The following is a 230,686-nucleotide window of genomic DNA, read 5'->3' as shown; positions in this document are numbered from 1 at the left end:
CATTCTTTGCATCACCGGCCTTGCCTGTTCGAGCCTATCGGCGGGCAGCCGGATCGTGCCGATGATCAGGAGCATCTGCCTTCCCTTCGCAAGACCGTGGCAAGGTCCCCTAACCGCTCTCCCACCTTCGCGCAAGCTTGGAGGGCTACGGTCAAGGGCCTGCCCTGTGCGTGGCGGGCGGCCTGGATTTGAGGACGACATGGCGATCAGCGAAACACTTCCGTCCGGCCTGGCGGTCAAGAACGGCCGCGATATCTTCTTCGCGCTGGGCATCGTCTTCATCCTGGCGGTGCTGTTCCTGCCGATCCCGGCCTTCCTTATCGATATCGGCCTCGCTTTCTCGATCGCGCTTTCGGTGCTGATCCTGATGGTGGCGCTGTGGATCCAGCGGCCGCTCGACTTCTCGTCCTTCCCTACCGTGCTGCTGATCGCCACCATGCTACGCCTATCGCTCAACATCGCCACCACCCGCATGATCCTGTCGCACGGCAACGAGGGCACGCATGCCGCCGGCTACGTCATCTCGGGCTTCTCCAAGCTGGTGATGTCGAGCGACTTCGTCATCGGCCTCATCGTCTTCATGATCCTGATCGTGGTGAACTTCATCGTCATCACCAAGGGCGCGACCCGTATCGCCGAAGTCGGCGCGCGTTTCACCCTCGACGCCATCCCCGGCAAGCAGATGTCGATCGACGCCGACCTTTCCGCCGGCATGATCGACGATAAGACGGCGCAGCTGCGCCGCCGCGAGTTGGAGGAGGAATCCTCATTCTTCGGCTCGATGGACGGTGCCTCGAAATTCGTGCGCGGCGACGCCATCGCCGGCCTGATCATCACTGCCATCAACATCGTCGGCGGCATCGCCATCGGCTATCTGCGCCACGGCATGGGTCTTGGCCAGGCGGCCGACGTCTTCATCAAGCTGTCGGTCGGCGACGGCCTCGTCACCCAGATCCCGGCGCTCATCGTCTCGCTCGCCGCCGGCATGCTCGTCTCCAAGGGTGGCACGCGCGGCTCGACCAACCAGGCGGTGTTCGGTCAGCTCGGCGCGCATCCGCGCGCGCTCTACGTCGCGGCCTCGTTGCTGGTCATCCTCGGCCTGATGCCCGGCCTGCCGCTGTTCCCCTTCTTCGCGCTTGCCGGCGGCATGGCCGGCCTCGGCTACATCATCCCGCTGCGCCAGAGCCGCGAGCGCGCCGCCGCCGAAGCCTTGAAGACGCAAGAGAAGGCTAACAAGGTCGAGGAGGAGAAGAACTCGGTCAAGGCCTCGCTGGTCACCGCCGAGATCGAGCTTCTGATCGGCAAGCAGCTTTCGACCAGGCTGATGGTGGCGCATCAGGAACTGGTGTTCCGCATGTCGAAGATGCGCAAGAAATTCGCCCAGCAATATGGCTTCGTGGTGCCGGAGGTGCGTGTTGCCGACGACTTCGCCATCCCGCCGAAGAGCTATCAGATCAAGGTGCACGGCACTGTGGTCGCCGAATACCAGATGCGCGTCGGCGAGATCATGGTGCTGCTCGGCACGCGCGGCGTGCCGGAGATCCCCGGCGAGGAAATCCGCGAGCCGGCCTTCGGCATGCGCGCCTATTCCGTGCTCGAAACCTTCGCCGAGGATCTGAGACGCGAGAACTTCACCTTTGCCGACAACATGTCGGTGCTGCTCACGCATCTCTCCGAGGTGATCCGCAACAATCTGCCGCAGCTTCTGTCCTACAAGGACATGAAGGCGCTCTTGGAACGGCTCGACCCCGAATACCGCAAGCTCGCCGACGAGATATGCACCTCGCACATCTCCTATCCCGGCCTGCAGGCGGTGCTGAAGCTGCTGCTCGCCGAGCGCGTCTCGATCCGCAACCTGCATCTGATCATCGAGGCGATCGCCGAGATCGCGCCGCATGTGCGCCGTACCGAGCAGATCGTCGAGCATGTGCGCATCCGCATGGCGCAGCAGATCTGCGGCGACCTCTCCGAAGGCGGCACGCTCAAGGTGCTGCGCCTCGGCAACCGCTGGGACCTCGCCTTCCATCAGAGCCTCAAGCGCGACGCCAAGGGCGAGGTGCGTGAATTCGACATCGATCCGCGTCAGCTCGAAGAATTCGGCCAGGACGCCACCAAGGCGATCCGCAAGCATCTCGAGGCCGGCGAGCGCTTCGTGCTCGTCACCGCGCCCGACGCCCGTCCCTATGTGCGCATGATCATCGAGCGGCTGTTCACGACGCTGCCGGTGCTGAGCCATGTCGAGATCGCCAAGGGCGTCGAGATCAAGGTGCTCGGGACCATCTCGTGAACGCGCTCTCGCAAGGCGTCGTCATCGCCGCCTTCCTCGCCTTCTGCCGCATCGGCGCCTGCTTCATGCTGATGCCTGGCCTGTCGAGCGCCCGCGTGCCGCTGCAGATCAGGCTGTTCGTTTCGCTCGCCGCCACCGGTGGCCTGCTCGCTTTCCTGTGGGACCGCATCTACCCATTCGTCGATCCGCGCCCGCAGGTCCTGGCGCCCATGATCGTCTCCGAGCTGCTGGTCGGCGGCCTGATCGGCGCCATGACCAGGCTCTACATGGAGGCGCTGCGCTTCATGGGCTCGGCCATCGCCATGATGATCGGCTATGGCGGTTCGGGCGGACCGGCGATCGAAGAGCCGGAACCGCAGGCGGCGCTCGCCGCCATCATCTCGTTCTCGGCGCTGCTTTTGCTCTTCGTCTTCGACTTCGACCACGAGATCGTCAAGGCGCTCGTCGCCTCCTACACGGTCGCTCCGGTCAACGTGTTCTTCAATCCGCAGGCGGCGCTGGTCGACGTCACCGACACCGTGTCGGACGCCTTCTTCCTGGTCATTCGGCTGGGCAGCCCTTTCGTCGCCTATGCCATCCTGGTCAACCTGACGATCGGCTTCGTCAACAAGCTGACGCCGCAGATCCCGGTCTATTTCATCTCGCTGCCCTTCGTCATCGCCGGCGGCATGATCATCTTCTATTTCGCCGTCGGCACCTTGCTGTCGCTATTCGTCGACGGCTTCGTCGACCTCACGCTGGCGAGATAGCCATGACCATGCGAAAGGACCGCCTGAAGAAACTGGTCAAGGTGCAGGAGCAGTTGAAAGTCCTGCACGAGACCCGCCATGCCGGCTTCCTCGCCGCCGCCGTCAAGGCCGAAGCGGAGGCCAGGGACCTGATCGAGCATTTCGACACCGACGCTTCGCTGGCCGCTCTCTTTCCGGAAATCTATCATCGCCGCATCACCGTCGCGCTCGAGCGCCAGAAAAAGAACCTGGAAGACGCCCGCCAGGAAGCCGCGCTGATCGCCACCGCGACGGCGCGCACCAACATGGTCGAGCGCGCCTACAAGGACGTGCGCCGCCGCGACGAGCGCGAGCGCTCCGACCGCGAACGCCTCGATCTGATCATGCAGAAGCGAATGGACGAAGGCTGACCTCCCGCAAGCCTGCCACAAGCTTCTTGAGTCATTGTGCAACTGACAAAACCGGCAAAGGGCGGACTTTCTTGGCCATTTCCCCACCCAGCGACATCGTCATGGACGTTGCCCGCGCAGCGGAGCCGGCCGATGTCGAGGCCGCGCGCGCGGCGCTCGCGAGAAGGGCGAATGGCGCCTCGGCGCCGTTCGCGCTCGATCCCTCCGCGACGGTCGATGCCGGCTCCATCCTCTCGCGCGCCGCGGCCGACAAGGCGGAAGCCGCCAATCCGGCGAAGAAGTTCCAGCGCTTCGAGGCGATGGTGCTGACGACCTTCATCCAGAACATGATGCCCAAGGACACTGAGGGCGTTTACGGCAAGGGCCTGGCCGGCGACATGTGGAAGTCGCAGCTCGCCGAAAAGGTGGCCGATGTCATGGCCGCGCATGGCGGCATCGGCATCGCCAAATCGATGCTCGCCGACCACTATCTCGACGGCAAGCACAAGGTGCCGGTCGGCCCCGTCGCCGGCGGAGCGCAGAAAACCGAGATCGACCAGCAGACCCGGCTTTCGACCTCGATGATCGAGGAGCTTGAGCGCAAAGCCGCACGGTCGATGACCGGCGACGACACAACCACAAAAACGGACATCAAGATCTAGGGACCTACATGGCCGACCAAACGGACCTTTCCAACCTTCCCGCACGCACCAACGCAATGGAGGCGCCCGCCGCCGCGCGACCCGGCAACCTCGCCGCCATCATCGGCCGCATCGAGGAAGTCGTGGACGAGGAGACCGCCGGCATCCGCAGCGGAACAGCCTATGACCTCAAAGCCTCGAACGCGCGCAAGAGCCGGTATCTCTACGAGCTGAACCGCGCCATGAAGGGCGCCAACGAGATCGAATTCCTCGAGCAGCATCGCGAAGGCCTGCTGCGGCTGCGCCAGAAGCTGGCCAGGAACGAGGCGGCGATCCTCGCCCATCTCAACGCGGTCAACGAGGTCGCCACGCTTCTGAGGAACGCCATCCAGCGCGCCGATGCCGACGGCACCTATTCGGTCGGCGAGTTCGGAATGGCCCGAGCATGATCCCGAAAAGTGGAGACCGGTTTTCGGACAAGATCATGCTCGAAGCAAATCGAACATGATAAAGTTCATCGCCGCCGCGCTGTGGATCTGCGCCGTGACGCTCGGCGCGGTCTTCTATTCCTTCCAGGCGGCGGGCCAGCGCGGCGCGGCCGGGCCGCCGAAGCCGATGCTGGGCGGCCTCGACTATGTCAAGACCGACATGATCTCGGTGCCGCTGCTGCGCGACGGCACGATCGACGGCTATTTCCTCACCAAGCTCGTCTACACGGTGGAGCCGGACCAGATAAAGAAGCTGTCGATCCCGGCGCAGGCGCTGATGACCGACCAGGTCTATTCCTATCTCTATTCCAACCCGCAGATCGATTTCACCAAGAAGGAATCGATCGATCTCGACGCTTTCCGCAAGTCGATCCGCGACACCATCAACACCCGCGTCGGCGTCGAGCTGGTGCACGAGGTGCTGATCGATCAGGTCAACTTCCTGTCCAAGGACGATATCCGCGACAACGCGCTTCGCCGCCGCAAGAATGCCGGCGAAACCGCGGCGGCGATGACCAAGCCTTTCCAGGCGGCGCCGGAGCATTGATTGCACCGCCGCGTCCGGCGGCTATAGACATGGCCCAGCTCCCCTAAGCGATATGACGCACGGTGACCGCGTTGACGTTAACGTCAACTCGAAGCTATATGCGCCGGTGACAGGCGACCGCGCGCAGGCGTGGCGCGTCTACCTCGCCCAGCGGCCAAGCGCCGGTGCGCGTCAACGCAACCAACGAGGAGAACCGCCATGGGCGTTCAGGAGATTGCCGACAAGATCAAGTCGCGCGTGGCAAGCGCCGGCTTCGAGCATTCGGTCAAGTTCGACACCGGCAGCGACGGCGTCATCGTCATCGACGGCGCGACCGTCTCGACCGCCGACGCGCCGACCGACTGCACGATCAAGCTGTCGCTCGACGATCTGGATTCGCTGATTGCCGGCGACCTCAATCCGACCATGGCCTTCATGTCCGGCAAGCTGAAGGTCGAGGGCGACATGACCGTCGCCATGGCGCTCAGCCAGTTGCTCGGCTGACCCTTCGCAAAAACGGCAACGCCGCCCGATGGGCGGCGTTGCCGTTTTTTGTCGAGCCGAAAGGCTTCAGGCGACGAAGTCCAGCGCCTGTCCCTTGATCTTGCGGCCGGCGGCCTTGATCGTGCCTGTGGCGCCGTCCAGCGCGCCGTCTTTCAGCTCCAGCGCCAGAAGCCGGTGCCGCTCATAGGGGCCGGGCATGGCGAGCGCTCCGGTGCGGTCGGCCGAGAAGCCGAACCGCTCGTAATAGGGCGCGTCGCCGACGAGCAGGATCGCGCCATGGCCAAGCCGCGCGGCTTCGGCGGTCGCATACCGCATCAGCGCCGAGCCGATGCCGCCGCTCTTCAATCCCGGTTCGACCGCGAGCGGGCCGAGCAGCAGCGCTGCCGGACCGCCCTCGCCCAGCCTCACATCCCACAGCCGCACCGTGCCGACGACCCCGCCCGACGCATCGCGGGCGACAAAGGCCAGGCCTTCCGAGGGCCGGCGGCCGCGCCGCAGCTTCTCGGATGACTTCTTCTTGCGCTTCGGCCCCATGGCGCGGTCGAGCAGCGCTTCGCGCGCCGCCACGTCGCCCGCGCCTTCGCCGACGATGACGAAGGCAGGCGCCTGGGTGGCCCCCTCGTCCGGCGCGCCGCGCGAGCCAGCCTGTGCCCGGAGGGCCAGGGAGGGCGCAAACGCATTTTCAGGCGAAGTGGAAACCGGTTCGCCGTAAGAAAATGCGCCAAGAAGCACTGCCGTCGAGCCATTCTCCCCCGCGGAGAAAAGCTCAGCCAACGGTCCGGACGAGGGGGCAATTTCAGTGGGCGCGAAGGCCGATTTGGTCAGGTATTCCATGTCCGCGATCCTTCACGAGCGGAGATCTGTCCCACAAGCGAGCCCGGGCGGGCGACAGGCGTCCGCGCCGGTTGATCTGAGCGGTTTCTTGCGAACTGCTCAGATCACGTAGGATCGGAGAGGCTCGAAGCCGTTGAAGGCGACCGCCGAATAGGTGGTCGTGTAGGCTCCGGTGCCTTCGATCAGCACCTCGTCGCCGATGGTCAGCGACAAGGGCAGCGGATAAGGCGTCTTCTCGTACATAACGTCGGCCGAATCGCAGGTCGGGCCGGCGAGCACGCAAGGCGCGGTCTCCGAACCGTCATGGCGCGTGACCAGCGGATAGCGGATCGCCTCGTCCATCGTCTCGGCGAGACCGCCGAACTTGCCGATGTCGAGGAACACCCAGCGCACATTGTCGTTGTCGGCCTTCTTCGAGATCAGCACGACCTCCGACTTGATGACGCCGGCATTGCCGACCATGCCCCGGCCCGGCTCGATGATCGTTTCGGGCAGCGCGTTGCCGAAATGCTTGCGCAGCGCCGAGAAGATCGCCTGGCCATAGGCCTGGGCCACCGGCACGTCCTTCAGGTAACGGGTCGGGAAACCGCCGCCCATGTTGACCATCTTGAGCACGATGCCTTCCTCGGCGAGCGTCGCGAACACCTTCTTGGCGTCGCCCAGCGCGCGATCCCAGGCCGTCAGGTCGGTCTGCTGCGAGCCGACATGGAACGACACGCCATAGGCGTCGAGGCCGAGGCCCTTGGCATGGCGCAGCACGTCGACGGCCATCGCCGGCACGCAGCCGAACTTGCGCGACAGCGGCCACTCGGCGCCTTCACCGTCGGTCAGCACGCGGCAGAACACGCGCGAGCCGGGGGCGACGCGGGCGATCTTCTCGACCTCCTCGACGCAGTCCACGGCGTAGAGGCGGATGCCGAGCTGGTAGGCGCGTGCGATGTCACGCTCCTTCTTGATGGTGTTGCCGAAGGAAATGCGGTCCGCCGGCGCGCCGGCATCCATCGCCATCTCGACCTCGGCAACCGATGCGGTGTCGAAGGACGAGCCCATCGCAGCAAGCAGGCGCAGGATTTCCGGCGCCGGGTTTGCTTTCACCGCATAGTAGATCCTGGAATCGGGCAACGCCTTCTCGAAGGCGCGGAAATTGTCGCGCACGACATCGAGGTCGACGACGAGGCAGGGGCCGTTCGGACGTCGGGTGGCGAGGAAATCAAGGATGCGCTGGGTGGCCATCGGGGTCTCTCCATAACGCCTTTCGGCGCGCAATAAGGCTGCGGGACGCGGGCTGTCGGCCTCGCGAACACGCGGTGGACAAAGGCGGGACGTCAAATCCATGGGACCAGCCGGTGGAGACCCCGGAACCATGAAACGCCGTCTCGCGGCGGTGAACCTTGGCCTTGCCCGGCCTCGGTTCGCTTTGTCTGCCTTGGCTTGGATGGGAGACCCGTCCGCACTGCCGGCAATGAAGGTGTGCCTCTTTAGTAACCCCGGTCTTTGGACGACCGGAAGAGAACCAGAAAGGCCCGCACCGTCGTTGCTTCAAGGTGTCCTCGGTCTTGTGGTTGGCCACTGACCGACTGGAGGGGTTGGCTCCAGTTACCTTACCGATTGCCCTCACCATTCGAGGATCGGCGGACACCCACAGGCACGTGCGACTTTGGGCAAGCGCGATATAGGAGCGAAGGGTTTCACAATCAATAAAAATCGTAAGCGCAGGTTGTAAAATTTCTGGCATCGAACAATGTTGTCGCACTGTATCCGGAAATCGAACGATGCCAGGAACTCAAGGACCGCTTAACGCCTTCCTCGATCTACGCCAAATGCCTGTGGCGAATGCGGAATTGGGTCCGCTCGCCGGCCTGCGCCTGGCCGTCAAGGACATCTATGACGTCGCCGGCTACCGCACCGGCTGCGGCAACCCGCAGAGGTTCGCGGAGGCGCATGCGGCCTCGCGCACGGCGGAAGCGGTGCAGACGATCCTCGATGCCGGCGCGCGATTCGTCGGTAAGACCCAGACCGACGAGCTGGCCTTCTCGCTGTTCGGCCAGAACGCGCATTTCCCTTACCCGATCAATCCCGCCGCGCCCGATCGCGTCACCGGTGGCTCTTCCTCCGGCTCGGCGGCCGCGGTTGCCGGCGGCCTGGCGAACATCGCCACCGGCTCCGACACCGGCGGCTCTATCCGCGCGCCGGCGAGCTTCTGCGGCCTGATCGGGCTGCGCACCACCCATGGCCGCATCCCGCTCGACGGCGCGATGAAGCTGGCGTCGAGCTTCGACACCTTCGGCTGGTTCGCCGACGACATCGAAACCTATGAGACGGTCGGCAAGCTTTTGCTCGGCCGCGATCCGCACCAGCATCAGCTCAACCGCCCGCTGTCGATCCGCTGGCTGGATGCCTTCGTCATGGGTCCGGCGGAAGCCGCCGAATATGCGCGCATGAAGGCGCTGGCCGCCGGCGTCATCGGCCAGCCCGTGGAGACAGAATACGCCTTTGCCTCGTTCCCCGACGAGCTTTACTGGTGCTTTCGCCGCTTGCAGGCGTTCGAGGCCTGGCGCGAGCATGGTCCCTGGATCGCGGCCGGCGGCCGCCTCAGCCCCGGCGTCGAGGAGCGTTTCGGCTTCGGCCGCACCATCGACGCCAGGGCCGCCGCGGCCGAAGCCGCGCGCCGGCTGGCGTTCCGGGCCGAGCTCGGGGCGCTGCTCGGCAACAACGGCTTCCTCGTCCTGCCCACCGTTCCCGGCGCGGCGCCATTCGCCGCGGGCACGCCGGAACAGTTCCAGGCCTATCGCGAAAGGGCGCTGCATCTTTTGTGCCTTTCCGGTCTTTCGGGCTTTCCGCAGATCACCTTGCCGATCGGCGCGATAGACGGCGCACCCTTCGGCCTGTCGCTGCTCGGGCCTTCCGGCAGCGACGTTGCCCTGATACGGCTCGGCCGCAAGATTCTCGACGCGGCACGAAAGGTCTGACCATGGATACATTGACGCGCATGCGCGCCTTCATCGACGTGGTCGAGGCGGAAGGTTTTTCGGCCGCGGCGCGCAAGATCGGCCGCTCCAAGGCGCTCTTGTCTAAATATGTGCGCGAGCTGGAGGACGAGCTGGGCGCGCTGCTGCTCAACCGCACCACGCGCCAGTTCTCGCTGACCGAATCCGGCCACACCTATTATCAGCGCGCTTCCGAGATCGTGCGCGAGGTCGACAACCTGGCCGAGGCGGTGCGCCAATCTTCCGGCGACGTTCGCGGCAGGATCAAGCTGTCGGCCGCCCGCACCTTCGCCGACGCGCCGATCGGTCAGTCGCTGGTCGACTTCGCCAGGCAGCACCCCGACATCGTGCTCGACATCCATCTCGACGACCGCTTCGTCGACCTTGTCGAGGAAGGTTTCGACCTTGCCGTGCGCATCTCGCGGCTGGAGAATTCCTCGCTCATCGCCAGGCGGCTGGCGCCGTTTTCGGTCAGGCTTTGCGCGTCGCCGGAACTGATCGCCAAGCATGGCGCGCCGGCGCGTCCGCAGGATCTCGCCAACATGCCCTGCATCGTCGACACCAACGGCCGCTCGCTGGCCAACTGGCGCTTCAAGGGCGAGGGCGAAGACTCCATGAGCGTCGCCGTTTCAGGCCCGATCGAGGTCAACAGCCCGATCGTGGCAAGAGCCGCCGCGCTCTCGGGTCTGGGCTTCGCCATGCTGCCGGATTTCATCGCTGCCCCCGACGTCGCGTCCGGCAAGCTGGTCACCGCGCTCGACGACCGCATCCTGGCGGGCACCGGCATCTTCGCCGTCTACCCGCATCGCCGCTATCTGCCGGCCAAGGTGCGGGTCTTCGTCGACTTCCTGGTGCACTGGTTCAGAACGCGCGACACCGCCTGATGCTGCCGCGCGGACGTTTGCAGCGGCGCGCATCAAATCAAAAGCTGAGGCACGCGTCCCAATTTCGCCCGCTTTCTGTTAACTCTCGGGCTCGCTCCCGAAATTGATGGAATCGCGGCCCGGAATGCATCTGAAACGGCAAGCAACCATGCTGGCTTCGGCCCTCGCGGCCACATTGGCCTCGGTCGAGCAGGCCGAAGTGCACCCGCATGTCTTCGCCGAAGCCCGGCTCGACGTGATCCTCAGCCAGGATCACCAAAGTGTGACGGCGCTGCGCCACCTTTGGCGCTTCGACGACCTGTTTTCGAGTACAGTGATGATGGAGTTCGACAAGAACTCCGATCTGAAGCTTGACGACAAAGAACTTAAGGAAGTGGCCGACACCGTCCATTCCTCGCTGGCCGAGTTCAACTACTTCCAGCTCGTCACCCAGGACGGCAAGGATGTGCCGATGGTCCCGCCGCCGCATCTGATGGCGAACTTCGACAATGACCAGCTGATCATCCTGTTCGAGTCGCAGCCCAAGACACCGATCAAGCTCGCCGGCAAGATCGACATCGGCGTCTACGATCCGACCTTCTACACGGCGATCGACTTCACCGACGACGCCAACCTCACCGTCGAAGGCCTGCCCTCGACCTGTACCAAGAAAGTCGTCCGTCCCGATCCGGACGAGGCGATCAAGGAAAACCAGAAGACCCTGACGGACGCGTTCTTCAACGATCCGACGGGCACCGACATGAGCAAGATCTTCGCCACCAAGCTCGAACTGAACTGCTCGCCGGAAGGATGATTTGGTGATGAAACCGTCGCTGCGCGCAAGCAGGTTCCGCAAAAGTGTCCCACGGTTTTGCGATCGGAACCTGCGACCAACAAGGGAATCCAGGCGGATATTCGTGGGGCATCCCACGAATATCCGCTTAGCGCTCGGCCTTTTGGCCGCCACCCTGGTGATCGCCCATATGCCTGCCGTAGCGCATGCGCAAAGCTCGCTCGGCATCGGCACCAATGACGGCATGGCACCGACCGCCACGGGGCCGTTCGCCCATATCCTGATGTGGATCAATCTCCGGCAACAGGAATTCTACCATTCGCTCGCCGCCGCCATGAAGGCGATGCGCCAGGACGGCAGCAAGCTCTGGCTGCTGATCGGCCTGTCCTTCGCCTATGGCATCTTCCACGCCGCCGGTCCCGGCCACGGCAAGGCGGTGATCTCCTCCTACATGGTCGCCAACGAAGTGGCGTTGAGACGCGGCATCATGCTTTCCTTCGTCTCGGCGCTGCTGCAGGGCCTGACGGCGGTGGTCGTCATGATGCTTGCCTATTTCGTGCTGCGCGGCACCGCGATCTCGATGACCGACGCCGCCTGGTTCCTGGAAATCTCGAGCTATGTGCTGGTGACGCTGTTCGGCGCCTGGCTGCTGTGGCGCAAGCTCGGTCCGTCGGTGCTGCGCCTGTTCGGCAGAGCGCCTGCCTACAGCCTGGCGGCCGCCCATGCCGGCCATTCGCATGGCGGGCATTCCCATGCGGGGCACGCCCATTCCCATGCAGGCCATTCCCACGCACATGCGCACGCCGCGCATTCCCATGCCCTGCACGTGCATGACGATCATGATCATCATGACCATTCGCATGCGCACGCCCATGATCGCGGCGCGCATGAACACCACCAGGCGGCGCACGACCATGGCCCGGGCGAGGCCTGCGAGACCTGCGGCCATTCGCATGCCCCGGATCCGGCGATGCTGTCTGGCGACCGCTTCGACTGGAAGACCGCCTGGTCGGCTGTGGCCGCCGTCGGCATCCGTCCCTGCTCCGGCGCGCTGATCGTGCTGAGCTTCGCGCTGCTCAACGGGCTTTGGGTCGGCGGACTGCTGTCGGTGCTGGCGATGTCGATCGGCACCGCGATCACCGTCTCGGCGCTGGCGACGATCGCCGTGACGGCCAAGAACTGGGCGGTCTATTTCGCCGGCGACGGCCGCATCGGCAACCGCATCCACTCGATCGTCGAAATCGGCGGCGCCGCCTTCATTTTCATCGTCGGCCTGCTGCTTCTGTCGGCCAGCCTGTCGGGCGGCGTCTGATTTAAGGCCGGCTCGCCAAGGTGCGTTGAGATTCAGGTCGGGCCGAGCCGAAAATGGTGGCTTCCGAGAACCGGAGCGGAGCGTACTTGAAGTACGTGTGCACCGGAAGCGCAGGAGGCCGCCATTTGCAGGCCGGCCTCACCTGAATATCAATGCACCTTTCCGCCCAGTTCGTCCTCGATATGGGCGCGGATGATTTCGTCGAAACTGCTTTCGGCGGCAAAGCCGAGTTCCCTCGCCCGCCTGGCCTCGAACCGTGTCGGCCAGCCTTTGACGATCGCCCAGACGGTCTCGTCGGGCTGCTCGCGGATCCGCTTCGCGACCTCGGCGCCGGCGATGCGCTCAAGCGCCTCGATCTGCTCGCCGACGGTGACGGCGACGCCCGGCATTGTAAGATTGCGGCGCGGTCCGACCTTGTTGCCGTCGATTTCGGCAGCATGGATGAGGAAATTGACCGCCGAGCGCGGGCTGGCATGGGTGTGCAGCACCGAGCGCGGCACCGGCAGGATCGCCTCCTGGCCGGCGAGCGGCTCACGGATGATGCCGGAGAAGAAACTCGACGCCGCCTTGTTCGGCTTGCCGGGGCGGACGCAGATCGTCGGCAGCCGGATGCCGATGCCGTCGAAGAAGCCGCGCCGCGTATAGTCGGCAAGCAGCGCTTCGCTCATCTGCTTCTGCGTGCCGTATGAAGTGAGCGGCGTCGGATGGAATTCATCCGGGATGACATCCGGGAACGGCGCGCCGAACACGGCGATCGACGAGGTGAAGACGAGGCGCGGCATGAACGCCGCCAGCCGCACGGCGTCGAACAGCGCGCGCGTGCCGTCGAGATTGACGCGGTAGCCGAGGTCGAAATTGGCCTCCGCCTCGCCCGACACGATGCCGGCCAAATGGAAGATCACATCCGGGCGGGTAGCCACGAGAGCGGCCATAGCGCCGGGCGCGGACAGATCGCCGGTGTGGACCGAGACGTCCACGCCCGCGAGCACCGGCGCCTGCGGCGCCGCGATGTCGTGCAGGTCGAGCGCCGTGATCTTGCGCCCGCGCAAGGCGCCGTCCCTGGCCAGCCGCGCGATAAGCTTGCTGCCCACCATGCCCGCGGCACCCGTGATCAATATTCTCATCATCAGAGACCTTTCTTGCGCTGGCTGCGGCCGCGTAGCCACAGGACGACGAACAGTCCAACCATGAAGACCACGGCGACAACGGCCGCCAGCACCGTCGATACCTTGCCCACGGCCAGCATGATGGCCGGCAGGAAATAGGCGGCGAGGCCGAACACAACCAGTATCACCGCCGCGGCGGCCGCGGCGTTGCGGGTGTCACGATCCATCAGCGGGCGTTCTTCATGTCGAGGCTGCTCGGTTTTGTCATCAGGCCGCGGTCAGTGATAGTGCCGGCGATCGCGCGGCGCATCATGCGCATGGTCATGATCATGATGGTGGTCGTGCTCGTCATGGCTGTCCGCGCATTTGCCGAATTCGGGTTCGACAGTGGCATGCTCGATACCATGCTCGGCCGCAAGCCGTTTCTTGATGGCGCTCACCGCCACATGCGCATCGACGCCGTCGTTCAGGCAAGCATGCAGCGTCGCCATGTTGGAGGTGCCGTCGAGCGACCAGACATGCATATGATGCACCTCGCGCACGCCCTTGACGGCGCCTTCGATATCCCTGGCGATCAGGTCGCGGTCGAGGCTGGCCGGCACGCCCTCGAGCAGGACATTGGCGGCCTCACGCATCAGCGACCATGCCGTCGACAGGATGAGCAGCGACACCAGCACCGACAGGATCGGATCGATCGGCATCCAGCCCGTCGCCAGGATGATGATGGCGGCGGCGATGGCCGCGGCCGAGCCCAGCAGATCGCCCAGCACATGCAGGATGGCGCCACGCATGTTGAGGCTCTCGCGATCACCGCCATGCAGTACGAAGAAGGAGGCGATGTTGACCAGGAGACCTGCCACCGCCACCACCAGCATCGGCCCGCCCAGCACTGGCGTCGGGTGCATCAGCCGGCCCCAGGCCTCGTAGACGATCCAAAGCGCGATGACGAAGATGGCGATGCCGTTGGTGTAGGCGACCAGCGTCTTCACCCGGGCGAAGCCATAGGTGAGACGGCCGGTGGCAGGACGCCCGGCGAGATGAAAGGCGTACCAGGCAAGGCCGAGCGCGATGGCGTCAGCCAGCATGTGCCCGGCATCGGCGACCAGCGCCAGCGACCCGGTAAGCCAGCCGCCCAGCGCCTCGGCGACCATGAAGCCAGCGGTCAAACAGGTAGCGATCAGCACCCGCTTCTTGTCGGTCGAGCCATGCACATGCCCGGCGCCATGGCTGTGGCTATGACCGGCCGGGCCGTGGTCGTGCGAAGCATGGTCATGCGCCATCGCCAAACTCCTGTCTGCCGACCATGGTCCTGAAAACCGGTTTTCCGGCTCTCAGGATCATGATCTACGCGCCGAACTCGGCGCGGAAATCTTCAAGCCGCCGTTTCTGGCTTCCCTGGGCATCGAAATTTGCCGGATCGAGCCAGGCCTCATAGGCTTTTCGGAGTGCCGGCCACTCCTTGTCGATGACCGAATACCACGCCGTATCGCGGTTTTCACCCTTGACCACGAAATGCTGGCGGAAGATGCCCTCGAACTTGAAGCCGAACCGCTCGGCCGCGCGCTTCGACGGCTCGTTGCGGTTGTTGCACTTCCACTCGTAACGGCGATAGCCGAGCTCGTCGAAGACGTATTTCATGAACAGGAACTGCGCTTCGGTCGCCGCCGGCTTGCGCGAGATCAACGGTCCCCAATAGATGTTGCCGATCTCGATGACGCCGTTGTTGGCATCGATGCGCATCAGCGTCTGTCGTCCGGCGACCTTGCCGCTTGCCTTGTCGATGACGGTGAAGAACAGCGGATCCTCAAGCGCCTCGGCCTTGTCCAGCCATGGCTGGAAGGCGGCGCGGCTTTTCGGCGGATGGTCCGGCAGCCACGCGAAGCGCCCATCGATATCGGCGACGGACGAGGTTTCATAGAGGCCATCGCCATGCTTTGCCGCGCTGAACGGCTCAAGGCGCGCATAGTGGCCTTCGAACACCTTGCGTTCCGGCCGCGGACGCGGCTGCCATTTCTTCAGATCTTCCGACACCGGCCACTCCAATCCGTTGACTTTTACCTGCGGACGGTCACAAAAACGCTCGCTCACAGAAAGAACCACAGGGACGGGAAAAATGCTCCACACGATCGCGGCCTTCGACCGTCTCGGCGAGGAAAATGCCTTCGCGGTGCTGGCGAGGGCCACCGCGCTTGCCCATCAGGGGCGCGACATCGTCAACCTCGGCATCGGCCAGCCCGACTTCAAGACGCCGCAGCACATCGTCGAGGCGGCGATCAAGGCGCTGCGCGACGGCCACCATGGCTACACGCCGGCCAACGGCCTTCTAGCCACCCGCGAGGCGGTCGTGCGCCGCACGCTGACCACCACCGGCGTCGAGGTGTCGCCCGAGAATGTGATGATCCTGCCGGGCGGCAAGCCGACGATGTTCGCCGCGATCCTGATGTTCGGCGAGGCGGGCGCCGAGATCCTCTACCCCGATCCCGGCTTTCCGATCTACCGCTCGATGATCGAGTTCACGGGCGCTACGCCGGTGCCGGTGCCGATCCGCGAGGAAAACGGCTTTGCCTTCTCGGCGGAAGAGACGCTGGCGCTGATCACGCCGAAGACCAGGCTGCTGATCCTCAACTCGCCCGCCAATCCGACCGGTGGCGTCACTCCGCGGGCCGAGATCGAGAAGCTGGTCAAGGGCCTGGAGAAGCACCCTCAGGTCGCCATCATGTCCGACGAGATCTACGATGTGATGACCTACGATGGTGAGACCCACTGCTCGCTGCTCAATTTCCCCGAGATCCGCGACCGGCTGATCGTGCTCAACGGCTGGTCGAAGACCTGGGCGATGACCGGCTGGCGCATGGGCTGGTCGATCTGGCCGAACGGCGACAAGGGCGCGCATCTCTACGACAAGGTGCGCAAGCTGGCGGTCAACTGCTGGTCCTGCGTCAACGCGCCGAGCCAGTTCGCCGGCATCGCGGCGATCGACGGCCCGCAGGACGATGTCGAGAAGATGATGCGCGCTTTCGACAACCGAAGGAAGATCGTGGTCGAGGGGCTGAACGCGCTCCCCGGCATTTCCTGCATCACGCCGAAGGGCGCCTTCTATGCCTTCCCCAACGTCTCGGAAACCGGCTGGAAGGCCAAGAAGCTCGCTTCGGCGCTGTTGGAGGATGCCGGCGTGGCGTTGATCGGCGGCCCCGATTTCGGCGTTCTCGGCGAAGGCTATATCCGGCTTTCCTATGCCAATTCCGAGGAGAACATCCTGCGCGCGCTGGAACGGATCGAGGCGTTTCTGAAAAAGTGACGCCTTAGAGCATGATGCCGAAAAGTGTGAAGCGGTTTTCGGGCGACATCATGCTCCGTCTCCAGCCGTTCACCCGCGCCCGACAAACGGCATCTTCGTCGCCATCACCGTCATGAACAGCACGTTGGCGTCGAGCGGCAGGCTCGCCATGTGCAGCACCGCATCGGCCACGCGCTCGACATCCATCACCGCTTCGGCGGCGATCGAGCCGTTGGCCTGCGGCACGCCCACCGTCATCGGCTGCGCCATCTCGGTCAGCGCATTGCCGATGTCGATCTGGCCGCAGGCGATGTCGAAAGGCCGGCCGTCGAGCGCCAGCGTCTTGGTGAGCCCAGTGATCGCATGCTTGGTCGCCGTATAGGGCGCGGAGCCGGGGCGCGGCGCATAGGCCGACACCGAGCCGTTGTTGATGATACGGCCCCCCATCGGCTTCTGCCTCCGCATGGCGCCGAAGGCTGCGCGGGCGCATAGGAACGAGCCTGTGAGGTTGACGCCGACGACGTCGTTCCAGACCTCGACAGGGATTTCGTCGATCAGTGTCGACTTGTAGCCCATGCCGGCATTGTTGAAGAGCAGGTCGACGCGGCCGAAGCCCTCGAGCACGGTCTCGAACATGTCGTCGACTTCGTCGGCCTTGCTGATGTCGCAGGCGACGGCCAATGCCTTGGCTTGCGTCTTGCCCGCCCCGGCGATCGCCTCTTCCAGCAGCTTCTTGCGGCGGCCGCAGAACACCGTGTTCCAGCCTGCCTTGAGCAGCGCCGTCGCGACGCTCTTGCCGATGCCGGTGCCGGCGCCGGTAACGATGGCGGTCTTGTCTGCTATGGCTGTCATCGCCGTCCTCCCGGTCATGGATGGAAAGATTTGCATCGCAAATGGCAGGGATGATGGCAAGCAGCTATTGGCGATAAAAAGGGCCAACAAAAAGGGCGGCCATTGGCGACCGCCCCGATCTGAACCGCGCTTGGGAGGAGGAAAAGCCGGTCCGACTGGTTAGAATGATGCGCTTGCTGGGTTAACGAGAAGTTAACGGCAACCACACCCGCTAACGCTGGTGCTCACCAGGGCGAGCTGGGCGCGCTTCCGGCGGGCACCTTTGCCGCCGAAACCGTCGCCTCGACATGATCGACCAGCGCGTCCGGCAGGCCGAGCCGGCCGGCGAGCAGGTCGAGGTAACCGCGCTCGGTGCGCGTGTCGGGATCGATGGTCAGCCGCGAGGCGGTATAGAGCTCGAGCTTCTGCGCATCGGTCTTGGCGGCGGCGACCAGCGTATCGAGATCGAGCGGGCTTTCGAGCTCGGCGAGCAGGAATTTTTCCGCTTCGGCGCCGATGCCGGCGAGCTTGAGCTTGTCGGCGATCTTCTTGCGCTCGTCATCGTCGACATGGCCGTCGGCCTTCGCCGCCGAGATCATCGCCCTGACCAGCGTCAGCGTGAACTCGGCTTCGCCTTGTGGCGCCTGCGAGGGATCGAAGGCGGTATCGGCGGGCGGCGGCAGCAGTTCTGGCTCGCTGCCAGCCGGCGCCTGCGCCGGCTCCTTGCCGGCCTTGTAGTTCTGATAAGCCTTATAGGCGAGGCCTCCGATCGCAGCCAGGCCGCCGAGCTTGACGGCCGCGCCCGTCACCTGCCGGCCGGTGCCGGTGCCGAGCAGCACGGCCGCCAGCGCGCCGGCGGCCAGAGGATTGTCCTTCGCCATCTGCACTGCCTGCCCCGCCTTGTCGCGGACAGTCGAGCCGGTCCCAGGGATTTGCGAGCCGAGAAGGTCGTCGAGCAGCTTCTTGGGGTCGAGCATCAATGCCTCCAGAATGGGCCCGGCCGAACGCGCCCGGGCAGGGTTTCGGACCGGCAAGAGGTAGGCCCCGCGCTTTGACATTACAATGACGGCGGCAGTTTTTCGCTCGCGGAGCTGGCCGCTCTAATTGCCGATATGGCGCTTGCCGCCGCGCGCTTGCGCCAGCTCGACCTGGCGGTGGCGTTCGGCATAGCGCTCGCGATCCTCGTCGGAGCGCGCTTCAAAGCAATTCGGACATGAGACGCCGATTGCGTATTTCGGCGACAGCCGGTCCTCGACCGTCAGCGGATGCCGGCAGGCGCGGCAGAGCTCAGCCTCTCCCTCGACCAGACCATGCGAGACGGACACCCGCTCGTCGAACACGAAACACTCGCCTTGCCACAGGCTCTCTTCGGCCGGCACCTCTTCGAGGTATTTCAGGATGCCGCCCTTGAGATGGAAGACGTTTTTGAGGCCGAGCGACTTCACATAGGCCGTCGCCTTCTCGCAGCGAATGCCGCCGGTGCAGAACATCGCCATCTTGCGGCCTTCGAGCTCCTCACGGTGCTCTTCCACCCAGGCCGGGAACTCGCGGAAGCTGGTGGTCCTGGGGTCGACCGCGCCCTTGAAGGTGCCAAGCGAAACTTCATAGGCGTTGCGCGTGTCGATCACCAAGGTATCCGCATCGGAAATCAGCGCGTTCCAGTCGGCCGGCGCGACATAGGCGCCTGCGCCCGCCGCCGGATCGATGTCCTCGACGCCCATGGTGACGATCTCGCGCTTCAACCGCACCTTCATGCGGTGGAACGGCATTTCGGCGGCGGCGCTGTATTTGACTTCCAAGCCGGCAAGGCCTTCGATGGCTTGCAGATGGTCAATCAGCGCAGCAATCGCGTCTTCGCTGCCGGCAACGGTACCGTTGATGCCTTCATGCGCCAGGAGCAGCGTGCCCTTGATGCCGCGTCCGCAACAGAAGGCCGCGAACGGCGCGCGTAGGGTCTCGTATCCGTCGAGCCGCGCGAATTTGTAGAGCGCCGCGACGCGGACTGGCTGAATTTCCATGGCTGTTGTCATGGTCATGCCATAGAGCAATTCCAGGAAAAGTGCGAAGCGGTTTTCCGTCCGGAATTGCGTGAAACAAAAAGATAGAGCGGTTTGCCGTTTCATGAAACGGCGATGCGCTCTAGACCGTGGTGAAAGCGGTTTCAAGGCGGAGGAGACTCAAAGGCCGGCGGCGATCCGCTGCGCGGCATCGCGACACGCCGGCCTTCGTGGACTTGAGCGGACCCTTCTGCTAATCGGTTTAAAATGATAGAAATGGAGACCAGCACATGACCAGCAAGGCCGAAAAGCTCCTGTCGCTTCTCAACGGTCAACCGGTCATCCCGGTGCTCAAGATCGCCAATGTCGCGGACGCGGTGCCGCTCGCCCGCGCGCTTTCGCGCGGTGGCATGCCGGCGATCGAGATCACGCTGCGCACCGCCGACGCGCTGGAAGCGATCCGCCGCGTCGCTGCCGAGGTCGAAGAGGCGATCGTCGGCGCCGGCACCATCCTCGATGCCAAGCAGTTCGATGAAGCAGCCCGCGCCGGCTCGAAATTCATCGTCAGTCCCGGCATCACCAGCCAGCTTCTCGACGCGGCCAAGGACAGCCCCGTGCCGCTGCTGCCCGGCGCCATCACGCCCGGCGAGATCATGGCCGCGCGCGAAGCCGGCCTGCGCTTCCTGAAATTCTTCCCGGCCGAGCAGTCCGGCGGCATCGCTTCGCTGAAGGCTTTCGCTTCGCCGCTGGCGGACGTGAAATTCTGCCCGACCGGCGGCATAACGGCCAGGAACGCCGCCGACTATCTGAGCCTGCCCAACGTCATCTGCGTCGGCGGCTCCTGGGTGGCGCCCGACGATCTCATCAAGGCCGGCAAGTGGGACGAGATCGAAGCGCTGGCGCGTGAGGCGAGCAAGCTCATGAAGTAATCAGCGCCTCACCAGGGCAGCGCGCCGTTCTCGTCGAAATAGCCGCCCGTCGGTCCGCCCGGCTCCAGCGTCGCCAGCCGCACGATGATCTCTGCCGCCTGCTGGACCGTGCGGTGCCCTCTACCCCCGTTCAGGTCGGTCGCGGTGTAGCCGGGAGCAGCGGCGTTGACGGTCATGCCGCGCGGCGAAAGTTCCCTGGCAAAGGCCACCGTGACGGCATTGAGCGCCGTCTTCGAGCTGCCATAGCTCATGAGATTGGGCGACCGGGTATCGCCCGCCGCGCGCGCGATCGAACCGATATAGCTGCTTACCATGACGATGCGGGCAGCGGGCGACGCCGTGAGCAGCGGCAGGAACGCCTGGGTGACCCGCACCGGACCGAACACGTTGACGTCATAGGTGGCCTTCATGTCCGCGACACTCTCGCGGCTCGGCGGCCGTTCATAGCGGCCGTCCGGGCCAAGCGCGTCGACATAGCCAGGCGCAATGCCGGCATTGTTGACCAGCACGTCCAGGCCGGGCGCCTGCGCCGCGACTGTCTTGACCGCGGCCGCCACGCTGTCGTCGCTGATGACGTCGAGCGCAAGCCACTCGACGTCGAACCCTTCGCCGCGCAGCGCTTGCGCCGCAGTCTCGCCGCGCTCGGCGTCGCGAGCGCCTAGCCACACCTTGAATCCCATGGCGGCCAGCCGCTTGGCGGTCTCGAGGCCGATGCCTTTGTTGGCGCCGGTAATCAGCGCGTTCTTCGTCGTCATATCCACGTCTCCTTTTTGGCGACCTAGACATGGCGTCAACCGACCTGCTTCGCGCGCCGGATACTCGCGTCCTCTTGCCTAATCCTCTTAGGTGCGCGTCATTTGGTTGCGCGGCTTGCATGGATCGCACATGCTGAAGCGATGAACGAAGCGCTTCAGGAATTGATCGTTCTCGCCAGCCGGCATGCGCATGGGCGGCGGACCAAAACAGCCATCCCGCGCGTTACGATCGGCCGCAGCGAGGTTCCGACGTCACCGCTGCCCGAACTCTGCCAGCCGACCGCGCTGCTGGTCCTGCAGGGGACCAAGACTGTGCTTGTCGGCGACCGCACGCTTGCCTACAGCGCCGGCAGCTATTTCGTCTATGCGGTGGAGGCGCCCGCCACCAGCCAGCTGATCGAGGCCAGCAGCGCCCATCCCTACATGGCTCTCGCCTTCGCCATCGATATCGAGCTGATCGCCGGCCTGCTCATCGACCATAGGCCGGTGGTCAACAGCGACAACTTCGTTACCAATACGGCCGATGATGAATTGCTCGACGCATGGCGCCGAATGCTGCGGCTGCTCGACAGGCCGGCCGAGATTCCTGTTCTCGCGCCCATGCTCGAACGGGAGATCGCGTTCAGGCTCTTGCAAGGCCCGCAGGGCGAGAAGCTGCGCCAGCTCGCCCGCGCAGATGGCCGCCTTTCGCAAATCCGCCGCGCCACGGCGTGGATACGGGCGCATTACAACGAGCCGATCGATGTGACGCAACTGGCCGAGCTGTCGCATATGAGCAACGCCGCCTTTCATCGCCACTTCAAGGCGGCGACGGCGATGAGCCCGATCCAGTATCAAAAGCAGCTCCGCCTTCTGGAGGCGCGCCATCTGCTGATCGCGCGACCGGGCAGCGCCGCGCATGTCGCCTTCACCGTCGGCTACGAAAGCGCCTCGCAGTTCAGCCGCGAATATGCGCGCCAGTTCGGATTGCCGCCCGCGCGCGACGCCGCGCGGCTCCTGGCCAGGGGTGAAGCGGCTGCGCTGGAAGTCGACTGAACATGAACAATCCGGCCGGCATGCGCCGACCGGGATAGGGCCTGGAATGCAATCGATGGCCGCGTGGGTCTGGCGGGGTCGCTATTTCGTTTGGAAGCGCGCGACCGAGAGGAACTTCACCGCGTTGCCGGTGAACCGGCTTGCGTCCGGCACCTGGCCATCCGCCTCGAAGCCAGCCGTATACACTTCGCTCGGCGGCGTGTGCACGATGTTGTAGGCATAGCGCGGCGCCGTCGTCGGGTCGGCAACCGAGGCGATGTTGACGCCGCTGCCCAACGCCCAGCGCGCGGCTTGCGGCGGCGTCGCCACCACCATGGCCTTGGGTCCGGGCTTCAGATCGTGGGCGGACGCCCTGCCTTCCTTGGCCGTCGTCTTCACGCCGGCGCCGATCGCCTTCGCGGGATCGGTCCCGGCCGGAAGCGCGGCGATGGCCTGGCGCGGCGAGGCCGCATCGACGCCCGACGGATCGTTGAACGCGGAGCGCGGTTCCGGTTCGGTCAGCGACGCAAGCTGGTATTCGGCGCCGCCGACGCCATCGGCCTCGACGGTGGCATTGGCCTGTTCGAGAACGGCTTTCACCTCATCCTGCTTGCCGGGCTGCGGCCGGGCGGTCGGCAGCACCGAGAACGCGTCGGTCGCGCTCTTGTCCTGCGAAGCGGTTTCGGCCAGCGCCAGAAGCACGTTCTTGTCCTTCGGCGCGAGTTCCGCCGGCGTCGAGCGGTCAGGACGCCAGGTCGGCAGTGGGACGTTGTTGACCGCCACCTGCGCCGGATCGGTGCTCGTGGCCTCCGCGGCGCTGGCCGTGCCGAACGGAACCTTGTCCGGCACGGGCGCCTGGGCCGTCGCAACCGCCTGCTCCGTCGTCGCCGAGGCATCCGCCGTGGCGAACGGCACGTTCTGCGGCGTCTGCTGGCCAACATCGGCCTTCGGACGCGGCGCGAAGTCGGGCAGCGGGATTTCCTTGGGCGGCAGGGCGGCGATGATCGTCTCCGGCGTATCCTGCTGCGGCTGCTGCTGCTCGTCGGCGCTGTCATCCGCGATCTGCGGGATGTTGGCGCGCTTGGCATCCTTCGGCGCGACAATCGCGATGCCCGGAAGATTGCTGCCGCGTGCCGTGGCGGCGTTGGCGACCTGAACCTGCTTCGCGGCTGTCCGCTGAGGCGCCGGGGCACTTTCGTCGGCGTCGTCATCGGCCTCGTCGGCGCCGCCGCCGAACCAGGCAAAAAGGCCGCCGGAGCGCTTGGTCGAGCCGCCGGCGCTGGCCAGTTCGATATTCGGGGTGCCGGCGCCCCTGCGCGCCTGATACGCTGCCACTGCTTGCTCATAGCCGGGCAGCGGGCGTCCGTCGCTCGGCACATGCAGCGTCTTGCCGTTGGGGAACAGGCTGACCAGTTCCTGGCGGCTGATGCCCGGCCAATGGCGCACGTTGCCGACATCCATATGCACGAAGGGCGAGCCGGAAGTCGGGTAATAGCCGACGCCGCCGCCCTGCATCTTGAGACCGATGTTGCGCAGTTTCTTCAGCGGCACGCCGGGAATGTAGAAGTCCATCGCCTTGCCCAGCATGTGCTGGCTCTTCTCGGCGACGCCGCGGCTGCGCGAGCGCAGCAGCGCGTTGGTTGACGGCGAACGATAGCCGCAGACGACCTGGATATAGTCGGTGGCGCCGCTTTCGCGATAGGCTTCCCAGACGAGATCGAGCAGCCGCGGATCCATCTTGGTCGGCTCGTTGCGGCGCCAGTCGCGCAGAATGATGTTGATCTTGCGCAGGCCTTCCGGATCGTAGCGGCCATTGCGCTTGTAGACGATCTCGGCCTTCTCATGCGTGTGCAGGTGATAGAGCTTGAGCGTACGCACTTCGGCCCTGGCGCCCGACGTCACCACAGACAGGAACCCGACGGCCAAAATCACGAACGTCAGCCACCTCGGCCAGACGCTCATGTGAAAATGCCGCCCGTTTTTGCGTCGTTCGATTTTGTTCAAATCAAATGGCTTTCAGGCTGCCGTTTGTCCCCGGATTTGACCAAACGGATGCGTGGTTTTCACATCCGAATATCGATCCTAATGGTTAATCATCGTTTATTGAAGCCGAAATGCGGTAACACCGTGGCGATATCCCGTCAAAAATTATGCACAGCATTTCGTGGTAAACCGCTGGTTTAGATCAAGAATCCGGCCTCGGCCAGAACACGATCTGTTACCGTTAGCGTTAATGCGTGATCCTCGGCAACGCCGACCGCTGAAAACCCTGTGTTTTCACGTCAAAAGCGACAATTTGACTCGGATTCTAGGCAAGCAAGCTGGTTCGAGGCTTGCCTGTCATGAGGCAAGCCGGTCGACGCGGCCGGCTTCGGGGTCAATGCCATATTCCTTCAACTTGCGGTAGAGCGTTGAGCGACCGATGCCCAACCGGCGGGCGACTTCGCTCATCTGACCGTTGTAGTGGTCGATCGCGAGCTTGATCATCTCGAGCTCGACATCGGCCAGCGCCCGCACATTGCCGCGCTCGTCAAGCGCGCGAAGCGTCCCGAAACGCGGCTGCAGCCTGGCTGGCGCCTCGCCATCGGGCAAGCCAGTCCCCATTGCATCGGCAACGGTCTCCTCCGCTTGCCGGGACGTGTCCGCAATCGTTTCGGCGACTGCGGATGCCGTTTGCGCTCCGAGATTGACCGTGCCTTCCACCTGCGCCCGGATCTGCGGGAACTCCTCCTCGGTCAGCACATCGCCCTCGGCCAGCACCGACGCGCGGAAGACCGCATTTTCCAGCTGGCGGATGTTGCCCGGCCAGTCATAGGCCTGCAGCATGGCTAGCGCCGTGGCCGATATGCCGGCAAGGCGGCGGCGCGGATCGGCCGGAGCGACCTTTTCCATGAAATGCCGGACAAGGTAGGGAATGTCGTCGCGGCGGTCGCGCAGCGGCGGCACGAAGATCGGGTAGACGTTCAGCCGGTAGAACAGGTCCTCGCGGAACTTGCCGTCCTTGACCTGCTGCAGGAGGTTCCGGTGCGTGGCCGAGATCAGCCTTATATCGACTTTGACGGTCGAGCGGCCGCCGACCGGGTCGACCTCGCCCTCCTGCACGGCACGCAGCAGCTTGACCTGGACGTCGAGCGGCAGATCGCCGATCTCGTCGAGGAACAGCGTGCCGGAGTTCGCCTCGACGAATTTGCCGGTGTGCTTGTCGGTGGCGCCGGTGAAGGAACCCTTCTCGTGGCCGAACAGGATCGATTCGACGAGATTGTCAGGGATGGCGCCGCAATTGACGGTGACGAACGGTTTCGAGCGGCGGTCGCCGCTGCCCTGGATGGCGCGCGCCACCAGTTCCTTGCCGACGCCGGATTCGCCCTCGATCAGGATCGGGATGTTGGAGGCCGCCGCTTTCTGCCCAAGGCGTATCACCCGGTCCATTGCCGGGCTGCGCGTGATCATGTCCTTGAAGGTGAGATGACCGCCGCCGCGTCGCCGCGACGCGCGCTTCATCTCGTCCTCGACGGCTTCCACCTTGAGCGCGTTGGAGATCGCGGTCTGCAGCCTGTCGGGCGACGCCGGCTTGACGACGAAATCAAAGGCGCCGTGCCGCATCGCCGAGACGACGGTCTCGATGCCGCCTTGGGCCGTCTGCACGATGACGGGAATGTTGATGGCGCGCTCGCGCATCGCCTTCAGCACGCCGATGCCGTCGAGGCCGGGCATGACGAGATCGAGAATGACGACGGAGACCTCGCGAGCGTTCGGCCCGTCGAGCGCGTCGAGGCCGGCCTCGCCGCTATCCGTGACGATCGCGCTGTGGCCGAACTTGGTCAACGCGGCCTCGACCAGCCTGCGCTGCACCGGATCGTCATCGACTATGAGTATGGAACCTGTCATGACTGTTTGAGTCGTCCGCCCGAGAAAATCCCCGTGGATCATCTTGGCACAGGGTTCTAAATAAGGTTTCAAAAAACCCGGTGAACGAATTCCTTAGGATTTGACCGGCTTCTCCCTTTCCCTTTGATTCTGGCCGTTGGTTCAAAAAAGGTATTGTTGATGCGCATGATGTTTGGTCGGCGGCTTGCGGCGCCAGCGTCCGGCCAGGGCGCGGCGGGGCTTGGCGACCTGCCGGAGTGGAACCTCGCCGATCTCTATTCCGGCATGGAAGCGCCGGAGTTGAAGCGCGACATCGCCAAGGCGGCCAGCGACGCCATCGCCTTCGAGACCCGCTGGAAAGGTACGCTGGCCGCGGAAGCCGGGCGCGGCGCCGCCGGCCGGCTGGGCGAAGCGCTCAAGGCCTATGAGGCGCTCGAGGAGCTGATCGGCCGCATCGTTTCGTATGCCGGCCTCGTCTATGCCGGCAACACGTCCGATCCGCAGCGCGCCAAGCTCTATGGCGACGTCCAGGAAAAGATGACGGACGCCAGCGCGCATCTCCTGTTCTTCGCGCTCGAGCTCAACCTGATCGACGATGCGGCGATCGAAAGCGCTTTGGCCGCCGACAAGGTCTTCGACCACTACCGGCCCTGGGTGCTCGACCTCAGGAAGGACAAACCCTACCAGCTCGAGGACCGCGTCGAGCAGTTGTTCCACGAAAAGTCGGTCACAGGGCGCGGCGCCTGGAACCGCCTGTTCGACGAGACGATGACCGACCTGCGCTTCGACGTCGACGGCGAGGAACTGACGCTCGAGCCGGCGCTGAACCGGCTGCAGGATTCGAACGGCGAAGTGCGCCGCCGCGCCTCCGAGGCGCTCGCGGCGACCTTCCGCAAGAACCTGCGCACCTTCACCCTCATCACCAACACATTGGCCAAGGACAAGGAAATCTCCGACCGCTGGCGCGGCTTCCAGGATATCGCCGACTCGCGCCACCTCGCCAACCGTGTCGAGCGCGATGTGGTCGATGCGCTGGCCGCGGCTGTGCGCGAGGCCTATCCGCGGCTGTCGCACCGCTATTATGCGATGAAGGCGCGCTGGCTCGGCATGGAGGTGATGAACCATTGGGACCGCAACGCGCCCCTGCCGGAAACGCCGCGGGCGGTGATCAGCTGGGACGTCGCCAGGGACACGGTGCTCTCGGCGTACCAGCGCTTCTCGCCGGACATGGCCGAAATCGCCCGAGGCTTTTTCGATCGCAGATGGATCGACGCGCCGGTGCGGCCCGGCAAGTCCCCCGGCGCCTTCGCCCACCCGACGGTGCCGTCGGCGCATCCCTACGTGCTGCTCAACTACATGGGCAAGCCGCGCGATGTGATGACGCTGGCGCATGAGCTCGGCCATGGCGTGCACCAGGTGCTGGCCGCCGGCCAGGGCGCGCTGATGGCCTCGACGCCGCTGACGCTGGCCGAAACCGCCTCCGTCTTCGGCGAGATGCTGACCTTCCGCTCGCTGCTCGAGCAGACCGCTGACCGCCGCGAGCGCAAGGCCATGCTCGCCCAGAAGGTCGAGGACATGATCAACACGGTCGTGCGCCAAATCGCCTTCTACGAGTTCGAGCGCAAGGTGCATGCCGAACGCAAGAACGGCGAGCTGACCTCGGACAGGCTCGGCGAATTCTGGCTGGAAGTGCAGGCCGAGAGCCTGGGGCCGGCGATCAAGCTGCGCGAGGGATACGAGGTCTTCTGGACCTATATCCCGCATTTCATCCACTCGCCCTTCTACGTCTATGCCTATGCTTTCGGCGATTGCCTGGTGAATTCGCTCTATGCCGTCTACCAGAATGCCGAGCGCGGATTTCAGGAGAAGTATTTCGAGATGCTGCGCGCCGGCGGCACGAAGCATCACTCCGAGCTTCTTGCGCCCTTCGGCCTCGACGCCACCGATCCCGCTTTCTGGCAGATCGGCCTCGGCGTGATCGGTTCGCTGATCGACGAATTGGAAGCGCTCGATAATTGACGACAGCAACAGCGCAGGCATCGGTCGCAATAGTTTAGCCGGGATGCATATTAGCAAGGGTCTATTCTTGCCCTAAATAGCTGTTCTTGAATAACTCTCCGGCGCATTTTTCAACTAGCTTTCGACAAGCCATATGATAGCGTCCGGCCTCAAGCTCAGCCGGACGCATCGCGCGGGTCAGAGATGGCCGGCCGCTACGCCACGGCGAATGCGATGATGGCCGTCGGCCCGGACAAGGCCGAACGCCGATGGCTCGATTGAAGCCGGCGATTCCGCCGACCATGGAACCTTTGACGATTCTTGGCGTGAGCTCGCCTTTCCGGGCCTCGGCCGACAGATCGGACTGGAGAGAGAAATGAGCACTTTCTTCTACATGCTCCTGGCGTTCGTTGTGGGTATCCTGGTTGGCTGGTTCATCTGGGGCCGCTTGCGCGGCGAGCTCGACAGTCTGCGTGGCGATCTCGACCGCACGCGAAGCGAGCGCGATAGGCTGCGCGCCGACAGCGATCGGTTGAAGGGCGAGCTCGACGCCTGCGGCCGCGCCCGCGCCGATCTCGAAAGCCGGCTGCGCGACGCGCCTTCCGCCAAGGCCGGCGCCGATAAGGCCGCCACACCGGCGCCGGCGGCGCTGATGTCGACGCCCGCGACATCGGCGGCGGCAAAGACCGCGCCCGCAAAGCCCGCCACCGCAAAGAAGCCGGCCGCAACGAAGCCGGCCGCAACGAAGACTGCAGCGGCACCGAAGCCGGCGGCCAAGTCCACCGCGCCCAAGAAGGCGGCAGCGCCCGTGGCCAAGAAAGCCGCCGCGCCGCAGGCCGCGACCGGCAAGGCCGACAATCTGCGCCGCCTCATCGGCATCGGCCCGGTCAACGAAAGGCTGCTCAAAGGCCTGGGCGTCACCACCTATGCCCAGATCGCCGCCTGGACCGCCGCCGACGTCAAGCGCATTGAGGAGGTGCTCAATTTCGACGGCCGTATCGCGCGCGAAAAATGGATCGAGCAGGCGAAATTGCTCGCCGCCGGCAACGAGGCCGAATTCGCCCGCCAGTTCCCGACGGCCGGAACCGTAAGCAACACCTGACGAGCCAGCCTGGTTGGCAGCAAGGCGGCGTCCTTACGGGCGCCGTCTTTGTTTTGGGCCAGCCACCTTTGCGCCTCCGGACGCCGCTCCCTCGATTGCGCCCCGCCGGGCCCCCATATAGAGCGGTCGACTGAATTGTCCGCATCCGAGGCTCATGTCCCTGCCCGCAGCCATTTTCCGCAACGACGCGACCGCTCGCCAGCTCGTTTTCGACCGGCCGCGCGAGATCATCATTGCGCAGGACGCCGAAGAGTTCATGTCCGCGCTCGAAAGGGCGCAGGCCGCATCGGACTCCGGCAAATGGCTGGCCGGCTACTTCGCCTACGAAGCCGGTTACCTGCTCGAGCCGAAACTGATGCCGCTGCTGCCCGAAGGCCGCCGCGCGCCGCTGGTCTGCCTTGGCGTCTTCGATGCGCCTGTCGAGCAGGCGGTGCCGCAAAACGCGGGACCCGCCAGCAATGGCCCGATCTTCGATGCAAGGGCAACATGGTCCGTCGAGGACTATGCCGGCCGCTTCGCGCGCCTCCACGACCACATCCGCAAGGGTGATTGCTACCAGGGCAACCTCACCTTCCCGGTCCGTGCGCAATGGTCCGGCGATCCGCTTGCGGCCTTCGACGCGCTGACCGAACGCCAGCCGGTCAAATATGGCGCGCTGGTCTCGCTCGGCGATCCGATCGTCCTGTCGCGCTCACCCGAATTGTTCTTCGAGATCGATGCCGACGGCATGATCGAGACACACCCGATGAAGGGCACCGCGCCACGCGGCGCGACCAAGGCCGAGGACGCGCGGCTGAAGGCTTTCCTGCGCAACGACGAGAAGAACCAGGCCGAGAACCGGATGATCGTCGACCTCTTGCGCAACGACATCTCGCTGATCAGCGAAGTCGGCACGCTGGACGTGCCGGAACTGTTCCGCATCGAGACCTATCCGACGGTGCACCAGATGGTGAGCCGTGTGCGGGCGCGGCTTTTGCCCGGTATCGGCATCCGCCAGGTCTTCGCCGCGCTCTTTCCCTGCGGCTCGATCACCGGCGCGCCGAAAATCCGCGCCATGGAAATCCTGCATGAGCTGGAAGACGCACCGCGAGACGTCTATTGCGGCGCCATCGGCTGGATCGCGCCCGGCGGCAGGATGCGGTTTTCGGTGGCGATCCGCACCATCTCGCTCTTTGCCGACGGCGAGGCCGTCTACAATGTCGGCGGCGGCGTCGTCTTCGATTCGACCGCCGAGGAGGAGTATCGGGAGTGTCTGTTGAAAGCGCGCTTCGCGACGGGAACGGCGCCGGCTTCGAACTGATCGAGACCATGCGCTGGGAGCCTGGTTCCGGCTTCCTGCGCTTCGAGCGCCATCTTGCCAGGCTTTATGCGTCCGCCGCCGAACTCGGCTTCGCCTGCGATCCCGGGCGAATCGGCGAGGTGCTTGCGAACACCGTCAGCGGACACGGAACTGCCTTACGCGTGCGCCTTGCCTTGCAGCGGAATGGCGACGCGACGGCCGCGGCTCAAGCCTACGAACCGCTGCCGGCGGACAAGGTCTGGCGGCTGCAGCTGGCGCGTATCCGCCTCGATTCCGGCGACACGCTGCTGCGCCACAAGACAAGCCGGCGCCAGATCTACACGCAGGCGCGCGCCGAATATCTCGCCACCCGCGCCGACGAAGTGCTTTTAGCCAACGAACGCGGCGAGCTCTGCGAGGGCACGATCACCAACCTCTTCGCCGATTTCGGCAGCGGCCCGCTCGCCACGCCTCGGCTCGACTGCGGCCTTTTGCCTGGAATATTGCGCGGCCAGCTTCTGGACGAAGGCCGCGCGGTGGAAGCGATATACAGCTTCGACGACCTGAAGGCGGCGAAGGCGATCCTCGTCGGCAATTCGCTGCGCGGGCTGATCCCGGCGCAACTGGGCTGATCGAGCCAGGAGACAGGAACTGGATAGAACCCAAGCGGACATGACAATTCGCCAGCCGACCCATACGCCCTATGATGGGTCCTCGAAACTCTTCACCGTCGGGCTGAAGCCGCTCGAAATCGAGCGCTGGATCGAGGTCGATGAATTCCTGCTGCCGCATCTGGCCGAAAAGCAGCGGCTCTATGCCGATATCCCCGAAAAGGTCTTTGTCGAGGAGGTCGACACCCGCGACGCGCAAAGCGAAGTGCTGGTCCTGCTCAGCCCGCATCTCATCGCGAAACACCCGCGCACCCATCGCTGCACCGGCTCGGATGTCGAGGTCATCGGCCTCGCAAGCGCGACCGACCGGCTGCCGCCTACCCTACGCAACGCGCCGCTTGCGAGAGCATCCCTGCTCGTACAGGAAGACCTGATCCTGATGCGCCGCGACGAGCGCGGCTGGCGGCTCGCCGCCGGTTCGCTCTGCTTCCCTTCGTCCTGGTCGCTGCAGGAGAAATTCGGCAAGCCGCTGCAGGATATCCACGAACCGGTGCCTGGATTCGGACCCGGCACGCGGCCGGCCGAGCTCATCAACCGCATGTTCGACGGCCTGCAGGGCCAGGCGGTCGAACGCTTCAACTGGTCGATCCAGGCCGGCGACGCGCTCTATCATCCGCTCTCCAATGTCGAGCGCATCGACCGCGCCACCAACCGCCCGAGCCGCTTCCCCGACGGCGATGTCGACGCCCACGCCTTCATACGCGTCGAACGCCAGACGCTGCGCAAGCTTCCCGCGTCGCGCGACATCCTCTTCACCATCCGCATCCATCTCGATCCGCTCAAGGTGCTCGATGCCCACCCGGACCGGGCAGCGCTGGCTGCATCCTTCGTGGAGCAGCTCAACGCGCTCGACCAAGCCCAGCTCGACTACAAGGGCCTGACCGCCGACCGCGACCGGCTGGTCGAATTCCTCAGCGGCATGGCCTGCACGCCTTAACCAAGGTGCCAGCCTGGCCTGGCCGGCGGTTGGTGCTTTTCGCTGGTTTATGACAATGATCTGTGGTGTAGCGCTTGGCCGTCGGGCGAAAATGCCCGGTTTTGCGCGTGTTTGAAGGAGTGTGCGAAAAAATGGCGAATGAAAACTGGCCCGTTTACGGTGAAATCACCGGCCCTGTCGTGATGATCGGCTTCGGCTCGATCGGACGGGGAACGCTGCCGCTGATCGAGCGCCATTTCAAGTTCGACAAGTCGCGCATGACGGTCATCGACCCGCGCGACACCGACCGCAAGCTGCTCGACGAGCGCGGCATCGCCTTCATGCAGGACGCGGTGACCGAGAAGAATTACAAGAAGCTGCTGACGCCGCTCCTGACCAATGGCGGCGGCCAGGGCTTTTGCGTCAACCTGTCGGTCGACACCGGCTCGGTGGACCTGATGAAATTGTGCCGCAAGCTCGGCGTGCTTTACATCGACACCGTCGTCGAGCCGTGGCTCGGCTTCTATTTCGACGCCGAGGCCGACAATGCCAGCCGCACCAACTATGCGCTGCGCGAGGCGATGATCCAGGAAAAGCAGGACAAGCCCGGCGGCCCGACGGCGGTCTCCACCTGCGGCGCCAATCCCGGCATGGTCTCGTGGTTCGTCAAGAAGGCGCTGGTCAACCTCGCCACCGATCTCGGTCTTGAGTTTTCGGAGCCCGCCCAGGAAGACCGCGAGGCCTGGGCCAGGCTGATGAAGAAGGCTGGCGTCAAGGGCATCCATATCGCCGAGCGCGACACCCAGCGCACCAAGAAGCCGAAGCCGATGAACGTGTTCTGGAACACCTGGTCGGTCGAAGGCTTCATCTCGGAGGGCCTGCAGCCGGCCGAGCTCGGCTGGGGCACGCATGAAAACTGGATGCCGAAGAACGGCAAGAAGCACAAGCACGGCTCCAAGTCGGCGATCTATCTGGAGCAGCCCGGCGCCAACACGCGAGTGCGCAGCTGGTGCCCGACGCCGGGCGCGCAATACGGCCTCTTGGTGACGCATAACGAGGCGATCTCGATCGCCGACTTCTTCACCGTGCGCTCGAAGAAGGGCAAGCTCCAATACCGCCCGACTTGCCACTACGCCTACCATCCTTGCAACGACGCCTTGCTGTCGCTGGACGAGATGTTCGGCGCCGCCGGCAAGCCGCAGCCGGTTCACCACGTGCTCGACGAAAACGAGCTGGTCGACGGCGTCGACGAGCTCGGCGTGCTGCTCTACGGCCACGACAAGAACGCCTACTGGTACGGCTCGCAGCTGTCGCTGGCCGAGGCGCGCAAGCTCGCTCCCTACCAGAACGCCACTGGCCTGCAGGTCACCTCGGCGGTGCTCGCCGGCATGGTCTGGGCGCTGGAGAATCCGACCGCTGGCATCGTCGAGGCCGACGAGATGGACTACCGGCGTTGCCTCGAAGTGCAGTCGCCTTATCTCGGGCCGGTCAGGGGCTACTACACTGACTGGACGCCGCTGGACAATCGGCCGGGTCTCTTCCCGGAGGACCTGGACAAGGACGATCCATGGCAGTTCCGCAACATTCTGGTCCGATAGCGCCGGGACTGACCAGAGCCACCGCCTTGCAATCGCCCGGAAATCGGGCGATTGAAGGATGCGGACTGAGGAGAGGATTTTCAAAAATGACCATTGCGCGCAAACTGCTTTCGGCAGGCGCCGCGGCAAGCCTTCTGGCTGCGGCCGCCTGCACCACCACCGGCCCCGCGGACCAACCTTCGATGGCGGCGCCGAAGGGCGTCGAGGGCAACTGGATCGACGCTAAGGGCACCGGCCTGTCGACCTTCGCGGCCGGCAGCTTCACCACCGTCGCCACCGACACCGGCCAGAAGCTGTCGGAGGGCAGCTACACCATGACCGGAGCGACCTCGGTCGAGATCCACGGCACCTCGCTGATCCGCCAGACCCCGGTCAGCTTCAACTGCCTGATGATCTCCACCAGCCAGCTCAACTGCACCAGCGCCAGCGGCCAGAATTTCGTGCTGACGCGCCGGGCTTGAGAGTTCGCAAATCTTCGGCTGACAGGGACGGCGGCGCAAGCCGTCGTCCTTTTTTGTGCCGGCAAACATCTCCCTGATTTGTGCTTGCATCGACCGGAACCCGATGTGAACATGACCTGGAGCTGACTGTTATTTTCCAGTCAAGCGAGGGCGTTAAGCATATTCGAAGTCAGCTTATCCGGGAGACGAAGATGAAGAAGATTGCCGCGATCCTAGCTCTGTCGGCCTCGGCGCTCGGCCTGTCGGCAGGCGTGTCTTTTGCCGACTACACGCTGAACATCCTGCATTTCAACGATTGGCACAGCCGCATCGAAGGCAACAACAAATACGAGTCGACCTGTTCCGCCGACGAGGAGACCAAGGGCGAATGCATCGGCGGCGCCGGCCGGCTGATCACGGCGATTGCCGAGCAGCGCAAGAAGCTCGAAGGCCAGAACGTGCTGCTGCTCAACGCCGGCGACAGCTTCCAGGGATCGCTGTTCTACACCACCTACAAGGGTGCGGTGGAAGAGGAGTTCCTCAATCAGATCAAGCCCGACGCGGTAACGCTCGGCAACCATGAATTCGACGACGGCGAGACCGCCCTGGTGCCCTACCTTGACAAGGCGAAGTTCCCGATCGTCAGCGCCAATGTCGTGCCCAACGACAAGTCGGGTGCGGCGGGCAAGATCAAGCCGTCCATCGTCGTCGAGGTCGGCGGCCAGAAGATCGGCATCGTCGGCGCCGTCACCAACGACACGCCCGAACTCGCCTCGCCCGGCCCGAACATCGCCATCGCCGACGATGTCAAGTCGATCACGGCCGAGGTCGAGAAGCTCAAGGCGCAAGGCATCGACAAGATCATCGCCGTGACGCATATCGGCTATAGGCGCGAGCGCGACGTCATAGCGAAAATCCCGGGTATCGACGTGGTGGTCGGCGGCCACAGCCATACGCTTCTGTCGAACACCGACCCGAAGGCCGAGGGTCCCTATCCAACGATGGTCGACAACCCCGACGGCTACAAGGTGCCGGTGGTGCAGGCGGCGTCCTATTCGAAATATCTCGGCGAATTCAAGGTCGTGTTCGACGACAACGGCGCCGTCAAGGAGGCCAGCGGCGACCCGATCTATCTCGACAAGTCGATCACGCCCGATCCGGCCGTGCTGGCCCGCATCAAGGAACTCGGGGCGCCGATCGAGGCGCTGAAGAACAAGCAAGTGGCTGCGACCGCCAAGGCGATCGACGGCAGCCGCGAGAATTGCCGCGCGCGCGAGTGCGAGATGGGCAATCTCGTCTCCGACGCCATCCTCGACCGCACCAAGGGCCAGGGCGTCGAAATCGTCGTCTCGAACGGCGGCGGCTTGCGCGCCTCGATCGACCAGGGCACGGTGACCATGGGCGAGGTGCTGACCGTGCTGCCCTTCCAGAACACGCTGGCCACCTTCAAGATCTCGGGCAAGGACCTGGTCGCGGGCCTCGAAAGCGGCCTCAGCCAGATCGAGGACGGCGCCGGCCGTTTCCCGCAGGTTGCCGGCCTCAAATATTCATTCGACAAGTCGGTCGCGCCCAATGCCGGCCGCGTCAAATCGGTCGAGGTGATGGAGAACGGCGCCTGGACGCCGATCAATCCCGACAAGCAGTATCTCGTCGCCACCAACAATTACGTCCGCCAGGGCGGCGACGGCTACAAGGTTTTCGCCGACAAGGCCACGGACGCCTATGACTACGGCCCCGGCCTGGAGCAGGTGGTGGCCGACTATCTCGGCGCCCATCAGCCCTACACGCCGAAGCTTGACGGCCGCATCACCGAAATTGCGGCGGCGGCAAAGCCGGCTGAGGCCGCTCCTGCAGCCGCGGCCCAGGCGCCGGCAGCCGAGACGGCAAAACCGGCCGAGACCGCACCGGCCGCGAGCGAACCGGCAATGCCGGCTTTGCCTTCCGGTTCTAGCGACATCGCCGGCACGCCGCCGAGTGTCCCGACCGAGGCCGCTCCGGCATCGGAGGGGACGAAGCCTGCTGAAACCGCTCCGGCGACGCCTGCTCCGGCCCCATCCGCCGAGCCGGCCAAGCCTGCGGTCGCGGCGCCCGCTGAAACCAAGTCGGCCGAGACCAGCCACACCATCGCAGCCGGCGATACCTATTGGGACCTTGCCAAGAAAGCTTATGGCGACGCCACCAAGTGGAAGCTCATCTCCGAGGCCAACAAGGACTACAAGCCGCGCCGCCTTCCGCTCGGCGCGACGCTGACCATTCCGCCGGCCGCGAAGTAAGCGGCCACCCGGAATTCATGGCACCCGCCCGGAAACGGGCGGGTGTTCCTTTTCCGGTGCCAAACACGATAAGGTGCGGCCAGACGCAGCATTGAAAACCGGCAGGGCATCGCTAGTTTCGCGGCGCTACCGGAGACTTTTCATGACGCTTGCCAACCCCACCGATGCCAAAGCCGCAAGGGCCGCCGGCCCACCGCCGGCGGGCGTTGCGCCAGCCAGGACGGGCAAGATCGGCATCATGCTGGTCAATCTCGGCACGCCGGACGGCACCGATTTCAAGCCGATGTGGCGGTATCTCCGGGAATTCCTCTCCGATCCGCGCGTCATCGAGCTCAACAAGGCGATCTGGTATCCGATCCTCTACGGCCTCGTGCTGACCACAAGGCCGAAAAAATCCGGCGCCAACTACGCGCGTATCTGGAACCGGGAGAAGAACGAGTCGCCGCTGCGCACATTTACCCGCGCTCAAGGTGAGAAGCTGGCGGCAGCGCTCGGCGACCTGCCCTATGTGGTGGTCGATTGGGCGATGCGCTACGGCAATCCCTCGACGGAAAGCGTCGCCCGCAGGCTGGTCGAGCAGGGTTGCGAGCGCATCCTTTCGTTCCCGCTCTACCCGCAATATTCGGCGACGACGACGGCGACCGCGAACGACCAGCTGTTCCGCGCGCTGATGAAGATCCGGCACGCGCCGGCAATCCGCAGCGTGCCGCCCTATTACGCCGAGCCCGTCTATATCGAGGCGCTCGCCCGCTCGATTGAGAAGCACATCGCAACGCTTGATTTCGAGCCTGAGGTGGTGATCGCCTCCTATCACGGCATCCCGAAACCCTATTCCGACAAGGGCGATCCATACCGGGCGCATTGCCTGGAAACGACAAAGCTGCTGCGCGCGCGCCTCGGCTGGGACGAGAACAAGCTCATCAACACCTTCCAGTCGCGTTTCGGCGCGCAGGAATGGCTGCAGCCCTATACCGACGTCACCGTCGAGAAACTGGCCAAGGACGGCGTGAAGTCGATTGCCGTCGTCAACCCGGGCTTCTCCGTCGACTGCATCGAGACGCTGGACGAGATCGGCCGCGAGGCGGCCGAAACCTTCCATCACGCCGGCGGCAAGAACTTCGCCCATATCCCCTGTCTCAACGACAGCGCCGAGGGCATGGCGGTCATCGAAGCGCTGGCGCGGCGCGAGCTTTCCGGCTGGGTGTGACCGGCTTCACCGACAGGCTTGAAACCGGTGCGCAAAAGCCTCCGCTAACCAATATTAGCGATCACCTGATTGTAACGTTGCGGAAACACACTTAAGTGATTCCGTGAAGTCGGTGCCTATTGAGGGAGAAACGAAATGGGCTTCAGCGGTTTCGATATTGCCATCATTGTTCTTGTCTTCCTGGTCATCATCCTTCTTTTCAAAGGCATCAAGACGGTGCCGCAAGGTTACAATTACACGGTGGAACGCTTCGGCCGGTACACCAAGACGCTGACGCCTGGCCTGAACATCATCAACCCCATCTTCGAGCGCGTCGGCGCCAAAATGAACATGATGGAGCAGGTGCTCGACGTGCCGACGCAGGAGATCATCACCCGCGACAACGCCATCGTCGGTGTCGACGGCATCGCCTTCTACCAGATACTCAATGCCGCGCAGGCCGCTTATCAGGTGGCAGGGCTGCAGAACGCCATTCTCAACCTGACCATGACCAACATCCGTACCGTCATGGGCTCGATGGACCTCGATGAATTGCTGTCCAACCGCGACGCCATCAACGAGCGCCTGTTGCGCGTCGTCGACGAGGCGGCGCATCCGTGGGGCATCAAGATCACCCGCGTCGAGATCAAGGACATCAATCCGCCGGCCAATCTCATCGAATCGATGGGCCGCCAGATGACGGCCGAGCGCAACAAGCGCGCCCAGATCCTGGCCGCCGAAGGCCTCAAGCAGTCGCAGATCCTCGAGGCCGAGGGCCGCAGGGAAGCAGCCTTCCGCGACGCCGAGGCGCGCGAGCGCTCGGCCGAAGCGGAGGCCAAGGCGACGCAAGTCGTGTCGGAAGCCATCGCCAAGGGCGACGTCCAGGCGCTCAACTACTTCATCGCCCAGAAATACACCGAGGCGCTGACCAGGATCGGTTCGGCCACGAACAGCAAGGTGGTGCTGATGCCGCTGGAAGCCTCGTCGCTGATTGGAACGCTCGGCGGCATCGGCGAGATCGCCAAGGAAGTTTTCAGGAGTGAAGGCACGGCTGGGGCGCAGCGGCAGGCAGCACGGCCGCCGCTGGTTCGGCCGAACGAAAACTGAGATCATAGGAGGCTGCTCCCATGTTCGACCGTGTCGTTTCCGAGCTCGGCCCGTGGAACTGGATGGTTCTGGGCTTCGTGCTCCTGGTGATGGAGATCGTTGCGCCGGGCGTCTTCATGCTGTGGATCGGCATCGCCGCGCTTATCGTCGGCGCCGTGTCGCTGGCGATCTGGGATGCGGCTTTCTGGACCTGGCAGGTGCAGGTGCTGGCGTTCCTGATCCTGTCGCTGATTTCGGCCTTCATAGGCAAGAAACTTGTAGGCGGCCGCCACGGCGACGCCGACCAGCCGCTGCTCAACCGCCGCGGCGCGCAGATGGTCGGCAAGCTGGCGACGCTGGCCGAGCCGATCAAGGACGGCCGCGGCCGCATCAAGCTCGGCGACACGCTGTGGCGGGTCGCTGGTCCCGATCTCCCGGCCGGCACGCGGGTGCGCGTGACGGGCGCCGCCGACTCCGACCTGGAGCTGACTGTCGAGGCCGTTTGATCTTTCTCAGGCTGCGCCAATGCGCAGCAGGTCATGCAGATGGACGAGCCCGACCGGGCGTCCGCTCTCGATCACCATCAGGCTGGTGATGGCGGATGTGTTGATCGTCTGCAGCGCCGTCGCGACCAGCGTGTCCGGGCTTGCCGTCTTCGGCTTCTTGGTCATCACCTGATCGACGCTCATCGTCAGAATGTCGTTGCCGATATGGCGGCGAATATCGCCGTCGGTGATGATGCCGACCAGCGCGCCGTCGGCGGCGGTGATTGCCACGCAGCCGAAGCCCTTGCGCGACAGCTCCAGGATCGCCTCGCGCATGCCTGTGCCCGACGGCACCAGCGGCAGCCGTTCGCCGACATGCATGATTTCGCGCAGCTGGGTCAGATTGGCGCCAAGCTGCCCGCCCGGGTGGAAGGTGCGGAAATGGTCCGGCGTGAAGCCCCGCGCCTCGAGCAGCGCGATCGCCAGCGCATCGCCCATGACGAGTTGCAGCAAGGCCGACGTTGTCGGCGCCAGCCCGTGCGGACAGGCCTCCGGCACCGCCGGCAGGAGCAGCACGACATCGGCCGCCCGCGCCAGCGCCGAGTTCTCGCCCGAAGTGATGGCGATCAAGGGGATGGAGAAGCGCCTCGAATAGGCGACGATGCCCATCAATTCCTTGCTCTCGCCCGACCACGACATGGCGATGATGGCGTCATCCCGGGCGATCATGCCGAGATCGCCGTGATTGGCCTCGGCCGGATGGACGAAAAAGGCTGGCGTGCCGGTCGAGGCAAGCGTCGCGGCGATCTTGGAGCCGATATGGCCGCTCTTGCCGACGCCGGTGACGATGACGCGGCCCTCGATCCGCGAGATCAGGTCGATCGCGGCGGCAAAAGGCTCGGCCAGCCCGTTTGCGAGCGCGGCGGCCAGGGCCGCCACGCCGGCCTGCTCCGTCGCCACCGTTCTCAGCGCCGATTCGATCGCAGCCTGCCTGTCCGGCTGCTCTCTTTCTGGGGACCCCGCGTGCATGGCGCAAGCGATTAGCGCTTTGCCGCGCCCCTGTCCAACAGAATTGCCGCGACCTGCCGATCCGGGCGGTTCCGGAGCTCCCGTCTCAACCCTCCGTTAACCATCCGCATTTACGGTTCGGTAAGTATGGCGCAACCGCGCCGCGCAAGCAGTGGTGACGATGTCCGGGGGCCAGTCTGAAACGAAAATCGGTCGAAGCGGCATTGCCGTTGCGGCACTGCTGCTGACGGTAAGCGCGCTTGCCTTGCTGCGTCCCGCGCCGGCATTTTCGCAGGAAACCGAGCTGCGCGGCGAGGTCTCCGAATCGGCCATACTCGCCGACCAGCAGCGCAAGGCCAGGCAACTGAGGGCGCAAGGGTCGCTGGATCAGAACGCGCCCGCGCCCGCGGCCGTTCAGGACACGGCATCGACAACCTACCAGCCGTCAAGCCCCGGCGCCGTTCCCGATGACGATCAGGCGGGCGCGACGGACAGCATCTTCGACCAGCCGCAGGCTACGGACGATCCATTGGCCGACACGAAGGCCCCGGTAAAACCCCGCCGACCTTCGACGGCAAAGCAGCGTGCCCAAGACGCCAAGGCTGACGCCAAGTCGAACACCAAGACCGCCGACAAGAAGAAGACCAAGAAGAAGACGGGCGAGGCTACCGACGGCACGACCACCGCCGCGACCGCCGGCACAGGCAACCGGACCGACGCCACCGCCACCGACGACAATGACGGCAGCAACCGCCGTGCCGTCACCATCGACAGCGTCGACAAGCAGAAGCTCGACCCGGGCCAGGAGCGCACCGCATCCATCGAAGGCCAGAAGGTCAAGCCGGAGGACGATCCCTTCGCCGCGCCGGGCGTCAAGGTCGGCACTTTTCTCTTCCGGCCGACGCTTGAGCAAGGCTTCACGGCCACATCCAATGCCGATTCCAGCAGCACCGGCAAATCGGCGGTTCTGTCCGAGACGGCGCTGCGTTTCACCGCGACCTCCGACTGGCGCGAGAATTCAGCCTTGATCACCGGCTACGGCCAGTTCCGCAACACCGTCTCTGGCCAGAAGATCAACGACGCGCAGGGCCGTATCGAGGGCCAGCTCAATGTCGACCTCGACAACGAGCTGCGCGCCATCGCCAAGCTGGGCTATGAAGCCGCGCCCGAATCGGCCTCCTCGCCGGATGCGATCGCCGGTGTCACCCAGCAGCCGCTGCGCCAGACCGTCGACGGCAGCCTCGGTCTCGAAAAAACTGTCGGCAAGATGCGCTACGCGCTGACCGGCGCGGTCTCGCATGATTTCTACGGCGATGCCGAGCTCTCCGACGGCACCACCGTTTCGCAGAAGGATCGCGACTCCACGCTCTACACCGCGACCTTGCGCACCGGTTACCAGATCTCGCCGGCGCTGACGCCGTTCACGGAAGTCGAGGCCGGGCGGCGCCTCTATGACCTGCGCGTCGACACCGACGGCTTCGAGCGATCCTCGACCAGGCTTGGCGCGCGCGCCGGCCTCGAGCTCGACATGGGCGAGAAGCTGTCCGGCGAATTTTCCGTCGGCTGGCTGCGCGAAGCGATCGACGACAACCGCCTTCCGGCGGTGGCGGGTCCGAGCATCAACGCCGACCTCAAATGGTCGCCCGAGCGCGGCACCACTATCGGCCTGACCGGCAAGACCAGCGTCGAGACAACCACGACGGCCAACGAGAGCGGCGATATCCTCTATTCCGGCCGTCTGACCGGCGAGCGCCAGATCCGCGCCAATCTGACGGCGAACTCGGCACTGGGCCTCGACTGGCGCGATTACACCGGCTCCGACGGCCACGATTTGATCCTGAGCGCCGAGGCCGGACTGACCTGGTGGTTGAACCGTTATGCCGGGGTCACCACCAGGGTGAGGACGGAGAAGCTGACCAGCAACCTGCCTGGACGCGACTATACGACCAACAGCGTCTATCTCGGCCTGAAGGTCCAGCGCTGACGCTTTGTCATCCACGGGCGGAGCAGACGCGCAGACCAGCAGACCATAGGATTGACGAAGCGCGTTCGGCCTTGGCTAACGACTTAGGATGCCGCCCCGCGCCGTTCCGACGGCTGCACTTCATCGAGCAGCGTGCGGATGACGCCGGCCATGCTTCCGTTCATGTCGCTGCGCCAGAGCGCGAAGGCCACATTGGCCTCGACGAAACCTTCCGGCGAGCCGCAGTCGAAAGTGCGCCCCTTGTAGTGATAGCCGTAGAAGGGCTGCTTTCTCTCCAGCTTCAGCATCGCGTCGGTCAGCTGGATCTCGTTGCCGGCGCCGCGTTCCTGGCTTTCCAGGATGCCGAAGATCTCCGGCTGCAGGATGTAGCGGCCGTTGATGAAGAGGTTGGAGGGCGCTGTGCCCTGCTTCGGCTTCTCCACCATGCCGGTGATGCGGAAGCCGTGATGCGTGTCCTCGCCGCGGCCGACAATGCCGTATTTATGCGCCTCCGCCGGGTCGCATTCCTGCACGGCGATGATGTTGTTGCCGGTCTCGGCATAAAGCTCGACCATGTCCTTCATGCAGCTTTTTTCCGACTGCATGATCATGTCCGGCAAAAGCAGCGCGAACGGTTCGTCGCCCACCAGCTCGCGGGCGCACCAGACGGCGTGGCCGAGGCCCATCGGCACCTGCTGGCGCGTGAAGCTTGTCTGTCCCGGCGCCGGCTGCAGCCGTTGCAGGCGGGCGAGCTGGTCGTCCTTGCCGCGCTGGGCCAGCGTGTCATACAGCTCGAACTGGACGTCGAAATGGTCCTCGATGACCGCCTTGTTGCGACCGGTCACGAAGATGAAATGCTCGATGCCGGCCTCGCGCGCCTCATCGACCACATATTGGATGACCGGCCGGTCGACGACGGTGAGCATTTCCTTCGGAATGGCCTTGGTGGCCGGAAGAAACCGCGTGCCGAGGCCGGCGACCGGGAAAACTGCCTTGCGAACGCGCTTCATGCTGACACCCCCTGCGTTTCGGCCAATTATCCGCTCGGCGGCACGCTCCGCAATCCCCCCCAACATTTTCACGCCGAAATCATTTTCACGCCGGGATGTTGGACTACCGAACGGCCAAAGTTGAATGTGAAAGCTAAAAGCCGCGACACCTCTTTTCGTTCCCGGCGGCACCTATGGTAAACTAAATACTAACCCGGTTTGGCGTTGAATGATCCTTCCTGATTTGACGAAGGAGGAAATGATGTCCGTTCGCAACACCGCGAGGCGCCTGACGGCACTGGCGACTGCCGCCGGCCTGACGCTGGCCTTGCTGATGCCTGCCGGACCCGCTTTCGCCGATGCCGGATTCCGCCAGTGGGTCTCGGGTTTCCGCGCCACCGCGGTGGCGGGCGGCGTTTCGGGCGCTGTTTACGATCAGTCCATGAGAGGCATCGAGCCCGACCCGGTCGTGCTGGAAAAGGCCCGCAGCCAGCCGGAATTCACCGCGCCCGCCTGGGACTATTTCGACAACCGCGTGCATGACCAGTCGGTGGCCAACGGCCAGGCGATGGCGAGGAAATGGAAACCGTGGCTCGACCGCATCGAGGCGCGGTTCGGCGTCGACCGCAATGTTCTTCTCGCCATCTGGTCGATGGAATCGAACTATGGCGAGATCCTCAAGCGCGACGACATCATGCGCAACGTCATCCGCTCGCTGGCGACGCTCGCCTATGGCGACCCGAAGCGCTCGAAATATGCCCGTACCCAGCTGATCGCCGCCTTGAAGATCCTGCAGACCGGCGACATCGACGAAAGCCATCTGATGGGCTCCTGGGCAGGTGCGATGGGCCAGACCCAGTTCATCCCGACCAGCTATCAGCGCTATGCGGTCGACATGGACGGCAATGGCAAGCGTGACATCTGGAATTCGATCCCCGACGCGCTGGCGACGTCCGCCAATCTGCTCAAGAAGAACGGCTGGCAGGCCGGCAAGACCTGGGGGTATGAGGTCTCCATACCAGCCGGCAAGCTGCCCGGCGGCGCAAAGACGATCGCCCAATGGCAGGCGCTCGGCGTCGTCAGGGCCAGCGGCAAGCCATTCAAGAACCTGACCGACAAGGCGACGCTGAAAGTGCCGGACGGCCGGGGCGGCCCCGCCTTCCTGATGATCAGGAATTTCTCGGTCATCAAGGCTTACAACAATGCCGACAAATACGCTTTGGCCGTCGGCCTTCTGGCCGACGAGATCGCCGGCGGCACCGGCCTGGTGCAGGACTGGCAGCGGCCTTTCACCAAGCTCAGCTTCGAGGAACGGCAGGAACTGCAGAAGCGGCTTTCAGATCACGGCTATTATGACGGCAAGTTCGACGGCAAGATAGGCGATGGCTCGAAAGCCGCCATCATGGCCTATCAGGCCAAGGTCGGCTTGAACCAGGATGGCTATCCGAGCATGGAAGTGCTCAAATGGCTCCGCAAGCAGTAGGGCCCGCGGGAGCGCCGGGCACCCTTCTAATGCATGTCGCGCAAAAGTGTGCAGCGGTTTTGCGATAACGACATGCATGAAAACAAAGGCCTAAAGCGCGTCGCCTGAATCCGCTTCAGCGCGACGCGCTCTAGAGACGGCACGGATGCGGTAGCGCTTCATATCTGTGCGTGGCCTTTTGGGCACGCGCCAAGGGATGGAGAGGTGTTTGGTGTCGGTCGCGCGTATCAGGCAGGGCATTCGCCGGGCGCCGATCTTGATTCTGGCCCTTGCCGTGCTTGTCGTCACCGCCGCCGGCGCTTTCCACGCACCCGCGTTCGCGCAGGAGGAAAGCCGCGGCTGGTCGCTGCGCGACCTTCTGTTCCCGCGCCGCAGCGAACGCGTCGAGCCACCGGTCGAAATCCAGAAATCAAGGCCGAAACCGAAGAAGAAACCCAAGCCGCGCCCGCCGGCCGAGCCGGAAACGCCGATCGTCGAGAAGACGAACGACGCCCGTGTCGTGCTGGTGGTCGGCGATTTTCTGGCAGGCGGTCTGGCCGAAGGCCTGGACACCGCCTTTGCCGACAATCCCGCCGTCAGGATCGTTGCCCGCAGCAACGGGTCGTCGGGCTTCGTTCGCGACGACGTCTACAACTGGCCGGGCGAGATCAAGTCGCTGATCGAGACCGAGAAGCCGTCGGCCGTGATCGTCATGCTGGGCTCCAACGACCGCCAGCAGATGCGGGTCGGCGAGGTGCGCGAGCAGCCGCGTTCTGAGAACTGGACCAAGGAATATGAGCGCCGCACCGATGTGCTCGGCAAGGCCATCCAGGACACCAAAGTGCCGTTCCTATGGGTCGGCATGCCGGCTTTCGGCGTGTCGAAGATGAACTCGGACATGCTTGCCTTCAACGACATCTATCACTCAGCCGCCGAAAAGCATGGCGGCGAATTCGTCGATGTCTGGGACGGCTTCGTCGACGAGAACGGCGCTTTCGTCACCTCCGGCCCGGACATCAACGGCCAGCCGGTTCGGTTGCGTTCCGACGACGGCATCAACGTCACCAAGGCCGGCAAGCGCAAGCTCGCTTTCTACACGGAAAAGCCGTTGGCCAAGATCCTGGGGCTGGCGACGCCGGGAAGCGTCACGACCGTGTCGGCGCCGGCCGGCGCTCCGGTCGAGGCGCCGAAGCCGGCCGCGGCGCCCGTCATCGTCGACCGTACCGCGCCGATGCTGCTCGGCGACCCGTCGCTCGACGGCGGCACCGAGCTGCTCGGCGCCGCGCAGCCGGCCAGGGCCGATCCGAACCTGCCCGGTGAAAAGCTGATCCTGCAAGGCAAGGCGCCGGCCGCCTCTCCCGGCCGCGCCGACGATTTTTCCTGGCCGCCGAAGCCGCAGCCGGCGACGGCGGCAGCTCAACCGGATACGACAACCGGGATCAATCGGTAGGCTGGTAGCAACGAAAGCGCCTGCGGCAAGCCGCAGGCGTAAAATTTCAAAACGGTCTCAGCGCGGCAGCACCGTCGATCCCATCAGCGCCTCGTCGATCGAGCGCGCCGCCTGGCGGCCCTCGCGGATCGCCCACACCACCAGCGACTGGCCGCGGCGCACGTCGCCCGCCGCATAGAGCTTGTCGACGCTGGTTCTGTAGTCGCGGTCGTTGGCCTCGACATTGTTCGAGCGACGGCTGTCGGTGACGACTTTGATCTTGCCGTCGAGCTCCTTCATCAGGCTGTCGCCCGCCGGCCCGGCGAAGCCGATGGCGATGAAGGCGAGATCGGCGCGGATGACGAACTCGCTGCCGGCGATCGGTTTGCGCTTGTCGTCGGCCTCGCAGCAGCGCACACCGGTCAACTGGCCTTCCTCGCCGATGAACTCGAGCGTCGCCACCTGGAATTCGCGCTCGGCGCCCTCGGCCTGCGAGGACGAGGTGCGCATCTTGGTCGCCCAGTAGGGCCAAACCGCAAGCTTGTCTTCCTTTTCCGGCGGCTGCGGACGGATGTCGAGCTGGGTCACGCGCACCGCGCCCTGGCGGAAGGCGGTGCCGATGCAATCGGAAGCGGTGTCGCCGCCGCCGACGACGACGACATGCTGGCCGCCGGCGATGATCGGGTGCGAAGGCCACGCCACCGACTGGATCGGCTCGCCGCCGACACGACGGTTCTGCTGCACCAGATAGGGCATGGCATCGTAGACGCCGCTGAGATCGGCGCCCGGAATACCGGCCGGGCGCGGCGTTTCGGAGCCGCCGCAATAAAGCACGGCGTCGAATTCCCCGAGCAGATCAGCCACTTTCATGTCGACGCCGACATTGACGCCGCAATGGAAGGTCACCCCCTCGCCCTGCATCTGCTCGATGCGACGGTCGATATAGTGCTTCTCGATCTTGAAGTCCGGAATGCCGTAGCGCATCAGCCCGCCGGGACGGCTTTCGCGCTCATAGACATGCACGTCGTGGCCGGCACGGCCCAGCTGCTGCGCCGCCGCCATGCCGGCCGGGCCGGAACCGATGACGGCAACCCGCTTGCCGGTCTTCCTTTCCGGCGGATAAGGCCGGATGTGGCCGGTCTCATAAGCCTTGTCGGCGATTGCCTGCTCGACCGTCTTGATAGCGACCGGGATGTCCTCGAGGTTCAGCGTGCAGGCTTCCTCGCAAGGCGCCGGGCAGATGCGGCCGGTGAACTCCGGGAAATTGTTGGTCGAATGCAGGTTGCGGATCGCGTTGTCCCAGTCGCCATTGTAGACGAGGTCGTTCCAGTCGGGGATCTGGTTGTGGATCGGACAGCCCGTCGGCCCATGGCAGAACGGAATGCCGCAATCCATGCAGCGCGCGGCCTGTTTCTCGACCTCCTTGTCCGACATCGGCAGCGTGAATTCGCGGAAATGCCGGACGCGGTCCGAGGCAGGCTGGTACTTGTGCACCTGCCGGTCGATCTCGAGGAAGCCTGTTACCTTGCCCATAGTCCAGTCCCTGCTGTCCGAAGGCACGCTTTTGTCGCGCACCCGTTAACCCCATAAGGCTGCCGTGGCAACCGCACCTTGCTGGAGCATGACCTTGGCCGAAAACCGGTTCCCACTTTTCGGGGTCATGCTCTCGGGGTCAGGATTGTTGGTGAGGATGCCGGCCGGAAAGTCATCTTCCCGGCCGTGCCCGAAACCTATTCCGCCGCCACGCTCATGCGCATGCGTTCCATCTCGATCAGCGCGCGGCGATATTCCACCGGCATGATTTTCCGGAATTTCGGCCTAAAATTCTGCCAGTCGTCGAGGATCTCGCGGCCGCGCACCGAACCGGTGAAATGCACGTGGTTCGAGATCAGCTGGTAGAGCCGCTCCTCGTCATGGCTGGTCATATCGCCGGAGACGTCGACGCGGCCCTTGTGGTCGAGGTCGCCGCCATGATGGAGCAGCTTCTCCATCAGGTCGTCCTCTTCCGGGACCGGCTCCAGCTCGACCATCGCCATGTTGCAGCGTTCGGCGAAATCGCCCTTCTCGTCCAGCACATAGGCGACGCCGCCCGACATGCCCGCGGCGAAGTTTCGTCCCGTCTTGCCGAGCACGACGACGATGCCGCCGGTCATGTATTCGCAGCCATGGTCGCCGACGCCTTCGACGACGGCCGCCACGCCCGAATTGCGCACCGCGAAGCGCTCGCCGGCGACACCGGCGAAATAGGCCTCGCCTTCGGTGGCGCCGTAAAGCACCGTGTTGCCGACGATGATCGAGTCCGCCGCGACGATTCTAGCCTCTTCCGGCGGGCGGATGACGAGGCGGCCGCCCGACAGGCCCTTGCCGACATAGTCGTTGCCGGCACCGACCAGCTCGAACGAGACGCCGCGCGCCAGGAACGCTCCGAAGGACTGGCCGGCGGTGCCGGTCAGCTTCACCTTGATCGTGTCCTCGCGCAGGCCCTTGTGCTTGAAGCGCTTGGCGACCTCGCCCGACAGCATGGCGCCGACAGAGCGGTCGACATTGCGGATCGGCAGCTCGATGGTGACCGGCTGCTTGGTTTCCAGCGCCGGCTTGGCCAGCTCGATCAGCTTGCGGTCGAGCACGTCATCGATCGGATGCTTCTGCCGCTCGGTCCAGTGCAGCGCCTCATGCGGCGCGTCCGGCTTGAAGAACATCTTCGAGAAGTCGAGCCCGCGCGCCTTCCAGTGCTGGATGACGTCGCGCTTTTCCAGAAGGTCGGTGTCGCCGATGATCTGGTCGAGATGGGTGTAGCCCATTTCGGCAAGCAGCGCCCGCACCTCTTCCGCCACGTAGAAGAAGAAGTTGATGACGTGCTCGGGCGCGCCCTTGAAGCGCTTGCGCAGCACCGGGTCCTGCGTCGCCACGCCGACAGGGCAGGTGTTGAGGTGGCACTTGCGCATCATGATGCAGCCGGCGGCGATCAGCGGCGCGGTCGAGAAGCCGAACTCGTCAGCGCCGAGCAGCGCGCCGATGATGACATCGCGACCGGTGCGCAACCCACCGTCGACCTGCAGCGCGACGCGCGAGCGCAGGCCGTTGAGCACCAGCGTCTGATGCGTCTCGGCAAGGCCCATTTCCCATGGGCTGCCGGCATGCTTGAGCGAGGTCAGCGGCGAAGCGCCGGTGCCGCCATCATAGCCGGAGATGGTGATGTGATCGGCGCGCGCCTTGGCGACGCCCGCCGCGACCGTGCCGACGCCGACCTCCGACACCAGCTTGACCGACACATCGGCCGCCGGATTGACGTTCTTCAGGTCGTAGATCAGCTGCGCCAGATCCTCGATCGAATAGATGTCGTGATGCGGCGGCGGCGAGATCAGGCCGACGCCGGGCGTCGAGTGCCTGACCTTGGCGATGGTGGCGTCGACCTTATGGCCGGGCAACTGGCCGCCCTCGCCAGGCTTGGCGCCCTGCGCCACCTTGATCTGCATGACGTCGGAATTGACCAGATATTCCGCCGTGACGCCGAACCGTCCGGACGCGACCTGCTTGATCGCCGAACGTTCCGGGTTCTTGCCACCGCCGGGCAGCGGCAAATAGCGGTCGGCCTCCTCGCCACCCTCGCCGGTGTTCGACTTGCCGCCGATGGCGTTCATGGCGCGCGCCAGCGTGGTGTGCGCCTCGCGCGAGATCGAGCCGAACGACATCGCTCCGGTCGAGAAGCGCTTGACGATCTCGGCCGCCGGCATGACGTCCTCGATCGCGACCTTCTTGCGGCCGGTCTCTTCCGCTGTCCTGAGCTTGAACAGGCCGCGAATGGTCTGGGCGCGCGCGGTTGCGCTGTCGATGTGCGCCGAATAGTCCTTGAACGTGTCCCAGGAGCCTTGCCGCACGGCGTGCTGCAAGGTGGCGACCGCATCGGGCGACCACATATGCGCTTCGCCGCGCATGCGGAACATGTATTCGCCGCCGACCTCTAGGTTGTTGCGCAGCACCGGATCGCTGCCGAAGGCATCGCTGTGGCGGCTGAGCGTCTCGGTGGCGATCTCGTCCAGGCCGACGCCTTCGATCAGCGTCGCGGTGCCGGTGAAATACTTCTCGACGAAATCCGACTTCAGCCCGATGGCGTCGAAGATCTGCGCACCGCAATAGGACTGGTAGGTCGAGATGCCCATCTTGGACATCACCTTGAGGATGCCCTTGCCGATCGACTTGATGTAGCGCGAGACCACCTCGTACTCGTCGACCTCTTCCGGCAGCTCGCCGCGCTTGTGCATGTCGAGCAGCGTGTCGAAGGCAAGATAGGGATTGATCGCCTCGGCGCCGTAACCGGCCAGGCAGCAGAAATGATGCACCTCGCGCGGCTCGCCGGATTCCACAACCAGCCCGACCGAAGTGCGCAGGCCCTTGCGGATCAGGTGATGGTGCACGGCCGCCGTCGCCAGCAGCGACGGAATGGCGATGCGGTCCGGCCCGACCTGGCGGTCGGACAGGATGATGATGTTGTAGCCGCCGGCGACCGCCGCCTCGGCCCGTTCGCAGAGCCGGTCGATGGCGCCCTGCAGGCCGGCAGCGCCCTCGTTCGAGCCGTAGGTGATGTCGATCGTCTTGGTATCGAAACGGTCTTCGGTGTGGCCGATGGAACGGATCTTCTCCAGATCGCCATTGGTCAGGATCGGCTGGCGCACCTCGAGCCGCTTGCGGCGCGATGTGCCGACCAGGTCGAAGATGTTTGGCCGTGGCCCGATGAACGACACCAGGCTCATCACCAGCTCCTCGCGGATCGGGTCGATCGGCGGGTTGGTGACCTGCGCGAAGTTCTGCTTGAAATAGGTGTAGAGCAGTTTCGACTTGTCCGACATAGCCGAGATCGGCGTGTCGGTGCCCATCGAGCCGACGGCTTCCTGGCCGGTGGTGGCCATCGGCGCCATCAGAAGCTTGGTGTCTTCCTGCGTGTAGCCGAAGGACTGCTGGCGATCGAGCAGGCTAACATCCTTGCGCAGCGCGCGCGGTTCGACCGGCTTCAGGTCTTCGAGAATGAGCTGCGTGTTGGCGAGCCAGGTCTTGTAGGGGTGCCTGGTCGCGATCTCCGACTTGATCTCCTCATCGGAGACGATGCGGCCCTTGGCGAGATCGATGAGCAGCATGCGGCCCGGCTGCAGCCGCCACTTCTGCACGATCTTGTCCTCAGGCACCGGCAGCACGCCGGCCTCGGACGCCATGATGACGCGGTCGTCGTCGGTGACGATGTAGCGCGCCGGGCGCAGGCCGTTGCGGTCGAGCGTGGCGCCGATCTGGCGGCCGTCGGTGAAGACCACCGCCGCCGGTCCGTCCCAGGGCTCCATGAGCGCCGCGTGGTACTCGTAGAAAGCCTTGCGGTCTGCGTCCATGAGCTTGTTGCCGGCCCAGGCTTCCGGAATCAGCATCATCATGGCGTGGCTGAGCGAATAGCCGCCCTGGAACAGGAACTCGAGCGCGTTGTCGAAGCACGCCGTGTCGGACTGGCCGTCATAGGAGATCGGCCACAACTTCGAGATGTTGTTGCCGAACAGCTCGGAATCGACCGAGGCCTGGCGCGCCGCCATCCAGTTGTTGTTGCCGCGCACCGTGTTGATCTCGCCATTATGCGCGACCATGCGGTAGGGATGCGCGAGCTTCCACGACGGGAAGGTGTTGGTCGAGAAACGCTGATGGACGAGGATCAGCGCGGTCTCGAAGCGCGGATCGGTGAGATCCTTGTAATAGGCGCCGACCTGATAGGCCAGGAACATCCCCTTGTAGACGATGGTACGCGCCGACAGCGACACGCAATAGGCGCCGATGTCCTTGTTGTCATTCTCGGCATAGATGCGGCCCGAGATCACCTTGCGCAGCAGATAGAGCCTGGCCTCATATTCCTCGTCGTCGGTAATGTCGGACGTGCGGCCGATGAACACCTGCCGATGGAACGGCTCGGACGCCACGATATCCGGCGCCTTCGACAGCGACGAATTGTCGACCGGGACGTCACGGAAGCCGATGAGCGGCAGCCCTTCCGACTGCGCCGATTCGGCGATGATTTCTTCGATATGAGTGCGCAGTGCCGCGTCCTGGGGCATGAACCAATGGCCGACACCGTATTGGCCGGCCGGCGGCAGTTCGACGCCCTTGGCGGCCATCTCATCGCGGAAGAAGCTGTCCGGAATCTGCACCAGCACGCCGGCGCCGTCGCCGACCAGCGGATCGGCACCGACGGCGCCGCGATGGGTGAGGTTTTCCAGCATCGCCAGACCGTCCTCGACGATCTGGTGCGACCTCACACCCTTCATATTGGCGATGAAGCCGACGCCGCAGGCGTCATGCTCGTTGCGCGGATCATAGAGGCCCTGCGCGGTCATGCCGTTGGCAGTTCGCAGCTCTTTGGTCAGGACGGTATTTTTAACGGCTGTCGCTTTCGTCTGCGCGGCCCGGCCGTTGATCGCAGATGGCGTCAGTTCCGTCATCGTCCTATCCTCCGTTCTCCACCTTGGCCCCGACTGTTTCAGGGCGCTGGTTTGCCTTGGGAAGCATGATGCTTCCCCTTCATCCTGCGGCACGTCTCGCGAAATCAATCGAACCATACGGCTATACGGCCGGTTCGCATCCGGTATCGTACAGGCCAGAGCCGGGCCGTCTACCCGCCGCTCGCGACAATGGCCGGAATGGCAACGATCATACGCCAGTCCAGCCTGTTTTGTGCGACAAAATAAGACAGCACTACTGTCCTAAATTTTTTATGGCAGAAATCAGGCAGCCACACAAGACCGATTCACAAAAAACTTGGGCGTGCCGCGACACAAAATTTCGTGACAAGCACAAGAAACGCAAGCTTTGGTCCGGGTCCTTTGGCCTCGATTGCTGGCTTCACCGCTTTGCATTTGATTGGCCCTTGCGCTTCGGCTGCCGAAGCGGTCAAGTCCCGCCGCTTTTGCCAATCACGATATGGACCTCTCGATGTTCTTTGCATCCGACAACTGGGCGGGCGTCCACCCCGACATTTCGGCCAACCTGTCGCGCCATGCCGCCGGCACGGCCACCGCCTACGGCGACGGCGACCTGGACCGCGCTGTCTATCGCCGCTTCAACGATATCTTCGAGCGCGAAGTGCAGGTCTTCTTCGTCGCGACCGGCACGGCGGCCAACGCGCTTTCGATGGCTGCGTTGAACCGCATCGGCGGCATCGCGCTCTGCCATTCCGAAGCGCATATGAATGTCGACGAGTTCGGCGCCATGGGTTTCTACACCGGCGGCGCGCGCATGGCGCCGGTGCCGGGACCGCTAGGGCGCATGAACCCGGAGGCTCTCGACCGCGCGATAAGGCGCTATTCGCAGGATCTGGCCCCCGCCGGTCAGCCGATGGCGGTCAGCGTGACCCAGGCGACCGAGGTCGGCACGGTCTACAGCGTCGTCGACGTCAAGGCGATCGCCGAGGTCAGCCGCCGCCACAAGCTGCCGCTGCACATGGACGGCGCGCGCTTCGCCAATGCGATTGCCGCGACCGGCGTCAGCCCGGCCGAAATGACCTGGAAGAGCGGGGTCGACCTCGTCTCCTTCGGCGGCACCAAGAATGGTTGCTGGATGGCCGACGCGGTCGTGGTCCTCAATCCGGACGTCGGCAAGGATCTGCGCCTGCTGCGCCAGCGCGCCGGACAGACCTTCTCCAAGGCCCGCTTCATCTCGGCCCAGTTCGAGGCCTATTTAACCGACGATCTGTGGTTGAGGATGGCAGGCCACGCCAATCAGATGGCCGCACATCTGGCCGAGACGATCGAGGATGCGCCGGCCGGCAAGCTTGCCTGGCTGCCGCAGGCCAACGAAGTGTTCGCCATCCTCGGTCGGGCCACGGCGGAAAAGCTGCAGGCGGCCGGCGCCAAATTCTATGAATGGGGCGTGCCGCAGGGTTTCGATGGCCACCTCGGCGACGACGAAGCGATCTACCGCTTCGTCGCCAGCTTCGCGACCACGACGCAAGAGATCGACCGTCTCGGCCGGTTGCTTGGCTGAGCTTGCAGCACTCGGGAGCAGCCAGATGACCAGACCGTCTCTCGGCTCGACGATGCGGCTGGTCCGTCCGGCGCCGAACGTGCTCGGCTTCTATGACGGCCGCGTCGATGGCGTTCGCATCTGGTCGGACGAGCCGAATTGGCTCGACGACGGCGCTTATACGCTAGGCATCTGCACCTATGCGATCGTCGATGGATCGCAGGCGCTCGTCTACGACACGCACATCTCCCTGCCCCATGCCCGCTTCATCCGGAAAACCCTCGAAGAGTTGGGCGTGACGTCGATACGCGTCGTGCTCAGCCATTGGCATGACGACCATATCGCCGGCAACGAGGTGTTCAAGGATTGCGAGATCATCGCCAACACCCTCACCGCCTCGGCGCTCGAACGCGGCCGCGCCGAGATCGAAAGCGGCAATCCGCCGATCAAGCCGCTCGTCATGCCGAACAGGACGTTCGACAACAGCCTCAGCCTGACGGTGGGAGCGATCCCGATCGAACTGCGCCGGGTCGAAATCCACAGCCATGACGGCACGGTGCTGCTGATGCCCCAAGCTGGCGTGCTGCTTGCGGGCGATACGCTGGAAGATTCCGTCACCTATGTCTCGGAACCGGAGCGTCTGGCCGAACACTTGATCGACCTCGAGCGCATGGCTGGCTGGCGGTTCGATCGAATCCTGCCCAACCACGGTTCCTTCGAGGCAATCGAAGCCGGCGGCTATGACAGAAGCTTCATCGCGGCGACCGAGGCCTATGTCCGAAAGCTGCTTGCCTGCCGGCAGGACCCCGACCTGGCGAAGCAGGATTTGAGGACCTTCGGCGTCGACATTTTTGCGACAAAGGCGGTTGAGTATTTTGCGCCTTATGAACCCGTTCACCGGCAGAACGTGGAGGCCGTTATCGCGGCGAAGCGCCGGTAATGTGCGCTAGGCGAGGAAGGGCCGCAGCAACAGCTCGACGCCGAGCAGGACCAGAAAAATCAGGAACCATCGACGGAAAGTCGCCGGGCTGATTTTCTGGCGCAGCGCCTGCCCCAGCCACATGCCGAGCAGGGCCGGCAGCACGGCAAGCGAAGACAATGCCAGATATCCGGCCTCGAAGGCGCCGTGCGAGGCAAGACCCAGCGCCAGGGCGATCGTCGATACCGTGAAGGAAAGACCGAGCGCCTGGATCAGATCGTCCCGGCTCAAGCCCAGCGCCTGGATGTAGGGGACGGCAGGCACGACGAAGACGCCGGTGCCGCCCGTGACCAGGCCGGTGAGGAAACCCACAAACGGCGACGACCAGCGCTCCGCTTTCGCGGGAACGACCGGCTGCCGCGCGAGCAGGCTGTAGGCGGCATAGACGATCAATGCCGCGCCGAGGCCGGCGGTCGTCCATTTGACGTTGTCGCTGGCGAGCAGCCGCGAGCCGGCGATCGTGCCGATCAGGATGCCCGCCATCATCAGCCAAAGCCGGCGCAGGATCGCCGAAAAACTCGGGCCGGCGAAAAGCTGCCAGACATTGGTGACGAAGGACGGCACGATCAGCAGCGATGCCGCGGTCACCGGCGGCATGATGGTGCCAAGCAATCCCATGGCCAGCGTCGGCAGGCCCATCCCGGTGACGCCCTTGACGATCCCGGCCAAAAGGAAAGTGATTGCGACGGTGAGAGTCAGCAGCAGGGAAAAATCGGACATAGTCCTTCATGATCCGCCGCTGCATGCTTCAAAAGAGCCAGAAAGGCCCGTTGCCGGTGGCACAATAAAAAGCGGCGCCTCGCGGCGCCGCTTTCGTCTCGGGAGGGAGACGTTGTCCAGGATGGAGCCCGCGGGTTACGCGGCGGCCTTGGCCTCGATCTGCTTGGCCTTGTCCGAAGACTGGGTAATCGCGATCTTGCGCGGCTTGAGCTCCTCGGGAATGTTGCGCGTGAGATCGACGAAAAGCAGGCCGTTCTTCAGCGTGGCACCTTCCACTTCGACGTGGTCGGCGAGCTGGAAGCGGCGCTCGAAGGACCTCGAGGCGATGCCGCGGTAAAGCAGCTCCGAACCCTCGCTGTTGTTCTCTTCCTTGCGCTCGCCCTTGACGGTCAGAACGTTGCGGTGGGCTTCGATCGAAATCTCGTCTTCCGAGAAGCCGGCAACGGCCATCGAGATGCGGTAGGCGTTCTCGCCCGTGCGCTCGATATTATAGGGCGGGTAGGTCTGCGCGCCGTCGGGTTGGCCGAGCGAGTCGAGCATGGTGAACAGCCGGTCGAAGCCGACGGTCGAACGATAAAGCGGGGAAAAATCAACGTGACGCATGAGTGTTCTCCTGTTGAGCAACATGGTTTGCGTATGACCCGGTGCGAAACCCTCGAAAGGCGTTCCGGGTAGGCCAGCGGCCCCGACATCGGCGGCCGCAACCCTCATTTGGGAAGCTCAAAAAGCCATTTCAAGGTTTTCCTTGGTCGCAATGCGGCCACGTTCATGAACGGTGGATGAACCACCGCTTCGGCATGCGTTCAGTCGTGCAGCGCTAGGCTTGGTCAAGTTCGAGCAATTCCAGGAAAAGTGTGAAGCGGTTTTCCGCCCGGAATTGCGTCGAGACAGAGAGACAAGCGGCGCCTCTTCCCTGCGCCGCGACGAGGCCGAACCGGGTGCAACGTCCCTTCCTCCCGGATCGACAGAGGCCGGAAGTGCGCCGCAGGCACTTCCGGCCTTCCCCCGCGCACTACAGCGCCGCGCGTCCTCCGGACGCGCTAAGGACGCTGTAGCACTTTTGATTTCGCGCATGATCCTTTCCGAAAATCGATTCCGATTTTCGGGGTCATGCGCGGGCAGCCGCGTAAATCCTCGCAACGCCTTTGCTTTTGCCGCCTGGCCGTCTATCACCATGCCGACGCCTCCGCCCGTCCGGGCAAAAGAGCAACCATCGACGCGCCGAATGACGGATCTTTTCCATCGCACAGAAGACAATCCCGCGCCGCAGAATGCCGCGGGCGGCTTCTTCACCACACGCGACGGCAAGAAGATCCGCTACGGCGTCTTTGCCGCTGTCAGCCGCCCGCTGCAGGGCACGGTGGTTCTGCTGACCGGGCGCAACGAATGCATCGAGAAATATTTCGAGACCATTCGCGATCTCGCCGATCGCGGCTTCAGCGTCGCTGTCCTCGACTGGCGCGGCCAGGGCGATTCCAGCCGCCTGCTGCGCGACCGCCAGCGCGGCTATGTCCGTAGCTTTCGCGACTATACGCGCGACCTCGAGCAATTCTTCGAGGAGATCGTGCTCCCCGACTGCCGCGGCCCCTATTACATCCTCGCCCATTCCACGGGAGCGGTGATTGCGCTGCTTGCCTCGCCATCGATGGTCAACCGCGTGCGCCGCATGGTGCTGCTGACGCCCTTCCTCGCGGTGCCCGACCTGCCGGTTTCGATAAGCACGGTGCGGCGCGTCTGCGCGGTCTTCTGCGCGCTGGGTCTCGGCTGGCTGTATGCCGCGCTCGGTCCGCGGCCGAAAGTGCCGCCGCCTTTCGAAATGAACAAGGTGACCTCGGATCCCGAGCGCTACCGGCGCAATGTCGGGATCTACGAGGCCTGGCCGCAGCTCGCGCTCGGCGGCCCGACGATCCGCTGGCTGAAGGCCGCCGCCGCCGCCGCGGAAGCCGTCAGCGACCCGGATTTCATGGCAAGGGTGAAGGTGCCGATGCTGATCGTCGCCGCCGGCGCCGACCGGGTTGTCTCGACCAGGGCGGTGGAAGCCTATGCCAGGAAACTGCGCGTCGGCTCGCTGTTGATGATCGACGGCGCCGAGCACGAAATCTTGCAGGAGAAGGACATCTACCGCGAGCAGCTCCTGGCCGCCTTCGACGCCTTCATTCCAGGCACCGGCGACGCTCCCTGAGCGCGATCGAGATCCTGCGGCGACCAGCCCTTGCCGCCAATGCATGTCGCGCAAAAGTGTGCAGCGGTTTTGCGATGACGACATGCATGAAAACAAAGCCCTAAAGCGCGTCGCCCGAATCCGCTTCAGGGCGATGCGCTTTGGGCGCATCAGCCGCGCAGCGCCGCCATCGCCGCCGCGTGCAGTTCCGGTGTCGCGGCCGCCAGTATGTCGCCGCCCTTTTCCGCCGGCCCGCCTTCGAAAGTGGTGATGACGCCGCCGGCTTTCTCGATGATCGGGATCAGCGCCACGATGTCGTAGGGCTTCAGGCCCGGATCGGCGACGATGTCGACGCTGCCCGCGGCCAGCATCGCGAAGGCGTAGCAGTCGGTGCCGTAGCGGGCGAGTTGCACCTTTGTCTCGAACTGGTCGTAGCGCTTGCGCGCATCGTCCTTGAACAGGGCCGGCGTGGTCGTGAACAGCGTTGCTTGCGCGAGATCGGTCGTCTTGCGGGTCGCGAGCCGGCGCGGCCCGCCCGGTCCTTCGTAGTGCGAACCGGATGCGTTGGCGTAGAAGAACTCGCCGGTGAACGGTTGCGACATCATGCCGGCGACCGCGTCGCCGTCGACTGTCAGCCCGACCAGCGTCCCCCAGACAGGGATGCCGGAAATGAAGGCGCGGGTGCCGTCGATCGGGTCGATCACCCAGACATGCCGGCTGGTGAGGTTCTGGCTGCCATGCTCCTCGCCGAGAATGCCGTGCTCGGGATATTCGGCGGAAATCAGCGCCCGGATGGCGCGCTCCGCCTCGCGATCGGCCTCCGTCACCGGATCGAAGCTTCCCGCAAGCTTGTTGGTGACCGCCCCCTGGCTGCGGAAGCGCGGCAAGGTTTCGGCGGCGGCGGCATGCGCGATGCGCCGCATGAAATCGGTGCTGATATCCAAGTCGCTCTCCCCATCGCGGCCTTTGCCAGCCGCTCTTTCTCACGGAACAGGCGCGTTGAAGACCGGCCAGACGCCCGTTTTCTGTTGCCCGAATGTCACATCTGAGCCGCCGAAGCGGAATTTCCACATCATATTGAATTAAAAAAGCCTGCTGTCGATTGACATTTGTGCGGCGCACAATAATTTTGTCATCGGACAGGTTTTCCTGTCCATGCCCTCCTTGGGCGTTTCCTCCCTAGACTTCGACCGTGTCGTGAAAACGATGCGGTCTTTTTTTCGAGCAATTCCAGGAAAAGTGTGAAGCGGTTTTTCCGTCCGGAATTGCGTTTATAAGAACTCGGCGCGCCGACCGCGCCGTCATTCCGCCGCGAGCGGCAAATCGACGAAATGATGATCAGGCATCGACATCAGGTCGGCCGAGAAGCGGGTCAGGTCGCAGGCCAAAGCGTCGAAGCCGGCCGATTTCTGGAACGTCCGCTCGTCCATGTAAAGCCCGCGATTGACCTCGATCTGCAACGCATGCAGATGCCGCGCCGGCCTGCCATAATGCTCGGTGATGAAGCCTCCGGCATAGGGCTTGTTGTGCGCGACCGTGTAGCCCATGTCGACAAGCAGGCTGATCGCCATCTCGGTGAGCGCCGGCGATGCCGAAATGCCGAACCGGTCGCCGATGATGAAGTCGGGCCGCACACCGTTGTCGCCGACGCGGATCGAGGCCGGCATCGAATGGCAGTCGATCAGCACGGCATAGCCGAACCTGGCATGCGTCCTGGTCAGGAGCCGCTTAAGCGTCTCGTGATAGGGCTTGTACACCGCTTCGACGCGTCCCACCGCCTCGGCCAGCGGCAGCCGGCCGGGATAGATATCGAGCCCCTCGCCGACCAGTTTCGGCACCGTGCCGAGCCCGCCGGCGACACGCGCCGAGCGGATGTTGCAGAAGGACGGCACCGGCTCCGCGAACATGCGCGGATCGAGTTCCCAGGGCTCGCGGTTGACGTCGAGATAGGCACGCGGAAAATTGGCGGCCAGCAACGGCGCGCCGAGCGCCACGGCGCCGCCGAAAAGCTCCTCGACATAGCAGTCCTCCGACCGGCGAATGGCGTTGCGGTCGAGCCGCGCCATGGCCAGAAAGCGCTCCGGATAGTGGCGGCCGCTATGCGGTGAGTTGAACAGGAAAGGCACGCGCTGTTCGGCGCCCGATCGGATTTCGAAGGGTGGAACGACCGAAAAATCCTCGGCTGCCGTCTTCAATTTGTACGAACCAGGAAACAGCACTGCATCATGGCATGAAATTGCCACCTTGCGCCCGGCATGTCCAGCATTTCAGGCGGTGAAACCGCGCCTCGAGCCGGATGTCGAATGCCCTTCATTCACTTGATGTTTACCGGCTCGACCGCATATACAGGATGGTTAACGGCCTTGCCCGGCGACAGGCTTGGGGCGGGTGATTCGGACGGGATATGATGGCACGCATTCTGCTGGCGGAAGACGATGACGATATGCGCCGCTTCCTCGTCAAGGCGCTGGAGCGCGCCGGCTACCAGGTAAGCGATTTCGACAATGGCGCCAGTGCCTATGAGCGGCTGCGCGAGGAACCTTTTTCGCTGCTCCTGACCGACATCGTCATGCCGGAGATGGATGGCATCGAGCTCGCCCGCCGCGCCACCGAGATCGATCCGGACCTCAAGGTGATGTTCATCACCGGCTTTGCCGCGGTCGCGCTCAATCCCGATTCCAAGGCACCCAAAGACGCCAAGGTGCTGTCGAAGCCCTTCCATCTGCGCGATCTCGTCAACGAGGTCGAGAAGATGCTGCAGGCGGCCTGAGCCGTCCTTAGGGAAGCATTGGCGCGTGCCGCGCCGATGCGACAAACGGAAGCCGTCTTTCCACATTCCCGCTATTGACGCGCCGGATCAAAAGTGGTGTATGCGCGGCTTCGGATGGGCGTGTAGCTCAGCGGGAGAGCACTGCATTGACATTGCAGGGGTCACAAGTTCAATCCTTGTCACGCCCACCATCCTTCCAATAACTTAAGTATCTGGCGAGCACAGAACCTTGCCCTGACTGGCTGGCCGCACTGCAGTTAGCGGTTACCCGAGATCCCCTTCGAGTATCACGAGCACCACGATTCAACGCCTTGAGCGCGAAGCGCTTGGCTTCCTCATAGGCCGGGTCAGTATAGCAAGGCTTTGGCAATCTCCAGCGCCCATGTCCGATACGAGATAAAGGCATTGGCGACGTCCTCGGCCGTTCCCAGCGTCGGGCACCGTGGCTTTCAGTCGGCTCATTCGCGACGCATCGGTTGAATGGAACCGTGACACGACCCGAATAACAGGTTACGCAAATCCGATTTCGGGAGGATCATCATAATTCCAATAGAGACTCTGCTCTTCGGCCAGCCAGCAGCCGCCAGTCTCGGCGCATGAGTGCCGGCCCGACAAAGCGGCCGGTCTGGTTGCGCGTCTATCTCGAGCTCAAGCGGGCGGGCAAACATGGCGGCGCGCCGATTGCCACTCTCGCCCGGATACGCGAACGGGCGGAAAAGCAGGCCGCCCGCGATCGTCTGGCACGACAGCGCGTCGATGCCGCCCGTCGAGCTCACGAAGCGTCGCAATCCGCTCCCGAGAAGGACAGCTTCATGCTTGTCCGCATCATCGGCAATGACCTGGAGCCGCGGCATCGGAAAGGCCAGTCATACGACAATGTCCGGTTCATCCTGGACAATGAACCTGAGTTCGCGGACTGCGAGAAATTCTGGATCGTCAACCGGATAACGGCCCCCGACGAAGAGGCGCGCATCGTCGAACTCCTGCAAAGCCGTGGCCAGGGCTTTCACACAATTCCGTTCGAGCCCGACGCCTATCGGCAAATTCCTTGGAACACCGACGGGCTGGCGGCGAACGAATCCAGGTTTACCAGCGCCGACAACCGGCCAGGTGGGCACAATGCGTCGCGTTACGAAACGCATGTCCGGCACCGCAAGAACCTCTATGCGATGAACAACAACGGCGCGCGCAACGCGGCGCTCGAGATTGCCCGCGGGCGTGCCAAATGGCTGCTGCCCTGGGACGGCAATTGCTATCTGACGCGGCCGGCCTTCCGGCAGATCCGCGCGGCGATCGAGCAAGATCCTTATTTTCACTATGTCGTCGTGCCAATGGCGCGCATCGTCGACAACGCGCTCCTCCTCGACGAGACATTCATTCCGCCGGCGAACGAAGAGCCGCAGATCATTTTTCGCAACGATACGGTCGAGCTGTTCGATGAACAATACGGCTACGGGCGCCGTCCGAAGATCGAAATGCTCTGGCGTCTCGGCGTCCCCGGACCATGGGACCGCTTTCGCGACGACGCATGGGACTTTTCGCGCCCACGCCTTTCGCAGGATGCCGGGCTTTTCCAGAAAGCCGGCTGGGTCGCGCGGTTGGATTCCGGGCATGCGCATCTGGAAATCGGCCGGGCCGGCTTCCGCGCCCGGCTGGGCAAGCGCGATGAGGCGATCGTCGCCATGCTCGACCGCTGCGACGCCGCCGCGATCGGCCAAAAGCTCGATCCGGCCCGCCTGGCCTTTTACGACGAGGACAGGCTCGTCGCCGCGCGCGAAGGACAGGACGCGCATGCTCGACAGGAGCTGCGTGCCTGCGCGGAGCAAGCGCTTCTGCGCGGTCCGTTCAGCGTCATGGACAAGAGCGGCTGTGCGCCCAGCGGCGATCCACACGACTATTTCCAGCCGGCGCCATATTGGTGGCCGGATCCACGCAAGCCGGATGGCCTTCCCTATATCCGGCGCGACGGCGAGCATGCTCCCGGTACGGCACTATATGCGGTGGGAAGCGAAGCTTACGATCGAACACGTCTGCAACAAGTTCTCGACGACACCGCCGTGCTTGCCTTGGCCGCGACCGTGCTTGGCGAGCCACGCTACGCCGGTCATGCGGCACGGCTCGTGCGCACATGGTTCCTGGACCCCGCGACCGCAATGAACCCGAACATGCGTTATGCGCAGGTGCGTTGGGGCCGCGACAACAATGAAGGCCCGGGATACGGCATCCTCGAACTCGTGGACCTCTACTTCTTTCTCGATGCCGTCCGGTTGATCGAGCGAAGCGGCGCGCTGGACGAGCGGGACAGCCAGGCCTTCAGGGCATGGCTTCGATCATATTGCGAATGGCTGGATACCGCGCCGGCCGCACAATTCGAATTCTACCGGTTGAACAATCACGGCGTTTTCTTCGATCTGCAGCGGGCGGCCATCGCGGCATTCCTGGGCGACGGCGCGGCGCTTGCGAAAGCGGGCCTCCATGCCCGCGAAAGGATCGCGGACCAGATCGCGGCCGACGGTTCCCAGCCGGAGGAGCTGTCGCGCACCCGCCCGAGGCACTATGCCATGTTTGCCTTGCAGGGCTGGACATCGCTGGCGCGAATCCTGTCCTCGGTCGACGACGATCTCTGGGCATATCGGGCTAAGGACGGACCGGGGCTGGTCGGGGCACTGCGCTGGGCGGCGGCACATGCTGATACGCTGGCCACGATACCGGGCGAAACGTTCGATAAGGAGCGCATCCGGCCCTTGCTGGACGATCTGGCGCGGCATGACGAAACCGCGCCCGCGGTCGTGCAGCCGGAAGCAACGACGCTGATCTTCCATCCGGACTGCGCGATCCCGCCATTCTGGATATGGCGAAGGCCCTGACTACCACGCTCCAAGACCGCGCAGCCAGGCGATCCGCCATCTTGCCTTGGCAAGCAGACCGGTCTTCGGTCTCTTGCCTTGCAGGATGCGTTGCCTGACCTTCCCCACGATCGGATCCGCCAGGGCAGCCTTGACCGCGCGCTCGGCCATCGCCAGCGCCCTCTCCCGGTCCGCCGTCGTTTCCTGGAGTATCCAGGCCGAACATGCCGCGGCATACGGACAACCTGCTTCCCCGGCGGCAAAGAAGAATTCGAAATCCCGCGCGAACGGATATCTGCGGAACAGCAAGTCGCCAAGCAGTCGCATGATCACCAGCGGGATTTTGGGACGTTCTCGAAACTGCCGGGTCATCACGGATTTCAACACGGCCTCGCCCGCGGCATAATCGCGCTCGCGAAACCACGCCGAAGCAATTTTCAGGGCATAGGCATCGTTTTCCGGATCGAGCGCATAGGCCTCTTCCAGCAGCTCACGCGTCTGCTCGGGCGAGATCTTATCCTCCATCGCCAGGAACGCCGCCTGATAGCCGAAGGCCGCCTCGCGCGGATGATAATCCGCCTGGCGCTCCTTCAGCTCGTCGATGATGATCGACGCCGCGCGCGGCGCATCGAACAAGGCAGTCGCATGCGTGAGAGGCGCACCGCCCATCAGCGACGCGATCTCGGCGAAGATACTGCTTCCCGAATGGATTTGCCGGCAGCGCGCCATCAGCGCCATCTCGAAAAACGAGTTTAGCGTTTCGTCCGTGAATGCGTCGGCGCCGAAATCGCTGGTCAGCATCGCTCCGGTTTCGGCTCTGAGATAATCCAGCGTCGGACGGTGCTGCCCGATCAGCAGCGACGTCATGCCTCGCGACGAAAGCTCCGAAACGATTGCACGCGCAAGCGTCGAAGGAATGACCTTGTCGGCAAACACCAGGCTGGCGCGGTGCTTGCCATGCACGATGTCGCCGCTGCGCAGATGGAGTGCCGCCATCGGGCCAGGAAATCGGCTTCGATCGGCGGCGGCGATTGCCTCCTTCACAGGCGCCGAATAGTCGAAACTGCGCAACGCCTGCGCCCGCCTGGCAAGCTGCGGCGCATCGCTTTGCAGGACATCGATATCGTCGCAAATCCAGCCGCGCAGTTTCTTTTCTTTCGCAACTTCGCCAAGGTCGCGCCCAGCGAGGGCAGCTGGGTCGAGAATGCCTAAGTCGGACGCCTTGATGCTCTCGCCCAGCCAGTGCTTCTCGATGAAATCGGGCGAAAAGATCCTGTCGGCGATCTCAACGGTATGGAACGTCTTGTCGGCCGCGGCCCTTCGGTTCCAGGTGAATCCAAAGCGGTAGCCGAAGGTGTCGGCCAGCGCCTTCGCATTCGCCATTGCCAGAAGGCGGCCGCCCAAACCGTCGGTCCTGGTGGCGGCGATCACGGTCGAGGCTGGGTCATACCGCGCCAAGACGGATGTCGCCCTTCTCGACATGTTCGAGGAACCACGCATAGGTCTGTTTCAATCCATCGCGCAGCGCGTATTTCGGACGCCAGCCGGTCGCGAACAGGCGCGAGACATCCATCAGCTTGCGCGGCGTGCCGTCCGGCTTCGTCGGATCGAACACGATGGCGGCGCCGGCGCCGACGACCGATACGACGGTGCCGGCAAGCTCGGCGATGGTGACGTCCTCGCCGCTCCCGACATTGACTTGGCCGTCGCCGGAGTAATTCCTCAAAAGCCAGACAAAGGCGTCGGCCGCGTCGTCGACATGCAAGAATTCCCGCATCGGCCGGCCCGACCCCCACACCTGCAGGGTCTTTTGACCGGTGAGCTTCGCCTCATGCGCCTTGCGCATCAGCGCCGGCACGACATGGCTGCTGTCGAGGTCGAAATTGTCGCCCGGGCCGTAGAGGTTGGTCGGCATGGCCGAGATGTAGTTGACGCCATATTGCCGTCGGTAGGCCTGGCAAAGTTTCAATCCGGCGATCTTGGCGACGGCATACCATTCGTTGGTGGGTTCGAGGGGGCCGGTGAGCAGCGCATCTTCCGGGATCGGTTGCGGCGCAAGCTTCGGATAGATGCAGGACGAGCCCAGGAACAGGAGCTTCCGCACCCCGCTGCGGAAGGCGGCCTCGATGACGTTGGTCTGCACGACGAGGTTTTCGTAGAGAAAATCCACCGGGAAGCTGTCATTGGCCAGGATGCCGCCGACCTTGGCGGCCGCCATGATCACCGCGTCCGGCCGCCGGTCCTCCATCCAGCGGCGCACGCCGGCCTGGTCTAGAAGGTCGAGCTCGCTGCGCGCCACCGTCACGATCTCGCAATCCTCGCCCGCCAGGCGGCGCACCAGCGCCGAGCCGACCATGCCGCGATGGCCGGCTACGAAAATTCGCTTTCCTTTTAGATCGAAGCTCTTGTCCATAACGCAATCTCTAGGTGGAACGACCGTTACGTCTTGCGCTGCCGACGCGCGCCAGGTCGGCGCGGACCATTTCCGCCACTAGGTCCTTGAAGCCGACGGTGTGCGACCAGCCCAAGAGGCTCCTTGCCTTGGCGGCGTCGCCAACCAGCGTGTCCACTTCGGTCGGCCGGAAGTAGCGCGGATCGATCCGCACCAGCGCGGCGCCGGTGGCAGCATCGATGCCGACTTCATCGGCGCCGTTGCCCTGCCAGCGAATGGTGCGTCCGGCCTCGGCGAAGGCGAGTTCCACGAATTCGCGCACCGAATGCGCCTCGCCGGTCGCAAGCACGAAATCGTCCGGCTCGTCATGCTGCAGGATGCGCCACATGCCCTCGACATAGTCGCGCGCATGGCCCCAGTCGCGACGCGCATCGATATTGCCGAGGTAGAGCGTGTCCTGCAGCCCGTGATGGATCGCGGCGACGGCACGCGTGATCTTGCGGGTGACGAAGGTTTCGCCGCGCGTCGGGCTCTCGTGGTTGAAAAGGATGCCGTTGGCGGCGAACATGCCATAGGCCTGGCGGTAATTGACCGTGATCCAGTAGGCATAGAGCTTGGCCGCCGCGTAAGGCGAGCGCGGCCGGAACGGCGTGCTCTCGCTTTGCGGAACCTCGGCCGCCTCGCCATAAAGCTCCGAGGTCGAAGCCTGATAGAAGCGCACCGATTTCTCCAGGCCGAGAATGCGGATCGCTTCCAGAAGCCTCAATGTCCCCAGCGCATCGGCATTGGCCGTGTATTCCGGCGTCTCGAAGCTCACCTGGACGTGGCTTTGCGCGCCGAGATTGTAGATTTCGCTGGGCTTCGTCTCCTGCACGAGGCGGATCAGATTGGTCGCGTCGGTCAGATCGCCATGATGCAGGAAAAAGCGCGCCCCGCTCTCATGCGGATCGACATAGATGTCGTCGACGCGCTCGGTGTTGAAAGAGGACGACCGGCGTTTGACGCCGTGGACGACATAGCCCTTGCCGAGCAGCAACTCAGCCAGATAAGCCCCGTCCTGCCCGGTAACGCCGGTGACAAGGGCGACCTTGTCTGCCAGGGCGACTTTGCCTGCCAGGGCGACTTTGTCCGGCATTGCCATATTCGTCCGCACCTATTTTCGGCAAGCGAATACGATTTACCGGCGGAACGCAAATCCCCCGCGCGGGGGATAGGCTCAGATGCCCGACATCGCCAGCAGGGTCTTCATCCTGGCGGCAGCAAGATCGGGGTCTGCCAGCAGGCCGGCCTGGTCGGAGAGGCGAAAGACGTCCGCGTAATGGCATATGCCGCGCGCCGACTGCATGCCGCCGATCATGGTGAAATGGTCCTGGTGGCCGTTCAGCCAGGCCATGAAGACGATGCCGGCCTTGTAGTATTCGGTCGGCGCCTCGAAGATCCTGCGCGACAGCGGCACGGTCGGCGCCATCAGTGCGTCGTAACCGGCCTTGTCGCCTTCTGCCAGCTTCGCCAGCGCGGCATTTGCCACGGGTGCGATGGCGTCGAAGATGCCGAGCAGCGCGTGCGAATGCCGCCTGCCATCGCCGGCGATCAGTTCCGGATAACTGAAATCGTCGCCGGTGAACATCACCACCCGGTCGGGCAGCCTGTCGCGCAGCCGCACTTCCTTTTCCGCGTCGAGCAGCGATATCTTGATGCCCTCGACCTTGTCGGCGTGCCGCTCGATGATGGCGACGACCGTGTCGAGCGCGGCGTCGAAATCGTTGCTGCCCCAGTAGCCCCTGAGCGCCGGATCGAACATGTCGCCCAGCCAGTGAAGGATGACCTTGCCCGACGCCTGGGAGAGCATGCGGCCGTAGACGCGGGCATAATCGTCCGGCCCTTTTGCCACCTTCGCCAGCGCGCGGCTCGCCATCATGATCGCCTTGCCGCCCTCGCCTTCGATGAAGGCGAATTGATCTTCATAGGCGTGGATGACGTCGTCGAGCGTCTTGGCCGCCGCCGGCGCCAGGTGATCGGTCCCCGCTCCCGATGCGAGGTCGGCGCTTGGCACCGTTTTGGCCTCCGCGATCGAGCGGCGGATCAGCTCCTTCGCGCTCGCCCAGTCGAAACCCATGCCGCGCTGCGAGGTATCCATGGCCTCGGCGATGTGGAAGCCGAGCCGCCACAGATGATGGCGAAACGCCATCGTCCTGTCCCAGTCGACTGCTGGCCGCGACCATGGATCGGTCATGGCGATGGGGTCGGCAACGACGTGGGCGGCGGCATAGGCGATGCGTGAAAACCGCGCGCCCATGCTCGGCTCGACTGGTTTGCCGACGAGCCGGTAGCTGACCAGGTCGCCGTTTGCCACAGGCAAGATGATGTCCATGGAACTCTCCCGTTGCGGCCGCTATAAATGGAACGTTCCAATAAATCAAGAACCTTTATGATTCAAGGCACCCGCGTCGGTACAGCATCGTGCCTCTAGAGAATAATCCTTGCATTCGTTGAGATTTTGAACCGCTCCAATCAATTTTTTGAATCTCATCGGAATCGCAATTGACTCTGATTTCGAACGATGATTAGAACGTTCCAATAAACTAGTTCAAAAAACTCGGAGGACGGGACGAGGATGGCCAGCCGGGCCAAGGCGACGATCCTGGACATCGCCCGCGAGGCCGGCGTGTCCAAATCGACGGTGTCGCTCGTGCTGCAGGGCAGCGGGCTGATCCGGCCTGAAACCGCGACCAAGGTGCGCAAGGCGATTGAGGATGTCGGCTATGTCTACAACCGCGGCGCCGCCAATCTGCGCAAGGCCCATTCCAACGTCATCGGCATGGTGATCAACGATCTCACCAACCCGTTCTTCGCCGAGCTTGCCGTCGGCATGGAGCGCGTCTTCCAGGCGGCGGGCGTCGTCCCCTTCATCGCCAACACGGCGGAAAACCCGGTGCGCCAGGAAGAGGTGCTGAAGTCGCTGATGGAGCAGGGCGTCGCCGGCCTGATCGTCTCGCCGGCGCGCGGCACCACGCCGGGCGCCTTCCGCCGCATCGAGACGGTCGGCGTGCCGATCGTCTTTGCCATGCGCCGCCTGCCCGACAGCCGCATCCCGGTGATCACGCCGGACAATCATCGCGGCGCGGTGCTTGCCACCGAGCATCTGATCCGCAAGGGCCATCGCCGCCTGGCGTTCTTCGGCGGCTCGTCCGATCTCGTTGTTTATCACGAGCGCCTGGGCGGCTTCCTCGAAGCCTGCGAAACGCTCGGTATCCCTGCTTCCGACCGGCTGATCGTCGAGGGCGAGACCGGCCGCAAGGGCGGCATGGCCTGCCTGGAGACGGCGCTCGCCGCGGCCGAACCGCCGACCGCGGCGCTATGCTTCAACGATGCGGTAGCCTTCGGCGTCATGTTGGCATTGCGCAAACGCGGTCTCGAGGCGGGAGCGGACTTTGCCGTCGTCGGCTTCGACGACGTCGCCGAGGCCGAGCACTACAGTCCGGCGCTGACCAGCGTTGCCGTCGACACCGCGGGTCTCGGCGAACGCGCGGCCCACGTTATGCTGAAGATGATCCAGTCGCGCACCACGCGCGCCGAGGACCATATCGGCGCCGTCAGCCTGGTCGTGCGGGAAAGCAGCGGCCCGGACCGCAACAGCCAGGTGGGGGACGCGGCATGAGCGTGCGATGGGGATTGATCGGCGCCAGCACGATCGCCAGACAGTTCATGATCGACGCCATTCGCGCGCAGGCCGATGGCGATGTCGCCGCCGTGATGAGCTCGAATCCCGAGCGCGCCAAGACCTATGCCGGAGAGAACGGCATTCCGGCCGCCGTCTCGACCCTCGACGCGCTGCTCAACTCGGACATCGACGCCGTCTACATCTCGACCACCAACGAACTGCATCTCGAGCAGGGTCTTGCCGCAATCAAGGCCGGCAAGCATGTGCTGTGCGAAAAGCCGCTGGCGCTGACCAGCGCCGATGCCCGCAAGATGGTTGCGGCAGCCAAGATCGCCGGCATCGTCTTCGGCACCAACCACCATTTGCGCAATGCCGGCGCCCATCGCGCCATGCGCGAGGCGATTGCCGCCGGCCGTATCGGCAAGCCGGTCGCGGCGCGCGTCTTCCATTCCGTCTACCTGCCGGAAAACCTGCAGGGCTGGCGCATCGCCAAACCTGAGGCCGGCGGCGGCGTGGTGCTCGACATCACCGTGCATGACGCCGACACGCTGCGCTTCGTGCTCGGCGACGATCCCGTCGAGATTTCGGCCTTCACGCAGTCGGCCGGCATGGCCGGCGGCGGCCTGGAGGACGGCGCCATGTGCATCTGGCGCTTCAGGTCGGGCGTCATCGCGCAGTCGCATGAAGGCTTCACGACGAAATTCGCCGGCACTGGCTTCGAGGTGCACGGATCGGAAGGCTCGCTGATCGCCAGCAATGTGATGACGCAGAAGCCGGTCGGCTCGGTGCTCCTGCGCACGGCCAAAGGCGAAGAAGAATTGAGCTTCGACCGCGAGGACCTCTACGCCCGTTCGCTCAGCCAGTTCCATGCCGCGATCCGCGGCGAAGGCCAGCCTTCGGCCACCGGCGAGGACGGCATCTGGTCGCTGGCCTCCGCCGAAGCGGCTTTGCAGTCGGCGAAGACCGGCAAGACCGTTTCCATCGATCCGAAACTCGGGAGCGGAAATTGAGCAAGGTTGTTTCCGCGACTTACGCCGCCAGCCTGATCAAGGACGGCATGGTCGTCTCGGTGTCGTCGTCGAGCGGGCTCGGCTGCCCGGATGCCGTGCTTGCCGCGATCGGCGAGCGTTTCGACGCGGAAGGCCATCCGCAGGCGATCACCACGCTGCATCCGATCGCCGCCGGCGACATGTATGGCATCAAGGGCATCGACCATCTCGCCAAGCCGGGTCTGTTGAAGCGCACGCTTTGCGGCTCCTATCCGTCCGGCCCCTCCTCCGCCGAGCCGCCGCAGATCTGGAAGATGATCGGCGACAATTCGGTCGCGGCCTACAACGTGCCCTCCGGCATCCTGTTTGACATGCATCGCGAGGCCGCCGCCAAACGTCCCGGCGTGCTGACCAAGGTCGGCCTCGACACCTTTGCCGATCCACGTCACCAGGGCTGCGCCATGAATGCGGCGGCCAGCGAGCCGATCGTCTCGGTTGAGCAGTTCGACGGCGAGGAATGGCTCTATTTCCGCGCCATCGTCCCTAACATCTCGATCATCCGCGCCACCACGGCCGACGAACGCGGCAACCTCACCTACGAGCATGAGGGCGCCTATCTCGGCGGGCTGGAGCAGGCGCTTGCCGCCCGCAACAATGGCGGCATCGTCATCGCGCAGGTCAAGCGCGTCGTCGAGAACGGCACGCTGAAGCCGCATGACGTGCGCGTGCCGGGCGTTCTGGTCGACCACATCGTGGTGGCGCCCGACCAGTTGCAGACGACACAAACCCCTTACGATCCGGCGATCTCGGGCGAGATCTTCCGGCCGCTGTCGACCTTCCGCACGCCGGAGATGAACGTCCAGAAGGTGATTGCGCGCCGCGTCGCCATGGAGTTGCGCGACGGCATGGCCGTCAACATCGGCTTCGGCATCTCGGCCAACGTGCCGCGCATCCTCTTGGAGGAAGGCCAGCACGGCAAGGTCACCTGGGTGATCGAGCAGGGTGCGGTCGGCGGCGTGCCGCTGCTCGACTTCAAGTTCGGCTGCGCCTCCAACGCCGAGGCGATCATGCCCTCGCCGCACCAGTTCATCTATTTCCAGGCCGGCGGCTTCGACGCCTCGCTGCTCTCCTTCCTGCAGATCGACCGCCACGGCTCGGTCAACGTCTCGAAGCTTTCGGCGCGGCCGCATGTGACCGCCGGCGCCGGCGGCTTCGTCGACATCACCGCGCGGGCGAAGAAGATCGTCTTCTCCGGCTTCTTCAATGCCGGCGCCAAGCTCTCGCTGGCTGACGGTGCCATCCGCATCGACCAGGAAGGCAAGGTCAAGAAGGTTGTCGAGGAGGTCGAGCACATCTCCTTCTCGGGAAAACGCGCCGTCGCGCAAGGCCAGGACATCACCTATGTCACCGAACGCTGCGTAATGAAGCTGACGCCCGATGGTCTTATGGTGACGGAACTCGCGCCCGGCATCGACCTCGAACGCGATGTGCTCGCGCAGGCCGAGATTCCGCTTGGCGTCGCCAACGACCTCAAGGTGACGCCGGATGCACTCTATCGGGACAGGCCGATCGGCCTGTCGCTCAACGGCGGCGCCTCGCTCGGAGGCGCGCATGGCTGAGCGTCTCGTCACCTTCAAACAGGATGGCGCCATCGGCATCGTCACGCTGCGGCGGCCGGATAAATTCAACGCGCTCGACATCCCGATGCTGCGCGCGCTCGAAGCAGCGCTCGACGTAGCGGAACTGGCCGAAGGCGTCCGCGCCGTGCTCCTCAGCGGCGAAGGCAAGGGCTTTTGCGCCGGCGGCGACGTCGAGGCCTGGGGTGCCATGAGCGCCGCCGACTTCCAGGTGCAATGGGTGCGCTATGGCCACCGCGTCTTCGATCGCCTGGCGCGCCTGCGGCAGCCGACCATCGCGGTGCTGTCCGGCCATGCGCTGGGCGGCGGGCTGGAGCTGGCGGCGGCCTGCGATTTCCGCGTCGCCGAACCCCACGTGAAGCTCGGCTTCCCCGAAACCTCGATCGGCGTCGTGCCGGGCTGGTCGGGCACCCAGCGCGCCGTGCGCCGTTTCGGTGCACAGATCGTGCGCCGGATGGCGATTAGCGGCGAGATTTTCATGGCAGCCGATGCACTCGCGCACGGCATCGTCGACCGGCTGGTCGAGACGGGCAAGGCGTTCGACGAGGCGAAAGCCTGGGGAGAAAAAATCGCCGAGCGCGGGCCGCTGGCAACCGAGGCCGCCAAGCTGATGATCGGCATTGCCGAGGGCGAGGAAAACGCCGCCGCGACCGAGGCGCTGGCCAGCGGTTTCATAGCGCTCACCGCCGACCTGAAAGCCGGCGTTAGCGCCTTCAAGGCCAAGCAGAAACCTGCCTTTTCGAGATCCTAGAGAAGAGACGATGAACGCACCGCTCAACATTGCCATGCCGGCCGAGGCGTCCCAGGCGCCCAAGACCTACAAGCTCCTGATCGACGGCAAGCATATCGAAGCGCGCGATGGCCGCGCGATCGAGCGCGCCAGCCCCGGCCATGGCTTCGTCGTGTCCCGCTATGCGCAAGCGGGCGCGGCGGACGTCGAGGCTGCGGTCCAGGCCGCGCACAAGGCCTTCGAGACCGGCCCATGGCCGCGCATGAAGGCCTCGGAACGCGCGGCGGTTCTGATGAAGACGGCCGACCTGATCGAGACTCGGCTGGAAGACATCGCCCGCCTCGATGCGCTGGAATCCGGCAAGCCGATCGCCCAGGCGCGCGGCGAGATCGGCGGCGCGATCGACATCTGGCGCTATGCCGCCTCGCTCGCCCGCACGCTGCATGGCGAAAGCTACGCCAATCTCGGCGACGATATGCTGGGCGTCGTGCTGCGCGAGCCGATCGGCGTCGTCTCGATCATCACGCCGTGGAATTTCCCCTTCCTGATCGTCAGCCAGAAGCTGCCCTTCGCGCTCGCCGCCGGCTGCACGGCGGTGGTGAAGCCGAGCGAGATGACCTCAGCCTCGACCTTCGTGCTCGGCGACATCCTGCTCGAGGCAGGGCTTCCTGCAGGCGTCGTCAACATCCTTGCCGGCTTCGGCGCCGATGTCGGCGCGCCGATGGTCAGCCATCCGCTGGTCGAGATGATCTCCTTCACCGGCTCGACCCGTGTCGGCAAGACAACCATGGCGGCCGCCTCCAATTCGCTGAAGAAGGTCTCGATGGAGCTCGGCGGCAAGAACGGCCAGATCGTCTTCCCCGACGCCGACCTCGAGGCGGCGGCGGACGCGGCGGTGTTCGGCGGCTTCTTCAACGCCGGCGAATGCTGCAATGCCGGCAGCCGTCTGATCGTGCATGAGGCGATAGCCGACGACTTCCTCAACGCGGTCAAGGCGCTGTCCGCGAAGGTCCGCGTCGGCGATCCGCTCGACGACCGCACCAAGGTCGGCGCGATGATCTCGGCCGATCATGTGGAAAAGGTAGCCGGCTATGTAATGGCGGCGAAAACCGACGGCGGCAACGTTTTCACCGGTGGCGCCCGGCTTGCATCCAATGCCGGCCAATATCTCGATCCGACCATCATCCGTAACGTTACAGAGGATATGGCGATCGCGCGCGAGGAAGTGTTCGGACCGGTGCTGTCCGTGCTCACTTTTGAAACGATTGAAAAGGCATTGCACATTGCCAACAACACGCCCTATGGTTTGTCTGCAGGGGTGTGGAGCGCCGACGTCGACACATGCATGTCGGTGGCGCGCGGTGTGCGTTCGGGGACGGTTTGGGTGAATACGTTCATGGAAGGTTATCCCGAACTGCCCTTCGGCGGCTACAAGCAGTCCGGTCTGGGACGCGAACTCGGCAAGCGCGCCGTCGAGGATTATACCGAGGAAAAGACTATCCAGTTTCATCGCGGCCAGCGCACCGGTTGGTGGGTCGGCTGAGTTGGGAGACCCCGGCGGACACCCGCCGGTCATGTGCATGCAACAAGGGAGGTAGTACATGTTGCGCAAACTGCTTATCGGAACGGCTCTTGCGACGAGCTTTGCGTTCTCGGCGCATGCCGCGGACGTCAAGGAAGTGCAGATGCTGCATTGGTGGACGTCGGGCGGCGAAGCGGCTGCTCTGAACGTGCTGAAGCAGGATCTGGCCAAGGAAGGCTATGCCTGGAAGGACGTGCCGGTGGCCGGCGGCGGCGGCGACGCCGCCATGACCGCGCTGAAGGCGATGGTCGCGGCCGGCAACTATCCGACCGCATCGCAGATGCTCGGCTACACCGTGCTCGACTACGCCGCCGCCGGCGTCATGGGCGACCTGACCGAGACGGCCAAGAAGGAAGGCTGGGACAAGTCGGTTCCGGCCGCCCTGCAGAAGTTCTCCGTCTATGACGGCAAGTGGGTCGCGGCTCCGGTCAACGTCCACTCGGTCAACTGGCTGTGGATCAACAAGGCGGTGATGGACAAGATCGGCGGCACCGAGCCGAAGACCTTCGACGACTTCGTGGCCCTGCTCGACAAGGCCAAGGCGGCCGGCGTCACCCCGCTGGCACTCGGCGGCCAGAACTGGCAGGAAGCCACCATGTTCGACTCCGTCGTGCTGTCGACCGGCGGTCCGGAGTTCTACAAGAAGGCGATGAACGACCTCGATGAAGAGTCGCTCAAGTCCGACACGATGAAGAAGTCGTTCGACAACCTCGCCAAGCTGGTCACCTATGTCGACCCGAACTTCTCGGGCCGCGACTGGAACCTCGCCACCGCCATGGTCATCAAGGGCGACGCGCTGGTTCAGGTCATGGGCGACTGGGCCAAGGGCGAGTTCCACGCCGCCAACAAGACCCCGGGCACCGACTTCCTGTGCTATCGCTTCCCGGGCACCGACGGCTCGGTGATCTACAACTCCGACATGTTCGGCATGTTCAACGTTCCGGACGACCGCAAGGCCGCCCAGGTCGCGCTGGCCACCGCCACTTTGTCGAAGAGCTTCCAGTCGGCCTTCAACGTGGTGAAGGGTTCTGTCCCGGCCCGCACCGACGTGCCGGACACCGACTTCGACGCTTGCGGCAAGAAGGGCATCGCCGACCTGAAGAAGGCCAATGAAGGCGGCACGCTGTTCGGTTCGCTGGCGCAGGGCTACGGCGCCCCGCCGGCCGTCGCCAACGCCTACAAGGATGTCGTGTCGAAGTTCGTCCATGGTCAGATCAAGACCTCCGACGAAGCCGTGACCGAGCTGGTCAAGGCGATCGACGACGCCAAGTAAGCGTGCCTTGAACTGAGCCTCCCCTGCCCTGGCGGAGGAGGTCTCTTACCGAAGCAAGGTCCGGGATTGCTCGGGCTGGCGCGGGTTCGCGCCGGTCGGTCTCGTGACAAACCGGTACTGGACAAGCCGATGAGCACAGTTGCCGAAACCCAGATCAAGCTGACACCGGAGCACGACGCCCGGCCTGGCGCGTCGGTCCGTTCGCGGCTGCAGGACCTGTTGCCGAAGATCGTGTTGGCGCCAAGCTTCGCGGCGACGATCGTCTTCGTCTACGGCTTCATCCTGTGGACGATCTATCTGTCCTTCACCAATTCCAAGACCTTCCCGTCCTATGCCATCACCGGCCCCCGCGCCTATCAGCGGCTGTGGCGCTGGACCTTCGAGAGCGACCCGCCGTCGAGCTGGTACACCTCGATCACCAATATGGGCATCTTCGGCTTCCTTTATATCGGAATCTGCCTGGCGCTCGGCCTGTTCCTGGCGATCCTGCTCGACCAGAAGATCCGCGGCGAAGGTGTCTTGAGGCCGATCTACCTCTACCCCATGGCGCTCTCCTTCATCGTCACCGGCGTCGCCTGGAAATGGTTCCTCGACCCTGGCCTCGGGCTGGAGCAGACGCTACATCAATGGGGCTGGACGAGCTTCCATTTCGACTGGATCAAGAACAAGGATTTCGTCATCTACACGGTGGTGATCGCCGGCGTCTGGCAGGCTTCCGGCTTCGTCATGGCGATGTTCCTGGCCGGGCTTCGCGGCATCGACGGCGAGATCATGAAGGCGGCGCAGATCGACGGCGCATCCGCCTTCCAGCTCTACCGCCGCATCGTCATCCCGCTGCTGCGGCCCGTCTTCCTGTCGGCCTTCATCGTGCTCGCGCATCTCGCCATCAAGTCCTATGACTTGGTGGTGGCGCTGACCAGCGGCGGCCCCGGCGGCTCGGCCTGGCTGCCCTCCAACTTCATGTATGAGTTCACCTTCAAGCGCAACGAAATGGCGGTCGGCTCGGCGAGCGCGGTGATCATGCTGATGACCATCACGGCCATCATCGTTCCGTATCTCTATTCCGAGCTCAGGGAGAAGTCGCGATGAGCGCCGTCGCATCACCCGCCCGCCAGGCCGCAAGCGGCGTCCGCGCCAGGACGCTCAACCGCATCGTGATCTACGGGCTGCTCGCGCTGTTCGCGATCTTCTATCTGATGCCGCTCTTCGTCATGCTGGTCACCTCGTTCAAGACCATGGACGAGATCCAGAACGGCAACATGCTGTCGCTGCCGCATGCGCCGACCTTCGCGCCATGGATAAAGGCGTGGAGCGAAGTTTGCTCGGGCCTGACTTGCGTCGGCATGAAGGGCTACTTCTGGAACTCCATCAAGATGGTCGTGCCGGCGGTGCTGATCTCGACGCTGCTCGGCGCGCTCAACGGTTATGTGCTGACCAAATGGCGCTTCCGCGGCCACACGCTGGTCTTCGCCATGATGCTGTTTGCCTGCTTCATTCCGTTCCAGTCGGTCCTGTTGCCGATGGCGACGATCCTCGGCAGCCTCGGCCGCTTCGGCGTCACCCTGCAAAACGCCACCGGCTTCAATTTCGGTCTCGGCAATTCGACCGTCAATCTCGTCTTCGTCCACGTGGTCTACGGCCTTGGCTTCACCACGCTGTTCTTCCGCAACTACTACGAGGCCTTCCCCACCGAGCTGGTCAAGGCGGCACAGGTCGACGGCGCCTCCTTCTTCCAGATATTCCGGCGCATCATGCTGCCCAATTCGCTGCCGATCATCGTCGTGACGGTGATCTACCAGTTCACCAACATCTGGAATGACTTCCTGTTCGCCTCCGCCTATGCCGGGTCCGGCGACGTGATGCCGATGACGGTGGCGCTGAACAACGTCGTCAACACTTCGACCGGCGTCGTCGAATACAACGTCAACATGGCGGCGGCGATGATTGCCGCGCTCCCCACCCTGATCGTCTATGTCGTCGCCGGCCGCTATTTCGTGCGCGGGCTGATGGCGGGCGCGGTCAAGGGCTGACCCTATTTTTCTGAAGGAACGATCATGGCTTTTCTGGAAATTGATGGGCTGAAGAAGCGCTTCGGGAATGTCGAGATCCTGAAGGGCATCAATGTCGAGCTCGAAAAGGGCGGCTTCCTGGTGCTGGTCGGCCCGTCCGGCTGCGGCAAGTCCACGCTGCTCAACACCATTGCCGGCCTGGAGCAGATCACCGAGGGCGAGATCCGCGTCGACGGCCGCGCGATCAACGACCTGCATCCCTCGAAGCGCGACATCGCCATGGTGTTCCAGAGCTACGCGCTCTATCCCAACATGACGGTGGCCGGCAACATCGCCTTCGGCATGGAGATGCGCGGCGTGCCGGCGGCGGAGCGTCAGGCTGCGATCGACAAGGTGGCCAAGGTCCTGCAGATCGGCCACCTGCTCAACCGCAAGCCCAGCCAGCTTTCCGGCGGCCAGCGCCAGCGCGTCGCCATGGGCCGGGCGCTGGTGCGCGACCCGAAACTCTTCCTGTTCGACGAGCCGCTCTCCAACCTGGACGCCAAGCTGCGCGTCGACATGCGCATCGAGATCAAGCGCCTGCACGCCACGACCGGCACGACCATCGTCTATGTCACGCACGATCAGATCGAGGCGATGACGCTGGCGACCAAGATCGCGGTGATGCGCGACGGCGAGGTGCAGCAATTCGGCACGCCGGCCGAGATCTACAACAACCCGACCAACATCTTCGTCGCCGACTTCATGGGTTCGCCGGCGATGAACCTGATCCCAGCCAAGATCGACGGCAATGGCAATGGGCTCTCCGTGGTGCTCGACCGCGAGGCGCGCCAGCCGATCGTGCTGCCGATACCGGGCGCGCCCACCGGCCTTGCGGCTTTCAAGGACAAGTCGGTGATCTTCGGGGTGCGCCCCGAAGCGCTGACCGACCCGGAAGGTGCTGAACGCAACGGTTCGAACATCGCCACCGCCGACTGCCATATCGAAGTGGTCGAGCCGGCCGGCTCCGACACTTTCGCCGTCACCAATCTCGGTGGCAAAGGCGTGGTGGCGCGGCTCAGGGCCGATGCCAGGATCCAGCCCGGTACCAGCACGCCTTTAGCCTTCAACCTCAGCAAGGCGGTGTTCTTCGACCCCGCGACCGAGAAGCGCATTCTTTAAAAGCTATGGCAAACGCGGATATCGTCATCATCGGCTCCGGCATCGGCGGCGCCACGATCGCCTCCGGCTTGGCCGGCAGCGGCGCCTCGATCCTGATCCTTGAGCGCGGCGAACCGCTGCCCGCGACGCCGCATGCGCGCTCGACGCGCTCCATCTTCGTCGACGAGCATTACCGGCCGAAGGAGATGTGGCGCGAGGCTGGCGGCGCTGCCTTCAACCCCGGCAACTACTACTATGTCGGCGGCAATTCGAAGTTCTTCGGCGCGGTGCTGATCCGCTACCGCAAGGAGGATTTTTCCGAGCTCGAGCATTTCGGCGGCGTCTCGCCGGCCTGGCCGTTTTCCTACGACGAATTCGAGCCCTGGTATTCGAAAGCCGAGCAGCTTTTTCGCGTGCGCGGTACGCTCGGCGAGGATCCGACGGAGCCGTTCCACTCGATCCCCTACGCCTTCAAGCCGGTGCCGGACGAGCCGCCGATCGCGCGCGCCCGCGCCGAGTTGAAGAGCCTCGGCCTGCATCCCGCCTCGCTGCCGCTCGGCGTCGACATCGAGGCCTGGCTGAAGGAAGGCAGGACTGGCTGGGATGCGTTCCCCAACACCGGCCAGGGCAAGATCGACGCGCAGACCGGACCGCTGACGGCCGCGCTTGCCGACAAGAACATCCGGCTCGAAACCGGCGCGCATGTCGACTGGCTCGAAACCACCCCGGACGGCGGGTCAATCGCCGCCATCCACTATACCCAGAACGGTGCGCAAAAGACGCTGTCGCCGAAGCTCGTCATCCTGTCGGCGGGCGCGATCAACTCGGCCGCCATCCTGCTGCGCTCGCCCTCCGCGACGGGCAAAGGCCTCGCCAACAGCTCCGACCAGGTCGGGCGCAATTTCATGAACCACAATTCGAGCGCGATGCTGGCGATCGACCCGCGCCGTCGCAACGATAGCGTCTACCAGAAGACGCTGATGCTCAACGACTACTACCTGTCCGACGGCAAGGACGGCAAGCCGCTCGGCAATGTGCAGCTGCTCGGCAAGATCGACGGCAACATGCTCAAGGCCAATGTGAAGACGATGCCGAAATTCGCGCTCGACTACATGGCCGGCCACGCCGTCGACTGGTACCTGATGTGCGAGGACCTGCCCGATCCCGAAAGCCGCATCATGGTCGACGGCAAGGAGATCGTCATGCAGTGGCAACGCTCCAACATGCAGTCGCTGGAAGGCCTGACCAAGGTGATGCGCCAGAACCTTCGCGCCTGCGGCTATCCGATCGTGCTGTCGCGCCCCTTCGACAAGCGCACGCCTTCGCACCAATGCGGCACCGTGAAGATGGGCAACGACCCCGCAACGTCGCCGCTCGATCCCTTCTGCCGCGCCTGGGACCATCAAAACCTGTTCGTCGTCGACGGTGGCTTCCTGCCGACCTCGGCGGCGGTCAATCCGGCGCTGTCGATCGCGGCGCAAGCATTGCGGGTTGCCGATCACATCCGCAGGACGGAGCTTGCCGCATGAGCCGCCCCGCAGCTATCGTCACCGGCGGCGCGCGCGGCATCGGGCTGGCCTGCGCCGAAGCGCTGGCGGATGCCGGTTTCGACCTCTTGATCGCCGATCTTGCTGAGAAGCCTGCGGCCGCACTTGCCGAAAACATCAATACGCGCGGCGCGAAGTTCGCTTACGCCCAATGCGACATCGCTGATCTCGCAAGCCACGCTGCGCTCGTTGATGCTGCGACGAAAGCTTTCGGCGGCATCGATTGTCTGGTCAACAATGCCGGCGTCGGCGCCGTGCTTCGCGGCGACCTGTTGGAGTTGAAGCCCGAGAATTTCGATCGCGCCTTGAACATCAACCTGCGTGGCACGGTGTTCCTCAGCCAGGCCGTCGCCAAGGCCATGCTGGCAACACCGGGCGACCATGCCAAATCGATCATCACCAACACCTCGGTCAGCGCCGCAATGGCCTCGCCGGAACGCGCTGATTACTGCATCTCAAAGGCCGGGCTTTCGATGTGGGTGAAGAACCTGGCGCTGCGGCTTGCACCCGAAAATATCGGCGTGTTCGAGGTCCGGCCGGGCATCATCCGCACCGAGATGACAGCTGGCGTTTCCGCCAAATATGACGCGCTGATCGACGACGGCCTGGTGCCGGCAAAACGCTGGGGGGAGGCCAGTGACATCGGCGCTGTGGTGGCCGCGCTTGCGTCCGGAAAATTCGGCTTTTCGACAGGATCGGTCATCGACGTCGACGGCGCGCTCTCCGTGCCACGATTGTGAGGAACAATGGCTGACTACATCATCGTCGGCGCCGGTCCGGCCGGCTGCGTTCTCGCCAACCGGCTGAGCGAGGATCCGTCGAATTCCGTCCTGCTGCTCGAAGCCGGCGGCAAGGACTGGCATCCGCTGATCCACATGCCGGCGGGCTTCGCCAAGATGACCAAGGGCATCGCCTCCTGGGGCTGGTCGACAGTGCCGCAGAGGCACATGAAGGATCGCGTCTTCTGGTACACGCAGGCCAAGGTCGTCGGCGGCGGCTCGTCTATCAACGCCCAGATCTACACGCGCGGTAATGCCCGCGACTACGACGCCTGGGAGAAGGAAGAGGGGCTGACCGGCTGGGGCTTTCGCGACGTGCTGCCCTATTTCAAGCGCGCCGAGAACAACCAGCGCTTCGCCAACGATTTCCATGGCGACCAGGGCCCGCTCGGCGTTTCGAACCCGATCTCGCCGCTGCCGATCTGCGAGGCCTATTTCCGCGCGGGCCAGGAAATGGGCATACCCTTCAACCCGGACTTCAATGGCGCGAGCCAGGAGGGCGTCGGCTACTATCAGCTGACCCAAAAGAATGCACGGCGCTCATCCGCCTCCGTCGCCTATCTGAAGCCGATCGGCGCCCGCAAGAACCTGACGGTCAGGACCGATGTGCTGGTCACCCGCGTCGTCGTCGAGAAGGGTCGCGCCATCGGCGTCGAGATCGTCGACAAACCTGGCGGCGAAAGGACGATCCTGCGCGCCGAACGCGAGGTGATTGTCTCGTCGGGCGCGATCGGCTCGCCCAAGCTCCTGATGCAGTCGGGCATCGGCCCGGCCGACCACCTGAAATCTGCCGGCGTCACGCCCGTGCATGACCTGCCCGGCGTCGGCTCCAACATGCAGGATCATCTCGACCTGTTCGTGATCGCTGAATGCACTGGCGACCACACCTACGACAATTACGCCAAGCTGCACCGCACCCTATGGGCCGGTCTGCAGTACCTGCTGCTCAAGAAGGGGCCGGTCGCCTCGAGCCTGTTCGAAACCGGCGGTTTCTGGTACGCCGACCCGACCGCCGCCTCGCCGGACATCCAGTTCCATCTCGGCCTCGGCTCCGGCATCGAGGCGGGCGTCGAGAAGCTGAAGAACCCCGGCGTGACGCTCAACTCCGCCTTCCTGCGCCCGCGCTCGCGCGGCACGGTGCGGCTGAAGAGCGCCGACCCGGCCGATCATCCGCTCATCGATCCAAACTACTGGTCCGATCCCTATGATCGCGACATGTCGATCAAGGGCCTTAGATTGGCGCGAGAGATCATGCGGCAGAAGGCGCTTGCCCCCTACGTGCTTCGCGAGGTGCTTCCGGGGCCAAACCTGCAGAGCGATGCCGACCTCATCGACTATGCCTGCCGCTCCTCCAAGACCGACCACCACCCCGTCGGCACCTGCCGCATGGGCCATGATGCGATGGCCGTGGTGACGCCGGACCTGAGGCTGCGCGGCATCGAAGGTCTCCGCGTCTGCGACGCCTCGGTGATGCCGCGCGTCCCCTCCTCCAACACCAATGCGCCGACGATCATGGTCGGGGAAAAAGGCGCCGACCTCATCCTCGGCCGCGAGCCGCTGCCGCCGGCCGTGTTCAAGGGCAACCAGGCGGCATGAGGCAACAACGATGATCCGGCATTGCGTCTTTGTCCGCTTTCGCGACGACGTTCCTGAAACCGAGCGCGCGGCGATCCACGCCGATCTCGAAGCGCTGCGCGCCGTCATCGAAGGCGTGGGCAAGGTGCAGTTCAGCGCCAATGTCAGCCCCGAGCCGTTCGGGCGCGGCTTCGGCCACGGCTTCACCATCGACTTCCGCGACGCCGCGGCCCGCGACGCCTATCTGGTGCACGAGGCGCATCAGCGCGCCGGCGCCCGTCTGGTCGCCGCCCTCGAAGACGGCACCGAGGGGCTGATGGTCATCGATCTCGACGTGACGCAAATGTGACCGCTCGCCGGCTTAAAACCGGCAGCTGTCCCGTTCTCTTTTGCCCGCCCTGGAACATATCGTTCCTCTGGGGGATGCAAAAGGAGGACTGCCTTGAACCTCACCCCCGAGCAGAAGAAAACCGTAATCGCATCGTTCCTCGGCTGGACGCTCGACGCTTTTGATTTCTTCCTTCTGACTTTCCTGCTCACCGATATTGCAACGGAATTCCAGACCGACGTGCCGGCGGTCTCCAAAGCGCTGTTCCTGACCTTGGCGACGCGCTTCATCGGCGCGTTCTTCTTCGGCATGCTTGCCGACAGATACGGCCGCAAGCCCATTCTGATGCTGAATATCGTAAGCTATTCGGTGATCGGCGCTTTAGCCGCCTTCTCGCCCAATCTCGGCATATTCCTGGCGCTGCGCGCCCTGTTCGGCATCGCCATGGGCGGCGAATGGGGCCTCGGCAGCTCGCTTGCCATGGAGTCCATACCGCCGAGCGCGCGCGGCATGGTCTCGGGCATCCTGCAATGCGGCTATCCGGCCGGCTACCTGCTGGCTGCGGTGGTCTACGGGCTGCTCTACGGCCAGAAGATCGGCGACTTCACCTTCGGCTGGCGCGCCATGTTCCTCTTGAGCTTCGTGCCGGCGCTGATCGTGCTCTTCATCCGCTCGCATGTGCCGGAATCGCCGGCCTTCGTCGAGGGCCGCGCCCAGACGCGGCCAGGACTGCTGGAAACGCTGCGGAACCACTGGGGCATCGCGCTCTATGCCGTGGTGCTGATGATGTTCTTCAACTTCTTCAGCCATGGCACGCAGGACCTCTATCCCACCTTCCTGAAGAAGCAGCACGGCTTTGATCCGCACACGGTGAGCTGGATCACCATCGTCGCCAATATCGGCGCGATTGTCGGCGGCCTGGCATTCGGCGCTCTGTCCGAGAAGATCGGCCGCATCAACGCCATCACGCTGGCCTGCCTGATCGCCCTGCCGGCAATCCCGCTCTGGGCCTATACGACCACGCCCTTCATGCTGGCGATCGGCGCCTTCATCATGCAGGTGGCGGTGCAGGGTGCCTGGGGCGTCATCCCGGTGCATCTCAACGAGTTGTCGCCGGGCTCGGTGCGGGCGACCTTGCCCGGCTTCATCTATCAGGCCGGCAATCTCGCCGCTTCCTATGGCGGTCCGTATCAGGCCGGCATCGCCGAAGCGCCGGGAGGCAGCTATGGCTATGCGCTGGCCCTGTTTGCCGGCGTGGTCGCCGTCTGTATCATCGTCGTCATCCGCTTCAGTCCGGAAAAGCGCGGCCAGGTGATGACCGTGCTCGGCTGACGGACAGCTGCCGAAGCAATTTCAGGAAAACGGTTTCCGTCCGGAATTGCGTCAAACAAGAGATAGAACGGTTCGCCGTTTCCGTGAAACGCGAACCGCTCTATCCCATCCTGAGCGCCGCGACACCGGCAACGATGCCAAGCGCCGCCGCTGCGCGCCAGGCCGTCATCTTTTCGCCCAGCGCCAGCACCGAGATCAGCATGGCGAACAGGATCGAGGTCTCGCGCAGCGACGCGACCGAGGCGATCGGCGCCTTGGTCATTGCCCACATCACGATCCAGTAGGCCGCGCCGCTGAGAACGCCGGTGAACAGGCCGGCTTTCCAGTCGCGCGCCAGCACCGGAAGCGACCGCGGCCCGCGAAAGAAGATGCACAACAACAGCGCCCACGTCGCATCGCAGACGAACAGCCAGGCCGCATAGCTCTGCGCGGTTGCCGCAAGCCGCGCGCCGCTGCCGTCTGACAGCGTGTAGCTGGCGATGAAGATCGATGTGCCGAGCGCGAAGCCGACCGCGCGCAGATTGAGCTTCTCCAGATATGCCCCGCCGCGGAACGACATGACAAGCGTGCCTGCCGACAGAAGCACGATGCCGAGGATGGCGAACGGCGCCGGGACCTCGCCGACCACGACGATGCCGCCGAGCGCCGAGAGCAGCGGTGCGGTGCCGCGCGCCAGCGGATAGGTCTGGGCGAAATCGCCGGCCTTGTAGGCGCTGATCAAGAAGGTACGATAGCCCATGTGGAAGATCACCGAGGCGATGATGTAGGGCCAGACTTCGGCCTTCGGAAACTCGACGAAGGGAAGCGCGAACAGCGCCGCAAAACCCATGCCGAGCGTCATCAGGGTGATCGACAGGAAGCGGTCGAGATGGACCTTGACCAGCGCATTCCAGATCGCATGCATGGCAGCGGCCGAAAGCACCGCCAGGAAGACGAACAGCGTCATGCCCGCCTCACCTGCCCGCCAGGCCGGAGGCGACGCCCTGCGTTTCCAGATCGATATCGATCCTGAGCGGGAAATGGTCGGAAGCCACTTCGCCGATATCGGCGACTACCGAACGCACGCGCCCGGCCAGCATGCCGCCGACGAAGCAATGATCGAGCCGTCGTTTCGCCAGCCTGCCATCGATGATCTTTTCGTGCGTATGGAAGTCCGGCCCGGACTCGCTGGCAACGGCCGCGGCATCGACGAAACCGTCGATATAAGCGGCGCCGCGATGGTAGGGCGCGCTGCCGACGATGCGCCGGTACTCGGCGCTGCCCGGCTCCATATTGAAGTCGCCCAGCCAGATCGCCGCCAACGGGTTTTCCGGTTCCGGCTGGCCGTTCGACCAGTTGCGCTGTGGCTCGTCGTCGACGCCGCTCCAGGGGCCGCCGTCGGACGGCGCGCGGCGATGCTCGGCAAGGAGATAATCGATCTGCTCCAGCCGCTCCTCGGCCGCGATGTGAGCGAGATGCAGCGAAAGCACCCGCACTGGCCCCGCCGGCGTGCGGATCATGCACTCCAGCGCCGCGTTGCGGGTGTTGAGCGGCCTCAGCGTGCGCCAAAGCGGCAAAGTGTGCAGCCGCGACCAGACGATCGGCAGCTTCGACAGCACCATCGTGCCGAACTGCCGCCGGCGGTTGACGACGCGGCCGTCGCGGCTCTCGCTGGCGTCCATGTCGAAGGCGGGGCCATAGGCCCAGTAGTAGCCGGGCAGCAGGCTGGACAGGATCTCGGGCTGGTCGTCCTCGTTGCTGCGCTGCCAGTGCCGCTCGACCTCTTGCAGCGCGACGATGTCGGCGCCGTCCACCAGCCTGGCGCAGCGGCTCAGATCGTAGCGCCCGTCGCTGCCATAGCCATACTGGATGTTGTAGCTGATCAGCTTCATTGATTAACCGGCTCATTTCTGGTGATCGCAGTAGCGCTCCACCTGCCGCGTTGCAATGGACCGTGAGGGCAAGCGGAATAGTCCAACGGAGACCGGCGAACCGGCACTCTCTAATAGGTCGTCAGCGGCTGGTAGCTTCCGGCGGGCGACGCCGCCAATTCCGACCAGTCGATCTCCTCTTCCAGCCGGTGATAGGCCTCGTCGCCGATCGTGCCGTTGCTGCGCAGTTCCTCCAGCGTGTCGCGCTGCCGCTTGATGGCGTAGAGGCGCAACCGGTCGTATTCCGTCGCGGCTTGCGCGTCGTCGGGATTTTCGGCGATCCGCCGCTGCGCCTCGTACTGCTCGCGCACGACGGCGGCAGCCGACGAGGTCTTGCGGCTCAGCACGTCGAGCGCGGCCTGCATGATGGCGACGCGCGCCTCGGCCACCTCGCGGTCGACGGTCGTATCGCGCGGGAAATTGAGCCAGCGCAGAAGCGGCTTCAGGCTCATGCCTTGCAGCACCAGCGTGCCGAGCACGACCGCGAAAGCGGCAAGCACGATCGGGTCACGCCCAGGAAAATTGGCCGGTAAGGCGATGGCGGCGACCAGCGTCACCAGCCCGCGCATGCCGCACCAACCCACAAGCACGGCGCCGGCAAACGTCGGCGCATCCTGCCTTTCTTCCTCGCTGTCGTTGCGGGCAAACCATCGGATGATCGCGACGTATCCTGCCACCCAGACGAGACGCGCACCGATGACAACCGCGAGCACGATTGCGGCGAACAGAAAGGCCTCGCCTTGCCCATCGCCGGCAAGGCGGCCGATGATCGACCGTGCCTGCAGGCCCATCAGCACGAAGGCCAGCACGTTGAGCACGAACACGGCCGATTCCCAGACCGAATAGGCGCTGACGCGGCGTCTGGCCGACATGCGGCGCGGCCCGGTGCGCGCGATGGTGATGGCATAGACGACGATGGTGATGATGGCGGAGAGACCGAGCTTGTCGGCAATGATCCAGACGGCGAAGGTTCCGGCGAACTGCACCACGGTGCTGCTTGCCGCGTCCTCGATGCGCGTCAGCGTGAGCAGCGACACTCGGCCGAACAGATAGCCGGCGATGACGCTGCCGACCGTTGCAAGCAGGATGACGGGCAGTGCGTCCTTGAGCATGAGCGTGCCGACCGCTGCCGCAACCGAAATCCGGTAGATCAGCAGCGCCGTGGCATCGTTGAGCAGGCTCTCGCCCTGCAGGATGGCGGTGAGACGGTGCGGCACCTTGAACTGGTTGAGCACCGCGCTTGCGGCGACCGCATCCGGTGGCGCGACGATGGCGCCGAGCGCGATTGCCGCCGCGATCGGCAGGCCGGCCATCTTCCAACCGACAAAGGCAACGACCACCGCGGTGAAGACGACCGCGCCGAGCGCCAGCAGGGCCAGCGACAGCCGGTAGCGCTTCAGGTCGCGCAACGAGGTGTCATAGGCGGCGTCGAGAAGCACCGGCGCGATGAACAGCGCCAGCGCCAGTTCCGGATCGATCTCGATCGTCGGCGCGCCCGGCACGAAGGCAAGCCCGACCCCGGCAAGCGCCAGCAGCGACGGGTAAGGTACCTCCAGCCATCGCGATACCGCCGTCAGTGCGACCGCGATGAGAAGCAGGATCAGAGTGAGCTCGAAAAGCGCCATGGCTCATCGTAGCGGCGAACCACGACGCTTGGCAGTACCCTTAGGCTTGATTTATCCATCGCGCCGCTATCGCCACCTGTGTGGACTTTGCATCGGCTCAAGGACTTCAGTCCAGTTGGCTCGGCTATGTCGAGATTCAGGTCAGGCCGAGTCGAAAATGGTGGTTTCCGAGAACCGGAGCGGAGCGTACTTTTCGTACGTGAGCACCGGCCTACGCCGGCCATAGCCTTAATTTAACTGCCACGCCACTCCTAAGTGCTTCGGCCGGCGAAGGCCGGAAGCGCAGGAAACCGCCATTTGCAGGCCGGCCTCACCTGAATATCGACATAGCCTAATGCAGAACCAGCATATCGCCTGATGAGAACGAAATATCCGCCTTGTCGCCTACGACAGGCGGCGGCGTCGTGGAGTTGTTGAAGGTATCGAGCGATACCGTCTTGCCGCCGATGCCGACACGCACGCGGATGACTGAGCCAAGGAAATGCACTTCGGCGATCTCGCCCGAAAGGCTGGTGTCATGGCCAGGCTGCCGTCCGAGAGAAATGGCCTCGGGCCGCAGAGCGAGCGACAGCGTGTCGCCTGACTTCGAACCGTTGAGCTTGCCCTTCAGCGAGACTTCCTGCGCGTTGACCTGCACCTTGCCGGACGCGGCGTCGGTGACCTTGCCCTCCAGCACGTTGAGCGTGCCGACGAAGTTGGCGACGAACTTGGTCGCCGGCCGGTTGTAGATCTCGAACGGCGTGCCGACCTGCTCGGCCCTGCCGCCATACATCACCGCGATGCGGTCGGAGATCGACAGCGCCTCTTCCTGGTCATGCGTGACGAAGATGGTGGTGATGCCGAGCTTCTTCTGGATCGAGCGGATTTCCTCGCGCAGCGACACGCGCACCTTGGCGTCGAGCGCCGACAGCGGCTCGTCGAGCAAGAGCAGTTTGGGTTTCGGAGCAATCGCCCGCGCGAGCGCGATGCGCTGCTGCTGGCCGCCGGACAGCTGATAGGGATAGCGGTCGGCCATCTGCGGCAGCTTGATGATGTCGAGCATCTCGGCGACCCGCCTGTCGGCATCGGCCTTCGGCATGCCGCCGACCTTCAGCCCGAAGGCGATGTTCTGCGCCACCGTCAGGTTCGGGAACAGCGCGTAGGCCTGGAACACCATGCCGACATTGCGCTGGTTGGGCTTCAGCCTGGTGATGTCCTTGCCGCCGACGACGATCCTGCCGGCCGATGGCTCCTCGAAGCCGGCGACCATGCGCAGCACCGTGGTTTTGCCGCATCCGGACGGCCCCAGGAACGAGACGAATTCGCCCGGCTCGACGTCGAGATTGAAATCCTCCACCACGGTAGTGGCGCCGAAGGATTTTCGAACGTGCTGGATGGAGAGGAATGGGTCGGCCATGGCGTGGTTCTCTCGATCAATTTGGGCGGTTCGCCGATTTCGGCGCGAAGCGGGACAGGATCTGGATCAGCGACATGCAGCCCCAGGTGATGGCGAAGGCGATGATCGCAAGTGCAGCCGGCTCATAGGCACGATTGGCGCCGATATTCTGCAGGTAAGGGCCGAACGCCGGCCGATTGAGCAGGCTTGCCATGGTGAATTCGCCGATGACGATGGCGAAGGTCAGGAAGGCACCCGACAGCACCGCGATCAGCACATTGGGCAGGATGACGCGGGTGATGATCGTGCCCCAGCCGGCACCAAGGATTTGGGCGGCTTCCGTCAGCGTTCTGACATCGATGGTACGAAGGCCGGTGTCGACGGCGCGGTACATATAGGGTAGCGCCAGCGTCGCATAGCCGATCACCAGCAAGGCGCTGGCGCCGAGATCGCTGGCCAGGAACGGCAGCGGCGAATTCGAGCCGTACATACGGATATAGCCGAAGACGATGACGATCGCCGGAATGACCAGCGGCAGCAGCGTGATGAATTCGACGACAGGCCTGATTTGAGGCAAGCGCAGACGGATCCAGTAGGCGGCCGGCACCACGATCAGCACGCCGAGAATGATGGTGAAGATCGCGGCGACCACCGAATACAGGAACGTCGCCTGGAAGCGCGGATCGCCGAGCACGACCTGATAGGCGTCGAAGGAATGGACGCCGCGCCGCATGCGCAGCGAAAACTCGAACGTCGCCAGCAGCGGGATGAAGAAATAGGCCGTGCCGATACCGAAGACGACCCAGGCCCAGAATTTGCCCGACTTCATTTCAGCCACCTCTCGGACCGGGTCCGGAACCAGATGTAGAAGACATTCGCCAGTCCGGTGATGACGATCATGCCGAAGGCGATCGCGTAGCCGAGCTGCGGATTGTGCAGCACATCGCCGTTGATCTGCGAATAGAGCTTGATGGGAACGATGTTGAGCTGCGGGCCGGCGAACGCATAGGCCGTTGCGATGGCGCCGAAGGCGTTGGCGAACAGAAGGATGACGGTGCCGAGGAAGCTCGGAAACAGCACCGGTATCACCACCATGCGCCAATACTGCCACTGGGTGGCGCCAAGCGTGGCGGCCGCCTCGTTCCATTCCTTCTTCAAACCATCGACCGCCGGCACGATGATGACCACCATCAGCGGAATCTGGAAGAAGAGATAGACCGCGATCAGGCCCCACGTGGTCAGGAAATTGAACCCCATCGCGTAGATGTTGAGGTTGAATATGTCGCGCAGCAGCACCGTGACGATGCCGACGCGGCCGAGCGTTGCGATGAACGCAAAGGCAAGCGGCAAGCCGGCAAAATTCGAGGCGACGCCCGAGAAGGTCAGCGTCGCGGAGCGAACCCAGCTGGGCAGGCCGCCGCGCACGATGGCCACGGCGATCGCCAGTCCGGCAAATGCGCCGACGATGGCCGACCAGAAGCTGATCTTGATCGAAACCCAATAGGAGTTGCTGATTGAAGGATCGCTGACCAATTGCAGGACGTTGTCGAGCGTGAACCCGCCTTCCCCGGTCTGAAACGCGCCGATGACAAGATAAAGCGTCGGCATGATCAGGAACATCAGGGTGAAGACGAAGAATGGCGCCACGCCGATCCATTGCGTCGGCAGGCGAAAGGCGGTCGCCTCGTTCGGCGGCGCGGGCTTGGTGGCAACTGACTGATTTGACAGCGATAGATCGGTCATGCGCCCGGGCACCGTCTTCGAGGGAAAGCCGGGCGGCCAAGTGGCCGCCCGGTGGACTTCAAGTCTTACTTGACGTTGGCGCCGACAGTGGCGTCCCAGTTCTTGCTGATGGCTTCCTTGGCCTTGCCCTGCTCGTCGAGCGTCGGGAAAGCCGCCGAGGCATAGGACTCCGCCGGCGGCAGCTTGGCCAGCACGTCCGCCGGGATCTTGCCGTTCTTGGCGAGATCGTTGAAGCGGATCGGGTGGCAATAGCCCTTCAGCCAGCCGACCTGGCCTTCGTCGGAATAGAGGTATTCCATCCACAGCTTGGCGGCATTCGGATGCGGCGCAAAGGCGCTGATCGCCTGCACATAGACGCCGGCCACGACGCCGGTCTTCGGCACGATCACGTCGACGGGCGGGTTGCCCTTCAGCGTGTCGCGGCCGGCAAGCGCGTTGTAGTCCCAGTTGATCAGGATCGGTGTCTGGCCCTGGGCCAGCGTCGCCGGCTTGCCGACGACCGGAACGAAGTTGCCGGCGGCATTGAGCTTCTTGAAGAAGTCGAGACCAGCGGTGCCGGCGGCTTCACCAGCGGCGGCGCCCGACGACAGGCCGGAGGCATAGACTGCCTGGATGGCTTGGTTCGAAGCGCGCGGATCACCGGCGAGCGCGACCGAATTGGCGAATTCCGGCTTCAGCAAGTCGGCCCAGTCGGCCGGCGATTCCTTGATCAGGTCCTTGTTCACCATGAACGACAGCACGCCGTAATAGTCGCCGTACCAGGCGCCATCGGCATCCTTGGCGCTGTCCGGGATCGAGTCCCAGGTCGACACCTTGTAGGGCATCAGCAGGCCGTCGGCCTTTGCTGTCGGGCCGAAGGACAGACCGACGTCGATAACGTCGGGCGCCTGCGGGCCCTTGTTGTCCTTGTTGGCCTTGATCGCCTCGACCTCGTCGCCCGAGCCGGCATCCGGGTTCAGCTCGTTGATCTTGATTTCCGGATACTTAGCCTTGAAAGCGTCGATCACTGCCCCGTAGCCACACCAGTCATGCGGAAGCGCGATGGTGGTGAGCTGGCCTTCAGCCTTCGCGGCCTTGACGAGATCGTCCAGCGAATCCGCGGACGAAATCACCGTCGACGCGAAGAGCGCCGCGGCCGAGAGGGAAAGCACTTTCCCCGTGAACTTGAACATGTGTTCTCTCCGTTGAACTGGCGCGTTTAAGCGCCTGCGATGCGGGTATCGTTTTCGTGTGACAGCCAGATGAAGGCTTTTTGAAACCCGAGCCCCGCGGCCAAAAAAGTTAACTCTTTTTAACGGACTGTAGCAATTAGCCCGCGCTTAATTTTCCGGCTAATGGTTATTCACCTTGCCCTTTGCCCTCTCCCTTCCCCTTTGGAACGCCTCTTCATTCAACTCTTCGCATTGAAAGCCGGCTCTCAGACGGAGCCGGCGATCGTATTTTCGAGCAGCGTCAGCGCCGCCTTTTTGGTGAGCTTGACCGGATTGCCGCCGGCGGTCGGGTCGACCACTGCCATGTCGGCGATCAGCGCCTTGCGCTTCTTGTCCATGTCGAGGCCCTTGATCAGGCCGGGCAGCGCATGCGGCACCTTGAGCTCCTTGCGCAGCCTGATGACTGCCTTGGCGAAGCCGTCGAAGCCGCCCTTGATGCCGCAATAGGCGGCGAGCCGGGCGATGCGCTCCTCGACGCTCTCCCTGTTGAAGGCGAGCACATAGGGCATGAACACGGCATTGGTCATGCCGTGATGGGTGTCGTAGAGCGCGCCGATCGGGTGCGACAGCGAATGGATGGCGCCCAGCCCCTTCTGGAAGGCGGCGGCACCCATGGCGGCAGCGCTCATCATATGGGCGCGGGCAACCAGATCCTTGCCGTTGGCGAAAGCCTTGGGCAGGTTCTCGAACACCAGCCTTATGCCTTCCACCGCGATGCCGTCGGCCATCGGGTGATAGCCCGGCGCGCAATAGGCCTCCAGGCAATGCGCGAGCGCGTCCATGCCGGTGCCGGCGGTGATGAAGGCCGGCATGCCGACCGACAGCTCCGGATCGGCAATGACGATCGCCGGCAAAAGCTTCGGATGGAAGATGACCTTCTTGGTGTGGGTCGCCTCATTGGTGATGACGCCGGCGCGGCCGACCTCGGAGCCGGTTCCCGCCGTGGTCGGCACCGCGATGATCGGCGCGATCGCGTCCGAATTGGCCCTGGTCCACCAGTCGCCGACATCTTCGAAATCCCATACCGGCCGGGTCTGTCCGGCCTGGAAGGCGATCAGCTTGCCAAGGTCGAGCGCCGAGCCGCCGCCGAAGGCGATCACGCCGTCATGCTTGCCCTTCTTGAACACGGCGATGCCGGCCGTGAGGTTGGACTCGACCGGATTCGGCTTCACCTCCGAAAACACGCCATAGGGAACCTTGGCGTCGTCGAGGATCTTCAGCGTCGAGGCGACGACCGGAAGTTTTGCCAGGCCCGGGTCGGTGACGAAGAGCGGGCGCTTGATGCCCGTGGCAGCCAGCACGTCCGGCAGTTCCTTGACACGCCCGGCGCCGAAACGGACGGTGGTGGGGTAGTTCCATTTGGAGATCAGCTTGGACATGTCTTGTCTTTCAAAAAGTCAGATTGCTTCACGCAGGTGATAGGATTTCGGCCGGGTCAGATTGTCGTAGCCGATGGCCGAGAGCGCGGCGCCCTTGCCGGTGTCCTTGACGCCGGTCCAGACCAGCGCCGGGTCGAGATAGTCGCAGCGGTTCATGAACACCGTGCCGGTTTCGACACGGTCGCCGATGGCAATTGCGCGCTCGGTGTCGCGCGTCCAGATCGAGGCGGTCAGCCCGTAGGGGCTGTCGTTCATCAGCGCGATCGCCTCCTCGTCGTTGCGCACCTTCATGATGCCCACGATCGGCCCAAAACTTTCCTCGCGCATGACGCTCATCTGGTGATCGACTTCGGTCAGCACTTCCGGCGCCAGATAGGGCGAACCCGGCTTGTCGTTCTCGACCTTCATGTCGATATGCGCCTTGGCGCCCTTGCGCAGCGCCTCGGCCTTTTGCTCGCGGATCAGGTCGGCGAAGCGCGCCTGCGCCATCGGCCCCATGGTCGTCGCCTGCTCCAGCGGATTGCCGACGACATAGTTCCTGGTCTCGGCGACAAAACCCTCGACGAACTCGTCATAGACCTTCTCATGCACATAGACGCGCTCGATGCCGCAGCAGCACTGGCCGGAATTGAAGAAAGCGCCGTCGACCAGATTGGCGACCGCATGATCCATCTTGGCGTCGGGCAGCACATAGGCGGGGTCCTTGCCGCCGAGCTCGAGGCCGAGCGTCATGAAAGTGCCGGCCGCCGCCTTCTCGATGGCGCGGCCGCCGCCGACCGAGCCGGTGAAATTGACATGGTCGATCTTGCCGGAGCCGAGCAGCTTCTCGGTCTGGGCGTGGTTCATGACCAGGTTCTGGAACAGTCCCTTGGGCAGGCCGGCCTTGTCGAAAGCTTGGCTGAAGCGCTCGCCGACCAGCAACGTCTGCGCGGCATGCTTGAGGATAACGGCGCTGCCCGCCATCAAAGCCGGCACGATCGTGTTGACTGCCGTGAGATACGGATAGTTCCAGGGCGCGATCACCAGGACGACGCCGAGCGGCACCTTCTTGACATAGCGGCGGAAGCCGTCCTTCGGATTGGAGGCCAGCACCGGCTTCAGCGCGGCTTCGGCGATCTCGACCATATAGCTGGTGCGTTCCTTGACGCCGCCGAACTCGCCGCCATAGCGCACCGGCCGGCCCATCTGCCAGGCGATCTCAGGCACGATCTCGTCGCTCATCGCAACCAGGGCTTCCAGCATCGCCAGCATGTATTTGCCGCGCTCGACGACCGGCGTCTCGGCCCACTTCTCTTGCGCCGCCCTGGCACGCTCGACGGCCGCGTTGATCGCCTGGTCGCTCGCGACCGGCCGCTCGGCATAGATCGAGCCGTCGATGGGGGATTTGAGTTTTATGGTTTCCAATTAAACGCTCTCCAGCTATCGAAAGGTAAGGCATTAGCAGGCAAGGGCGCGAACATGCCCTGCTCTTGCATAGTCAAGTATCGACTGATCGCGCGTCACGAGCGTCAAATCGAACGCCCGCGCTGTTGCGATCAGTATCCTGTCCGCCGGATCGCCATGAAGCGATCCCGGCAGGAAAGACGATTCAATCAATAGCTCCGGCGAAAGAGCCTCTACCTTGATGCCAGGCGTGGCGATCACTTCGCCGAAAATGGCTGCCGGCGACTTTGTCGCCGCCAGCCGGCCTTTGGAGCTCAGCAGGCCCAACTCCCAGGCCGAAATCGGCGAGACCCGGATCTTCTCGTCAACGGCGGCAGCCTCGTTGACGGCGATCTTGGCCTCCGGCCTTATCGGCTCGTTCAGCGCGATCCATATGATCGCGCAGGTGTCGAGCAGCAGCCTATGCGTCACGGCAACACGTCTGGCTCAAAGGCCGGTCTGGTATAGTCATGCCCTTCGCGGAGTGTAACCTTGCCGGTCCATATGCCGAAGAGCGGATGGTCGGCGGCTTCGCGCGGAGATTCGTAGCTGGCCTGCGTTGATTCCGCCATTCCCGGACGGCCCTTATCCGCGATAGCCATATTCGGCTTTCGATAGCCCTCGGGCCATCCCTCCAGATTGAAGTCCACCCGTTCCTTCGCGAGATCGATATGAGACGCCCTGTAATTTGCGCGCAGCCAGGCGCGCGCCTGGCTGTGGCCGCTCGGACTATTCGCCCACCATTCCTCGCGCTGTCGCGCCGACGGCGGCAAGCGGCCACCTATTATTTGTTCGATCTCGCCGAAGCTCATCGACAAATGGCCCTGGCCCGAGAACAGCAGATGCTCGAACAGCGGATGATATTTGGTTCCTTCGGTCATCTGATAAATTTAGTTCGGTCCGAATTTCCGGTCAAGTTTTGATAGTATATTACTATCTTTTTAGTACCGCTCGAAACCTCGGTGCAGCTCCCAATCCGTGATGCGGCGGTCGTATTCGAACTGCTCCCAGCGGGCGGTGTGCACATAGTGCTCGATCACGTCGTCGCCGAAGGCCTGCTTCAGCATCTTCGACTTGGCCAGCGTCTCGGTGGCGTCGCGCAGCGTCTTCGGAATCTCGGGCAGGCGTGAGGCCTGATAGGCGTCGCCGACGAACGGCTTTTGCAGCTCCAGCTTCTCGTCGATGCCGGCGAGGCCGGACGCGATCAAAGCGGCGAAGGCGAGATACGGATTGAGATCGGCGCCACCGATGCGGCATTCCATGCGGATGCCCTTGGTGCCCTCGCCGCACAGCCGGAAGCCGGCGGTGCGGTTGTCCTCGCTCCACATGATCTTGGTCGGCGCGAAGGTGCCGGCCTGGAAGCGCTTGTAGGAATTGATGTAGGGCGCTAGGAACCAGGTGAACTCCTTGGCGTATTTGAGCTGCCCGGCCGCCCACTGCTGGCCGAGGCTCGACAGCGTCCAATCGGCCTTCTTGTCGAAGAACAGCGGCGTCTTGCCGTCGGCGCTCCACAGCGAATTGTGGATGTGGCTGGAATTGCCGGCGAGGCCGTAATTATACTTGGCCATGAAGGAGATGGCCTTGCCCTCGGAATCGGCGATCTCCTTGGCGCCGTTCTTCAGGATGACGTGACGGTCGGCCATCTCGAGCGCTTCGGCATAGCGCACATTGATCTCTTCCTGCCCAGGGCCCCACTCGCCCTTGGAATTCTCGATCGGAATGCCGGCCGCTTCCATCTCGTTGCGAAGCCGGCGCATGACGCCTTCTTCCTTGCTGGTGATGCCGATCTGGTAGTCGCCGATATAGGGCGAGGCGCTGTCGAGCCCCTGCCAGTGCTTCTTGCGCGCGGAATCGTAGGTTTCGCTGAACAAATAGAATTCGAGCTCGGAAGCGAAATAGCCGATATAGCCGCGCTCCTGCAGGCGCTTGACCTGCTTCTTCAGGATCGCGCGCGGCGAGTGTGCCAAATCCTCATGGTCGTGATGGTCGAGCACGTCGCAGATGACCAGCGCCGTCTTCTCCAGCCACGGAATGCGCCGCAGCGTCGACAGGTCGGGTTTCATGACGAAATCGCCATAACCCTTCGACCAGCTCGCCGCCTTGTAGCCCGGCACCGGCTCCATATCGATGTCGCAGGCCAAAAGATAGTTGCAGCCATGCGTCTCGCCATGCGCGGAATCGACGAAATACTGGGCCAGGAAGCGTTTTCCCGAGAGCCGGCCCTGCATGTCGACGATGCAGGCCAACACCGTGTCGATCTCGCCGTTAGAGACCGCTTTCTTCAACTGATCGAACGAGAAATTCCCGGCCATTCCTTTGGCACTCCAGCGCTTGTCGATTGAAAGGGAGAAACAAAACCATGGCCGGCGTTGCGCCGGCCATGGCCATGAAGCGAAGTATCAGTGGCCGGTCTCGCCGACCGCCACTTCGGCTGCCGCAATTTCCGCCTGACGGCGAGCAATATCGGCCCCGATCGGCGGGCCTTTGAACCGCTTGGATTCGAGTCCGAACCACAGCACCGCGAGAAGGATGATCAAGCCGATGGCATAGTTGATCAAGATATCGAAGGGCGGCTGGATACCGGCATACATCAGGATCAGCACGCCGAGGATGGTGATGATCGCGAACGGCTTGGACCACATGCCCAGACGGAACGGACCGAATTCGGTCCAGCTCTTGCCTTCCGCAAAAAGGCCAGCCGCCACCGGCATCGCATAGGACACATAGAGGAACAGCGCGCAGCCGGCCGCCAAAGCCGCGAAAGCCGGCGAGTAAAGCGTCGCTGCGATCGAGAGGACGGCTCCAAGCCAGATCGCCGCCACCGGCGTGCGCCATGTCGGGCTGACGGTTTTCCACATGGAGGAGCCGGGCAGGCCGCCATCTCGCGCGAAGGCGAATATCATGCGCGAGGTGGAGGTCAGTCCGGCCAGCGCGCAGATGTAGTTCGCTACCACGATCGCGATGGCGATGATGCTCTTCAACCAAAACGGCGCCGGCAGGTTGTTGAAGAGATTGAACCAAGCGTTGGCGCCGTCCTTGGCAGTCGCCGCCAGATCCGGGCTTGCCAGCACGAAAGAGACGGCCATGACGAAGCCGAAGACCAATGACCAGAGGACCGAATGGATCATGCCGCGCGGCACCGCCACCCGGGCGTTGTGGGTCTCCTCCGAGGTATGGGCGGAGGCGTCAAAACCGGTGATGGTGTATAGTGGATAGAGAAGACCGATCAGGAAGGCGACCAGCGCCGTCCGTGCCGTCGGCACATAGCCGCCACCCGCATCACCCGTATTGTTGACGAAAGTGGTCAGTCGCGAGAAATCCCAGCTCGCACCCCAGATCAGGAACATCGCGGTCAACACCACCGCGACGACCAGGATAAGATAGCCCGAAAAGTCGGTCAGCGCGGTGGTCAACTTGATGCCGAAATGGTTGAAAAGCGCCTGCGTCACCGTGATGATCACGACCCCGATCACCTGCTCCTGATAGCCCCAAGCCGACACATCGTGGCCGAACACGCCGGCCCAGACGAGGTCCTTGAAGAGCGCATAGACGCCGACATTGACCGACGCGACAACGAAGATCAGGCCAAGCAGGTTGATCCATGCCGTGGCCCAGCCCCAGCCACGTCCGCCAAGGATTGAGGACCAGTGGTAAAGACCGCCCGCGGTCGGATAGGCTGAGCCGATCTGGCCGAGGGACGCGGCGACGACCAGCGCGAAGACGCCGCCGACGGCCCAGCCGATGGTCGCCTCGAAACCGCTGCCGGTGGCCATGGCCAGCGGGAACGAGGTGATGCCACCCGCCAGAATGCAAATGATCGAGAAGGAAATGGCAAAGTTGGAGAAGCCGCTCATGCGGCGAGCCAATTCCTGGGCGTATCCCATGCTGTGAAGGACTTTTACGTCCTCAGACTTGTCGATTTCTTCAGGTCTCATTTTGGAAGTCCCCTATCTGGTTCTTAGCTGGCCGATTGTACTGACTTTCCCATTGCGCGTTGTCGGGAGCCCCTGGCCTCGTCGGGCTCCAGATTCGAGAATATGCCGGTGAGCAGATCCGCCCATTTCCGCTGCCCGGTCTCGCCGGAGATTTCGTCGTTGCGGATTTCGATCATCGCGCAGGCAAGGCCGCGCGAACGCGCGTGCCGTTCAAGCGTGAAATAGACGCGGTCGGTCGGCGAATAGGGTTCGTTGACGCCGACGGTGACGCCGGAGAGCCGCTGCAGCGCCGATATCAGCGGCGCTGCCAACCGGCGATCTTCGTCATGGATGATGCCGATATGCCATGGCCGGCTCTTGCCCTTGTAGACCGGCGTGAAGGAGTGCACCGACACCAGCCGCGTCTCCTGGCCGCGCGCCAGCCGCCTGTCGATGATCTCAGCGACCGTGTCGTGGAACGGGCGCCAGGCAAGATCGACCCGCGCGGCGCGCTGCTTGTCGGACAGGCCCGAATTTCCGGGAATGGCTGTCGTCTCGCTGACCGGCGGCACGAGGTCCGGCGCGTCCAGCGGCCGGTTGCAGTCGATGACGAGCCGCGACACGCGGGTCTCGATCAAGGTCGCGTCGAGCGCCTCGGCCATTCGGCTGGCGACGGGAAGCGCGCCCGGGTCCCAGGCGATATGGCGCGAAAGCGCCTCGGCCGGCAGGCCAAGCGTTCCGAACTCGGCAGGCAGGAAATTGGAAGCGTGATCGCAGGTGAAGACGAAGGGGCTTGAGCCGCCGGGGTTCGTCACCCTTACGGTTTCAGACGGTGCAAGGCTGGCGGGCCGTGCTTTCTCCATACTGCCGTCCCCTGGGGGAGCGCTGTATCGTATGTTACGTATTTTGTCTCATTGCGTCCCTGTGAATGATTTCATACAGTTTGACCGGCTTTGTCAAACGCGAATTCGGGAAAACGGCGGCGACGGGCGAACAGGCGGGGGAAAACCATGATTTCCAGCATTGCCGAACTGATCTCGGACCGCATCGGGACGATGCCGGCCGGCGAGCGCCGCGCCGCCCAGACGCTGATTGCCAACTATCCCTTGACCGGGCTGAAGACGGTCGCCGAATTCTCGGCCGCGGCCGGCGTGTCCTCGCCGACGATCCTGCGCTTCGTCGCCAGGCTCGGCTTCCAGAACTACCCTGAATTCCAGTCGGCGCTGCAGGATGAGTTGGCGGCGCAATTGCAGTCGCCCGCTTCGCGCACGCTCGATCCGAGTTCGACCGGCGGCGCCGTCTCGCCGATGCTCGAGGCGACGCTCGACAACATGCGCGAGACCTTCCGGCACCTTTCCGACAAACAGCTCGCCGACATAGCCGCGCGGCTTGCCGAACGGCGCGGCAAGACCTTCCTCATCGGCGGCCGCTTCACCGATCCGCTGGCGCGCTACATGGCCGCTCACCTGGCCATCATCCAGCCGGATGTCTATCATCTCGCCGGCCAGGAGAGCATCTGGCGCGACCGCCTCATCGACATGGGCAAGCGCGACGTTCTGGTGATCTTCGACATCCGCCGCTACCAGGAAAGTCTCGTCCGCTTCGCCGAGAAGGCGCATCACCGCGGCGTGCAGATCATTCTCTTCACCGACCAGTGGCTGTCGCCGATCGCCCGCTTCGCCCGCCATGTGATCGCCGGGCGCACCGCCGTGCCTTCGGCCTGGGATTCCTCCGCCGCTCTGTTCGTGGTCGCCGAGACGCTGATCGGTGCCGTGACGCGGCAACTGGAAGCGGCCGGCGCCAAGCGCATCCGCGATCTCGAAAGCCTCCGCTAGAGCATGATCCCGAAAAGTGGGAACCGGTTTTCGGGGAAAGATCATGCTCCAACAAAGAGTTGGACCGGGATTGCGATTCAACGAAACGCCATCACGGTCTAGCGAGGCGGAAGCCGGTTGCGGGCGGCGAAATGCGGCAAAACGCAAGAGTCCGAACCGCGTCCCAACCTCACGTTACCGAGATTTAATGTGCACGATTGCGTGATAATTGCCATAAACCGCTGATATCGGGGTGTGGCGTGGCCGGTTTTTTTGCCCCCAGCCCGTGTCGTCGAAGTGCCTGCTTCGGCTGGAATCCGGCAGACGAGTCCTGCCGCTGGAGTGTCGATGCCGAGCTGGAAACAGATTGTCGCAGCGCTTGTGATTCTGGTTGCCGCCGTGGCCACCTGGGCGCGCTTTTATCCCGGCGCGCCTCAGATACTGGCGCGTTGGGGAATGGATTGGGCTATCGCCGCGACACCTCCCGCGACGGAAAGCGCCGCCGGCACCGGCCAGTCCGGGCGTAACCGCGACGGTCAGATCGTCACCATCGTCGCTTCGCCCGCCGGCACCGCCACCATCAACGACAGGCTGCAGGCGATCGGCACCGGCCGCGCCAACGCGACCGTCACCGTCAATCCATACTCGTCCGGACGCCTCACCGAGCTGCTGGTCCAGTCCGGCACGCATGTCGAAAAAGGCGATGTCATCGCCAGGCTCGATTCCGAGACGGAAGTGATCGCGCGCGACCGCGCCCAGCTGGCGATCGAGGATGCGCAGTCCAAGCTCGACCGGGTGAAGTCGCTCAGGGCGTCCAATGCGGCCACGCCCGTTGCCGTCGCCGACGCCCAGGTGACGCTCGCCAACGCCAGGCTGGCGCTCCGCGATGCCGAGCTCGCGCTCGAGCGCCGCTCGGTCGTGGCGCCGATCGAAGGCACCGTCGGCATCCTGCCGATCGCCGCCGGCAACTACGTCAGCAGCCAGTCGGCGATCGCCACGCTTGACGACCGCTCCTCGATCCTGGTCGATTTCTGGGTGCCGGAACGCTTCGCCGCCGCGGTCAAGGTTGGCGCTCAGCTGTCAGCCACGCCTCTGGCCAACCCCAACCAGGTCTATACCGGCACCGTCTCGGCCATCGACAACCATATCGACGAGAACAGCCGCACGCTGCTCGTGAAAGCGACGATCGCCAACCCCGCCGATTCGCTGCGCGCCGGCATGTCCTTCCAGATCGGCATGCGCTTCCCCGGCGATACCTATCCGGCCGTCAGCCCGCTCGCCATCCTGTGGGGGACCGACGGCGCCTATGTCTGGGCCGTCGCCAACGGCAAGGCCAAGCGCGTTCCGGTGCGCATCATCCAGCGCAACACCGAGACCGTGCTGATCGACGCTCCGGTCGTGAGCGGCGACATGGTGGTGACCGAAGGCACGCAGAGCGTCAGCGAAGGCGGCGATGTCCGCATCGCCGGCCAGGATCGCGCCGCCGGGACCGAGGGCTCATGAGCCGCGGCGGCGACGCCGCAGCGGGATCTGGCCTGACGGCGCTTTTCATCCGCAGGCCGGTCATGGCCTTCGTGCTCAACACGCTGATCGCGGTGGCCGGGCTTGCCGCCTTCTGGGGCGTCGAGATCCGCGAATTGCCGGATGTCGACCGCCCCGTCATCACCGTCAACACCACCTTCGAGGGCGCAGCCGCCGAAACCGTCGACCGTGAGCTGACCGACGCGATCGAAGGCGCCGTCGCGCGCGTTTCCGGCGTCAAGTCGATCTCGTCCACCTCCTCCTTCGGCCAAAGCCGCGTCACCATCGAATTCAACGACGGCGTCGACCTCAACGTCGCGGCCTCCGACGTGCGTGATTCCGTCAGCCGGATCACCAATCAGTTGCCCGAGACTGCCGACGCGCCGCGCATCGTCAAGGCCGACGCGAATTCGGACCCGGTGATGCGGCTGGCCGTCACCTCCGACACCATGTCGGTGCAGGACATGACGGTGTTCGTGCAGGACCGCATCGAGGACGAGCTCGCCGCGGTGCCGGGTGTCGCCGACGTCCAGGTCTCCGGCGACCGTGACAAGATCTTCCGCATCGACGTCGACCAGAACAAGCTGGCGAGCCTGGGCTTCACCGTCGCCGACCTTCGAAAGGCGCTGGCCTCGGTCGCCTTCGATTCCCCGGCCGGCTCGATCACCACGACCAATCAGGACCTCATCGTCCGCACGACCGCCGACGTGACCACGCCGGAGGAGTTCGAGAACATCGTCATCGGTGGCGCGACCCGTATCCGCGACGTCGCCACCGTGACGCTCGGGCCCGATATCGGCCAGACCTCGCTGCGCTCCGACGGCAAGACCGGTATCGGCCTCGGCATCATCCGCCAGGCGGAATCGAACACGCTCGACATCTCGACCGGCGTGAGGGCCGCCGTCGCCAAGCTGCAGGAGACGTTGCCCGCCGGCATGTCCATCAAGGTGACCAGCGACGACGCCGTCTTCGTCAATGGCGCCGTGCACGAAGTCGAGATCGCGCTGGCGCTGTCGGTTTCGATCGTGCTCGTCGTCATCTACGCTTTCCTGCTCGACTGGCGCGCCACGCTGATCCCCGGCCTGGCGATGCCCGTCGCCATGATCGGCACCATCGCGGCGATCTATCTCGCCGGCTTCTCCGTCAACATCCTGACGCTGCTGGCGCTGGTGTTGGCGACCGGCCTTGTCGTCGACGACGCCATCGTCGTGCTCGAAAACATCGTGCGACGCCGCAACGAAGGCATGGGGCCCCGCGCCGCGGCGGTGCTTGGCACGCAGGAAGTGTTCTTCGCCGTCGTCGCCACCACGCTGACGCTGGTTGCCGTCTTCGTGCCGATCTCCTTCCTGCCGGGACAGACAGGCGGCCTGTTCCGCGAATTCGGTTTCGTGCTGGCGATGGCCGTGCTGCTCTCTTGCGTGGTCGCGCTGACGCTCTGCCCCATGCTTGCCTCGCGCATGCTGACCAGCGCATCGCTTCACCATGAAGGCGGCACCGGCATCGGCGCGCGCATCGGCGGCGCCTTGCATCGGCTCTACAGGCACTGCCTGCGTCTTTGCCTCGACGCACCCTGGATCGTTGTCCTGGTCGCGCTCATTTTCGCCGGCACCGCGTTTGCGCTGTTCGGCACCATCCGCCAGGAACTGACGCCGACGGAAGACCGTGCCGTGGTGCTGTTGCGCATCAGCGCGCCGCAAGGCGTCAGCCTCGACTACACGACCGAGCAGATGCGCAAGATCGAGCGGCTGATCCAGCCGCTGCGCGATTCCGGCGAGATCCGCTCGACCTTCGAAAACGCCGGCAACAACGGCTCCTACAATTCGGGCTTCATGGTGATGACGCTGGCGCCCTGGGACGAGCGCAGCCGCAGCCAGCAGGAGATCATGGCCGACATCAGCCGCCTGACCAGGCAGGTGCCGAGCGTGCGCGTCTTTCCGGTGCAGCCGAACAGCCTCGGCATTCGCGGTGCCGGCAACGGCCTGCAATTCGCGCTGGTCGGCAACGACCGCAAGGCGCTCAGCGAGGCGGCTGTGAAGATCGTCGAAGAGATGCGTCAGGATGCGCGCTTCCAGACGCCGCGCCTCTCCGTCGACCCGACGCAGCCGCAGCTTGCCGTGGCCATCGATCGCGAACGCGCCTCCGATCTTGGCATCGACATCACCGGGCTCGCCGACACGCTGCAGGCCATGCTCGACGGCAACGATGTCGTCGACGTCTACATCGCCGACCGCAGCTATGGCGTGAAGCTGGTCTCGACCACCAACCCGATCAACGATCCGACCGATCTGGAAAACATCTTCCTGAAGACGTCCGATGGCCGTTTCGTGCCGATGTCGACCATCGCCACGCTGACCGAGCGCGCCGTGCCGCCGTCGCTGACACGCGAGCAGCAGCAGCCCTCTGTCGCGATCACGTCCAATCTCGACAACAGCTTCGCGCTCGGCGAGGCGCTGACCCGAGCCGAGGAGATCGCGACGCCGCTGCTGCCGCCCGGCGCGCGCATCCTGCCGCTTGCCGAAGCCGCCACGCTCGGCGAGAGCAACAGCGCCATGATTGCCGTCTTCAGCTTCGCGCTGGTCATCATCCTTCTGGTGCTGGCGGCCCAGTTCGAGAGCTTCGTCAGTGCCGTCATCATCATGGCGACGGTGCCGCTCGGGCTCGCCTGCGCCATTTTCGCGCTGCTCCTGTCGGGCACCAGCCTCAATGCCTACAGCCAGATCGGACTGGTGCTTCTGGTCGGCGTCATGGCCAAGAACGGCATCCTGATCGTCGAGTTTGCCAACCAGTTGCGCGACCGTGGGCTCGGCGTGCGCGAAGCGATCGAACAGGCTTCGACCATTCGGCTGCGCCCGGTGATGATGACCATGATCTGCACCGTGCTTGGCGGCGTGCCGCTGGTGCTCGCCGCCGGCGCCGGCGCGGAAGCCCGCGTCGCGCTGGGCTGGGTCATCGTCGGCGGCCTTGGGCTCGCCACCGTCTCGACTTTGTTCCTGACCCCTGTCGCTTATCTCTTGCTTGGCCGCTTCGTCACGCCGAAAGCGCACGAGGAAGCGCGCCTGAAGCGCGAGCTCGAGGAAGCTGCTTACATCGACGCGGAGCCGGCCGAATAGCGATCAGCCAGAACTAAGCTGCTCCGCTACTTGCCGGTGAAATCGGGCAATCGAATGTATGGAATGCTCGGGTCATAGCGATATCTTGGCTCACCCTTACCGGGTGAAACGGCTCCTGCTATCAGCACGCCTTTCGGCCCGAATTGATAGTCGATACCGGCACAAAGATGCGCGAGCGTTTCATAGTCGAAGCTGCGCAATTCACTGCCGGCCGTAAATGCTGCCGTTTTCATTGCATCCTGCAGAAGCGAGCCGAGCATTCTATCGCGATAGGCCTTGACCTTTGCATTATTGAGCCGCGCTGACTGGCACTCTGAGGCGACAACACGTGCCAGCATGATATTTCTGATTGCCGTCGATGCTGGATCACCCAAAGAGGCCGAATTTTTGTTGAGAAAATAGTTTGTGCCCGGATCGTTGGTCATCGATTTGCGCCAAGTAGGGGGAACCTTGTCAGCAGCTTCAGCACAAAATGTAGCTGTCGCAGACAAAACGACTATCCCGGCAAACAACAGTAGTTTCATGGGCCAAGCCTCGCGCTATTTTCTGAAGTTTAATAGACACCTTGCCATTCGGCGTGGTCAACTCACGCCATCGCCTCCGCTATTTCAGCAGCCGGCCTTCGATCGACCAGCGCGCCGCCAGGAAGTTCAGCACCGCCGCCACCACGACGCCGATGATCTTGGCCGGCCACACGCCCGTGGCCCCGGCCAGGACGGCGATCGAGAGACTGGAGACTCCAAGCGAAATCAGCGCTCCAAGCGAGGCGAAGCGCAGGAAGGAATGGTGCAGCCGGATATTCGGGTCCCGCTCGAACGACCAGAAGCCGTTCGCCACGAAGGAGAAGAGCACGGCGATGAACCAGGCGCCGACATTGGCGGCCAAAGCCGGCACCGCGAGCTTGAGCAACAGGAAAAAAGCGGCAAGGTCGATGCCGGTGTTCACCAGCCCGACCAAAGCGAAGCGGACGATCTTGTTGCCGGTCGAACGCCGCGGCTGGCCGGCCCCGCTCATGCACTGCCGTCCATGACACGGGCTTCGGCCTGCTTGAGACTGACGCCGAAATCGTCTGAAGCCAGAAAGTCAAATTCGACCTCGCGCACGCTTTGCATCGGGTCGCGAGCGCGCAGCACGTCATCGGCACGGCCCGGATGGCACATGAACACCCCTTGTTCGGGCAAGGTGTCGATCGCGGCGCGCAGCATCGGAGCGAATTTTTGCGGCTGCCGCCAGTCATAGATGCCGGAAAGCGGCGTCATGAGCCTGAAGCCCGCCCGTTGCATCGATCTGTTGAAGCCCGCGGCGAGCGTGGCGATCGCCGCGATCTTGGCCGCTGCCGCGTCCAGGCCGGGAAATCCCGGCGCGCCTCGCAGCGCCGGCCTGCGCGCACTTTCCTCAAAACGGGCAAGCAGCCAAGTCCGCACCACCGGAAGGAAATGCACGTGCTGGTGTCCGTCGATGTGGTCGGGTGGGCCGGCCAGCGCTTCGGTGAAGCGGTCGTACTGGGCGTCGAGCTCGGCATGAACGTCCCGCTCGTCGATGCGCCCGCGCCGCACCGGCAGCGCAAGAGAGGCAAGCCTGGGCAACTTGCCGTCTGGCGCCAGGCTGGACGAACCGGTTGCGGCGGTCTGATCGGTGAGGGTCAGGTGCAGCCCGACGGCCGCGCGTTGACGGAACGGCCTGATACGCGCCGCCGCGTCTTCCCATTCGGGAAAGCCGGTCATGCAACTGGTCCCGGTCAGGCGGCCACGCTCGATAAGGTCGAGGATCGCGCTCGATACCCCCGGCGCAAGGCCGTAATCGTCGGCGATCAGGCGGATCGACCTGGTCATTTGTCGGCGGCAACCTGCTCGGCGGCATTGCCGTGCAGGACATCGCGCACGATGTAGACGGGGCGGTCCTTGCTTTCGCTGAGCGTGACCCAGACATACTCGCCGATCAGGCCGAGCAGCGCCAGATTGAGGCCGCCCAGCAACACGACGGCGACCATGATGCTTGGGTAGCCAGGCACGGCGATGCCGTAGAACAGCACCTCGAAGAGCACCTTCACGCCATAGGCGAGGCTGGCAAATGCCGCCAGCAATCCGATGAGGCTGATGACGCGCAAAGGGATCACGGAAAACGAGGTGAACCCTTCCAGGGAGAACGCGATCAGGTTGAACCTTGTCCATTTCGACGTGCCGCCGGCGCGGTTCTCCGGCGAGTAGAGTACCGCCTTCTGGCGGAAGCCGGCCCAGGCGAACAGGCCCTTGTTGAAACGGCGCTTGTCGCGCACGCTGGTCAAGGCTCGCGCCACCACGCCGCGCATGACGCGGAAGTCCCCGGCATTCTCGGGAATATCGAAGCGCTGGCTGCTGTTGATCAGCTTGTAGAAGAGCCGCGCCAGCTGGCTGCGCCGCCAGCTCCCCTCGCGCCGGTCGTTCTGCGCGTAGACGACATCGATCTCCGGATTCTCGACCAGCTCGCCGATCATCCTCAGGCTGATATCCACGGAATGCTGGAGGTCGGAGTCCATGATCAGCACCATGTCGCCACGGGAATGATCAAGGCCGGCGAGCACCGCCGCTTCCTTGCCGAAATTGCGGCTGAGCCGCACGATCTCCCACGAGCCCGACAACGCCGCCGCGAATGTCTCGGCGCTGCCGTCGCGGCTGCCGTCGTCGACGAGTATCTTGCGGACGGTCATGCCGAAGCGCTCGGCCACGGCCACTTCCAGCCTGTCGAGCAGCCCGACAAACGCAATGGCGGATTCGGCCTCGTTGAAGAACGGCGCGATGATGTCGAGCATCTCAGCCATGCGCGACAGCTCCGGCGGCAGGCACCTTCTGTCTGCCTTGCGTCCAGAACCAGCCGATGAGCGCGCAGCCAATTACGGTGATGCTGATTGGCCAGAACCATAGGTGGAAGAAATCGTGCAGTCGCGGATCGACACTGGTCAGCCCGGTGACGAAGAGGAGCGTTGCCAAAAACCAGCGCATGATCCCGGCCCCCTTCTCCTGCGACAGCAGGGCGATGGAGAGACCGGCCGGCACCGCAACCATGGCATAGGTGTTCTGCTCGACCCGCGGATTGAAGACGCACATGTAGAACGCCGCAACGAGGAATATGGCCAGCCCGCCGATGTTGGAGTCCAGCCTGCGGTCCAACTGGAGCACCGCCCAAAGCGTAAGCAACCCCGCGACGACGCGCACGGTCGTCGCCTCGGCTTCGGACAGCGGCATCCCAAACCGTGTGAAAGGCGCCGTGAAGTCGGCCGGAACGAAGGGGCCAGTTGGGTCGACCGTCATCGACGTCAGCATGCGGAAGAAATCGTGGTACTGGGCGTTGATGTAGTCGGTCGACGCAAAACCATAGGGGATGGCGAGCACGACGAGCACCGCCAGCACCAACACCGGTATCAGCCTGGGACGCAGCGCTCCCACCAGAAGCAGCATGATGATCGCCGTGGGCTTGGCTATGACCGCAAGCGTTGCCCAGAAGAAGCTTTCAGCCCGGCGCCCGTCGAGTGCCGAAAGCGTGAGAAACCAGCACGCCCCAGTGAGCAGGATCGTCGCCTGGCCGTTGCGAAGCGCCGCCAGCGCCATCGGCAAGGCGACGAACAGGCCGAAGGACAGCAGCCATGTCCGCTCCTGGCCGTCGATCTTGCGCACCTGACGCATCGCGGCAAAGGTCAGCACCGAAAAGCCCAGCATGTGCCACAAGATATTGCCCAGATAGGGCCCGAGCTTCAGCAGGGGAACATAGAGGGCGGCGAAGGCGGGCGCGTAGAGATACCCCATCGCGTCCTGGACGTGATACAGCGGCTCACGGTTCAGGAAAGCTTCGCTGCCATATCTGTAGATATAGACCACCGAACGCGTATCGGGCGACCATAGCGCCAGGCCAAGCACAATCAGAAACGACCCGACCCACAGCCAAAACCCCAAACGGTCGAAAACCGGCTTGGTTACCGTCATAGCGCACCCCGCGTTCCGACCAGGATGGCTTTCCCATCGCCGCCTGGCCTTCAGCGCCGGCGAGATATCACATCGAAATGAAATAGAACATACGAGCGTGACCGTTACCGGCGCGGGGCAAAGGACGGCGCAACAGCGGCGTTTTTCCGCCGCCACCTTGTCGATCACAGCTTTGTGTTCAAGGCGTTGGCCGTGGTCTGAACAGCTGCGATCGGCGTCCGGGGGTGCTTACGGTTTGATGAACACCTTTCCGTTGGGCTTGGCGAGCTCGGCCGGCAGCCGCGCCATCGCTTCGTCCAGCGGTACCACCGCCGTGACGTCGGTCGACCAGCGTCCGTCGGAAAAGCGCTTTTGCGCTTCCAGCACCGCCGGGCCCAGCCTGTCGCGGAACTGGCGCATCCATTCGGCCAGCCAGAAACCTTCGACACGCTTGTGCTGGAAGATCAGTTGGCCGGGCTCGCGGATCACCGTCGGCTCGGCGTCGAGCCTTCCATAGACGATCCAGCGCGCACGTTTCGGCATGGCGTTGAAAATGGTGGAAGCCAGCGGCCCGGTGACGGCGTCGAGGAAAATGCGCGGCTGCTCGGCCTTCGTCGCCTCACGCAACGCAGCCTCGAAATCCGCCGCCTTCTCGTTGAGCACATGGGCGGCGCCGAGTTCCTTCAGCGGCGGGATCTGCTCGTCGCGGCGCACGGTGACGATCGGCCGGAAACCTTCCTCCTTCGCCAACCCGATGATCAGCTTGCAAAGCTGGCTGGCGCCTGCGGTCATGATGAAGGATTTTTCGCCCTCTTGCTTGACGATGTCGAACATGGCCAAGGCCGTCAGCGGATTGACGATCATCGCGGCGCCGTCCTCGTCACGCACGGTGTCGAGGAGCGGAATGCAGGACGCGGCCTCGGCAACCGCATAATCCGCCCAGGCACCCCAGTTCGACACGCCGGTGGCGAAGGCGACGCGTTTCCCTGCGAGGCTCCTTGCATAGGGATCATCGCCCGTTGCGACGACGATGCCGACGCCTTCGAAACCCGCCGGCCGGCCCTTGACCCGCGGCTGGCCGTACTGGCCCTTGATGAAGGCGATGTCGGACGGGTTGATCGAGGCGAGGCTGACCTTGATCAGCGCTTGCGACGGACCGGGCGCGGGCACGGCGACGCTGCCGGGCTGGAGATAAGGCTCCATCGCCTCCAGCGCGGCCGCCGAAGGCGCCCTGGTGTAACCGTCGCCGACAAGCAGCAACCCCTGCATTTGCGATGGAAGCGTCATGGCTGTCAGACCTTCTCTTGCGTGTATTTCCTGAGTTCCGTGCGCGCCACCTGCCGCCGGTGCACCGCGTCCGGCCCGTCGGCCAGCCGCAGCGTCCTCAGATGCGTCCAGGAGCGTGCGAGCGGGGTATCCTGACTGATGCCTTGCGCGCCGAACATCTGCACCGCCTCGTCCGTGACTTTCAGCGCGACGCGCGGCGCCACCACCTTGATCTGGCTGATCCAGGGCGCGGCCGCGCGAGCGTCGCCCTGATCGATCATCCAGGCTGCCTTGAGGCAGAGCAGCCGCGCCATCTCGATCTCCATCCGGCATTCGGCGATGATGTCGAAATTCGCGCCGAGCTTGGCCAGCGACTGGCCGAAGGCCTCGCGCCGCACCGAACGCTGACACAGCATCTCCAGCGCCATCTCGGCCTGGCCGATGGCGCGCATGCAGTGATGGATGCGGCCAGGCCCCAGCCGCCCCTGCGCGATCTCGAAACCCCTGCCCTCGCCGAGGATCAGGTTCGCCGCCGGCACCCGCACATTCTCGAACCGCAGATGCATATGGCCGTGCGGGGCGTCATCGTCGCCATAGACCTGCATGGGCCGCAGCCTGACGATGCCCTTGCTGTCGGAAGGCACCAGGATCATCGAATGCCGGCGATGCTGCGGCTCTTCGTCCGATCCGGTCCTGACCATGACGATATAGATGGCGCAGCGCGGATCGCCCGCGCCGGAAGCCCACCATTTCTCGCCGTTCAGCACATAGTCGTCGCCCTGCCGCTCGCAGCGCATCGAAATGTTGGTCGCGTCCGAAGAGGCGACGTCAGGCTCGGTCATCAGATAGGCCGAACGAATCTTGCCCTCGAGCAGCGGCTCCAGCCAGTCCCGCTTGTGCCCTTGCGAGCCGTAACGCTCCAGCACTTCCATGTTGCCGGTGTCGGGCGCCGAGCAATTGAAGGTCTCGGCGCCGAGATGCGCCTTGCCCATCTCTTCCGCGAGGTAAGCATATTCGACGGTGGAAAGACCGTAGCCGCGCCTCGAATCGGTCAGCCAGAAATTCCACAGGCCGCGCTCGCGCGCTGTCTTCTTCAAGCCTTCGAGGATTTCCGTCTGCCTGGCCGTATACGACCAGCGGTCGCCGCCCTTGCCGATCTCGGCGAGAAATTCTTCGCCGAGCGGCGCGATCTCGTCGCGCACCATCGCCGTCACGCGCTGGTGGATCGGCTTCAGCCGCTCGGTCATGCCGAGATTCATGTCCGTCATCGCTTCCGGCCTTTCCAAAGATAAATCTTTACCCGTGGCAAGGATGACCGTACTTCGGTTAGCCTTGTCAACGCGAGTCCTTGGGCGAGTCCCCCTGCCGGGCAGGATGCGGAGAAACACGATGAGCTATCTGGACAAGCTGTTCTCGGTCGCCGGCAAGACCGCGCTGGTGACGGGTGCTGCGACCGGCATCGGCCGCATGGTGGCGACCGGACTGGTACGCGCCGGCGCTCATGTGATGATCGTCTCGCGCAAGGGCGAGGATTGCGCGAAAGTCGCCAACGAATTGAACGCGCTCGGCGGCTCCGGCCATGCCGAGGGCTTTGCCGGCGACGTGTCCAGCGAAGCGGGCATCGCCGCTTTGGTCGCCGAGGTCAAGGCGCGCACGGAACGCCTGCACATCCTGGTCAACAATGCCGGCATATCCTGGGGCGCGCCGCTGCAGGATTTCCCTTACCATGCCTGGGCCAAGGTGTTCGGCGTCAACGTCACCGCCGTCTTCCACCTGACGCGGGAGCTCATGCCGTTGCTCGGTGCAGCCGCGAGCGACGAGGATCCTGCCCGCGTCATCAATCTCGGCTCGGTGATGGGCACCCAGCCGCTGGCCGACGACGCCTATTCCTATGCGGCCTCGAAAGCGGCGGTGCATCATTTGACGCGCACGCTGGCGATCGAGTTCGCGGCCCGCCGCATCACCGTCAACGCTTTTGCGCCTGGTCCTTTCCAGAGCCGCATGACGGCGTTTGCCACCGCGACCGAGGAGCAGGCGAAACATGTTGGTAACCATGTTCCGCTCGGCCGCATCGGCGTGGCGGATGACATTGCCGGCGCAACGCTTTATTTGTGCAGCCGAGCCGGCAGCTATGTCACCGGCGCCATCCTGCCGATCGACGGCGGCCAGTCGGTGCAGCATGGAATGACTTTGTTCAAAGAATAAGGCGCCCGCTTCAAGGAATCGGGCGGGGTTCAAGGAATAAGGTGTCCGGTTCGAGGAATCGTAATCCGGGCGGGGTGCGGAGGACATCAGCGTGGAACCGATCAGTCTCGATACGCTTGTGGCAAGCGTTGGCAAGGAGGTCGGCGTCTCGCCCTGGCGGACGGTGACGCAGCGCATGATCGACCAGTTCGCCGATGCGACCGACGACCACCAGTTCATCCATTGCGATCCGGAGCGCGCCGAGCGCGAAACGCCCTTCGGCGGCACCATCGCGCATGGTTTCCTGTCGCTGTCGCTTTTGTCGGCGATGACCTTCGAGACCATGCCGCCGATCGAAAACACCAAGATGGGCGTCAACCACGGCTTCGACACGCTGCGTTTCCTGGCGCCGGTGAAGACGGGCTCGCGCATCCGCACCCGCTTCGTGCTGGCGGACGTCAAGGTGCGGCCGTCCGGCTGGGTGCAGACGGCGCATGATGTGACCATCGAGATCGAAGGCTCGAAGAAGCCGGCGCTGACGGCGCGTTGGCTGACCTTGACGCTGATCGAGCGCCAGCCCGAGAACGCATGAGCGGCGAGGCCGGTGCCATAGACCAGGCGGCGCTTGCGCCCTATCTCGAGGCGCATATCCCGGGTTTTATCGGCCTGTCCGCCATTGAAAAATTCAATTCCGGGCAATCCAATCCGACCTATCTTTTGACCGCCGCCAGCGGCCGCTATGTGCTGCGCGCCAAGCCGCCGGGACAATTGCTGAAATCCGCGCATCAGGTCGACCGCGAATTCCGGGTCATGCAGGCGCTTGCCGGCACGGCTGTGCCGGTGCCGCGCATGCTGCATCTGTCGGGCGAAGACTCCCCGACCGGCCGCATGTTCTACGTCATGGAATATCTCGACGGCCGCATCTTCTGGGATCCGTCGCTGCCTGACGTTTCCGGCAATGAAGAGCGTGCCGTGATCTACGATGCGATGAACGCGACGCTTGCCGCCCTGCACGATGTCGATGTCGGCGCCGTCGGCCTTGGCGATTTCGGCAGGCCCGGCAGCTATTTCGAGCGCCAGCTCGCGCGCTGGACCGGCCAATACCGGGCCTCCGAAACCGAAATCATAGCGGATATCGACAGGCTGATTGCGTGGCTCGAAACCCATATGCCCGCCGATGACGGCCGCGTTTCGCTTGTCCATGGCGACTACCGGCTGGACAACATGATGTTCGCGCTCGATGCGCCGAAAGTCATCGCGCTGCTCGACTGGGAGCTGTCGACACTCGGCCACCCCTTCGCCGACCTCGCCTATCAATGCATGCAATGGCGCCTGCCGCATGCCTCTGGCTTTCGCGGCCTTGACGGCGTTGACCGCGCCGCTGCCGGCCTGCCGTCCGAGGAGGCCTATGTCGCAGCCTATTGCAAACGGCGCGACATCGACAAGATCGACAACTGGACCTTCTTCCTCGCCTTCTCCTTCTTCCGGCTGGCGGCGATCTGCCAGGGCGTCTATCGCCGCGCGCTGGACGGCAATGCCTCCAATCCGGAAAAGGCAAGAACCTACGGGCAAGCGGTTAAGCTGATCGCGATACTCGCGGCGGAGCTGGTCGGCGGGAAGAACCGAAGAAAGGAAAGCTGAGCGATGGGCCGTTTCGATGGGATGACGGTGCTGGTCACCGGCGCGACGGGCGGCCTCGGCAGCGGCGCGGCAAAGGCCTTCGCGGCGGAAGGCGCGCGGCTGGTGCTCTCCGATCTCGACGAGGCGGCGCTCGGCGATTTTGCGGCGACGCTCGACGCCGAGACCGCTCACCTTGCCGGCAACATTGCCGACGAAAAGCTCTCGGAGGATCTGGTGAAGCTTGCCGTGCAAAAGTTCGGCCGGCTCGACGTCGCCGTCAACAATGCCGGCATCGTCCACTCCTTCGTGCGCCTGCCGCAGGTGACTTCGGAAGAGGCGCGCCGCGTGGTCGAGGTCGACCTGCTCGGCGTCTTCTATGCCATGAAACACCAGATTCCTCAGTTGGAACGGCAGTTCAGGGAAAGCGGCAAGGGCGGCGTAATCGTCAACATCGCCTCGGTCGCCGGTCTATCGGGCGCGCCGAAACTTTCGGTCTATGCCGCCGCCAAGCATGGTGTCGTCGGACTGACGCGCTCGGCCGCCGTGGAATATGCCAGCAAAGGAATACGCATCAACGCCGTCTGCCCGGCCCACACCCGCACGGCGATGGTCGACGGCTTCGTGCGTTTCACCGGAGCGCCCGAAGCCGAAGCGCTTGCCGAACTCACGCGCGGCGTGCCGATGAAGCGTGTCGGTGAGGTCGACGAGATCACCACCGGCGTCCTGTTCCTTGCCGACCCTGCCAACTCCTTCATGACCGGTCATGCGCTGGCGCTCGACGGCGGCATTGGCGCCATTTGAGCCATGCCGGGGGACGGCTAGAGCAATTCCAGGAAAAGTGTGATCGGTCAGGCTCGGCGCCTTCGCCGTAGCCTTTCGTTCGGAATTGCGTAAAACAGAAAGATAGAGCGTTTCGCCGTTTCCGTGAAACGGTGAAACGCTCTAGCCTCCGAAATCGCGTTAACCAAAGAGCCTGAACGGACGTTGCGGAACCGGAACGCTCTCTTGTCCGTTTCCGTACAGCGTATATAATTTCGTCAGGCAACCAACGACAAAGGCAGCGGAAATTGACGCTGAGCGTTCAGAAACGCCGCGAAAAACAGAAGGCGGAGCTTCGCTCCGAACTGGTCGCGGCGGCTCATAAGCTGGTGCAGGAAGAGGGCTATGAGGGCCTGACCATCCGCAAGCTGGCCAAGCGCGTCGGCTACGCGCCGATGTCGGTCTATTCCTATTTCGCCGACAAGCAGGACATCCTCTTCGCGCTCGCCGAGGACGCCTTCGAGACGCTCGCGCGGCGCATCGAGGAGCATTCCGCCGACGATCCGATCGAGGCGCTCAAGGCGGTGATGACCGAATATGCCGCCTTCGGGCTCGGCAACCCCAACGAATACCGCACCGTCTTCATGACCGAGAAGACCAAGCTGCCCGAAGGACGCAGCTACGAGGACATGGAAGAGGGCAATCCGGCCATGAAGGTGCTGATCAAACGCGTCGAGGCCTGCGTCGCGGCCGGCAAACTCAAGGGCGATCCGCGCGCCATCGCCACCATGCTGTGGACGGTCGGCCACGGCACGATTTCGTTGCTGATCACCTTTCCCTTCTATCCTTTCGGCGACCCCGAGACTTACGTGAAGCGCATGTGCAACTTCATGATGGCCTCGCTGTCGGAGCAGGAAATCCCGCCGCTCACCGAAACCCCGGTCGACTGCTGATCGCCCTGGGGCAATTCCAGGAAAAGTGTGAGCGGTTAGGCTCGGCGGCTTCGCCGTAGCCTTCCGTCCGGAATTGCGTAAAAACAAAGGGCTAGAGTGGTTCGCCGTTTCTGTGAAACGGTGAAACGCTCTAGCTGTTTTTGCGCCACCATCGGCTTGGTTCGTCGTGGCGAGTTCCTACGTTCAAAAAAAGTTGTCGTACGCGTACAGATTTCCTCTTGAATTCCGTTTCCGGACGCCGTATTTGTACGTTGTATCGTACATGTACGAAAAGAGATGACTGGAGACGGAAAATGAAGAAGACCATTCTTACCCTCGCCGCCGTGCTGGCTTTCTCGGGCGCCGCTTTTGCCGGCACGAACCAGCCGGTCAAGCATGCCCCGGCTGTCTGCGTCCAGACCAATGTGAAGCTCGACTGCACTGCCACCGGCTCGGTCGAAAAAGCGGACGCCGCCAAGGCCCAGACGAAGAGCCCGAAGCTTGGCATCGACGTCAGCCCTTGGTTCGTGCCCGGCCTCTAATCGCTATCGGCAAGACCTCGAACGAAAACGGGCGGCACGTGGCCGCCCTTTTTCGTTTTACCTGTCCCCATGAGCGACCCGCCCAGGCCTATTTCTTGCGCGGTTTCATCCCGGGCACGGTCTTGGCCTTACCGGGCTTTGCCGGCCCGCCGGAAATGGATGTTCCGGTGATCGACACGGGATCGCTGGCCGGAAACGTGTCCTCGAGGCCTTCTTCGAGTTCCTCTTCCTCGACCTCGTCATGCCGCTCCCGCTCCAGCGAACGGACAGCCGCGGTCTTCTTGGACGACTTCGGCGCGGATTTGGACGGCATCGGCTTCTCCCTCGCTGGTCGCAAACAACGGGCCGGATTGGCGATGGTTCCCGCAGCGGCCCCCTAGAGCATGATGCCGAAAAGTGTGAAGCGGTTTTCGGACGACATCATGCTCTACTCCTTTGATTTAGAGACGGATTCAGATTTCAGGTCGATTCGACCTGAAATCATCCGGCTCTAGGGACATCGGCCGCTGGCAATCAGTTCGCCGCGTCGCTCGCCGCTTCCGACAGCAGAGTAAAGACATAGTCCGAGAAGGAACGCCAGCATTCCACCCGGAAGGAATCCGCGGCTGTGCGCAACAGCACGATTTCGGACTTGCCCAGAATGGTGCGCGAGGCAGCACCGACCGGGAAAGCCTCGAGCGACAGGTCCTGCGGACAGCCCGAATTGACCGTCATCGCGGCCGCTGGCCCGGTGACCGAGATCGCGACATTGCGGTGCGAGATGCCGACCGCCGAATGCAGCGCCGTCACCTTGGCGCAGTCGGCGAGCGGATCGTTGCCCGCCTCGTCGATGATCAACCATTCGTCCGGCCCGAGCCACAGCGCCGTGCGTCCGTCCTTGGTCGCCGAGGTCTTCGGCTTGGCCGGCAGCGTCACGCCGAGCGCCTTGGAAAGTGCTGCGATCGAAGCCTGCGGCGCGCGCAGCGAGATGCGTTCGGCCGGCGGCAGCATCTCCACCTTCACGCCTGGCGCCGACAGCGCGCGGCCGGCAAGTGCTGGACGCCGCTCGACGGAAGCGGAAGCGGCTTTTGTCTTGGCGGCGGCCTTAGCCATTGAGGCGTTCTCCTTTCTCGTCGACGAACACCATGCCGGTGACTTCCACCTCGATCGTGCCGTTCGGCATCGGCACGTAGAGCGTCTGCCCCATGCGGTCGCGGCCGCCGGCGACCAGCGCCAAGGCGATCGAGCGGCCGCAATTCTCCGACCAATAGCTGGAGGTGACGTGGCCGATCATCTTCATCGGAATCGGCTGCTTCGGATCGGCGACGATCTGCGCGCCCTCTTCCAGCACGACCTTCGGATCCTTGGTCTTCAAGCCGACGAGCTGCTTGCGGCCCTTGGCTACAAGGTCTGGCCGGATCAGGCCGCGAATGCCGACGAAATCGGTCTTCTTCTTGCCGACCGCCCAGTCGAGCCCGGCATCGTTCGGCGTCACCGTGCCGTCCGTGTCCTGGCCGACGATGATGTAGCCTTTTTCGGCGCGCAGCACGTGCATTGCCTCGGTGCCGTAAGCAGTCGCGCCATGCTTCTGGCCTTCGGCCCACAGCGCTTCCCAGACCGCCTCGCCGTAATCGGCCGGCACATTGACCTCGAAGCCGCGCTCGCCGGTGAAGGACATGCGGAACAGCCTCGTCGGCACGCCGCAGATCTTGCCCTCGCGCACCGACATATGCGGCATCGCCTCGTCCGACATGTCGATGCCTTCGACTAGCGGCGCGATGATGTCTCGCGACTTCGGACCCTGCACGGCAATGACCGCCCATTGCTCGGTGATCGAGGTCAGCCAGACATTCAAGTGCGGGAATTCGGTCTGGAGGTAATCCTCCATATGGTTCATGACGCGCGGCGCGCCGCCGGTCGTCGTCGTCACGTGGAAGCGATCGGGCGCCAGCCTGCCGACAACGCCGTCATCATAGATGAAGCCGTCCTCGCGCAGCATGATGCCATAACGGCAGCGGCCGGTTTCCAGCTTCTCCCACGGATTGGTGTAGAGCAGCTCCATGAACTTCGCCGCATCCGGCCCGACCACCTCGATCTTGCCGAGCGTCGAGGCGTCGAACAGGCCGCCCACTTTTCGCACCGTCACGCATTCGCGGTCGACCGCCTTGTGCATGTCCTCGCCGGCTTTCGGGAAATACCAGGCGCGCTTCCAGTGGCCGACATCCTCGAACACAGCACCTTGCGACGCCGCCCAGCCATGCGTTGCCGTGCGGCGGGTCGGGTCGAACAGCGCGCCGCGCGCATGACCGACGATCGAGCCAAACGTCACCGGCGTATAGGGCGCCCGGAAGGTGGTGAGGCCGACCTGCGGGATCGGCTTGCCGAGTTCTTCGGCAGCGATCGCCAGGCCATGCATGTTCGACGTCTTGCCCTGGTCGGTCGCCATGCCGTTGGTGGTGAAGCGCTTGACATGCTCGATCGAGTGCATGCCTTCATGCACCGCCTGGCGGATGTCCTTGGCAGTGACATCGTTCTGGAAATCGACGAAGGCCTTGACCGTTGTGCCCGGCCCGGCGCCGGGGGCAGCGCCCAGCATGCCGCGCGACCAGCTCTCGCCGGCATCGACCTTCGGCTTGGCGCTCTTCCTGGCACTGCCGCCGGTATCTTTCGACGCCTTGGCGCCGGCCGCATAGGCCTCGTCGATCGTCGCGTCCAGCCCGTCCGTGCCGTTGCAGGCGCCGACCGAGACGCAGTCCTGCGCATAGGTGCCGGGCACGAAGCGCTTGGTCTCGTCGTTGAAGGCGACCTTGCCGCGCGACTGCGAGAACAGATGCACCGACGGCGTCCAGCCGGCCGACATCAGGATCGCGTCGACCGGGATGGTCCGCTCGCCGCCGCCATTCTTCGGCTGCACCGTCATTGACGACACACGCAATTTGCCGCTGGCGCTGACCACGGCGCGGCCGAAATTGATCTCGATGCCGAGCGCCCTTGCCTCGTCGATCACCGGTCCGGCGGGGTTGTCGCGCAGGTCGACGATCGCCGCGACATTGACGCCGGCCTTGTTGAGGTCGATCGCGGCGGCATAGGCGGAATCGTTGGCGGTATAGACGCCGACATTCCTGCCGACCGCCACGCCATAGTGGTTGAGGTAGGTGCGCGCCGCCGAAGCCAGCATGACGCCCGGACGGTCGTTGTTGGCGAACACCATGTGGCGCTCGATGGCGCCGGTGGCGATGACGACGCGCTTGGCGCGGACCTGCCACAGGCGCTCGCGCGCCAGCTCGCGGCCGGGGTTCTTGAGATGGTCGCTGACCCGCTCGACCAGTCCGACGAAATTCTGCGCGTAGTACCCAAAAGCAGTCGTGCGCGACAGCACCCGCACATTGCCCATCGCCTTGAGCTTCGCGATCGCCGCTCGCGCCCACGCATAACCGTCCTGGCCGTCGATCCTGGCGCCGCTCTCGAAGCGCAGGCTGCCGCCGAATTCGGCCTGCTCGTCGGCGAGGATCACTCGCACGCCCGTTTCCGCTGCGGCGAGCGCGGCGGCAATGCCGGCGGCGCCGCCGCCCAGCACCAGCACCTCGCAATGCGCGTAGCGCGCGGCATAATGGTCCGGATCCGGCTTGTCCGGTGAAACGCCGAGGCCCGCCGCAGCGCGGATCTTCGGCTCGTAGAGATCCCTCCAGGCCCACTTCGGCCACATGAAGGTCTTGTAGTAGAAGCCGGCCGAGAACAGCGGCGAGGCGATGTCGTTGACGGCGCCGACGTCGAAGGCAAGCGACGGCCAGCGGTTTTGCGAATTGGCCGTCAGCCCGTCATAGAGCTCCTGCACGGTCGCGCGCACGTTCGGCGTCTTGCGCGCATCGTCGCGCACGATCTGCACCAGCGCGTTGGGCTCTTCCGCGCCAGCCGACAGGAAGCCGCGCGGCCGGTGATATTTGAACGAGCGGCCGACCAGATGCACGCCGTTGGCGAGCAGCGCCGAGGCCAGCGTATCGCCCTCGATGCCGGTGTAGGACTTGTCGTCGAAGCTGAACGATGCGGTCTTCGCCTGGCTCAGGCGGCCGGCGCCGGAGATACGGAATGCGGCGCTCATTTCGCGGCTCCAGGCAGTTTCGCCGGCTTCGGCTCGCCGGCCTTGTAGGTCATGACGAACTTGTCGGTGACGGTGTCGCGCACCGCGTTGAAGAACCGAGCGCAGCCATGGATGTGCCGCCAGCGCTCATAGATGACGCCCTTCGGATTGGCGCGGATGAAGAAGAATTTCTCGAAATCGTCGTCGCTCTCGCCGGCAATGTTGGCCGAGCGCACGACATGCGCCTCGCCGGCATTGCGGAACTCGAGTTCCGGGCGCTCTTCCTCGCAATAGGGGCAGCGGATGAGAAGCATTCTGTTTGTTCCTACAATTCGCCGTAGTCGATGGATCAGTGCGCCACCGCGGCCGCAGCGGCCTCGTCGATGAGGCGTCCCGTGCGGAAGCGCTCGAGTGTGAAGGGCGCGTTGATCGGATGCGGGTCATCCTTGGCGATCGTATGCGCAAACACGTTGCCCGAGCCGGGCGTCGCCTTGAAGCCGCCGGTGCCCCAGCCGCAATTGACATAGAGGCCCTTGACCGGCGTCTTCGCCAGGATCGGCGAGCGGTCGGGCGTCACGTCGACGATGCCGCCCCAGGAGCGCAGCATCTTCATGCGGGTGAAGATCGGGAACATCTCGCAGATGGCGTCGAGCGTATGCTGCAATATGTGCAGGCCGCCGGTCTGCGAATAGGAGACATACTGGTCGGTGCCGGCGCCGATCACCAGCTCGCCCTTGTCCGACTGCGAGATATAGGCGTGCACCGTGTTCGACATCACCACGCAGGGCACGACCGGCTTGATCGGCTCCGACACCAGCGCCTGCAGCGGATAGCTTTCGAGCGGCATGCGCACGCCCGCCATGTTCATGATGACCGACGAATGACCGGCCGCGACCACGCCGACCTTCTTGGCGCCGATGAAGCCGCGCGTCGTCTCCACGCCGCTGACCGCGCCGTTGGCCGCGCGTTTGATGCCGGTGACCTCGCAATTCTGGATGATGTGCACGCCGCGCGCCGAGGCGCCCCGCGCATAGCCCCAGGCGACCGCGTCGTGGCGCGCCGTGCCGCCGCGCCGCTGCAGCGCGGCGCCCATCACCGGATAGCGCGCGTCCCTGGAGATGTTGAGCGGCGGACAGAATTCCTTCGCCTGCTCCGGTATCAGCCATTCATTGTCGATGCCGTTGAGCCGGTTGGCATGGATATGGCGCTTGAACACCTGGACGTCATGCACATTGTGCGCCAGCATCATGACGCCGCGTGGCGAATACATGACGTTGTAGTTGAGCTCCTGGCTCAGCCCATCCCACAGCTTCAGCGCATGGTCGTAGATGCCGGCGCTTTCGTCATAGAGATAGTTGGAGCGGATGATGGTGGTGTTGCGGCCGGTGTTGCCGCCGCCGAGCCAACCCTTTTCCAGCACCGCGACGTTGGTGATGCCGTGCTCGCTTGCCAGATAATAGGCCGTCGCCAGGCCGTGTCCGCCGGCGCCGACGATGATGACGTCGTATTCCTTCTTCGGCTCGGGCGACGTCCACTGCTCTTCCCAGCCCTTGTGGCCGCGCATGGCCTCGCGGGCAATGGCGAATACCGAGTATTTCTTCACGTTTCAGGCCTCGCGCCAGTAGCTTTCGCGGATTTGCGGCCGGGCATCCCCGCCTCGGCGCGCGAGGTGTATCACTAGCGAAACCGCGCTGTCATCCTTGCGCTGTTTGCGACGGCGCTTGCCGTTTTGCGCCGTGGCGAAAAAGACGCATCCGGGCTGGCAGCCACGGCCGCCTTCGGCCATACCCGACTATCGTGAGACCTGGAGGATGGATATGGGCAACGCCTGGTGGAATCTGACGTTACGCTTCCTGCTGGAACTTGCAGCTTTGCTTGGCCTCGGCATCGCGGGCTGGAGTCTTTCCGACGTATGGTGGCGCTGGGTCCTCGCCCTGGCCTTGCCGCTTATCGCTGCTGTGCTGTGGAGCACCTTCGCCGTGCTCAATGATCCGAGCCGGTCAGGCCGCGCGCCGGTGCCGGTGCCGGGCGCCGTCAGGCTGATGCTGGAACTTGTCATGCTGTTCGGCGGCGCCGCTGGATTCTATCTGGCCGGTCACGCGGCCGCCGGCATCGTCATGGCGCTGCTGATTGCCCTCAGCTACGCCTTGTCGTGGGACCGACTGGGTTGGCTGTTGCGGCAATAGACCAACCGCGGTCTTTGCCGGTTTCGGGTGGCCGCGGCCATCCCGATTTGCGACCTCACATCCAACCGCCGGCAAGCTCGGCACAAAGGAAGGATGACGAGAATGTTCGCACTCACAGATAAGGTCGCCATCGTGACGGGCGCCAGCTCCGGTATCGGCCGCGCCACAGCCAGGCTGTTCGCCGACCAGGGCCCAGCCTCGTCGTCGCGGCGCGCCGCCAGGCCGAACTCGACGCGCTCGTCGGCGAGATCGAGGATGCCGGCGGCGCAGCGGTTAAGCTTGCCGGCGATGTGAGGGACGAGGCCTACGCGAAGGCGCTCGTCGAACTCGCGGTCGAAAGGTTCGGCGGCCTCGACATCGCCTTCAACAATGCCGGCGCCGTCGGCGTGATGGGACCGGTGACCGACATGGCGCCGGCCACTTGGCAGGAGACGATGGACACCAACCTGACCAGCGCCTACCTCGCCGCAAGGCACCAGATCCCGGCCATGCTGCAACGCGGCGGCGGCTCGCTGATCTTCACCTCGAGCTTCGTCGCCTACACCGCCGGCATGCCTGGCATGGCGGCCTATGCCGCTGCCAAGGCCGGACTGATCGGCCTGACGCAGGTGCTGGCCGCCGAATACGGTCCAAAAGGTCTGCGCGTCAACGCGCTGCTGCCCGGCGGCACCGACACGCCCGGCGCCACGACCACGACGCCGGAGGCCCGCGCCTTCGTCGAAGGCATCCATGCCTTGAAGCGCATGGCGCAACCGGAAGAGATTGCCCGCTCGGCGCTTTATCTCGCCTCGGATGCGTCGAGTTTCACCACCGGAACCGCGCTGTTTGCCGATGGCGGCGTGTCAATCAACCGGACGTGATCCGTTTGGCGGACGGCAGACATTGCTCATCCGCTAAAATCTTGCGGCTGTACCCTTGCATTCCGGTCTGTTTTGACGATTTTCGGTTCCCGTCGAAAAACGGACCGGAACGATGCTGCTGATCAGAACCTATGTCGCCCAGAGCGCCATCGAAGGCGTCGGCGTTTTCGCCGCCGAACCGATCCGCAAAGGCGCCTCGATCTGGCGGCTCGATCCCGATTTCGACCGGCTGGTCCCGATGGAGGAATACGAGGCGGCACCCCCGCATCTCAAGGAACTGCTCGACCGCTACGCCTATCCGAGTCCGGACAAGCCCGGCTTCATGGTCTATGAGGTCGACAATGGCCGCTTCATGAACCATTCCGAGCGGCCGAACACCGATTTCTCGCAATATGGCGGCGCCACCGCCATTCGCGACATCGCCGCCGGCGAGGAAATCACCTGCGATTACGGCGAGTTTTTCGAGGATTTCGCCCGCCTGCATCTGGCGACCGCATAGTGCTTCGGCCGTCACGCCGGGACACGCGGGATTTTGATCGCGGTTTCCTGCAATCAGCGGTGGACAGGGCGGCATGATTCTGCTATCAGCCGCCCACAATTCGCGGTGCAACCCGCCGCGGAGGCATGGCGGCTATGGCTGTATGCCTATCGATCAAACCCGAAGACAGGATTGCCCGTGCAGGTACTCGTCCGCGACAACAACGTTGATCAGGCGCTTCGCGCGCTGAAGAAGAAAATGCAGCGCGAAGGTATTTTCCGCGAAATGAAGATGCGCGGTCACTACGAGAAGCCGTCCGAGAAGCGTGCCCGCGAGAAGGCCGAGGCCGTGCGCCGCGCCCGCAAGCTGGCCCGCAAGCGCGCCCAGCGCGAAGGCCTGCTGCCGATGACCCCGCGCCCGGCTCCGGCTGGTGCTGCCGGCGCATCGCGCCCGCCGCGCTCATAACGCCTATTTTTCGTCCTTTTCGAAGGATACCGAGGGTGGCGCGATGCGGAATCGCCGCCACCTTTTTATTTATGCATAGGAGCCGGTTCGGAGAGGGAACGGACTGACGGCGCTGCGGCAGTGAGGACAAAGATGAACGCAATTTCCGTGGAGCGCAAAACCGCTTTTCGCGGCTTCGCCCTGACGGCGGCCCTGCTTTCGGGTCTGACGCTTGCAGCATGCCAGACGACCCCGACGGGTGAGTTCAACTCGATCGACAAGGCGCAAGGGTCGAGCGAGAACATCTCCTCGCTTTCGGCGGTCATCCAGCGAAATCCGCAGGATCCCGAGGGCTATAATGTGCGTGGCTCCGCCTACGGCCGCGGCGGCCAGTACCAGGCGGCGCTCAAGGACTTCAACCAGGCGATCCAGCTCAACCCGAACTTCTACCAGGCCTATTCGAACCGCGCGCTGATCCAGCGCTTCCTCGGCAATCAGGAAGCCGCTTTAGCCGACTACAACCGCTCGATCCAGATCAACGCCAACTACGACGCAGCCTATATCGGCCGCGGCAATCTCTACCGCAAGGCAGGCCGCACCCAGGATGCCTTCAACGACTTCCAGAAGGCGATCCAGCTCGACACCACCGATGCCCGCGCCTACCACAATCGCGGCCTGATCTATCAGAGCCAGGGCCAGCACAAATTCGCCATCGAGGATTTCTCGACCGCCATCTCGCTGGCACCGGACGCCGCCGAGCCCTACAACGGCCGTGGCCTCTCCTACCTGGCGACGGGTGACGAGGACAACGCCTTCTCCGACTTCAACATGGCCATCAAGCTCGACGGCAAGAACGCCGAGGCCTGGGCCAACCAGGCGCTGATCTACGAAAAGCGCGGCGACAAGGGAAGGGCCGCCAAGTCCTACCGCGAGGCTATCCACCTCAACCCGAACTACCAGCCGGCCAAGGACGGCCTGTCGCGCACCGGCGGCAACGCGAGCTGATCGGAAGCTGGCGCCGGAAGGTCTATTGCACGACGCTTGGGCGCCGTTCCCGGTCGCCGTCGGCGGCCGCGATGTTGCGCTGCGGAGACACCGATAGCGATCCGTTAACCGCCCGGGGCAATGCGTTAACCCTCGCCATGTTCGCGCCAAGTTTTCGGCGGAACGCTCCGTGCACCTCGATCGTTTAAGCCGGGGCCAAGATTTTCGCGAAAGGACCTTTCCAATGATCAAATCCCTTGCCTGTGCCGCTGCCGCGCTTGCCGCCACGGTCCTCGCTTTCCCGGTCAGCGCCGGCACGCTCCGGCTCGGCACGCTCGATTGCACCATCGACGGCGGCGTCGGCTACGTCATCACGTCGAACAAGGGCGTCTCCTGCGTCTTCCGCCCCTCCCATCACGGCCCGGCCGAGATTTATACCGGCATGATCTCCAAGCTCGGCGTCGACGTCGGCAAGACGCATCAGGGTCAGCTCGTCTGGGCGGTGCTTGCCGCCACCCGCAGCCATGATGCGGGCGATCTCGCCGGCAGCTATTACGGCGTCAACGCCGAGGCGAGCGTCGTGACGGGCGGCGGCGCCAACCTCCTGGTCGGCGGCCTTGACGGCGCCTTCATGCTGGAGCCGCTCAGCGTCCAAGCACAGACCGGCCTCAACCTGGCCGTCGCGGTGGCCTCGCTGGATCTCGTCCACTCCTACAAGTAGCCGCCGCGGAACCACGGCACTCCGCAGGGCCGCGCCTTCCACGAAGGGCGCGGCCTTCGCACATATGAAGCTCCCGAACACAGTTGGAAACACAAGCACTCGCGAGAATGTCAATTGCGTGTGGCGGCTTTGCTTATCTTGTGTTATCAAGCCGAGGTGTTGGTGGTGATCGCCGGCAGAGGGGCAGCCTCCAAACAGATGCAAAGACATCGTTGACTGCAATTCTTGTTGCAGGCCGGGGAGGCTGTGGTGGATTTCATCGAGAAGTTATTCGGCTTTTCGCCTGACGGTGGTTCAGGATCTTTCGAACTTCTTTTGATCCTTGCTCCGTTCCTAGTCGCTGCGATCTGGTTCTATATGCGTCGGCAACGACGCTGACGGCCCGAGACAGGCCGTGACCCCGGTCCCCAAAATACTGGAATTTCTGAAGGCGATCGTCGACGCCTTCAGGCATTGGCCAGACAATCTGCGCCGGATAGCCGGGCAGATTTGCGCGCTCATCAGGTTGATCTGCGAAAGAGCCAAGCTTCCCAGCCGGCTCGATCGGAGCGGGCCGCAACGCTGCGTCAAGATCAGCGATCCCGCCTACAAGCGGCCAGACCCTTTGATCTACGCTCAGTATTATCTGATGGGCCAGGGCCTGGCCGTCACCTGGGACAATCCGGATATCGAGATCAAGCGCGGTGGCGTCACCCTACCGCCGCATATGCTGGAGCCAGATACCGAATATGAGGTCGTCGCGCGCATCTGGAACAACTCGACCGAGGCGCCGGTCGTCGGCCTGCCAGTGAAGTTCTCCTATTTGAGTTTCGGCATCGGAACCACCTCGACCTGGATAGACGAGACAAAGACCGATCTCGGAGTCAAAGGCGGCGCAAATCATCCGGCCTTTGCTTCGGTCAAGTGGCGCACGCCGGCCGAGCCGGGTCATTACTGCATCCAGGTGCTGCTCGATTGGCTGGACGACGTGAACCCCAACAACAACCTCGGGCAGGACAACACCACCGTCGGCATCGCCCATTCCCCGGCAAAGTTCGAATTCCGTTTGCGCAACGGCGAACGGGAAAGGGCCGAGTTTCGGCTTGAAGCTGACACCTATGCATTGCCTGAATTGCCGGTCTGCGGCGAGCGGCCCCGCCCGAGGCCCTCCCGCCGGCCGCTGCGCACCTTTCCCGGCACCATAGCGGCAGTGCCTGCCGGCCATACCCGCCGGGCACATCCCATCCCTGCCGGTTGGCTTGTCACCTTCGACCCGGCGCAAGCCGCGCTCGGTCCCGGAGAAGAGATTTCCGTCGCCGTCAATATCGAGCCACCTGCCGGCTTCACCGGCCGCAAGGCGGTCAACGTCCATGCCTTCTCGGCGCGCGGCCTTGCCGGCGGCGTGACGCTTTATGTCGAACGGTAGGAACCGCCATGGCTTACCGGCACTACACAAAATGCATTTCGGTCGGAAATCATATCGGCAAGCAATATGCGCAGGTGATCATTGCTGCCGCCGTGGTTGCGCTTCCGCTGATCCTGGTCGGCGTCGTTGCCGGACCGGCGGTCATGCTGGTCGCGCTCGCGGCCATCCTCGCATACTGCCGCTGGTGGCTCTACGATCGGCTGATCTGCCTCGGCGGCGACGAATGCGCAGTCGGCTGGCTGCTCAAGATCGATCCGCCCCAGGAGAAGTCCGGTCTCGATCGCTTCGACACTGACTACAGTCTCAATCTGGTTCCGGGAAACGTCCTCGAATTCACGCCGCAGGCCGAGGCCGAGAAGATCACGCCGTTCGGGCGGCTGATCGCCAACACGCCCGCGATCAAGAACGCGGGCCTCGATTGGCAGGGACTGGAGGCACGTCAGTGGGCCAACGACGACCCTACCGCGGTGCTTCACTGTGAATTCGAAGGAGCCGGCATCTACGATCTGATGATCGCATGCCTCGCCGCGATCCCCGTGGCCACCGCGGCGGTGGTGGCTTGCGCCATTCCCTTCTTCGGTTGGATCGCATGTGCGATCCTGACGGTCATCGCGGCCGCAATTGTCCTGGTCGGGGGCATCGTTGGGATTCTCGACACAGCCAATCCAACCGATGCCGACGAAAATCTCGGCGACCTTCACGTCAATGATCCGACTAGGCGAGGCGCCGACATCCTGTTCGTCAAAGGGACGTGGGTCTATGATTCCGCCCACGACGGCTGGAATGAGATCCATCCGATCAAGCACTGTCAGAAGATCGGCACCTGGAACGGCAGTTGGAATGAATCTCCGGTTCCGGACGGCAGCTCTGCCCGCTGGTGCGAGGCCGTGAATTCGGCCGGCTCGCCGCTGACCGTCGCAGCCCAGCAGGATCCGGAAAACCAGTGGACCGTCCACCCCGTCATCGACGGCTGCCGGCGTAGATCCGAAACCGAGCCGAACCCCATTCACTGATCTCCCGGAACATTATCCCGTGTGCATTCACCTTCCTGTGCACGGCAAACTGACTGGCCGACCCGGGACCGGCCGGGGCCCCTTCTGCCGTAACATCGTTCCGTGAACGTGAAAAAACCTCTTGAGCCCAAGCGCGCTTGAGGTTTTACAAGCTCCGCCGAACTGGATCTGGAGCATGATCCCGAACGTGGAATCCGGTTCTCGGAGGCGGTCATGCTCGACCCGATAGCGCCTCGTTCGCAACGCGGATGAGGTGCGCAAACAGGCAGGAGATCGGCATGACGGCAGCGAGCCGCAACAAGGTGGCCAGCAACAGGGTGGATTGGCGGGCGCTGTGGGCGAGCGGCGATCTGGCGCGGTTCTGCTTCATCAATCTCGGCATCCTGCTCTACGCCACCAACGAGACGATGGTGGCGACGGTGATGCCGGCGATGGTCGGCGAGCTGGACGGCGTGCAGCTGGTCGGCTGGTCGCTGGCGATCTACGAGCTTGGCGCCATCACCGCCGGCGCCGCGGCCGGACGGCTCGTCAGCTATGTCAGCCTGCGCAGCAACATGGCGATCGCCGCCACCCTCTACGCGGCCGGCGCGCTGGTGAGCGCAGTTGCGCCCTCGATGACCCAGTTCCTCGCCGGGCGGCTGATCGAAGGCCTCGGCGGCGGCGCGCTGGTGTCGCTTGCCTTCGTCTCCGTCGAGCGGCTCTTTCCGCGCAACATCTGGCCGCAGCTTTTCGGCGTGATGTCGGCGATCTGGGGCATCGCCGCCTTCAGCGGCCCGATGATCGGGGCGATCATGGTCGAGCTTCTGTCCTGGCGCTGGGCGGTCGGCATCTTCACGCTGGGCGGCATCGCGGTCGCGCTTGCCAGCCTCACCGTTCTCAACACCGCCGGCGCGTCGCGTCCACAGGCTTCGGGCGATGCCGCGCCGCCCTTCCCCTATGGCGCGCTCGCCTGTCTTGCCGTCAGCGTGGTGCTGATCGCGACCGCCGGCGTCGACATCGCCCTGCTGCGCTCGTCGCTGCTGCTTTGCCTTGGCCTGACCGGCCTGGCGCTCTTCGTCCGGATCGATGGGCTGAGACCCCGGTCGCGCCTGTTCCCGTCAGATCTGTTTTCATGGCGCGCGCCGCTCGGCACCGGCATGACCATGGTCGCCGCCTTTTCGGTGGCGACCTGTTCCTTCGGCATATACGGGCCGCTGCTCCTGACCACGCTGCACGACATACCTCTGCTCACCAGCGGCTACATCATCGCCGCCGAGTCGATTTCATGGTCGATCCTATCGATCCTCGTCGCCAATGCCCCGCCGGAGCGCGAACGCTCGATCATCCTCGTCGGCGCGCTGATGATTGCATGCGGCATTGCCGGCTTCGCCTACACGATCCCTGCCGGCTCGATCCCGCTGATCCTGCTCTGCGCCCTTTTGCAGGGCGGCGGCTTCGGTATCGCCTGGCCGTTCCTGACCCGCATCATCGTGGCGTCGGCGGCGCCGGACGAGCAAACCATCGCCTCGGCCGCGGTGCCCACCATGCAGCGCATCGGCTATGCCGTCGGCGCCGCGCTTGCCGGCATCATCGCCAATGCCAGCGGCTTCTCCGAAGGGCTGAACCGGGAAGCGGCCGCTTCCGTCGCCGGCTGGCTGTACCTAGCCTTCGTGCCGCTCGGCGTGTTCGGGTGCCTGGCGGCGCTGAGGATCTTCTCCACAGCGAACCGGCCGCGACTTGCGGCGGGTTGATACCGGCAACGGCAACGACCGAAACAGGGCTTTCCGCTCAGACCACGACGGTCTGCAGCCGCTCCGCAATCAGCGCGGCGAGCCGGGCCGCCACCTCGTCCTTGCCCATTTCCGGCCATTCCTCGACACCGGTCCTGGAGACGATGCGCACCTTGTTGCGGTCGCCGCCCATCACGCCGGACGGACCGATGCCGCTTTCATGCGAGACGTCGTTGGCGACGATGAAGTCGGCGCCTTTTTTCTTGAGCTTGGCCTCGGCATTGGCGATGAGGTCCTGTGTCTCGGCGGCGAAGCCGACGACAAGTCCGGGCCGTCGAGCATGATGGCCGATGCCGGCCAGGATGTCGGGGTTCTCGACCATCTGTAGCGAAGGCGGCCCCTCGCCAGCCACCTTCTTGATCTTCTCGCCGGCGGCGTTGGCCGTGCGCCAGTCGGCGACCGCCGCGACGAACACGGCGGCGTCCGCTGGCAACAGGCTCTCGACCGCTTGCTTCATCTGCGCGGCTGTTTCGACATGCGTGGTCGCGACGCCTGCCGGATCGGCGATGGTAACCGGACCGGAAACCAGCCGCACATCGGCGCCGAGCTTTGCCAGCGCGGCCGCGATGGCATGACCTTGCTTGCCGGAAGACCGGTTGGCGATGTAGCGCACCGGATCGATCGGCTCATGCGTCGGCCCGGATGTGACGATGATCCTGCGCCCGGCAAGCGGCTTCGGCTTCTCGTCGAGCATGGCCTCGATCGCAGCGACGATCTCCAGCGGCTCGGCCATGCGGCCCTCGCCCGCTTCGTTGCTTTCCGCCATCTCGCCCTTGGCGGGACCGACAAAGGCGATGCCGTCCTTCAGCAAGGTCGCCCGGTTGCGGCGCGTGGCAGCATGCGCCCACATTTTCGGGTTCATCGCCGGCGCCATCAGCACCTTCTTGTCGGTGGCCAGAAGCACCGTCGAGGCAAGGTCGTTGGCATGACCGTTGGCGAGCTTCGCCATCAGGTCCGCGGTCGCCGGCGCCACCACCAGCAGATCGGCCTCGCGCGACAGCCTTATATGGCCGACATCGTGCTCGTCCTTGCGGTCGAACAGCGCGGTGAAGACATGGTCGGCCGAAAGCGCGCCGACCGAAAGCGTGGTGACGAATTCCTGCGCGGCCGACGTCATCACCACCCGCACCGACGCGCCGCGCTCGCGCAGCCGCCGGATGAGGTCGAGCGCCTTGTAGGCGGCAATGCCGCCGCCAATGATGAGCAGGATGCGCTTGCCGGAGAGAGAGCCTCGCGGGACTGGTCTGCCGGCAGCGGCGACAACCGGCTTCGCCTGCTCCTTCGAAACCGTCAGCGCACGCAGGGTCTGCTCGATCTGGCCGATGCGGTCGGACTGCCCCGCCCGGCCTTCGACCGCGGCGCGAATCATCGCCCGCGCCTGCTCCTCCATCGAGCAGCCGTTCTCGGCCGCGAGTTGCCGGAGCAGGTCCTTGACCTCGTCATCCAGATTGCGGATCGTGATGCTGGCCATGTGATTGCACTCGCTTCAGATAGCGCTTGCAATGATAGCAATGCAATCAATCGGCGGCAAGCCGCATGGCGGTCAGAGCAATTTCCACGCGATGTAGATCAAGGTCAGCGCGATCACCCATAACGCCACGCGGCCGGAGCGGGTGTGGCGCGCTTCGGCCTTGCCGATGGCGCGGGCCGTCGCTTCGTCGAAGCGCAGGCCGTTCTCGGCCATCAGGTCGATCTCGCGCGACAGCCGGTCGGTACGGGCGGCGAGGTCCGGCGCCTGCCGTGCCAGCGTCAACAGCGCCTTGGCGCCGTCGCGCGCGTCGGCGAGCAGCCCGCGCGGACCGAGATTGCCGGCGATCCAGTCGCCGACCACCGGCTCGGCGGTCTTCCACATGTTGAAGCCCGGATCGAGCGTGCGGGCAACGCCCTCGACGACGACCATGGTCTTTTGCAGCAGGATCAATTCCGGCCGCGCCGCCATGTCGAACAGCTCGGTGACCTCGAACAGCAGCGTCAAGAGCTTCGCCATGGAGATGGTCTCGGCCGACTGGCCATGGATCGGCTCGCCGATGGCGCGGATCGCCTGCGCGAAGGCCGAGACATTGTGCTGGCGCGGCACGTAGCCCGCCTCGAAATGCACCTCGGCGACGCGCTGGTAGTCGCGCACGATGAAGCCGTAGAGGATCTCGGCGAGGAAGCGTCGCTCCTTCTTACCGAGCCGGCCGGCAATGCCGAGGTCGACCGCCACGATGGTGCCGTTCGCCTCGACGAACAGGTTTCCCGGATGCATGTCGGCGTGGAAGAAGCCGTCGCGCAGCGTATGCCGCAGGAACGACTGGATGAGATTGGCGGCGATCGCCTTGAGGTCGTGGCCGGCGTCGGCAAGGCCGGCGAGATCGTTCATCTTGATGCCGTCGATCCACTCCATCGTGAGCACGTCGCGGCCGGTCCGCTCCCAGTCGACCGCCGGCACGCGAAAACCCGGATCGTCCTTGGTGTTCTCGCCGAGTTCGGAAAGTGCGGCCGCCTCGAGCCTCAGGTCCATCTCGACCTTGGTGGTCTGCGCCAGCGTCTGGGTCACCTCGACCGGTCGCAGCCGGCGCGAGGAAGGGATGTATCTTTCCTGCAGGTGGGCCGCGAGGAAATAGCTTTCGAGATCCTGGAAGAAGCGGTGCCGCACGCCGGGCCGGATCACCTTCACCGCCACGCGCGACGCCGTTCCATCACTGACCACGTCGGCGCTGTGCACCTGCGCGATCGAAGCGGCGGCAACGGGATTCCCGAAGCTGGCATAGAGATCGTCTATCCTGCGCCCGAGCGAGGCTTCGATCGCGTGAACCGCCTCTGCCTTCGGGAAGGTGTGCATCTTGTCCTGCAACAGCGCGAGGTCCAGCGCCATGTCGTTGCCGACGACATCGGGCCGCGTCGCCAGGAACTGGCCGAGCTTGACGTAGGAAGGTCCGAGCCGCACCACCGCCCGCGCCAGCCTGTCGCCGCGCTGATAGCTCAGCGCCCGGCGGCGGGTAAAAAGCCGCGCCACGCGCCAGCCGAATTTCGGCATGCCGGAGAGCTCTTCGCCCGGCAACGCCGCGACGACACCCTCGCGGACCAGCACCCAGCCGGCCCTGGCGAGCCTGAAGGCGGCGCCGACGCTGCTCATAGGCCAGCCTGCTTCAAAGGGGCCTGTGTCAAAGGGGCCTGCTGCAAGGGGCCGCGCCTCAAAGCTTCCAGCCGGAATGAAGGGCGGCGATGCCGCCAGAATAGTTGCGGAACGTGACACGGTCGAAGCCGGCGCGGGTAATCATCGCCGCGAAATTCTGCTGGTTGGGGAATTTGCGGATGGATTCGACAAGATAGGAATAGGGCTCGCCCTCGCCGGTGACCGCCTTGCCGATCTTGGGGATCGCATTGAAAGACCAGGCCTCATAGACCTTGTCGAGCAGCGGCATATCGACCTCGGAGAATTCGAGGCAGAGCAACCGCCCGCCGCGCTTCAGCACGCGATAGGCTTCACCAAGGGCGACTTCGATGCGCGGCACGTTGCGAATGCCGAACGCGATCGTGTAGGCGTCGAAGGTGCCATCCTCGAAAGGCAATTCCTCGGCATTGGCCTCGACAAAGTTGGTGTTTGCCGCAAGGCCATGCTTCTCGGCGCGGTCGCGGCCGACGGCCAGCATCGAGCCGTTGATGTCGAGCACCGTGGCATGAGCCTGCCGCTGGCTGGCCTCGACGATGCGGAAGGCGATATCGCCGGTGCCGCCGGCAACGTCGAGCACCTTCCAGCCCACCTTTTTGGGAGGGTTCAGCCAGGCGACCATCGCGTCCTTCCACAACCGATGCAACCCGGCCGACATCAGATCGTTCATCAGGTCGTATCGATTGGCCACCTTGTGGAAGACGTCGTTGACGAGGGGCTGCTTCTCGCCTTCCCCGACCTTCCTGAAACCATAGGAGGTTTCCATGCCGCCCGCGGCCGTGGTTCTCTCAACTGACATTATTTTGATCCGCCATAAAACCGGCGGGACCATAGCCGATCGATGGTGCCGACGCTATTGTCCAGGGCGCGGTTTTCGGCCGCGCCTTCAAAACCCGGCAGGGAAAGGTCACGCATGATTTTCCGGCCAGAATCTGCGCGAGAGCAGCATATCGGACGGGATGACCGCATGATTTTGAAGGCCGAACTGCATTGCCACATCGAAGGGGCGGCGGCGCCGGAGCTCGTCGTCAACCAGGCCCGCAAATACGGCGAGGACCCTTCGCCCTACATCCGGGACGGCTCCTTCGTCTGGCAGGACTTCACCTCGTTTCTCGCGGCTTACGATTTCGCTTCAGACCTGTTTCGCACGGAGGAGGATTATGCCCGCCTCGCCGACTATTACCTGACCAGCCTCGCCCGCGACGGCGCCATCTATTCCGAGGTTTTCACCTCGCCGGACCATGCCAAAAAGGCCGGCCTGTCGCCAAAAGCCTATACGGACGCGCTGGGCGAAGGCATGGCCCGCGCCAAGGCCAAGACCGGTATCGAGGGCCGCATGATCGTCACCGGCGTGCGCCATGTCGGGGTCGAGGCGATCGAGCAGGCGGCGCGCTTCGCGGCGCGCTGCGGCCATCCGCTGGTGACCGGTTTCGGCGTCGCCGGCGACGAGCGCATCGGCGATTTCGAGGACTATGTGCGCGCCGTCGAGATCGCGCGCGAAGCCGGCCTCGGCATCACCATCCATGCCGGCGAGCTGATGGGCTGGGAAAGTGTGGCGGCCGCCCTCGACCATATCCGCCCTTCCCGCATCGGCCACGGCGTTCGCGCCATCGAAAACCCGGACCTGGTCCGCCGCATCGCCGCCGAAGGCGTGGTGCTGGAATGCTGCCCGGGCTCCAACATCGCGCTGAAAGTGTTCGACAGCTTCGCCGACCATCCCTTTCCAGCGCTGCGCGCCGCCGGCTGCAAGGTGACGCTCAACTCCGACGACCCGCCCTACTTCTGGACCTCGCTGAAGCGCGAATACGATATCGCCGCCGAGCATTTCGCCATCAACGACAAGGCGCTCGCCGGGATCACCAGAACGGCCATCGAGGCGGCCTTCGTGGACAAGAAGACCAAGGCGATGCTGCTGGGCCGGTTGGACGCGAAGGTGCGGTGAGTGAGTAGGGGAGTAGTCGGTAGTCAGTAGTTATGGATTTGGTCGAGCGCGCATAGAGCGGTTGAAGGCAGGAGCTTTCCCCAGGGCGAGGACTCGCAAATCGGCTCACTATTCACTACTCACTACTGACTAACACCCACTGCGAACCAGTCGGAGCACATCATGCAGGGCGTCACCGTCGTCGACCACCCCCTTGTCCAGCACAAGCTGACCATTATGCGCAAGAAGGAGACCTCGACGGCCGGCTTCCGGCGGCTTCTGCGCGAGATCTCGTTGCTGCTCGGTTACGAGGTGACCCGCAACCTTGAGCTGACCACGACCATGATCGAGACGCCGATCGAGGAGATGGAAGCGCCGACGCTGGAAGGCAAGAAGCTGGTCTTCGCCTCGGTGCTGCGGGCCGGCAACGGCCTGCTCGAGGGCCTGCTCGACCTGGTGCCGGCGGCACGCGTCGCCCATATCGGCCTCTACCGCGACCACGAGACGCTGGAAGCGGTCGAGTATTTCTTCAAGGCGCCGAGCGATCTTGCCGACCGCCTGGTGATCGTCGTCGATCCGATGCTGGCGACCGCCAATTCCGCGATCGCCGCGATCGACAAGCTGAAGGGCCGCGGCGCCACCAACATCCGCTTCCTCTGCCTGCTTGCCGCCCCGGAAGGCATCGAGCGCTTCACCAAGGCGCATCCGGACGTGCCGATCTTCACCGCCTCGATAGACCGCCAGTTGAACGACAAGGGCTACATCATGCCCGGCCTCGGCGACGCCGGCGACCGCATGTACGGGACAAAATGAGCGCATCCGTTTACCACGCGTTTACAAAACCGCGCGGTTCCAGCGCACGTTAAAGCGGAAAACACCATGTCGGCGTAAAGGATGCGACCTCGATCTAAGGGGCATCCATGCTGCGCAAGCTTCTCATCCTTGGCATCTTTGCCGGAACCTCAGCCTCGATTCCGATCGTCTATCAGGCGAATCCGCATCTGGTGGACGGCCTGTTGAAATCGACCGTTGCCTCGCAGCCGGCTGCGCCGGAGGCTCAGTCGCAGGTCAATCTCGCTTCGGTCCCGGACAAGCCGGCAACGCCAATGCCGCTCGGCCGCCAGGTGCTGGTCAATGCCGACGGGCGCGGTCACTTCATGTCGCAGTTCAAGCTCAACGGCCGCCAGATCGACGGCATGATCGACACCGGCGCGACGCTGGTCGCCATCAACACCTCGACCGCCCGCAGGATCGGCATCTCGCTCAACCCGTCCGACTTCAATCGCCAGGTGAACACCGCCAACGGGGCGATCAAGGCCGCCGTGGTGACGGTCGACCGCCTGCAGATCGGCAAGATATCGGTCGACAACGTCCAGGCGATGGTGCTCGACGACAGGGCGCTGCAGACCAACCTGATCGGCATGAGCTTCCTGCAGCGGTTGCAGAAATACCAGGTCCAGGCCGGCTCGCTGCTGCTCGTTCAGTAAGGCCGCGTAAGCAATTCCAGGAAAAGTGTGCAGCGGTTAGGCTCGGCGATCTCGCCGTAGCCTTTCCGTCCGGAATTGCGTCAAAAACAAAAGATAGGGCAGTTCATCGTTTCCCCGAAACGATGAACTGCCCTATCGAGGCAATATCCGCCTGAGCACGGTCTTTTCGGCGGGCGGCTTGGAACCCCCGATCGTATAAGCGGCACGCACAGCGGCCGCGGCCGCCGCAGCCTGGGCGTCGGTGCGGGCATGCACCAGCGCCAGTGCCTCGCCCGAGCGCAGCTCGGCGCCGACCGGCAACAGCCTGGTCAGACCGACGGCATGATCGATCTTGTCGTCGGGATGCGAACGCCCTCCGCCGAGCGTGACGACGGCAAGCCCTACATCGCGCGTGGCGATGCCGGTCACGAACCCATCCTGTTGCGCTTTCACGGCCAGTTCGACCGGCGCCGTCGGCAGATATTTTTCCGGGTTCTCGATGAAATCGCCCGGACCGCCAAGCACGGACACCATTCGCGCGAAGACGGCTGCCGCACGGCCTCCGGCAAGCGCTTCTGTGGCGCGCCTGATACCGTCCTGGTGAGACGAGACGAGCCCCGCCGACTGCAGCATCTCGGCTGCCAGCGCCAGCGTCACATCCTCCAGCCGCCGGTCGCGATAACGGCCGGTGAGGAAATCGACGGCATTTCGCACCTCGACCGCGTTGCCGGCCGCCGAAGCCAGCGGCTCGTTCATCCCCGTCACCAGCGCGGATGCATTCAGGCCGGCGCCATTGGCGACCTCGACCAGGCTGTTCGCCAGCGCGACCGCATCGCGCGACTTTTCCATGAAGGCGCCGTTGCCGACCTTGACGTCGAGCACCAGCGAGCCCAAGCCCGCGGCAAGTTTCTTCGACAGGATCGAGGCGGTGATCAGCGGCACCGATTCGACGGTCCCCGTCACGTCGCGGATCGCGTAGAGCCTGCGGTCGGCAGGTGCCAAATCGGCGGTCTGGCCGATAATGGCGCAGCCCGTTTCCAGCACCGCCTTGCGGAAAAGCATCACGTCCGGCTGGCTGGCATAGCCGGGGATGGCATCCATCTTGTCCAGCGTGCCGCCGGTGTGGCCGAGGCCGCGGCCCGAGATCATCGGCACATAGGCGCCGCAGGCCGCGACGATCGGCGCCAGCATCAGTGAGACATTGTCGCCGACGCCGCCGGTCGAATGCTTGTCGGTGACCGGCCCCGGCAGGTCGGACCAGTCGAGCACGTCGCCGGAATCGCGCATGGCGAGCGTCAGCGCCACCGCCTCCTCGCGGCTCATGCCGTTGAGGAAAACCGCCATCGCGAAAGCGCCGACCTGGCCCTCGGAAATGGTGCCGGCCGCCAGACCCGCGATGAAGGCCGCGATCTCGTCGGCCGAGAGTCTGTGGCCGTCGCGCTTGCGGCGGATGATTTCCTGCGGCAGCATCAGTCGGGCAAGCCGTCCTGGAAGACGCGCCGCAGGATCGTCGCCAGCCGCGCGCCGCCGACCGGCGCCATGTCCTTGGTTTCCTGGTGCGAGAGTTCCGCTCCGGTCATGCCGGCCGCCAGGTTGGTGATCACCGAGCAGGCGGCGACCTTGAGGCCGAGGAAGCGGGCGAGGATGACCTCCGGCACGGTCGACATTCCGACCGCCGTCGCCCCCATGACGCGCGCCATGCGGATCTCGGCCGGCGTCTCGAAGCAGGGTCCGGAAAACCACATATAGACGCCCTGGTGCAATGCCGTGCCGGTCGCCTTCGCCGCCTTCTCGATCGCGCCGCGCAAGTCGGCATCGTAAGCCTCGGTGAGACCGACGAAGCGGCGGTCGCTCGGCTCGCCGATCAGCGGGTTGGAGCCGGAGAAATTGATGTGGTCGGTGATCAGCATCACCGAACCCGGCCCCATGTCAGGATCGACCGAACCGGCGGCGTTGGTGAGGATGAGGCGCGAGATGCCGATGCCGGCGAGCACCTCCAGCGCCGGCCGCATCGCCGCGGCATTGCCATGCTCGTAATAATGCGCGCGGCCGGACAGCATCAGCACCGGCGTGCCGGCGAAATGCCCGGCAACCACCTCGCCGGCGTGGCCGGAAACACCGCTGCGCGGGAAGCCCGGCAGTTCGGCATAGGAGATGCGCCTGGCATCCTTGACCTGGTCGACCAGACCGCCAAGGCCCGAGCCCAGCACAAGCGCGGCCGCGGGCGCCAGCCCGTCCAGCTTCTCGACCAGATGATCCAGCGCTTCCTTCATTTCAACCCGCTCTTCATTTCAAGATGTCGCCCCTGAAGCCGTAAGGCAGCATGTCGCCCATGGTCACGGTCTCGGCCACGCCGGCGTTGTCGCACAGATAGAGCTTCGTGTCCGGCCGGCAGAATTCCGCCAGCCGTTGCCGGCAGCCACCGCAGGGCGAGCATCTGGCCATGCGTTCGGCAATCACCGCGATCTCGACGATCCTGCCGCCGCCGCCCATTATGTAGTGGCCGAGCGCCGTCGTCTCGGCGCACCAACCTTCCGGATAGGACGCTACCTCGATGTTGGCGCCGGTGAAGACGCGCCCGTCGTCGGTGCGCAGCGCCGCACCCACCGGGAATTTCGAATAGGGCGCGTAGGCCTTGGCCATCGCCGTCTTCGCCGCTTCGAACAGATCATGCGACATCCGGTTCTTCTCTCCCACGATCTTGTTCAAATGCCGGTCGCCGCCGGACGAAAATCCAGCCTCAGCGTTCCTTGACATAAGGCACGCCGCCGGCGCGCGGCGGGATCGCCTTGCCGATGAAGCCGGCGAGCAGGATGACGGTCAGCACATAGGGCAGTGCCTGCATGAACTGCACCGGCACCTTGCCGATGATCGGCAGCGGTGAACCCTGCAGGCGGATCGCCGCAGCATCGAGAAAACCGAACAGCAGGCAGGCGAACATGGCGTTGACCGGCTTCCATTTGGCGAAGATCAGCGCGGCAAGCGCGATATAGCCCTTGCCCGCGGTCATGTCCTTCACGAAGCCGCCATTCTGCACCATGGAAAGATAGGCGCCGGCGACGCCGGTAAGCACGCCGGTGCAGATCAGCGCTCGGTAGCGCAGCCAGGCGACCGAGATACCGGCGGTGTCGACGGCGGCCGGATTTTCGCCGACGGCGCGCATCCTCAGCCCGAAGCGGGTGCGAAACAGCACCCACCAGGTGAACGGCACCATGGCGAAGGCGAAGTAGACCAGGATCGAGTGGCCGGAGATCAGCTCGGCATAGATCGGGCCGATGATCGGCACATCCTTGATCGCGTCGGCGCCGGGCCAGGTGATCGCTGCGAAGCGTTCGCCCGGCTGCAGCGCCGGCGTGCGCCCGCCCTGCTGGAACCAGGCCTGGCCGAGGATGATGGTCGATCCTGCGGCGATGAAGTTGATGGCCACGCCGGACACGATCTGGTTGCCGCGATGCGTGATCGAGGCGAAGCCGTGCACCAGGGCGAAAGCGACCGAGATCAGCACCGCCGTGCCGAGGCCGATCAGCGCCGAATGGAAGACGGCGGCCGCCGAAGCGCCGGCAAAGGCGCCGACCAGCATCTTGCCTTCGAGCCCGATGTCGAAGATGCCGGCCCGTTCCGAATAAAGGCCGGCCAGGCAGGCGAGCAGCAGCGGCACCGAAAGGCGGATGGTCGAATCCAGCACCTGGATGATGGCGTTGAACATGTCCATCTCAGGCCCCCTTCCCGTTCACTGCCTGCATGCCGACCGATTTCGGGCTGACCGAGGCGAACAGCGCCTGGATGTAAGGCCTGAACATGTGTTCCAGCGCGCCCGCGAACAGGATGACCAACCCTTGGATGATGACGATCATGTCGCGGCTGATCGCCGGCATCTCGAAGGCAAGCTCTGCGCCGCCCTGGTAGAGCATGCCGAACAGGATCGCCGCCAGCACGATGCCGACAGGGTGCAGCCGGCCCATCAGCGCGACCGCGATGCCGACATAGCCGGCGCCGGACACGAAATCGATCGCGACATTGTGCTGGTCGCCCATGACAGGGTTGAGCGCCATCATGCCGGCCAGCGCGCCCGAGATCATCATCGCGGTGATGATGATGCGGGTTTCCGAAATGCCGGCGTAGCGCGCCGCCTTCGGGCTGTGGCCATAGGTGCGCATCTCATAGCCGAGCCTCGTGCGCCAGATCAAAAGCCAGACCAGGAAGGCCATGACCAGCGCCAGCAGGAAGCAGATGTTGAGCGGCGCCGAACGGATCTTGGCGCCGAACAATTCGATGACCCAGTTGAGCTTCGGCAGTTCGGCGCCGGCGAGGAAATTGCGCGTCTGCGGCGCCTGCGACCCGGCCGGCTTCAGCGCACCGACCAAGAGATAGACCATCACCGAGGCGGCGATGAAGTTGAACATGATGGTGGTGATGACGATGTGCGAGCCGCGCTTGGCCTGCAGATAGGCCGGGATCAGCCCCCACAGCGCGCCGAACGCCGCCGCGGCCACGATCGCGATCGGAAAGATCACCCACCAGGGCAGCACGCTGTCGAGGCTCAGGCACACGAGCGCGATGCCCAGGCCGCCTATATAGGCCTGGCCCTCGGTGCCGATGTTGAACAGGCTGCAATGCGCCGCCACCGCCACCGACAGCCCGGTGAAGATGAAGGTCGTGGCGTAGAACAGTGTGAAGGCGATGCCCGTGCCCTTGCCGAAGGCGCCCTCGACCAGGATGACGGCGGCGCGGAACGGGTTTTCGCCGACCAGCATGACGACGAAGCCGGCGACGATGAAGGCGACCGATAGGTTGATCAACGGAATCAACCCATAATCGGCCCAGGCCGGCAATTTGGCGTAAGGCGTGCTCATTCGGCGGCCTCCTGGTGCTCGACGCCGGCCATCAACAGCCCAAGCTCGCCTTCGGTCGCGTCCGGGCCACGCTCGCCGACGACACGGCCGGCAAACATCACCAGGATGCGGTCGGACAGCGAGCGGATCTCGTCGAGCTCGACCGAGACCACCAGCACCGCCTTGCCCTGGTCGCGCATGGCGATCAGCCGCTTGTGGATGAATTCGATGGCGCCGACATCGACGCCGCGCGTCGGCTGGCCGACGATCAGCACGCCGGGATCCTGCTCCATCTCCCTGGCCAGCACGATCTTCTGCTGGTTGCCGCCGGAGAAATTGGCCGTCTTCAGGCGCGGATTGCCTGGACGGATGTCGTATTTCTCGATCTTGTCCTTGGCGTCGGCCATGATGGCATCGATGTCGAGGAACGGCCCCTTCAAATAGCGCTCGTCGTCGTGATAGCCGAGGATCGAGTTCTCGTTTTCCTCGAAGGCGAGCACCAGTCCGACATGGTGACGGTCTTCCGGCACATGGGCGAGACCGCGGTCGCGTAGTTCGCCGGGATCGGCCTTGCCGGTGAGGTCGATCGGCTTGCCGTCGAGCATCACCTCGCCGGACACCGCATGCCGGATGCCGGAGATCGCCTCCAGAAGCTCGGATTGGCCGTTGCCCGCAACACCGGCGATGCCGACGATCTCGCCGCCGCGCACGTCGAAGGAGACGTTGTCGACCATGGTGACGCCGCGCGAATCCTTGACCGTCAGGTTCTTGACCGAGAGTTTTACCGCGCCGGCTTCCGACTGGCCCTTCTCGACCCTGAGCAACACCCGCCGGCCGACCATCAGCTCGGCCAGTTCGCCGACCGTGGTTTCCTTCGTCACCCGCGTTGCCACCATCGTGCCCTGGCGCATCACCGAAACCGTGTCGGTGATCGCCATGATCTCGCGCAGCTTGTGCGTGATGAGCACGATCGTCTTGCCCTGGTCCTTCAATTGCTTGAGGATGCGGAAGAGGTGATCGGCCTCGGCCGGCGTCAACACCCCCGTCGGCTCGTCGAGGATCAGGATCTCGGCGCCGCGATAGAGCGCCTTGAGAATTTCGACACGCTGCTGCAGGCCGACCGGCAGCTCTTCGATGACGGCGTCGGGATCGACCTCGAGGCCGTACTCGCGCTCCAGCCGGTCAAGCTCCGAGCGCGCCTTGGCGATGCTTTTCTTCAACAGCGCATCGCTTTCGGCGCCGAGGATGATGTTCTCCAGCACCGTGAAATTGTCGACCAGCATGAAATGCTGGTGCACCATGCCGATGCCGAGCGCGATGGCGTCGTTGGAGGTGCTGATCGACACCGGCTTGCCGCCGACGCGGATCTCGCCGCTATCGGCCTGGTAGAAGCCGTAGAGGATCGACATCAGCGTCGACTTGCCGGCGCCGTTCTCGCCGACAATGCCGTGGATGGTGCCGCGCGCCACTTCCAGGTTGATGTCGCGGTTGGCGCGCACCGCGCCAAAGCTCTTGTTGATGCCTATGAGCTCGATTGCGGCTTGCGCCATGCAGCCTGTTCCCACTGTTATTTTTTTATCGCTTGGTCAAAATGCCTAGCATGATGCCCCGCTTATGCCAATCGGCCGTTCACTCTCGACAAATCCCCGCGTCCTTGTCAATTTCGAACCTGAGCAGGTTCCGCAAATGTGTCCCACGGTTTTGCGATCTGAACCTGCGAAAACCAACAGAGCTAAGCAGATATTCGTGGGGCATCCCACGAATATCTGCTTAGCTGGAGGCTTCACATTCGCAAGGATCGGTTTTGCATGGCCATGCCTGACGATCGGCTGACGACGTTGGAAATCCGCGCCGCAGAGCAGGAGAAGACCATCGAGGAGCTGTCCGGCCAGATCGCCGAGCAGTGGAAGGTGATCGAGCGCATGGAGCGCAAGCTCGCAGCGCTCACCGACCGCTTCCTGGAATTGGAGGAGCAGACCGCCTCCGATGTTCCGGTGACCAAGCCGCCGCATTGGTGAGGAGCCATGGGGAACGACGGCCATGTCCAGTGAAAGCGACCGCGTCGCTCGGGCCGGCGATTATGTCTTTGGCTTGATGAACGACAGGGAACGCGCCCGCGCCGAACGCGACCTCGAGATCGATCCCGCCTTTCGCGATACGGTGCTGCGGCTGGCCGAACGCCTGCGCGCCTTCGATCCCGCGGGACCTGAAGCGCGCGGCGATCGTTGGGAACTGGTCACGCAACGCCTTGCCGAACTGCCGCAGATGCAGGCGCGCCTTGCCGGCGCCGCGGCCTCCGAGGCCGAACCGCCGCCACCGATGATCCACCGGCTCGAGCGCAAGCCCTACGGCGTCGGCCTGCATTCGCTTGGCGGCAGGCTGGGATTTGTCATCGCACTTGCCCTGGTGGCGGCCTTTGCGCTCGGCTATCTCGCCGGCACGCTATAAAAGCAATTCCAGGAAAAGTGCGCGCGGTTGGGCTCGACGCCTTCGTCGTAGCCTTCCGTCCGGAATTGCGTCACAGTAGAGACTTCGACATCAGAAGCATCGGCGCGCCGTCCTGCTCGAAGGTCTCGACCGCCGTCCATCCAAGCGCCTCGTAGAAGCCGCGCGCCTGCCATGTGTAGAGATGGAGCTTGCCCACACCGGCCGAAGTGGCATGAGCTTCGACGGTTCTGACCAGCGCCGTGCCGACACCGCCGCCTCGATAGGCTTCCTCGACGATCAGTCCGGCCAACCATGGCGTCAGATCGTGCGGCGAATTGATTTCGTCGCGGACGAGCAGGCAGCTCCCGATCGGCCGGCCGCGGTCGCGGGCGACAAAGGCCGCCTCGAAGCCGTCGCCGGCGATCAGCCCGCGCAGCCCGGCCATGTCTTCGTCGAGCGTCCGTCCAGTGCCCTCGAAGAAAGCCTTCAGGCGAAGCCGTGCGATCATCTCGATGTCGCCTTCAGCCATGGCTTCGATCGTCGGCCGCATCGTTCCATCTCCAAAACGAAACCGCCGGGCGTTGGCCCGGCGGTTCAAACCCTGCTTCAGTCGCAGATCAATAGGGGCAAGCGTTGTCGGTGGTGTAGTCGTGCACCTGGACCTTGCCGGAGATGATGTCGGCCTTGGCCTTTTCGACGGCCGCCTTCATCTCGTCGGTGACCAGAGCCTTGTTGTTGTCGTCCATGGCGTAGTCCACGCCGCCTTCCTTGAGGCCTAGATTTTGGACGCCGCCCTTGAAGGTGCCGTTCTTGCCATCCGTGAATGCGTTGTAGACGGCGACATCGACGCGCTTCATCATCGAGGTCAGCACCTTGCCGGGCTGCAGGCCATTCTGGTTGGAATCGACGCCGACGCCGAGCTTGCCGGCATCCGCAGCCGCCTGCAGCACGCCGACGCCGGTACCGCCGGCCGCCGCGTAGACCACGTCGGCGCCCTGGTCGATCTGCGTCTTGGCGATCTCACCGCCCTTGGCCGGGTCGTTCCAGGCGGCCGGCGTGTCGCCGGTCATGTTCTGGATGACATCGGTGGCGCCGGCCGACTTGGCGCCGCCGACATAGCCGCATTCGAACTTGCGGATCAGCGGGATGTCCATGCCGCCGACGAAGCCCACCTTCTTCGACTTCGACGCCATCGCCGCCAGGATGCCGACGAGGTAGGAGCCTTCGTTCTCCTTGAACACCAACGAGCGGACATTGGGCAGGTCGACGGCATCGTCGATGATGGCGAAATTCAAGTCGGGATAATCTTTCGCGACCGCTTTCAGCGCGTCCTCCCAGGCAAAGCCCGCCATGACGATCGGATTGCGGCCGTCCTCGGCGAAGCGGCGCAGCGCCTGCTCGCGCTGCGAGGCGTTGGAGACTTCGAATTCGACATAGGCGACGCCGGTTTCCTTCTTGAACTTCTCGGCGCCGTTATAGGCCGCCTCGTTGAAGGATTTGTCGAACTTGCCGCCCAGATCGTAGAGGATGGCCGGCTGCACGTCCGCGGCGAAAGCCGGAAGAACCATTGCGGTTGCGGCCAGAAGGCCGAGAACGATACGTTTCATGTGATCCACACCCTGTCGGTTATTTTTCCGTTTTTGCACCGCCTGCCCGCCCGGTTCTCCGGCGGGCTGGCGAGGCCAGGCAGGAAGTGTTTGCCCCTCCCGCTCGCGGTCAATCTGGCACGGCGCGAAACAAAATTCACGTGGAATTTTGACCTGTTGGAAAAAGCGGTTACCGGCGGTAGGGCTCGGCGGTTTCGCAGTAGCCGTCCACCCGCAGCAGTGTCAAAACAAGAGCCTTCAGGGGCTTGGAGCGAATTTCGCGCCGCCGCGCTTGCGCCGGTAGCCGATGGCGTAGAGCAGGAAGGCCAGCACCGCGAAGATGGCAAAACCGGGTTGCGCAAGCACCCAGGCGACGGCGCCGTCCCAGACCAGCGGGCTTGCCTTGGCGCGCACGAAAGTCTCGAACGCGGCACGGGTATCGGGCGAGACCGCCAGCCAGCTTGCGTTGAGCGGCGTCATCACCAGCGACGATGCTGCGACCGAGCGTGTCGTGTCGATCACCGCCATGATGACGGCGATTGACAGCGCAACCATGGCTGCCAGCCGAAAGATGAAACGCAACATCGACGCTCTCCCCGGGAAAGCTCCCCGTCTACCCCGCAATCGACATAGAGCGTGCGCGGTTCCCGTGCAATCGCGGCCCGTGAAATTAGCGAGCCCGCGCCGGTCCGCGCCGGTTCACCCGCCAGACGGCGAAAATACCGCCGGCGATCGCGCCGACGATCAGGCCGCCCAGGCCGACAAAAGCGGCGAAAAATCCGCAGGCGCCCTCGAAGCAGCTCATATGCGTCAGGTCCGCGATCAGCGAGCCGGCGAAGAACCCGGCGCAAGCGCCGATCGCGCCGCCAAGGATGATGCCGAGCAGCGCGGCAAGGATCGAGACGAAGACCGGCGGCCGCTCGGTCTCCGGATTGGCGTAGATCGTGTCCGCGCCGGCACCATTGCGCAGCAGATAGATGCAGAGCAGGCCGATGGCGATCTCGGCCACGGTGAAGCCCAGCGCTTCAGCCGAGAAGGCGAAGCTGTAAAACACATAGGCCTGGCGCACGACGAGCCAGACTATGATGGCGACCTGCCAGATCGTGTAATGGCGCGGGAAGCGGGCCGAGCGGTTGAAGGCAAGGCCAAGCAGGTACAATCCCCACAGGATGGTGATCACACCGCCGGTCAAGCCGCCATAAACGAGAAAGAATGCATTTTCCGGCAGGCTGAAGTCGCCGATCAGCCGCCAGTTTGCGATCAGCCCGTAGGCCGACAGTCCCATGACGATGACGAGCCACGCCACCGGGATGAAGGACAGGCCGCCGTCCGGTCGCCCCACGGGTTGCTGGTCGATCGATGCCATGTCGGGACGACGCCCCTCGCCCAAGCAATTCCAGGAAGGCCGCCTGCCGGCTTTCGTCGGGATTGCAAAACCGAACCGGCAATTCCAGGAAGCCCGCAACCGTTCACCGGGATTGCATGATTGACGGCAGTCGACAGCCGGGCGCAGCCGAAGTCAAGCGTCGCTGGAGGGGGCGATCGGCCTGTACACATCATTCGAAAGCATCGCCCCTCCCGAACCTCGCCTTTGGGCCATACACGGCAAAAGCCGCGGCAACGCCAATATGGCTTGGCATTCGCTTTCGGATCGACTAGATGAGCCCCGCGCCTGTTTGCCTAGACGGCTAGCGGTGCCGGGAAGGTTGCCTGCCGGTTGAAGGCACCAGATGTCCGTCAAGGACTTCCCACGGGAGCATCTCCCCAACCCGCGCGGCGAAACCGGCCGACGCGAGATGCTAAGACGGAGAGGTGGCCGAGTGGTTGAAGGCGCACGCCTGGAAAGTGTGTTTACGGGAAACCGTAACGCGGGTTCGAATCCCGCTCTCTCCGCCAGAAATTTTCCTAATAGTACAATATTTTCAATAGTTTAAAGGAATCGACGAACACTTCAAAGCTGAGACGTCCTTGATCTGTGTAACAAACTGGCCAAGAACCCGCGTAGTCCGCCAAGCCGTCGGGCAAGATGGCCTTCCCCGGGGCGGCCGCGGTGGCGAACGGTTACCTGCAACCGGCAGGCGTTGACGATCGACATTGAGAGCCAGTCTGCTTCTCGTTTGGGCCGGAAGCGGACAGGCAGCTAAGCGGCAGGTACGCCAGTCGCGGCGGGTGTGGAGACGAACGTCCGAACATTCGCGAAACGAGCTGCTAGACCCGATCTAGTCGGCGTCTTATCTCGGCCGCGATTATCGACGCGTCCCGAAGCAATGCAAGGCGCTTGGCGGCCGCGAGCCCACGTTGCCATGCAGAGACAGCGAGTTCATTGCGTCCATCCAGCCAATGCGCCACACCGACCCACAGCTCATGCTGCGGGGCACCGACGGGAAACACGCCACGATAGCGCTTGAGCTCGTGCAGCGCTTGCTGCTCCCAATGGCGCCATTGGTCGTACTCTCGGGACAAGCCTGCCTCGCGGCCGCGCAGGAGTACTTCTATCACACCAGTGATGCCGGGCAGCGTGCTGTGTACGGTCGGTCGACCCATATCGCGCAGTAGGCGTAGCGTCTCCACCACGGTCCTAATGCTCTCTGCATGTTGCCCAATCCGCGCGAGTGCGAGCGCGAGGGAGCCTTTCGCCGAAACCATGTCGGCGAGATCGGCGGACCCGACCATAGCGGACGTTGTCAGCCGCAGAATGTCGACCGCCTCCCGAGGACTATCCGACAGAAGGACGCACAGGGACTTGCATCGCAGCGCCCAGATTTCCTGCTGGAGGTTTCCGCTGTTCTGCGCCCGCGAAAGCAATGCCTGGGCAGTGTGCTCCAACTCGCCCGAGTGACCCCGGTAGTACAAGGACCAGAAGCGGATAGCCTGCGCGTTACACCAACTTAGTTGATCTCCCGCCTGGAGACAAAGCTCCTGGGACTGATCGAGACGGCGATCTACCATCATCCAATCGCAATGTCCGATACGCCATAACGCATCGAGGTTGCACAGGTGCGAATGGATTGATGGGTCTGCCAGCGTGATCGCGACCCGTTCCGCTCGCGCCATGAAATAGTCGCAGGCGCGCCGCCACCCGAGAATCCCCAAACCACAGGCTAGTTGTGCTGACGCCACCGCCATCTCGGTTGTGACCCCAGCTCGCTCTGCATAGGTGACGGCTGCGAGGGTGTGTGAGAATGCTCGTGAGAAACGAAGTTCGAAAAAGTCCACGACAGCAGCCTGGTTCAGGCAGCGAGTGAGTTCCTGCTCCCAAGAGCCTGAAGCATCATCCTGACCTGGTGGGGCCGAGGGAGGAAATATCTGTTGGAACGCGAGGCGCAATCCACTTCCGAGCAGCCGGGTCAGAAGAGCCATTGACGAGCGTGGAACTGGCTCGCCCGCCAATTTCAGCGCACGTCTGACAGAAATGCCCTGACCGTGAAGGTCGCCACGGCTATAGTGAGCCTCGCCGAGTTGCCTGCGCCAACGCACTGCCTGGAGCCTTTGAACGGCAGTCCAAGGCTGCTCGGACTCGTAGTTCAGGCAGATTCCCAGAAATGACTCGACCTCGCGAAATGCACCGATCTGCAGGGCCTTTGTCGCAGCGAGATTTGCATATCTCACTGCTTTGAGGCCGTTCCCCGCAGCCTCAAAGTGCTGGACAAGAGCCGCAATGTCAGTGCCCGTGGCAGCCGACTGGTTTGACTCTATCCATGCAGCCAATGCTCCATGAAGCCCCTGGCGCACCTCACTGGGGATTGCGCCGTAGACGACATCCCGGATCTGATCATGGCGGAATTCATAATTCCCTGAACTGACGACTTGACGCACGAGGTGCGCGGCCGCTAGCGAGTCGACGGCCGCGGCAACCGTGTCGCTATGCAGCACGCCCTTGAGCAAGGTCGTAAGGGCCTCGCGGCTGAAGGTACGGCCAATCACGGCCGCCGCCTTGATCGCGTCTTGCGCGGCGGCTTCAAGCCGATCGACGCGCTCACGAATGACCCGTTCGACACCGTCGAAGTATCTAAGGCGATCCAGTGGCCGAATTGGGCGCCAGAAGCCATCGCGCACAGCGATGAGGCCCTGGCTCTTGAGAGTGAGGGCTATCTCCTCTGCGAAGAACGGGTTGCCGCCCGCCAATGCGCAAACCCGGTGCAAGAGTTCGTCATGTGGCGGCACATCCCCCAGCGTACGGGCGATCAATTCGCAGATCGATACGTCGTTGAGTTCCTCGAGATCCAAGATACGACAAAAGCGCGCCGGATCGTCAGCGTCGGTTCCGCCCGTATTCATGCCAAGTGCCTCGGCCCGCTTGCGCAGGTTCTTCAGTTCCTCCGGTACCTCGTCCGAGCGCACGCACAGGATCAAAAGCAGTGACGTTAAGGAGGAGAGGACCCACTCGACGAGACGCCAGGATGCCGAATCAAGCCACTGGCTATCCTCTAGCACCAATACCAGCGGGCGCTGTGACAACATATCCATAAGATCGCCCAGAAGTCGCATGGTCGCATCAGCCCGATTGGCTCCTTCCAAGTGCTTTGTCGCGTCGTTCTGCGGGATTTCGACGCCTAGCACATCAGCGAGCAACGGCAGTCGCACGGCGACCGACGGGTGGCCTTGAACACGCTCGGTGACACGTTGAAGAATCGTAATTCCATCGCTTTCGGAAGAGAGCCCGAGAACGGCCGCAAGCAGCCGTCGCCAAGGCAAGAGCGATGTGCGGCGATCGTCACGTTCGGCCCCAGCCACAAAGACGGCGGTCGGCATCAGCCGCAGTTCGTCTGTGAAAGCTTTGATCAACGCAGTCTTGCCGATCCCTGACTCGCCCAGGATCACCACCAAACGCCTGCTTCCTCCCCGGGCTTCGTGAAATGCGCGTTCCAAGGCCCCCAGTTCGCTTTGCCGGCCGAGGAGCGCGGTGGTGTTGTCTTCGGGAGCGCGTTGGTCCGCCGGACAAAAGACCGTCGCCATTTCCCCCAGTCCTTCGAGTTGCAGGGTGCCGCGTTCCTCGAAGCGAAATGACCTCCGGCTAGCTCTCTCGGTCGGTGCATCGCACAAAATGCTTGTCGATGCGGTCATCAGCCGAGCCGCCCGGTTCACCGGAGCTCCGAACACCATGAGCTGCCGCCTACGGGCGTTGCCGACGACACTAAAATGCGCATCGCCGGTAGCCACTCCCACGGACGCCGAAAGTCCCAAATGTCGAGCTGTCAGACTGATCGCGCGCGCAGCATCGACCGCTCGGCTTGGGTCATCGCGGTGAAAGCTGCCTCGCGCTCCGAACGTCGCAAAGAAAACCAAACCCTTGTCATCCAGGACCAGTTCGCCGGCCGGCCCGCCTCGCGAACGCAAATCTTCCTGCAGGGCTGTGTATAACGATTGATAGCGAGCAAGGTCCTGAGGTTGGCGAAAGTCAAGTCCGACTATTCGCGCGAACAGGGCAGTGATCGGCCTTATTTCGGCAAGTGTGTCCAGGCGCACGGCTGTCCGGCGATGTTCTGAGGAGCGAACAGGGACGGCGCTGCCATCGGCTGCCAGGCCCGATCCAACGTCAGGGATCAGGTCCCTGAGTTGCAAAGGCAGAAACCTCGCCAGCCAGTCGACTGGCGGAGGGATTGTGGCTCGGGCATCCAAATGGGGTCGCGATTCGCTCATCCCCGCGAGAGCCAGGCCAGCCTTTTCCGAAACCACATACTCCCATCTGCGTGCGGCAGCTTGGGAGCGAGCGGCTTGCACAACCGCGCTTCCCCCTGCGAAGAGAGTCCAGATGCGCTGACTACCCAACGCTGCGGCCCAGAGCGCCCCGGCGCCGACACCAACATGCAGTGCTGGTGCGACATCGCCTTCGCCGTTGTCTGAGCGGTCGTTCTGGTTACCGCAGATAGCCTCGGCACAAGCAGTCGCCGCTCGGACAGCGCTTGCAAGTCCGGCGGCGTCCGCCGCCCAATAGGCCAGCAACTCGTCGCCTGCGAGGTATAGAACCTCGCCTCCACGCTCGTGGACTTGCTCCACGCAGCGCGAATACGACCGGCTGAGCAGGTTTGGAATTCGTTCAAGCCCTGCCTGCCCCCGGCGCGCCAGCTGCTCGACCAGGGCGGTATACCTCGACACATCGACAAACATCACGGCAGCCGGAAACTCGACGGCCACAGGGCCGTCGGAGCGAACCGCGTAAATTCTCCCGAGTAACTTTAGGGGTAGGAAACTCCCCAGTAGCTCGTGAGTTTCCGTCATGGCCCCCCCGCAGTCGCGGCCAACAGCACCCGGGGAACAGAACGTCGCAGACACCTTGAAGAATACCACTACAATATGCCGGGCGCGACTTTCCTGACGTTACAGCAAATTTCGCGTATAGTTCAGGCCTAATTTGGGGAGGGGCCAGTGTCCATTCATCTCGGGGAGGCCGAACCCACAAGTGCAACAGTTTGGCTCTCCCGGGGTCTCGAAGCATTGGTCCACGATCTGCCTCAGATCGCAAACCCGCGGAGAAGACGCGCCAAGGACGAGTTTGATTTCGACATTGTCATAGTTGGCAGCGGCTATGGCGGCTCTGTTGCCGCCGCCGAACTTAGCGCCTGCAAGGATGCTCAGGGAAACCCGTTGAGTATCTGCCTTCTGGAGCGCGGCAGGGAGTACTTGGCGGGAATGTTCCCGGCCCGCATGGCCGACCTGGCGGGGCACGTCCGCTTCACGACACCATTCGCGGAGCGGCAGCGCGGGGTGTTCGACGGACTGTACGACATGCGCTGGAGCGACGACGCGGCTGCGCTTGTCGCCTCTGGCTTGGGCGGGGGCTCATTGATCAATGCCGGTGTCATGGAGATGCCTCACCCGCAGATCTTCCAGGAGGCTCGCTGGCCTTCCGAGATTCGCAAGGAACCCAAGCTTGCAGAGACAGCTGAACGACTGCGCGCTTGGTTAGGAGCCAAGGCAATGGATGTCGCCGACACCCCTTCCTTAGCCAAAACCGAGACACTTGGCAGGTTGGCTGACGGTAAGGCACGATCCGCCCATATTACCGTTGCGTCCCGTTGCCGCACAAATTCCGCCGGGGTTGCGATGAGTCCGTGCCGCCGCTGCGGCGACTGCGCGACGGGCTGCAACTATAACGCCAAGGAATCCCTCGATCTTAACTTGTTGCGCCTTGCCCAACAAAGCGGAGTCCGCATCGTCACCGGCGCAACCACCCTGCGCGTTTGGCCATTGAAGAATGGATGGCAGGTGGACGTCAACCACACGGACGGGCAGTTGAGAGACCGCCAACGGAAGCCGTTTGCGCTGCGGGCAAGGCGGGTGGTTCTCGCTGCCGGAACTTTCGGCTCGACGGAAATCTTGATGCGCTCGCAGGATGACCGGACAAGATTCTCCGACCAACTGGGTCGCAAGTTTTCCGCGAACGGGGATATGCTGGTGGTAGCCCACGCCCTGGCGACGCCGGTCAATGGTGTGGCCGATGAAACGCAGTGTCCGGCTCCTGATCCTGCCGACGACAGTGGCCTCGCGATCGGTCCGACCATAACCGCGATGATCGATCTGCGCGAAGGCAACGCGGACACCGATCTGGTGATTCAAGATCTGGCGGTGCCGGGACCGCTGCGGCGCATTTTTGAAGAGAGCACCACCACGTTCGATGTGCTCAATCGCGTGGCCGATGGCGATTGGGGGAAGCACGTGCCAAATCCCTCATGGGCCGACGACGCTGCTGTCGATCCCAACGCTATCGCGAACTCCCTTGTGCTGGCGATGATCGGCCGCGACGATGCGGAGGGCGAACTGGCCTCGGGCGGTGCCATACACGACAACAGCGATGGAATGCTCACCGTGCGATGGCCGGAGTTGCGATTGGATCCGCGGTTCGAGAAGCATCATGCACGCCTTGGCGATTTGCTTCAAAGATCGGGATTGGGTGGGCGTATTGTGAACAATCTGCTTTGGCGTCCGTTGTCAGATCGATTGGAAGCCGTATTCGGCCGCCAACGCGGCCCCCTGGTTACGGTTCACCCGCTTGGGGGATGCGCTATGGGTGATGACGTCCGGCAAGGCGTCACGGACCATTGCGGCCGTGTCTTCAACGCAGCCGGGGTTGGCCCTAACAGTCTTCATGAGGGGCTGATCGTGCTCGATGGCTCGATCGTGCCCACGTCATTGGGCATCAACCCTGCCCTGACTATCGCCGTCCTTGCGTTGCGTGCAATCAGCGCGCTCAAGGAGGAGTGGCAGCTCAGCGGTGGTCGCTTGATCGATAGTCCTGTGCCCGGGAATTTCGCCGGCTTCACGAGACCAGTTTATTCCACGCCGCGGATCAACCCCACGCCCACTCCAACCAGGATCGAACTGACTGAACAGGTAAGAGGCCAGATACCCCTGGCGACGCGCGGCAGCGGCAAAACAAAACCGCATATGGTCGAGGTGACACTCACCACCAAGCCGGTGGTCCTATCCAATCTTTTTTCCCTACATACGCCGGGAGGCCGCTGTTTGCCGATCGCCGAGGGTCGATTACGCATTCTGCGAGCAGGAAAGCGGTTCGACCCTGTCGCGGACCAGGCCTATGAAAGCGATGTCGCCGTCGAAGCCGAGATTTCGGGCACGCTGCGCCTTTTCGATCGCGAAAGATCTGGTCCTGTTGCTCGCACCTGGCGTGCTTTGCTGGCTTGGATGGTCAACCGTGGCTTTCGCGACCTCGCTTACACTGTGATCCAAAACGGCCAGAAATGGTTACGTCTCAAGCCTCCGGACAGTGGAGGGCCATCAGGTGCCTGGTTGTTGGATATTCTGCGCCTGTGCTCGCGTGCCGGTGGGGTGCGGCTAATTGAATATGATCTGCACATCGGCAAAATCGTCAAAGCGGATGACCTGCCGTCAGCGAACGCCGCTATGGTCACTGGGCTTGACAGCTCGATGTTCCGAAACGGGAAGATCCGAGCGATCAAGAGGCTCACTTATGGACGCGGCGCCAGTCCATGGACTCAGCTGATAGAGATGTCGGTCGCGGCATTCCCACGGATGCCTAAGACTTTGTTCGGCAAGACGCTGCCGGTGCTGGAACTTAATAAACGCTACCTGGCCCGGCAGCAGGTGCCCCTGCTGCGAATAGTCGACCAGGAAAACAGGGTCGCCGCGCTGGCGGATTTGATGTCCTTCCTGCTTTATGGCTTGCGCATCGTCCTTCAGATACATGCGCTGAGCTTTCGCCGACCCGACCCTCCTTCAGAGCGTGTCCCACAAAGGCTGCCCGGGATGATAACGGGCCTGCCAACCCCTCAAATCGAATGGCTGACCTTGGACAAGGCGATGCCGTCGATTCGCATCCGCCTGGCGCGCTACAACGGTGCACACGCCAGATTTGGCCAGGGCAGTGTTTCGAAACGCCCGGTACTGCTCATCCATGGCTACAGCGCAAGCGGCACCACCTTTGCCCACGCCGCCGTGCCCGGCAATCTTGCCCAGACATTGTGCGATGCCGGCCGCGACGTGTGGGTGCTCGACATGCGCTCGAGCTCGGGCCTGACAACAGCCACTGGCAACTGGCCATTCGAGACGATGGCGGAGCAGGATATTCCGATCGCCATCCGCCATGTGCTGGCTGTCACCGAGCAGGAAAAGCTCGATGTCGTCTGCCATTGCATGGGTGCGGCCATGTTCAGCATGGCAATACTTGGCGGATCGGATCAACAAGATCTACATCAGAAGATTGGGCGGGTGGTTTTTTCGCAGGTCGGACCGGCGATGCTCTTAAGCTCGTCCAATGTGCTCGCCGCCTATATAATGCGGTATATTCAATACTTCCTTCAAGTTCAGGATTATGTGTTTAGCCCGCGCAGTGAAATCTCACTGCCCGGTCAATTGCTCGACCGCGCCCTTGCAGCGACGAGAATGCCGCCCGACGAGTTTCGGCGCGAAAATCCGATTTGGCCTCCGGGGAAGGTGACGCCCTGGGTCGGGACAAGGCATCGGATGGACGCGCTCTACTCGCGCACCTTTTCACTCAGAAACCTCTCCGACACCGTGCTCGACCAGATCGACGACTTCTTCGGCCCGCTTAGCGTCGAGACGGTCTCGCAGGTTATCCATTTCGCCGGTTTCAACACCGTCACAGATAGGGCCGGCATGAACCGTTACGTGCTGCCCAATCGGGTAAGGGATCGACTGCGGTTTCCCATGATGTCGATCCATGGGGCGGAAAACGGTTTGGTTGACCCTTCGACGCTGAGGCTGATGCGAAATATGCTGAGCGAGGCCGGTGTGCCGCACTTGAACTCATCCTCAAAAGCCGTCGAAGAGCCACAATCAGAGGAAGCGATCAGGCAGGTTATCGATGAAAACCGGTCGCGTCTGGGTCTCGGCCAGCCCTCCTATCTGACCTGGTGCATACCTGGCCACGGTCATCAGGACTGCCTGATCGGCAAAGACGCCGCGTCAATCTGCGCCGTCATAGCAAAATACCTTGGAATTCCAGACAACAGGTCGGTCTGATTAGGCGTCCCGTTACACAAGCGGTGGAGTATTGAGCTTGACGCGTTCTCTCCCCTACGAGGCCAGGGCCCCAGCGTTCGGCGTGCGCATCGGGATCGAAGCTGGCAAGATCCGAGTTCAGGCAGCAGACAGCGGAGGGCGCGGGGCCCCTCATGCCGCCCTTCTTGTCCCTGTTCGCAGAGCAGGAAATCGACTCTACATGGTCGAGACAGCGCCCGCACCTGGTCCCGACCAGATGGAACAAGGCGAGAGCTTGGTTGGTCTTTACATGCCGCAAGGTCCATCCCCATACGTATTCGATGTCCCGCTTCACGAATGGCCTCTCGCGGAGCACGTCCTGGTGCTGTTGCTATACGTGCAGGCCGAGGGTATCGGCGGTCTTGCCCGGTTGCCGCGACTAACCGATTTGACAGGTCAAACGCCTGATGTCCTCGATACCGTTCCACATGCGCGGAAGGCCACGAACGAGGCTGTCCAGGCGGTTCGTGATGCGCTGGAGGCCGACACGTTTGACGACTTGCGTGGCGGTTTGATCATAGGCGATCCTGAGGAGTTACGCCGAAGTTACGACCGCAAGAAAGGCAGCCGGCCAACGCAAATTCGCTTCGCCCTCGCTAGCTGCCAGTATCCCAGTGACTTCCTCGACCATATGCCCAACGGCGAGCACGCCACACGAGGGCCTGCCGATGCCTCCCTGCTCGCACTTGCCGATCTGCTGGGCGAAAGCGGCGCGCCGACCTTGCTGCTTCTGGCCGGTGATCAGGTATACATCGACGCAACCGCCGGTCTCTTCGACCCCAAGGTGACCGATGATCGCTTCCGAATGGCATATGAACGTCGCGGTCAAAGCCGCGGTGTGATGGCGGTAACGCAGCGCCTGAATCTGGTGGTCGAAACCATGTTGGACGATCACGAAATCCGGGACAACTGGGCCAATGACCCCGATCCCAAAATGCGTGGCAAAGACACCGATTTCAAGGCGGGAAAACAAGCGTTTCTTAAATATCAACGCGGCAAGACCGGGCGCCTTCCGGCTCATCTTTGGCGCAATTTCACCCACGATGGCGTGCCGTTTTTCCTCAGCGATACCCGCACCGAGCGTGAGGGGAGAACAGCTTTGAATTGCCACAAAGCGAAGATCATGGGGCAGAAACAGTTCGACGAGCTATGCGCATGGCTGACCAAGCCCGAATACGCCGAACTGCCTAAATTTGTTCTTACACCTTCAGCCATTCTACCACGTCGGCGAGAAGTGGCCGAACACCCCAGCTGTGCCCTGCATTCTGACGCATGGGACGGATACCCACGCTCCTTCCATGCGTTGCTCAAGTTTGTTTGCGACAAGGAAGTCGAGCGTGTGGTCTTCCTGTCAGGTGATGAGCACCTGTGCAACGTTGTCACCGCCCGGGTAACAAACTGTATTACTCAAAAACAGTGTACCCTGCATTCGGTCCATAGCTCGGGCTTGTATTCGCCCTACCCGTTCGCAAATGGCGTTCCCGATAATTTCCAGGCTGACGAAACCTTCCTCTTCCCCAATTTGACGAGCGGGCCATATCGCTGCGAAGTCCGTACAAGTTTTGTGCCGGGCGATGGCTTCGCGCTGATAGCAGTTGACCACAGCCAATCGGGTTGGCACCTGAATGTCGGTTTTCATGGGGCCAGCGGTCTTAAAGAGAATGGATCGTTTAAGCGGGAGCTGGGTTGACAACTTCAATATTGGGTTGAGACACCGCCTCGGATCCTTCGATGATGCCTGGCTTCGCCTGCAGTGAGTGAGCAACTACCCTACATTCGGCATCCACCCTTTCTATATTTTTCGGAGCAGGCCGAGCCTTCATGCTCGACCAGATGATATCGGAAACGGTCGCGCACGAATTCGTTGAAGAACTGCCCTTTTGAGAAGGCCGCCTTGAAAGCCGTGTAGACCTCGGGTCCGACGTCCTCATAGTCATAGCGCTTGCCGGTCGGGACGAACCATACCGAAAGGACCCGCGTCGACCGATCGTAATGGATATTCCGGATCGCGGTGGAAGGCATGTGCCGCCTCCTGCTTCCAACCCTTAATTCGTCGTGCGCCGCGAGGTTCCGCGTGCCGGCTTGCACAAGGGCCGCGATTGCCTATCTGAGCCGCATGACATCATTGAAAAGCCGAGCCGCCGCCGACGCTTTCCAAGGCGATCTCTTCGGTGCGCCCGTAAGCCTGCCACCGATGCCCGAAGGCTTCTCCTACCAGCAGGACCTGATTGCCTGCGACGAGGAACACGAGCTGGTCCGTCACATCCAGGGCCTGCCCTTCAAGCCGTTCGATTTTCACGGCCATCTTGCCAACAGGCAGGTCGTCGGCTTCGGCTTGCGCTACGATTACGAACGCCGCCAGGTCGTGGAGGCGCCGCCCATACCGGACTTCCTGCTGCCGCTTCGGGCCAAGGTCGCTGCTGTCGCGCGCATCCCCGCCGCGGAGTTCGCGCAAGTGCTGATCAACGAGTATCGCCCGGGCGCCGGCATAGGCTGGCATCGGGACAAGCCGCATTTCGAGGTGGTTGCCGGCGTTTCCCTGCTGGCGCCCTGCAGCTTCCGGCTGCGCCGCAAGAACGGCGCGGCATGGGACCGTGAAACGATCGAGGTAGAGCCCAGATCGCTCTACCTCATGGCTGGGCCAGCGCGGAACGAGTGGGAACACAGCATCCCGCCTGTCGAACGCCATCGCTATTCGGTGACGTTGCGGACAATGCGGACTCTTTAAGCAGCCGCACCGATGATTATCCGGGAACCATCGTCCTGCCCCAGGGGTTGTGTCGTCAGGTTTCCAGATGGAAAGGAAAGACGATGCGCATGTTGACGATGGTCCTGACGCTGTCGGCAATGGCATTGGCGCAACCCGCTTCCGCTCAACGCGCCGATCCGCAGCCGCCGCAAGCGACGCCCCCTGCCCAGGAGCCCATCCCCGGCCAGCCGCAGCCCGGCCAGAACCCCGGCCAGGACGATGCCGCCCAGAACGTCACCAACATCGTCGTGGTGGCGATGGAGGACCTGCCTTCGGAAGTGAAGGCGCAGGCCGAGGCCATAGTCACCAGGACGACCGCCAAGGAGCTGGCCAAGCTGCAGAGCTCGGTCGACGCCTCGCCCGAGGCGACGTCGGTTCTGCATGCGAACGGACTGAATTCCTCGCAGGTCGTCGCCGCCAACATCGACGGTGACGGCACGCTGACGCTGATCATCCAGACGACGGCATGACGCGGCTGGACGGCGGCTGACGGGCCGCGGTCCGCCTTCGATACTCACTCTTGCGAGGTCGTCATGACCGAAGCCGCGGTCCGTAACTTCACGCTCAACTTCGGGCCGCAGCACCCGTCGGCGCATGGCGTGCTCAGGCTGGTGCTGGAACTGGACGGCGAAATTATCGACCGTGCCGATCCGCATATCGGCCTGCTCCACCGTGGCACCGAGAAGCTGATCGAATACAAGAACTATCTGCAAGCTCTGCCTTATTTCGATCGGCTCGACTATGTCGCGCCGATGAACCAGGAGCATGCCTTCTGCCTCGCTGCCGAAAAGCTGCTCGAACTGTCCGTCCCCCGACGCGGCCAACTGATCCGCGTGCTGTTTTGCGAGATCGGGCGGCTCTTGTCGCATCTTCTCAACGTCACCACGCAGGCCATGGATATCGGCGCGCTGACGCCGCCGCTATGGGGTTTCGCCGAACGCGAGAAGCTGATGGTGTTTTATGAACGCGCCTCCGGCGCCCGTATGCACGCGAACTATTTCCGCGTCGGCGGCGTCCACCAGGATCTGCCGGAAAAGCTGCTCGACGACATCTGGGATTTCTGCGATCCGTTCCTGAAGGTCTGCGACAATCTCGAGGGCCTGCTCACCGACAACCGCATCTTCAAGCAGCGCAATGTCGATGTCGGCGTGATCTCGCTCGACGACGCCTGGGGCATGGGCTTCTCCGGCCCCATGGTGCGCGGCTCGGGCGCCGCCTGGGATCTGCGCAAGGCGCAGCCCTATGAATGCTATCCCGAAATGGATTTCGACATCCCCATCGGCAAGCACGGCGACTGCTACGATCGCTATCTGGTGCGCATGGAAGAGATGCGCCAGTCGGTGCGGATCATGCGGCAGTGCCTGGAAAAGCTGCGCTCATCCGATGGCCAGGGTCCTGTCGCCGTGCCGAACCAGAAGATCACGCCGCCGCCGCGCGCCACCATGAAGCGCTCGATGGAAGCGACCATCCATCATTTCAAGCTTTATACCGAAGGCCACCGCGTGCCGCCCGGAGAGGTTTATGCCGCGGTCGAGGCGCCGAAAGGCGAGTTCGGCGTCTATCTGGTCTCGGACGGCAGCAACGTCCCCTATCGCTGCAAGATACGCGCGCCATCCTTCGCCCATCTCCAGGCGATGGATTTCCTGTCGCGCGGGCATATGGTGGCCGATGTCGCGGCGATCATCGGCTCGCTCGACATCGTGTTCGGCGAGATCGATCGCTGACGCGGAGGAGAGCCCGGCGCCTCTCCTTCGTCTCCGTCAACCATCGAGCCCGACGCGATCCCGCCGACGCAACCGCTCTAACGCATGAACACCGCTCTCAGCCACGCAAGAATGCCGGCGCCCGGAGAGATCGCCGCGCGCACGCGCGAGGCCGCCCAGCGGGCCGGCATATTGGCGCCGACATGGCAATGGCAGACGACTTCATGCAGCTGCCAGTCGCTCATTTCGAAGAAGCGCTTGGCTTCGCCGTAAGTGTCGTCCCGCAGGCCTTGCGCGCGGAAGATCGGATCCTCGAAAGCGATGGTGATCGCCGAGCCGTCGATACGCATTCTTTGACGCACATCGGCTGCGGCGTATTCGGTGCCCGCCAGCGCCGTGAGGCGGCGGCCGGGACTTTGTTCAAGGAGCTGCGCCCAGCGCTCGAGGCGCTGGCCGCGATTGGCGATGAGAGCCGGTGCTTCGGCATGAACGTCGGCAACAGCGTTGATCTGGTCAAGGGTTTGGTGCTTCACGGCCGTCTCCTGTGTCGGCAGATGGCCCCCGTCCACAACGGGATTTAAGGCGCCGACCGACGCCGGCAAGAGCCGAAACAGGCACGCAGAATCATTTGATCGTTATCTGCCGCCGTCGCGCGGGCCCGATCGTGTTGGAACCATCCGCGGGCGCGACCGTTCTGCCAGCTTGCGCCGCCGATCGCTCCAGGCGAAGCGTCTGAATGCAGCGGTCACCTCCATCAGTTCAGGTCGGGCAGGACATCCCGGTTTTTGGGATTCGCAGCAGGCCTTGCCAAGGCATCGAACGGAAGGAAAACGCGATGGCCATTCTCCCCAATCCCGACCCGTCTCCCACGCCCGTGCCCACGCCGCCGCCCATCCCGGAACCGAAACCGGTGCGCGAGCCGGATCCGGATCGGCTGCCCGACGAGGAGCCGATCCCCAATCCCGATGAGAATGACGCGCCGCCCAGGCATTCCGCAACCAGGCGGCGCTGGATTTGAACGCTCATGGGAGGCGCCTGATGCGCCTCCCATAAGGCTGATCATTCCCCGCGCATTGTCGCCTGGAAGGTCGGCAGGTGCTTCTTCTGTGCCTCGATCATGCGTTCGCGGTAGACGCCGTAGATGACATCGGTGTCGTGCAGCGTCACGCCCGCAATGGTCGGCGAGGCGAAGACCGGCAGCTCGATGCCCCGCTTCGACAATTGCTCGGCCGTGCGCGCCAGCAGCTCATGCGCCATGATCATCGCCAGCACCGTCGAGGAACCCGACACCGGGCGGCTCCAGCCTTCGATCGGCACCACCGCGTCCTCGATCGGCGAGCAGGTGTCGATGACGAGGTCGGCGGCGTCCGCCAGCCGCTTGCCGGAGGAATGCGTGGCCGGCTTGTCGAGATTGTTCTTGCTGGTGACCGCGACGACGAAGATGCCGCGCTTCTTGGCGTAGAGCGCGGTGTCGATGCCGGAGGAGTTGCGGCCGCTATGGCCGAAGATGATGATGGAATCGCCCTTGTTCAGCGGCTGATGGTCGAGGAATTTCTCGGCATATTTCTCGGTCCGCTCCAGCCACAGGAGCTCGCGCACGCCGCCGGCTCCGAGCACGTTGTGCCACATCACGCGCGGGTCGGTCAGCGGGTTGAAGCCGACGAAGCTGCCATAGCGCGGGAACATCTCCTGCGCCGGCAGCACCGAATGGCCCGAGCCGTAGAGATGCACCAGCCCGCCATTCTCGAGCGTGTCGGCGAAGCGGCTCGCCGCCTGGCCGAAGGCTTCGGCATTCGCCTTCGAAGCCTGTTCGAGAAGAGCGGTGAGGCGTGGGATATAGAGATCGGACACTTTGGTACTCCTGTTGATCGTGTCAGCTTCTGGTGTTCGGGAGGCGGCCGGCGCGCAGCGTCGAACGGATTTCGTAGCGGTCGCCGCGCATGACCGAGACCGTGAATTCGAACGGACCGCGCTCGTCGACGGTGATGCGCTCGACCACGAAGGCCGGACTGCCCGCGGGCAGGTCGAGCAATTCGGCGTCCGCCGCGCTGACGACGCCGACGCGGTAGTTCTCGCGCGCCTCGACCGGCACGATGCCGTACTGGCGCTCCAGCGCCTCGTAGAGCGAGCCCTTGAGCAGCCCGGCATCGAGGAAGCCCGGCACCCGCGCGGCCGCCAATTGCGCGGTCTGGATGCCGATCGGCTCGTTGTTGCCGAGCCGCAGCCGCCTGATCCGCACCACCGGGTCGCCTTCCTCGATCTCCAGCGCGCCGGCCGCCGCCGCATTCGCGGTCGTCAGGCTGCAGTCGAGCAGGCGCGAGCCGGCCACCACGCCGATATTGCCCATTTCCTGAGTGAAGGAGGTGAGCTCGCGCGTGCCGGCGACCAGCGTGGCCGAGCGCACGAAAGTGCCCCTGCCGTGCTCGCGCCTGAGCAGCCCGCTTTCCTCGAGATTGCGCAACGCATGGCGCAAGGTGATGCGGCTGACGCCGAACAGCGCGCAGAGCCGGTCCTCGGCAGGGATCTGGTCGCCGGTCGCCCATTCGCCGCTCTTGACGATGGCGCGGATCGCCTCCTCCACCTGATACCAGAGCGGCTCGGGCCGCTTGCGGTCGGGCTGCTGAAAACTCGCTTCGCTCATCGGATCTGCCTCCACCCGCTGCCCGCCTGCCCGGCAAGTGCGGCACCCACCAGCCCGGCGCGGGCGCCGAACAATCCCGGCTTGAGGTCGATGCCGCGCATATGCGGCGGCAGTTGACGCCGAAGCGCCGCAAGCAGCGGCGGCGCGATCACATCCAGCGCATCGGCAAGCCCGCCCGAGACCAGGATGACGCCCGGATCGAGCAACCCGACTGCGCCGGCCAGCGCCGTGCCGAGCTGGCGTGCAGGCACCTCGAGCAGGGTCTGCGCAGCAAGCTGACCCGCCTTGGCGGCTGCGATCAGTTGGCGGCTGTCGGCCAGTCCTATCTCTCCGGCAAGGGCGTCCAGCGCACGGCCGGAGGCGACACGCTCCAGCCAGCCGCTGCGCTCCTCGCCATGGTCCCTGATGTCGGCGCTGGCCCAACCGAAGGAGCAGGCGCCGCCATGCGCGCCGGCGACGATGCGGCCATTGGCCAGAACCGCCGAGCCGATGCCGGTGCCGATCGCAAGCAGGATCGCATCGGAGACGCCCTTGGCCGCGCCTTGCGCCGCTTCCGCCAGCAGCGCGATCTGCGCGTCATTGCCGACCGCCACGCGAAGGTCGGGAAACAGCGCCGCAATATCGACGCCGTCGAGCCAGGGCAGGTTCGGGATCCAGCGGCAGACGGATCCTTCGGCCAAGCCCGGCACGGCAAGCCCGAGCGCCTCGGCTTCGCCGGTGGCCGCAAGCGCGCGGACGCGCGCCACGAACGCGTCGAGCTTCTGCGGCGCCGGCTCGCGGACCTGCGGCGCAAGAGCGCCGGCATCGCCCGTATGGATCGCGGCGCGCAGATTGGTGCCGCCGAGATCGATGGCCAGCACCCGTGTCATGTCTCGCGGCTCCGGTCGGCGGGCGGCGCGAAAAGGCCGCTGCCGGCATTCCAGGAATGCGAGGCCGCCGCGAAGGCCTGCGCATGGCGCGTGCCGCGCAGGCAGCCGCGAAGCCGGTAGAGCGCGCTGTAATAGTCGACATAGGGAAAGCTGCTTAAGCCCCGCGCCAGCTCATATTCCATCACGGCCTCCCGCCAGGCGTCGAAGCCGGCGCTGACATCGACGAGGTGCTCGGGGCGAAAACCCTCGTCATCCTCCCAGTTCTCGCCGAACAGCAAGAGCTGCGGCGTGTGCGCTGGATGGGCGCGCTTCAGCGTCGGCAACGCGGAAAAGAAGATGCCGGTCTGGGTGAGATGCGCCGCAGCGCGATGGTCCTTGTGCCAGCTGCCGTGCCAGTGGGTGACGACCACCTCCGGCCGCACTTCGCGGATGACGTCGCAGACCTGCAGGGCGGTCGCATTGTCGTTGGGCAGGAAGGCGTCGCGCAGCTTCATGTTGCGCATGTCGACGCCGAGCCGCGCCGCCGCCTTCGCCGCTTCGTCCTCCTTCTGCGCCGAATAGTGCTCCGGGATCAGGCAGGGATGCCCCTGCTCGCCCATCGACAGATGCAGGAAGGTGACCTGGGCGCCGCCCTTGGCGGCCGCGGCGGCCAGCGGTCCGGCGATGACCTCGGCGTCGAAAGCGTGTGCCCCGACGACCAGGATCGAGCGCGCCGCATAGACCTTGTCCTCGATCATTTCATGCCTCCCCCGGCGCCGACGCCCTCGCGAATCTGGCGCGCCAGCAAACAATACATGATCAGGATCGGTGCCATGGAGATCGCCAGCGAAGCGAACACCAGGCCCCAATCGGTGCGGAACTGTCCGACGAACACGCTGATCGCCAGCGGCACCGTCTTGTAGCGGTCGTCGAAGATGAAGATCAGCGGGAAGAAGAAGTCGTTCCAAACCGCGATCGCCGTGAAGATGGCGACGATCGACACCGCCGGCTTCACCATCGGCAGCACGATCTGGAACAGGATGCGGACCTCGCCGGCGCCATCCATCCGCGCCGCCTCGTCGAGCTCGGAGGGCAGCACGCGCATGAAATTGGCGAAGATGAAGACGGCGAACGGGATGCGGATCGCCGAATAGACGAGGATCAGCCCGGTGAGCGAATCGAGCAGGCCGAGAGTGCGCATCAGCGTGAACAGCTCGACCGAGGCCAGCCTGATCGGCAGCATGATGCCGGACAGGAAAAGGCCGAGCATGATGCTGTTCCAGCCGAGCTTGTAGCGGCTGAGCGGATAGGCGGCCATCGCCGAGACGACGATGGTGAGGATCACCGCGCCGCCGGTGACGATCAGGCTGTTGATGAAATTGTGGCCGAGATCGGCGCGCGTCCAGGCGCGGACGAAATTGTCGAAGGCAAAGCTCTGCGGCAGGCCGAGCCGGTTGTCGTAGATTTCGGCCGTCGTCTTGAAGCAGGAGATGACGAGGATGTAGAGCGGCAAAAGCACCGCCGCCGTCCAGACCAAAAGGATGATCCAGCCGGGCAGCCGCGCCAGTCTTTGCGGAATAGCCAATGTTTGCTGAAAGGACAGCGCGCTCATAGCTCGACCGTCCGCTTGTCGAAGAAGCGCAGCATCAACAGCGTGCCGATGCCGAGGATGAGGAACAGCATCGTGCCGAGCGCCAGCGCCAGTCCGATATCGGTGATGCCGACCGCGCCTTCCGCGCCGAAGGCCAGACGGTAAAAATAGGTGACCAGCGTGTCGGTCGAATAGCTCGGATTGCCCTGCACGCCCTGCATCACATAGACGATGTCGAACTGGTTGAAGGTGTTGATGAAGGAGAGCGTCGTCAGCGTGCCGAGCGCCGGCATCAACAGCGGCAGCGCGACTGAGAAAAGCATGCGCGCGTTGCCGGCGCCGTCGAGCTTCGCCGCCTCGAACACCTGCGGCGAGATTTGCCTCAGGCCCGCCGTATAGATCAGCACCGGCAGGCCCATCCAGTTCCAAGCGTCGACGGCGATCAGCATGCCAAGCGCGGTGTGGCTGTTGCCGAGCACGGTCAGGCTGCCCTGATGCAGGCCCAGACCATTGAGCGCCCATTCGACGATGCCGCCGGGCGCCAGCAGCAGGCGCCACAGCGCGCCGACGATGACGGGGCTGAGCACAGCTGGGAAGAAGAACACCGACTGGAAGAAGGCCGCGCCCTTGCCGCGCAGGAAGAGCAGCCAGGCGAACAACAGTCCGAGCCCGTTCTGCAGCACCATGATGCCGAAGAACCAGGCGATGTTGTGCCAGAGCGCCCCGTGGAGCCGCGCGCCGCTCGGGAACACGAACAGGCGCGAGAAGTTCGCGAGCCCCGCGAACTCCTGCATGCGCAGCCCCTTCCAGGCGAAGAAGCTGCCCCATAGTGACATGAGTAGCGGATAGAGCACGAATAGCCCATAGACGGCCAAGGCCGGCAGGATGAACAGCACCGCCATGCACTGCTGCGTGCGCTGAAGGCTGGTCGTGCGGCGGGGCTTGATCATGCGCTCTGTTCTATCGGGATGAAGCGCCGACCGACCGGAGCATGATGCCGAAAAGTGTGAAGCGGTTTTCGGACCACATCGTACTCCATCCCTTTGATGAGAACGGCCGGCGCAATGTCTTACTGCTTCGGCTTGAACCAGGTGGCGACCGCCGCCTGCATGTCGGCCGCCAACTTTTCCGGCGCGACATTGCCTTCGACCATGTCGATGATCTCGGACTGCAGCACGGACGACGCCGTCGGCGTCTGCCAGCGGAAGCCGACCAGCGTCAGGTAAGGCGTGGAGTTCTTCGCCATCTCCATCATCTTGGAAAGCACCGGGTCCTTGACGGTGACGTCGGTGCGGGCCGGCGGCCAGCCGAGCTCGTCGGCGAAGGCTTGCGCGAACTCGGCCGAGGCCATGTAGTTCAGCACCTTGGTCGCCGCTTCCTTGTTCTGGCTTTCGGAGACGAGACCGTAGGAGCCGTCCGAGAAAGCCGAGGTGTAGAGCTTGGTCGAGGCGTCGTCGGCCGGGAACGGGAAGATCGAGAATTTCAGCTTCGGGTTCTGCGACTTGAAGCTGCCGTTCTCGAACGAGCCGCCGAAGAACATCGCCGCCTTGCCGCCGATGAACTGCTGCGTCGCGGTGGTGTAGTCGATGCCGGCAAAGCCGTCGGAATAGTATGGCTTCAGCTCGGCGAAGCGCTTCAGCGCCGCGACATAGCGAGGATCCTCGAAGGTGGCCTTGCCGCTCATCATCTCGTCATAGAAGCCGGGGCCATAGAGCGTCGGCCCGATGACGCCGACGCCGATCTCCAGCTCCCAGGCCGACCCGTTGGCGCCGCCATTGGCGATCGGCGTGATGCCCGCCGCCTTGAGCTTCTCGCAGGCAGCGACGAAGTCCTTGTAGGTCTTGGGGATCTCGATGCCTTGCGCGGCAAAAATCTCCTCATTGTAGAAGACGCCCATCATCGGTACCGAATAGGGTACGCCGTAGAGCTTGCCGTCGGCGCGGCCGCGCGCCCCGCCAAGCGCCGCATCCGGCATGTTCTTCAGCTCCGCCACGCTGTCGTCGAGCGCGTCGAGGTAGCCGCCCTCGATGAAGGGCTGCAGTTCGCCATAGGCCTTGAGCTGCGCGATGTCGGGACCGCGCCCGCCGCGCAGCGCCGTGCTCAGGCGATTCTGGTAATCGGCGTCGGGCGTGAACTGGATGTCGACCTTGATATCGGGATTCTTCTTCTCGAAGGCCTCGAAGATGCGGTGCATCGCGGCCTCGTCCTCGGTGCGCCAACTCCATAGCGTCACCGTCGAGTCGGCGCGGGCCGGCAGCGTCGTAAGGATACCGGCGCCGGCGGCGGCAAGGCCGCCGATCAGGCTGAGCGCGGCGCGCCGGTGTATGGAAAGCATGCTCATTGCCAGTTCTCCCATTGTTTCGGTTTTGAGGTCCGCGCGGCAAGCGGCACGAAGGCGTTCGTCGCCACTCGTCTGCTTTTCCACAAAGTCATTATAACGACATGATGCCATCCGCAAGAGCCGCCAAGACGTTTGCGGCCGCCGGTCGATCGGCAACGGTGAGGGGAATGTCGCTTTATCTATCTGATTCATATGAATAATCTAATGAATCCGACATTGTCTGGATTTTTGACCCACAAGCATGATCCGAACGTTCCCATGCAAGGGGGCTTGCGCCTTTGCTCAAACTTGTCATAACGTCATTCGCTCTTGTCACGGCCTGTGTGGAGGATGTCGATGTCGCTTGCCTGGATCTCGAAACTGACTCTCGCCGTGGGGCTGGTTGCGCTGCCCGCGACCGGCTGGGCGCAAGCGGTGAACATCTCCTACCTGACGCATTGGTCGCCCGAGACGGTGGCGCTGCTTGAGGCGGCGGCCAAGGATTTTTCCAAGCAGAATCCCGATGTCGCCATCACCGTCCGCGCGGTTCCGTTCGGCGATCTGCTGACAACGCTGCGCTCGCAGAGCGGCTCCTCCGACGGTCCGACGATCGGCGGCATCTACGATCTGTGGCTGCCGGAACTGGCCAGGGACAAGCTCGTCGCCCCCGCTCCCGACGCCGTTGCCGGCGAGGTGAAGAGCGCTTGGCCGGCGGGCGTCGTCAGCGCCGCCTCGGTAGGCGGCACGCTCTACGGCATCCCGAACGAGATCGACGTCTATGCGCTGAACTACAACAAGGAACTGTTCAAGGAAGCAGGCATCGCCGCTCCGCCCAAGACCTGGGCCGAATTCAAGGATGCCGCCGCGAAGCTGACCGACAAGGCCAAAGGCCAGCAGGGCTTCGGCATGATCAACTCATGGGCGGCGGGGGTGGTCCATCCTTTCGCCTCGCTGCTCGTCTCCAATGGTGGCAACCTGGTCAAGGACGGCAAGCCGGCGCTGGGCAGTCGCCAGGCCGGCGAGACCTTCGCGCTCTATGAAGACTTGATAAAGTCCGGCGCGAGCAATCCGGCGATGGCGACGGCAGACGCCAACACAACCGGCCCGTTCCTCGACAATTTCGTCTCCGGCAAGACCGGCATGATCATCATGGCGAACTGGTGGGAAAGCGCACTGAAGACCGGCATGGCCGACAAGTTCGCCAACGTCGCCACCGCCCCCATCCCCGTCGGTCCAAGCGGCGACAAGCCGCATTCGATCTCCTACTCCTGGATGACCGTCGTCAACGCCAAGGCCGGCGAGGCCGAGCAGAATGCGGCCTGGGAGTTCCTCGCCTGGCTGAACAGTCCAAAGTCAGGCAAGAACGGCGCCTCGGCCATGTCCGACATATTGATGTCGATGGGCATCCTGCCGTCACGCAACTCCGACATCGAGGCGCACAAGGACAAGCTCGGCTCCGAATTCCTCTCCGGCTATGTTTCCGTGCTTGCCGATGCGCGCCCCTTCCCGGTCGTGCTCGGCGGCCAGGAATTCTCGGAATCCCTGCAGCAGACGCTCGAGGCGTTGCAGTATGGCCAGGTCTCGGCCAAGGATGCGCAGGCGAACGCGCAGACCGACGCCACGTCGATCCTGGAGCGCGCCGCCAAGTAAGTTCGGGTCCCTGACCGGAAGCAGGTGAATGGCCAAAGCTTTTCGTGCCTCGGCGGGCATCATGCTTGCGCCCGCCGTGACATTGATCGGCGTGTTTGTGCTGCTGCCGATGCTGCTGACCGTATGGCTGTCCCTCCAGGACTGGTCGACGCAGACGCCCTTTTCCGGCGCGAGCTTCGTCGGGCTTGGCAATTTCCGTGAGATTTTCGGCCCCACCTCGGTCGGCCGCGACTTCAAGACGGCCCTGCTCAACACCGCAATCTACACCGCGCTGTCGGTCGCCCTCATCCTGCCGCTGTCGGTCGTCTTCGGCCTGCTGGTCCATCAGCGCGAGGTCGCCGGCGGCACCCTGCTGCGCACGGTGCTGTTTTCCACCTACATGGTGCCGATGATCGCGGTCGCGCTGGTCTGGTCGAAGCTCTATTCGCCGAGCGAGGGACCGCTCAACCAGTTGCTCGGCCTGGCCGGCATCGGTCCGCAGCCATGGCTCTCCTCGCCGCGCTCGGCGCTGATCTCGATCGTGCTGCTCAATGTCTGGCAGCAGGTCGGCTATTTCACGGTGCTCGCCATCGCCGGGCTGACGCAGATCCCGGGCAGCCTCTATGAGGCGGCGACGCTCGACGGCGCCAACGGCCGCGAGCAGTTCCGCTTCATCACCCTGCCCTTGCTTCGCCGCACGCTTCTCTTCAGCGCCGTCATCGCCATCATCAATGCGGTGCAGGTGTTCGAGCCGGTGGCACTGATCACGCAAGGCGGACCGGTCGGCTCGACCAACGTCCTCACCTACCACATCCGCCGCGTCGGCATCGAACGCGCGCAGGGCGGGCTGGGCTCTGCCATGGCGGTGATGCTGATGCTGTCGCTGATCGTCTGCGTCTCGGCGCTGTTTGCCTTCGTCAACCGCAAGGACGGCGAATGAGCGCGATAACCCGATCGCTCACCCGCAAGCGCCCATCGGGCCGCAAGGCGCTGCTCGCGACCGCAATGCTTCTGGTCGCCGTCGCCTCCGCCTTCCCGCTGGCCTGGATGGTGCTGTCCAGCCTGAAGACGCCGGGCGAGACCATGCAGGTGCCGCCGGTCTGGCTTCCACATACGCCGACCCTGCAGGCCTATGAAAAGGTCGCCGGCGTCATCAATCTTGGACGCTCGATGTGGAACTCGCTTGTCATCGCCTCGGTCACCACCGCCGGCATCCTGGTCACCAGCATGATGGCCGGCTACGCTTTCGCCAAATATTCCTTCCCTGGCCGCTCGCTGCTCTTCTCGCTGCTGATCGCCACCATGTTCCTGCCGCCGATCGTGACGCTGATCCCGCTCTACCGCATGGTCGGCTCGATCGGGCTGAACGCCAGCCTTGCCGGCATCATCGTGCCCAACCTCGCCAACGCGTTCGGCATTTTCCTGATGCGCCAGTTCATCGCCAGCGTGCCCGACGAACTGATCGACGCCGCCCGCATGGACGGCGCTTCCGAGCTGCTCATCCTGTTCAAGATCGTGGCGCCGAGCGTGGCGCCGGCCATCGCGGCGCTGGCTCTGTTCGCCTTCGTCTATCACTGGAACAGCTATCTTTGGCCGCTCACCGTGCTGCAGGGCAATGCCGACGCCTATCCGATCGTCATCAGCCTGAGCCGGCTCTTGAGCTACAACCGCGGCGCAATCAACACCGGCCTGGTGATGGCCGGCGCGACGCTCGCCGTGCTGCCGCCGCTCGTGCTCTTCGTCTTCCTGCAGCGCTTCTTCGTCGATTCGATCGTGGGGTCCGCGATCAAGGGCTAGTTTGCGAGAGTCGCTCAGCCAGCCTCATCGACATTCGGCAATTCAAGCGCGGAACGCAGTAAGCCGCGATCCCGCCGGTAGAGAGTAGAATATGTGACCGCTCCAACAAATCGGCGTAAGGCTGGAAATCCGCGATGCGCTTGTTGAAGGGTATTGTTCCGCAGCCGGGAACCAGGCAGTCATGCTTTCCTTTCGGACATTGGTTGAAGGAACAAAGCCGGCCGAGATAGCGGTCGCTGCCGGGCTCGAACAGGAATACGTCGAGCTGATGGTCGGCGACACTGATGCCTGCGCCCGCCTCGAAGGCTTGCCGTAGTTTTGCAGCGCCGGCGCGGCGCAGCTCGTCGAGCCGGTGTTGCGAACTGATCCAAAGGGCCAAGTCGAGATCGCTGCATTCATGCCAGACCTCAATGCGCGCGACGAAATTCGCTAAACCGGGGAATCTCCTTCCAGAGTGATTTTGCCACTGATCCTATGACAGCGATCGCTTCTATCTCGGGGAACGCCATCCAGGACTGCGTGACGACATCGGCGGCCTGGCGGAATTCGCGCTGGCGCCGCAAGAGGTAACGGTTCTGCTCTTCGATCTGCGCGCGCTTCATGATTCACCGAGGCAGCTTCATCAAATTGCGTTGCGGCCATCGGAGGCTGAGTTTGGTAAGCCGTCAAGAGTGCGACTGGCCCTCACTCAAACCTCGCCGCCGTCCAAGCCCCTCCCGCCGCGTTCGACTCCACCGCCGCCGCGACAAACTTCACGCCGCGCGCGCCGTCGACCACGTCGGGCACCTGCGCCGCCCGCGCGGCGTCGACCGCCCCGCCCGATCGATGCGCGCGGATGATGTCGGAGACGTCGCGGTAGAAATTGGCCAAGGCCTCGATATAGCCTTCGGGATGCGCCGCCGGCATGCGCGAGACGCGCCGGGCTTCCGCCGTCGAGCCATGGCCGCCACGCACCAGCGTGCGCGTTTCCTCGCCGTAGGACGAGAAGCGCAACTCCTCCGGCCGCGATCCCGACCATTCGAGCCCGGCCTTCTCGCCATAGATGCGCACCGAAAGGTCGTTGTAGTGGCCGGGCGAAGTCTGGCTGGCGAGGATCGTGCCGCGCGCGCCGCCTGTCCAGCGCAGCAGCACATGCGCGTTGTCATCGAGGCGCCGCCCCGGCACGGCGGTGAACAGGTCGGCGGAAACCGCCTCGGCCTCGAAACCGGAGACGAAGCTTGCCAGGTTGAAGGCATGCACGCCGATGTCGGCGAGCACCGCCGACTGCCCGGCGCGCGCCGGATCGGTGCGCCATTCGGCCTGCTTCTGGCCTTCGGCGTCGATCGGCTTGGTCAGCCAGTCCTGGATATAGGCTCCGTGCACCGACACGATGCGGCCGAGCTCGCCCGCCGCCACCATCTCGCGCGCCTGGCGCACCATGGCGTAGCCGGTGTTGTTCAGCGTGACGACGAAGCGGCGCTTCCTGGCTTTGGTCAGCGCAACCAGCGCTTCGGCCTCGGCAAGCGTCGTCGACAGCGGCTTGTCGCAAATCACGTCGATGCCGGCTTCGAGGAAGGCGGCGGCGACCGGCGCGTGCAAATGGTTGGGCGTGACGATAACCACCGCCTCGATGCCGTCCGGCCGTGCCGCTTCGGCCTTCGCCATGACGTGGTAGTCGGCATAGCTGCGTTCGGGCGCGATGCCGATCTCCGCGGCGGAGGCGGCTGCGTTCTCCGGATCCGAGGACAATGCGCCGGCGACCAGCGCGATCTGGTCGTCGAGCCGCATGGCCAGCCGGTGCACGGCGCCGATGAAGGCGTTGCGGCCGCCTCCGACCATGCCGACCCGGAGACGTTGGCGCGACGTACCATCGGCGGTTGCATAGACCATGATTGCGATTATTCTCCCAAGTTCGATGTGCCGGTCGTCGCCGATGTTTATCGGAACGACCGTGGTTGTTTTCGAATGATATTTCTATTTTTTGTTTTGTAAAACGATTGTGCCGCGTTAGCGTTTGATCCAGGTCCAGCTAGAGCATGATCCCGAAAAGTGGGAACCGGTTTTCGGAAAAGATCATGCTTCAACAACGAGCTGGATCGGGACGACGGTTCAACGAAACGTCGTCCCGATCCAACGGACCGCATCCGGAGGGCAGGGATCGGATGACGCATCCGATGGTTGGGGTCACGATGAGGCATATCCTATGAGCGGCCGCAGCAAGGCGGCCGACGAACAGTCTGCACACAGTTTGGAGACGGCGGCGAGAAAGCGGAGCCGGTCGCTGGCGGCACTTGGCTACACCAAGCCGCAAACCTACGAGGAATTGCGGGCGGTGCTTTCGTCGGGCACCGTGCATTTTCCGAAGCGGCTTCGCCAGGTGGCGATCTTCCTCTGGCAGCATCCGAGCGAAGTGGCTCTGGGCACGATCGCGCAGGTGGCGGACCAGGCCGGCGTGCAGCCTTCGACCCTGGTGCGCTTCGCGCAGATCTTCGGCTATTCCGGCTTTTCCGATTTCCAGCTCCTGTTCAAGGACCGCATGAAAGGCTCCTGGCCGGACATGCAAGGCAGCCCGGACAAGACCGAGGAACCGAATGCCAACCTGCATTTCCTCAATGGCATGGTCGGTGCCTGCCAGGCCTCGCTCGGCCGCATCGGCAATAATTTCGATATCGCCGCTTTCGAGACGATGGTCGATCATCTGGCGGCGGCCGAGCTGATCTATGTCATCGGCAGCAAGCGCGCCTTCCCGGTCACCACCTATCTGTCGCTGACGCTCTCGCAGCAGGGCGTGCGCAACGTGCTGGTCGACAATGTCGGCTCGACCGCCTTGGACCAGGTCGGCTGCATCACGCCGCGCGACGCGGTGCTGGCCGTGTCCTTCAGCCCCTACAATTCGATCACGCCCGACCTCGTCGCCGTCGCGCATGAGCGCAAGGCGCGCATTCTCACCATCACCGACAGCACGTTTTCGCCGCTGGTGAAACTCTCCGACACCTGGCTGGAAGTGGTCGAGCAGGATTTCGGCGGCTTCCGTTCGCTCGCCGCCTCGCTCGCCGTCGGCATGGCCTTGGTTCACGGCGTCGTCGCGCAACGGACAGGTTGACCAGAGCAATTCCAGGAAAAGTGTGAGCGGTTAAGTTCGGCGTCTTCGCCGTAACCTTCCGTCCGGAATTGCGAAAAGATAAGGAGATGGAGCGGTTCACCGGTTCCATGAAACGGTAACCGCTCCAGCACGATTGACTAAAGAGAACCATCGTTCCATATTTGAAAAAATGGAAACTTTGTTCCGGGAGGAGGAATGGAGGTTCGTCTCGACGGCAAGGTGGTGCTGGTCACCGGCGCGACGCAAGGCATTGGCCGCGCGATCGCCGAGATCGCTGCGCGTTCCGGCGCCGAAGGTCTCGTCATTACCGGTCGCGACAAGCTGCGCGGCGCAGAGGCCGCGGCGGCTATTTCGCGGATGGGCACCCCGACAGTCATTGTTCCGGCCGATCTCGCCGACCCCGCTGCAGCGGCGCGGCTGGTGGAATATTGTATTTCCCACTTCGGCCGCATCGACGGCCTGGTCAACGCCGCCGGCCTGACCGACCGCGCCTCTTTCGTCGACGCCACGCTCGACGACTGGTCATCGCTGTTTGCCGTCAACGCCCGCGCGCCCTTCTTCCTGATGCAGGCGGCGATCGCCGACATGAGGAAACGCGGGCAGGGCGGCTCGATCGTCAACATCCTGTCGATCAACGCGCATTGCGGCTCGCCGGAGTTGGCCGTCTATTCCGCCACCAAGGGCGCGCTGGCGACGCTGACCAAGAACGCCGCCAATGCCCACCGCTTCGACCGCATCCGCGTCAACGGCATCAATGTCGGCTGGACAGACACGCCGGCGGAGCGGGTCATGCAAGCCGAGACGCTCGGCCAGGGGCCGGGCTGGCTCGACGCGGCCAATGCGACGCAGCCCTTCGGCCGGCTGTTCTCCGTGACCGACATAGCCAACCTTGCCGTCTTCCTGCTTTCCGAGGCGGCCGGCCCGATGACCGGCGCGCTGATCGACCAGGAGCAATGGGTGATCGGAGCCAACCGGTGAGCGTGTCACCGCCCGAAAGCCTTAGCCCTGCCCTGCTCGGCCGCTTGCCGTCCGAGGTCCGCAAGCCGGCTTACGATCGCGCTACGCTGAAGCCTGGGATCGCCCATATCGGTGTCGGCGCTTTCCACCGTTGCCATCAGGCCGAATACACCGACGATCTGCTGGCGAAGGATTTCCACCACTGGGGACTGGTCGGCATCAATATCCGCCCTCCCCTGCTGGCCGACACGCTCGGCCGGCAGGACGGCCTCTACACGCGGCTGATCCGTCATAACGACGAGGTCGAAGCGCGCGTCATCGGCAGCATCGTGCGCGTCGTCGACAGCCAGCAAAGTGCTGCGCCGGCGCTGGATGTGCTCGCCTCGCCTGGCATCGAGATGGTCACCATGACCGTGACCGAGAAAGGCTATTGCCACATCCCGTCGAGCGGCGTGCTCGACCTCGACCATCCCGACATCGCGCACGATCTCGCCAGCCCCGAGACGCCGCGCAGCGTGCCAGGCATCCTGGCAAGGGCGCTGGAGCTGCGCATGGCCACGCATGGCCGGCCGGTGACGCTGCTGTCTTGCGACAACATCCCAACCAACGGCATTATCCTCGGCAACGTCGTGCGTACCTTCGCCGAGCGGCGCGGCGAGATGCTGGCGGACTGGATCGAAGCCAATGTCGCTTTCCCCTCGGCCATGGTCGATCGCATCGCGCCGGCGACGACCGAGGCCGATATCGGCACCGTCGAGCAGCGCTTCGGCTATCGTGACGACGCCGTGGTGGTGGGCGAGCGCTTCCGCCAATGGGTGATCGAGAACCGCTTCGCCGGACGCGTGCCGCGCTGGGACCGCGTCGGCGCGACCTTCGCCGACGATGTCACACCGTTCGAGCATCTCAAGATGCGCGTGCTGAACGGCGCCCAGACGACGCTCAGCTATCTCGGCGTTTTGGGCGGCTTCGAGCACACGTTCGAGGCCATCGCCGACCCGCTTCTGGCAGGTTTCGTCCGCCACATGCTGAGCGAGGAAACTCTGCCGACACTGATGCCCGTGCCCGGCATAGCGCCAACAACCTATGTCGAGCAGAGCCTTTCGCGCCTCACCAACACGGCGATCCGCCATCGCAACCACCAGATCGCCACCGACGGCTCGCAGAAGATCGTGCAGCGCCTGCTCAACCCGATCCGCGACCGCCTGGCAAAGGGCGAGAGCATTGCGCTGCTGTCGGTCCCGGTCGCCGGCTGGATGGCCTATCTGATCAAGGCGTCCGCGCGCTTCGGCCGCGCCTGGCAGGTGTCCGACCCCTTTGCCGAGAAAATTGCGGCGATCGCCGACCGCATCGGTGCGGACAGCAAGGCGCTCGTCGATTCGATCCTAGCCATCGACGCTATCTTCGACCCGGCCTTGGCCGCCAACGCGACATTCCGGGCGCATATCATCGCCGGGCTCGATGGTTTGCTTTCGGGCGATCCGATGGGCTTTGTCGGACAGGTCTGCGCTGGGCCAACCGATGCGCCGTTGAAGCAGCCGGCGCGATCTGCATAGTTAGCTACCGGAGGGAACATGAAGCTTGGACTGCTGACAGCACCATTCCCCGACACGCCGCTCGGCGAGGTCGCCGACTGGGCGCGCTCGGCCTGCTTCGAGGCGCTGGAAATCGCCTGCTGGCCCAAAACGTCGGGCGCCAGCCGCCGCTATGCCGGCACCAGCCATATCGACGTGGACATCCCGGCCGCACAGGCCAAGGACATCGCCGCCGAGCTTGCCGGCAAAGGTCTGACCATCTCCGGCCTCGGTTTCTATCCCAATCCGCTCCATCCCGACCGGGCGCATCGCGAAGCGGTGATCGACCATCTGAAGAAAGTAATCGTGCTCGCGAGCCGCATGGGCGTGCCGCTCGTCAACACCTTCTGCGGCGGTGACGCTTCGAAGAACGTCGACGCCAACTGGGAGGATGCGCAAAAAGTCTGGCCGGCGATCGTCGCCCACGCCCGCGAGCACGGTGTAAAACTCGCCTTCGAGAACTGCCCGATGATCTTCAGCTATGACGAATGGCCGGGCGGGCACAACATCGCCTATTCGCCCTATGTCTGGCGCCGCATCCTCGAAGCCTGGAGCGGCGATGTCGGCATGAACTTCGACCCCTCGCATCTCGTCTGGCAGATGATCGACAAGGAGCGCTTCATCCGCGAGTTCGGCGCAAACATGCTGCATGTGCACGCCAAGGATCTGATGATTGATCATGATGGTTTGTACGAGCGCGGAATCCTTTCGGCTGGCATAGGCTGGCAGGTGCCGCGCATGCCGGGGCTTGGGGACATCGACTGGAGCAGGATTTTTTCGGGCCTCTACCGGGCCGGATATGACGGGCCGGTCGTCATCGAGCATGAGGACCGGCGCTTCGAGGGGACGGATGAAAAGGTCAAGCGCGGCTTCCTGCTTGCCCGCGACGTGCTGCGCCCCTTCATCAAATGAGGAAGAGCTTGGCGCCGACCGCATCGGCGCCCAGGAACTGAACGAAAAAATCGAACTGAAAAGATCAATGTGGAGGAGTACTGAAATGAAAAGACATCTGACCGTGGCCTCGCTTCTTGCCGGCGCCGCCTTGCTTGCCTCGGTGGGCGCCTCGGCCGCCGCCGGCAAGTACACGATCGGCATTTCCAACACCGTGCAGGGCAATGGCTGGCGCGAGGAGATGATCTGCGCGATGAAGGCGCAGGCGCTTGCTTCCGGCGAGGTGGCGAAACTCAACATCGCCCATCGCAACACCGACGCCGCCGGCCAGCTCGAGGACATCCGCAACCTGATCAGCGCCAAGGTCGACGCCATCGTCGTCAATCCGGCCGATCCTGCCGGCATCAAGGCCGGCCTCGAGGAAGCCACCAAGGCCGGCATCGTCGTCGTCGCCGTCGACCAGGCGGTGACCGAGCCGTCCGCCTACATCATCTCCAACAACCAGGAACAATATGCCTATCTCGGCGCCAAGTGGCTGTTCCAGCAGATGGGCGGCAAGGGCGAGGTGCTCTACATGCGCGGCGCCGCCGGCGCTTCGGCCGACTCGGATCGCGACAAAGGCTTCAAGAAGGCGCTCGCCGAATTCCCCGACGTGAAGGTCGCGCAGGAAGTCTTCACCGGCTGGCAGCAGGATCAGGCCAAGCAGCAGATCCTGTCCTTCCTCGCCACCGGCACCCCGATCAACGGCATCTGGACCTCCGGCATCGACAACGTGATCGTCGACGCGCTGGTCGAGCAGCAGGCGCCGATGGTGCCTGTGGTAGGCGCCGACAATGCCGGCTTCGTCGGCCAGCTCAGCTCGGTCAAGGGCCTGGTCGGCGCTGCGGTCACCAATCCCGGCTCGATCGGCGGCGCCGGCGTGACGCTGGCGCTCCAGATCCTCGACGGCAAGAAGCCGGCGCAGCAGACCGTGCTGGTCGAGCCGCAGCTCTGGGAAAACGCCACCGACGAAGGCAAGGCCAAGCTGAAGAGCGTCGTCGATCCCTCGCTCAGCCCCGAATGGCCGGTCTCGATCTCGATCCCGGACTGGACGACCTACACCAAGGAGCAGATCGTCGCCTGCAAGGGCCCGGGCGAGTAAGAAACGAGACGCCTTCTGCCTTCTCCCCTTGTGGGAGAAGGTGGATCGGCGCATAGCGCCGAGACGGATGAGGGGTGTTCCAGGGAACGCCAACGTCTCACTCCGCTGGAACACCCCTCATCCGTCGCCTTCGGCGACACCTTCTCCCACAAGGGGAGAAGTAGAAGTCAGCCACCGCCTGCATTAGTTTCTGGAACGAGAACCACACCATTTGACAACAAACCCGTTGCCGCAAAGCCCTCTCCTCGACGCCACCGGCGTGACGAAGAACTACGGTGCGGTTGCCGCGCTGCGCACTGCCTCGCTGTCCGTATTGCCGGGCGAGGTGCATGCGCTGATGGGCGCCAACGGCGCCGGCAAGTCCACATTGGTGAAGATCCTGACGGGGGCGATCAAGGCGGACGCGGGGCGCATCCTGATCCGCGGCCAGCAGCTCGATATCCGCTCGCCCGCCGACGCCCGCCGCGCCGGACTGCTGCCGGTCTACCAGGAACCGGCGCTGATCCCCGATCTCGATGTCCTGTCCAATTTGCGGCTGACCGGCACGCCGGTCGAGCCGTTCCGCGCCTGGGTGCGCGAGCTCGGCATTCCCGACCTCGATATCCGCGAGACGGCCCGCCATATCCCCTTGGCCATCCTGCGCGTGCTCGACCTGGCGCGCGCGCTTGCCGTCGAACCCGACGTGCTTCTGCTCGACGAGATGACCGCGGCTCTGCCCGCGAACCTTGCCGAGAAGGTGCTGGAAGTCGTGCGCCGCCAGGGTGACGCCGGCCGCTCCGTCATCTTCATCTCGCACCGTTTCGTCGAGATCTCCGCGCTTTGCGACCGCGCCACCGTGCTGCGCGACGGCGCAACGGTCGGTGTCGTCGACATCGAGCCCGGCGTCGAGGAAAGAATAGTCGAGATGATGCTCGGCACCCGCATCGAGAAGACACGCGTCACCGCGCGCGCGGCAAATGATCTGGCGGTTGCCGACGGCGGCCGCCCGCGATTGTCGGTCCGCAACCTGCAGCTCGGCACCAAGCTCAACGACGTCTCCTTCGATCTCGCCAATGGCGAGGTCGCCGGCGTGTTTGCGCTCGAGGGCCAGGGCCAGGACGAGCTCTTCGCAGCGCTTGCCGGCTCGATCCGTCCGACCGGCGGCACCATCGACGTCGACGGCGCGCCGGTGAAATTCTCGCATCCGAGCGACGCCATCCAGGCCGGCATCGCCTATGTGCCGGGCGACCGAGCCGAGGCCTTGGCCATGCAACGCTCGGTGCGCGAGAACATCGCCCTGCCCTTCAGCGCCGCGCTGCGCAAATGGGGCCCTATCCGCATGCGCCGCGAGCAAATGGTGGTTTCCAGCGCCATCGCCCGGCTGCAGATCGACACACGCGCGCAGGGCGAGGTGCAGCGCCTTTCCGGCGGCAACCAGCAGAAGGTGACGATCGCCCGCTGGATTGCAGCCGGTGCCCGCACCATCCTGTGCTTCGACCCGACGCGCGGCATCGATGTCGGCACCAAGCAGGAAATCTACAAGCTGCTGCGCGAGCTCGCCAGCCAAAACAAGTCGGTGCTGTTCTACACATCCGAAATGGAAGAGGTGCAGCGTGTCTGCGACCGCGTCATCGTCATCTTCGGCGGCCGCGTCGTCGACACTTTCCCGGTCGAAGAAGCCGATGAAGCGGCATTGATGCGCGCAGCCTACGGCCTGCCGCGCGGCGCCAAGGCGGATGTCGGCATCCTTGCCGAAGTCAAACCCGGTTCCAGCGCGGAGGCCGCGTCATGAGCCGCTTTCTCCGCAACCAGGGTTGGGTCGCAGGCCTGTTCGCCCTGCTGATCTTCCTCTTCGTCGTCACCAAGCTGATCCAGCCGGGCTATGGCAGCGGCGACTTCGGTTCGCTGGCGCGCGCGGTTCTGCCTTACGCCTTTGCCGTCGCGGCCCAGACCGTCGTCGTCATCGCCGGCGGCATCGACCTGTCGGTCGCCGCCATGATGGCGCTGACCAGCGTTACCGCCGCCTCGATGATGGACGGCGCCAGCGAGGAATATGCCCTGTTCGTCGTGCCCTTCGTGCTGGCCATGGGACTGGTGCTCGGCGCGCTGAACGGCGTCCTCATCGTCGTCACCCGGGTGCCCGACATCGTCGTCACTTTGGCCATGCTGTTCGTGCTCCAGGGCGCGGCGCTGCTTGTGCTGGGCGCCCCCGGCGGCGCCGCCGCCGAATGGCTGAAGGCAAGCGTCATCGGCACCGTGCCGATCCCCGGCCTGCCGGATTGGGCTGACGCCTGGGTTCCGAAGGCGCTGGTGCTGCTCGTCGTCTGCCTCTGCATCGTGTGGATTCCGCTTAGGCGCTCACGCCTCGGCCTCTCCATCTACGCCATCGGCAGCAACGAGCTCGCCGCCTTCCGCAGCGGCGTGCCGGTGGCGCGCACCAGGATCGTCGCCTATGCGCTCTCCGGCCTGTTCGCGGCGATGGGCGGATTGTCTCTCACCATCAGCACCGGCATCGGCGCGCCCATCCCCGGGCCTTATCTGCTCGCCAGTGTCGCCGCGGTGGTGCTGGGCGGCGTCGCGCTCGGCGGCGGCAAGGGCGGCCTGCTCGGGCCGATCATCGCCGTCTTCGTGCTAAGGCTGGTGCGCACCGACCTGACGCTTCTGGCCATCGATCCGAACGTCACCGCGATCATCGAAGGCGCGATCATGGTTGCGGTCGTGATGTTCGGCGCCTTCATCACCATCCGCGGCCGTCCGGTGGGAGCAACGTCATGACCGACACCGCGACCATGCCCCAGCTTGTCTCGTTCGGCCGCCGCCTGAGGCGCTTCATGGCGGACCGGCCGCTGATCCCGCTGATCATCCTGCTGATCATCCTCGTGGCGATCCTGCAGGTCCTGCGCCCCGGCATCGTCAACGAGCGTTGGCTCGCCAACACGGCGAAGTTCGCCATCCCGCTTGCCATCCTCGCCGGCTGCCAGACCATGACGATGCTGACCGGCGGCATCGACCTTTCGGTCGGCACCGTGGCGACGATGAGCGCCTTCATCATGGCGACGCAGATCGTCAACCAGGATCCGACGGTGGCTTTCCTGCTGGCCATGATGCCCGCCGTGCTGATCGGCCTCGTCAACGGCATCGGCGTCGGCGTGTTCCGCGTGCATCCGCTGATCATGACATTGGGCACCAGCCTGATCGGCACCGGCTTCCTGCAGGTCTACCAGCGCACCGTCATCGCGTCCGGCGCCAGGATTCCCGATTTCCTCAACTGGCTGGGCACCGGCGTCACCTATGGCTTTCCGAACGCGCTCCTCCTGTTCGTGCCGGTGGCGGTGCTGATCGTCTTCATGCTGAACCGCACCGGCTTCGGCCGCCTGCTTTACGCCGTCGGCGACAATGAACGCGCCGCGCGCCTGTCCGGGGTACGCTACTGGCAGGTGATCACGGCGCTCTACGTCCTCTCCAGCCTGCTCGCCGGCATCACCGGCCTGCTCTATATCGGCCTGATCAAAGCGCCCTCGCTGTCGCTCGCCGAGCCGCTGGTGCTGCCTTCGGTGGCTGCCGCCGTCATCGGCGGCACCTCGATCTTCGGCGGCCGCGGCGGCTACACCGGCACCATCATCGGCGCGCTGATCCTGACCGTGCTGACGACACTGCTCACCATCCTGCAGATGCCCGAAGGCGGCCGCCGCATCCTCTTCGGCCTCATCGTGCTGTTCGTGACGGCGGCGTATTTGAGGATCGTCGAGGATCGGTAGTATTTGAGCTAAGGCATGTCGCGCAAAAGTGCGCAGCGGTTTTGCGGCAACGACATGCATAAAATAGGGATTTAAAGTGCGTCGCCCGAATCGGTTTTCGGGTGACGCGCTTTAAGGCGGCTCATCCCCGTCGCGTCGAGAGGCACCCCCTATGGCCGAGCGTTCGCGTGTTGTTACTGCAAACAGTCCTGCCGATGATGACCCGCGTCTCGCGTTCATCTATCAGGAGGCGGTGAGAGGTCTCACCCATCAGCAGACCGTGGTGGAGAATATGAGCACCCGCGCCGGGAGCCTGATCTTCGCCACGGCATTCGCGAACTCGCTGCTCGGCGGCGCGGCCCTTTCCGACGGGCTTGGGCTTTGGGAATGGATTGCGGTGTCCCTGCTGTTCAGCATCGGCGGGCTTATCGTCTTCATGCTTTGGCCTTATCACCAATACTCATTCCGCTTCGATCCGGAAGAACTGCTGCATCAATATGTCGATGGCGACGGGCCGGCATCGATGTCGGCGATGCACCGCGCCCTTGCTCTACGCATCAAGGCGGACATGGCCGCCAACTGGCGAATTATCCAGCGCCTGCGGGTGGCGTTGCAGATCGCGCTGCTCTTTCTGTTGCTCAACATTCTGGCCTGGCTCTTGGCGATCGCGGGCGCCTGAGCCAAAACCGCGCTGTGGCCTTATGCGGGACCAGTACAGGAAGACGCGGGAGCAAAGGTCTAGGTAGAACATTTCGAGGCCGGCGACGGCGACACGCATGGGTTACTCGGCAGCCTGCACACGGCGCGAGTCGATGATCGCGCTGATCTCGGAGCGGCATGAGCCGCAATTGGTGCCGGCCCGCAATGTCGAGCCGATCGCTTCGAGGCTGTCGCATCCCGAAGCGACCGCCGAAGCAAGCTGATTGACGCCGACATGGAAGCACGCGCACACGACGCGCCCGATGGCGGGCATGGGCACGGGCGAGCGTCCCGACAAAAGCGCATGGCGATCGGTCGCTGACAGCTTCTGGCGCGTGGCGAGCAGCGACACCAGCCAGTCCCGCATCGGCAGCTGATCCGGGGCGGCGACCAGCAAGGCTTCGGCCATGGCGCCGCCATCGTCGATGGCCGCCGCGCGATAGGCGAGCCCGCGACGATCGGTGTATTCCAGGAGATGATCCCGTCGCTGGGCCCCGAGCAGCTTGCGCGCCAGGAGAATGCCCTGATCCGGCGGCTCGGTTCCGGTCAGATCGTAGACCCAGCCGCCTTCGACCGCCTGCCGGCTCCAATGGACGAAACCCGTTGGCCTGAGATCGCGGCGTGTGATGAGCACGCCGGCCCAGCCGGTGTTCTCACGCACGATCCTGACCGGAACATGCTTGAGCTCAGGTTGGCCGGAATGCGGATCGGTGATCGGCGAGGACAACAGACCGGCCGCGGCCTTCGCCGCGAAATGGCCACTCCAATGCATGGGCATGAAGGCTTGGCCGCGTCGCTGTGCTTCCGACACCCGCACCCGTGCACGGACGAAGCCGAAGCGCGTCGAAAGCAGAGCGAGGTCGCCGTCCTTGAGACGGTGCGCGGCCGCATCCGCTGGATGGAGATCGACCGCGGGCTCCGGCGCGTTCGCCATCAAACGCGGCACGGTCCCGGTGCGCGTCATGGTGTGCCACTGGTCGCGCAGCCGGCCGGTGTTCAGGGCCAGCGGATAGTCGGCATCGACGGTGAAGGCCGTCGCCTCCTGCCGCACCGGCACGAAACGCGCGCGGCCGTCGGGCGTCGGGAAACGGCCGTTGCCGAACAATCGTATCTGCTGCTCGCCTGGCTCCGATGCGGGCCAATGACGCGGCGCGAAGGCGGCATAGTCCGTGTCGCTGAGGTCAGCCATGCCGCCGAGATCGAACAGGCGCTCGCCGCTGTTCTCGAAAGCCGAGAGCGCGGCGTGCTCGCGGAAGATGTCGGCCGGCGCCTGGTGGGCGAAGGCATCGCCAAAGCCCATGCGGGCGGCGACATCACAGATGATGCGCCAGTCGGCTCTCGCCTCGCCCGGCGGCGGCAGGAACGACCGCTGACGCGAGAGGCGCCGTTCCGAATTGGTAACCGTGCCGTCCTTCTCGCCCCAGGCGGCAGCTGGCAGCAGCACGTCGGCATAGCGCGTGGTGTCGGTACGGGTGACATCCGAGACAACGACGAAATCGCATTTGGACAAAGCGCTGCGCACGCGCGAAGCATCGGGCATCGAGACCGCCGGATTGGTGCCTATCACCCAGAGCGCCTTGATACGGCCGTCGGCGACCGCCTGGAACATATCCACCGCCTTCAGGCCGCCGCGCCGCGCGACGCTTGGCGCCTTCCAGAAGCGCGAGACCCGGTCGACATTGGCCTCGTCCGCGAAGTCCATATGCGCCGCAAGCTGATTGGCCAGGCCGCCCACCTCGCGGCCGCCCATGGCATTCGGCTGACCGGTGACCGAGAACGGCCCCGTGCCTGGCTTGCCGATGCGGCCAGTGGCGAGATGACAGTTGATGATGGCGTTGACCTTGTCGGTCCCATGCGCCGACTGGTTGACACCCTGGCTGTACACGGTGACCGTCCGCCCGGTCTCGGCGAAGAGATCGTAGAAGGCCTGGACATCGGCGACCGCCAATCCGCAGCCTTTCGCGACGCGCGCGATAGACGGCGCGTCGGCGCCGGCGAGCGAAGCTGCCGCATCGAAGCCCGACGTATGGTTGCGGATGAAACCGGCATCGATCTTTGCGGCTTGCGCGAGATGCGCGAGCAACCCGTTGAACAACAGCACATCCGTGCCCGGATCGAGCGCCAGATGCAGGTCGCACTCGTCGGCCGTGGCGGTGCGGCGCGGATCGATGACGACGATCCTGGTCCCCCGCTCCCTTCGCGCCGCCAGCATGCGCTGGTAGAGCACCGGATGGCACCATGCGGTGTTGGAGCCGGTGAGCACGATGAGATCGGCGCACTCGAAATCCTCATAGGCGCCGGGAACGATGTCCTCGCCGAAAGCGCGGCGGTGGCCGGCGACGGACGATGCCATGCAGAGCCGCGAGTTGGTGTCGATGTTGCCGGAGCCGATGAAGCCCTTCATCAGCTTGTTGGCGACGTAATAATCCTCGGTGAGCAACTGACCGGAGACGTAGAAGGCGACAGAGTCCGGTCCATGCTCGGCGATCGCCCGCGAGAATTCTCCGGCGACGAGGTCGAGCGCTTCGTCCCAGCTCGCCGGCTTGCCGCGGATTTCCGGCCGCAGCAAACGGCCTTCGAGGCCGAGCGTCTCGCCGAGAGCCGAACCCTTCGAGCAGAGCTTGCCGAAATTGGCTGGATGATCGGGGTCGCCGCGAACGGCAGTCGTGCCGTCCGCGGCGACCTCGGCCAGCACGCCGCATCCGACCCCGCAATAGGGACAGGCGGTCCTCACCTCGCGTGCTTCTTGCATGCCTCAAGCCGCTTTCGAGGCCAGCGCTTCGAGCGCGATGAACAGCCGTTCGCCCTCTATCCTGACCGGGATCGTCCTCACCGCGCCCTCGTCGGCGCCGAGCGCCTTGCCGGTCTCCAGCGAGATCACCCAATTGTGCAGCGGGCAAGTCACCGCCGCGCCATGGACGATGCCCTGGCTGAGCGGTCCGCCCTTGTGCGGGCAGTGGTCGTCGATGGCGAAGACCTGGTCGTCCGCCGTGCGGAAGACGGCGATCTTGCCTTGCGGTGTCGCAACGCAACGCGCGCCACGCAGCGGTATGTCGGCGATCGAGCCGATGGCGGTCCAGTTCATATTGGTCACTCCGCCGCCTCCGCGAACCCGACCGACGCCATCGGCCGGAACTCGTGCTTGTCCTTGCCGGAGACGCGCTCCGACCACGGGTCTACCTGCGCGAATTTTTGGCTGAGGACGAAGCGGTCGAAGAGCGTCCTGCGGCGCTCGGCATCGTCCAGGATCTGCTTCTTGATCTCGGCCGTGCCGATGCGCTTGGCCCATTTGTAGATGCGCTCCAGATAACGGGCCTGCTCGCGGTACATCTGGACGAGAGCCACGATTACCTCCAGCGCCTCGTCCTCGGTCTTCACGAGACCCAGCACTTCCGTGCCCTTGATGTCGAGGCCGGCGGCCCCGGCGAAATGGATCTCGTAGCCAGAGTCGACGCAGACCACGCCGACATCCTTGCAGGTCGCCTCCGCGCAGTTGCGCGGGCACCCCGATACCGCCATCTTCACCTTGGCCGGCGTCCAGGAGCCCCACATGAACTTCTCGATACGGATGCCGAGGCCGGTCGAATCCTGCGTGCCGAAGCGGCACCAGTCCGAGCCGACGCAGGTCTTCACCGTGCGCAGGCCCTTGGCATAGGCATGGCCGGAGACGAAGCCCGCCTTGCCGAGATCGGCCCAGACCGCCGGCAGGTCTTCCTTGCGGATGCCAAGCATGTCAATGCGCTGGCCGCCCGTCACCTTGACCATCGGAATATCGAACTTGTCGACCACGTCGGCGATGGCGCGCAATTCGCCGGCGCTGGTCACCCCGCCCCACATGCGCGGCACCACCGAATAGGTGCCATCCTTCTGGATGTTGGCGTGCACGCGTTCGTTGATGAAACGCGACTGGTAGTCGTCGGCATATTGGTCCGGCCAGTCGCAGACGAGATAGTAGTTGAGCGCCGGCCGGCACTTGGCGCAGCCACAGGAGGTCTTCCATTCGAGCTCCTGCATGACGGCGGGGATCGTCTTCAGGCCCTTTGCCTTGATCATGCGCCGCACGTCGTCATGGCCGAGGCTCGTGCAGCCGCACATGGGCTGCACCGCCGCCGGATTGTAGGCCTCGCCCAGCGTGAGCTTCAGCAGCTGCTCGACGAGACCCGTGCATGAGCCGCAGGAGGCCGAGGCCTTGGTGTGGGCGCGCACGTCGTCGAGGCCGGTCAGCCCCTTGCCGGTGATCGCGCCGGTGATCTTGCCCTTGCAGACGCCGTTGCAGCCGCAGATTTCCGCATCATCCGCCAGTGCCGCAACGGCCGCCAAAGGGTCCGAGGAAGCGCCCCCCTGGAACGCTTGGCCGAAGATCAGCGTGTCGCGCATCTCAGAGATATCGGTCGCCTTCTTCTTGAGGTCGTTGAACCAGGCGCCGTCGCCCGTCTCGCCGAACAACACGGTGCCGATGATGCGGTTGTCCTGCAGCACGACGCGCTTGTAGACGCCGGCCGACGCGTCGCGCAGGATGATCTCCTCGCGGTCATCGCCGTCGGCGAAGTCGCCAAGCGAATAGAGGTCGATGCCGGTGACCTTGAGCTTGGTCGGCGTGTCGGAATGGACGAAGCGCCTGTCCTCACTGTCCGTCAGTTTGGCTGCCGCCACCCGTGCCATCTCGTAGAGAGGCGCGACCAGTCCGTAGACGTGGCCACCGACCTCGGCGCATTCGCCGAGCGCCATGATGGCGGGATCGGAAGTCCGCATGCGGTCGTCGACGACGATGCCGCGATTGACCTCGAGCCCGGCCTCCTTGGCGAGCGTGGTGCTGGGCCGGATGCCGACCGCCATCACGACCAGCGTCGCCGGAATGACCGTGCCGTCCATGAGCTCGACACCCTCGACCTTGCCGTTGCCGAGAATGGCCTTGGTGTTGGCCTTGGTCACGACCTTGATGCCGCGCGCCTCGACGGCCTTCTGCAGCAGATAGCCGGCGGCCGGGTCGAGCTGGCGCTCCATCAGCGTCGGCATGACATGCAGCACGGTGACGTCCATGCCGCGCTCCTTCAAGCCGGCCGCGGCTTCGAGACCGAGCAGGCCGCCGCCGATGACGACCGCCTTGGCGCGCGACTGCGCGGCAAGCAGCATGGCGTTGACGTCGTCGAGATCGCGATAGCTGAGCACGCCGGGCAATTCCTTGCCCGGAACCGGAATGATGAAGGGAACCGAGCCGGTAGCAATGACCAGCCTGTCATAGCTCTCGGTGACGCCGTGGTCCGAGGTGACGGTCTTGGCCTCCCTGTCGATGGCGACGATCCGGTGGCCCTTGTAGAGGGTGATGCCGTGCTTGATGTACCAGCCGTCGCCATGGATGACGATCTCCTCGAACGCCTTCTCGCCCGAAAGCACCGGCGAGAGCATGATGCGGTCGTAGTTCACGCGCGGCTCGGCGTTGAAGATGGTGACGGCGTAACGGTCGGGCGCGGCCTCCAGCAGGTGCTCGAGCATCCTGCCCGGCGCCATGCCATTGCCGATGATGACGAGTTTTTCGCTCATGTCGCTCTGCTCCGATCTATTCGGCGGCATAGGAAAGGGAGGCGTTGTCGACGGCGGCGCGCCCCATCCGGCGGATGGTGACGTGCATCCAGACCATGCAGGAGACGACGATGACGAAGAGCAGCATGAAGCAGCTCGACCACACCCCGGTGAGGTCGTTCAGCGCGCCGAAGGCGATCGGCAGGATGAAGCCGCCGAGCCCGCCGATCATGCCGACGACGCCGCCGACCGCGCCGACGCTCTGCGGATAATAGACGGGGATGTGCTTGTAGACGGCCGCCTTGCCGAGGCTCATGAAGAAGCCGAGCACGCAGGCGACGCCGATGAAGGCGAGCGGGCCGATCTCGAAGTGGAACGGGATCGGCCCGCTGATGCCGCGCACGACATAGTCTGCCGAGGGGAGAGACAGAACGAGTGTCGCGACGGCACAGACGCTGAAGGTCCAGTAGAGCACGGTGCGGGCGCCGATGCGGTCGGAAAGCACGCCGCCATAGGCGCGGAAGATGCTGGCGGGGATCGAATAGGCGGCGCCGATCATGCCGGCGGTAGCGATGCCGAAGCCGTAGACGCCGATCAGGTAGCGCGGCAGCCAGAGCGACAGCGCCACGAACGCGCCGAAGGCGAAGAAGTAGTAGAAGGCGAAGCGCCAGACCCGCAGGTTCTTCAGCGGCGCGAATTCCTGCCAGAAGCTTCGTACCGGCGCCGCCTTGCCGGCGCGGCGCTCGCGGATGACCGGATCGTCGTCGGTGGTGAACCAGAAGACGACGGCCATGACCACCAGCGCCGCCGCCCAGATCAGCGCCACCGATTGCCAGCCCCAGGACAACAGCACGAACGGCGCCAGGAACTTGGTGACCGCGGCGCCGACATTGCCGACACCGAAGATGCCGAGCGCCGTGCCTTGTTTTCCGGCCGGGAAGAAGCGCGAGACATAGGCGACGCCGACGGCGAAGGAGCCGCCGGCGAGCCCGACGCCGAGCGCCGCCAGTAGCATCTGACCGTAGGTGTGCGCGAAAGCGAGCAGGAAGGTCGCGATTGCCGCGGCGAGCATGGTCGCCGTGTAGACCAGGCGGCCGCCATAGCGGTCGGTCCAGACGCCGAGCACCATGCGCACGAGCGAGCCCGTCAGGATCGGCGTGCCGACGAGCAGGCCGAACTCGGTCTCGTTGAGCCCAAGCTCCTGCTTGATGCGCACGCCGATGATGGAAAAGATCGTCCACACCGCAAAGCACACGGTGAAGGCGATGGTGGACATCACGAGCGCCTGCCGGGAAGCACTGTCCTGGCTGGGCGCGGCTGGGAGATTTGCGGTCATCTTGGGCTCCGGTTTGCGGCGTGGGAGGCGCCGCTCATGTTGTGTCGATCAGAGGCGCGGTATCAGCGGGGCGAGCCCGGGACTTGCGCGATCACTTGCGGGCTTTTGCCTTCGGTTTCGTGATTGGCGGGAAACAGCAGGAGCGCGGCCGTGAAGAGCGCCGCGGTCAGCGCGCTGCTCACCAGGAAATCGCGACGGGTGAAATCCTTGAGCATTGTTCTTGCGATCCGTTTCGTCATCGTCGTCTCCGCTCGGCGCCGGCTGGATCGGCACCATCGATTTGCGTGGTCGGGTCTCCAAAAACGAAAAAAGCCGCCGTCCAGGCCTCGCGCGTCCGTACATCCGGGATCGCGTATCGACCTGAGCGGCAGCTTTGCCTGGGGCGCCCGCCATTGGACGCCTGTTCTATTGCCCGCGAGGGGCTTGGTTATTCCAAAGCACGAAGCGTGCCAGTTTTGCGTCGAAAGAGAAATTCAAGGAAAATCAAGGCGATCCGCGAATCAGGCGCTGGTTGGGCCGATCGGGAGCGAGGTCAAACATTGATCAATGGCGCAGGCATTGCGCATAAATTTTGTGCAATGCACAAGAATGGCGCGCAAATGATCAGGCGCGCCGCTGGCCGTCGATATAGGCGTCAATCCGGTCCGGGTCGAAGATCTGGCCGTCGAAGAATCCATCAGGACCAAGCACGAGGCTCGCCCCTGCGGACCCGACCGGCGTCGCGACCTTCAATGCGCCCTCGACCTTGGCATTGGCGCCGGGCAGCGCCACACCGAGCGGCTTCAGCGCCGAGCGGTAGAGGTCGGGCCGATAGCAGTCGCGGGCGATGGCAAGATTTTGCGGCGTATGCGGCAACTGGCCCCAGCGCACCATCTGCGTGTAGAACCACAGCGCATGGCTCTTCCAGGGGAAATTCGCCGCCTTGTCGAAGGGCAGGAAGAAATCCTCGACACGCCGCTCCACCCCGCCACCGAGTTGAAGCTGGCCGGTCAGGACCGGCATCTGGATCGCCTCCGGCTGGCCGAGGAAGGCGGGCCTGGCCATCAGCGCGGCCAGTTCGCCGCGGTTCGCCGGATCCTGACACCAGCGGGCGGAATGATGCAGCGCCCTCAGCAGCGCCGCCAGCGCGTCCGGGTTCTCTTCGGCCCACATCTTGCGCACCCCGATCACCTTTTCCGGGCTGTTGCGCCACAGCAGCGCCTTGACGGTGACGATGCGGCCGGTGCCTGCCGCGACGGCGGCGCTGTTCCAGGGTTCGCCGACGCAGTAGCCGTCGATCCGGCCGGCGGCCAATGCGTCTGCCATGAAGGGCGGCGGCACGATGACGATCTCGATATCGCGGTCGGGATCGACGCCGCAGGCGGCGAGCCAGTAGCGCAGCTCATAATTGTGCCCGGAATGCGGATGCACGACGGCAAAACGCAGCGGTTCGCGAACGGCGCCCGTCCGCTCGCGGATCAGCGCGCCGAGCGCCGCCCCGGCGCGGGCGGGATCGAGGTCAGGTGCGGCGCCATGCGCCGCCATGCCTTGCCACACCGCATTGGAAACCGTGACGCAGTTGCCGCCTAGGCCGAGCGAGAACGGCACGATGGTCTCCGAGGCAAGCGGCGTGAGGCCAAGGCTGCAGGCGAGCGGCATCGGCCCCAGCATATGCGCGACGTCGAAATGGCCGATGGCGATGCGGTCGCGGATGTTGGCCCAGGAGGTCTCGCGATGCAGCTTGAGCTCGATGCCCTCGCGCGCGGCAAAGCCCATCTCGCCGGCTGCGACCAGGACGGCGCTGTCGAAAAGCGGCATGAAGCCGGCGGTGATCTGATGCGCGACCGACATGCTCATTCGCCCTCCAGAGGCCCCAGCAAGCCCGCAGCCGTCACCAGGCTCTGGGCGATGTCGGCGATCTTGCGATTCTGGTTCATCGCGGTCTTGCGTAAGAGCGCATAAGCCGCCTCCTCGCTTAGGCCCCGCGACTTCATCAATATGCCCTTGGCGCGGTCGATGACCTTGCGGTTCTCCAGCTCGCTGCGCGCTTCCTCCAGTTCACGCGCCATGCGCGAGAAGGCGTTGAAGCGGCTGATCGCCATGTCGAGGATCGGCTTGATGCGTTCTTTTTTCAGCCCGTCGACCACATAGGCCGACACGCCGGCGTCGACGGCCGCTTCGATCGAAGCCTGATCCGAGCGGTCGACGAACATGGCGATCGGCCGCTTCACCGCGCGCGAAAGCTGGAACATGTTCTCCAGCATGTCGCGGTTGGGGTTTTCGAGGTCGATGACGATGACGTCCGGCTCGATCTCGGCGATGCGCCGGGCGATGCCGGCCACATCATGGATCACCGTGACATGGCGATGGCCGGCATCCCGCAGTCCGGCCTCGATGATCGAGGCACGGATGCGGTTCTCGTCGATAACAAGGATGGTCAACGAACCGGCGGACATGCGCCTATTGTGCAGGCCGGGCGGGATTGTGCAATGCGGCAATCGACCGGAATGGATTGCAACCGCCCTCAAGGCATGACCTGCGACGCTATCGCGCCCACCCCCTGCGTTGCCGCCAAGGGCCGGGAACACTATAGGTGTTCCATCGTGCGCGAGGATATTCACACGACAGGCGTCCCGGTGCTCTGCGCTTCATGCGAGGCGCGGCATCGCGGCATATGCGGAGCGCTCAACGCCGAGCAGCTCCAGGTGCTCGCCAAATCGACGAAGCGGCACAAGGCCGAGGCCGGCAAGGAGCTGGTGGGCGATTCCAGGAGCGTCGAGCGTTTCTCGAATGTGCTTTCGGGCGTCGTGAAATTGACCAAGACGCTTTCCGACGGCCGCCAGCAGATCGTCGGACTGCAATTCGCTCCCGATTTCCTCGGCAGGCCCTTCCAGAGCGAGAGCACGCTCACCGCCGAGGCCGCGACCAATGTCGAATTGTGCTCGTTCCCGCGCCAGGCGCTGGAGCGCATGATGAAGGAACAGCCCAACCTCGAGCATCGGCTGCTCGAACAGAAGCTGCGCGAGCTCGACCAGGCGCGCGACTGGATGGTGGCGCTTGGCCGCAAGACGGCCGCCGAGAAGATCGCGAGCTTTCTTTTGATGATCGCGCGCAACATCGATCCCGCAGTCGGCCTGGAAGGCCGCGGCGCGGCTTTCGACCTGCCGCTGTCGCGGGCGGAGATCGCGGATTTCCTGGGGCTCACCGTGGAAACGGTGAGCCGGCAGGTCACCCGGCTGCGCGGCGAGAAAATTATCCGCGTCGAGAACAACCGCCACGTCATTGTCGACGACATGGCGCGCCTGGCCGCGCGGGCCGGTGACTGACCCGCATCCCTTTACCGACGGCCGAGAATCTCGGGCAGCACATGGTCGCGTTCGAAGGCGATGTGGCGACGCATCGATTCGAAAAACGCGCGCAGCATGTAGCCGAACGCCTCGGGATTCTCGATCGGCCGCCCGTGGCCGTGGGCCAGCAACGCCTCGCTGAGATCGGCCGCCGCGCTTTCGTCTTCGAGATGTTCGAGCTTCAGCCGCGCGACGGTGTCTTCCTCGCCGGTCTGCCGCGCAAAGGCGGGGAACACGACCTCCTCCTCGAAGCGATGGCATTCACGCAGCAACGGCAAGAGGTCGGCGGCCACCGCCAGGCACTGGAGCCGGTCGACGCGCGACGGCAAATCGTCGGCGATACCTTCGAGTATGTGACAGAGCGCGAGTTTCTGCACATGCGCCCGCCTCATATCCGCCGGGTTGCGCAGCGGCTCCGGCCTTTCACCCGTCATGATCGCTCCTCTGCCCTGCTCGGCTCAAGGCGTGGGCAAGGCGACGGTGTCCTCGACAGGCTCTTCGCGGACGGTGCGCAGCTCGTACCAGAGCGCGTTGAGGATGCCGACGGAGGCGGCCAGCCCAAGGCCGAGGATCCAGGAAAAATACCACATGGTCAGAAACTCCTTTTGGATCAGTAGGCGGACGATCCCGCCTTCTCGATGCTCTTCTCGCCGACCTTGCCCCACAGCACGCTGTAGACCCAGGCAGTATAGGCCAGGATCAGCGGCATGAAGATCGCCGTGGCGATCAGCATGTTGCGCAGCGTGGCGCGGCTCGACGAGGCGTCGAAAACCGCGAGCGAGTGACCGGGGTTGCTGCTCGACGGCAGCAGGATCGGGAACATTGCCAATCCTACCGTCGCGATGATCATCGCCACGCCGAGCTTCGAGGCGATGAACGTCCACCCCTCGAGCCGCGCCTGGAAACCGGCGGCGGCAAGCAAAGGTGCTGCGACGCCGAGCCCAGGCACGATCCAGAGCAGCGGATGAGCATGGAAGTTCGCCAGCCAGGCGCCGCCGTCCGCCACCACCGTCTTGACGAGCGGATTGGACGGCCCATCCCAGACGATCGGCGACGTCACGCGGTAGCCGCCGAGCAGGCCGAGCGAGACCAGCACGCTGCCGCCGGCAAAGAGCACCGCCGTGACGATTGCCGAGCGCGCGCCGACAGCGCGGGCGCGGTCGGCGACGCTGCCCTCCGCCTTGAACGTCAGCCAGGCCGCGCCATGCGTCACCAGCATGGCGAGCGAGACCAGGCCGCAATAGAGCGCCAGCGGATTGAGCAGCCCGAAGAGGCTGCCTTCATAGATCGGCCGCAGGTCGGGCGTGAAGTGGAACGGCACGCCCTTGAGCGTGTTGCCGACGGCGACGCCGAAAATCAGCGCCGGCACCGCGCTGCCCACGAACAATGCCCAGTCCCAGCGCGTGCGCCAGGCAGGATCCGGCCGCTTCGAGCGGTACTTGAAGGCCACCGGGCGCATGATCAGCGCCAAAAGCACCAGGAACATGGCGAGGTAGAAACCGGAGAAGCTCATCGCATAGAGCGCCGGCCATGCGGCGAAGATGGCGCCGCCGCCCAGGATGAACCACACCTGGTTGCCTTCCCAGACCGGGCCGATGGTGTTGATCGCCACGCGCCGCTCGGCGTCCGTCTTGGCGACGAAAGGCAGCAGCGCGCCGACGCCCATGTCGAACCCGTCGGTCGCGGCGAAGCCGATCAGAAGCACGCCGAGCAGTATCCACCAGATCACGCGCAGCGTTTCATAGTCGAAGAGAAATTCGATCATCGTCGTGATCCTTTCACTCTGCCGGTTGCATTGCGGGGTCGGCATTCGGGCGCAGGTCGTCGATGACCTTCGCGATCTCCGGCCCCTTGCGGATGGCGGCCAGCATCAGCCTGACCTCGATGACCGCCAGCACGCCGTAGACGAGCGTGAAGCCGGCGATGGTGAGCAGGAGGTCGCTCACCCCGAGCTCCGACGTGGCCAGGAAGGTCGGCAGCACGCCGTCGATGATCCAGGGCTGGCGGCCGAACTCGGCCACGAACCAGCCGACCTCGATGGCGATCCAGGGCAACGGCATGGCGATGAGCGCGGCGCGGAACAGCCACCGCGGCGCTTCGGTCTCGCGCGTCGTATGCCACAGCGACACCGCGAACAGCGCCAGCAGCGCGAAGCCGCAGGCCACCATCAGGCGGAAGCCGAAGAAGAGCAGCGGCACGTAAGGCACCGTCGACCAGGCCGCGTCCTTGATCTGCTGCTCGCTCGCCTGCCGCGGATCGGGCAGGTAGCGCTTGAGCAGCAGCGCGTGGCCGAGATCCTTGGAGCTGGCATCGAAGACTGCGCGGGCAGCGGTGTCGTTGCGGTCCGCCTTGATCTTCTCCAGCGCGTCATAGGCGACGATGCCGTTGCGGATGCGGGCTTCCGCGTGGGCGACGAGTTCGTCGATGCCGGCGATCTGCTTGTCGAACGAGCGCGTGCCGATGATGCCCATCACCCATGGAATGTGGATGGCGTAATGCGTTTGGCGATCGCTCTGGCTCGGAATGCCGAACGCCGTGAACGACGCAGGCGCCGGCTCGGTCTCCCACATGGCCTCGATAGCCGCGAGCTTCATTTTCTGGTTGTCGGTCAGCGCGTAACCGCTCTCGTCGCCGAGCACGATCACGGACAGTGCCGATGCCACGCCGAAGGCCGATGCGATCACGAAGGAGCGCTTGGCGAGCTCGACGTGGCGCCCCCTCAGCAGATACCAGGCCGATACGCCGAGCACGAAAGTGGCGGCGCAGACATAGCCGGCGGAGACGGTGTGGACGAACTTCGCCTGCGCCACCGGGTTGAAGATCACCGCCACGAAGTCGGTGACTTCCATGCGCAGCGTGTCCGGGTTGAAGGCCGAGCCGACCGGGTTCTGCATCCAGCCATTGGCGATCAGGATCCACAGCGCCGAAAAGTTGGTGCCGAGCGCCATCAGCCAGGTCACGATCATATGCGCGCGCGGCGACAGCCGGTCCCAGCCGAAGAAGAACAGCCCGACGAAAGTGGCTTCGAGGAAGAAGGCCATCAGCCCCTCGATGGCGAGAGGCGCCCCGAACACGTCGCCGACATAGTGCGAGTAATAGGCCCAGTTCATGCCGAACTGGAACTCCATGGTGATGCCGGTGGCGACGCCGAGGGCGAAGTTGATGCCGAACAGCACGCCCCAGAACTTCGTCATATCGCGCCAGATGGTTCGGCGGGTCATCACATAGACGGTCTCCATCATGGCGATCAGGATGGAGAGGCCGAGCGTCAAAGGCACAAACAGGAAATGGTAGAGCGCCGTCAGCGCGAATTGCAGTCGCGACAGGTCGACGAGTAGAAAGTCGGACATGGGAGCATCCTTTCTGGATACCGCCTCATAGCGCGGCACGAATGCCGGCGACTTGATCTGGATCAATTCCTTTCCTCTCCGCGCATGCGAAAACCGGGCCATGAAAACGCCGGTCGTTCCCGCACCAGTCTCTAACCCCGCCGCCTCGGCTCAGGACGCCTTCCAGGCGCTCGCCTCGGCCAGTCGGCTGGCAAAAAGCGGTTTGCGCCGGCTGCTCGCCTTGCAAGTCGCCCGCAGCGCGCTGCGGCTTGGCTTCGCCGCCACGGCGGCGATGGCGACAGGACAGCTCATCATGGGTGGACCCGTCGCCGCCTGGCTCGTCGCGATCACGATCGTTTTTCTCTTGGCTGCCTGTCTCGCCGGGTTTGCCGCCGACAGGGCGCAAGCTTCGGCGGAGGCAGCCGTGTCGATCGGCCTGCGCGAGCTGGCGGGCAAGCGGCTGGACGAGATGCCGGCGCGTCAATTGCAGGCGCTCTCCGTCGGCGGCGTCATCATGTCGATGCAACGTCACCCGGAAGCGGTCGCCGCCCTCGTCGTCGGCCACCGCGCGGCAGGCGCCATGATGGCGGCCGGGCCGCTGCTCGCGGCGGCAACCGTTCTCCTCGTGTCCTGGCAGGCGGCCCTGCTGGTCATCTGCCTGACGCCGGTGATGATCCTGTTCTTCGCGCTGATAGGCGATGCCATCCGCCGGCGCGCCGACGCGCAGGAACGCGCCTTTGGCCGGCTAGCCGGCCAGTTCGCCGACCGCATTCGCACCTTGCCGACGATCCTCGCCAACCATGCCGTGACCGGCGAAGAGGCAAAGCTCGCCCGACGCCTCGAAGCCTATGCGGACAACACGATGGGCATGCTGCGCATCGCCTTCGCCAATGCCGGTATCATCGACTTCTTCACCTCGCTCTCGATCGCGATCCTGGCCGTCTTTCTCGGCCTCGGGCACCTGAAGCTCGCGATGGTCCCCGGCTTCTCCAATCTCGAGCTCTGGCAGAGCCTGTTCATCCTGATGATCGCGCCGGAATATTTCGCGCCGTTCCGGCGCTTCTCCGAGCAGTACCACGCCAAGGCCGAAGGGCTGGCGGCGGCCGACGCGCTGGACCGGCTGCTCGATGCCGGCCCGGTCGCGGCCAAGGCCCTGCCGGTGCTCGACCGGCTGTCCCTGACGCTGCCGGCCCGCGGCCTCGTCGCCATCGTCGGTCCCAGCGGCTCGGGCAAATCGACCCTGCTGCGCCGCCTCGCCGACCTCGAGCCGCGGGCAGCGCCGATACCGCGAACCCATCCGTTGGCAGCCAAGGAAATCGCCTGGATTTCGACGGACGCTTATGTGCCGGAAGGAACGTTGGCCGAGGCCATTGCGTGGAACGCCGGCGCGGTGGACCGGGCCCGGCTGGAAGATGCCGCCGGCGCGATCGGGTTGCTCGACGACGCGCTGCTGCCGGGCGGCCTCGATGCCAGGCTGGACAAGGGCGGCGCCAATCTTTCGGGCGGCCAGCGGCTGCGCATCGCGGTCGCCCGCGCGCGGCTTTGCGGACGGACCGTGCTGGCCGACGAGCCGACCGCCAAGCTCGACCGCGAGACGGCCGAGGCCGTGCGGCGCATGCTGCTTGAGATTTCACGTGCGCGGCTGGTCGTTGTGGCGACGCATGACCGGGACCTTGCCGCTGCCGCCGAAATCGTTCTGGATCTCGCCCGCGACGAAACCGTCGAGGTGGCGGCATGAGCGCTGCATATCAGTCTTCGAGTCGGAACTCGTGGCGGCTGGCGACGGGCTTCGCCTTCGCCGCCCTGGCCTGCGCCATTTTGCTGGGCGGGGTTTCGGCCTGGCTGCTCGGATCGGTGGCGATCGCCGGCCTTTCCGCTGCCGCCTTCACCTTCAACTTCCACATCCCGGCGGCGCTGATCCGGCTGTTCGCGGTCGGCCGCACCGCCGCGCGCTATGGCGAGCGGCTGACCGGGCATCAGGCGGCGCTCGCCGACCAGGTGGCGCGGCGCGTCGAACTCTTCGCCGCCATGGCGGCGGCGCCGGCCGTGCGCCGGGCCGGATGGCAGCTCGGCGACGATGCGCGCCTTGCCGACTATCTCGACGACGTCGAGGACCTCGACTACGCCAGGCTGCGCGCCGGTCTGCCGGCACTGACGCTTGGCTGCGGCCTTGCGATCCTGATAGCAGGCTCGGCGGTGCTGGCGCCTTTGTCCCTCCTGCCGATCACCCTTTTGCTGCTTGCCATCCTGTTCGCGGGGAACCGGATGGCCAAGGCTGGCGCCATGGCATGGGTTGAGACCAGATCGCTGCGTCGCGGGGGCGCAAGCCGGCTTGGCGCCGCCATGGCGTCAGCCGTCCCGCTGAAGGCGGAAGACGCCTGGAGCCGCGAATGCACTGCGGCCCTTGCCGCGCTCTCCCGCGCCGATGGCGCGCTGCTTGCGCTCCGCCGGTTGCAGGCTCTGCTGGACCTGATCGCCTCGGCCTTCGGTCCGGTCGCCGGCATCAGCGTGATGGCGGCCGCTTGGCATGCCGGCAGGCAGGGCGCGGAACTTCTTACGCCCATGCTGCTTGCCTTCTCCTGGCTGGCGCTGGGCGAAGCCATCAATGGCGCATCGCGCATGCTGGTGGCCATGCTTCGCCGCAACGCCGCTCGCGCCGAGATCGGCCAATGGACGCGCGGCGCCACGGCCGACAGACGCGAAGGCACACCGGATGACATCAGGCCCGGACCGCTGCGCCACGGCGCGCTGCAGCGCCGCGCGCCAGACAGCCGGGCAATAGGAGCACCCATCTCCCTGCTCCTCGCGAAAGGCCATCCGACCATGCTCGTCGGCGCGAGCGGCTCCGGCAAGACCAGCCTGCTCAAACAGATTGCCGGCTGGATCGGCGACGATGCCTTTGCCGCCGGCGACTGCATCCTGTCGGCGAGCGAGCGTCGGGCGCAAGCGGCGCTTGTCCTGCACGACGCGGTCATCCTTGAAGACACGGTCCGCACCAACCTCTTCGCCGGCGATGCCCCGGACGCGGCACTCTGGCGGGCGCTGGAAGCCGTCGAGATGGACGGCCGCATCCGCGAGGCCGGCGGGCTGGACGCCTGGATCAGACAAGATCGGTTCTCGCTTGGCGAGGTGCAGCGCATCAATCTCGGCCGCGCCTGGCTGTCGACCAAGCCGCTCATGCTGCTCGACGAGCCGACCGAGCACCTCGACGACGAGCAAGGCCAGCGCATCCTTGGCCGGCTGCTCGCCCATCTCAGCGACCGGATCGTCGTCGTCTCAACTCATCGCGCGCCGCCGCTTCGCGATGCCCGCATGATCGAGCTGCGACCGTAATCACGCCGCCGAGCTGTCCTGCTCCGCGGCGTTGGGGTCGCCGGGCGCCGTCGCCCAGGCAAGTTCGACCAGCGTCACCGTACGCCGGCCAGTACCGTCGACCTGGCAGACGATGAGCCCCTGCTCCTCGATATAGTCAAGCAGCCGGCGCGCGCGGCGCAGCGAATGCGAGCCGTAGGCACGGGCAATTGCGGCATCGCTGGGACACGGCCAGCCTTCCTTCGCCGCGCGGGCGATCATCATGAACACGCCCTGCATATCCTCAGGCAGCAGCGAAGCGCGCACGGAAACGTCGCGCCACGCATCGTCCTCGGCCATGTCGGAGCCGACGCCCGCACGCGCCCGCGTCAGCATGCGGCGGAATTCCGAAAGGTCAGGCACCACCGAGGCAAGCGCTTCGATGCGGCAGCGAACGACGAACTCCTGGTAGAGCACGCCGATGACGCGGAACCCGGCATCCGGCTCGGCCAGGATGGCGCGCAGGATGCGGTCCATCCGCTCGCGCCGCTCTGCCAGGTCCTCGGCGCTTGGCTGCGGCTCCGCCGGCTCGGGGCGGATGTCCAGCGGCGCGGCCTTGGCCGCCATCAATTGGTCGAGCAGGTCGGGCGAAGGCCGGCGTTGCGGCCGCACCGTCTCCGGCGGCGGCGCAGCAAGAATGATCGCTCGCGCATCTTCAAGCGCGGCTCCCGGCATCGGCATCAGACGCGGCGTGCCGTTGCGCGGGCTGGTTTCGGTCTGGCCGATGCGCACGCTGAGCGGACGGCGCGACAAGGCAGGACCGAGCGCCATGAAATGCCCGCGCTCCAGGTCGCGAAAAGCTTCGGCCTGGCGCCGTTCCATGCCGAGCAGGTCGGCGGCGCGCGCCATGTCGATGTCGAGGAAGGTGCGGCCCATCAGAAAGTTGGAGGCTTCCGCCGCGACGTTTTTGGCGAGCTTCGCCAGCCGCTGCGTGGCGATGATGCCGGCAAGCCCGCGCTTGCGGCCGCGACACATCAAATTCGTCATGGCGCCCAGCGAGAGCTTGCGCGCCTCGTCCGAAACCTCGCCGGCGGCGGCGGGCGCGAAGAGCTGCGCCTCGTCCACCACCACCAGCATCGGATACCAATGATCACGCGCGACCTCGAACAGCCCGCCGAGGAAGGCCGCGGCGCGCCGCATCTGGTTTTCGGCATCGAGCCCTTCCAGGTTGAGCACCGTCGAGACGCGATGGATGCGCGCCCGCTCGCCCGCCGCCTGCAGGCCGCGCTCGGTATGCTCCTCCGCGTCGATCACCAGATGGCCGTAGCGTTCGCCCAGCAACACGAAGTCGCCTTCGGGGTCAATGATGGTCTGCTGGACCCAGGGTGCGCTCTGTTCGAGCAGCCGGCGCAGCAGATGCGACTTGCCGGAGCCCGAATTGCCCTGCACCAGCAGGCGGGTCGCCAGCAACTCCTCCAGGTCGAGGGCCGCCGGCGCGCCCGCCGTCGTCTGCCCCATCTCGATTGCAACGGTCATGTTCTCGACTCGGATCGTCTCCCTGCGCGCGACGGGCTTACCAACCTGAGCGCGGTGCGTCGAGCATGCGTCGCAGCCATCGGCTCGGTGTTCCACACCTATGGGCGGGCCTCAGCCCGTCCCTGGCGGGCGTCAGCCCGTCCCAGGCGCGAATGGCGGCAGGTTGTCGCCAGCCCCACTGGTCGGACCACCATTTCACTGGCGCAATCCAACCATTGGCGTATCATCTTTTCTGGGAGGGTTCATGGCAGGAGGAGGCCAATGAACGTCGCTGCGGAAGTGCCCGTCATGGACCCGACGGTGCAAGACCTTGTTTCGTCTGCTCTTTCGAAATTTCGCGCCGGCGACACCGTCTCGACCCGGGCGATGCTCGACGTCATCCGCCGATCCGACCCGGCCTGCCGGGACAGTGACGACCATCTGATCGAACTGATCGTCATGGCTGCCGTTGGTAAGACCATGGGCGTCGTCTTCGACCACCGCTCCCCGGACGAACGATCGCCGCTTCTCGCCTAAGAAACCAGGTTTTGGCGAAGGCCGAACGGCCTTAGCCCAGCGGATGCGGCATATAGCCGACAAAACCGGCGATCTTCCAGCGTCCGCCGACCTTGCGGCAGAAGTAGAGCGTCTGCCATTTGAGCCGGTCGACGCCGCCGTCGGCCTTGGCCACCGAGCCGTCGAACTTCTTGTGCAGCACCGCGCGGTCGCCATCGACATCGATGTCGCGCATGTTGGTGACGCGGAACAGCGCCTCGCGCAACGGTTCGGCGAATTTCGTCGCCGCGGTTTCCTTGGCCTGCCGCAGCCATTCGTCGCGATAGACCTCCAGCCTCGGGAATTGCAGCCTCCAGGCATCGGCATTGGCAAGGAAATGCGCGTGCATGCCGAAGAAGCTTTCGGCGATGAAATCGTCCTCGACCATCGACCAGTCCTGACCGAGGAAAGCATCGATATCGCGCCGCACCAGCATTTCCCAAAGCGCGTGGCGGTCGGCATCGCCCTCCGGAAACGGATTCTTGTCGAAGGTCATGCTCGATCTCCCCTCATATGCGCGGCCGGTCTCAAGCCGCGTCGAGCGCAAAGATGCTCAGGCTTCTGTAATAAAGCAACATGGATTTCGAAAAAATGTTGCTTTCCGACATTACCTCTATGAGGATCGTGCCGACAAGCGTAGACGGCTATGCGAACGGTCCCGCTCGATCGCCAGGAGGAGGCTCACTTGCCCAAGCAATGCTTTGGAAAATCGCATGTTCCGCTCTCGCCGGCCGTGCGCGCCGGCGATTTCGTCTATGTCTCAGGCCAGGTGCCGGTGGGCAGCGACGGGCTCGTGGTCAAGGGCGGCATCGCCGAGCAGACCGAGCAGGTGCTGCAGAACGTCAAGGCGGCGCTGGCGCTCGCCGGCTGCACCATGGACGATGTGGTGAAGACCACCGTCTGGCTGGAGGATGCGCGCGATTTCGGCACGTTCAACACCGTTTATGCAAGGCATTTCCCGCAGGATCCGCCGGCGCGCACCACCGTCGAATCCCGCCTGATGATCGACATCAAGATCGAGGTCGAGGCGGTCGCCTACCGGCCGCTCTGATCGCAAGCACGCAGCAGCAGGGAGTGCCCCGATGCAGTTCGATCTCCTGATCAAGGGCGGGCGCGTCATCGATCCCGCATCGGGCCTGGACGCGCAACGCGACGTCGCCATCGCCGATGGCCGTGTCGCGGCAATCGAGGCCGCCATCGACGCCGAACATGCCACGCAGGTGGTCGACGCCAGGGATTGTATCGTCGCGCCCGGCCTCGTCGATCTGCACAGCCATGTCTATTGGGGCGGAACCTCGCTCGGCGTCGATGCCGACCGGCTCGCCGCCAAGAGCGGCACCACCACCTTCATCGACGCCGGCAGTGCCGGCGCAGGCAATTTCCTCGGCTTTCGCCGCCATGTCATCGAGCGCTCGAAGGTCCGCATCCTCGCTTACGTCAACATCTCCTTCGCCGGCATTTTCGGATTCTCGAATACCGTGTCTGTCGGCGAATGCAGCGACCTCAGGCTTTGCGAGCCGCGCGAGACGGTTGCCGCGGTACGCGAGCACGCCGACGTCGTCGTCGGCGTGAAAGTCCGTTCCGGCAAGCATGCCAGCGGTTCGAGCGGCATCGCTCCGGTGGACCTGGCGTTGGAGGCCGCCGACAAGGCCGGCCTGCCGCTGATGGCGCATATCGACGAGCCGCCGCCGGGACGCTCGGAAGTGCTGCCGCGGCTGCGCCGCGGCGACATCCTCACCCATTGCTTCCGTCCGTTTCCCAACGCGCCGGTCTTCGCCTCCGGCGCGGTGCGGCCTGACATGCGCCTCGCCCGCGAGCGCGGCGTCATCTTCGACATCGGCCACGGCATGGGCTCCTTCGACTTCGAGGTCGCCAAGGCGATGCTTGCCGAGGGCCTGGCTCCCGACGTGATTTCGAGCGACGTGCATCTCTACTGCGTCGACGGCCCGGCCTTCGACATCCTGGTCTGCATGTCGAAGCTCATGGCGCTCGGCATGCCGCTGGTCGAGGTACTGCGCGCGGCGACCATGAATCCCGCGCAGGCGATTGCCCGGCCCGAGCTCGGTGCGCTGAAGGTCGGCGGCATCGGCGATGTCGCGGTGCTGAAGTTGCAGCCGGGCCGCTTCACTTTCGTCGACGCCGTCGGAGCGTCACTGGTCGCGGACCAGCGGCTGGTCTCCAACGGCATCGTCATCGGCGGCAAATGGTGGCCGAACGAGGCGCCCGACCACAATGAGACCGAGCGCTTCGAGGCGCCTGCGCGCCACACGCATGTGGATGTGGCGGCGAGGCATTTCGGGCGTTGATTGGCCAATCTCCCCCCTTGTGGGGGAGATTGCAGCTTCACCGCCGCGCATTACTCGGCTCGCCGTAGACCGGCGTCGCGATCCCCTCCATCCGGGCCTTGAGCTGCAGCGCCACATATTTCGAATAGAACCTCGACAGCGCCAGATTGCCGCCGTGGAACCACAGTGCTTCCTGCGCCGTCGGCTTCCACATGTTGCGCAACTCGCCCTGCCATGGCCCCGGATCGCCCTTGACGCCGGAGCCCAGGCCCCAGCACGGGCCGACCTTGTCGGCGACCTCACGCGAGACGATACCCGCAACCGTCTCGTTCATCGACTGGTAGCCGGTGCAGCAGACGATCGTGTCGACGGCAAGCTCGCTGCCGTCCTCGAACAGGATGCCGCTCGGTGTCAGCGACTTGATGCCGACGCCGCTCTTGACCTTGATCTCGCCGTTCAGGATCAGCTCGCAGGCGCCGACATCGATATAGTAGCCTGAGCCTGTGCGGTAGGCCTTCATCAACAGTCCGGTCTCGTCCTCGCCGAAGTCGATGGCGAAGCCGCTGTCGCTGAGACGCTGGTAGAAATCCGCGTCGCGCGCCCGGATCACGTCGTAGAGCGCGCGCTGGCCCTTCGGCACCAGCGCGAAGGGCGTCGAGGCCACGATCATGTCGGCCTTGTCGGTGGTGATGCCCCGGGCCAGCGCCTTCTCCGAGAAGATCTCGAAGCCGACATCCATCAGCGTGTCGGATTTCACCACGGTCGTCGGCGAGCGCTGCACCATGGTGACCTTGGCGCCCGCTTCCCAGAGATCGACGCTGACATCGTGGCCCGAACTTGCAGCGCCGATCACCGCGACGCGCTTGCCGCGGAACTTCTCGCCGGTGGAATACTGGCTGGAATGCAAAAGCTCGCCCTTGAAGCTGTCCGTGCCCGGCAATTCGATCGGCCGCGGCGGACCATAGGCGCCGGTGGCGAAGACGATGTGCTTCGGCTTCAGCGTGACGTGCTGGCCGACGCGGTCGACCACCACCGTCCACACCTTCTCGGCCTCGTCATAGGCGGCGCTGATGCATTTGGTGGCCACCCAATAGTTCAGCTCCATGACGCGGGTATACATTTCCAGCCAGTCGCCCATCTTGTCCTTGGGCGTGAAGACCGGCCAGTTTTCCGGGAACGGAACATAGGGCAGATGGTCGTACCAGACCGGATCGTGCAGCACGAGCGAACGGTAGCGGTTGCGCCAGGAGTCGCCGGCGCGCGCGTTCTTCTCGATGACCAGCGTGGGGACGCCGAGTTGCCGTAGCCGGGCACCCAGCATGATGCCGCCCTGCCCGCCGCCGATCACCAGGCAATAGGGCTGCTCGTGCACGCCGAGATCGCGCGCCTCGCGCGCCCTGGCTTCCGCCCAGGTTTCGCGCTTGGGGTCGGCCTTGTGGCGGATGCCGAGCGGCCGGGCCGGGCCTTTCCGCTCCTCGAAACCCTTGAGCTCGCTCATCGCCGTGAACAGCGTGCGGCAGCGGCCGTCCTTGAGCCGCAGGATCCCCTCGCCGCGCGCCACCGTCGTCTCGAAGCTGAACCAGGCTTCGACGATGCCGTCGTCGACGCCTGGCTCTCCAGTCAGGTGCCAGTGTGACGGCTGCGCCAGGTGGAGCGTGGCCTTCAGCATCGCGCGGATCGCGGCCTGCCCCTCCATGGTCTTGATGTTCCATGTGAAAGTCAAAAGATCGCGCCAATAGCAATCCTCCGCGAAGAGGTTCGTCGCCGCCTCGATATCGCCGGCTTCGAGCGCCCGGCCGAAAGCGCCGAGCCAGGTTGCCGCCTGTTGCGATGGTGCGATGTCGAGCATTTCTGTCCTTCCCTTCGAATGTCGATTGATGTCGCCAAGCTTCATCTAGCGACATCAAGAAAGTGCGCCTTGAGGCGGTCGAGATTCAGGTCAGGCCGAGTCGAAAATGGTGGGTTCCGAGAACCGGAGCGGAGCGTACTTGAAGTACGTGAGCACCGGAAGCGCAGGAAACCGCCATTTGCAGGCCGGCCTCACCTGAATATCGGCTGCCTCAATCCCCGAGCGGCTCCATCTCCTTGCCTGTCCGATGGATCTGGGCGTTGTATTTGATCCGGCGCACGGTCTCGCGTGCCGGGCCGTCGATCCTGTAGGCGGTTGCCACCGCCAGCAAATCGATGGCCGCCAGGAAAGCATAGCGCGACGCCGTCGGCTTCAGCGTGTCGGGATATTCGGGAACAGCCATCGTCAGCCGCACATCGCAGACGCGCGTCAGCTCGGTATCCGGCGCCGTCACGCAGATCGCGTTGGCGCGGTAATGCTTGGCGAGCTCCACCGCTTCGATCACCTCGCGCGTGCGCCCCGTTGCCGAAATCGCAATCACCAGATCGCCCGGCTTCAGTGTCGAGGCGGTCATGCGCATCAGATAGGGATCGCATTGCGCGCTGATGGTGATGCCATAGCGGAACAGGCGGTATTGCGTCTCCTGCGCCAGCGCCGACGAGCTGCCGCCGAGGCCGAATACCGTCACCTGCCGCGCCTTGGCGATCAGTTCCGCCGCCTTCTGCAACTGTCCGGGATCGATCTGCCGTTCCGCCTCTTGCAGCGCGCGCCGCGCCTCGCCGAACACCGCGTTCCAGAACGGCATGCCGCTGTCGCCGTTCGCGGGTTGCGGCTTGGTGGCGAGATAGAGCGCGCCGACGACCAGGCTCTGCGCCAGCTTCAGCTTGAAGTCGCGCACGCCTTCGCAGCCGATGGCGCGGCAGAAGCGGGTGACCGTCGGCTCGCTGACCCCGGCGCGCTGGGCAAGCGCGGCGTTGGAAGCGTCGACCGCGTATTTGACGTCGTCGAGCACGACGTCGGCGACGCGGCGCTCGGCCGGCCGCAGCTCCGCATAGCTGTCCTTCACCTGCGAGATGATATCGGGAATGCGCCTGACATGGTCGTGCCGGTCACTGTCCTCGTCGGTCGTTCGCAACGCCTGGCTGTCAGCTTCGGTCATTCGCCAAGTCCTCCCCAGCCCGCTTCTGGAACTATCATCTTCGCGATTATCCGCCCGCTGGCCATAGGCAATCAACCGAGACGAGTATGTAGGAAAGTAACACACACGGCAAGGGATGATAAAATTGATGAAAATCATATGCTTAGATAAAACCTGATTGAACCTGATTGCTTCCGTCATCTGCCGCCGCTTGACAGTAAAGTAGGATAGTTACAGACTGATTTCGCGGACAGATGGGGCCTCCGGCAACGCATCGCGCAGTCTCCGAGGGGGAGCATGAGTACGGCAAGCACAACAACGCCGAAGCTCGGCGTGCAGGCAGCGACCAAGGTTTACCAAACGGCGTCAGGCGATCTTCTGGCGCTGGATCGCTGCAGCCTGGATGTGCGGCCCAACGAGATCGTTTCGATCGTCGGCCCCTCCGGCTGCGGCAAGACCACGCTGTTGTGGTCGATGTCGGGCCTGCATCGCCTGACCGCGGGCGCGATCCTGCTCGACGGCAAGGAGATCACCGGCCCGCGGCCCGAGATCGGCATCGTCTTCCAGGAAGCGAACCTCCTGCCCTGGCGCAACCTCGACGCCAACATCAACTTCCCTTTCGAGATCAAGGGCGAGAAGCCCGATCGCGCCTGGATCGCGCACCTGTTGAATCGCGTCGGGCTCGACGGCTTCGGCGGCAAGTTCCCGCGCGAGCTTTCGGGCGGCATGCAGCAGCGCGCCGCGATCGTGCGCGCGCTGGCGCTGAAACCTTCGGTGCTGCTGATGGACGAGCCTTTCGGCGCGCTCGACAGTTTCACCCGCGAGGAGATGAACCGCCTCGTCGAGGAGATCTGGCTCGACACCAAGACCACCATCGTCTTCATCACCCACTCGATCGAGGAAGCGATCTTCCTTTCCGACCGCGTCGTGGTGCTGACGACGCGGCCCGGGCGCGTCGCCAAGGTCTACGACGTGCCGTTCCCGCGGCCGCGCTCGCTGGAAATCATGGCGACGAAAGAAGTCTTCGACCTCACCAACAAGATCAAGATGGACATTGTCGGCGAACGCGTCCGGCCAATCGCACCGGAGCGACCGTCGGCCGAAATCGTGAGGATCAGGCCGTGAGCGGAGGCGACGCCATTCCGGAATTCTCCAAGGCGAAGTCAGGCGGCGACGGCCAGGATGTCAGCCTGACCAATCTTTCGGCCTTCGCCAGCGGACCCGGCATCAAATCCGGCGCCGAGGTGGCGGCGATCCTCGCCGTCGCGGTGATCATCATCGGCGGCATCGAGCTGGCGCTGCGCATCTTCCACGTGCCGCAATACATCATGCCGCCGCCGAGCTCGATCGCCTACGCCTTGTTCGACGAGTTCCCGCTGATCGCGCCGCATCTCGGCTACACGCTGGTCGAGCTCGTCTCGGGCTTTGCCATCGGCGCCATAGTCGGCCTGGTGATGGCGGCGGTGATCACGCAGTTTCCCTTCGCCGAAAAAATCGTCGCGCCCTACATCCTGATCCTCGTCACCACGCCGATGCTGGCGCTGGTGCCGCTGCTCATCCTGCGCTTCGGCTTCGGCTATACGCCGCGCATCATCGCCGTGGCCTTGGCCGCCGGCCCGATGGTGATGATCAACGCCGCGACCGGCTTCCGCCGCGTCGACAGCGCCAAGATCGCTTTGGCCCGCTCCTATGGCGCCAGCACGCTGCAGATCTTCTGGAAGATCCGCGCTCCGATGGCGTTGCCGATGATCCTGGTCGGGCTGATGATCGGCGCGATCTTCGGCCTGCTCACCGCCGTCGGCGCCGAGATGGTCGGCGGCGGCTTCGGCCTCGGCAACCGGCTGACCTCCTATTCGTCGATGATCCAGATGCCGCAATTCTTCGCGGTGGTGCTGATCCTCTCGACGCTCGGCATCCTGATCTACGTGCTGTTCTTCCTGATCGGCAAGAAATGGGCGAGCTGGGAAACATAAGCGCGAAAGGACGAGGTCGCCCGGGAGGCGGGCGAAGGCAAGCGATCAACAAAAGGGGAATGCCATGACCAACGAAAGCTCATTCGACACAGCGACAAGAGCCGGCATCAGCCGCCGCTACTTCCTGCAGGTGACGGCTGCCGGCGTCGTGACCGCCACCGCGCTCGGCGCGTCCGGCCTGAAGGCGAGAGCCGCGGCCTATGAGAAATTCACCTGGATCTCGCCGCGCGGCACGCTGGAAGTGCTGGACGACTATCCCTACTGGTCGGCCAAGAAGGCGGGCTATTTCGGCGACCTCGCCACCGACATGCAGCCGGGCCCGTCGGACGGCACCGCGACGGTGAAGTTCGTCGATGTCGGCCAGGCCGACATGGGATTCCCCTCACCCGGAGTCTTCTCCTTCGCCATCCAGAACGGCATGAAGCTGAAGTCCGTCTTCCATATGGGCGCGCGCGACACTTTCAGCATCGCCTTCCGCAAGGGCCAGGGCACCAAGAACCTCAAGGATCTCGAAGGCAAGACCATCCTGCTCGGCTCCGCCGCCTGGCAGGCGATAGTCGATCCGCTGCTTGCGGCCCAAGGCGTCGACATCAAGAAGGTGAAATATGTCGAGGCCGGCTGGCCGACCTGGGGCACCGCGCTTGCCGGCGGCCAGGGCGATGCGGCGCTCTCCTGGGAGGGGCTGCGCGCCGAATGGATCGCAAAGGGCCTCGACTTCGAATACTGGCTCGGCGTGCAGAACTCGAAGCTGCCGGCCAACACCTTCGTCGTGCGCGCCGCCGACCTCGAGGACGCCGACAAGAAGGCCTTCCTGGAGAAATATCTGCGCGGCTGGGCGATGGGCCTCGAATTCGGCTACCAGAACCCGCGCGCGGCGGTCGAAGCCGTGTTCGAGCAGTTCCCGACTTTGGCCAAGAACCTCGGCCCCGAGCTCGGCACCACCTCGATCCTGCAGCAGATCAACGTCTTCCGCGGCGACATGGACAAGCGCGGCGGCTGGGGCTCGCACGACATGGCGAGCTGGCAGGGCTTTTTTGACGAGATCCTCAAGATCGGCCAGATCACCGCGCCGGTGAAGGCCGAGGACGTCTGCACCAACGACCTGATCCCGGCTGCCAACGACTTCGATAAGGCCAAGGTCAAGGCCGATGCCGGCGGCGTCAAACTCTCGGAGGGCTTTGCCGCACTCGACGTCGACAAGATCAAGGCGCACCTGTTCGATTCGGCCGTGAAGTAAGCGGACGCAATAGCGTAGGGCGGCGCATCGCGCCGCCCACATCATCTTCCGAAGAGCATTGGGAGGCTTGAATGGCCGACAAGGTAAGAATCCTGGTGGTTGGTCTGGGCAATATGGGCGCCTCGCATGCCAGCGCCTATCACCGCTCCGACGGCTTCGAGATCGTCGGCATCATGAGCCGCAGCATCAAGAGCAACAAGAAGATCCCGAAAGAACTCGTCGGCTACCCGCTCTACGAGGATTTCGACCTGGCGCTAAAGGAGACCAAGCCGGATGCGGTCTCCATCAACAGCTGGCCGAACACGCACGCCGAATACGCGCTGAAGGCGATCGCCGCCAACTGCCATGTCTTCATGGAAAAGCCCTTGGCCACCAACATCGCGGACGCCGAGAAGGTGGTGGCCGCGGCGCGGGCGAAGAACCGCAAGCTGGTGCTGGGCTACATCCTGCGCGTCCACCCGTCCTGGATCAAATTCATCGAGGTCGGCAAGACGCTCGGCAAGCCGTTGGTGATGCGCCTGAACCTCAACCAGCAGAGCAGCGGCACCGCCTGGCACTGGCACAAGAACCTGATCGATTCGCTGATCCCGATCGTCGACTGCGGCGTGCACTATGTCGACGTCATGTGCCAGCTGACCGGGGCCAAGCCGGTGCGCGTGCACGGCATCGGCGCGAAGCTGTGGGCCGAGGCCGACAAGCAGAATTACGGCCATTTGCACGTCACCTTCGATGACGGCTCGGTCGGCTGGTACGAGGCGGGCTGGGGCCCGATGATGAGCGAGACGGCCTATTTCGTGAAGGACGTGGTCGGCCCCAAGGGCGCCGTCTCGATCGTCGCCGGCCAGTCGGGCAGCAGCGCCAAGGACACCGAGGAGGTCTCCGATTCCGCCGACATCGACCGCCACACCAAGACCGACGCGCTGAAGATCCATTATGCGCAAGTCGACGGCGACAAGAATTTTGCCAAGCCCGACGAGATCGTCAGCATGGAGGACGAACCTGGGCACCAGGAGCTTTGCGACCGCGAGCAGGCCTTCTTCCTGCGCGCCATCCGCGAGGATCTCGATCTGACCGAACAGATGGATGCCGCGGTGAACAGCCTGCGCATCGTGCTGGCGGCCGAGCAGAGCATCGCGGAAAAGCGGACTGTCGAGTTGGCCTGAGCAAATCCAGGAAATGCGTAGCGATTTCCGCCAAAAACAAAGACGCCGCGCCAAGCCCCCTCATCCGGCCGCTTCGCGGCCACCTTCTCCCCGGTGGGGAGAAGAGGTTGGCGCCGGCGCTGAAAGTCTCCTCTCCCCAGCGGGGAGAGGTCAGCCGAGCGAAGCGGAGGCTGGGTGAGGGTGAGTTTGGGCCAGTTCGCAGCTGACCGCACTTGCAAGTGGGAGGAAACACATGGCCGCGATCTCGAAGAGCCTGCTCGAAACCTATGCCGACTCCGACGCGCTGGCGCTCGCCGGGCTGGTGAAGCGCGGCGAGGTTTCACCGGCTGAACTGGTCGAAGCGGCGATCACCACGATCGAACGCCTCAACCCACAGCTCAATGCCGTCATCCATCGTCTCTACGACATGGCCCGCGAGCAGGTGAAGACGGTGGACAAAACCGCGCCCTTCGCAGGCGTTCCCTATCTGCTCAAGGAACTCGCTTCGTCCTGGACCGGCGCGCCTCTCACCAATTCCTGCCGCTACCTCAAGGACTTCGTCGCCGATTCCGACAGCGAGGTGGTGCGACGCATCAAGGCGGCGGGCCTAATCCTCGTCGGAAAATCCAACGCGCCGGAGAATGGCTGGTCGATCACCACTGAGCCGAAACTCTACGGCACGACGAAGAACCCGTGGAAGGAAGGCATCACGCCGGGCGGCTCGAGCGGCGGCGCTGCTGCCGCGATCGCCTCGCGCATGGTCCCGATCGCCGAAGCCAGTGACGGGGCCGGCTCGATCCGCGTTCCGGCTTCCTGCTGCGGCATCGTCGGCCTGAAGCCATCGCGCGGCCGCGTCAGCCTGGCGCCCTTCGGCGACTATTGGTATGGCGGCGCCTATTTTCTCTGCTGCTCGCGAACGGTCCGCGACACCGCCGCCTATCTCGACGCGGTGGCCGGCGCTCTGCCCGGCGACGCCTACACGCCGCCGGTGCCGGCGGACAGCTGGCTCAGCCTTTCCGCGCGAGCGCCGAAGAAACTGCGCGTCGGCTTTACCGTCACGCCGCCCAATGGCACGGCGATTGATCCTGACGTCAAGGCAACCGTGCTCTCCACGGTCGCTGCGCTGGAACGTCTCGGCCACGACGTCGAGGAGCACGACATGCCGCTCGACGCCGATGCCGTCTGGAGGATCTACACCGACATGACCTGCGTGCAGACGGCTGCCACTTTCGGCTTCCTGGAGACGCTGGTCGGCCGCCCCGTCACGCCGAACGATGTCGAACCGTTGACCTGGGCGATCATCCAGCGCGGCCGCGCGACCAGCGGCATCAAGCATATTTCGGATGTCGAGCAGTTGAGGTTGATCGGCCGCGATATCGTCGGCGACCTCGACCCCTATGACATCTTCATCACCCCGACGCTGACGCAACTGCCGCGTCCGCTCGGCTATTACGACATGTCGGAGACTGATCTCGATCGCTACAACGCCAAATGGGGCGACGCGGTCTTCAACTTCCCCTTCAACATCTCCGGCCTGCCGGCGATCTCGCTGCCGCTCGGGCAGTCGGCCGGCGGCGTGCCGATCGGCGTCCAGCTCGTCGGCCGCTATGGCGACGAGGCGGCGGTGCTGGCGCTGTCAACGCAGTTGGAAGGGGAGATGCCATGGAAGGACCGGCGGCCCGCGATTTAGGCGATCGCCTTGTCGGGCAAGGCTATCAGCGTCCGTTGGGGTAGTCATCGCAAACGCTGATTATGAGCTGAAGGCTCATGAACCTCGTCATTCCAGGGCGGAGCAAGGAGCGTAGCGACGGGCGTAGACCCTGGAATCCATGCCGTTACCTGGACCGAAGTGTGCAAGGGTGCGGAATTCTGGGCCGCCGCGGCGCTTCCAAGTCACGGCATGGATCCTCGGGTCTGCGCGCGTCGCTTCGCTCCTTGCTCCGCCCGTGGATGACGACGCGATAGGCGTCTCGGCCAATCGCCAAGGCATGGAATCTGCCAACGCGTATTAACCAACCGGACCTTCGGACGGGACCGCCCAAAACCCCTATAAAATTCCTATATCTTTCCCATCCCTCCCGTCTCGAACCTTTATGGCGATCGGGTCCATATTTCCATTCCAAGAAACGTCGTGAACCGCCGTCGCCGCCAAGGTGACGAGCGCGTGCGTGCAGTTTTCAGCCTGCCTATGCGGTTTGTGGACACAAGTGGAAAACAAGGAACAGCTGCAATGGACCTCATAGTTCTCGGGATCGGGATTTTATTCTTCGCCCTGTCCCTAGCCTACGTCAAAGCCTGCGAAAGAATCTGAGAAAGGGGCCGTACCATGCTTTTCGACTACATACTCGGCGGCGCGGTGACCTTGTTCCTGCTTGCCTACCTCACCTACGCGCTCATCCGCCCAGAGCGCTTCTGACCGATACGCGGAGAGCCCATCATGACCATAAATGGCTGGATACAGATCCTCGTCTATTGCGGGATCTTGGCTTTGCTCGTGAAGCCGCTCGGCTTCTATATGTACCGCGTCTTCAGCGGCGATCGCACCTTGCTGTCGCCGGTGCTCGTCCCTATCGAGCGTGGCCTCTATCGCCTCGCCGGCACGAGCGACAGGGAAGAACAGCACTGGGCCGTCTACGCGACGGGCATGCTGCTCTTCAATCTCGCCGGCCTGCTGGTCCTTTACGCGCTGCAGCGGCTGCAGGGCGTGCTGCCCTACAATCCCGCTGGCATGACCGCGGTCGACCCTGAGCTTGCCTTCAACACCGCCGCCAGCTTCGTCACCAACACCAACTGGCAGAACTATGGCGGCGAGAGCACGATGTCCTACCTCGTGCAGATGGCCGGCCTCACCGTCCAGAACTTCGTCTCGGCCGCTACCGGTATTGCCATCGCGATCGCCTTGATCCGCGGCTTCGCCCGCACGTCCGGCAAGTCGATCGGCAATTTCTGGGCCGACCTTACCCGCTGCACGCTCTACGTGCTCCTGCCGCTCTGCATCGTGCTGACGCTCGTCTATGTGTGGCTCGGCATCCCGCAGACGCTTGGGCCGTATGTCGATGCGACCACGCTGGAAGGCGCCAAGCAGACGATCGCGCTCGGGCCGGTCGCGTCGCAGGTCGCCATCAAGATGCTCGGCACCAATGGCGGCGGCTTCTTCAACGCCAACGCCGCGCATCCGTTCGAGAATCCGGACGCCATCTCCAACCTGATCCAGATGCTGTCGATCTTCGCGCTCGGCGCCGGCCTCACCAATGTCTTCGGCTGCATGGTCGGCAGTGAGCGCCAGGGCTGGGCGATCCTCGCCTCGATGGGCGTGCTGTTCCTCGTCGGCATCGCCGTCTGCTACTGGGCCGAGGCCGCCGGCAACCCGCTGGTCCATGCGCTCGGTATCGACGGCGGCAACATGGAAGGCAAGGAGACGCGCTTCGGCATCGCCGCGTCGGCGTTGTTCGCGGTCATCACCACGGCCGCCTCCTGCGGCGCCGTCAACGCCATGCACGATAGTTTCACAGCGCTCGGCGGCATGATCCCGCTGATCAACATGCAGCTCGGCGAAGTCATCGTCGGCGGCGTCGGCGCCGGCTTCTACGGCATCCTGATGTTCGTCGTCGTCGCCGTCTTCGTCGCCGGCCTGATGGTCGGCCGCACGCCGGAATATCTCGGCAAGAAGATCGAGGCCAAGGAGGTCAAGATGGCGATGCTTGCCATCCTGTGCCTGCCGCTGGCGATGCTGATCTTCACGGCCATCGCCGTGGTCCTGCCCAGCGCCGTGGCCTCGATGGCCAACGGCGGTCCGCACGGCTTCACCGAGGTGCTCTACGCCTATACCTCGGCGGCCGCGAACAACGGCTCGGCCTTCGGCGGCCTCACCGGCAACACCCCCTGGTATAATCTGACCATGGCGGTCGGCATGCTGATGGGCCGCTTCCTGGTCATCATCCCGGCTTTGGCCATCGCCGGCTCGCTGGCCGCCAAGAAGACCGTGCCTGCCTCGGCCGGCACCTTCCCGACCGACGGCACGCTGTTCGTCGGCCTGCTGGTCGGCGTCATCGTCATCGTCGGCGGCCTCACCTTCTTCCCGTCGCTCGCCGTCGGTCCGATCGTCGAGCATCTGGCGATGATCCATGGACAGACCTTCTGAGATGACCATGCCCCGCTTCAACGACATACGTCGCAACGACCGTCACCAGACAGGCGACGGAGCGCCCGACAACGGAAGGGACGAGAAGCCGCGTCCTTTCCCGACCCTTTCAACCTTTCTCGGCATGGCGGCCGTGCTGTTCGTGCTGTGGCTGCTGGCCACCGGCCTTCCGCACCTTTTCCCGAAGACCGAACACCCGGCGCCGTCCAACATGACCGATACTGGAGCCCAAAAATGAGCCGGTCCAAATCCGCTGTTATCATGGATGCGCGCATCCTGGTGCCCGCCATCGGCGGCGCCCTCCGCAAGCTCGATCCGCGCACGCTGGTCAAGAATCCGGTGATGTTCGTCGTTGCGGTCGTCTCGCTGCTCACCACCGTGCTATTCATCCGCGACCTGATCGCCGGCGGCGGCGATCTCGGTTTCACGCTGCAGATCATCATCTGGCTGTGGTTCACCGTGCTGTTCGCCAATTTCGCCGAGGCGGTGGCCGAGGGCCGCGGCAAGGCGCAGGCCGACTCGCTGCGCAAGGCGCGCACCGAAACCCAGGCCAAGCTGCTCACCAACGGCGACCGCACCAAATTCAAGATGGTGCCGGGCACCAGCCTGAAGGTCGGCGATGTCGTGCTGGTCGAGGCCGGCGACATCATCCCATCCGACGGCGAGGTGATCGAAGGCGTGGCCTCGGTCAACGAAGCGGCGATCACCGGCGAATCCGCGCCCGTCATCCGCGAATCCGGCGGCGACCGTTCGGCCGTCACCGGCGGCACCCAGGTTCTGTCCGACTGGATTCGCGTGCGCATCAGCGCCGCTTCCGGCCACACCTTCCTCGATCGCATGATCTCGCTGGTCGAGGGTGCGGAGCGCCAGAAGACCCCGAACGAGATCGCGCTCAACATCCTGCTGGTCGGCATGACGCTGATCTTCGTGCTGGCCACCGCGACCATCCCGAGCTTCGCCTCCTATTCGGGCGGCTATATCTCGGTGACGATCCTCGTCGCTCTGTTCGTGACGCTGATCCCGACCACGATCGGCGCGCTGCTGTCGGCCATCGGCATCGCCGGCATGGACCGCCTGGTTCGCTTTAACGTGCTTGCCATGTCCGGCCGCGCCGTCGAGGCCGCCGGCGACGTCGACACGCTTCTCCTCGACAAGACCGGCACCATCACGCTCGGCAACCGCCAGGCAACCGAGTTCCGCCCGGTCAAGGGCGTCACCGAGCAGGAACTCGCCGATGCGGCGCAACTCGCCTCTTTGGCCGACGAGACGCCGGAAGGCCGCTCGATCGTCGTGCTTGCCAAGGAGAAATACGGCATCCGCGCCCGCGACATGGCGACCTTGCACGCGACCTTCGTGCCCTTCACCGCGCAGACCCGCATGAGCGGCGTCGACATCGACGGTTCGTCGGTGCGCAAGGGCGCGGTCGATGCGGTGCTCAATCACGTCAATCAGGCGACCGTCGCCGCCCATGGCACGCGTCCGACGACGGAAATGATCCGCGACCTGCAGGCCATCGCCGACGAGATCGGCAAGGCCGGCGGCACGCCGCTGGCGGTCGAGCGCGACGGCCGCCTGCTCGGCGTCGTCCACCTCAAGGACATCGTCAAGGGCGGCATCCGCGAGCGGTTCGCGGAGCTGCGCAAGATGGGCATCCGCACGGTGATGATCACCGGCGACAATCCGCTGACGGCGGCTGCCATCGCCGCCGAAGCGGGCGTCGACGACTTCCTCGCCCAGGCGACGCCGGAGAACAAGCTGTCGCTGATCCGCGAGGAGCAGGCCAAGGGCAAGCTGGTCGCCATGTGCGGCGACGGCACCAACGACGCGCCGGCGCTGGCGCAGGCCGATGTCGGCGTCGCCATGAACACCGGCACGGTAGCCGCGCGAGAAGCCGGCAACATGGTGGACTTGGACTCCGACCCGACCAAGCTGATCGAGATCGTCGAGATCGGCAAGGCGCTGCTGATGACGCGCGGCTCGCTGACGACCTTCTCCATCGCCAACGACGTGGCCAAGTACTTCGCCATCATCCCGGCGATGTTCGCGGTCTTCTACGTCGCGCCCGGCCAGTCCACCGGTCCGCTGCAGGCGCTCAACGTCATGCATCTGGCGACGCCGCAGAGCGCCATTCTGTCGGCCATCATCTTCAACGCGCTGATCATCGTCGCGCTGATCCCGCTGTCGCTGAAAGGCGTGAAATACCGCGCCATCGGTGCGGGCTCGCTGCTCACCCGCAACCTCCTGATCTACGGCCTCGGCGGCATAGTCGTGCCGTTCGTCGGCATCAAGGCGATCGACCTGATCGTCACGGCCCTAGGCCTCGCATAAGGATTTGCCCCGATGTTCAAGCAACTCAGACCCGCTTTTGTCATGATCGTCTTCTTCACTGTGCTGACCGGCCTCGTCTATCCGATCGGCATGACCGGCATTGCCCAGGCGCTGTTTCCGAACCAGGCCAATGGCAGCCTGATCGAGAAGGACGGCAAGGTCATCGGCTCCAGCCTGATCGGCCAGGCTTTCGCCAGCGACCGCTATTTCCACGGCCGGCCGTCGGCGGCCGGTGACGGTTACAACGCCGCCTCCTCCGGCGGCTCGAATCTCGGCCCGACCAACCCCAAGCTGATCGAGCGCATCAAGGGTGACGCCGGGAAGCTGAAGGCCGAGAACCCGAACCAGCCGGTGCCCATGAACCTCGTCACCACCTCGGGCAGCGGCCTCGATCCCGACATCAGCCCGGAGGCCGCCTATTTCCAGGTGCCGCGCGTCGCCAAGGCCCGCGCCGTGGACGAGGCCAAGGTGAAGGCGCTGGTCGACAGCCACGTCAAGGAGCGCGAGCTTGGCGTCCTCGGCGAGCCGGTGGTCAACGTGCTGGCGCTGAACCTGGCGCTGGACGAGCTGAAGTAAACCGCCCGCGCCGGGGATCGACACGGTCCCCGGCGCAATTCATGATTGGACCTGATGCCCGACGACAGGACCGAGCCTAAGAACCGACCCTCCCCCGACGCGCTCCTCGAGCATGCTGAGCGCGAGGGCCGTGGCCGTCTGCGCATATTTCTTGGCGCCGCGCCCGGCGTCGGCAAGACCTATGAGATGCTGATGGCGGGCCGCGCCCGCCGCGCCGACGGCATCGATGTCGTGATCGGCATCGTCGAGACCCATGGCCGCAAGGAAACCCAGGCCCTGGTCGACGGCTATGAGGTGATCCCGCGCCGCCTGGTCGACTATCGCAGCCAGACCCTCGACGAGATGGACATCGACGCCATCCTGAAGCGGCGCCCTGCGCTGGTCCTGGTCGACGAGCTTGCCCACACCAACGCGCCAGGCAGCCGGCACCCCAAACGCTATCTCGACGTGCAGGAGATCCTGGCGCAAGGCATCGACGTCTACACCACGCTCAACATCCAGCATGTCGAAAGCCTGAACGATGTCGTCGCCCAGATCACCCACGTCCGGGTGCGCGAGACGGTTCCCGATTCCATCATCGACGAGGCCGACGACATCGAGATCATCGACCTCACACCCGACGACCTGATCAAACGCCTGCAGGACGGCAAGGTCTATTTCCCCAACACCGCGCAGCGCGCGATCGAGAATTACTTTTCGCCGGGCAATCTGACGGCGCTGCGCGAGCTGGCCCTGCGCCGCACCGCCCAACGCGTCGACGAGCAACTGCTCAACCACATGCAGTCGCATGCCATTCCGGGCCCGTGGGCGGCCGGCGAGCGGGTTCTCGCCTGCGTCGACTCGCAGCCTGGCGGAGCGGCCCGCATCCGCTATGCGCGCCGGCTAGCCGACCGGCTGCGCGCGCCCTGGACGGCGCTCCACGTGGACACGCCGCGGCTCGCCGGCTTGTCCGAGGAGGACAAGGATCGCCTGGCCAGGAACCTGCGCCTTGCCGAACAGCTCGGCGCCGAGATCGCCACCATTCCCGGCCAGAACGTCGCCCAGGACATCGTGCGCCACGCGACGGCGAACAATTTCACCCATATCGTCATCGGCAGGCCGACCCGCTCGCGCTGGCGCGAGTTGATCGAGGGCTCGCTCACCTATGACTTGATCCGCAATGCCGGCGACATCAGCGTCCATGTCATTTCAGGCGCCGAGCGCGATGGCGACGCCCCGTCGGCGCGGGTCAAGGCCGCGCCGGAGCAGAAGCCTTTCCAGATCTGGCCCTATCTGTTCTCGACGGCCTATGTCGCCGGCGCGCTGGCCGTCGGCTCGATCCTCGACCGTTTCCTCGATGTCCGCAATCTCGCCAGCGTCCTGCTTCTGGCGGTGCTGACCGCGGCCGTGACCTTCGGGCTCTGGCCAGCCCTCTATGCCTGCTTCCTCAGCGCCCTTGCCTTCAACTTCTTCTTCCTCGAGCCGCGTTACACGCTGACGATCAGGGATCCCGAAAGCATCGTCGCCTTCGCGGTCTTCCTCGTCGTCGCCGTGATCGCCAGCAATCTGACGGCCCGGGTGCAGCGCCAGGCGGTCGCCGCGCGCTCGCGGGCGCGCGCCACCGAGGACATCTATTCCTTCTCCAAGAAGCTCGCCGGCGCCGGAACGCTCGACGACGTGCTGTGGGCCACCGCCTTCCAGATCGCCTCGATGCTGAAGGTCCGCGTCGTTCTGCTCCTGCCGGAAAACGGCACCATCACCGTCAAGGCCGGCTATCCGCCGGACGACACCCTGGCCGAGGCCGATATCGCGGCCGCCCGCTGGGCCTGGGAGCACAACCGTGCCGCCGGCCGCGGCGCCGACACCTTGCCAGGCGCAAAACGCCTTTATCTCCCCCTGCGGACGGGGCGCACCGCGATCGGCGTGGTCGGCCTCGATAACGACAAGCAAGGGCCCCTGCTGACGCCCGAGCAGCAGCGGCTGCTCGATGCGCTCGCCGACCAGGCAGCGGTCGCCATCGAGCGCGTCCAGCTCGTCGCCGATGTCGACCGCGCCAGGCTGGCCGCCGAGGCAGACCGCTTGCGCTCGGCGCTGCTCACCTCGATCTCGCATGACTTGAAGACGCCGCTTGCCGCGATCATGGGCGCGGCCGGCACCCTGAAGGAATTCGCGCCGGCGCTGCCGGAAAAGGATCGCGCCGAGCTTCTGGCGACGGTCGTCAGCGAAGCGGAGCGGCTGAACCGCTTCATCGCCAATCTGCTCGACATGACCAGGATCGAGTCGGGCGCGATGGAGCCGAACCACGCATTCCACTATGTCGGCGACGTCGTCGGATCGGCGCTGAACCGGGCGCGGAAGATCACCGCCGAACACAAGATAGAAACCGACATCCCGGCCGACCTGCCGATGCTGCGGCTCGATCCCGTGCTGTTCGAGCAGGCATTGTTCAACCCCCTCGACAATGCCGCCAAATACGCCTCGCCCGGTTCGACCATCCGGCTGCAGGCCTGGGTCGACAACGGCGCCGTCATCCTGCAGGTGATGGACGAGGGACCGGGCATTCCGCCCGACGACCTGGAGCGGATATTCGACACCTTTTACCGCGTGCGCAAGCGCGACCAGGTGCGCGCCGGCACGGGTCTCGGCCTGTCGATCAGCCGCGGCTTTATCGAGGCGATGGGCGGCACGATCGCGGCAGCCAACCGCACCGACCGTCCAGGCGCGATCTTCACTATCCGCATGCCGGTGCCCGCCGAGTTGCCGGCGCTCGGCGCACCCCTTACGGACGATGCGGCATGACAAATCAGACCGTCTCCATCCTGGTCGTCGACGACGAGCCGCCGATCCGCAAATTGCTGCGCGTCGGCCTCGGCAGCCAGGGCTACACGGTCTCCGAGGCGCCGAACGCCAAGGCGGCGATCGAGCTCATGCAGGCCGAACGGCCCGACCTTATCCTGCTCGATCTCGGCCTGCCCGGCATGACCGGCCTCGAGCTGCTCGGCAAATGGCGCGGCGACGGCCTCGACATTCCGGTCGTGATCCTCTCCAGCCGCACCGACGAGGCCGGCGTCGTCGCAGCGCTCGAGCTGGGCGCTGACGACTATGTGACAAAACCCTTCGGCATGAACGAGCTGGTCGCGCGCATTCGCGTGGCGCTGCGCCACAAGTTCCAGCAGCAGGGCGAGAAGCCGGTGTTCCACACCGGCGACCTCTCCGTCGACCTGGTGAAGCGCATCGTCAAGGTCGAGGACAAGGAAGTGAAACTGTCGCCCAAGGAATACGACATCCTGCGCATGCTCGTGCAATATGCCGGCAAGGTGCTGACGCACCAGTTCCTGATGAAGCAGATCTGGAACGACTCGACCGACGTCCAGTATCTGAGAGTCTATGTGCGCCAGCTGCGGCAGAAGATCGAGAAGACGCCGGACCAGCCGCGCTACATCATCACCGAGACCGGCGTGGGGTACCGGTTGCGCGAGGTTGAGTAGCTGACGCAAACCGCTGTGGTTGGCCGAAGCATCTCAGGGTCGTCATCCACGGGCGGAGCGGCGTCGCGCTGACCTGAGGATGACGAAGCGTTCAGCCGGTCGGTCTCCGACAAACTGGTTCCCCGACATAGGGATTTTGAAAGGTTGCGGTTTGTCTTGGTGCAAGATTTTCCGTTCATTTCCGTGAAATCAGCGCAAACGCCGGGGATTGGTCGAAGCCACCCCAACGTCGTCATTCTATGGCGGAGCAAGGAGCGAAGCGACGCGCGCAGACCATAGAATCCATGCCGTGATTTGGAAGCGTCTCTGCGGGTGCAGAATTTTGCTCCGTTGCACGCCTTGGCGAAGGTAACGGCATGGATTCCAGGGTCTTCGCGACGGAGCTTCGCTCCTTGCTCCGCCCGTGGATGACGAAGCGTTCAGCCGGCCGGTCTCCGACAAACTAATCCGCCGACAAGTCCGCCGTCCGGGCCAGCGCGCTGCCGAAGCCGTTGAGCGAGATGGTGAAGGAGATCGGCTGCGTCGTGTCGGCCGCCGTGCCGTTGATCTTCAGCGTGGTCCCCTTCTGCAAGAGCGGCGTGGTATCGGCATCGAACGTCACCGGCACCAGGCAGCCGACCGCCTGGCAGGTGTTGAACTGCAGCGTCCCGTCCAGCTTCTTGTCGTCGATCTCGAGCGAGATGCCATTGGCGAGCGCAAGCCCGAAGGGCAGCGCCAGCGTGCCGGCGGCGTCCTGGCCTGTCTTGGTCGTCAACTCGATCGCCAGCAGCCGCTGGCCGCTCTGCTTGTTGAACTGCTGATGCGACAGGCTGCAGACCTTGTTCGTGCCGGTGATCTGGCAGTTGACCGTCCAGTCGCCATGCGTTTCCGACAGCGCCGAGGCGCCGCCCGGCAGTTGCGGCTTGGCCGCCGCGTCGGCGGGCTGGGCCGCTGGCGCGACCTTGTCGCCCTTGTTCTGCGCGGCAAATCCCGCCGCCGGCACACCGGCAATGCAGGCGGCTGCCAGCATCGCCGCGAGATACGCGTACTTCGTCCTCATGAGATCCCTTCTTGGCCGCCGCTCCGCGTCAGCTAGAAGCTGACCTTGAGAGACGCGCTGACCGCATTCTGCTTGACCGTTTGCCCGAAGGCGCCGTTGTACCTCACAGCCAACCCGACGCCGTTGACGCCATTGAGCTCCAGCCCGGCGCCGACCCGATAGAGCGGCGAATCGATGGCTTCCGTCAAGTGCAATGCCGGGTTGCCGGGCAGATTCTCGGCGGCGGCGAAACGCCCCTCGATCTCCCACTGCTTGGTGGAGAACTCGACGCCGGCCTTTCCGTAGATGCGGAAGCTGGCGATGTCGCTGACCGGGATGTCGGCCCCGACCTCAAGTGCCGGCGTCACGGCATAGAACATGTTGTCGCTGCCGTCGAAGCTGAAGGCGGCGACCGAGCCCTCCTCCTTGCCGGAGACATCGAGCCAGCGCGCGTCGAACTGGATCGTCGGCTGTAGGTAGAAGGCGCCCATCTGGTGCGTCATGCCGACCCGCGCCGAACCGCCGAACTGGGACGTATCCTGCTTGTAGGTGACGCTGTTGCCGATGCCGTCGAGCAGCTCCTCGGGCAGATAGACGCCGTCCAGCGTCTCGCCGGGAATGAAGCCGACCTGATCGATATGGGTGTCGCGCTCGCCCTTGAAGGAGCCGGTGCCGCCGCCGAGCGCGAAATCGACGAAGTAGTTGTTGTTCTCGTACTTGGCCAGCGCATAGGCCTGCCAGGATTCGCCTTTTGTGTCCGACAGCTCGTCGCCGTTGAAGGCGATCTTGGAATCGTACTCGGTGCGGCCGATTGTAGCGCCGAGCGACCAATTGTGCCCGACCTCGGCGATGCCGCCCAGCGACATGGTCTTCAACGTATCGTCCCGGCTGGTGGTGCCGGCGCCGGCATCCCGGCTGTATTCGGCCTGCGGGGTAATCGTGCCCCAGATGCAGCGGCCGTCGATATTCTTGTAGGCGGCGACGCCGGTGCATTCATGCGCCTGATCGAGCATGGTGTCGGTCGAGCGGTTGATCATGTCGAAGGTGTGCACCGCGTAGTGCGGGGTCAGCCTCGTCAGCGCGGCGCCCAGTTCCGCCTCGGTCTGCGAGAAGCGCAGCATGTTGATCAGCTGCGCCATCGGATTGTCCGGGCTCGAGGCAGCCTCGACGTCGTCGAGATACTGCGCCATCTGGAACACGCCCGGATCCGTCGTGCCGGAGCCCGGATCCTGCGCCAGTTCGAGGAAGGTCGGGTTGTCGGCGTAGAGCACCAGATCGGTGCCGCTGTCGACCCGGACCAGGAAGTTGAAGCCGACCGCCGGATGCAACGTCTGCGGCGTCAGGCCGGAATCCGTCATCGCCGAGCCCGACGCCAGCGTGTACTGGGTGAACAGCTTGTCGATCGACAGGAAGTTGAGCGGCGCCGTGCCGTCGAAGTCGCCGGCTTCGGTCAGGGCGAGCTTGTCGGTGATCTGGTTGTTGAGGTCGATATCGGTGACGAAGGAACCGGTACCGTCCTGGGTCCAGCCGCCGGTGACGTCGACCGTCGCCACCACGCCGATGCCCTGGTTGGTCATCAGGCCCTGGTTCTTGAACAGTCCGCCGGCGCCGAGATTGATCGATTTCAGACCGACGAAAGAGGAATCGGCGAAATTGTCGAACTCGTTGATGCCGCCGCCGAGATCGACATTGCCGATAACCCGGCCAAGCCCGACGGTGCTCTTCTGGTTCTTGAAAGTCTCGTTGCCCGAGGTGCCGGTGACCGCGAGCGGGCTGAACTGGTCGAGCAGCGATTCCAGGATCGCATCGTCCGGCACGACCGGCCCGGGCGCAAGCAGCGAGGCGCTGAAGGCGGCCAGTTTCGACTGCATGATCGAGAAGGTGGGCGTCGCGCCCATCGCATAGAGCAGGCTGTTGTTGTTGACGGTGTTGTCTTGTCCGCCCACCACCATGACGGCGACGCCTGTGTTGGAACCGCCGATCGTATACTGGCCCTTAAGGTCCATGGTGATGTTGCCCTTGGTGCCCTGCGCCGTGCTCTCGCCATAGGCCGCCACCGAGTCGGCGCCCTGCGCGAAGAGACTGCCGCCCGCGGTCAGATGGACGAGGTTGGAGTTGCCCTGGCCGGTCGCGCTCTGACCGAACATCGCATAGGAGCTCGCACCCTTCACCCAGACCTGGCTGTCGGTGCCGGCTATTGCCGCCGCCGCGTCGCCGATGCCGCCTTGCGAGCCGGCCGCCGACTGGTTCATGTCGAGCGAGGAATTGCCGCCGGCGCCGCCGCCGCCGCCGACCGCCTGGGCGACGATGCCGTGCGCGCGGTCGCCATCGGTCTCGATCGCACCCGACTGGATGATGGTGACCGTGCCGCCGGTGCCCTTGGTGCCGCCCGGCGTGTTGAAGCCGATGGCGTTCGGCCCGCCGCCATCATCATCGGCGCCGAAGCGGCCGAAGCCGGCGCCGCCGAAGCCGCCGCCGCCGCCGACCGACTGCGCGATGATGGCGATGGAGTCCTTGCCATGGGTGATGATCTCGCCGGTGCGGGTCACCGTCACGTCGCCGCCGTCGCCGCCGTCACCGCCGAGGCCGCCAATGGCCAATGCATTGGATGTCTTGCCGCTGGCATCGCCGCCGTAACCGCCGCCGCCGCCGATCGACTGAGCGACAACGCCATGCGCGCGCTCACCAAACGTCTCGATCAAGCCTGATACGGTAACGTCCACCTGGCCGCCATTGCCGCCACGGCCGCCGAAGCCGCCGATCTGCAGGGCGAAGGCACTATCCCCCGCCGCATCGCTCGAAACCGTGCCGCCATAGCCGCCGCCGCCGCCGATCGACTGGGCGAAGATGCCGATCGCGCCGTCCTTGTTGGTCGTGATCACGCCGTCATTGGTGACGATCACATGGCCACCGTTCGCGCCCACGCCGGCAGGCAAGGAAACGCCTAAGGCAAGCACCTGGCCGCCGACTTTGGTGTCGCCGTCGGTTGCATTGGCAGCCGCACCGGAAGCGCCGCCGCCGCCGCCAACCGACTGCGCGAAGATGCCGTGCGAAAGATAGCCGTACGTGGTGATCTCGCCATGGTTCTCGACTGTGACATCGCCGCCCCTGCTGCCTGCGCCGCCGATGCCGCCAATGGAGAGGCTCACCGATACGTCCTCGGCGGCACCTGTCGTCGTCGAGCCACTGCCGGCCGCACCGCCGCCGCCGCCGATCGACTGGGCGAAGATGCCGTAGGAATTGTCGCCGTTGGTTTGGATGACGCCGCTCTGGTTGTTGATCACATGGACAAACTTGCCGACGCCGCCACTGCCGCCGAGCCCGCCGAGCGATGCCGCGATCGAAACCTTGGCGTCCGCGGATGTCGAGGCCGCCGCGCCGCCGACGCCGCCGCTGCCGCCGATCGACTGCGCCATGATGCCGTGCGAGTTGGCCATGTCGGTCTCGATGATGCCGCTGTTGGTGACATGCACCTCGCCGCCATCGCCGCCACCGGCGCCCAGCCCGCCCATCGAGAATTTGACGTCGACCGTGCCGCCGTCGCTGCCGGTGCTTTTTCCCGCGCCGCCCGAACCGCCGCCGCCGCCGATCGACTGCGCGAAGACGCCGATCGAATTCTCCCGCTTGGTCCAGATGACGCCGTTCGAATTGTTGGTGACTTCGACCAGGGCGCCGTTGCCGGCGCTGCCGCCGCCGCCGGCGATGGCGCCCCCGATGGCATATTCGGCCTTGGCGCCGGCAGAAGCCGAGCCGCCGACACCGCCGCCGCCGCCGATCGAGCTCGCGCTGATGCCGAACGAAAAGGCGCCGTCGGTGATGATCCAGTTGTTATTGGTGACGGAGACTTCGCCGCCATCGCCGGCGGTGCCGCCCGGAAGGGCGAGAGCCACGCCGATCGAAACCGAGGTCGAGCCTTCATCGCCGGCGCCGATATCGCCGCCGATATCCTCGTCGGACGCCGAGGCCGCGCCCGCCGCGCCGCCGCCGCCGCCAACCGACATCGCCATGATGCCGGTGGAGCCGAAGCCCGACGTGAGGATGATGCCTGTGTTGTTGACCGTGACCTTCATGGCGTCGGCAGCGCCGCCGCCAGAGCCGGCGAGGCCCATGTTGACGCTGACGCTGGTCTGGCTGGTGCCGCCGATATTGTAGGACTTGGCCGTGCTGGAGCCGCCGATGCCGCCGCCGCCGCCGATCGACTGCGCCACGATCGCGCTGGAGGAATCGCCCTCGGTCGAAATCGTCATCGCATTGGAGACGTGGACGTCGCCGGCGTTGTTGCACTTGGTCGGGTCGTTATCGATGCAACCGCCACCCTTGCCGCCGATGTTGACGGTCGCCGTCACCGTCACGCTGTTGCCGTAGCCGCCGGCGCCGCCGAACGTGTCGCCGCCATTGCCGCCGCCGCCGCCGATCGACTGCGCCAGGATGCCGACGGCCTGGAAACCGTGCGTGATGATCTGGCCGCCGCCGACCAGGCCGGTTTCCACGGTGACCTTCTTGCCCTGGCCGCCATTGCCGCCGCTGCCGCCGATGGCGACGCCGACATTGATCGCGACCTCGTCGCTCATCGCGCCGGCGATCGAAGTGGCGCGGCCGCCATTGCCGCCGCCGCCGCCGATCGACTGCGCCACGATGCCCCCCGAGCCGTCCGCGTCGGTCAGCGATACGATCTTGCCGTTGGCCTTGACGAAGACCTCGCCGCCCGAACCGCCGTCGCCGCCGCTGCCGCCGACGGTCACCGCCACGGCCGCGGACGCATAGAGCCCGGCGCTGAAGGCGCCGGCGACGGCCTTGCCGCCATTGCCGCCGCCGCCGCCGATCGCCTGCGCGATGATGCCCTTGGCGCCCATGCCGCTGACGGTGATGTCGCCGGTATGGTCGACCGTGACCTTCATCGCGTCGCGGCCCGCGCCGCCGTCGCCGCCGACGGCAACCCCGACGCCGACGAAAGCGCCGACGGAGACCGCGCCGGCATTGCCGCCATTGCCGCCGCCGCCGCCGACCGATTGCGCCATGATGCCGTGGGCGAGGTCGCCCTTGGTCGTGATGTTGGCGGTGTTGGTGACCTCGACCTCGGCGCCGTTGCCGCCGCCGCCGCCCTTGCCGCCGACGCCGACCGCGGTGAACAGGCCGCCGGCGCCCGCCAGGCCGCCGTCGCCGCCGCCGCCGCCGATGGCCTGCGCCAGGATGCCGACCGACAGGTCCCCATTGGTCTTGATCACGCCCGAATTGGTCACCGTGACCTTCATGGCGCTACCGCCGTCCGAGGCCGCGCCGCCGACCGCGAGCGAAGGCCCGCCGACGGCGATCGAGAAGCCGCCCGAGCCGCCGCCGCCGCCGATCGACTGCGCCTGGATGCCGTGCGACTGGATGCCGTCCGTGGTGATGTCGGCGCCGTTGGTGACGTCGACCGTATTGCCGGAGCCGCCGCCCGCGCCCTTGCCGGCAATGCTGATGTTGAGCGCGAAGCTGCCGGCGACACTGCCGCCGCCCGTGCCGCCGCCGCCTCCGACCGATTGCGCAAGGATGCCGGTCGAGCGATCCTTCATGGTGTGGATGGTACCGTCGTCGATGGTCACGGTGACGGCTTTTGAGCTGCCCGCGGCTCCGGCCTGGCCGCCGACGCCGACCGCCGCCCCGGCCGAAAGGTTGAACGAAAAGCCGCCATTGCCGCCGCCACCGCCGATTGACTGGACGATGAGGCCTGCCGAATCGGCCTCATGCGTGGTGATGTTGGTGAGCGAGGACCTGTACGTCGCCGTGTCGGCGCCGCCGCCGCCGGCGCCGTTTCCGCCGATGCCGACAGTCAGCCCGAGCCCGACGCCGATGACGCCGCCGCCATTGCCGCCGCCGCCGCCGATCGACTGCACGATGATGCCCGCCGAGCGCTGCTCGAATGTCTCGACCGATCCGTTGTAGGTGGCATCGACCGCCAGGCCGGCGCCGGCAGCCCCGGCACCACCGCCGATGCCGAGATTGGCGATGGCGCCGAACGTTCCGACAAACCCGCCATTGCCGCCGCCGCCGCCGACCGACTGCACAATCAGCCCGACCGAGTCGGTCTGATGGGTGGTGATGGATTGCTGGGCGCCATCGGCGGTGCGGAAGAAGACCTGGCCGCCGTCGCCGCCCTTACTGCCCTTGCCGCCGACGCCGACGCTCACGCCGAGGCTGCCGGCGACGACGAACCCGCCATTGCCGCCGCCGCCGCCGAGCGACTGGGCAATGATGCCGGCCGAACGCACCCCAAAGGTCTCCACGGTCCCGCCGGTCGTCAAATCGACCTTCTTGCCGATGCCGCCGGCAGCGCCGCTGCCGCCCACGCCAACCGCGACGGTGCCGGCGCCGCTCAGCGCGAAACCGCCATTGCCGCCGCCGCCGCCGACCGACTGCACGAGGATGCCTGTCGAATCGCTGCCATTGGTCGTGACCTTGGCATTGGCGATGTTGTAGGTGACCTCGTCGCCGTCACCGGCCGCACTGCCGCTGCCGCCGACCGAAACTGAGACGATGCCGCCGATCGCCAGGCTGCCGCCGCCATTGCCGCCGCCGCCGCCAACCGACTGCGCGAGAATGCCGATCGCGGAACTGCCATGCGTGCTGACCGTGGCGCCGGCCCCAGCCTGGTTCACATTGACGATGCCGCCATTGCCGCCGGTACCACCGCCGCCGCCGATGGCGACCGAGGCTATCAGACCCGCCGACAGGGCGAAGCCGCCATTGCCGCCGCCGCCGCCGACCGACTGCGCGAGCACGCCATGCGCGCCGTCGCCGCTGCCATCGTTGCCGGTGATGATGATGCCGCCCACATTGGCATCGACCTCACCCC

The 230,686-nt window shown here is 64.4% G+C and carries 199 protein-coding genes, 2 tRNA genes and 1 pseudogene (1 of these 202 cut by a window edge); 108 read left to right on the top strand and 94 right to left on the bottom strand.

Going from position 1 to position 230,686, the window contains the following annotated elements:
• A protein-coding gene (locus FJ956_RS03385; protein WP_140673783.1) for a putative quinol monooxygenase crosses the window boundary here: on the bottom strand, window positions 1–75 show its start. Its footprint begins 225 nt before the window's first position; only the first 75 of its 300 coding nucleotides appear in the window; the start codon lies at window positions 73–75; its stop codon lies off the left edge, out of view.
• Window positions 76–199: 124 nt separating this feature from the next.
• On the opposite strand from FJ956_RS03385, the gene flhA reads away from it, so the two are divergent.
• The 7 genes from flhA (at window position 200) to FJ956_RS03350 (ending at window position 5,563) form a co-directional block, all read left to right on the top strand.
• On the top strand, window positions 200–2,287 hold the full coding sequence (gene flhA / locus FJ956_RS03380) for a flagellar biosynthesis protein FlhA (RefSeq protein WP_140673781.1): 2,088 nt from the start codon (window positions 200–202) through the stop codon (window positions 2,285–2,287).
• Window positions 2,284–3,036 carry a flagellar biosynthetic protein FliR gene (gene fliR / locus FJ956_RS03375; protein WP_140673779.1) on the top strand — a complete coding sequence of 251 codons (753 nt, stop codon included), beginning with the start codon at window positions 2,284–2,286 and terminating at the stop codon, window positions 3,034–3,036. Before flhA ends, fliR begins: the two co-directional genes overlap by 4 nt.
• Window positions 3,037–3,038: 2 nt before the next feature.
• Window positions 3,039–3,425 (top strand): hypothetical protein, encoded by a 387-nt coding sequence (locus tag FJ956_RS03370; RefSeq protein WP_140673777.1) that lies wholly within the window; start codon window positions 3,039–3,041, stop codon window positions 3,423–3,425.
• A gap of 71 nt (window positions 3,426–3,496) precedes the next feature.
• Window positions 3,497–4,066 (top strand): rod-binding protein, encoded by a 570-nt coding sequence (locus FJ956_RS03365; RefSeq protein ID WP_246671985.1) that lies wholly within the window; start codon window positions 3,497–3,499, stop codon window positions 4,064–4,066.
• Between the two features lie 8 nt (window positions 4,067–4,074).
• The gene (locus FJ956_RS03360) at window positions 4,075–4,494 is read left to right on the top strand and encodes a hypothetical protein (RefSeq protein WP_140673775.1); all 420 of its coding nucleotides are present in this window, start codon (window positions 4,075–4,077) and stop codon (window positions 4,492–4,494) included.
• 55 nt (window positions 4,495–4,549) lie between these two features.
• Window positions 4,550–5,080 carry a hypothetical protein gene (locus FJ956_RS03355; RefSeq protein WP_140673773.1) on the top strand — a complete coding sequence of 177 codons (531 nt, stop codon included), beginning with the start codon at window positions 4,550–4,552 and terminating at the stop codon, window positions 5,078–5,080.
• A gap of 198 nt (window positions 5,081–5,278) precedes the next feature.
• Window positions 5,279–5,563 (top strand): SCP2 sterol-binding domain-containing protein, encoded by a 285-nt coding sequence (locus tag FJ956_RS03350; protein WP_140673771.1) that lies wholly within the window; start codon window positions 5,279–5,281, stop codon window positions 5,561–5,563.
• Window positions 5,564–5,629: 66 nt separating this feature from the next.
• Here the strand turns inward: FJ956_RS03350 and FJ956_RS03345 are convergent, their stop codons facing one another.
• Together FJ956_RS03345 and odc2 are read right to left on the bottom strand one after the other, a co-directional pair.
• Window positions 5,630–6,154: an N-acetyltransferase gene (locus FJ956_RS03345; protein WP_246671993.1), complete on the bottom strand. Its 525-nt coding sequence runs from the start codon at window positions 6,152–6,154 to the stop codon at window positions 5,630–5,632.
• Window positions 6,155–6,496: 342 nt separating this feature from the next.
• On the bottom strand, window positions 6,497–7,630 hold the full coding sequence (odc2, locus tag FJ956_RS03340; protein ID WP_140673769.1) for an ornithine/lysine decarboxylase: 1,134 nt from the start codon (window positions 7,628–7,630) through the stop codon (window positions 6,497–6,499).
• A 539-nt stretch (window positions 7,631–8,169) separates the two neighbouring features.
• On the opposite strand from odc2, the gene FJ956_RS03335 reads away from it, so the two are divergent.
• From FJ956_RS03335 to FJ956_RS03320, 4 genes are all read left to right on the top strand, one after another.
• Window positions 8,170–9,366, top strand: a complete 1,197-nt coding sequence (locus FJ956_RS03335) for an amidase (RefSeq protein WP_140673767.1) — start codon at window positions 8,170–8,172, stop codon at window positions 9,364–9,366.
• A gap of 2 nt (window positions 9,367–9,368) precedes the next feature.
• The gene (locus FJ956_RS03330; protein WP_140673765.1) at window positions 9,369–10,268 is read left to right on the top strand and encodes a LysR family transcriptional regulator; all 900 of its coding nucleotides are present in this window, start codon (window positions 9,369–9,371) and stop codon (window positions 10,266–10,268) included.
• Between the two features lie 124 nt (window positions 10,269–10,392).
• On the top strand, window positions 10,393–11,061 hold the full coding sequence (locus tag FJ956_RS03325) for a DUF1007 family protein (RefSeq protein WP_140673763.1): 669 nt from the start codon (window positions 10,393–10,395) through the stop codon (window positions 11,059–11,061).
• Window positions 11,062–11,230: 169 nt separating this feature from the next.
• The gene (locus tag FJ956_RS03320; RefSeq protein WP_246671992.1) at window positions 11,231–12,352 is read left to right on the top strand and encodes a nickel/cobalt transporter; all 1,122 of its coding nucleotides are present in this window, start codon (window positions 11,231–11,233) and stop codon (window positions 12,350–12,352) included.
• A gap of 149 nt (window positions 12,353–12,501) precedes the next feature.
• Here the strand turns inward: FJ956_RS03320 and denD are convergent, their stop codons facing one another.
• From denD to FJ956_RS03300, 4 genes are all read right to left on the bottom strand, one after another.
• Window positions 12,502–13,476, bottom strand: coding sequence for a D-erythronate dehydrogenase (gene denD / locus FJ956_RS03315; protein WP_140673852.1), 975 nt, complete (start codon window positions 13,474–13,476; stop codon window positions 12,502–12,504).
• A gap of 2 nt (window positions 13,477–13,478) precedes the next feature.
• The gene (locus FJ956_RS03310) at window positions 13,479–13,685 is read right to left on the bottom strand and encodes a hypothetical protein (protein WP_140673759.1); all 207 of its coding nucleotides are present in this window, start codon (window positions 13,683–13,685) and stop codon (window positions 13,479–13,481) included.
• 51 nt (window positions 13,686–13,736) lie between these two features.
• Window positions 13,737–14,738: a cation diffusion facilitator family transporter gene (locus tag FJ956_RS03305; protein ID WP_181170099.1), complete on the bottom strand. Its 1,002-nt coding sequence runs from the start codon at window positions 14,736–14,738 to the stop codon at window positions 13,737–13,739.
• 64 nt (window positions 14,739–14,802) lie between these two features.
• Window positions 14,803–15,489: a GNAT family protein gene (locus FJ956_RS03300; protein WP_140673755.1), complete on the bottom strand. Its 687-nt coding sequence runs from the start codon at window positions 15,487–15,489 to the stop codon at window positions 14,803–14,805.
• Between the two features lie 82 nt (window positions 15,490–15,571).
• Here FJ956_RS03300 and FJ956_RS03295 point away from each other — a divergent pair, with 82 nt between their 5' ends.
• Window positions 15,572–16,756: a pyridoxal phosphate-dependent aminotransferase gene (locus FJ956_RS03295; RefSeq protein ID WP_140673753.1), complete on the top strand. Its 1,185-nt coding sequence runs from the start codon at window positions 15,572–15,574 to the stop codon at window positions 16,754–16,756.
• A gap of 69 nt (window positions 16,757–16,825) precedes the next feature.
• On the opposite strand, the gene FJ956_RS03290 is transcribed toward FJ956_RS03295, so the two are convergent.
• The 3 genes from FJ956_RS03290 to FJ956_RS03280 all read right to left on the bottom strand — a co-directional run bounded on the left by FJ956_RS03290 (window position 16,826) and on the right by FJ956_RS03280 (window position 19,596).
• On the bottom strand, window positions 16,826–17,587 hold the full coding sequence (locus FJ956_RS03290) for an SDR family oxidoreductase (RefSeq protein ID WP_140673751.1): 762 nt from the start codon (window positions 17,585–17,587) through the stop codon (window positions 16,826–16,828).
• A gap of 224 nt (window positions 17,588–17,811) precedes the next feature.
• Window positions 17,812–18,543: a tellurite resistance TerB family protein gene (locus FJ956_RS03285; RefSeq protein ID WP_140673749.1), complete on the bottom strand. Its 732-nt coding sequence runs from the start codon at window positions 18,541–18,543 to the stop codon at window positions 17,812–17,814.
• A 123-nt stretch (window positions 18,544–18,666) separates the two neighbouring features.
• Window positions 18,667–19,596 carry a rhodanese-related sulfurtransferase gene (locus FJ956_RS03280; RefSeq protein ID WP_181170104.1) on the bottom strand — a complete coding sequence of 310 codons (930 nt, stop codon included), beginning with the start codon at window positions 19,594–19,596 and terminating at the stop codon, window positions 18,667–18,669.
• 257 nt (window positions 19,597–19,853) lie between these two features.
• Here FJ956_RS03280 and FJ956_RS03275 point away from each other — a divergent pair, with 257 nt between their 5' ends.
• On the top strand, window positions 19,854–20,492 hold the full coding sequence (locus FJ956_RS03275) for a 2-dehydro-3-deoxy-phosphogluconate aldolase (RefSeq protein WP_140673747.1): 639 nt from the start codon (window positions 19,854–19,856) through the stop codon (window positions 20,490–20,492).
• Between the two features lie 8 nt (window positions 20,493–20,500).
• Here FJ956_RS03275 and FJ956_RS03270 read toward each other — a convergent pair whose 3' ends face one another.
• Complete coding sequence (locus tag FJ956_RS03270; protein ID WP_140673745.1) at window positions 20,501–21,247, bottom strand: SDR family oxidoreductase; 747 nt, start codon at window positions 21,245–21,247, stop codon at window positions 20,501–20,503.
• A 141-nt stretch (window positions 21,248–21,388) separates the two neighbouring features.
• On the opposite strand from FJ956_RS03270, the gene FJ956_RS03265 reads away from it, so the two are divergent.
• Window positions 21,389–22,282: an AraC family transcriptional regulator gene (locus FJ956_RS03265; protein WP_140673743.1), complete on the top strand. Its 894-nt coding sequence runs from the start codon at window positions 21,389–21,391 to the stop codon at window positions 22,280–22,282.
• 81 nt (window positions 22,283–22,363) lie between these two features.
• Here the strand turns inward: FJ956_RS03265 and FJ956_RS03260 are convergent, their stop codons facing one another.
• Window positions 22,364–24,223 (bottom strand): DUF882 domain-containing protein, encoded by a 1,860-nt coding sequence (locus FJ956_RS03260; RefSeq protein WP_140673741.1) that lies wholly within the window; start codon window positions 24,221–24,223, stop codon window positions 22,364–22,366.
• A 378-nt stretch (window positions 24,224–24,601) separates the two neighbouring features.
• A complete protein-coding gene (locus FJ956_RS03255) occupies window positions 24,602–26,149 on the bottom strand; it encodes a sigma-54 dependent transcriptional regulator (RefSeq protein WP_140673739.1) in 1,548 nt (515 codons plus the stop codon).
• Window positions 26,150–26,308: 159 nt separating this feature from the next.
• Between FJ956_RS03255 and FJ956_RS03250 the strand changes: the two genes are divergently transcribed.
• The 11 genes from FJ956_RS03250 to FJ956_RS03200 all read left to right on the top strand — a co-directional run bounded on the left by FJ956_RS03250 (window position 26,309) and on the right by FJ956_RS03200 (window position 39,183).
• Window positions 26,309–28,147: a M3 family oligoendopeptidase gene (locus FJ956_RS03250; protein ID WP_181170098.1), complete on the top strand. Its 1,839-nt coding sequence runs from the start codon at window positions 26,309–26,311 to the stop codon at window positions 28,145–28,147.
• Window positions 28,148–28,502: 355 nt separating this feature from the next.
• Window positions 28,503–29,228 (top strand): proton-conducting membrane transporter, encoded by a 726-nt coding sequence (locus FJ956_RS03245; protein WP_140673737.1) that lies wholly within the window; start codon window positions 28,503–28,505, stop codon window positions 29,226–29,228.
• Window positions 29,229–29,382: 154 nt separating this feature from the next.
• Window positions 29,383–30,528, top strand: a complete 1,146-nt coding sequence (locus FJ956_RS03240; RefSeq protein WP_140673735.1) for an aminodeoxychorismate synthase component I — start codon at window positions 29,383–29,385, stop codon at window positions 30,526–30,528.
• Window positions 30,477–31,139 (top strand): aminotransferase class IV family protein, encoded by a 663-nt coding sequence (locus FJ956_RS03235; RefSeq protein WP_140673733.1) that lies wholly within the window; start codon window positions 30,477–30,479, stop codon window positions 31,137–31,139. Before FJ956_RS03240 ends, FJ956_RS03235 begins: the two co-directional genes overlap by 52 nt.
• 40 nt (window positions 31,140–31,179) lie before the next feature.
• Complete coding sequence (locus FJ956_RS03230; RefSeq protein ID WP_140673731.1) at window positions 31,180–32,115, top strand: DUF3445 domain-containing protein; 936 nt, start codon at window positions 31,180–31,182, stop codon at window positions 32,113–32,115.
• Between the two features lie 131 nt (window positions 32,116–32,246).
• The gene (locus FJ956_RS03225; RefSeq protein ID WP_140673729.1) at window positions 32,247–33,692 is read left to right on the top strand and encodes a homospermidine synthase; all 1,446 of its coding nucleotides are present in this window, start codon (window positions 32,247–32,249) and stop codon (window positions 33,690–33,692) included.
• An 86-nt stretch (window positions 33,693–33,778) separates the two neighbouring features.
• Window positions 33,779–34,153: a hypothetical protein gene (locus FJ956_RS03220; RefSeq protein ID WP_140632410.1), complete on the top strand. Its 375-nt coding sequence runs from the start codon at window positions 33,779–33,781 to the stop codon at window positions 34,151–34,153.
• A 191-nt stretch (window positions 34,154–34,344) separates the two neighbouring features.
• Entirely contained in the window at window positions 34,345–36,405 is a 2,061-nt protein-coding gene (locus tag FJ956_RS03215; RefSeq protein WP_140673727.1) for a bifunctional metallophosphatase/5'-nucleotidase, read from the top strand.
• A gap of 142 nt (window positions 36,406–36,547) precedes the next feature.
• A complete protein-coding gene (hemH, locus tag FJ956_RS03210) occupies window positions 36,548–37,612 on the top strand; it encodes a ferrochelatase (RefSeq protein WP_140673725.1) in 1,065 nt (354 codons plus the stop codon).
• Between the two features lie 135 nt (window positions 37,613–37,747).
• Entirely contained in the window at window positions 37,748–38,698 is a 951-nt protein-coding gene (locus FJ956_RS03205) for an SPFH domain-containing protein (RefSeq protein ID WP_095766330.1), read from the top strand.
• Window positions 38,699–38,718: 20 nt separating this feature from the next.
• The gene (locus FJ956_RS03200; RefSeq protein ID WP_140673723.1) at window positions 38,719–39,183 is read left to right on the top strand and encodes an NfeD family protein; all 465 of its coding nucleotides are present in this window, start codon (window positions 38,719–38,721) and stop codon (window positions 39,181–39,183) included.
• 6 nt (window positions 39,184–39,189) lie between these two features.
• Here the strand turns inward: FJ956_RS03200 and FJ956_RS03195 are convergent, their stop codons facing one another.
• The gene (locus FJ956_RS03195; RefSeq protein WP_140673721.1) at window positions 39,190–40,191 is read right to left on the bottom strand and encodes a KpsF/GutQ family sugar-phosphate isomerase; all 1,002 of its coding nucleotides are present in this window, start codon (window positions 40,189–40,191) and stop codon (window positions 39,190–39,192) included.
• Between the two features lie 160 nt (window positions 40,192–40,351).
• On the opposite strand from FJ956_RS03195, the gene FJ956_RS03190 reads away from it, so the two are divergent.
• Window positions 40,352–42,154 carry an outer membrane beta-barrel protein gene (locus tag FJ956_RS03190; protein WP_181170103.1) on the top strand — a complete coding sequence of 601 codons (1,803 nt, stop codon included), beginning with the start codon at window positions 40,352–40,354 and terminating at the stop codon, window positions 42,152–42,154.
• A gap of 83 nt (window positions 42,155–42,237) precedes the next feature.
• Here the strand turns inward: FJ956_RS03190 and galU are convergent, their stop codons facing one another.
• Window positions 42,238–43,143: a UTP--glucose-1-phosphate uridylyltransferase GalU gene (gene galU / locus FJ956_RS03185; protein WP_140673719.1), complete on the bottom strand. Its 906-nt coding sequence runs from the start codon at window positions 43,141–43,143 to the stop codon at window positions 42,238–42,240.
• Window positions 43,144–43,384: 241 nt separating this feature from the next.
• Here galU and FJ956_RS03180 point away from each other — a divergent pair, with 241 nt between their 5' ends.
• On the top strand, window positions 43,385–44,605 hold the full coding sequence (locus tag FJ956_RS03180; protein WP_140673717.1) for a lytic murein transglycosylase: 1,221 nt from the start codon (window positions 43,385–43,387) through the stop codon (window positions 44,603–44,605).
• 208 nt (window positions 44,606–44,813) lie between these two features.
• Entirely contained in the window at window positions 44,814–46,034 is a 1,221-nt protein-coding gene (locus tag FJ956_RS03175) for a DUF459 domain-containing protein (protein ID WP_140673715.1), read from the top strand.
• Between the two features lie 57 nt (window positions 46,035–46,091).
• Here the strand turns inward: FJ956_RS03175 and FJ956_RS03170 are convergent, their stop codons facing one another.
• On the bottom strand, window positions 46,092–47,546 hold the full coding sequence (locus FJ956_RS03170) for a glutamate synthase subunit beta (RefSeq protein ID WP_140673713.1): 1,455 nt from the start codon (window positions 47,544–47,546) through the stop codon (window positions 46,092–46,094).
• Window positions 47,547–47,743: 197 nt separating this feature from the next.
• Complete coding sequence (gene gltB, locus FJ956_RS03165; protein WP_140673711.1) at window positions 47,744–52,480, bottom strand: glutamate synthase large subunit; 4,737 nt, start codon at window positions 52,478–52,480, stop codon at window positions 47,744–47,746.
• 490 nt (window positions 52,481–52,970) lie between these two features.
• Between gltB and FJ956_RS03160 the strand changes: the two genes are divergently transcribed.
• Both FJ956_RS03160 and FJ956_RS03155 read left to right on the top strand, forming a co-directional pair.
• The gene (locus tag FJ956_RS03160; RefSeq protein WP_140673709.1) at window positions 52,971–54,020 is read left to right on the top strand and encodes a low specificity L-threonine aldolase; all 1,050 of its coding nucleotides are present in this window, start codon (window positions 52,971–52,973) and stop codon (window positions 54,018–54,020) included.
• Window positions 54,021–54,045: 25 nt separating this feature from the next.
• Window positions 54,046–54,939 (top strand): MBL fold metallo-hydrolase, encoded by an 894-nt coding sequence (locus FJ956_RS03155; protein ID WP_140673707.1) that lies wholly within the window; start codon window positions 54,046–54,048, stop codon window positions 54,937–54,939.
• 6 nt (window positions 54,940–54,945) lie between these two features.
• Here the strand turns inward: FJ956_RS03155 and FJ956_RS03150 are convergent, their stop codons facing one another.
• Window positions 54,946–55,698, bottom strand: a complete 753-nt coding sequence (locus FJ956_RS03150) for a sulfite exporter TauE/SafE family protein (protein ID WP_140673705.1) — start codon at window positions 55,696–55,698, stop codon at window positions 54,946–54,948.
• A 135-nt stretch (window positions 55,699–55,833) separates the two neighbouring features.
• On the bottom strand, window positions 55,834–56,301 hold the full coding sequence (locus FJ956_RS03145; RefSeq protein ID WP_140673703.1) for an Hsp20 family protein: 468 nt from the start codon (window positions 56,299–56,301) through the stop codon (window positions 55,834–55,836).
• Between the two features lie 622 nt (window positions 56,302–56,923).
• Between FJ956_RS03145 and FJ956_RS03140 the strand changes: the two genes are divergently transcribed.
• On the top strand, window positions 56,924–57,880 hold the full coding sequence (locus FJ956_RS03140; RefSeq protein WP_140673701.1) for an alpha/beta hydrolase: 957 nt from the start codon (window positions 56,924–56,926) through the stop codon (window positions 57,878–57,880).
• 149 nt (window positions 57,881–58,029) lie between these two features.
• Here the strand turns inward: FJ956_RS03140 and hisN are convergent, their stop codons facing one another.
• Both hisN and FJ956_RS03130 read right to left on the bottom strand, forming a co-directional pair.
• Complete coding sequence (hisN, locus tag FJ956_RS03135) at window positions 58,030–58,803, bottom strand: histidinol-phosphatase (protein ID WP_140673699.1); 774 nt, start codon at window positions 58,801–58,803, stop codon at window positions 58,030–58,032.
• 357 nt (window positions 58,804–59,160) lie between these two features.
• Entirely contained in the window at window positions 59,161–60,102 is a 942-nt protein-coding gene (locus FJ956_RS03130) for an N-formylglutamate amidohydrolase (RefSeq protein WP_140673697.1), read from the bottom strand.
• A gap of 164 nt (window positions 60,103–60,266) precedes the next feature.
• Between FJ956_RS03130 and FJ956_RS03125 the strand changes: the two genes are divergently transcribed.
• From FJ956_RS03125 to FJ956_RS03115, 3 genes are all read left to right on the top strand, one after another.
• Window positions 60,267–60,629: a response regulator gene (locus tag FJ956_RS03125; RefSeq protein WP_006199474.1), complete on the top strand. Its 363-nt coding sequence runs from the start codon at window positions 60,267–60,269 to the stop codon at window positions 60,627–60,629.
• Between the two features lie 116 nt (window positions 60,630–60,745).
• Window positions 60,746–60,820: transfer RNA gene (locus FJ956_RS03120), tRNA-Val, on the top strand.
• A 438-nt stretch (window positions 60,821–61,258) separates the two neighbouring features.
• Window positions 61,259–63,496 (top strand): alginate lyase family protein, encoded by a 2,238-nt coding sequence (locus FJ956_RS03115; protein ID WP_246671984.1) that lies wholly within the window; start codon window positions 61,259–61,261, stop codon window positions 63,494–63,496.
• On the opposite strand, the gene FJ956_RS03110 is transcribed toward FJ956_RS03115, so the two are convergent.
• From FJ956_RS03110 to FJ956_RS03095, 4 genes are all read right to left on the bottom strand, one after another.
• Complete coding sequence (locus tag FJ956_RS03110; protein ID WP_246671983.1) at window positions 63,497–64,906, bottom strand: hypothetical protein; 1,410 nt, start codon at window positions 64,904–64,906, stop codon at window positions 63,497–63,499. It lies immediately after the preceding gene.
• Window positions 64,907–64,919: 13 nt separating this feature from the next.
• Window positions 64,920–65,888, bottom strand: coding sequence for a GDP-L-fucose synthase (locus FJ956_RS03105; RefSeq protein WP_140673693.1), 969 nt, complete (start codon window positions 65,886–65,888; stop codon window positions 64,920–64,922).
• Window positions 65,889–65,898: 10 nt separating this feature from the next.
• Window positions 65,899–67,002 carry a GDP-mannose 4,6-dehydratase gene (gene gmd / locus FJ956_RS03100; RefSeq protein WP_140673691.1) on the bottom strand — a complete coding sequence of 368 codons (1,104 nt, stop codon included), beginning with the start codon at window positions 67,000–67,002 and terminating at the stop codon, window positions 65,899–65,901.
• 81 nt (window positions 67,003–67,083) lie between these two features.
• Entirely contained in the window at window positions 67,084–68,238 is a 1,155-nt protein-coding gene (locus FJ956_RS03095; protein ID WP_140673689.1) for a dihydrodipicolinate synthase family protein, read from the bottom strand.
• Window positions 68,239–68,481: 243 nt separating this feature from the next.
• Between FJ956_RS03095 and FJ956_RS03090 the strand changes: the two genes are divergently transcribed.
• The 14 genes from FJ956_RS03090 (at window position 68,482) to FJ956_RS03025 (ending at window position 84,449) form a co-directional block, all read left to right on the top strand.
• Window positions 68,482–69,525 (top strand): LacI family DNA-binding transcriptional regulator, encoded by a 1,044-nt coding sequence (locus FJ956_RS03090; RefSeq protein ID WP_140673687.1) that lies wholly within the window; start codon window positions 68,482–68,484, stop codon window positions 69,523–69,525.
• On the top strand, window positions 69,522–70,538 hold the full coding sequence (locus FJ956_RS03085; protein ID WP_140673685.1) for a Gfo/Idh/MocA family oxidoreductase: 1,017 nt from the start codon (window positions 69,522–69,524) through the stop codon (window positions 70,536–70,538). The genes FJ956_RS03090 and FJ956_RS03085 overlap by 4 nt, the downstream gene beginning before the upstream one ends.
• Complete coding sequence (locus FJ956_RS03080; protein ID WP_140673683.1) at window positions 70,535–72,136, top strand: acyl CoA:acetate/3-ketoacid CoA transferase; 1,602 nt, start codon at window positions 70,535–70,537, stop codon at window positions 72,134–72,136. The genes FJ956_RS03085 and FJ956_RS03080 overlap by 4 nt, the downstream gene beginning before the upstream one ends.
• Window positions 72,129–72,905, top strand: coding sequence for an enoyl-CoA hydratase/isomerase family protein (locus FJ956_RS03075; protein WP_140673681.1), 777 nt, complete (start codon window positions 72,129–72,131; stop codon window positions 72,903–72,905). Before FJ956_RS03080 ends, FJ956_RS03075 begins: the two co-directional genes overlap by 8 nt.
• Window positions 72,906–72,915: 10 nt before the next feature.
• The gene (locus tag FJ956_RS03070; protein WP_140673679.1) at window positions 72,916–74,427 is read left to right on the top strand and encodes an aldehyde dehydrogenase family protein; all 1,512 of its coding nucleotides are present in this window, start codon (window positions 72,916–72,918) and stop codon (window positions 74,425–74,427) included.
• Window positions 74,428–74,485: 58 nt separating this feature from the next.
• Window positions 74,486–75,739 carry an ABC transporter substrate-binding protein gene (locus tag FJ956_RS03065; protein WP_140642310.1) on the top strand — a complete coding sequence of 418 codons (1,254 nt, stop codon included), beginning with the start codon at window positions 74,486–74,488 and terminating at the stop codon, window positions 75,737–75,739.
• A gap of 129 nt (window positions 75,740–75,868) precedes the next feature.
• Window positions 75,869–76,828: a sugar ABC transporter permease gene (locus FJ956_RS03060; RefSeq protein ID WP_140673677.1), complete on the top strand. Its 960-nt coding sequence runs from the start codon at window positions 75,869–75,871 to the stop codon at window positions 76,826–76,828.
• Window positions 76,825–77,769 (top strand): carbohydrate ABC transporter permease, encoded by a 945-nt coding sequence (locus FJ956_RS03055; protein ID WP_140673675.1) that lies wholly within the window; start codon window positions 76,825–76,827, stop codon window positions 77,767–77,769. The genes FJ956_RS03060 and FJ956_RS03055 overlap by 4 nt, the downstream gene beginning before the upstream one ends.
• A gap of 24 nt (window positions 77,770–77,793) precedes the next feature.
• Window positions 77,794–78,909, top strand: coding sequence for an ABC transporter ATP-binding protein (locus FJ956_RS03050; RefSeq protein WP_140673673.1), 1,116 nt, complete (start codon window positions 77,794–77,796; stop codon window positions 78,907–78,909).
• 5 nt (window positions 78,910–78,914) lie between these two features.
• Entirely contained in the window at window positions 78,915–80,417 is a 1,503-nt protein-coding gene (locus FJ956_RS03045; RefSeq protein WP_140673671.1) for a GMC family oxidoreductase, read from the top strand.
• A complete protein-coding gene (locus FJ956_RS03040; protein WP_140673669.1) occupies window positions 80,414–81,175 on the top strand; it encodes a 3-ketoacyl-ACP reductase in 762 nt (253 codons plus the stop codon). Before FJ956_RS03045 ends, FJ956_RS03040 begins: the two co-directional genes overlap by 4 nt.
• 6 nt (window positions 81,176–81,181) lie before the next feature.
• Window positions 81,182–82,810: a choline dehydrogenase gene (locus FJ956_RS03035; protein WP_140673667.1), complete on the top strand. Its 1,629-nt coding sequence runs from the start codon at window positions 81,182–81,184 to the stop codon at window positions 82,808–82,810.
• A 10-nt stretch (window positions 82,811–82,820) separates the two neighbouring features.
• Window positions 82,821–83,138, top strand: coding sequence for a Dabb family protein (locus FJ956_RS03030; RefSeq protein ID WP_140673665.1), 318 nt, complete (start codon window positions 82,821–82,823; stop codon window positions 83,136–83,138).
• A 93-nt stretch (window positions 83,139–83,231) separates the two neighbouring features.
• Window positions 83,232–84,449, top strand: coding sequence for an MFS transporter (locus FJ956_RS03025; RefSeq protein ID WP_140673663.1), 1,218 nt, complete (start codon window positions 83,232–83,234; stop codon window positions 84,447–84,449).
• A gap of 100 nt (window positions 84,450–84,549) precedes the next feature.
• Here the strand turns inward: FJ956_RS03025 and FJ956_RS03020 are convergent, their stop codons facing one another.
• The 14 genes from FJ956_RS03020 to FJ956_RS02955 all read right to left on the bottom strand — a co-directional run bounded on the left by FJ956_RS03020 (window position 84,550) and on the right by FJ956_RS02955 (window position 99,891).
• Window positions 84,550–85,395, bottom strand: a complete 846-nt coding sequence (locus FJ956_RS03020) for an EamA family transporter (RefSeq protein WP_140673661.1) — start codon at window positions 85,393–85,395, stop codon at window positions 84,550–84,552.
• A gap of 7 nt (window positions 85,396–85,402) precedes the next feature.
• The gene (locus tag FJ956_RS03015) at window positions 85,403–86,320 is read right to left on the bottom strand and encodes an endonuclease/exonuclease/phosphatase family protein (RefSeq protein ID WP_140673659.1); all 918 of its coding nucleotides are present in this window, start codon (window positions 86,318–86,320) and stop codon (window positions 85,403–85,405) included.
• A 110-nt stretch (window positions 86,321–86,430) separates the two neighbouring features.
• Window positions 86,431–87,984 carry a sodium:proton antiporter gene (locus tag FJ956_RS03010; RefSeq protein WP_140673657.1) on the bottom strand — a complete coding sequence of 518 codons (1,554 nt, stop codon included), beginning with the start codon at window positions 87,982–87,984 and terminating at the stop codon, window positions 86,431–86,433.
• A gap of 331 nt (window positions 87,985–88,315) precedes the next feature.
• Window positions 88,316–89,380, bottom strand: coding sequence for an ABC transporter ATP-binding protein (locus tag FJ956_RS03005; RefSeq protein WP_140673655.1), 1,065 nt, complete (start codon window positions 89,378–89,380; stop codon window positions 88,316–88,318).
• Between the two features lie 16 nt (window positions 89,381–89,396).
• Window positions 89,397–90,188, bottom strand: a complete 792-nt coding sequence (locus tag FJ956_RS03000) for an ABC transporter permease (RefSeq protein WP_140632509.1) — start codon at window positions 90,186–90,188, stop codon at window positions 89,397–89,399.
• Window positions 90,185–90,979, bottom strand: a complete 795-nt coding sequence (locus FJ956_RS02995; RefSeq protein WP_246671990.1) for an ABC transporter permease subunit — start codon at window positions 90,977–90,979, stop codon at window positions 90,185–90,187. Before FJ956_RS02995 ends, FJ956_RS03000 begins: the two co-directional genes overlap by 4 nt.
• 188 nt (window positions 90,980–91,167) lie before the next feature.
• The gene (locus tag FJ956_RS02990) at window positions 91,168–92,274 is read right to left on the bottom strand and encodes an ABC transporter substrate-binding protein (RefSeq protein WP_140673651.1); all 1,107 of its coding nucleotides are present in this window, start codon (window positions 92,272–92,274) and stop codon (window positions 91,168–91,170) included.
• A 245-nt stretch (window positions 92,275–92,519) separates the two neighbouring features.
• Window positions 92,520–93,692 (bottom strand): iron-containing alcohol dehydrogenase, encoded by a 1,173-nt coding sequence (locus FJ956_RS02985; protein WP_140673649.1) that lies wholly within the window; start codon window positions 93,690–93,692, stop codon window positions 92,520–92,522.
• 18 nt (window positions 93,693–93,710) lie between these two features.
• Window positions 93,711–95,096, bottom strand: coding sequence for an aldehyde dehydrogenase family protein (locus FJ956_RS02980; protein ID WP_140673647.1), 1,386 nt, complete (start codon window positions 95,094–95,096; stop codon window positions 93,711–93,713).
• Between the two features lie 33 nt (window positions 95,097–95,129).
• On the bottom strand, window positions 95,130–95,546 hold the full coding sequence (locus FJ956_RS02975; RefSeq protein WP_140673645.1) for a type II toxin-antitoxin system VapC family toxin: 417 nt from the start codon (window positions 95,544–95,546) through the stop codon (window positions 95,130–95,132).
• Complete coding sequence (locus FJ956_RS02970; protein ID WP_140673643.1) at window positions 95,543–95,995, bottom strand: hypothetical protein; 453 nt, start codon at window positions 95,993–95,995, stop codon at window positions 95,543–95,545. The genes FJ956_RS02975 and FJ956_RS02970 overlap by 4 nt, the downstream gene beginning before the upstream one ends.
• A 60-nt stretch (window positions 95,996–96,055) precedes the next feature.
• Window positions 96,056–97,426, bottom strand: coding sequence for a glutamine synthetase family protein (locus tag FJ956_RS02965; protein WP_140673641.1), 1,371 nt, complete (start codon window positions 97,424–97,426; stop codon window positions 96,056–96,058).
• An 87-nt stretch (window positions 97,427–97,513) separates the two neighbouring features.
• Window positions 97,514–99,049 (bottom strand): amino acid permease, encoded by a 1,536-nt coding sequence (locus FJ956_RS02960; RefSeq protein ID WP_140673639.1) that lies wholly within the window; start codon window positions 99,047–99,049, stop codon window positions 97,514–97,516.
• 23 nt (window positions 99,050–99,072) lie between these two features.
• Window positions 99,073–99,891: an N-formylglutamate amidohydrolase gene (locus FJ956_RS02955; protein WP_140673637.1), complete on the bottom strand. Its 819-nt coding sequence runs from the start codon at window positions 99,889–99,891 to the stop codon at window positions 99,073–99,075.
• A gap of 147 nt (window positions 99,892–100,038) precedes the next feature.
• Between FJ956_RS02955 and FJ956_RS02950 the strand changes: the two genes are divergently transcribed.
• The 3 genes from FJ956_RS02950 to FJ956_RS02940 all read left to right on the top strand — a co-directional run bounded on the left by FJ956_RS02950 (window position 100,039) and on the right by FJ956_RS02940 (window position 105,473).
• Window positions 100,039–100,863, top strand: a complete 825-nt coding sequence (locus FJ956_RS02950) for a MurR/RpiR family transcriptional regulator (protein WP_140673635.1) — start codon at window positions 100,039–100,041, stop codon at window positions 100,861–100,863.
• A 327-nt stretch (window positions 100,864–101,190) separates the two neighbouring features.
• Window positions 101,191–102,345, top strand: coding sequence for an efflux RND transporter periplasmic adaptor subunit (locus tag FJ956_RS02945; RefSeq protein ID WP_140673634.1), 1,155 nt, complete (start codon window positions 101,191–101,193; stop codon window positions 102,343–102,345).
• Window positions 102,342–105,473, top strand: coding sequence for an efflux RND transporter permease subunit (locus FJ956_RS02940; protein WP_140673632.1), 3,132 nt, complete (start codon window positions 102,342–102,344; stop codon window positions 105,471–105,473). Before FJ956_RS02945 ends, FJ956_RS02940 begins: the two co-directional genes overlap by 4 nt.
• 26 nt (window positions 105,474–105,499) lie before the next feature.
• Here FJ956_RS02940 and FJ956_RS02935 read toward each other — a convergent pair whose 3' ends face one another.
• From FJ956_RS02935 to FJ956_RS02905, 7 genes are all read right to left on the bottom strand, one after another.
• A complete protein-coding gene (locus tag FJ956_RS02935; RefSeq protein WP_181170097.1) occupies window positions 105,500–105,997 on the bottom strand; it encodes a hypothetical protein in 498 nt (165 codons plus the stop codon).
• Window positions 105,998–106,076: 79 nt separating this feature from the next.
• Window positions 106,077–106,487 (bottom strand): GtrA family protein, encoded by a 411-nt coding sequence (locus FJ956_RS02930; RefSeq protein WP_140673630.1) that lies wholly within the window; start codon window positions 106,485–106,487, stop codon window positions 106,077–106,079.
• Entirely contained in the window at window positions 106,484–107,305 is an 822-nt protein-coding gene (locus tag FJ956_RS02925; RefSeq protein WP_140673628.1) for a ChbG/HpnK family deacetylase, read from the bottom strand. The genes FJ956_RS02930 and FJ956_RS02925 overlap by 4 nt, the downstream gene beginning before the upstream one ends.
• Window positions 107,302–108,270: a glycosyltransferase family 2 protein gene (locus tag FJ956_RS02920; RefSeq protein ID WP_140673626.1), complete on the bottom strand. Its 969-nt coding sequence runs from the start codon at window positions 108,268–108,270 to the stop codon at window positions 107,302–107,304. Before FJ956_RS02920 ends, FJ956_RS02925 begins: the two co-directional genes overlap by 4 nt.
• Window positions 108,263–109,597, bottom strand: coding sequence for a glycosyltransferase family 87 protein (locus FJ956_RS02915; protein WP_246671982.1), 1,335 nt, complete (start codon window positions 109,595–109,597; stop codon window positions 108,263–108,265). The genes FJ956_RS02920 and FJ956_RS02915 overlap by 8 nt, the downstream gene beginning before the upstream one ends.
• A 60-nt stretch (window positions 109,598–109,657) precedes the next feature.
• The gene (locus FJ956_RS02910; protein WP_140673624.1) at window positions 109,658–110,695 is read right to left on the bottom strand and encodes a zinc-binding dehydrogenase; all 1,038 of its coding nucleotides are present in this window, start codon (window positions 110,693–110,695) and stop codon (window positions 109,658–109,660) included.
• A gap of 5 nt (window positions 110,696–110,700) precedes the next feature.
• Complete coding sequence (locus FJ956_RS02905) at window positions 110,701–111,942, bottom strand: acyl-CoA dehydrogenase family protein (protein ID WP_140673622.1); 1,242 nt, start codon at window positions 111,940–111,942, stop codon at window positions 110,701–110,703.
• Between the two features lie 121 nt (window positions 111,943–112,063).
• Here FJ956_RS02905 and FJ956_RS02900 point away from each other — a divergent pair, with 121 nt between their 5' ends.
• From FJ956_RS02900 to FJ956_RS02875, 6 genes are all read left to right on the top strand, one after another.
• Window positions 112,064–112,879 (top strand): SDR family oxidoreductase, encoded by an 816-nt coding sequence (locus FJ956_RS02900; protein ID WP_140673620.1) that lies wholly within the window; start codon window positions 112,064–112,066, stop codon window positions 112,877–112,879.
• A gap of 85 nt (window positions 112,880–112,964) precedes the next feature.
• Window positions 112,965–113,450, top strand: a complete 486-nt coding sequence (locus tag FJ956_RS02895) for a MaoC family dehydratase (RefSeq protein WP_281405607.1) — start codon at window positions 112,965–112,967, stop codon at window positions 113,448–113,450.
• Window positions 113,447–114,499, top strand: coding sequence for a phosphotransferase family protein (locus FJ956_RS02890; RefSeq protein ID WP_140673616.1), 1,053 nt, complete (start codon window positions 113,447–113,449; stop codon window positions 114,497–114,499). The genes FJ956_RS02895 and FJ956_RS02890 overlap by 4 nt, the downstream gene beginning before the upstream one ends.
• 3 nt (window positions 114,500–114,502) lie before the next feature.
• Window positions 114,503–115,279: an SDR family oxidoreductase gene (locus FJ956_RS02885; protein ID WP_140673613.1), complete on the top strand. Its 777-nt coding sequence runs from the start codon at window positions 114,503–114,505 to the stop codon at window positions 115,277–115,279.
• 266 nt (window positions 115,280–115,545) lie between these two features.
• Complete coding sequence (locus FJ956_RS02880; RefSeq protein ID WP_140673611.1) at window positions 115,546–116,190, top strand: TetR/AcrR family transcriptional regulator; 645 nt, start codon at window positions 115,546–115,548, stop codon at window positions 116,188–116,190.
• A 293-nt stretch (window positions 116,191–116,483) separates the two neighbouring features.
• Window positions 116,484–116,711 (top strand): DUF680 domain-containing protein, encoded by a 228-nt coding sequence (locus tag FJ956_RS02875; RefSeq protein ID WP_140673610.1) that lies wholly within the window; start codon window positions 116,484–116,486, stop codon window positions 116,709–116,711.
• Between the two features lie 88 nt (window positions 116,712–116,799).
• On the opposite strand, the gene FJ956_RS02870 is transcribed toward FJ956_RS02875, so the two are convergent.
• The 5 genes from FJ956_RS02870 to FJ956_RS02850 form a co-directional block, all read right to left on the bottom strand.
• Window positions 116,800–117,024, bottom strand: coding sequence for a hypothetical protein (locus FJ956_RS02870; RefSeq protein ID WP_140673608.1), 225 nt, complete (start codon window positions 117,022–117,024; stop codon window positions 116,800–116,802).
• Between the two features lie 200 nt (window positions 117,025–117,224).
• Entirely contained in the window at window positions 117,225–117,803 is a 579-nt protein-coding gene (locus FJ956_RS02865; protein ID WP_140673606.1) for a sarcosine oxidase subunit gamma, read from the bottom strand.
• Complete coding sequence (locus FJ956_RS02860; RefSeq protein ID WP_140673604.1) at window positions 117,796–120,789, bottom strand: sarcosine oxidase subunit alpha; 2,994 nt, start codon at window positions 120,787–120,789, stop codon at window positions 117,796–117,798. Before FJ956_RS02860 ends, FJ956_RS02865 begins: the two co-directional genes overlap by 8 nt.
• Window positions 120,786–121,082 carry a sarcosine oxidase subunit delta gene (locus tag FJ956_RS02855; protein WP_140651419.1) on the bottom strand — a complete coding sequence of 99 codons (297 nt, stop codon included), beginning with the start codon at window positions 121,080–121,082 and terminating at the stop codon, window positions 120,786–120,788. The genes FJ956_RS02860 and FJ956_RS02855 overlap by 4 nt, the downstream gene beginning before the upstream one ends.
• Before the next feature lie 35 nt (window positions 121,083–121,117).
• Window positions 121,118–122,371: a sarcosine oxidase subunit beta gene (locus tag FJ956_RS02850; protein WP_140673602.1), complete on the bottom strand. Its 1,254-nt coding sequence runs from the start codon at window positions 122,369–122,371 to the stop codon at window positions 121,118–121,120.
• 214 nt (window positions 122,372–122,585) lie between these two features.
• On the opposite strand from FJ956_RS02850, the gene FJ956_RS02845 reads away from it, so the two are divergent.
• The 9 genes and pseudogenes from FJ956_RS02845 (at window position 122,586) to FJ956_RS02805 (ending at window position 130,589) form a co-directional block, all read left to right on the top strand.
• Window positions 122,586–122,954 carry a DUF2568 domain-containing protein gene (locus tag FJ956_RS02845; protein ID WP_140673600.1) on the top strand — a complete coding sequence of 123 codons (369 nt, stop codon included), beginning with the start codon at window positions 122,586–122,588 and terminating at the stop codon, window positions 122,952–122,954.
• Window positions 122,955–123,056: 102 nt separating this feature from the next.
• Window positions 123,057–123,814 (top strand): annotated as a pseudogene (locus FJ956_RS02840) (SDR family oxidoreductase).
• A gap of 112 nt (window positions 123,815–123,926) precedes the next feature.
• Window positions 123,927–124,313, top strand: coding sequence for an SET domain-containing protein-lysine N-methyltransferase (locus FJ956_RS02835; protein ID WP_140673598.1), 387 nt, complete (start codon window positions 123,927–123,929; stop codon window positions 124,311–124,313).
• A 177-nt stretch (window positions 124,314–124,490) separates the two neighbouring features.
• A complete protein-coding gene (gene rpsU / locus FJ956_RS02830; protein ID WP_140673838.1) occupies window positions 124,491–124,757 on the top strand; it encodes a 30S ribosomal protein S21 in 267 nt (88 codons plus the stop codon).
• Window positions 124,758–124,889: 132 nt separating this feature from the next.
• Window positions 124,890–125,741, top strand: coding sequence for a tetratricopeptide repeat protein (locus tag FJ956_RS02825; protein WP_140673596.1), 852 nt, complete (start codon window positions 124,890–124,892; stop codon window positions 125,739–125,741).
• 223 nt (window positions 125,742–125,964) lie between these two features.
• A complete protein-coding gene (locus FJ956_RS02820) occupies window positions 125,965–126,441 on the top strand; it encodes a DUF992 domain-containing protein (protein WP_140673594.1) in 477 nt (158 codons plus the stop codon).
• A gap of 394 nt (window positions 126,442–126,835) precedes the next feature.
• Window positions 126,836–127,846 (top strand): hypothetical protein, encoded by a 1,011-nt coding sequence (locus FJ956_RS02815; RefSeq protein WP_140673592.1) that lies wholly within the window; start codon window positions 126,836–126,838, stop codon window positions 127,844–127,846.
• Window positions 127,847–127,989: 143 nt separating this feature from the next.
• Window positions 127,990–128,859 carry a hypothetical protein gene (locus FJ956_RS02810; RefSeq protein ID WP_140673590.1) on the top strand — a complete coding sequence of 290 codons (870 nt, stop codon included), beginning with the start codon at window positions 127,990–127,992 and terminating at the stop codon, window positions 128,857–128,859.
• A 278-nt stretch (window positions 128,860–129,137) separates the two neighbouring features.
• Window positions 129,138–130,589: an MFS transporter gene (locus FJ956_RS02805; protein WP_140673588.1), complete on the top strand. Its 1,452-nt coding sequence runs from the start codon at window positions 129,138–129,140 to the stop codon at window positions 130,587–130,589.
• A 37-nt stretch (window positions 130,590–130,626) separates the two neighbouring features.
• On the opposite strand, the gene coaBC is transcribed toward FJ956_RS02805, so the two are convergent.
• From coaBC to ubiE, 3 genes are all read right to left on the bottom strand, one after another.
• Window positions 130,627–132,099 (bottom strand): bifunctional phosphopantothenoylcysteine decarboxylase/phosphopantothenate--cysteine ligase CoaBC, encoded by a 1,473-nt coding sequence (coaBC, locus tag FJ956_RS02800; protein WP_210241573.1) that lies wholly within the window; start codon window positions 132,097–132,099, stop codon window positions 130,627–130,629.
• Window positions 132,100–132,171: 72 nt separating this feature from the next.
• The gene (gene ubiB, locus FJ956_RS02795; RefSeq protein ID WP_140673586.1) at window positions 132,172–133,746 is read right to left on the bottom strand and encodes a 2-polyprenylphenol 6-hydroxylase; all 1,575 of its coding nucleotides are present in this window, start codon (window positions 133,744–133,746) and stop codon (window positions 132,172–132,174) included.
• 58 nt (window positions 133,747–133,804) lie between these two features.
• Window positions 133,805–134,581, bottom strand: a complete 777-nt coding sequence (gene ubiE, locus FJ956_RS02790; protein WP_140673584.1) for a bifunctional demethylmenaquinone methyltransferase/2-methoxy-6-polyprenyl-1,4-benzoquinol methylase UbiE — start codon at window positions 134,579–134,581, stop codon at window positions 133,805–133,807.
• A gap of 168 nt (window positions 134,582–134,749) precedes the next feature.
• On the opposite strand from ubiE, the gene FJ956_RS02785 reads away from it, so the two are divergent.
• From FJ956_RS02785 to FJ956_RS02775, 3 genes are all read left to right on the top strand, one after another.
• Complete coding sequence (locus tag FJ956_RS02785) at window positions 134,750–135,724, top strand: adenosine deaminase (RefSeq protein ID WP_140673582.1); 975 nt, start codon at window positions 134,750–134,752, stop codon at window positions 135,722–135,724.
• Between the two features lie 162 nt (window positions 135,725–135,886).
• On the top strand, window positions 135,887–136,516 hold the full coding sequence (gene upp / locus FJ956_RS02780) for a uracil phosphoribosyltransferase (RefSeq protein ID WP_027165262.1): 630 nt from the start codon (window positions 135,887–135,889) through the stop codon (window positions 136,514–136,516).
• A gap of 107 nt (window positions 136,517–136,623) precedes the next feature.
• Window positions 136,624–137,190 carry a TIGR02281 family clan AA aspartic protease gene (locus FJ956_RS02775; protein ID WP_140673580.1) on the top strand — a complete coding sequence of 189 codons (567 nt, stop codon included), beginning with the start codon at window positions 136,624–136,626 and terminating at the stop codon, window positions 137,188–137,190.
• Window positions 137,191–137,322: 132 nt separating this feature from the next.
• On the opposite strand, the gene deoA is transcribed toward FJ956_RS02775, so the two are convergent.
• The 6 genes from deoA to FJ956_RS02745 all read right to left on the bottom strand — a co-directional run bounded on the left by deoA (window position 137,323) and on the right by FJ956_RS02745 (window position 143,551).
• Entirely contained in the window at window positions 137,323–138,639 is a 1,317-nt protein-coding gene (gene deoA, locus FJ956_RS02770) for a thymidine phosphorylase (RefSeq protein ID WP_140673578.1), read from the bottom strand.
• Complete coding sequence (locus FJ956_RS02765) at window positions 138,639–139,442, bottom strand: purine-nucleoside phosphorylase (protein ID WP_140673576.1); 804 nt, start codon at window positions 139,440–139,442, stop codon at window positions 138,639–138,641. Before FJ956_RS02765 ends, deoA begins: the two co-directional genes overlap by 1 nt.
• Window positions 139,443–139,455: 13 nt before the next feature.
• The gene (cdd, locus tag FJ956_RS02760; RefSeq protein WP_140673574.1) at window positions 139,456–139,848 is read right to left on the bottom strand and encodes a cytidine deaminase; all 393 of its coding nucleotides are present in this window, start codon (window positions 139,846–139,848) and stop codon (window positions 139,456–139,458) included.
• A 61-nt stretch (window positions 139,849–139,909) separates the two neighbouring features.
• Window positions 139,910–140,881: an ABC transporter permease gene (locus tag FJ956_RS02755; protein ID WP_140673572.1), complete on the bottom strand. Its 972-nt coding sequence runs from the start codon at window positions 140,879–140,881 to the stop codon at window positions 139,910–139,912.
• A gap of 1 nt (window position 140,882) precedes the next feature.
• Window positions 140,883–142,022 carry an ABC transporter permease gene (locus FJ956_RS02750; RefSeq protein ID WP_140673570.1) on the bottom strand — a complete coding sequence of 380 codons (1,140 nt, stop codon included), beginning with the start codon at window positions 142,020–142,022 and terminating at the stop codon, window positions 140,883–140,885.
• A complete protein-coding gene (locus FJ956_RS02745; RefSeq protein ID WP_140673568.1) occupies window positions 142,019–143,551 on the bottom strand; it encodes an ABC transporter ATP-binding protein in 1,533 nt (510 codons plus the stop codon). The genes FJ956_RS02750 and FJ956_RS02745 overlap by 4 nt, the downstream gene beginning before the upstream one ends.
• 258 nt (window positions 143,552–143,809) lie before the next feature.
• On the opposite strand from FJ956_RS02745, the gene FJ956_RS02740 reads away from it, so the two are divergent.
• Both FJ956_RS02740 and FJ956_RS02735 read left to right on the top strand, forming a co-directional pair.
• The gene (locus FJ956_RS02740; protein WP_127306341.1) at window positions 143,810–144,019 is read left to right on the top strand and encodes a SlyX family protein; all 210 of its coding nucleotides are present in this window, start codon (window positions 143,810–143,812) and stop codon (window positions 144,017–144,019) included.
• 22 nt (window positions 144,020–144,041) lie between these two features.
• Window positions 144,042–144,449, top strand: a complete 408-nt coding sequence (locus tag FJ956_RS02735; RefSeq protein ID WP_140673565.1) for a hypothetical protein — start codon at window positions 144,042–144,044, stop codon at window positions 144,447–144,449.
• A gap of 70 nt (window positions 144,450–144,519) precedes the next feature.
• Here FJ956_RS02735 and FJ956_RS02730 read toward each other — a convergent pair whose 3' ends face one another.
• The 4 genes from FJ956_RS02730 to FJ956_RS02715 form a co-directional block, all read right to left on the bottom strand.
• The gene (locus FJ956_RS02730; RefSeq protein WP_140673563.1) at window positions 144,520–144,978 is read right to left on the bottom strand and encodes a GNAT family N-acetyltransferase; all 459 of its coding nucleotides are present in this window, start codon (window positions 144,976–144,978) and stop codon (window positions 144,520–144,522) included.
• 67 nt (window positions 144,979–145,045) lie between these two features.
• Window positions 145,046–146,035 carry a BMP family ABC transporter substrate-binding protein gene (locus FJ956_RS02725; RefSeq protein WP_140673560.1) on the bottom strand — a complete coding sequence of 330 codons (990 nt, stop codon included), beginning with the start codon at window positions 146,033–146,035 and terminating at the stop codon, window positions 145,046–145,048.
• 237 nt (window positions 146,036–146,272) lie between these two features.
• Window positions 146,273–146,599 carry a hypothetical protein gene (locus FJ956_RS02720; protein WP_140673558.1) on the bottom strand — a complete coding sequence of 109 codons (327 nt, stop codon included), beginning with the start codon at window positions 146,597–146,599 and terminating at the stop codon, window positions 146,273–146,275.
• 85 nt (window positions 146,600–146,684) lie between these two features.
• Window positions 146,685–147,380 carry a DUF2569 family protein gene (locus FJ956_RS02715; RefSeq protein WP_140673556.1) on the bottom strand — a complete coding sequence of 232 codons (696 nt, stop codon included), beginning with the start codon at window positions 147,378–147,380 and terminating at the stop codon, window positions 146,685–146,687.
• Window positions 147,381–147,820: 440 nt separating this feature from the next.
• On the opposite strand from FJ956_RS02715, the gene FJ956_RS02710 reads away from it, so the two are divergent.
• Window positions 147,821–147,910, top strand: a tRNA-Ser gene (locus FJ956_RS02710).
• Window positions 147,911–148,222: 312 nt separating this feature from the next.
• Here FJ956_RS02710 and FJ956_RS02705 read toward each other — a convergent pair.
• Window positions 148,223–152,122, bottom strand: a complete 3,900-nt coding sequence (locus FJ956_RS02705; RefSeq protein ID WP_181170096.1) for an AAA and adenylate/guanylate cyclase domain-containing protein — start codon at window positions 152,120–152,122, stop codon at window positions 148,223–148,225.
• A 258-nt stretch (window positions 152,123–152,380) separates the two neighbouring features.
• Here FJ956_RS02705 and FJ956_RS02700 point away from each other — a divergent pair, with 258 nt between their 5' ends.
• Window positions 152,381–156,475, top strand: coding sequence for a GMC family oxidoreductase N-terminal domain-containing protein (locus FJ956_RS02700; protein ID WP_140673552.1), 4,095 nt, complete (start codon window positions 152,381–152,383; stop codon window positions 156,473–156,475).
• Window positions 156,476–156,674: 199 nt separating this feature from the next.
• Window positions 156,675–158,183: an alkaline phosphatase D family protein gene (locus tag FJ956_RS02695; RefSeq protein WP_140673550.1), complete on the top strand. Its 1,509-nt coding sequence runs from the start codon at window positions 156,675–156,677 to the stop codon at window positions 158,181–158,183.
• 80 nt (window positions 158,184–158,263) lie between these two features.
• Here the strand turns inward: FJ956_RS02695 and FJ956_RS02690 are convergent, their stop codons facing one another.
• The gene (locus FJ956_RS02690) at window positions 158,264–158,515 is read right to left on the bottom strand and encodes a KTSC domain-containing protein (protein WP_140673548.1); all 252 of its coding nucleotides are present in this window, start codon (window positions 158,513–158,515) and stop codon (window positions 158,264–158,266) included.
• Window positions 158,516–158,609: 94 nt separating this feature from the next.
• Between FJ956_RS02690 and FJ956_RS02685 the strand changes: the two genes are divergently transcribed.
• The 3 genes from FJ956_RS02685 (at window position 158,610) to FJ956_RS02675 (ending at window position 160,966) form a co-directional block, all read left to right on the top strand.
• Window positions 158,610–159,221, top strand: a complete 612-nt coding sequence (locus FJ956_RS02685) for an alpha-ketoglutarate-dependent dioxygenase AlkB (RefSeq protein ID WP_140673546.1) — start codon at window positions 158,610–158,612, stop codon at window positions 159,219–159,221.
• Window positions 159,222–159,304: 83 nt separating this feature from the next.
• The gene (locus FJ956_RS02680) at window positions 159,305–159,712 is read left to right on the top strand and encodes a hypothetical protein (RefSeq protein ID WP_140673544.1); all 408 of its coding nucleotides are present in this window, start codon (window positions 159,305–159,307) and stop codon (window positions 159,710–159,712) included.
• 63 nt (window positions 159,713–159,775) lie between these two features.
• On the top strand, window positions 159,776–160,966 hold the full coding sequence (locus FJ956_RS02675; RefSeq protein WP_140673542.1) for an NADH-quinone oxidoreductase subunit D: 1,191 nt from the start codon (window positions 159,776–159,778) through the stop codon (window positions 160,964–160,966).
• 77 nt (window positions 160,967–161,043) lie between these two features.
• On the opposite strand, the gene FJ956_RS02670 is transcribed toward FJ956_RS02675, so the two are convergent.
• On the bottom strand, window positions 161,044–161,478 hold the full coding sequence (locus tag FJ956_RS02670) for a hypothetical protein (protein WP_140673540.1): 435 nt from the start codon (window positions 161,476–161,478) through the stop codon (window positions 161,044–161,046).
• A gap of 302 nt (window positions 161,479–161,780) precedes the next feature.
• Here FJ956_RS02670 and FJ956_RS02665 point away from each other — a divergent pair, with 302 nt between their 5' ends.
• Window positions 161,781–161,963, top strand: a complete 183-nt coding sequence (locus tag FJ956_RS02665; RefSeq protein ID WP_140673538.1) for a hypothetical protein — start codon at window positions 161,781–161,783, stop codon at window positions 161,961–161,963.
• A 41-nt stretch (window positions 161,964–162,004) separates the two neighbouring features.
• Here FJ956_RS02665 and FJ956_RS02660 read toward each other — a convergent pair whose 3' ends face one another.
• From FJ956_RS02660 to FJ956_RS02630, 7 genes are all read right to left on the bottom strand, one after another.
• Entirely contained in the window at window positions 162,005–162,796 is a 792-nt protein-coding gene (locus FJ956_RS02660) for an SIS domain-containing protein (RefSeq protein ID WP_140673536.1), read from the bottom strand.
• 22 nt (window positions 162,797–162,818) lie between these two features.
• Window positions 162,819–163,586, bottom strand: coding sequence for a GntR family transcriptional regulator (locus FJ956_RS02655; RefSeq protein WP_140673534.1), 768 nt, complete (start codon window positions 163,584–163,586; stop codon window positions 162,819–162,821).
• Window positions 163,583–164,455 (bottom strand): ROK family protein, encoded by an 873-nt coding sequence (locus tag FJ956_RS02650; protein WP_140673532.1) that lies wholly within the window; start codon window positions 164,453–164,455, stop codon window positions 163,583–163,585. Before FJ956_RS02650 ends, FJ956_RS02655 begins: the two co-directional genes overlap by 4 nt.
• Entirely contained in the window at window positions 164,452–165,192 is a 741-nt protein-coding gene (locus FJ956_RS02645; protein WP_140673530.1) for a PIG-L family deacetylase, read from the bottom strand. The genes FJ956_RS02650 and FJ956_RS02645 overlap by 4 nt, the downstream gene beginning before the upstream one ends.
• Window positions 165,189–166,046, bottom strand: coding sequence for a carbohydrate ABC transporter permease (locus tag FJ956_RS02640; RefSeq protein WP_140673528.1), 858 nt, complete (start codon window positions 166,044–166,046; stop codon window positions 165,189–165,191). The genes FJ956_RS02645 and FJ956_RS02640 overlap by 4 nt, the downstream gene beginning before the upstream one ends.
• On the bottom strand, window positions 166,043–166,975 hold the full coding sequence (locus tag FJ956_RS02635) for a sugar ABC transporter permease (protein ID WP_140673526.1): 933 nt from the start codon (window positions 166,973–166,975) through the stop codon (window positions 166,043–166,045). The genes FJ956_RS02640 and FJ956_RS02635 overlap by 4 nt, the downstream gene beginning before the upstream one ends.
• A 119-nt stretch (window positions 166,976–167,094) precedes the next feature.
• Complete coding sequence (locus FJ956_RS02630) at window positions 167,095–168,366, bottom strand: extracellular solute-binding protein (protein WP_140673524.1); 1,272 nt, start codon at window positions 168,364–168,366, stop codon at window positions 167,095–167,097.
• A 336-nt stretch (window positions 168,367–168,702) separates the two neighbouring features.
• Here FJ956_RS02630 and FJ956_RS02625 point away from each other — a divergent pair, with 336 nt between their 5' ends.
• The 3 genes from FJ956_RS02625 to FJ956_RS02615 are packed head-to-tail and all read left to right on the top strand — an operon-like array spanning window position 168,703 to window position 171,771.
• The gene (locus FJ956_RS02625) at window positions 168,703–169,995 is read left to right on the top strand and encodes a sugar ABC transporter substrate-binding protein (protein ID WP_140673522.1); all 1,293 of its coding nucleotides are present in this window, start codon (window positions 168,703–168,705) and stop codon (window positions 169,993–169,995) included.
• 28 nt (window positions 169,996–170,023) lie between these two features.
• Complete coding sequence (locus FJ956_RS02620; protein WP_140673520.1) at window positions 170,024–170,914, top strand: sugar ABC transporter permease; 891 nt, start codon at window positions 170,024–170,026, stop codon at window positions 170,912–170,914.
• The gene (locus FJ956_RS02615) at window positions 170,911–171,771 is read left to right on the top strand and encodes a carbohydrate ABC transporter permease (protein WP_140673518.1); all 861 of its coding nucleotides are present in this window, start codon (window positions 170,911–170,913) and stop codon (window positions 171,769–171,771) included. Before FJ956_RS02620 ends, FJ956_RS02615 begins: the two co-directional genes overlap by 4 nt.
• On the opposite strand, the gene FJ956_RS30805 is transcribed toward FJ956_RS02615, so the two are convergent.
• The 3 genes from FJ956_RS30805 to FJ956_RS02605 all read right to left on the bottom strand — a co-directional run bounded on the left by FJ956_RS30805 (window position 171,761) and on the right by FJ956_RS02605 (window position 173,640).
• Complete coding sequence (locus tag FJ956_RS30805; protein WP_246671981.1) at window positions 171,761–172,150, bottom strand: hypothetical protein; 390 nt, start codon at window positions 172,148–172,150, stop codon at window positions 171,761–171,763. The two genes, FJ956_RS02615 and FJ956_RS30805, sit on opposite strands and share 11 nt — an antisense overlap.
• 28 nt (window positions 172,151–172,178) lie before the next feature.
• Window positions 172,179–172,373, bottom strand: a complete 195-nt coding sequence (locus FJ956_RS30800) for a hypothetical protein (protein ID WP_246671980.1) — start codon at window positions 172,371–172,373, stop codon at window positions 172,179–172,181.
• An 82-nt stretch (window positions 172,374–172,455) separates the two neighbouring features.
• A complete protein-coding gene (locus FJ956_RS02605) occupies window positions 172,456–173,640 on the bottom strand; it encodes a Gfo/Idh/MocA family oxidoreductase (protein ID WP_140673516.1) in 1,185 nt (394 codons plus the stop codon).
• Window positions 173,641–173,953: 313 nt separating this feature from the next.
• On the opposite strand from FJ956_RS02605, the gene FJ956_RS02595 reads away from it, so the two are divergent.
• The 9 genes from FJ956_RS02595 to FJ956_RS02555 all read left to right on the top strand — a co-directional run bounded on the left by FJ956_RS02595 (window position 173,954) and on the right by FJ956_RS02555 (window position 183,808).
• Window positions 173,954–174,853, top strand: coding sequence for a MurR/RpiR family transcriptional regulator (locus FJ956_RS02595; RefSeq protein WP_140673512.1), 900 nt, complete (start codon window positions 173,954–173,956; stop codon window positions 174,851–174,853).
• 195 nt (window positions 174,854–175,048) lie between these two features.
• On the top strand, window positions 175,049–175,831 hold the full coding sequence (locus FJ956_RS02590; protein WP_140673510.1) for an SDR family oxidoreductase: 783 nt from the start codon (window positions 175,049–175,051) through the stop codon (window positions 175,829–175,831).
• Window positions 175,832–175,833: 2 nt separating this feature from the next.
• Window positions 175,834–177,363: a mannitol dehydrogenase family protein gene (locus FJ956_RS02585; RefSeq protein ID WP_246671989.1), complete on the top strand. Its 1,530-nt coding sequence runs from the start codon at window positions 175,834–175,836 to the stop codon at window positions 177,361–177,363.
• Between the two features lie 18 nt (window positions 177,364–177,381).
• Window positions 177,382–178,293 (top strand): sugar phosphate isomerase/epimerase, encoded by a 912-nt coding sequence (locus tag FJ956_RS02580; RefSeq protein ID WP_140673506.1) that lies wholly within the window; start codon window positions 177,382–177,384, stop codon window positions 178,291–178,293.
• A gap of 85 nt (window positions 178,294–178,378) precedes the next feature.
• Window positions 178,379–179,413: an ABC transporter substrate-binding protein gene (locus FJ956_RS02575; RefSeq protein WP_140673504.1), complete on the top strand. Its 1,035-nt coding sequence runs from the start codon at window positions 178,379–178,381 to the stop codon at window positions 179,411–179,413.
• A 226-nt stretch (window positions 179,414–179,639) separates the two neighbouring features.
• Window positions 179,640–181,184 carry a sugar ABC transporter ATP-binding protein gene (locus FJ956_RS02570; protein ID WP_140673834.1) on the top strand — a complete coding sequence of 515 codons (1,545 nt, stop codon included), beginning with the start codon at window positions 179,640–179,642 and terminating at the stop codon, window positions 181,182–181,184.
• Window positions 181,181–182,167, top strand: coding sequence for an ABC transporter permease (locus FJ956_RS02565; protein ID WP_140673502.1), 987 nt, complete (start codon window positions 181,181–181,183; stop codon window positions 182,165–182,167). The genes FJ956_RS02570 and FJ956_RS02565 overlap by 4 nt, the downstream gene beginning before the upstream one ends.
• Window positions 182,164–183,150: an ABC transporter permease gene (locus tag FJ956_RS02560; RefSeq protein ID WP_140673500.1), complete on the top strand. Its 987-nt coding sequence runs from the start codon at window positions 182,164–182,166 to the stop codon at window positions 183,148–183,150. The genes FJ956_RS02565 and FJ956_RS02560 overlap by 4 nt, the downstream gene beginning before the upstream one ends.
• A 151-nt stretch (window positions 183,151–183,301) precedes the next feature.
• Window positions 183,302–183,808, top strand: coding sequence for a hypothetical protein (locus tag FJ956_RS02555; protein WP_181170095.1), 507 nt, complete (start codon window positions 183,302–183,304; stop codon window positions 183,806–183,808).
• Window positions 183,809–183,910: 102 nt separating this feature from the next.
• On the opposite strand, the gene FJ956_RS02550 is transcribed toward FJ956_RS02555, so the two are convergent.
• The 7 genes from FJ956_RS02550 to FJ956_RS02520 form a co-directional block, all read right to left on the bottom strand.
• A complete protein-coding gene (locus tag FJ956_RS02550) occupies window positions 183,911–186,580 on the bottom strand; it encodes a nitrate reductase (RefSeq protein ID WP_140673498.1) in 2,670 nt (889 codons plus the stop codon).
• Between the two features lie 3 nt (window positions 186,581–186,583).
• Window positions 186,584–186,913, bottom strand: coding sequence for a nitrite reductase small subunit NirD (gene nirD, locus FJ956_RS02545; RefSeq protein WP_140673496.1), 330 nt, complete (start codon window positions 186,911–186,913; stop codon window positions 186,584–186,586).
• Between the two features lie 5 nt (window positions 186,914–186,918).
• A complete protein-coding gene (nirB, locus tag FJ956_RS02540) occupies window positions 186,919–189,369 on the bottom strand; it encodes a nitrite reductase large subunit NirB (protein ID WP_140673494.1) in 2,451 nt (816 codons plus the stop codon).
• Between the two features lie 16 nt (window positions 189,370–189,385).
• Entirely contained in the window at window positions 189,386–190,684 is a 1,299-nt protein-coding gene (locus FJ956_RS02535; protein WP_140673492.1) for a nitrate/nitrite transporter, read from the bottom strand.
• Window positions 190,685–190,746: 62 nt separating this feature from the next.
• Entirely contained in the window at window positions 190,747–190,899 is a 153-nt protein-coding gene (locus tag FJ956_RS02530) for a twin-arginine translocation signal domain-containing protein (protein ID WP_246671979.1), read from the bottom strand.
• Between the two features lie 388 nt (window positions 190,900–191,287).
• On the bottom strand, window positions 191,288–192,514 hold the full coding sequence (locus FJ956_RS02525) for a CmpA/NrtA family ABC transporter substrate-binding protein (protein WP_181170102.1): 1,227 nt from the start codon (window positions 192,512–192,514) through the stop codon (window positions 191,288–191,290).
• A gap of 2 nt (window positions 192,515–192,516) precedes the next feature.
• Window positions 192,517–193,119, bottom strand: a complete 603-nt coding sequence (locus tag FJ956_RS02520; protein WP_140651304.1) for an ANTAR domain-containing response regulator — start codon at window positions 193,117–193,119, stop codon at window positions 192,517–192,519.
• A 147-nt stretch (window positions 193,120–193,266) separates the two neighbouring features.
• Here FJ956_RS02520 and FJ956_RS02515 point away from each other — a divergent pair, with 147 nt between their 5' ends.
• Window positions 193,267–193,989 carry a Crp/Fnr family transcriptional regulator gene (locus tag FJ956_RS02515; protein ID WP_348641035.1) on the top strand — a complete coding sequence of 241 codons (723 nt, stop codon included), beginning with the start codon at window positions 193,267–193,269 and terminating at the stop codon, window positions 193,987–193,989.
• Window positions 193,990–194,000: 11 nt separating this feature from the next.
• On the opposite strand, the gene FJ956_RS02510 is transcribed toward FJ956_RS02515, so the two are convergent.
• From FJ956_RS02510 to FJ956_RS02495, 4 genes are read right to left on the bottom strand one after another with little or no spacing between them, the layout of a single operon-like run.
• A complete protein-coding gene (locus tag FJ956_RS02510; protein ID WP_246671978.1) occupies window positions 194,001–194,444 on the bottom strand; it encodes a hemerythrin domain-containing protein in 444 nt (147 codons plus the stop codon).
• A 24-nt stretch (window positions 194,445–194,468) separates the two neighbouring features.
• Entirely contained in the window at window positions 194,469–194,600 is a 132-nt protein-coding gene (gene cydX, locus FJ956_RS02505) for a cytochrome bd-I oxidase subunit CydX (protein WP_135858807.1), read from the bottom strand.
• A gap of 20 nt (window positions 194,601–194,620) precedes the next feature.
• Window positions 194,621–195,775 carry a cytochrome d ubiquinol oxidase subunit II gene (gene cydB / locus FJ956_RS02500; RefSeq protein WP_140673487.1) on the bottom strand — a complete coding sequence of 385 codons (1,155 nt, stop codon included), beginning with the start codon at window positions 195,773–195,775 and terminating at the stop codon, window positions 194,621–194,623.
• 13 nt (window positions 195,776–195,788) lie between these two features.
• Window positions 195,789–197,360 carry a cytochrome ubiquinol oxidase subunit I gene (locus FJ956_RS02495; protein WP_140673485.1) on the bottom strand — a complete coding sequence of 524 codons (1,572 nt, stop codon included), beginning with the start codon at window positions 197,358–197,360 and terminating at the stop codon, window positions 195,789–195,791.
• Between the two features lie 100 nt (window positions 197,361–197,460).
• Between FJ956_RS02495 and FJ956_RS02490 the strand changes: the two genes are divergently transcribed.
• Window positions 197,461–199,077, top strand: coding sequence for an ATP-binding cassette domain-containing protein (locus tag FJ956_RS02490; protein ID WP_140673483.1), 1,617 nt, complete (start codon window positions 197,461–197,463; stop codon window positions 199,075–199,077).
• A complete protein-coding gene (locus FJ956_RS02485) occupies window positions 199,074–200,672 on the top strand; it encodes an ATP-binding cassette domain-containing protein (RefSeq protein WP_140673481.1) in 1,599 nt (532 codons plus the stop codon). The genes FJ956_RS02490 and FJ956_RS02485 overlap by 4 nt, the downstream gene beginning before the upstream one ends.
• Here the strand turns inward: FJ956_RS02485 and FJ956_RS02480 are convergent, their stop codons facing one another.
• On the bottom strand, window positions 200,673–202,166 hold the full coding sequence (locus FJ956_RS02480) for an ATP-binding protein (protein WP_140673479.1): 1,494 nt from the start codon (window positions 202,164–202,166) through the stop codon (window positions 200,673–200,675).
• A 261-nt stretch (window positions 202,167–202,427) separates the two neighbouring features.
• On the opposite strand from FJ956_RS02480, the gene FJ956_RS02475 reads away from it, so the two are divergent.
• Window positions 202,428–202,682 carry a hypothetical protein gene (locus tag FJ956_RS02475; protein ID WP_140673477.1) on the top strand — a complete coding sequence of 85 codons (255 nt, stop codon included), beginning with the start codon at window positions 202,428–202,430 and terminating at the stop codon, window positions 202,680–202,682.
• A 31-nt stretch (window positions 202,683–202,713) separates the two neighbouring features.
• On the opposite strand, the gene FJ956_RS02470 is transcribed toward FJ956_RS02475, so the two are convergent.
• The gene (locus tag FJ956_RS02470; protein ID WP_140673475.1) at window positions 202,714–203,196 is read right to left on the bottom strand and encodes a hypothetical protein; all 483 of its coding nucleotides are present in this window, start codon (window positions 203,194–203,196) and stop codon (window positions 202,714–202,716) included.
• Window positions 203,197–203,385: 189 nt separating this feature from the next.
• On the opposite strand from FJ956_RS02470, the gene FJ956_RS02465 reads away from it, so the two are divergent.
• Both FJ956_RS02465 and FJ956_RS02460 read left to right on the top strand, forming a co-directional pair.
• Entirely contained in the window at window positions 203,386–203,751 is a 366-nt protein-coding gene (locus FJ956_RS02465) for a RidA family protein (RefSeq protein WP_140673470.1), read from the top strand.
• Window positions 203,752–203,782: 31 nt separating this feature from the next.
• The gene (locus tag FJ956_RS02460; protein ID WP_140673468.1) at window positions 203,783–205,006 is read left to right on the top strand and encodes an amidohydrolase/deacetylase family metallohydrolase; all 1,224 of its coding nucleotides are present in this window, start codon (window positions 203,783–203,785) and stop codon (window positions 205,004–205,006) included.
• A gap of 37 nt (window positions 205,007–205,043) precedes the next feature.
• Here FJ956_RS02460 and FJ956_RS02455 read toward each other — a convergent pair whose 3' ends face one another.
• Both FJ956_RS02455 and FJ956_RS02450 read right to left on the bottom strand, forming a co-directional pair.
• Window positions 205,044–206,834 (bottom strand): NAD(P)/FAD-dependent oxidoreductase, encoded by a 1,791-nt coding sequence (locus FJ956_RS02455; protein ID WP_140673466.1) that lies wholly within the window; start codon window positions 206,832–206,834, stop codon window positions 205,044–205,046.
• A gap of 211 nt (window positions 206,835–207,045) precedes the next feature.
• Window positions 207,046–207,993 carry a MurR/RpiR family transcriptional regulator gene (locus FJ956_RS02450; RefSeq protein ID WP_140673464.1) on the bottom strand — a complete coding sequence of 316 codons (948 nt, stop codon included), beginning with the start codon at window positions 207,991–207,993 and terminating at the stop codon, window positions 207,046–207,048.
• Between the two features lie 276 nt (window positions 207,994–208,269).
• Between FJ956_RS02450 and FJ956_RS02445 the strand changes: the two genes are divergently transcribed.
• The 12 genes from FJ956_RS02445 (at window position 208,270) to FJ956_RS02385 (ending at window position 222,836) form a co-directional block, all read left to right on the top strand.
• Window positions 208,270–209,097 (top strand): ABC transporter ATP-binding protein, encoded by an 828-nt coding sequence (locus FJ956_RS02445; protein WP_140673462.1) that lies wholly within the window; start codon window positions 208,270–208,272, stop codon window positions 209,095–209,097.
• Window positions 209,094–209,945, top strand: coding sequence for an ABC transporter permease (locus FJ956_RS02440; protein WP_140673460.1), 852 nt, complete (start codon window positions 209,094–209,096; stop codon window positions 209,943–209,945). Before FJ956_RS02445 ends, FJ956_RS02440 begins: the two co-directional genes overlap by 4 nt.
• Window positions 209,946–210,009: 64 nt before the next feature.
• Window positions 210,010–211,182, top strand: coding sequence for an ABC transporter substrate-binding protein (locus FJ956_RS02435; RefSeq protein ID WP_140673458.1), 1,173 nt, complete (start codon window positions 210,010–210,012; stop codon window positions 211,180–211,182).
• 71 nt (window positions 211,183–211,253) lie between these two features.
• Entirely contained in the window at window positions 211,254–212,345 is a 1,092-nt protein-coding gene (locus tag FJ956_RS02430) for a Gfo/Idh/MocA family oxidoreductase (protein ID WP_140673456.1), read from the top strand.
• A 232-nt stretch (window positions 212,346–212,577) separates the two neighbouring features.
• Window positions 212,578–214,014 (top strand): amidase, encoded by a 1,437-nt coding sequence (locus tag FJ956_RS02425; RefSeq protein ID WP_140673454.1) that lies wholly within the window; start codon window positions 212,578–212,580, stop codon window positions 214,012–214,014.
• Between the two features lie 636 nt (window positions 214,015–214,650).
• Complete coding sequence (locus FJ956_RS02415) at window positions 214,651–214,740, top strand: K(+)-transporting ATPase subunit F (protein WP_036257910.1); 90 nt, start codon at window positions 214,651–214,653, stop codon at window positions 214,738–214,740.
• Window positions 214,741–214,761: 21 nt separating this feature from the next.
• On the top strand, window positions 214,762–216,465 hold the full coding sequence (gene kdpA / locus FJ956_RS02410) for a potassium-transporting ATPase subunit KdpA (RefSeq protein WP_140673450.1): 1,704 nt from the start codon (window positions 214,762–214,764) through the stop codon (window positions 216,463–216,465).
• Window positions 216,466–216,472: 7 nt separating this feature from the next.
• Complete coding sequence (locus tag FJ956_RS02405; RefSeq protein WP_140673826.1) at window positions 216,473–216,703, top strand: hypothetical protein; 231 nt, start codon at window positions 216,473–216,475, stop codon at window positions 216,701–216,703.
• A complete protein-coding gene (gene kdpB, locus FJ956_RS02400) occupies window positions 216,700–218,793 on the top strand; it encodes a potassium-transporting ATPase subunit KdpB (protein ID WP_140673448.1) in 2,094 nt (697 codons plus the stop codon). Before FJ956_RS02405 ends, kdpB begins: the two co-directional genes overlap by 4 nt.
• 12 nt (window positions 218,794–218,805) lie before the next feature.
• Window positions 218,806–219,369: a potassium-transporting ATPase subunit KdpC gene (gene kdpC / locus FJ956_RS02395; RefSeq protein ID WP_140673446.1), complete on the top strand. Its 564-nt coding sequence runs from the start codon at window positions 218,806–218,808 to the stop codon at window positions 219,367–219,369.
• Window positions 219,370–219,423: 54 nt separating this feature from the next.
• Window positions 219,424–222,147 (top strand): sensor histidine kinase KdpD, encoded by a 2,724-nt coding sequence (locus tag FJ956_RS02390; RefSeq protein ID WP_140673444.1) that lies wholly within the window; start codon window positions 219,424–219,426, stop codon window positions 222,145–222,147.
• Window positions 222,144–222,836: a response regulator transcription factor gene (locus FJ956_RS02385; protein ID WP_140673442.1), complete on the top strand. Its 693-nt coding sequence runs from the start codon at window positions 222,144–222,146 to the stop codon at window positions 222,834–222,836. The genes FJ956_RS02390 and FJ956_RS02385 overlap by 4 nt, the downstream gene beginning before the upstream one ends.
• Before the next feature lie 442 nt (window positions 222,837–223,278).
• Here the strand turns inward: FJ956_RS02385 and FJ956_RS02380 are convergent, their stop codons facing one another.
• Both FJ956_RS02380 and FJ956_RS30415 read right to left on the bottom strand, forming a co-directional pair.
• Entirely contained in the window at window positions 223,279–223,875 is a 597-nt protein-coding gene (locus tag FJ956_RS02380) for an invasion associated locus B family protein (RefSeq protein ID WP_140673440.1), read from the bottom strand.
• A gap of 32 nt (window positions 223,876–223,907) precedes the next feature.
• On the bottom strand, window positions 223,908–230,666 hold the full coding sequence (locus FJ956_RS30415; protein WP_281405606.1) for an autotransporter outer membrane beta-barrel domain-containing protein: 6,759 nt from the start codon (window positions 230,664–230,666) through the stop codon (window positions 223,908–223,910).
• Window positions 230,667–230,686: the final 20 nt, after the last annotated feature.

Source organism: Mesorhizobium sp. B2-4-3, from assembly GCF_006442815.1.
In the GTDB taxonomy this organism is placed as follows: domain Bacteria; phylum Pseudomonadota; class Alphaproteobacteria; order Rhizobiales; family Rhizobiaceae; genus Mesorhizobium.
This window is presented reverse-complemented; position numbering and strand designations above follow the sequence as displayed.

Excerpts from the sequence above, each read along its gene's own strand:
- flhA (WP_140673781.1), top strand. The coding sequence starts at position 200 with ATGGCGATCAGCGAAACACTTCCGTCCGGCCTGGCGGTCAAGAACGGC.
- FJ956_RS03370 (WP_140673777.1), top strand. The coding sequence starts at position 3,039 with ATGACCATGCGAAAGGACCGCCTGAAGAAACTGGTCAAGGTGCAGGAG.
- FJ956_RS03360 (WP_140673775.1), top strand. The coding sequence starts at position 4,075 with ATGGCCGACCAAACGGACCTTTCCAACCTTCCCGCACGCACCAACGCA.
- FJ956_RS03355 (WP_140673773.1), top strand. The coding sequence starts at position 4,550 with ATGATAAAGTTCATCGCCGCCGCGCTGTGGATCTGCGCCGTGACGCTC.
- FJ956_RS03350 (WP_140673771.1), top strand. The coding sequence starts at position 5,279 with ATGGGCGTTCAGGAGATTGCCGACAAGATCAAGTCGCGCGTGGCAAGC.
- odc2 (WP_140673769.1), bottom strand. The coding sequence starts at position 7,630 with ATGGCCACCCAGCGCATCCTTGATTTCCTCGCCACCCGACGTCCGAAC.
- FJ956_RS03335 (WP_140673767.1), top strand. The coding sequence starts at position 8,170 with ATGCCAGGAACTCAAGGACCGCTTAACGCCTTCCTCGATCTACGCCAA.
- FJ956_RS03330 (WP_140673765.1), top strand. The coding sequence starts at position 9,369 with ATGGATACATTGACGCGCATGCGCGCCTTCATCGACGTGGTCGAGGCG.
- FJ956_RS03325 (WP_140673763.1), top strand. The coding sequence starts at position 10,393 with ATGCATCTGAAACGGCAAGCAACCATGCTGGCTTCGGCCCTCGCGGCC.
- FJ956_RS03320 (WP_246671992.1), top strand. The coding sequence starts at position 11,231 with ATGCCTGCCGTAGCGCATGCGCAAAGCTCGCTCGGCATCGGCACCAAT.
- denD (WP_140673852.1), bottom strand. The coding sequence starts at position 13,476 with ATGAGAATATTGATCACGGGTGCCGCGGGCATGGTGGGCAGCAAGCTT.
- FJ956_RS03310 (WP_140673759.1), bottom strand. The coding sequence starts at position 13,685 with ATGGATCGTGACACCCGCAACGCCGCGGCCGCCGCGGCGGTGATACTG.
- FJ956_RS03305 (WP_181170099.1), bottom strand. The coding sequence starts at position 14,738 with ATGGCGCATGACCATGCTTCGCACGACCACGGCCCGGCCGGTCATAGC.
- FJ956_RS03295 (WP_140673753.1), top strand. The coding sequence starts at position 15,572 with ATGCTCCACACGATCGCGGCCTTCGACCGTCTCGGCGAGGAAAATGCC.
- FJ956_RS03290 (WP_140673751.1), bottom strand. The coding sequence starts at position 17,587 with ATGACAGCCATAGCAGACAAGACCGCCATCGTTACCGGCGCCGGCACC.
- FJ956_RS03285 (WP_140673749.1), bottom strand. The coding sequence starts at position 18,543 with ATGCTCGACCCCAAGAAGCTGCTCGACGACCTTCTCGGCTCGCAAATC.
- FJ956_RS03280 (WP_181170104.1), bottom strand. The coding sequence starts at position 19,596 with ATGACAACAGCCATGGAAATTCAGCCAGTCCGCGTCGCGGCGCTCTAC.
- FJ956_RS03275 (WP_140673747.1), top strand. The coding sequence starts at position 19,854 with ATGACCAGCAAGGCCGAAAAGCTCCTGTCGCTTCTCAACGGTCAACCG.
- FJ956_RS03270 (WP_140673745.1), bottom strand. The coding sequence starts at position 21,247 with ATGACGACGAAGAACGCGCTGATTACCGGCGCCAACAAAGGCATCGGC.
- FJ956_RS03265 (WP_140673743.1), top strand. The coding sequence starts at position 21,389 with ATGAACGAAGCGCTTCAGGAATTGATCGTTCTCGCCAGCCGGCATGCG.
- FJ956_RS03260 (WP_140673741.1), bottom strand. The coding sequence starts at position 24,223 with ATGAGCGTCTGGCCGAGGTGGCTGACGTTCGTGATTTTGGCCGTCGGG.
- FJ956_RS03255 (WP_140673739.1), bottom strand. The coding sequence starts at position 26,149 with ATGACAGGTTCCATACTCATAGTCGATGACGATCCGGTGCAGCGCAGG.
- FJ956_RS03250 (WP_181170098.1), top strand. The coding sequence starts at position 26,309 with ATGCGCATGATGTTTGGTCGGCGGCTTGCGGCGCCAGCGTCCGGCCAG.
- FJ956_RS03245 (WP_140673737.1), top strand. The coding sequence starts at position 28,503 with ATGAGCACTTTCTTCTACATGCTCCTGGCGTTCGTTGTGGGTATCCTG.
- FJ956_RS03240 (WP_140673735.1), top strand. The coding sequence starts at position 29,383 with ATGTCCCTGCCCGCAGCCATTTTCCGCAACGACGCGACCGCTCGCCAG.
- FJ956_RS03230 (WP_140673731.1), top strand. The coding sequence starts at position 31,180 with ATGACAATTCGCCAGCCGACCCATACGCCCTATGATGGGTCCTCGAAA.
- FJ956_RS03225 (WP_140673729.1), top strand. The coding sequence starts at position 32,247 with ATGGCGAATGAAAACTGGCCCGTTTACGGTGAAATCACCGGCCCTGTC.
- FJ956_RS03220 (WP_140632410.1), top strand. The coding sequence starts at position 33,779 with ATGACCATTGCGCGCAAACTGCTTTCGGCAGGCGCCGCGGCAAGCCTT.
- FJ956_RS03215 (WP_140673727.1), top strand. The coding sequence starts at position 34,345 with ATGAAGAAGATTGCCGCGATCCTAGCTCTGTCGGCCTCGGCGCTCGGC.
- hemH (WP_140673725.1), top strand. The coding sequence starts at position 36,548 with ATGACGCTTGCCAACCCCACCGATGCCAAAGCCGCAAGGGCCGCCGGC.
- FJ956_RS03205 (WP_095766330.1), top strand. The coding sequence starts at position 37,748 with ATGGGCTTCAGCGGTTTCGATATTGCCATCATTGTTCTTGTCTTCCTG.
- FJ956_RS03200 (WP_140673723.1), top strand. The coding sequence starts at position 38,719 with ATGTTCGACCGTGTCGTTTCCGAGCTCGGCCCGTGGAACTGGATGGTT.
- FJ956_RS03195 (WP_140673721.1), bottom strand. The coding sequence starts at position 40,191 with ATGCACGCGGGGTCCCCAGAAAGAGAGCAGCCGGACAGGCAGGCTGCG.
- FJ956_RS03190 (WP_181170103.1), top strand. The coding sequence starts at position 40,352 with ATGTCCGGGGGCCAGTCTGAAACGAAAATCGGTCGAAGCGGCATTGCC.
- galU (WP_140673719.1), bottom strand. The coding sequence starts at position 43,143 with ATGAAGCGCGTTCGCAAGGCAGTTTTCCCGGTCGCCGGCCTCGGCACG.
- FJ956_RS03180 (WP_140673717.1), top strand. The coding sequence starts at position 43,385 with ATGTCCGTTCGCAACACCGCGAGGCGCCTGACGGCACTGGCGACTGCC.
- FJ956_RS03170 (WP_140673713.1), bottom strand. The coding sequence starts at position 47,546 with ATGGGCAAGGTAACAGGCTTCCTCGAGATCGACCGGCAGGTGCACAAG.
- gltB (WP_140673711.1), bottom strand. The coding sequence starts at position 52,480 with ATGACGGAACTGACGCCATCTGCGATCAACGGCCGGGCCGCGCAGACG.
- FJ956_RS03160 (WP_140673709.1), top strand. The coding sequence starts at position 52,971 with ATGTTCTTTGCATCCGACAACTGGGCGGGCGTCCACCCCGACATTTCG.
- FJ956_RS03155 (WP_140673707.1), top strand. The coding sequence starts at position 54,046 with ATGACCAGACCGTCTCTCGGCTCGACGATGCGGCTGGTCCGTCCGGCG.
- FJ956_RS03150 (WP_140673705.1), bottom strand. The coding sequence starts at position 55,698 with ATGTCCGATTTTTCCCTGCTGCTGACTCTCACCGTCGCAATCACTTTC.
- FJ956_RS03145 (WP_140673703.1), bottom strand. The coding sequence starts at position 56,301 with ATGCGTCACGTTGATTTTTCCCCGCTTTATCGTTCGACCGTCGGCTTC.
- FJ956_RS03140 (WP_140673701.1), top strand. The coding sequence starts at position 56,924 with ATGACGGATCTTTTCCATCGCACAGAAGACAATCCCGCGCCGCAGAAT.
- FJ956_RS03125 (WP_006199474.1), top strand. The coding sequence starts at position 60,267 with ATGGCACGCATTCTGCTGGCGGAAGACGATGACGATATGCGCCGCTTC.
- FJ956_RS03105 (WP_140673693.1), bottom strand. The coding sequence starts at position 65,888 with ATGGACAAGAGCTTCGATCTAAAAGGAAAGCGAATTTTCGTAGCCGGC.
- gmd (WP_140673691.1), bottom strand. The coding sequence starts at position 67,002 with ATGCCGGACAAAGTCGCCCTGGCAGGCAAAGTCGCCCTGGCAGACAAG.
- FJ956_RS03095 (WP_140673689.1), bottom strand. The coding sequence starts at position 68,238 with ATGGACATCATCTTGCCTGTGGCAAACGGCGACCTGGTCAGCTACCGG.
- FJ956_RS03090 (WP_140673687.1), top strand. The coding sequence starts at position 68,482 with ATGGCCAGCCGGGCCAAGGCGACGATCCTGGACATCGCCCGCGAGGCC.
- FJ956_RS03085 (WP_140673685.1), top strand. The coding sequence starts at position 69,522 with ATGAGCGTGCGATGGGGATTGATCGGCGCCAGCACGATCGCCAGACAG.
- FJ956_RS03075 (WP_140673681.1), top strand. The coding sequence starts at position 72,129 with ATGGCTGAGCGTCTCGTCACCTTCAAACAGGATGGCGCCATCGGCATC.
- FJ956_RS03070 (WP_140673679.1), top strand. The coding sequence starts at position 72,916 with ATGAACGCACCGCTCAACATTGCCATGCCGGCCGAGGCGTCCCAGGCG.
- FJ956_RS03065 (WP_140642310.1), top strand. The coding sequence starts at position 74,486 with ATGTTGCGCAAACTGCTTATCGGAACGGCTCTTGCGACGAGCTTTGCG.
- FJ956_RS03060 (WP_140673677.1), top strand. The coding sequence starts at position 75,869 with ATGAGCACAGTTGCCGAAACCCAGATCAAGCTGACACCGGAGCACGAC.
- FJ956_RS03055 (WP_140673675.1), top strand. The coding sequence starts at position 76,825 with ATGAGCGCCGTCGCATCACCCGCCCGCCAGGCCGCAAGCGGCGTCCGC.
- FJ956_RS03050 (WP_140673673.1), top strand. The coding sequence starts at position 77,794 with ATGGCTTTTCTGGAAATTGATGGGCTGAAGAAGCGCTTCGGGAATGTC.
- FJ956_RS03045 (WP_140673671.1), top strand. The coding sequence starts at position 78,915 with ATGGCAAACGCGGATATCGTCATCATCGGCTCCGGCATCGGCGGCGCC.
- FJ956_RS03040 (WP_140673669.1), top strand. The coding sequence starts at position 80,414 with ATGAGCCGCCCCGCAGCTATCGTCACCGGCGGCGCGCGCGGCATCGGG.
- FJ956_RS03035 (WP_140673667.1), top strand. The coding sequence starts at position 81,182 with ATGGCTGACTACATCATCGTCGGCGCCGGTCCGGCCGGCTGCGTTCTC.
- FJ956_RS03030 (WP_140673665.1), top strand. The coding sequence starts at position 82,821 with ATGATCCGGCATTGCGTCTTTGTCCGCTTTCGCGACGACGTTCCTGAA.
- FJ956_RS03020 (WP_140673661.1), bottom strand. The coding sequence starts at position 85,395 with ATGACGCTGTTCGTCTTCCTGGCGGTGCTTTCGGCCGCTGCCATGCAT.
- FJ956_RS03015 (WP_140673659.1), bottom strand. The coding sequence starts at position 86,320 with ATGAAGCTGATCAGCTACAACATCCAGTATGGCTATGGCAGCGACGGG.
- FJ956_RS03010 (WP_140673657.1), bottom strand. The coding sequence starts at position 87,984 with ATGGCGCTTTTCGAGCTCACTCTGATCCTGCTTCTCATCGCGGTCGCA.
- FJ956_RS03005 (WP_140673655.1), bottom strand. The coding sequence starts at position 89,380 with ATGGCCGACCCATTCCTCTCCATCCAGCACGTTCGAAAATCCTTCGGC.
- FJ956_RS03000 (WP_140632509.1), bottom strand. The coding sequence starts at position 90,188 with ATGAAGTCGGGCAAATTCTGGGCCTGGGTCGTCTTCGGTATCGGCACG.
- FJ956_RS02995 (WP_246671990.1), bottom strand. The coding sequence starts at position 90,979 with ATGTTCCTGATCATGCCGACGCTTTATCTTGTCATCGGCGCGTTTCAG.
- FJ956_RS02990 (WP_140673651.1), bottom strand. The coding sequence starts at position 92,274 with ATGTTCAAGTTCACGGGGAAAGTGCTTTCCCTCTCGGCCGCGGCGCTC.
- FJ956_RS02985 (WP_140673649.1), bottom strand. The coding sequence starts at position 93,692 with ATGTCCAAGCTGATCTCCAAATGGAACTACCCCACCACCGTCCGTTTC.
- FJ956_RS02970 (WP_140673643.1), bottom strand. The coding sequence starts at position 95,995 with ATGACCGAAGGAACCAAATATCATCCGCTGTTCGAGCATCTGCTGTTC.
- FJ956_RS02965 (WP_140673641.1), bottom strand. The coding sequence starts at position 97,426 with ATGGCCGGGAATTTCTCGTTCGATCAGTTGAAGAAAGCGGTCTCTAAC.
- FJ956_RS02960 (WP_140673639.1), bottom strand. The coding sequence starts at position 99,049 with ATGAGACCTGAAGAAATCGACAAGTCTGAGGACGTAAAAGTCCTTCAC.
- FJ956_RS02955 (WP_140673637.1), bottom strand. The coding sequence starts at position 99,891 with ATGGAGAAAGCACGGCCCGCCAGCCTTGCACCGTCTGAAACCGTAAGG.
- FJ956_RS02950 (WP_140673635.1), top strand. The coding sequence starts at position 100,039 with ATGATTTCCAGCATTGCCGAACTGATCTCGGACCGCATCGGGACGATG.
- FJ956_RS02945 (WP_140673634.1), top strand. The coding sequence starts at position 101,191 with ATGCCGAGCTGGAAACAGATTGTCGCAGCGCTTGTGATTCTGGTTGCC.
- FJ956_RS02940 (WP_140673632.1), top strand. The coding sequence starts at position 102,342 with ATGAGCCGCGGCGGCGACGCCGCAGCGGGATCTGGCCTGACGGCGCTT.
- FJ956_RS02935 (WP_181170097.1), bottom strand. The coding sequence starts at position 105,997 with ATGAAACTACTGTTGTTTGCCGGGATAGTCGTTTTGTCTGCGACAGCT.
- FJ956_RS02930 (WP_140673630.1), bottom strand. The coding sequence starts at position 106,487 with ATGAGCGGGGCCGGCCAGCCGCGGCGTTCGACCGGCAACAAGATCGTC.
- FJ956_RS02925 (WP_140673628.1), bottom strand. The coding sequence starts at position 107,305 with ATGACCAGGTCGATCCGCCTGATCGCCGACGATTACGGCCTTGCGCCG.
- FJ956_RS02920 (WP_140673626.1), bottom strand. The coding sequence starts at position 108,270 with ATGGCTGAGATGCTCGACATCATCGCGCCGTTCTTCAACGAGGCCGAA.
- FJ956_RS02910 (WP_140673624.1), bottom strand. The coding sequence starts at position 110,695 with ATGACGCTTCCATCGCAAATGCAGGGGTTGCTGCTTGTCGGCGACGGT.
- FJ956_RS02905 (WP_140673622.1), bottom strand. The coding sequence starts at position 111,942 with ATGACGGACATGAATCTCGGCATGACCGAGCGGCTGAAGCCGATCCAC.
- FJ956_RS02900 (WP_140673620.1), top strand. The coding sequence starts at position 112,064 with ATGAGCTATCTGGACAAGCTGTTCTCGGTCGCCGGCAAGACCGCGCTG.
- FJ956_RS02890 (WP_140673616.1), top strand. The coding sequence starts at position 113,447 with ATGAGCGGCGAGGCCGGTGCCATAGACCAGGCGGCGCTTGCGCCCTAT.
- FJ956_RS02885 (WP_140673613.1), top strand. The coding sequence starts at position 114,503 with ATGGGCCGTTTCGATGGGATGACGGTGCTGGTCACCGGCGCGACGGGC.
- FJ956_RS02875 (WP_140673610.1), top strand. The coding sequence starts at position 116,484 with ATGAAGAAGACCATTCTTACCCTCGCCGCCGTGCTGGCTTTCTCGGGC.
- FJ956_RS02870 (WP_140673608.1), bottom strand. The coding sequence starts at position 117,024 with ATGCCGTCCAAATCCGCGCCGAAGTCGTCCAAGAAGACCGCGGCTGTC.
- FJ956_RS02865 (WP_140673606.1), bottom strand. The coding sequence starts at position 117,803 with ATGGCTAAGGCCGCCGCCAAGACAAAAGCCGCTTCCGCTTCCGTCGAG.
- FJ956_RS02860 (WP_140673604.1), bottom strand. The coding sequence starts at position 120,789 with ATGAGCGCCGCATTCCGTATCTCCGGCGCCGGCCGCCTGAGCCAGGCG.
- FJ956_RS02855 (WP_140651419.1), bottom strand. The coding sequence starts at position 121,082 with ATGCTTCTCATCCGCTGCCCCTATTGCGAGGAAGAGCGCCCGGAACTC.
- FJ956_RS02845 (WP_140673600.1), top strand. The coding sequence starts at position 122,586 with ATGGGCAACGCCTGGTGGAATCTGACGTTACGCTTCCTGCTGGAACTT.
- FJ956_RS02835 (WP_140673598.1), top strand. The coding sequence starts at position 123,927 with ATGCTGCTGATCAGAACCTATGTCGCCCAGAGCGCCATCGAAGGCGTC.
- FJ956_RS02825 (WP_140673596.1), top strand. The coding sequence starts at position 124,890 with ATGAACGCAATTTCCGTGGAGCGCAAAACCGCTTTTCGCGGCTTCGCC.
- FJ956_RS02820 (WP_140673594.1), top strand. The coding sequence starts at position 125,965 with ATGATCAAATCCCTTGCCTGTGCCGCTGCCGCGCTTGCCGCCACGGTC.
- FJ956_RS02810 (WP_140673590.1), top strand. The coding sequence starts at position 127,990 with ATGCTGGTCGCGCTCGCGGCCATCCTCGCATACTGCCGCTGGTGGCTC.
- FJ956_RS02805 (WP_140673588.1), top strand. The coding sequence starts at position 129,138 with ATGACGGCAGCGAGCCGCAACAAGGTGGCCAGCAACAGGGTGGATTGG.
- coaBC (WP_210241573.1), bottom strand. The coding sequence starts at position 132,099 with ATGGCCAGCATCACGATCCGCAATCTGGATGACGAGGTCAAGGACCTG.
- ubiB (WP_140673586.1), bottom strand. The coding sequence starts at position 133,746 with ATGAGCAGCGTCGGCGCCGCCTTCAGGCTCGCCAGGGCCGGCTGGGTG.
- ubiE (WP_140673584.1), bottom strand. The coding sequence starts at position 134,581 with ATGTCAGTTGAGAGAACCACGGCCGCGGGCGGCATGGAAACCTCCTAT.
- FJ956_RS02785 (WP_140673582.1), top strand. The coding sequence starts at position 134,750 with ATGATTTTGAAGGCCGAACTGCATTGCCACATCGAAGGGGCGGCGGCG.
- upp (WP_027165262.1), top strand. The coding sequence starts at position 135,887 with ATGCAGGGCGTCACCGTCGTCGACCACCCCCTTGTCCAGCACAAGCTG.
- FJ956_RS02775 (WP_140673580.1), top strand. The coding sequence starts at position 136,624 with ATGCTGCGCAAGCTTCTCATCCTTGGCATCTTTGCCGGAACCTCAGCC.
- deoA (WP_140673578.1), bottom strand. The coding sequence starts at position 138,639 with ATGCTGCCGCAGGAAATCATCCGCCGCAAGCGCGACGGCCACAGACTC.
- FJ956_RS02765 (WP_140673576.1), bottom strand. The coding sequence starts at position 139,442 with ATGAAGGAAGCGCTGGATCATCTGGTCGAGAAGCTGGACGGGCTGGCG.
- cdd (WP_140673574.1), bottom strand. The coding sequence starts at position 139,848 with ATGTCGCATGATCTGTTCGAAGCGGCGAAGACGGCGATGGCCAAGGCC.
- FJ956_RS02755 (WP_140673572.1), bottom strand. The coding sequence starts at position 140,881 with ATGGACATGTTCAACGCCATCATCCAGGTGCTGGATTCGACCATCCGC.
- FJ956_RS02750 (WP_140673570.1), bottom strand. The coding sequence starts at position 142,022 with ATGAGCACGCCTTACGCCAAATTGCCGGCCTGGGCCGATTATGGGTTG.
- FJ956_RS02745 (WP_140673568.1), bottom strand. The coding sequence starts at position 143,551 with ATGGCGCAAGCCGCAATCGAGCTCATAGGCATCAACAAGAGCTTTGGC.
- FJ956_RS02740 (WP_127306341.1), top strand. The coding sequence starts at position 143,810 with ATGGCCATGCCTGACGATCGGCTGACGACGTTGGAAATCCGCGCCGCA.
- FJ956_RS02735 (WP_140673565.1), top strand. The coding sequence starts at position 144,042 with ATGTCCAGTGAAAGCGACCGCGTCGCTCGGGCCGGCGATTATGTCTTT.
- FJ956_RS02730 (WP_140673563.1), bottom strand. The coding sequence starts at position 144,978 with ATGCGGCCGACGATCGAAGCCATGGCTGAAGGCGACATCGAGATGATC.
- FJ956_RS02725 (WP_140673560.1), bottom strand. The coding sequence starts at position 146,035 with ATGAAACGTATCGTTCTCGGCCTTCTGGCCGCAACCGCAATGGTTCTT.
- FJ956_RS02720 (WP_140673558.1), bottom strand. The coding sequence starts at position 146,599 with ATGTTGCGTTTCATCTTTCGGCTGGCAGCCATGGTTGCGCTGTCAATC.
- FJ956_RS02715 (WP_140673556.1), bottom strand. The coding sequence starts at position 147,380 with ATGGCATCGATCGACCAGCAACCCGTGGGGCGACCGGACGGCGGCCTG.
- FJ956_RS02705 (WP_181170096.1), bottom strand. The coding sequence starts at position 152,122 with ATGTTTGTCGATGTGTCGAGGTATACCGCCCTGGTCGAGCAGCTGGCG.
- FJ956_RS02695 (WP_140673550.1), top strand. The coding sequence starts at position 156,675 with ATGGTCGAGACAGCGCCCGCACCTGGTCCCGACCAGATGGAACAAGGC.
- FJ956_RS02690 (WP_140673548.1), bottom strand. The coding sequence starts at position 158,515 with ATGCCTTCCACCGCGATCCGGAATATCCATTACGATCGGTCGACGCGG.
- FJ956_RS02685 (WP_140673546.1), top strand. The coding sequence starts at position 158,610 with ATGACATCATTGAAAAGCCGAGCCGCCGCCGACGCTTTCCAAGGCGAT.
- FJ956_RS02680 (WP_140673544.1), top strand. The coding sequence starts at position 159,305 with ATGCGCATGTTGACGATGGTCCTGACGCTGTCGGCAATGGCATTGGCG.
- FJ956_RS02675 (WP_140673542.1), top strand. The coding sequence starts at position 159,776 with ATGACCGAAGCCGCGGTCCGTAACTTCACGCTCAACTTCGGGCCGCAG.
- FJ956_RS02665 (WP_140673538.1), top strand. The coding sequence starts at position 161,781 with ATGGCCATTCTCCCCAATCCCGACCCGTCTCCCACGCCCGTGCCCACG.
- FJ956_RS02655 (WP_140673534.1), bottom strand. The coding sequence starts at position 163,586 with ATGAGCGAAGCGAGTTTTCAGCAGCCCGACCGCAAGCGGCCCGAGCCG.
- FJ956_RS02650 (WP_140673532.1), bottom strand. The coding sequence starts at position 164,455 with ATGACACGGGTGCTGGCCATCGATCTCGGCGGCACCAATCTGCGCGCC.
- FJ956_RS02645 (WP_140673530.1), bottom strand. The coding sequence starts at position 165,192 with ATGATCGAGGACAAGGTCTATGCGGCGCGCTCGATCCTGGTCGTCGGG.
- FJ956_RS02640 (WP_140673528.1), bottom strand. The coding sequence starts at position 166,046 with ATGAGCGCGCTGTCCTTTCAGCAAACATTGGCTATTCCGCAAAGACTG.
- FJ956_RS02635 (WP_140673526.1), bottom strand. The coding sequence starts at position 166,975 with ATGATCAAGCCCCGCCGCACGACCAGCCTTCAGCGCACGCAGCAGTGC.
- FJ956_RS02630 (WP_140673524.1), bottom strand. The coding sequence starts at position 168,366 with ATGAGCATGCTTTCCATACACCGGCGCGCCGCGCTCAGCCTGATCGGC.
- FJ956_RS02625 (WP_140673522.1), top strand. The coding sequence starts at position 168,703 with ATGTCGCTTGCCTGGATCTCGAAACTGACTCTCGCCGTGGGGCTGGTT.
- FJ956_RS02620 (WP_140673520.1), top strand. The coding sequence starts at position 170,024 with ATGGCCAAAGCTTTTCGTGCCTCGGCGGGCATCATGCTTGCGCCCGCC.
- FJ956_RS02615 (WP_140673518.1), top strand. The coding sequence starts at position 170,911 with ATGAGCGCGATAACCCGATCGCTCACCCGCAAGCGCCCATCGGGCCGC.
- FJ956_RS30800 (WP_246671980.1), bottom strand. The coding sequence starts at position 172,373 with ATGAAGCGCGCGCAGATCGAAGAGCAGAACCGTTACCTCTTGCGGCGC.
- FJ956_RS02605 (WP_140673516.1), bottom strand. The coding sequence starts at position 173,640 with ATGGTCTATGCAACCGCCGATGGTACGTCGCGCCAACGTCTCCGGGTC.
- FJ956_RS02595 (WP_140673512.1), top strand. The coding sequence starts at position 173,954 with ATGAGCGGCCGCAGCAAGGCGGCCGACGAACAGTCTGCACACAGTTTG.
- FJ956_RS02590 (WP_140673510.1), top strand. The coding sequence starts at position 175,049 with ATGGAGGTTCGTCTCGACGGCAAGGTGGTGCTGGTCACCGGCGCGACG.
- FJ956_RS02580 (WP_140673506.1), top strand. The coding sequence starts at position 177,382 with ATGAAGCTTGGACTGCTGACAGCACCATTCCCCGACACGCCGCTCGGC.
- FJ956_RS02575 (WP_140673504.1), top strand. The coding sequence starts at position 178,379 with ATGAAAAGACATCTGACCGTGGCCTCGCTTCTTGCCGGCGCCGCCTTG.
- FJ956_RS02565 (WP_140673502.1), top strand. The coding sequence starts at position 181,181 with ATGAGCCGCTTTCTCCGCAACCAGGGTTGGGTCGCAGGCCTGTTCGCC.
- FJ956_RS02560 (WP_140673500.1), top strand. The coding sequence starts at position 182,164 with ATGACCGACACCGCGACCATGCCCCAGCTTGTCTCGTTCGGCCGCCGC.
- FJ956_RS02555 (WP_181170095.1), top strand. The coding sequence starts at position 183,302 with ATGGCCGAGCGTTCGCGTGTTGTTACTGCAAACAGTCCTGCCGATGAT.
- FJ956_RS02550 (WP_140673498.1), bottom strand. The coding sequence starts at position 186,580 with ATGCAAGAAGCACGCGAGGTGAGGACCGCCTGTCCCTATTGCGGGGTC.
- nirD (WP_140673496.1), bottom strand. The coding sequence starts at position 186,913 with ATGAACTGGACCGCCATCGGCTCGATCGCCGACATACCGCTGCGTGGC.
- nirB (WP_140673494.1), bottom strand. The coding sequence starts at position 189,369 with ATGAGCGAAAAACTCGTCATCATCGGCAATGGCATGGCGCCGGGCAGG.
- FJ956_RS02535 (WP_140673492.1), bottom strand. The coding sequence starts at position 190,684 with ATGACCGCAAATCTCCCAGCCGCGCCCAGCCAGGACAGTGCTTCCCGG.
- FJ956_RS02530 (WP_246671979.1), bottom strand. The coding sequence starts at position 190,899 with ATGCTCAAGGATTTCACCCGTCGCGATTTCCTGGTGAGCAGCGCGCTG.
- FJ956_RS02525 (WP_181170102.1), bottom strand. The coding sequence starts at position 192,514 with ATGTCGGTCGCGCATCAGATCACCGCCGGCTTCATGCCGCTTTTCGAC.
- FJ956_RS02520 (WP_140651304.1), bottom strand. The coding sequence starts at position 193,119 with ATGTCCGCCGGTTCGTTGACCATCCTTGTTATCGACGAGAACCGCATC.
- FJ956_RS02510 (WP_246671978.1), bottom strand. The coding sequence starts at position 194,444 with ATGACGGGTGAAAGGCCGGAGCCGCTGCGCAACCCGGCGGATATGAGG.
- cydX (WP_135858807.1), bottom strand. The coding sequence starts at position 194,600 with ATGTGGTATTTTTCCTGGATCCTCGGCCTTGGGCTGGCCGCCTCCGTC.
- cydB (WP_140673487.1), bottom strand. The coding sequence starts at position 195,775 with ATGATCGAATTTCTCTTCGACTATGAAACGCTGCGCGTGATCTGGTGG.
- FJ956_RS02495 (WP_140673485.1), bottom strand. The coding sequence starts at position 197,360 with ATGTCCGACTTTCTACTCGTCGACCTGTCGCGACTGCAATTCGCGCTG.
- FJ956_RS02490 (WP_140673483.1), top strand. The coding sequence starts at position 197,461 with ATGAAAACGCCGGTCGTTCCCGCACCAGTCTCTAACCCCGCCGCCTCG.
- FJ956_RS02485 (WP_140673481.1), top strand. The coding sequence starts at position 199,074 with ATGAGCGCTGCATATCAGTCTTCGAGTCGGAACTCGTGGCGGCTGGCG.
- FJ956_RS02480 (WP_140673479.1), bottom strand. The coding sequence starts at position 202,166 with ATGACCGTTGCAATCGAGATGGGGCAGACGACGGCGGGCGCGCCGGCG.
- FJ956_RS02475 (WP_140673477.1), top strand. The coding sequence starts at position 202,428 with ATGAACGTCGCTGCGGAAGTGCCCGTCATGGACCCGACGGTGCAAGAC.
- FJ956_RS02470 (WP_140673475.1), bottom strand. The coding sequence starts at position 203,196 with ATGACCTTCGACAAGAATCCGTTTCCGGAGGGCGATGCCGACCGCCAC.
- FJ956_RS02460 (WP_140673468.1), top strand. The coding sequence starts at position 203,783 with ATGCAGTTCGATCTCCTGATCAAGGGCGGGCGCGTCATCGATCCCGCA.
- FJ956_RS02455 (WP_140673466.1), bottom strand. The coding sequence starts at position 206,834 with ATGCTCGACATCGCACCATCGCAACAGGCGGCAACCTGGCTCGGCGCT.
- FJ956_RS02450 (WP_140673464.1), bottom strand. The coding sequence starts at position 207,993 with ATGACCGAAGCTGACAGCCAGGCGTTGCGAACGACCGACGAGGACAGT.
- FJ956_RS02445 (WP_140673462.1), top strand. The coding sequence starts at position 208,270 with ATGAGTACGGCAAGCACAACAACGCCGAAGCTCGGCGTGCAGGCAGCG.
- FJ956_RS02435 (WP_140673458.1), top strand. The coding sequence starts at position 210,010 with ATGACCAACGAAAGCTCATTCGACACAGCGACAAGAGCCGGCATCAGC.
- FJ956_RS02430 (WP_140673456.1), top strand. The coding sequence starts at position 211,254 with ATGGCCGACAAGGTAAGAATCCTGGTGGTTGGTCTGGGCAATATGGGC.
- FJ956_RS02425 (WP_140673454.1), top strand. The coding sequence starts at position 212,578 with ATGGCCGCGATCTCGAAGAGCCTGCTCGAAACCTATGCCGACTCCGAC.
- FJ956_RS02415 (WP_036257910.1), top strand. The coding sequence starts at position 214,651 with ATGCTTTTCGACTACATACTCGGCGGCGCGGTGACCTTGTTCCTGCTT.
- kdpA (WP_140673450.1), top strand. The coding sequence starts at position 214,762 with ATGACCATAAATGGCTGGATACAGATCCTCGTCTATTGCGGGATCTTG.
- FJ956_RS02405 (WP_140673826.1), top strand. The coding sequence starts at position 216,473 with ATGCCCCGCTTCAACGACATACGTCGCAACGACCGTCACCAGACAGGC.
- kdpB (WP_140673448.1), top strand. The coding sequence starts at position 216,700 with ATGAGCCGGTCCAAATCCGCTGTTATCATGGATGCGCGCATCCTGGTG.
- kdpC (WP_140673446.1), top strand. The coding sequence starts at position 218,806 with ATGTTCAAGCAACTCAGACCCGCTTTTGTCATGATCGTCTTCTTCACT.
- FJ956_RS02390 (WP_140673444.1), top strand. The coding sequence starts at position 219,424 with ATGCCCGACGACAGGACCGAGCCTAAGAACCGACCCTCCCCCGACGCG.
- FJ956_RS02385 (WP_140673442.1), top strand. The coding sequence starts at position 222,144 with ATGACAAATCAGACCGTCTCCATCCTGGTCGTCGACGACGAGCCGCCG.
- FJ956_RS02380 (WP_140673440.1), bottom strand. The coding sequence starts at position 223,875 with ATGAGGACGAAGTACGCGTATCTCGCGGCGATGCTGGCAGCCGCCTGC.